The sequence below is a fragment of the Phaeovulum vinaykumarii genome (assembly GCF_900156695.1).
Taxonomy (GTDB): Bacteria; Pseudomonadota; Alphaproteobacteria; order Rhodobacterales; family Rhodobacteraceae; genus Bieblia_A; species Bieblia_A vinaykumarii.
Genome location: NZ_FTOM01000002.1, coordinates 275,283 through 502,241 on the forward strand (window position 1 = coordinate 275,283; position 226,959 = coordinate 502,241).

Below are 226,959 nucleotides of genomic sequence, written 5' to 3' on the forward strand. Positions count from 1 at the left end.
CTTGACGTATGTCAGGCAAGCCTTTAAGGCACGGCGTCTCTTCGGGGAATCGTTTCGGAGCACGGGGTTTCCCACCCGCCGGAACATGAAAGGGCCGGGCCGTTCGGGTCCGGTCGTCTGTTGTGAAAAAAGGTTCTGGGGTTACGGAACCGCAACGAAAAGGAAAAACGCGTGGCACGTATTGCTGGCGTCAACATCCCGACGGGGAAACGCGTCCCCATCGCCCTGACCTACATCCACGGAATCGGCCATCATTTCGCCGAGCAGATCTGCGAATCGGTCGGCATCGACCGCACCCGTCGCGTGAACGAACTGTCGGACGCCGAAGTTCTGGCCATCCGTGAATTCATCGACGCGAACTTCACCGTCGAAGGCGACCTGCGCCGTGAAGTGCAGATGAACATCAAGCGCCTGATGGACCTGGGTTCGTATCGTGGCCTGCGCCACCGCCGCAACCTGCCGGTTCGCGGTCAGCGCACCCACACCAACGCCCGCACCCGCAAGGGCCCGGCGAAACCGATCGCCGGCAAGAAGAAGTAAGGGGAGGCGGACATGGCTCGTGACAAGACGCGCGTCAAGCGCAAGGAACGCAAGAACATCGCCTCGGGTGTGGCGCATGTGAACTCGTCGTTCAACAACACCAAGATCCTGATCTCGGACGTGCAAGGCAACGCGATTGCCTGGTCGTCGGCCGGCACGATGGGCTTCAAGGGCTCGCGCAAGTCGACCCCCTATGCCGCCCAGATGGCCGCCGAGGATGCCGGCCGCAAGGCTCAGGAACACGGCGTGAAAACGCTGGAAGTCGAAGTCCAGGGCCCCGGTTCGGGCCGCGAATCGGCGCTGCGTGCGCTGGCCGCCGTGGGCTTCAACATCACCTCGATCCGCGACGTGACCCCGATCGCGCATAACGGCTGCCGTCCGCCGAAGCGCCGCCGGGTCTGACCCTGCCGATTTTCGGGGCGGGCCGTCTTGCGGGCGGCCCGGCCCCTTTTTCCGCATTTGAACCTCGGGCGTCTGCGATCTCGGACATGGACCGCAGACAGGAATGGAGGCAGAGCGCATGATCCACAAGAATTGGGCCGAGTTGATCAAGCCCACGCAACTTGACGTGAAACCCGGCTCGGACCCGGCGCGCCAGGCGCAAGTCGTGGCCGAACCGCTGGAGCGGGGCTTTGGTCTGACGCTGGGCAACGCGCTGCGGCGCGTGCTCCTGTCGTCGCTTCAGGGCGCGGCCATCACCAGCGTGCAGATCGACAACGTCCTGCACGAATTCTCGTCCGTCTCGGGGGTGCGCGAGGATGTCACCGACATCGTCCTGAACCTCAAGGGCGTGGCGCTCAAGATGGACGTCGAGGGGCCCAAGCGCCTGTCGATCTCGGCCAAGGGGCCGGGCGTCGTGACCGCCGGCGACATTTCGGAAAGCGCGGGCATCGAGGTTCTGAACAAGGATCACGTGATCTGCCACCTCGACGACGGCGCCTCGCTGTTCATGGAGCTGACCGTGAACACCGGCAAGGGCTATGTCGCGGCCGACAAGAACCGCCCCGAGGATGCGCCGATCGGCCTGATCCCGATCGACGCCATCTATTCGCCCGTCAAGAAGGTCAGCTACGAGGTCCAGCCCACCCGCGAGGGCCAGGTTCTGGACTATGACAAGCTGACCATGAAGATCGAGACCGACGGCTCGATCACCCCCGAGGACGCCGTGGCCTTTGCCGCGCGCATCCTTCAGGACCAGCTGTCGATCTTCGTCAACTTCGAGGAACCCGAATCGGCCTCGAAGCAGGACGCCGACGACGGGCTCGAGTTCAACCCGCTGCTTCTCAAGAAGGTGGACGAGCTGGAGCTTTCGGTGCGTTCGGCCAACTGCCTCAAGAACGACAACATCGTCTATATCGGCGACCTCATCCAGAAGACCGAAGCCGAGATGCTGCGCACCCCGAACTTCGGCCGCAAGTCGCTCAACGAGATCAAGGAAGTGCTCTCGGGCATGGGCCTGCACCTCGGGATGGAAGTCGAGGACTGGCCGCCGGAGAACATCGAAGACCTGGCCAAGCGCTTCGAAGACCAGTTCTGATCGCCTTTCGGGGGCGCGCAGCCCGTGCCCCCGCCAATGCCCGGACCTGCCGGGGAAATCTTGGGCATCCGCCCCAACTGAGCGGTCGACACGCATCGGCCGCCTGACAAAGCAAAACGCAGATATGGAGAGAAAAGATGCGTCACGCCCGCGGCTACCGCCGTCTCAACCGCACCCACGAACACCGCAAGGCGATGTTCGCCAACATGGCCGGCTCGCTGATCGAGCACGAGCAGATCAAGACCACTCTGCCCAAGGCCAAGGAACTGCGCCCGATCGTGGAAAAGCTGATCACGCTGGCCAAGCGTGGCGACCTGCATGCGCGCCGTCAGGCGGCCGCGCAGCTCAAGCAGGACAAGCACGTTGCCAAGCTGTTCGAGGTTCTGGGCCCGCGCTTCAAGGACCGTCAGGGCGGCTATATCCGCGTCCTGAAGGCCGGCTTCCGCTATGGTGACATGGCGCCGATGGCGATCATCGAATTCGTCGAGCGCGACCTGGACGCCAAGGGTGCCGCCGACAAGGCCCGCGAGGCCGAGATCGAGGCCGCCGAGGAATAAGACCCTCGCGCGCGCGCGTGCACGGCACGACAATCCGCCCCCGGAGCCGCCAAGCTCCGGGGGTATTTCGTTGTGCCGCGGGGGACGTTCAGGCGGGGTGACCCTTGCGCAGGTCCAGAAGCGTCAGCCCGTAGATGCACACCAGCGCGACCGCGAAGCTGCCGATCTGATAGGGCGCGATCACATCACCCAGCACCAGCGCGGCCAGCACCATGGTGAAGGCGGGCCAGGGCATGGTGATCGACGAGGCCACCGACACGTCGACATGGCGCAGCGCGTGGAACCACACCAGAAGCTCGAGGTAATAGCAAAGCCCCATCAGGAAGCCGAAGGCCTGGAATTCGGGCCGGCTCAGCGCCTGCCAGAGGGCCTGGGGGTCGATGAGCGCCGCCACGCCCCCCAGTGCCACCGCCGATATCGCCACGCGAAACAGCGTCACCTGTGCGGGCGTGATCGGGCTGCGGCCCAGCTCTTCCTTGATGATCACATGCGCGATGCTCCACAGGAAGGGCACCGCCAGCGCCAGCAGGAACCACACCGACACGCCCTCCAGCCGCCCCGTCCCCCCGGTGCCCAGGTAATACATCGTGGCCAGCAGCACCCCGGTCAGCGCCAGCTCGGCCCGCGTCTTGCGCCGGCCCAGGAACAGGCTTTCCCACAGGATCGCAAAGAGCGGATAGGATTCGATGGCGATGGCCGCGGTGGTGGCGCCGGCCTTCTCGACGCTGAGGACATAGAGATAGGTCGCCAGCCCGAACATGAGCCCCGTCGCCACCGTCACCGCGCCCATGCGGCGGCGTTCGGGCGCGGGCAGGGTGGGGGAGAAGATCCCGCGCGTGCCCCGGTGCCATTCGGCCAGCACCAGCGGCAGCGCCAGCACCGTCTGCCAGATCGACAGCAGCGCGGCAAAGCTCAGCGCATCGAACCCCGCGGGGCGGCTGTTCGATATGATCGGCATCACCGAAAGGATGCCCAGACAGACCAGAGACAGGATCACGCCCTGGCGTTTGTGCGGTGGCGGTGGTGAAAGCGACATTGCGGCCCCCGGCGTGATGGCCGCCGCGCGCGCCGCGGGGCCCATAAAAAAGCGCGCCCCCGAAGGGACGCGCGATCCTGAAAAGGATGGGATCGGGCTTACTGCTTCGGGCAGGTGTTGATGCCGAGGAACTTGTAGAGCCCGCAATAGCCGACAAGACCGGTCGCCAGCGGGATGATGCCCAGGAAGTAGAGCCAGACATATTTCGCGTCATTGTCGATGATCGCGCCGAACAGCAGGGCGAGGCCGATCACGATGCGCAGCGTCTTGTCCAGACCGCCCACGTTCTTTTCGATCTTGAAGTCTTTGAAGTCCATGTCATCCCCCTCGGGTGATATTCGATGGAGAGAATATATATGTTTTTTGCTCGCCTTCCATGATCCAACCCAAAGTCGGGGGGTGCTGGGTCATTCAGTCGCGCCCCTTTGCCCGAAGACGCGGCAACATCGCGGAAAAGTCGCGCCCGCGGCCGTCTTCTTCCTCGACGAAACGGGCATAGAGCGTGGCCGCCAGCGTGCCCATCGCGGTGTCGGTGTCGGTGGAGCGGGCCGCCTCCAGCGCCAGACGCAGATCCTTGAGCATCAGTTCGGCCGCGAAACCGGGGGTATAGTCGTTGTCGGCAGGGCTTTGCGCGCCGACGCCCGGCACCGGGGTATAGGCGCTCATCGTCCAGGAATTGCCCGACGAGGTCGAGGCCACGTCATAGAGCTTGTCGGCCGCCAGCCCCAGCCGCTCGGCCAGGGCGAAGGCCTCGCAGGTCACGATCATGGTCGCGCCCAGGATCATGTTGTTGCAGGTCTTGGCGGCCTGGCCCGCGCCCGAGTCGCCGCAATGCACCGCCTTGCGGCCCATGATGTCGAAGAGCGGCAGCACCTTGGAATAGGCGGCCTCGGCGCCGCCGACCATGAAGGTCAGCGTGCCGGCGCTGGCGCCGCCGGTGCCGCCCGAAACCGGCGCATCCAGCGCCATCAGCCCGGCGGCCTCGGCCTCGGCGGCCACGGCGCGGGTGTTTTCCACATCGGCGGTCGAGCAATCGCACAGCACCGCGCCCGCGGACATGGCGGGGATGATCTCGGCGGCGACGGCGCGCAGGATCTGGCCGTTCGGCAGCATGGTGATGACCACCTCGGCCTCGCGCGCAGCTTCGGCGGCCGAAGCGGCGCGCACCACGCCCTCGGGCATGGGGGCGGCCAGGTCAAAGCCGGTGACGGAATGGCCCGCCGCGACCAGATTGGCGGCCATCGGCCCGCCCATGTTGCCCAGTCCGATGAATCCGATCTTCATGGTGTCACTCCTCCTCCCAGATGGCCGCTTCGGGGGGCAGGGGGGCCAGCATCTCCTCCAGAAGGCCCGGGTCCAGCGCCTCGATATCGGCGAATTTCCATTTCGGATTGCGATCCTTGTCGATGATCTGCGCGCGCACCCCTTCAAGGAAGTCGCCCTTCTCGCAGGCCCGCCAGGTGAAGCGGAATTCCTGCGTCAGCGCGGCGCGGATATCGGGGGCGGCGCGGGCGCTGCGCACGAGGTGCAGCGTTGCGGCCATCGACAGGGCCGAATTGCGCCCGATCGCCTTGAGCGCACCCTGGGCCAGATCGCTGCCCGTGGCCTGAAGGCGCGCGATGATCCCGGCAAGATCGGGCGCCGAGAAGGCCGCGTCGATCTCGGCCGCGGCGGCGGCCATCGGCGATGCGGGCGCGGGGCGTTCGGGCAGGCGGGCGGGGTCGCCCGTCTCGACCAGCGCGGCAATGGCGGCGGGCCATTCGGCCTCGGGCAGGTAATGGCGCGCAAAGCCCGCGTGGATCGCGTCGCCCGGCCCCATGCGCGCGCCGGTGATGCCCAGATATTCGCCCAGGCGCCCCGGTGCGCGGCCCAGGATCCAGGTGCCGCCCACGTCGGGGATCAGGCCGATCCCGCTTTCGGGCATGGCCACGATGCTGGTGTCGCCCACGACCGGATGTGAAGCATGCCCGCCCACGCCGACACCGCCGCCCATGATGAAGCCCTGCATGAAGGCGACGATGGGTTTGGGATATTCGGCGATCTTGGCGTTCATGCGGTATTCGTCGCGCCAGAAGTCGCGGCCCACCGCGAAATCGCCCGCGATGCCCGCGTGATAGACCGCGGCGATGTCACCGCCGGCGCAGAAGGCGCGCGGGCCCTGCGCGTCGATCACGACCAGCGCCACCTGCGGGTCGTCGCGCCAGGCGTCAAGCGCGTCTTCGAGCGCCAGCGCCATCGCATGCGACAGCGCGTTGAGCGCGGTCTCGCGGGTGAAGGTGATGCGGCCGGCGCGGCCGTCCTTGCGGATATGCAGATCCTCCATCAGCCGCGCTCCGCCAGAAGGGTGCGGGCCACGATCATCCGCATGATCTCGTTGGTGCCCTCAAGGATCTGGTGCACGCGCAGATCCCGCACCAGCTTCTCGATGCCGTAATCGGCCAGATAGCCATAGCCGCCGTGCAGTTGCAGGCAGCCGTTGGCCACGTCGAAGGCGGCATCGGTCACGTTGAGCTTGGCCATGGCGCAGAACTTGGTGGCGTCGGGCGCGCCCTGGTCCAGCTTCCATGCCGCCTGACGCAGGAAGATGCGCGCGGCTTGCAGGCGGGTTTCCATCTCGGCCAGGCGGAATTGCAGCGCCTGGAACTGATCGAGGCTGCGGCCGAAGGCCTTGCGCTCGCCCATGTAGGCCAGCGTGGCATCGAGCGCCGCCTGGGCGCCGCCCAAAGCGCTGGCCGCGATGTTGAGCCGCCCGCCGTCCAGCCCCGCCATCGCATAGGCAAAGCCGCGGCCTTCCTCGCCCAGCAGGTTCTCCGCCGGCACCCGGCAATCGTCGAATTGCACCTGGCGCGTGGGCTGGGCGCGCCAGCCCATCTTGTCTTCCAGCCCGCCGAAGGACAGCCCCGCCGCCCCGTCTTCCACGATCAGCGTCGAGATGCCCTTCGGCCCGTCCGCGCCGGTGCGCGCCATGACGACATAGACATCCGAATAGCCGCCCCCCGAGATGAAGGCCTTGGTGCCGTTCAGGACGTAGTCATCGCCCTGGCGTTCGGCGCGGGTGCGCAGCGCCGCCGCATCCGAACCCGATCCCGGCTCGGTCAGGCAATAGGAAAACACCTTTTCCATCGTGCACAGCGCCGGCAGCCAGCGCGCGCGGGTCTCGGGGCTGCCGAACTTGTCGATCATGCCGCCGCACATGTTGTGGATCGACAGGAACGAGCCCACCGCCGGACAGGACATTGCCAGCGCCTCGAAGACCAGCGTCGCATCCAGCCGCGACAGCCCCGAGCCGCCGAAGTCCTCGGAGACATAGATCCCGCCCAGGCCCAGCTCGGCCACGCGCGGCCACAGATCCTTCGGGATGTCGCCCGCCTCTTCCCAGGCGCGGGCATGCGGCGCGATATGTTCCTGCCCGAAGGCATGGGCCATGTCGAAGATGGCCTGTTGTTCCTCGCTCAGTGCGAAATCCATCTGTCCCTCCCCCTGAAAGCGGATGGCCGGGGGACGGGGCCCCCCGGCGATGGTCCCGGCCCGCGCATCCTCCGTGCGGGGCCGGGCGATCTGCGGTCAGTCCATCGGCTTGAAGTTGAAGGCCGAGCCTTCCTTGATGCCCGACGGCCAGCGCGAGGTGACCGTCTTGGTCCGGGTGTAGAAGCGGAAGGCATCGGGGCCGTGCTGGTTCAGGTCGCCGAAGCCCGATTTCTTCCAGCCGCCGAAGGTGTGATAGGCCAGCGGCACCGGGATCGGCACGTTGATCCCCACCATCCCGATGTTGATCCGGTGCGCGAAATCGCGCGCGGTGTCGCCGTCGCGGGTGAAGATCGCGGTGCCGTTGCCGTATTCGTGGTCCATGGCGTAGGACAGCGCCTCCTCGTAGCTGTCGGCGCGCATGCACGACAGCACCGGGCCGAAGATCTCCTGCTTGTAGATCTCCATGTCGCGGGTCACGTTGTCAAACAGCGTCGGGCCCACGAAGAAGCCGTTCTCATAGCCCTGAAGCTGGAAGTTGCGCCCGTCCATGACCAGCGTGGCGCCCTGTTCGACCCCCGAGGTGATGAGACCCTTGACGCGCTCGAGCGCGGCACCCGTCACCAGCGGGCCGTAATCGACATCGTTGCCGGCGGTCCAGGGGCCGACCTTCAGCTTCTCGATGCGCGGCACCAGCTTCTCGATCAGCGCATCGGCCGTGGCCTTGCCCACCGGCACCGCGACCGAGATCGCCATGCAGCGTTCGCCCGCCGCGCCATAGCCCGCACCCACCAGCGCGTCGGCCGCCTGGTCGAGGTCGGCATCGGGCATGATGATCATGTGGTTCTTGGCGCCGCCGAAGCATTGCACGCGCTTGCCGTTGGCGCAGCCGCGGCTGTAGATGTATTCCGCGATCGGGGTCGAGCCGACGAAGCCCACCGCCTGGATGGTCGGGTTGTCAAGGATGGCGTCGACCGATTCCTTGTCGCCGTTGATGACCTGAAGCACGCCGTCGGGCAGCCCCGCTTCCTGGAGCAGCGCCGCCAGCATCAGCGGCACCGACGGGTCGCGTTCGCTGGGTTTCAGGATGAAGGCGTTACCGGCCGACAGCGCCGGGCCCATCTTCCACAGCGGGATCATGGCGGGGAAGTTGAACGGCGTGATGCCCGCGGCCACGCCCAGCGGCTGGCGCAGCGAATACATGTCGATGCCGGGGCCGGCGGCATCGGTGAATTCGCCCTTCAGCAGATGCGGGGCGCCGATGCAGAACTCGATCACCTCAAGCCCGCGCTGCACGTCGCCCTTGGCATCGGGGAAGGTCTTGCCGTGTTCGGCCGACAGCGCCTCGGCCAGCTTGTCCATGTCGCGGTTGATGAGCCGCACGAATTCCATCATCACCCGCGCGCGCCGCTGCGGGTTGGTCGCGCCCCAGGCGATCTGGGCGCGGGCGGCATCGGCCACCGCGGCGTCCATCTCGGCGGTCGAGGCCAGCGCCACGCGCGCCTGCACCTCGCCCGTGGCGGGGTTGAAGACATCGGCAAAGCGGCCCGACGTGCCCGCCACCAGCTTGCCGTTGATCCAATGTCCGATCTCTTTCATGGGTGTCCTCCCTGTGGTCCGCTTTCCACGGTCGGGCGCAGGATAGGCTTGCAGAATTGCGCCGCAAACAGGAAGATTGGCAAAGGTATGCTGCATTTTTGCAAAGGGGGCCCGAGGGCGCGCGCATGCAGGACTGGGACGATCTGAAGGTGTTTCTGGCGGTGGCGCGGGCGGAAACGCTGTCGGGTGCGGGGCGGCGGCTGCGCTGCGATGCGGCCACCGTGGGGCGGCGCATCGCCCGGCTGGAACAGGCGTTGGGGGCGGAATTGTTCCTGCGCTCGGTCCAGGGCTATGCGCTGACCGATGCCGGCGCGCGGCTCCTGCCGCATGCCGAGGCCGCCGAGGGCGCGATGCAGGCCGCGACCGAGGATCTGGGCGGGGCCGCGGGCGAATTGTCGGGCCAGCTGCGCATCGGTGCGCCCGACGGCTGCGCCAATTTCCTGCTGCCGCAGGTCTGCGCCCGGCTCTCGGATGCCCATCCCGGTCTCGAGATCCAGATCGTGGCGCTGCCGCGGGTCTTCAACCTCTCCAAGCGCGAGGCCGATATGGCCATCGGGGTCTCGCCGCCTGCGGCGGGGCGGCTGGTGGTGCAGCGGCTGGCGGACTACCACCTGCATCTGGCGGGGCATGCCGATTACCTGGCGCGCCACCCTCCGATCCGCGGGCTGGCGGATCTGCGCGGGCACCGGATGATCGGCTATATCCCCGACATGATCTTCGACAAGGAACTGGATTACCTGGCCGAGACCGGGGCCGAGACGGTGGGGCTGGGCTCGAATTCGGTGCCGGTGCAGTTAATGGCGGTGCGGGCGGGGGCGGGGCTGGCGATCGTGCATGATTTCGCGCTGCCCTTCGCGCCGGGGGTGCGCCGGGTGCTGACCGACCGGCTGTCGCTCAAGCGCAGCTTCTGGCTGATCCGCCACGCCGATGACCGCCGCTCGGACCGGCTGACGCGGCTGGCCGAGGCCCTGGCGCAGGGCGTGCGCCGCGAGGTGGCGCGCCTCGAGGCCGAGGTTCTCGCCGGCGAACACACCGCCTCTCCCGCGCCCTGACCCCGCGCCCTGACCCCGCAGGCGTGCCCGTGGGGCCGGGCCGGGGCGGCGCCGTCCGCCCGCCGCGCCCCGCCCCCTCGATGGGGGCGGGCGCGGCTCTCTCGCCCCGGCAGGGCCGCAGAAAACGCGCGGCAGCCTTGCGCAAGCTGCATGACGTGCCCCGTTGCGCGGGGGCGGGCTTTCGCCTAGGCAAGCGCATGACCCGCACGCTTTCCCTTGATCAGGCGCAAGGCCTGCCCGCGTGGCGTCGCCCGGCGATGCTGCTTTTCGTCATGGCGGCGGCCCAGCCCATCGCCTTTGCCACCTGGTCGGCGCTTCTCAACAATTTCGTCATCGAGGCCGCCCAGTTCACCGGCCGCGAGATCGGCTGGCTGCATTCCGTCCGCGAGATCCCCGGCTTTCTCGCCATCGGCGTGATCGTGGTGCTGTGGGTCATGCGCGAACAGACGCTGGCGCTCCTGTCTCTGGCGCTCCTCGGCGCGGCCACGGCGGTCACGGCCCTGTTTCCCAGCTTCGGCGGGCTTCTGGTCACCACGCTCCTCGCCTCGATCGGCTTTCACTATTTCGAGACGGTGAACCAGTCGCTCCAGCTGCAATGGACCCCCAAGGAGCGCGCCCCCGAGACGCTCGGGCGGATCGTCGCCATCGGCTCGGGCGCCTCGCTTCTGGCCTATGGCCTGCTGGTGCTGACCTGGACCACCTTCGATCTCAGCTATGGCCTGGTCTACGGGATCGCCGGCGGCACCACGCTGATCATCGCCGTTCTGGCCGCGCTTCTCTGGCCGCGCTTCGAGTCCCCCACCGCGCAAAGCCGCCGTTTCGTGCTGCGCCGGCGCTACTGGCTTTATTACGTGCTGCAATTCCTCTCGGGCGCGCGGCGCCAGATCTTCGTCGTCTTCGCCGCCTTCATGATGGTCGAACGCTTCGGTCTGGGGGTCGAGACGATCACCGCGCTCTTCATGATCAACTTTGCCGCCAACATGCTGGTGGCGCCCTGGCTGGGCCGGGCCGTGGCGCGCTGGGGCGAGCGGCGGGCGCTTGCGGTCGAATATGTCGGGCTGATCGCGGTCTTCGCGGCCTATGGCGGGCTTTATCTCTTCGGCTGGGGCGTGGTGTTGGCCGGCTTTCTCTATGTCGTCGACCACATGCTCTTTGCGCTGGCCTTCGCGCTCAAGACCTATTTCCAGAAGATCGCCGATCCGGCCGATATCGCGCCCACCTCGGCGGTGGCCTTCACCATCAACCATATTGCGGCGGTGTTCCTGCCGGCGGCGCTGGGCTATCTGTGGCTGGTCTCGCCGGCGGCGGTCTTTGCTTTCGCGGCCGGGCTGGCGGGGATGTCGCTGCTGATGGCGCTTTTGATCCCGCGCGACCCCGCGCCGGGCTATGAGACGATCCTGTCGCGCCCGCGCCCCCAGCTCGCCTGACCCAGCGCGCCTGACCCGGCTGGACAGACCGGCCGCGGCGCCTATCTCTCGGGCAGATGCACGAGGAGGTGCCGCCATGTTCGGTCTGCGCAAGATGTCCACCCTGCCCACGCCCCAGGATGCCCTGCCGGGGCGCGAAACGCCCATGCCCCTGCCGCATCCGCATGTCGTCTTCGGCCGCCCGCTCGATGCGCCGGTGCCCGAGGGGCTGGCCCAGGCCACCTTCGGGATGGGCTGTTTCTGGGGTGTCGAACGTCTGTTCTGGACGCAGCCGGGCGTGTGGCTGACGGCGGCGGGCTATGCCGGGGGCGCGACCCCCAACCCCACCTACCGCGAGGTCTGCTCGGGCCGGACCGGCCATGCCGAGGTGGTGCGGCTGGTCCATGACCCGGCGGTGATCGGCTATGACCGGCTGCTGCGGCTGTTCTGGGAGGGGCACGACCCCACCCAGGGCATGCGCCAGGGCAACGATACGGGCACGCAATATCGGTCGGTCATCCACACCCACGACGCGGCCCAGGCCGAGGCGGCCGCCGCCAGCGCCGCGGCCTATGGTGCGCGTCTGGCCGCGGCGGGGTTGGGGCCGGTCACGACCGAGATCCGTCCGGCGCCGCCCTTCTATTTCGCCGAGGACGAGCACCAGCAATATCTGGCCAAGCATCCGGGTGGCTATTGCGGGTTGCGCGGCACCGGGGTGGCCTGCGCGTCGTGATCCCGCGCGCGGGGGGCCTCAGGGCAGGCACGGCCTTGCGTCGCGGCCCGCGCCGGGCACGGGGGACGCGCGGGGCCGCCATGGGCGCGCGAAAAGGCGCGGTCTGGGCCGTCTGGGGGCAAAAAGGGAAGAAGGCAAAAAAACAGGGGCCTTGCGGCCCCCGCGTGTCTCCGGTGAAGGAAGACGCGTGCTGAAGACTGGCGTCTTTGCGCCATGCTCCCGAAGGCTTGGCAGGGGCCGGTCTGGCGGCGCCCAGTGTGGCCTTCAGGTGGGGCCTTCAGTTGATGCGGCGCTCTACCGGACGGCCGGCATAGAGGCGATTGTCCACGCGCACGATGACCCGGCCATCGTCTTCGCGTTTTTCGAAGATACCCTGGATCGAGATCGAGCCGACAACAACAGTCTGAAGCATCACGGTTCCTCCACGAGATGGTCAGACAGGGGTAATAGTCAAACCTTAACAAATCGCAAATGAAACTGTCGCATTGATGCCATCTTTTGGACAATGAGGCGAAGATGTCGCGCGCAAATCGGGCATTTTCTGCACGCGCAAAGGGATCAGGCGGCTTTTCCTTGACAGGATGCTGCGCGGCAGCGCGATTTCAGCCGGCCAGAAGCGGGTCTTCGGCCACCCGCACCAGCCGCGTCAGATCCGACAGCCGCTCGCGTTGGCGACCGTCGGCGTCAAAGTTCTCGGGTGCGAGCCAGGCCTCGAACGCCGCCGCGATCCCCGGCCAATCGGCATCGGTGGCGGCAAACCAGGCGGTGTCGCGGTTGCGCCCCTTGACCACGGCGGCCTGCCGGAAAGTGCCCTCATAGCTCAGCCCCAGCCGCGCCGCCGCCCGCCGCGACGGCAGGTTCAGCGCATCGCATTTCCATTCGAACCGCCGATAGCCCGCCCCGAAGGCCCAGCCCATCGCCAGCGCCATCGCCTCGGTGGCGGCCCGCGAACGTTGCAGCGCCGGCGACAATGCGATGTGGCCCAGCTCGATCACGCCATGCGCGGGCGTGATGCGCAGGAAGGACAGCACCCCTTGCGCGGCCTCGGCCGTGGCCAGGTCGCGGATCGCGTAGAAGCAGGGATCGGGCAGCGCGGCCATCTCGCGCAGCCAGCGCAGATAGCCCGCCTCGGACCCGAAAGGACCATAGGGAAGATAGTCCCAGATCCTGTCGTCGGCCGAAAAGGCCCGGAACAGCGCATCGCCATGGCGGTCGGCGTCCAGCCGTTCCAGCCGCGCATGGCGCCCCTCGAGAACCGCCGGACCGGGCGGGGGCGGGGGCGTGAACCCCGGCACCGGCGCCCCGAAACGGGTTTCGACGCCTGCTGTCCTGTCGCCCATGGCCGCCCCCTTCCGCATGTTCACCCAAGGCCGCAGGCTAGCGCGCCGCGGGGCGGTTGGAAATGCCCCCGAAGCGACCCGCGCCTTTCCCATTTTCGCCCCATTCCCCCGCCAGCGTCAGAGCCCGGAAGGCCCGCTGCCACGGGCCGAGGGACGCGACCTGAAGGGAGAGAGTGAATGAAAGACAGTTTCCTGCGGATCGCTGCGGCCGAATGGGTGCCGCAAGCCGCGCATCCGGTCCTGTTCGGCCTGGGCGGCCTCAGCCTGGGCGTGTCGATCGTGGCGACCGTCTCGCGCGTTCTCGCCGGCTGAGCCGCGCGCCCGTCCTCGCGGCCAGAGCCGTGCGCCCGTCGCTGTCCCCGAAGGCCCCGCCCCGCGCGGGGCCTTTCGTCGTTCCGGCCCTTCCTTGCCCGCAACGTCCCCCTGCTGCGGTTGCGCCCACTTGCCCGCCTCCCGGTGCGCTCCTATAAGGCGGTCATGACCCGGCTCTGTCTCCCCGTTTCCCGAATTACCGGCCCGGCGCTCTGACGCGTCAGGGTTGCCGGGATGCCCCTTGCCGAGCCGCGGGCGCGCGTCGCGCCCCCTCCTTGCCCTTTCCGCTGCGAGAAACCCGATGTGCGCCGATACGCCCGACTATCGTGAGACCGTCTTCCTGCCCGAAACCGACTTTCCCATGCGTGCCGCGCTGCCGGCGCGCGAACCCGAATGGCTGGCCCGCTGGGAGCGCATCGGCATCTACGACCGCCTGCGCGAGAAGGAGGGCCGCCCCGATTTCGTGCTGCATGACGGCCCGCCCTATGCCAACGGGCATCTGCATATCGGCCACGCGCTGAACAAGACGATCAAGGACATCATCGTGCGCAGCCACCAGATGCTGGGGCACGACAGCCGCTACGTGCCCGGCTGGGACTGTCACGGCCTGCCGATCGAATGGAAGATCGAGGAGCAATACCGCGCCGCCGGCAAGGACAAGGATCAGGTTCCCGTCATCGACTTCCGCCAGGAATGCCGCCGCTTCGCCGAGGGCTGGGTCGACATCCAGCGCGCGGAATTCAAGCGTCTGGGCGTCTATGGTAATTGGGAAGACCCCTATCTGACCATGGATTTCCACGCCGAGTCGGTGATCGCGGCGGAATTCATGAAGCTGTTGATGAACGGCGCGCTCTATCAGGGCTCGAAACCCGTGATGTGGTCGCCGGTCGAGAAGACCGCGCTGGCCGAGGCCGAGGTCGAATATCATGATCACACCAGCCACACGATCTGGGTGCGCTTCCGCCCGGTCGCGGGGCTTGAGGACGCCTCGGTGGTGATCTGGACCACGACGCCCTGGACCATCCCGCAGAACCGCGCCGTCGCCTATGGCCCGGACATCGCCTATGGCCTCTATCGCGTCGACACCGCGGCCGAGAATTCCAGCGCGCAGCCGGGCGAGACGCTGATCCTGGCCGATACCCTGGCGCAAAGCGTGATGACCGCGGCGCGGGTCGAGGGCTTTACCCGCCTGCGCGACGTGGCCACCGCCGAATTCGAGGGCGTGATCCTGCGCCATCCCTATGCCGGGGTCGAAGGGGGCAACGGCGAATGGGATTACGACGTGCCCATGCTGCCGGGCGAGCATGTGACCGATGACGCCGGCACGGGCTTTGTCCATACCGCGCCCAGCCACGGTGACGACGACTATCAGCTGGGCCTGAAATTCGGCCTGCCGATGACCTATAACGTCATGGAAGACGGCGCCTATCGGGCCGACCTGCCGCTCTTTGCCGGTCAGCAGATCATCACCCCCGAGGGCAAGGAAGGCCCGGCCAATGTCTCGAACATCAAGCAGCTGGCCTATGCCGGCGCGCTTCTGGCCAAGGGCAAGCTCAAGCATTCCTACCCGCATTCCTGGCGCTCCAAGGCGCCGGTGATCTTCCGCAACACGCCGCAATGGTTCGCAGCCATCGACCACCGTCTCGAGGACGGCCAGGGCGATCTGGGCGACACCATCCGCACCCGCGCGTTGAAATCCATCGAGGAGCTGGTCAGCTTCACCCCCGCCACGGGCAAGAACCGCCTGCATTCGATGATCGCGGCGCGTCCCGATTGGGTGCTGTCGCGCCAGCGCGCCTGGGGTGTGCCGCTGACCTGCTTCACCAAAAAGGGCGCCAAGCCGACCGACCCCGATTACCTTCTGCGCAACGCCGAGGTGAACGCCCGCATCATCAAAGCCTTCGAGGAAAAGGGCGCCGATGTCTGGTACGAGGCCGACTTCAAGGCCCGCGTTCTGGACGGGCTGGCCGATCCCGACCAGTATGAACAGGTCTTTGACGTGCTCGACGTGTGGTTCGACAGCGGCTCGACCCATGCCTTCGTGCTGCGCGACCGCGCCGACGGCACCCCCGACGGCATCGCCGATGTCTATCTCGAGGGCACCGACCAGCACCGCGGCTGGTTCCATTCCTCGCTTCTCCAGGCCTGCGGCACCAAGGGGCGTGCGCCCTACCGCAACGTGGTCACCCACGGCTTCACGCTCGACGAGAAGGGCATGAAGATGTCCAAATCCGTCGGCAACACCGTGGCCCCCCAGGAGGTGATCGCCGAATATGGCGCCGATATCCTGCGGCTCTGGGTGGCGCAGTCCGACTATACCGCCGACCAGCGCATCGGACCCAAGATCCTGAAGGGCACCGCCGACAGCTACCGCCGGCTGCGCAACACGCTGCGCTTCATGCTGGGCGCGCTCAAGGACTTCTCCGAAGACGAACGCGTCGCCCCCGCAGAGATGCCCGAGCTGGAACGCTGGGTGCTGCACCGTCTGGCCGAGCTCGACGCCGAGGTGGAAGCCCGCTACCGTGCCTTCGACTTCCAGGGCGTGTTCCAGGCGCTGTTCAACTTCTGCACGGTGGACCTCTCGGCCTTCTACTTCGACATCCGCAAGGACGCGCTCTATTGCGACGCGCCCGACGCCCTGCGCCGCCGCGCCGCGCGCACGGTGCTGGACCTGCTGTTCTACCGGCTGACGACCTGGCTTGCGCCGATCCTCGTCTTCACCATGGAAGACGTCTGGCTGGCGCGCTTCCCCTCGGAAACGGGCTCGGTCCACCTCCAGGACTTCCCCAAGACCCCGGCCGATTGGCGCAACCCGGAACTGGCGGCGAAATGGGACGGCATCCGCCGCGCCCGCCGCGTGGTCACCGCAGCCCTCGAGCTGCGCCGCACCGCCAAGGAGATCGGCGCCAGCCTCGAGGCCGCGCCCGTCGTCCATGTCGAGGACAGCGTGCTTCTCGGCGCGCTCCAGGCGGCGGATTTCGCGGATCTGTGCATCACCTCGGATCTGTCGCTCAGCGCCGATCCCGCCCCGGCCGAGGCCTTCCGCCTCCCCGAGGTGCCGGGCATCGGCGTGGTCTTCGAACGCGCCTCGGGCGAGAAATGCGCCCGCTGCTGGAAGATCCTGCCCGATGTCGGCAGCCATGCCCATCCAGGAACCTGCAAGCGCTGTAACGACGTGCTGGGCTGACACGATCAACGCAGGTGCGGGCGGGCAACGCCGGGCCGTGCAACGCAAGGGCGGGCCTCAGGTGCCCGCCCTTTTCCTTTTTCGAGCTGGCTGAAATATCCCGGGGGTGAAGCCCGAAGGGCGAGGGGGCAGCGCCCCCTTCTGCGCATGACGCGCGCATCCCTTATCCGGTGGGGTGGCTGGCGCAAGTCAGGCGTTCAGATCCGCCGGATGCGGGGCTCATCCACGCGCCGCGCTCAGGTGCGCGCGGCTGCGGTCCTGCTCAGGCGGTCCTGCTCAGGCCTGCGCGCCGGCCCCGCCGCGTGGCTGGATCAGCTGCTGGGCCACCCCGGCGCCCAGCAGATAGACCGAGGTCGCCGCCAGACCCCAATGCGCCCAACTCTCGGGGTGGAAATCGACCCAGGCCGCCCAGCCGGCAAATCCGGTCCAGGCCAGCGCCACGGGCAGTGACACCGCCCGCCAGCGCGCCGTGCGCACGGGGTGGATGAATTTCAGATTGGTGAACATCGCCGCGGTCAGCGCCAGGATGATCGCCAGCATCACCCAGAAATTGGGATGCAGCGCAAAGAGCACCAGCACCACCATGTTCCAGCAGGCCGGGAAGCCGGCAAAGGAGCAATCCTGCGTCTTCATCCGCGTGTCCGAGAAATAGATCACGCTGCCATAGACGATGAGGATGATGGCGATCCATCCGGTCCAGCCCGGAAGCAAGCCTGACTTGAACAGCGCATAGGCCGGGATGAAGACATAGGTCAGGTAATCGATGATGAGATCCATCAACACGCCGTCATAGGTGGGCCAGTTGCGCGTGACCTCGTAGCGCCGCGCCAGCGGGCCGTCGATCCCGTCGACGACCAGCGCCACCACCAGCCACAGGAACATCAGGCTCCATTCCTCCTGGACTGCGGCGAGCATCGCCAGCATCGACAGCACGGCGCCGGTGGCGGTCAGCAGGTGCACAAACAGGGCTTTGAGACGGATATCCATCCTGCTTCCATGCCGGATTCGCCGCGCCGGTGCAATGGTGGCGGCGGGGCAGAAGGCCGCGGGCGGGCCGGGCGGAGGATGGGAAGGCAGGAAGGGGGCGCTGCCCCCTCGCCCTTCGGGCTTCACCCCCGGGATATTTGGACCAGCTCGAAGGGGCGCAGGAATGGCGCGGAGGCCGGTTCGGGCGGGGGCGTGCAGAGGCCGGGAGGGCGGCCGGTGCCGCGGTGCGGGGCATGGAAGGCCCCCGGCGCGTCACGAGGGATCAGGATCCCGCGCCGGGGGCGGGGGCGCAGGGGCGGGCCCCTGCGCCTGCGCTCAGGAGATTTCGGACAGCAGGCCCAGGAATTGCCTGGCCAGGTCGCTATCGAGGGAAACGGTTTCCGATCCCTCCGAGGCATTGATCGCCTCGAACAGCGATTCATACAGCGACGAAGCCGTCGTTTCGCTGTCGCTCTCCTCGCCGGGGGACGGACCCGGAGGCGGGCCCATTCCCCCCGGAGGCGGACCGTCGGGCCGTTCCGCCCCGTCCGTCCCTTCGGCCGAGGCCGACCGTCCCGCGCTTTCGGCGGCGTCGATCTCGGTTTCGCTCAGCAGCCCGTCGCCATCGGTGTCGAGGCTGTCGAACTGCCCCGACAGCAATTCGGCAACCGGGCTGGCCTCGATTTCTTCGGCCGACAGCAGACCATCGCCATCGGCGTCATCGTTGCTGCTCAGCGCCTCGAAGAGCGACGCAGCCGCGGCCCCGCCGGTGTTCGAGCCCCCCATGCCCCCCATGCCCCCCATGCCGCCTTCGGGCGGCGGCGGGGGCGGCGGCGGGCGTTGCGCTTCGGTTTCTTCGGAGGAGAGGCCCTGCGCGGTGGAAGAGGTGTTCGCAGAGCTTGCGCCGGTCTGCGACCAGGCGGAAACGCCCGTCATGCCGGCAAGAGAGGAGACGTTCATGGCTTGTCCTTTCTGGATTGGAACGTGCCCTCAGCCTGCGTTCGAGGGTTGAACGAACCCTTGCGCGTGCCCATGGCTGACCCATGGTCAACCACCCGAAATTCAATACATTTTTTGCGGTCTGGCGGGTGACGCAGGGGCAGCTGCGGGGGGCCGTTACGGCAGGCGTCGGCTGCCCTTGCGTCAGCCTTTCGCCGGTAGCTGGGCGCGGGGATGGGCCGATTCGTAGACCTGCATCAGCCGCGTCGTATCCACCGCCGTATAGCCCTGGGTCGTGGACAGCGAGGCATGCCCCAGCAATTCCTGGATCGCGCGCAGATCGCCCCCCGAGGCCAGCAGATGCGTAGCAAAGGAATGGCGCAGCGCATGCGGCGTGGCCGAGGCCGGCAGCCCGAGGCCCGCGCGCGCCTGTTCCATCACCCGCGCGATCTGGCGCGGATTGAGCGGCCCGCCGCGCGCGCCGCGAAAGAGCGCGCCGTCGGCCGGCAGGTCCATCGGGCAGAGCGCGAGGTAGCGATCCACCGCCGCCCGCGCCGCCGGCAGCACCGGCACCAGCCGTTCCTTGCCGCCCTTGCCGAGGATGCGCAGCGCCGATCCCAGCGGCGCCTGGTTGCGGCGCAGCCCCAGCGCCTCGGAGATCCGCAGCCCGCAGCCATAGAGCAGCACCACCACCGCCGTATCGCGCGCTGCGATCCAGGGCGTGTCCGAAAGCGCGCCGGCTTGCGCGATCACCTCGCGCGCGGCCTCGGGCGACAGCGGCCGGGGTAGGCCGCGCCGGTGCCGTGGGGCACGGGCCGACAGGACATGGGTGGGATCGAACCCCTCGCGGTCGGCCAGCCAGCGGATGAAGCTCTTGACCGCGGAGAGCCGGCGCGCCATCGACCGCGGCGACAGGCCGCGGCCGTGTTCGGCGGCCAGGAAGGCGCGCATGTCGGCAGGGCTCAGCGCCGCCAGCCGCGCCATGCCCACGGGCTCGGCGTGATATTGCGTGAGAAAGCCCAGAAAGGCCGCCACATCCGCGCGATAGGCCGTGATCGTATGCCCCGAGGCACCGTCGAGCGCGCGCGTCTCGTCACACCAGCGCGCCAGCGCATCGGCGGCGGCGGGCGAGAACGCCCCGCCGCCCTTGGGCGCGTTCAGTCCAGCCACCGGCGCATGGCGCGTTCGAACACGCCCGCGAAGAAGGCCAGCAGGTCCGTCCCCTGCGAGGGCTTGAACTGATGCGGATCTTCCGAGCCCATCACCAGCATCCCCGGCAGCCGTCCGGGACCGAGGTCCAGCCGCATCAGCGCCTCGGAGCGGATCCAGTCCACGCGCTCGCCATGCAGCGCCTCGGCCTGCGGCAGCGCCTGGCGCAGCACCACGTCCCGCGCCGGGCCGCGCCCGCCACCCATGTATTCGTGCACGAAACCCGGTTCGGCCACGCAGAGCACATCGCCCAGCCGGGTCAGCGCGGGGTCGTCCTCGGATTGCAGGGTTTCAAGCACCAGCCGCATCGAATCGACGCGCAGGATCTCGGCGACACCGGTGGTCAGGTTCTTCAGGAAGCCTTCGAAATCAGCGGGTTCCAGCATTTCCAGCACGGCGCGGTGGATCTGGTTGGTGCCCGACAGGTTCTCGTAGGCGGCCGCGATCACCGAGCGATGCGTGTCCTCGAGCCGTTCGAGCCGCGCCTCCAGCCGCTCCATGGCGACGCCGCGCAGATCGACGATATTCGTGCCCATCGCGCGTTCGTTCGCCGCCACGAGGGCCTTCATCAGGTCGCTGTCGGAGAGAATCACTTCCGGGTCGGCGATGATGCGGTCGCGCATCTCGCCCGCCAATGCGGTTTCTGCCATGCTCTTGCCTCTGACGTCTTCGGTCATTTTCCGAACCTCTAGCATGGTCGCGCACGGAAATCGCCCCCCTTCGCGGGGGGCGGGCATGTCGGGGCGCTGGCGTTGCCCGCAGGCCGCAGACGGGTGGGGGCGGTGCGCCTCGCCGGCCCCCGCTCAGTCCAGCGACTGGCCGGTGGCCTTCCAGTCGGCCATGAACTGTGCCAGACCCTTGTCGGTCAGCGGATGGGCCACCATGTCGCGGATGACCTTGGGCGGCGCGGTCACCACGTCGGCGCCGATCCGGGCGGCCTCGGTCACATGGTTGACCGAGCGCACCGAGGCGGCAAGGATCTGGGTCTTGAAGTCGTAATTGTCATAGATCTCGCGGATGTCCTGGATCAGCGCCATGCCGTCGAGATTGATGTCGTCAAGCCGCCCGATGAAGGGCGACACGAAGGTGGCCCCCGCCTTGGCCGCCAGGATGGCCTGCGCGGCCGAGAAGCAGAGCGTGACATTGACCATGTGCCCTTCGCCCGACAGCACGCGGCAGGCCGTCAGCCCCGCCCAGGTCAGCGGCACCTTGACCGCGATGTTGGGGGCCAGGCCCGCCAGCTTGCGGCCCTGCGCGATCATGCCTTCGGGATCGAGGGCCACGACCTCGGCCGAGACCGGCCCCTCGACGATCGAGCAGATCTCGCGCGTGACCTCGAGAATGTCGCGTCCGGCCTTGGCGATCAGCGACGGGTTGGTGGTGACGCCATCCACCATGCCCAGCGCGGCCAGGTCGCGGATGGCATCGGTGTCGGCGGTATCGACGAAGAATTTCATGCTCAGCCCTTCCGGAAGCTGCGGATGCGCCCGCCCCCGTGGCGCGGCGTCTTGTCGCCCGATTAGCGCAAAGCGGCGCCGGATTGAACCCGAAAGGGGCCGTGCGGCGGGGCTGTCGCGCCCTTGTGTGCGCGGCTTCGTGTATGGCTGCGTGCGCGACGCGGGCGTGGGGGGGCGCGCAGGATGAGCTATCCTGCCGCGCCCGCGCCGGACTTTGCCCCCGGCGCGCCCGTCGCCGTGCTGACCGCCGAGCCGATCGGGCATGTTCTCGACTACCGCGCGCCCGAGACCGGCTGCGGGCCGGGCGATCTGCTGGTCGTGCCGCTCGGTCCGCGCAAGGTGCTGGGGGTCGTCTGGGGGCCGGGCACGGGGCAGGTGGCGCCCGATCGGCTGCGCGCGGCGCTGGCGCGGCTGGACCTGCCGCCCCTGCGCGCCGAATTGCGCGCCTTTCTGGAACGCGCGGCCGAGTACACGCTGACGCCGCTGCCGATGATGCTGCGGCTGGCCACGCGCGCGCCGGGCCTGATCGAGGGGCCGGGCGCGCGGCGTGTCCTGCGTCCGGGTGGGGTGACGCCTGTGCGCATGACGCCGGCGCGGGCGCGCGTGCTGGACGTGCTGGACGAACACGGCGGCGCGGGGCTTCATCCGGGCGAGCTGGCGCGGCTGGCCGGCGTCTCGCCCGGTGTCCTCAAGGGGCTGGTCGATCAGGGCGCGCTGATCGAGGCCGAAGCCCCGCGCGATCTGCCCTATCCGCGTCTTGATCCGGCGCTTTCGGGCAAGGATCTGGCCCCCGATCAGGCCGCGGCGGCGGCCGATCTCTGCGCGCGGATCGGTTCGGGCTTCGGGGCGACGCTCTTGAAGGGGGTGACGGGGTCGGGCAAGACCGAGGTCTATCTCGAGGCGGTCGCCCGCTGTCTGGCGCGCGGGCAACAGGCGCTGGTTCTCCTGCCCGAGATCGCGCTTTCGGCCGAGTTCCTGGCGCGGGTCGAGGCCCGCTTCGGCGCGCGTCCCGGCGAATGGCATTCCGGCGTGCCCCAGGGCGAGCGGCGCCGGCTGTGGAAGATGGCCGCGCTGGGCGAGGTGGGGCTGGTCGTCGGTGCGCGCTCGGCGCTGTTCCTGCCCTTCCGCGACCTGGGCCTGATCGTCGTCGACGAGGAACACGACGGCTCCTACAAGCAGGACGAGGGCGTGATCTACAACGCCCGCGACATGGCGGTGCTGCGGGCCTCGCTGGCCGGGGCGCAGGTGGTGCTGGCCTCGGCGACGCCCAGCCTCGAGACCTGGGTGAATGCGCAGGCGGGCAAGTATCACCGGCTGGATCTGGCGGCGCGTTTCGGGGCGTCCGAGCTGCCGCAGATGGGGGTCATCGACCTGCGTGCGCAGAAGATGGAGCCGGGGCGCTGGATCTCGCCCCGGCTGGCCGCCGAGGTCGATCAGCGTCTGGCCGCGGGCGAACAGGCGATGCTGTTTCTCAACCGCCGCGGCTATGCGCCGGTGACGATCTGCCGGGCCTGCGGGCATCAGATCGGCTGCGATCATTGCGACGCGCGGATGGTCGAGCACCGGTTCCTGAACCGTCTCGTCTGCCATCAATGCGGCGAGACGAAGCCCATCCCCACCACCTGTCCTTCCTGCGGGGTCGAGGGGCGGCTGGCCCCGGTCGGCCCCGGCGTCGAGCGTCTGGCCGAGGAGGTCGCCGCGCGGTTCCCCGCGGCGCGTCTGTCCGTGCTGTCCTCGGATCTCTTCGGCTCGGCCCGCGCCCTGAAGGAGGCCATCGGCGCCATCGCCGAGGGCGGCGCCGATATCGTCATCGGCACGCAGATCGTGGCCAAGGGGCACAATTTCCCGAAGCTGACGCTGGTGGGGGTGATCGACGCCGATCTGGGGCTTCAGGGCTCGGATCTGCGCGCGGCCGAACGCACCTTCCAGCTGATGCGCCAGGTCGCGGGCCGGGCCGGGCGGGCCGAGCGTCCGGGCCAGGCCTTGATGCAGACCTGCCAGCCCGAGCATCCGGTGATCCGCGCCATCCTCGGCAATGACGACGAGGGCTTCTGGGCTGCCGAGGCCGAGGCCCGCCGCGCCGCCGGCATGCCCCCCTTCGGGCGGCTGGCGGGGATCATCCTGTCGGGCCCCGCGCCCGAGCCGCTCTTCGATCTGGGCGCGGATCTGGCGCGCCGCGACGGGCCCTTGCGCGCGGTGGGCGCGCAGGTCTTCGGACCCGCGCCCGCGCCCATCGCCCGGCTTCGCGGCCGGCATCGGGTCAGGATGCTGGTCAAGGCGCCGCGCGGGGCGGCGCTGCAACCGGCGCTGCGGGCGTGGCTGGCGCAGGCGCGCCTGCCCGGCGCGATCCGGCTCGCCGTGGACATCGACCCGCAGAGCTTCCTGTGACCGCGCCCCGCGTCTGACCGAGATCCGTGATCCATGAGCCGTGTCCGGGAGGCTGGGGTGCGGGGCCGCAAGGCCCCGGCCGCGCGCGCCCCCTCGATGGGGGCAAGCGCGGCTCCTCCCGCTCCCGCTCCCGCTCCCGCTCCCGCTCCCGCTCCCGCTCCCGCTCCCGCTCCCGCTCCCGCGGCTGGGGCTGGGCGTGACGCAGCGTCGCCGGTGACAGCCGCGGGCGGGCTTGCGCATTCTCGCCCTCGGAGGAGAGAACCCGATGACACCCTATCCGCTGCTGCTGAGCCCGCTCGACCTTGGCCCCTTCCGCGTGGAGAACCGCGTGATGATGGGCTCGATGCATACCGGCCTCGAGGAAACCGGCGACTTCGACCGCGTCGCGGCCTTCTACGCGGCCCGCGCCCGCGGCGGGGCGGGGCTGATGGTCACCGGCGGCATGGCGCCCAACCGCGAGGGGGGCGTCTTTCCCGGCGCGGCCGGGCTCTTCACGGCGGCCGATATCGCCAACCACCAGCGCGTGACCCGCGCCGTGCGCGGCGAGGGCGGGCGGCTTTTGATGCAGATCCTGCATGCCGGGCGCTATGCCTATGGCCCCGATTGCGTGGGGCCCTCGCCGCTGCGCGCGCCGATCTCGCCCTTTGCACCGCGCGAACTCGACGGGCCGGGGATCGACAAGCAGATCCGCGACATGGCCACCGCCGCCGCCCGCGCCCAGGAGGCCGGCTATGACGGGGTCGAGGTCATGGCCTCGGAGGGCTATCTTCTCAACCAGTTCTTCTCGGCGCGCACCAATCACCGCCAGGACGACTGGGGCGGGACGCTGGAAAACCGCATCCGCCTTGCACGCGAGGTCGTGGCCGCCGTGCGCGCCGCCACCGGGCCCGATTTCCTGATCATGGCGCGGGTGTCGCTGATAGACCTCGTGCCCGAGGGCGCGCTCTGGGACGAGGTGGTCACGCTGGCCCGCGCGCTGGTCGCGGCCGGGGCGCAGGTGCTCAACACCGGCATCGGCTGGCACGAGGCGCGCATTCCCACCATCGCCGGCATGGTGCCGCGGGGGCTGTTTGCGCCGCTGACGGGGCGTCTGCGCGCCGCGGTCGAGGTGCCGGTGGTGGCCTCGAACCGCATCAACACTGCGCCGGTGGCCGAGGCGATCCTGGCCGCGGGGCAGGCGGATCTGATCTCGATGGCGCGCCCGCTTCTGGCCGAGCCCGAATTCGTGGCCAAGCTGCGCCAGGGGCGCGAGGCCGAGATCGCGCCCTGCATCGCCTGCAACCAGGCGTGTCTGGACCATACCTTCTCGGGGCGGATCGCCTCGTGTCTGGTCAATCCCGCCGCCGCCCATGAAGACGAGCTGCGCCCCGAACCGGCCGCCCATCCCAAGCGCATTGCCGTGGTGGGGGCGGGGCCTGCGGGGGCGATGGCGGCGATCACGGCGGCCGGGCGGGGCCATGCGGTCACGCTGTTCGAGCGCACGGACCGGGTGGGCGGGCTTCTCAACCTGGCGCGCGCCGTGCCCGGCAAGGAGGAATTCGGCCCGCTTCTGGATTGGCTGTCGCATATGCTGGCGGTCACGGGGGTCGATCTGCGGCTGGGCGTTCAGGCCGGGGCCGCGGATCTGGCGGGATTTGATACGGTGATCGTGGCCACCGGCACCGCGCCGCGCCGGCCCGACATCCCCGCCGATCCCGGCGCGGTGCCGGTTCTCGATTATGCGCAGGTGCTTGCGGGCGCGCCGGTCGGGGGAACGGTGGCGATCCTGGGGGCGGGCGGCGTGGGGTTCGACGTGGCCGAATACCTGAGCCACCCCGAAGGCCCGGTGACGCCCGAGGTCTTCTGCGCCGAATGGGGGGTGGGCGATCCGGCCGAGACGCCGGGCGGGCTGGCGCCGGCCCGCCCGCGCCCCAGTCCGCGGGCGATCACCCTGATGCAGCGCAAGCCCGAGAAGCCCGGCCGGGGTTTGGGCAAGACGACGGGCTGGATCCATCGCGCCACGCTGGCGGCGCGGGGGGTGAAGATGCTGGGCGGGTGCAGCTATCGCAGGATCACGGCCCAAGGGGTCGAGATCGAGCGCGACGGGACGGTCGAGACGGTGCCGGCCGAGACCGTGGTGATCTGCGCCGGTCAGGAGCCGGTGGGCCTTGCGCTGCCCGAGGCTCTGGCGCCGCCCGAGGGTGGCGCGGTGCATGTGGTGGGGGGCGCGCGCGATGCGAGCGCGCTTGATGCCAAGCGCGCCATCGACGAGGCGGTGCGGCTGGCGCTGACCCTCTAGGCCGGGTCTGGCCAGGTTGCCTTGGGCTTGGGAGGGAGGAGCCGGGCTTGCCCCCATCGAGGGGGCGCGCCCTGCCGGGGCCCTTTGGGCCCCGCGCGCACGGATGGCACGCGCGCACGGATGGCACAAGGATGGCACACGGATGGCAACGGCGCGCGGGGGGCCAGCCGGTGGGCGCGCGCGGTGTCGGATAAGGGCGATGCGTTCAGTCGGCGAGATCTGGGCGGCGCGTTCAGTCGGAGGAGGCTTTGACGGTTTCGGCGCAATGGCGGCGGAAGGCGGCCTTGAGGAGGTCAAGCTCGGCCCGCAGGAGCGCAATCTCGGCGCGCAGATCCTCGTCCAGCGCCTGCCCGGCCAGGATGGCGACATCGCCCAGAACCGCATCGCCCGCGCGCAGAACCAGCGTCTGCACGCCATCGCCCAGCACCTCGGGCGGGATCGGCTGGCGCAGTTGCCAGCGGCCGTCTTCCGTCGCGGTGATCTCGAGCCCCGGCAGCACGCGTTCGAGATGCACCACCTCGAGCTGCGGCGGCTGGCTGCCCTCGGCTGTCACCACACCTTCCCAGACCCCGGCGCGAATGCGCGACATTTCCAGGCTGGCCATGTCCTGCCCCCTTTCAGAGTTCGGCGCGCGGGTGCCGCGACAGCATCATGTCGCGCAAGGTCACCCGGTTCATCTGCGGCCCCTCGAAGATCAGGTCGATCCAGGCCTTCTCGAGCCGCTTCTCGTTCATCTTGGAATAGGCCAGGTCGAATTCGACGCAGGCCTCGTGAACGCCGGCCTTGCCATCCAGCGGCAGCTCGCGCACCAGCTGGTCGGTGTTGGGGCCGTGGCGGATGTTCAGCCGGGCGAAGATCTCGAGCGGGCGTTCCAGATCCAGCCGCATGTCGAGGCGCAGCACATGGTTGCGGCGCAGCCCGCGCGCGGCCTGTTCGGGCAGATCCAGCACCACCGACAGGAACGACCCGTCGAAGCGGAACACATCCATGCGCAGCCCATAGCCCGCCTGATCCCCGGCCTCGTGGTTGCGCAGCTGGCGCAGGGTCAGTTCGCTCTCGCGGCAGTCGTGGAAGACGGTGGCTTCGCGGCCGATCATGGCGCGGTTCCCGGCCCCGGCGATGCCGGGCGGGCTGACCGGGCCGGACCACAATTCGGGCCGCCAGCTCCAGTCGGTGCCCAGTGGCAGCTTCGTGCTGTGCGCCCCGGCAAAGGGCCGGTTCAGCCGCCCCTCGGCCAGGTGCAGGAACCGGTCGAGCGCGAGGCGCAGGCCGGCGGCCTCGTCGCGCAGGGGCCGCAGAAGCGACAGCGGCATCCGCTGCGCTTCCTGCGCGGCGCGGGCCCAGCGGCGCTGCGCGCGATCCTGCGCGAGACGATCGAGAAACGAGGGGGGACGGCTCTTCATCAGGCGGCTCTTGGCGTTCGGTTGGTCAAAGGCTTACGCGGAAACGATTTCGCATTGCAAACGCCAATCCCCGCGCAGCGGGTCATTGATCCGGCCCGCGCGGCGCATTGGCGTCTTCGACGGCGGCCGCGAAGGTGCGCGCCAGGGCGTCCATTGCCGTGGGGCTGAGCGGGCGGTCGGCCAGGCCCAGCACCGAAAGCGAGATGATTCGCCCGCCGATCGCGGTCAGCACGCGCACGCTGTGCGGCTGAAGCCGGCCGCCGGGGCCGGGGGCGGTGTCGTTCAGATGCAGGATGAACAGCGCGCCGTCGGTGTCGATGCCTTCGACCTTGACCGTCTCGGCGCGGCCCTTGCGCGACAGCGTGGCGCGCCCCTCGGGGCTGGAGAAGAAGCGGCGCAGCTGCGGGAAAGCGGTCTGGAACGGGCGCGCGCCCAGCTCCGAGGGCGTGACCGTCGCGCTGAGGATGGCGATGCGCCGGGGCGCGGGGGCCTCGGCCCGTCCGCTGAGCGCCGCGCACGAGCCCAGCAGGACAAAGCCCGCCGCGCCGTCCTTGCGGCTCTGGCTGCGGTCCACGCAATAGCCTGCGGGGCCGGCGATGACGGGGCCGTTCTCGCCCAGCTGCATCGTGCGCGGCGCCTCGCGCATCGGCGCGGCCAGGCATCCGGCCAGCGCCAGCGGTGCGATCAGCGCGGCCAGCGTCAGCGCGCGCCGGCGCGCGAGCGCCTGCATCGCGTCGCGCCAGATCGGCACGGCCCACAGGGTCCAGATGAACGCGGCCAGAATGAAGGTGGCCGAACTGCGCGGCGGCCACGCGCGCGGGGCCGCCGGCCTGTCTTGATGACTGTCATGGGGGATGTCGGTCACGGGCCTGTCCTTCCCAATGGCGAACCCGCGGCGGGGCGGATCGGCCGGCTGACATGTGCCGGGCGCAGGGTCGCGCCCTGCGGGGGCATTTCCGAAGGGATAGGGGGGCGGGCGTGCAGGGGCAAGTCCCGTGAGCAAGCCCGGTGAGCAAGCCCCGTGCCAGAGCGGCGCGGCGTCGCGCCGGATCTCGGGCAGAGGGGGGGGGCGGCCCCGCCCGCTTGCCGTCCGGGGGCTTGCGAAGGGGCCCCGCGTGACGGTGGCCGTGTCAGAAATCCACGGCGATGCCGCGCCGCTCCCAGTCGCCATAGCGCACGGGCTCGGGGCCGTCGCGCCCGCCCAGTTCGACCGGCAGATCCGGCCCCCGGGCGGCGCGGCGGCGGGCCTCGGCCTCGGCCAGGGCGCGACGGGCGGCGGGCGGCAGGTCGGGGCGGTCGCCGGGGATCTGCGGATCGGCGGGCGCGGTCTCGGCGGTTGGCTCTTCGGCGGAAGGCGTTTCAGGGGCGGGCGTTTCGGCTGCGGGCGTCTCGGTCATCTGGGCGGCTCTTCGCTGGTTGGGTCGGCTTGTCCGGCCGGGCGCCATGCTATACGAGAGGCGGTCGGCCGGGCAACCGGCCCAAGCACGGTCGGCCGGGCAACCTGTCCGGCAGCGCATGGGGCAGCTTTCGGGGGAGAGAACGACGATGGCGCGCAAGGATCCGGTCCGGGCGGCGGCGCTCGGGCTTCTGGACGGCGTCTGGTCCGAGGGGCGCAGCCTGTCCGATCAGATCGAGACCGAGGCGCTGGCCGCGCTGGCCCCGCCCGATCGGGCGCGTGCCCAGCGGCTGGCCGTGCTGGCCCTGCGCGAGGCCGGGCGCATTGACCGCCTGCTGAAACCCCATCTGCGCAAGGCGCCGCCTTCGCGGGTGCAGGCGCTTTTGCGGCTGGCCGGGGCCGAGATGCTGGCCGGTGGCGGGGCCGCGCATGGCGTGGTGGATGCGGCCGTCGCGCTGGCTCCGGCGGCGCAGAAGGGGCTGGTCAACGCGCTGGCGCGCAAGCTTGCGGGGGCGGGCGATGCCCATGCCGCGCTGCCCGCGCCCGAACTGCCGGGCTGGCTGCGCGGGCGGCTGATGTCGGCGCATGGCAAGGCCGCCGTCCAGCGCATGGAGGCCGCGCATCTGAGGGGCGCGCCGCTCGATCTGACCCCGCGGAACGGGGATGCGGCGGCGCTGGCCGCGCGGCTGGCGGGGCAGGGGATCGCGGCCGAGGCGCTGCCGACGGGCTCGGTCCGGCTGGCGGTGGGGGGGCAGGTCAGCGACCTGCCGGGGTTCGACGCGGGCGATTGGTGGGTGCAGGACGCGGCCGCGGCGCTGCCGGCGCGGGCGCTGGGCGTGGGGCCGGGGCAGCGCGTGCTGGATCTGTGCGCCGCGCCGGGGGGCAAGACGCTGCAACTGGCCGCGACCGGGGCCGAGGTCACCGCGCTTGATATCTCGGAGGCGCGGCTGGCGCGGCTGCGGGCGAACCTCGCGCGCTGCGGGCTCGAGGCCCGGATCGTCGCGGGTGATGCGCTGGACTGGACCCCCGAGGCCCCCTTCGACGCCATTCTTCTGGATGCGCCCTGTTCGGCCACCGGCACGATCCGCCGCCACCCCGACCTGCCGTATCTGCGCGATCCCGCCCGCCTGCGCGAGATCTTCGCGCTTCAGGCGGCGCTGATCGACCGCGCGGCGGGCTGGCTGCGGCCGGGCGGGCGGATGGTGTTCTCGACCTGCTCGCTTCTGCCCGAGGAAGGCGAGGCCCAGGCCCGCGCCGCGCTGGAGCGCCACCCCGAACTGACCGCGCAGCCGATCGACCTGCCGGGCCTTGCGCCCGAATGGCACGTCCCCGAAGGGCTGCGGCTGCGGCCCGATTTCTGGCCCGAAAGGGGCGGCATGGACGGCTTCTTCGTGGCGCTTTGGCAGCACGCGGGGCCCGCGCGCGTTTGAGGCGGTGACAGGGCGCGGGGCGCTGGCTATGGTCGCGCCGCGTGCGGCCAGGCCTTTCGTCCCCCGGTGTCGCCGCCCGTGCAGGGGCGCGCGCGGGGCGACAGGCATGGATACGACGGACACGACAGGCATGGGCACGACAGGCAGGACGGCGGCAGGCAGACGGGCATGAGCGCAGGCGGGCAGGATAGCATTTCCGGGCCGGGATTCGCGGATCGCTGGGCGGCACGCCGCGCGGCGCGGGCCCGTCCCGTGTCGGGGTTCGCCCTTCCGCCCGAGCCGCGCAGCTTTGGCCTTCAGGCCCGCGGGCGCCAGCTCGTGGCGGGGCATTTCCTCTTTGCCGGGTCGCTGGTCGAGGCGCCCGAGACCTCGATCTGGGATCTTCCCCTGCCCGATCCCGCCTTCGAGGCCGCCCTTCACGGTGCCGCCTGGCTCGATGATCTGGCCGCGCTGGGCGACGGGCCGGCGCGGGCGCGGGCGCAGGAATGGAGCCTGGACTGGGCGGCGCGTTTCGGGCGCGGCAAGGGGCCCGGCTGGACCCCCGAGCTGACCGGGCGGCGCCTGATTCGCATGGTCTCGCATGCCGGGATGGTGCTGGCCGGGGCCGAGCGCGCCCGTGCCGATGCCTTCTTCGCCGCGCTGGGGGCGCAGACGCTGTTCCTGGTGCGGCGCTGGCGCACGGCCACGCCGGGGCTGGCGCGGTTCGAGGCGCTGACCGGGCTGGTCTGCGCGGCGCTGGCGCTGGCGGGGATGGAACGTCACGTCGGACCCGCCGCGCAGGATCTGGCCGAGGAATGCCGCCGCGCGGTCGACCGCGAGGGCGGCATCCCCACGCGCAATCCCGAGGATCTGCTCGAGGTCTTCACGCTGCTGGTGTGGACGGCCGAGGCGCTGGGCGCCGCGGGCCGGCGCGTCGAGCCCGCCCACCGCGCCGCGATCGAGCGCATCGCCCCCGCGCTGCGCGCGCTGCGCCATGCCGACGGCGGGCTGGCGCGGTTTCACGGCGGCGGGCGCGGGGTCGAGGGGCGGCTGGATCAGGCGCTGGCGGCCTCCGGGGTGCGGGCCAAGATGCATAAGGGCCTGGCCATGGGCTTTGCCCGGCTGTCGGCGGGCCGCGCCAGCGTCATCATGGATTGCGCCGCCCCGCCCGCGGGGCCGGCCGCCCGCACCGCCCATGCCTCGACCCTGGCCTTCGAGATGACCTCGGGGCGGCGCCCGCTGATCGTCTCCTGCGGCTCGGGGCTGCATTTCGGGCGCGACTGGCACCGCGCCGGCCGCGCCACGCCCAGCCATTCGACGCTGTGCGTGGCGGGCTATTCGTCCTCGCGGCTGGGGCCTGCGGGCGCGCATGGCGACGAATTGTGCGACCGGCCGCACAGCGTCTGGTCCGAAAGCGCGACCGAGGACGCCGCCTTCTGCCTGCGGGCCGGGCATGACGGCTATGTGCCCACCCACGGGCTGACCCATCTGCGCGAGCTGCGCCTGTCGGTCGACGGCCGCCACCTGGCCGGCACCGACACGCTGGGCGCGATGAGCGGCCCCGACACCCGCCGCTTCGAGACCATCCTGGCCCGCTCGGGCTATATGGGTGTGGATTTCTCGCTGCATTTCCATATACATCCCGATATCGAGGCCTCGCTCGATCTGGGCGGCACGGCGGTTTCGCTGGCGCTTCGCAGCGGCGAGATCTGGATCTTTCGCACCGATCCGGGCCAGCCCATCCGCCTGGCCCCGTCGGTCTATCTGGAAAAGGGGCGCCTGAAGCCCCGCCCCGCGCGTCAGATCGTCCTTGACGCGCATCTTGCCGAACCGGCGCGCGCGATAAGCTGGACCTTGACGAAGGCACACGATACGTCGCCCGCAGCCATTGCCGATGACCCCCTGCCAAGGATCTGATCCCGTGAGTGACACCCAACGCACCGTCCCGCTGCGCCGCGCGCTGATTTCCGTTTCCGACAAGACCGGGCTGGTCGACTTTGCCCAGGCGCTGGCCGCGCGCGGGGTCGAACTGCTGTCGACGGGCGGCACCGCCAGGGCGCTGCGCGAGGCGGGGCTGAGCGTGCGTGACGTTTCCGAGGTGACGGGCTTCCCCGAGATGATGGACGGGCGCGTCAAGACGCTGCATCCCAAGGTGCACGGCGGCCTTCTGGCGCTGCGCGACAACGAGGAACATCTGGCCGCGATGGAAGGCCACGGGATCAGCCCGATCGACCTTCTGGTGGTGAACCTCTATCCCTTCGAGGCCACGGTGGCCAAGGGTGCCGCCTATGAGGAATGCATCGAGAACATCGACATCGGCGGCCCGGCGATGATCCGTGCCGCGGCCAAGAACCACGGCTTCGTGGCGACGGTGGTCGATGTCGAGGATTACACCGCCGTTCTGGCCGAGCTGGACGCCAACGACGATTGCACCACGCTGGCCTTCCGCCAGAAGCTGGCACAGATCGCCTATGCGCGCACCGCTGCCTATGACGCGGCCGTCTCGAGCTGGATGGCGGGGGCCATCGGCGAACAGACCCCGCGTCGGCGCGCCTTCGCCGGCACCCTGGCCCAAAGCCTGCGCTACGGCGAGAACCCGCATCAATCGGCGACCTTCTATCTGGACGGCTCGAACCGCCCCGGCGTGGCCACTGCGCGCCAGCATCAGGGCAAGGAACTGAGCTACAACAACATCAACGACACGGATGCGGCCTTCGAGCTGGTGGCGGAATTCGGCACCGACGCCCCGGCCTGCGCCATCATCAAGCACGCCAACCCCTGCGGCGTGGCCACCGGCGCCACCCTGACCGAGGCCTATACCCGCGCCTTCGACTGCGACCGCACCTCGGCCTTCGGCGGCATCATCGCGCTGAACCAGACGCTGGACGGCGCCACCGCCGAGGAGATCTGCAAGATCTTCACCGAGGTGGTCATCGCCCCCGAAGCCACCGACGAGGCCCGCGCCGTCTTCGCCGCCAAGAAGAACCTGCGCCTGCTGACCACCGGCGCGCTGCCCGACCCGCGGGCCGCGATCACCACCTTCCGTCAGGTGGCCGGTGGCTTCCTGGTTCAGGGCAAGGACAATGGCGCCATCGGCCTTGATGACCTGAAGGTGGTGACCGAACGCGCGCCCTCGGAGCAGGAGCTGAACGATCTTCTCTTTGCCTGGAAGGTGGCCAAGCACGTCAAGTCGAACGCCATCATCTACGTCAAGGACGGCGCCACCGTGGGCGTGGGCGCAGGCCAGATGAGCCGCGTCGACAGCACCCGGATCGCGGCGCGCAAGGCCCAGGACATGGCCGAGGCGATGGGCCTGCCCGCGCCGCTGACGCAAGGGTCCGTGGTGGCGTCGGACGCCTTCTTCCCCTTCGCCGACGGTCTCATCACCGCGGCCGAGGCCGGCGCCACGGCGCTGATCCAGCCCGGCGGGTCGATGCGCGATCAGGAGGTGATCGACGCGGCCAACGAACGCGGCCTGGCGATGGTGTTCACCGGCATGCGCCACTTCCGCCACTGAGGCGGGGTCCGGCAAGAGGGGGGGCGACACGATGGCCATGAAGGCAGCGACGGTTCTTGCAAGCGTTGTCCTCACGCTTGATCAGGCGTCGAAATTCGTTGTCGTCCACCTGATGGAGCTGGACCGGCTGGGGGCCATCGACGTGGCCCCCCCGTGGCTCAACCTGCGCATGGCCTGGAACCGCGGCGTCAATTTCGGCCTGTTTGCGGATGATGCCGAGATCATGCGCTGGGCGCTGGTGGCGCTGTCGCTGGCGATCTCGGCCGGGGTCTGGATCTGGGCGGCGCGCGCAGGCCAGGGGCGTGCGGCGCGGCTCTTTGCGGGGCTGCTGGTGGGCGGCGCGCTGGGCAATGTGCTCGACCGCATGGTCTATGGCGCGGTGGCCGATTTCCTGAACATGGGCTGGCCGGGCTTTGACAACCCCTGGTCGTTCAACGTGGCCGATGTGGCCATCTTCCTGGGCGCGGCAGGGCTGGTGCTGATGCCGGGCCGGCATGACCCCGCCCCCGGCCCGCGCCGCGGGCGATAAGCCGCCGATACCCCCGTGACGGGCGCGGTTCCTTGCGCTAAGACAGTCACGAAACGCAGAGGACGGACGATGGTCGCACCCTTTCGCACACTGGCAGTCGTGGCCGTTCTTGCGGCGGCGCTTGCGGGCTGCTCGAAGGCCGAGCCGAAGCTGATGCATGCGCGCGCCTCGGGCACGGGGCCGGATGAATTCGGCATCCTGCCGACCAAGCCGCTCCAGATGCCCGAGGATCTGACGGCCTTGCCCGAGCCCACGCCGGGCGGCACCTCGCTGGCCGATCCCACCCCCGAGGCCGATGCCGTGGCCGCGCTGGGCGGCAATCCGGCGGCGCTGACGCGGACGGGCATGTCCGGCGCCGATGCTGCGCTGGTGGCGCGCACCGGGCGCTTCGGGCGCGATGCGGGTATCCGCGACCGGCTGGCGGCCGAGGATCTGGAATTCCGCCGCGACAATGACGGCCGCCTGCTGGAACGGCTGATGTCGGTCAACGTCTATTTCCGCGCCTACGAACCCATGAGCCTCGATCAGGAGGCCGAGCTGGAGCGCTGGCGGCGCCTGGGCGTGCGCACCGTGGCCGCACCGCCCAGCGCGGGCGCGCAACAGGCCTTCAACGGCACCGAATGAGGCAGGGCCGGACCGTTGTGTCCGGCCTTCGCATTTTCATCCCCCCCCCGGCGTTCACCCCCTGGCGTTCACCTTGCCGCCCGCGCGATTTTCCGCCGCCCGCCTGCCCTGGTCGATCAACTGCGCGTTGGTTCCCCTTGTCGTCGGAATTCAGCCTCTTAGCTTTGCGGGCAGATCCGCGGATGCGCGCGCGCCCCGCCGCTGTTCCTGGCCCCGCCAGAGAGGATGCCCAAAAGGATGCCCCCCGAGAGGATGCTCATGCCCCATCGTCCGTTCCTGCGCCGCGCGGTGCCGGCGCTCTGTCTTGCCCTGACGCTTCCGGCGCTGGCACTGCCCGCCCTGAGTGCGCCCGCCGCCGCCGAGATGGCGCAGCCGGCCGGCCCCGCGGTCAGCGAATTCACCCTGCCCAACGGACTGCGCGCCGTGGTGATCGAGGATCATCGCGCCCCGGTCGTGGTGCATATGGTCTGGTATCGAATCGGTGCCGCCGACGAGATGCCGGGCAAGTCGGGCGTCGCGCATTTTCTCGAACACCTGATGTTCAAGGGCACCGACGACATGGCGCCGGGCGAGCTGTCGCGCGTGGTCGAGGCCAACGGCGGCTCGGACAATGCCTTTACCTCGTATGATTATACCGCCTATTTCCAACGCATCGCGGCCGATCGGCTGGGCCTTGTCATGAAGATGGAGGCCGACCGGATGCGCGATCTGCTGCTGTCGCCCGACGATTGGCAGACCGAGCGCGAGGTGATCCTCGAGGAGCGCAACCAGCGCACCGACAGCGACCCGGCCGCGCTCTTTTCCGAACAGCGGCGCGCGGCGCAATATCTCAACCATCCCTATGGCCGTCCGGTGATCGGCTGGCGCAGCGAGATGGAGCAGCTGACGCGCGCGGATGCGCTGGACTGGTATCGCCACCATTACGCGCCCGACAACGCGGTGCTGGTGGTGGCGGGCGATGTCACCCCCGCCGAGGTCGAGCGTCTGGCCCGCACCTATTACGGTCCGCTTGCGCCCGCAGGCGATGTGGCGCCGCGCGCCCGCCCGCAAGAGCCCGCGCAACTGGCCGAACGGCGGCTGGTGATGCGCGACGCGCGCGTCTCGCAGCCCTATCTGACGCGCAGCTATCTGGCGCCCGAACGCGATCCGGGCGATCAGGCGCAGGCCGCGGCGCTGACCATCCTGGCCGAGCTTCTGGGCGGGAATTCCGCGACCTCGGTGCTGGGCCGGGCGCTGATGCATGAGAGCCCCGTCGCCATCTATGCCGGCGCGCGCTACGACGGGGTGTCGGTCGATGACACGACCTTCTCGCTTGTGGTGGTGCCCGCGCCCGGCGTGACGATGCAGGACGCCGAGGACGCGCTGGATGCGACGCTGGCGAAATTCCTGGAGGACGGCCCCGACCCCGATGCCTTTGCGCGTATCCGCACCCGCGTGCGTGCCTCCGAGATCTATGCCGCCGATCATGTCGAGGGGCTGGCCCACCGCTACGGCGAGGCGCTGGCCACGGGGCTGAGCGTCGAGGACGTGAAGGGCTGGCCCGCCGCGCTGATGGCGGTGACGCCCGATCAGGTGATGGCCGCTGCGCGCGATGTCCTGGACCGCCGCCATGCGGTGACGGGCTGGCTGGAACGCGACACCGGCAGCGCGGACGCCGCCGCCGTGCCCGAAGCCGCCCCCGAAGCCGATGCCGAAGCCGCTGCGCTCGATCGTCACGAGGAGGCGATGAAATGATCCCCACCTTCCGTCTGTCCCGTCTGGCTCTGGCGCTTGCGCTGACGCTTCTGGCCGCGCTGCCGGCGCGCGCCATCGATATCGAGGCCGTGACCTCGCCCGCGGGCACCACCGCCTGGCTGGTCGAGGACCACAGCCTGCCCTTCGTCGCGCTGGAGCTGCGCTTTCGCGGCGGCACCAGCCTGGATGCGCCCGGCAAGCGCGGCGCCATCCATCTGATGACCGCGCTGCTCGAGGAAGGGGCGGGGACGCGGGACGCGCAGGCCTGGGCCGAGGAAGCCGAGCGCCTGGCCGCCGAATTCGACTTTGACGCCGGCCCCGACGAGGTGTCGGTCTCGGCGCGCATGCTGACCGAGACCCGCGACCGCGCCGTCGATCTGCTGCACGACGCGCTGGTCGCGCCGCGCTTCGATGCGGATGCGATCGCGCGGGTGCGCGCGCAGGTGCTGTCGATGATCGAGGCCGACCGCCGCGATCCCGGTGCCCTGGCCGGCCAGACCCTGCGCGCCGCGCTCTTTGGCGATCATCCCTATGGCTCGGCGCCCGAGGGCACGGCCGACAGCGTGGCCGCGCTGACGCGCGACGATCTTCTGGCCGCCAGGGACCGTGTTCTGGCCCGTGACCGGGTGGTGATCGCGGCGGTGGGCGACATCACCGCGTCCGATCTGGGCGCGCTGATCGACCGGCTGCTGGCAGGGCTGCCCGACACCGGCGCGCCGCTGCCGCCACGCGCGCAGATGGACACGACCGGCGGGGTGACGGTGGTGCCCTTCGGCGGGCCGCAATCGCTGGTGCTGATGGCCCAGCCCGGCCCGAAGATGGACGACCCGGATTTCTTCCCCGCCTATGTGGCCAACCATATCCTGGGCGGCGGGGGCTTTTCCTCGCGGCTGATGGAGGAGGTGCGCGAGAAGCGCGGGCTGACCTATGGCATTGCCACCTATCTGGCGCCGCGCGATCTGGCCGAGACCTGGCAGGGCTCGTTCGCCTCGGCCAACGAGAAGGTCGCCGAGGCCATCGCGGTGGTGCGCCGCGAATGGGCGCGCCTGGCCGAAGGCGGGGTCAGCGATGCCGAACTGACGGCCGCCAAGACCTATCTGACCGGCGCCTATCCCCTGCGCTTTGACGGTAACGGCCCGATCGCGGCCATCCTGGCGGGGATGCAGACGGCGGGTCTGCCGATTGATTACGTCAACACCCGCAATACCCGGATCGAGGCCGTGAGCGCCGAGGACGTGGCCCGGGTGGCGCGGCGCTGGCTGGACCCGGAGCGGCTGCGTTTCGTCGTGGTGGGTCAGCCCGAGGGGGTGGAGAGCACCGCCCCCTGAGGCGGCCTCCGCGCGTCTCGCGGCGCTGCGAATCTATGGCACGGCCCCGGAATTCCTGCTAGTGGTTGTGGGATGAACGCCCCTGATCGCAATATCTCCGAACGTCCTGTCATCCGGCAACTGGACGATGCCGCCGCCAACCGCATCGCCGCGGGCGAGGTCGTCGAACGTCCCGCCTCGGCGGTCAAGGAGCTGGTCGAGAACGCGCTCGACGCCGGTGCCCGCCGCATCGAGGTCGTCTATGCCGACGGCGGCAAGACCCTGATCCGCGTCACCGACGACGGCTGCGGCATGACCGCCGAGGATCTGCCGCTGGCGCTGTGCCGCCATGCCACCTCGAAGATCGACGGCTCGGATCTTCTGAACATCCGCAGCTTCGGCTTCCGCGGCGAGGCCCTGCCCAGCCTGGGCGCGGTGGGGCGGCTTGCCATCACCTCGCGGGCGCAGGGGTTCGACGCGGTCCAGATCACGGTTGATTGCGGGCGGGTCGGGCCGGTCCGGCCGGCGGCGCTGTCGCAGGGCACGCGGGTCGAGCTGCGCGATCTCTTCGTGGCCACGCCCGCGCGGCTGAAGTTCCTTCGCACCGACCGCGCCGAGGCTCAGGCCATTGCCGATGTGATCCGCCGCCTGGCGATGGCCGAACCCTGGGTCAGCTTTACCTTGCGCGATGAAAGCGGCGGCCGCGGGCGCGAGATCTTGAACATCACCGCCGAGCAGGGCGATCTGTTCGACGCGCTGGCCGCCCGGCTGGCGCGGCTGATCGGCCGGGATTTCGCCGCCAATGCCATCCCGCTTGACGCCACGCGCGAGGGGCTGCGGCTGACCGGCTATGCCGCGCTGCCCACCTATTCGCGCGGCGCCGCGGTCGAGCAATTCCTGTTCGTCAATGGCCGGCCGGTGCGTGACAAGCTGCTGATCGGGGCCTTGCGCGCGGGCTACATGGACGTGCTGGCGCGCGACCGGCATCCGGCGGCGGCGCTGTTTCTGACCTGCGCGCCCGAGATGGTGGACGTCAACGTCCACCCCGCCAAGGCCGAGGTGCGCTTCCGTGATCCGGGGCTGGCGCGGGGGCTGGTGGTCAGCAGCCTGCGCCATGCGCTGGCCGGGGCGGGGCACCGCAGCGCCACCACGGTCTCGGATGCCACACTCGGGGCGATGCGCCCCGAAGGCGCGCCCGTCTCTGCGCCCCCGCGCTATCAGGGGGATTACGGGCGGGCGCAGATCCAGCGCCCGTCGCCGGGCGCCATTGCCGCGGGTCTGGCGGCGATGCGGCCGGGCTTTGCCGATGCCGCGCCCGAATTCCGCGCCGCCCCCGCGGGGATGGACCCCGAGGCCGCCGTTCTGGACCTTGGTGCGGCGCTCGCCCCCTCGGCCCGGCCCGCCGAGGCGGTTTTGGACACCGCCGGCCCCGCGCCCGACACCGATGACACCGCCGCCGAGGCCCACCCCCTGGGCGCGGCCCGCGCGCAGCTTCACGGCAACTGGATCGTGGCGCAGACCCGCGAAGGCATGGTGATCGTCGATCAGCATGCCGCGCATGAACGTCTGGTCTATGAGCGGCTGAAGGCCGTGGCCCATGCCGGGCCGGTGCCTGCGCAGGCGCTTCTGATCCCCGAGATCGTCGAGATGGCGCCGTCGGACGCGCAGATGCTTCTGGATCACGCCGAGGATCTGGCGGCGCTGGGTCTGGGGATCGAGAGCTTTGGCCCCGGCGCCATTGCCGTGCGCGAGACGCCCGCGATCCTGGGTCGGATCGAGGCGGCGGGCCTTCTGCGCGACATCCTGGACGAGCTGGCCGATCTGGGCGCCTCGGAGCGGCTGCGTGCGCGCATCGACGCGGTGCTGTCGCGCATGGCCTGCCACGGATCGGTGCGCGCAGGCCGGCAGATGCGTCTGGACGAGATGAACGCGCTTTTGCGCGAGATGGAGGCGACGCCGCTCTCGGGGCAATGCAACCACGGCCGGCCGACCTGGGTCGAGCTGAAGCTTGCCGATATCGAACGGCTGTTCGGGCGTCGATGATCGAACTGGCGATGATTGATCTGGCGATGATCGAACTGGTGGGGATCGAGAGTGCGGGAACCGAGGTTACGGGGATCGAGATCGCGGGTCATGTGATCGCGCTGGGGGATCCGCGGCTCTGGGCGGGCGTGGGGGCTCTGGTCGTGCTGGCGGTGCTGCTGGCGATCTTGCGCGCGGCGCGCCGGGCGGCCGGGCGAGCCGAGGCGATGGCCGCGCGCGTGGGGCTTCTGGCCGAGGGTCAGCACCAGCTTGCCGGCGGGCTGGCGCAATTGTCCGAGGCGCAGGCCGCTGCGCAGACCCGCGTTCTGGGGCTGATGGAACACCGCCTGTCCGAGGTCGCCCGTGGCATGGGCGAGAACCTTCAGGGCTCGGCGCTGCGCACGGCGCGCTCGCTCGGGGAATTGCGCGAACGTCTCGAGGTGATCGACCGCGCCCAGGCCCGGATCGAGGAATTGTCGGGCAACGTGCTGGGGTTGCAGGATATCCTGTCCAACAAGCAGACCCGCGGCGCCTTCGGCGAGATCCAGCTTCATGACATCGTGCAAAAGGCGCTGCCGGCCGATGGCTTCACCATGCAGGCGACGCTGTCGAACGGGCGGCGTGCCGATTGTCTGGTGCATCTGCCCGACCCGCCGGGGCCGATCGTCATTGACAGCAAGTTCCCGCTCGAGGCCTATGAGGCGCTGGTGCGCGCGCCCCATGACGCCGCCCGCATCGAGGCGCAGCGCCGCCTGCGCATCGCCATCCGCAGCCATATCCGCGCGATTTCCGAGAAATACATCCTCGAGGGCGAGACCGCGGACGGGGCGCTGATGTTCCTGCCCTCCGAGGCGGTCTATGCCGAATTGCACGCCAATTTTCCCGAGCTGGTGCGCGAGGGCTTTGCCGCGCGGGTCTGGATCGTGTCGCCGACGACCTGCATGGCCACGCTCAACACGATGCGCGCGATCCTCAAGGACGCCCGGATGCGCGCGCAGGCCGGGGCGATCCGGGCGGAGCTGGCCGCGCTCTGTGCCGATGTGGACCGGCTGATGACGCGGGTCGAGAACCTGGACCGGCATTTCGGCCAGGCGGCGCGCGACATCGAGGAGATCCGCACCTCGGCCGGGCGCGCGGGCAAGCGGGCGCGACGGCTGGACAATTTCGATTTCGAGGATCTGCCGCCCGAAAGCGGCGGGGTGGCGGGCAAGGCCTCGCCCCAGGCTTCGAGCAGGGCGCAGGCGGGGACGGGCGGGGCCGGGCCGTGCGAAGAGGCGGCGGCATCCGCGGCGGATGACGCGAAGACCGCACCGCGCCGCCCGGCCGTGATCCGGCCCGAGGGGCGGCCGCTGTCGTGAGAGGATGGGCCCCCGCGGGCGCGCGCCTCAGATGCGGAAGAGCGGCTGCGCCAGCCGCGGGATCAGCGCCCGGAACCGCAAGAGTGCGTCGGTCGCGGCCAGGCAGATGCAATCCTGACCGGGCTCGGCCACGGGGGTGTGCTCGACCTCGGTGCCGGCGCATTCGATGTCGCCGGGGCCAAAGCGCCCCTCGGCGTCGGCGAAGGCGCCTTGCAGGACCAGGGTCAGCTCGCGCCCGCGATGGCCATGATCGGGCACGGATTCGCCAGCGGGGATGTAGAGCAGCCGCGCCGTGGCGCTGCCGCCGGTGGGGATGACGGCCGTGCGCACCCCGAGCCCCAGCGGTTTCCAGCGCACCGAACCGATCCCGCCGCCGACATAGCCGGCCAGCGGTTCGGGCAGAAGGCCGCGCGGGCGGGCCGGCGGGCGGGGCTGTGGGCGGGACTGCGGCGCCACCGGGGCGGGGGAGCGCGCCGGCCGGGCATCGAGCCCGGCCATCACGCGCGCCAGGGCGCCCTCGCCCATCTCGCAGGTGGGCGCGCTGTCGAGAAGCGCGCCGCCCACGGCCTCGAAGGCATGGAGCCGCGCGCGGCATTCGTCGCACATCGAGATATGCGTGGCCACCACCAGCGCGAAGCCTTCGGGCAGGGTGCCGGCGGCATATTCCATCATCAGGGCGTCGGTCGGGTGATGCGAGATCGCGGTCCCGCGGGATTTGAGGTCGAGCGGCATCAGGTGGCCTTCATTTCGTGGCGCAGCCGGTCAAGCGCGAGCCGGATGCGGGATTTGATCGTGCCCAGCGGCAGCCCGGTGGCGGCCGCGATTTCGGTCTGGCTTTCCTCGCCCCAATAGGCGCGTTCGACGAGGCTGCGCTGGGCCTCGGGCAGGGCGCGCAATGCATCGCCCAGCCGCGCGCTGTCCTGCGCCAGCGCCAGCATGTCGGCCGGGTCGGGCTCGGGGGCGGGGCCCCAGGGCAGATCCTCGGGCTCGGGGCGGCGGGCGCGGCGGATCGCGTCGATGCGGCGGTTGCGGGCGATGGTGAAGACCCAGGTCGCCACCGAGGCGCGCGCGGGGTCGAACAGATCGGCCTTGTGCCAGAGGGTCGTCATCACCTCCTGGGCGTGGTCCTCGGCTTCGGCGGCGGGCGTGCCGCCCTTCATCAGGAACGCCTTCACCCGCGGGGCGAAATGCGCAAACAGCTGCGCAAAGGCGGCGCGGTCGGCGCGGTCGCGCACCGCCAGCATCAGCGTGGTCCAGTCATCCGGCCCGCTGCCTGCCGCCTGTGGTCCTGCCGGTCCCGCGTCTGCGCCCAAGGTCACCTTCCCCTGCCACGGGGGCACGCGCCGGCGCCCCCTGTCCAACCGCAGAGGATAGGGGCGAAGGCGCGGCGCTGCATCCGCAAAACGAGGGGAGGGGCGAAGGCTCAACATGTCGTGACTACGCAGCAACGCCCCGACCGGATCACCGCGAAATATCACCGACGCGCGTGGCCCGTGTTTCCGGCCGGGGCGCGCCTGCGGCCCTTGGGGGATGGCCGGTGGTCGATTGCGAGTGATCCGCCCCGCCCGCTGGCGCGTAACCGGGTCAACACCGAAACACGAAAGGGAAGCCAATGGCATTCGACACCGGCGCGCGCGGACGGCGCATTGCGATCATCGGGGCGGGTATCTCGGGCATGGCGGCGGCCCATCTTCTGGCCGACCGGCACCGTGTCACCCTGATCGAGGCCGAGAGCCGTCTGGGCGGTCACGCGCGCACGCTGATGGCGGGCAAGCGCGGCGATCAGCCGGTCGATACCGGCTTCATCGTGTTCAACAAGGTCAATTACCCCAACCTTCTGCGCATGTTCGAGGATCTTCAGGTGCCGATCGCGCCGTCGGACATGAGCTTTGGCGCCTCGATCGACGGGGGGCGCTTCGAATATGGCTTCCGCGACCTGAACGCCCTTTTCGCGCAGCGCCGGCGTATTGCCGATCCGCGCATGTGGGGGATGATCCGCGACATCTTGCGTTTCAACCGCCTGGCCAAGACCACGGCGGGAGAGCCGGGCATGACCATTGGCGGCCTGCTCGAGGCGCTGGGCACCGGCGCGTGGTTCCGCGACTATTACATCACGCCGCTGTCGGGGGCGATCTGGTCCACGCCGACGACCGGCATCCTGGATTTCCCGGCCATGGCGCTGGTGCGCTTCTTCGAGAACCACGCGCTTTTGTCCACCACCGGCCAGCACGAATGGTTCACCGTGCGCGGCGGCTCGGTCGAATATGTCCGCCGGCTTGAAGCCAGCCTGCGCGCCCGCGGCGTGGCGATCCGCCTGGGCGCCCCGGTTGCGGGGATCCGCCGGACCGGCAGCCCCGAGGTGCGGCTTCAGGGCGGCGAATGGGAGACCTTCGACGAGGTGATCCTGGCCACCCATTCCGACGATTCGCTGGCGCTTCTGGCCGATGCCAGCCCGGACGAGCGCGCAGCACTTTCGCGCGTGCGCTATCAGCCCAACGAAGTGGTGCTGCATTCGGATGCGTCCGTCATGCCCCGGCGCAAGGCGGCCTGGGCCAGCTGGGTCTACACCGAGGAGGCCGGCCCGCGCCCCGACCGCATCGACCTGAGCTACTGGATGAATTCGCTCCAGCCGATCCCCAAGGATGACCCGCTGTTCGTCACGCTGAACACGCGCCGCCACCTGCGCGAGGATCTGATCCACGACGTCACCACCTTCCGCCACCCGGTCTATGATCTGGCCGCGCTGGAAGGTCAGGCGATGGTGCGCGCCTTGAACGGCACCCGCGGGACGTGGTTCTGCGGCGCCTGGATGCGCAACGGCTTCCACGAGGACGGCTTTGCCTCGGCGCTGGATGTGGTGCAGGCGCTCGACGCGCGCCAGACGGCAGAGGTGGCGGCATGACCCGGCACAGCGAGATCGAGACCGGCGTCGCGATCGAGGCCGGCGCGAAGGCTGCGCCCGAAGCCGGGCCTGCAACTGGGCCCGAAACTGGCCCGGTGCAGGTCGATCATATCGCCGCGCGCAGCTATCACGCGCGCCGCGGCCCCATCGACAATGCCTTCACCTATGGCGCCGACTATATCCTGGTCGACCCCGAGGCCCCGGTGCGCGCGCCGTTTCTCTTCGGGCGCAACCGGCCCGGCCTGATGGCGCTGCATGATGTCGATCACGGCGGTCAGCCCGGCCGCGGCGTGGGGGCGGGCTGGCTGCGCCGGATGCTGGCGCTTCAGGGCATCGAGATACCGGGGCTGCATTTCCTGCTGCTGACCCAGCCGCGGGTTCTGGGCCATGTGTTCAACCCGGTGTCCTTCTGGTTCTGTCTGGACGGCGACGGGGTTCTGCGCGCGGTCCTGGCCGAGGTCACCAACACCTTTGGCGACCGCCATTCCTATCTGTGCGTCAAGCCGGATCTGGCGCCGATCACGCGCTCGGACCGGCTGCATGCGCGGAAGATCTTTCACGTCTCGCCCTTCCAGGAGATCGGCGGGATCTATGGATTCCGCTTTGACCTTGCGCCCGACCGGGTGGGGGTCTGGATCGACTTTCGTCAGGGCGAGCAGGGGCTTTACGCCACGCTGACCGGACGGCGGCAGCCGCTGGGTCAGGGCGCGATCCTGCGCGCGGCGGCGCGGCTGGGCTCGCGCCGGGTGCTGGCGCTGATCCACTGGCAGGCGCTCAAGCTGGTGCTCAAGGGGGCGCGCTATCGCACCCGTCCCGAACCGCCGCTTCAGGAGGTCACGCGATGAGCCTGGCGATGCCTGCCACGGCCCCCGAGACGTTGGCCGAGCCGTTGCCCGAGACGTTACCCGACGCCGCCGTCGATGACCGTGCCGAGGCCGGGCGCACGGCTGGTCGCACGGCCGCGCGCGGTGCGGGGCTGGCCCGCTGGGGCGTCTTTGCGGCCTTTCTGGCGGCGGCCGGGCTGCCGATCTACATGCACGCGCCCAAGGTCTTTGCCGAAAGCCAGGGGCTGACGCTGGCCTCGCTGGGTGCGGTGCTTTTCGGGCTGCGGCTGTTCGACCTGTTCCAGGATCCCGCGCTGGGGGCGCTGGCGGCGCGGCTGGGTCCGCGCGGGCGGGCGCTGGGCGTTGCCATCGCGGCGGTGTCGATGGGTCTGGCGATGCTGGGCCTCTTTGCCGTGACGCCGCCGATCGCGCCGCTGTGGTGGTTTGCGCTCTGTCTGGCCACGCTCTTCACCGGCTGGAGCTTCCTGACCATCGCCTTCTATGCCACCGGCGTCTCGCGCGCCGAGACCCTGGGCGCCAAGGGACATCTGCGGCTGTCGGGCTGGCGCGAGGCCGGCGGGCTGATCGGGCTCTGTGCTGCCGCCATCGCGCCCACCGCGCTGGGCTTCACCGGCGCGCCCTATGCCGGATTTGCGATCGCGTTCTGTGTGCTGGGGCTCTGGGCGCTCTGGGGGATGCGCGACGAATGGTCGGCGGCGATCCGGCCGCCTTCGGGCTTCGGCGGCCTTCTGCGCGATCCGGGTGCGCAGGGCCTGCTGGCGCTGGTGGCGGTCAATACCGCGCCGCTGGCGGTCAGCTCGACCCTGTTCCTGTTCTACGTGGAGACGGTGCTGGCCGCGCCCGGCTGGGAAGGCCCGCTCCTGATCCTGTTCTTCATCGCCGCGGCCGCGGCCACGCCGCTCTGGGCGCGCGGGGCGCGGCGCTGGGGCGCGCGGCCGGTCCTTCTGGCGGCGATGGCGCTGGCGGTGGCTGCGTTTTCCTGGGCGCTGCTGCTCGGGCCCGGCGACGTGGCGCCCTTTGCGCTGATCTGCGTGCTGACGGGGGCGGCGCTCGGGGCCGACATGGTGATCCTGCCGGCGCTCTTTGCGCGGCGCATGGCGCAGGTGGCCCCCGGCGGCACCGAGGGCTTCAGCCTGTGGTCCTTTGCCTCCAAGGCGACGCTGGCGCTGGCCGCGGCCAGCCTGCTGCCGGCGCTGGGCATGGCGGGCTTTGTCCCCGGTGCCGACAGCCAACCCGACACGGCTGTCCTGTGGCTGGGCCTGCTCTATGCCGGCCTGCCGGTCCTGCTGAAACTCGTGGCGGCGGGGCTTCTGCTGCGCCTCGAGATCGACGACGACAAGGAGTGAACCCATGAGCCTGTCCTTCCTGATCCTCGGGGCCGCACTGGCCGCGGGGGGCGCCCTTCTCATGCGCCGCTTCACGGGCTTTGCCGCCCAGAAACCGGCCGATTACGCCACCGCCCTGCCGCCCTTCGACATCCGCGAGGTGTTCTCGGGCCCGGTCCTGTGCGAGGGGGTGATCTTCGGGCCCACGGGGCGCGTGGCCTCGCGCTTCACCGCCGAGATGAACCCGGTCTGGCAGGGCGACACCTGCCGCATGACCGAGGATTTCGTCTATGACAGCGGCGCCACCCAGGCGCGCGAATGGACGCTGACGCTGCTGCCCGACGGTGCGATCCGGGCCGAGGCGCCCGATCTGGCGGGCACGGGCGGGGGCCGCCAGCAAGGCGGTGCTGCGCATCTGCGCTATCGGCTGCGCCTGCCCCAGGACGCGGGCGGGCATGTGCTTGATGTCGTGGACTGGATGTATCTGGCGCCCAACGGGACGGTGGTGAACCGCTCGCAGATGCGCAAGTTCGGCTTCAAGGTGGCCGAGCTGGTCGCCACCATGCGCAAGGTGCCGGCATGATCGCGGGGCGCTGGTGGCTTGTCGGGGCCTCCGAGGGGCTGGGGCGCGCGCTGGCGCAGGCGCTCTCGGCGGAAGGGGCCGAGCTGGTCCTGTCGGCGCGCAATGCCGAGCGCCTTCGGGATCTGGCCGCGACCTTGCCGGGCCCGGCCACGGTGGTGCCCTGTGACGTGCGCGACCAGGCCTCGGTCGAGGCGGCCGCGCAGGCTGCGGGTGCGGTCGATGGCGTGATCTGGATGGCGGGCACCTATTGGCCGATGCGCGCGCAGGATTGGGACACCGCGCGCATCGAATCCATGATCGACGTGAACCTGACGGGGGCGGCGCGGGTGCTGGGCCAGGTGTTGCCGCGGATGGTGGCGCGGGGCGCGGGGCGGGTCGTCATCGTGGGCTCGCTGGCCGGCATTCGCGGGCTGCCCGGCGCAGTGGGTTATGGGGCGTCGAAGGCGGGTCTGATGTCGCTGGCCGAAACGCTGTCGGCCGATCTGCGCGGGACCGGCGTGCGGGTGCAGCTGGTCAATCCGGGCTTCGTCAAGACGCGGCTGACGGCGCAGAACGACTTTCCCATGCCCTTCCTGATGGAGCCCGAGGACGCCGCGCGCCGGATCTGCCGCCATATCGAGAAGGGCGGCTTCATGGCCGATTTCCCGGCGCTGTTTGCCGCCTTCTTCCGGCTGGGGCGGGTGCTGCCGCAGGCCTTGTGGCTGCGGCTGGTGGGCGGCGGCTCAGGGTAACAGCTCGACCTCGGTCCGGGTCGAGCGGCCTTCGGCGTCGATCACCGACAGCTGCACGAAGCCCGGCCCGGCCAGCGGCAGGATCACCTCGCGGCGGCGCTCGGCCACGGCGACGGGGGCGCCATTGGCCAGCCAGGTGAAGGGCGCCGTGCCCCCGGTGATGCGCACGCCCAGGCCCCCCCGCGCCGCGATGCGCGCGCCGGGCGGCGGAAAGGCCATCTGCGGTCCGGCCGGATCGGTCCGCGCAAAGGCGGCCTCGCGGCCGCGGAACTGGCGCAGCGGCTGGGGCAGATGCGCATTGTCGAGCATCAGCGTCGCCGGCGGTGGCGGGGGCAGGGCCACGCGCGCGCCCAGCCGGCCGAAGACCTCGAACAGGATCGGCGCGGCAAGGCCTGCGCCAAAGGCGCCGGGCACCGGCGTGCCATCGGGCCGGCCCAGCCAGACGCCGGCCACATGCGCCCCGTCATAGCCCAGCGCCAGCGCGTCGCGGTGGCCATAGCTGGTGCCGGTCTTCCAGGCGATCTGCCCGCGCGGCCCGCCGCCGGGGGGAACGGCCTCGGCCAGCACATGCCCCACCTGCCAGGCCGCGACCGCGCCGAACATCCGCCCCGGCAGCGGCTGGGCCTGGCCGGGATGCACCGACAGCCGGATCGGCCGGCCCAGCCGCGCAAGCCCGGCATAGGCCTGGGTCAGCCCGCGCAGCGAGATCCCCGCGCCGCCCAGCACGATCGCCAGCCCCGGCGCGCCCTGCGGCACGCGCAGCCCCGCTTCGGCGCGGTTCAGCGTGGCCATCAGCCGGGCCGGGCCCACGGCCTCGGTCAGCGCCACCGCCGGGATGTTGAGCGAGGCCTGAAGCGCCGCGCGCAGGCTGACCCGGCCGCGGAAGATGTGGTCGAAATTCTGCGGCCGCCAGCCCCCGAAGGCGGTGGGGCGGTCGTCGATCAGGGTCTCGGGATGGGCCAGCCCGTCGTCGAAGGCCAGCGCATAGACAAAGGGTTTCAGCGTCGATCCGGGCGAGCGTTCGGCCGTGCTCAGGTCCAGATATCCCGCCCGCCCGCTGTCGCCCCAATCGGCGCCGCCGACCTGCGCCAGGATTTCGCCGCTGCGGTGGTCTGCGACCACGATCGCGGCCGAGACCCGACCCGCCAGCCCGGCCACGGCGCGCGCGGCCAGCCGTTCCAGCGCTGCCTGAAGATCGGCGTCGAGCGTCGTCTCGATCCGCGCGCCGGGCGCTGCCCCCGCGGCCAGCCGCGCGGCAAGCTGCGGCGCCAGCGCGGGAAATTCGGCCCGCGCGCGGGGCAGGGGTTCGGGATGTTCGGCATAGGCGGGCGCGATCACCCCAAGGGCCGCCGCGCGCGCCAGGATGCGGTCACGCGCGGCGCGGGCGGCGGCGGGGGCACGGTCGGGACGGCGGGCCTCGGGCGCCTGCGGCAGCGCCACCAGAAGCGCGGCCTCGGCCGGGGTCAGATGCGCGGGCTCGTGCCCGAAATAGGCCAGTGACGCCGCCCGCACCCCTTCGAGATTGCCGCCATAGGGCGCCAGCCGCAGATAGAGATCCAGGATCTCGTCCTTGCCCAGCCGCCGCTCCAGCGCCAGCGCCACGCGCATCTGCCGCGCCTTGCCGGCCCAGCTTCCGGTCGGGCCGTTCTCGAGCAGGCGCGCGACCTGCATCGTCAGCGTCGAGCCGCCCGAGACGATCCGCCCGGCCAGCACCGCCTGTCCCGCCGCCCGCGCAAGCGCCAGCGGGTCGATCCCGGCATGCGACGCGAAGCGGCGGTCCTCGATGGCGATCAGCAGGCGCAGGAAATCGGGATCGACCGGCCCCGGCGCCAGCCGCCAGCGCCCGTCCTCGACCGCGAAGGCGCGCAGAAGCCGCCCGTCGCGGTCCACGATCTCGGTGCCGACGGGGGCCGCGACGGGGATCTCGGTCGCGGCAATCCAGCCGTCCAGCCCGTCGCGGGCGCCGGCCGCCAGCCCCAGGACCAGCGCCAGCGCCCCCAGCGCCCGGCCCAGGCCGCGCGCCCCCATCTCAGCGCACGCGCACCCGGCCCGTGTCGGTCACGGCGCGGAAATCGGGGCGATACATGTCCTCGACCGAGGCGGCGGGGTGGTGGAAGTCGCCCGCGGTGACGGCGCGCAGCCGATAGGCCAGGCGGAAGCTGTTGCCGTTCGAGGAATTGACCGCCGCCAGGAAGCGATCATCGCGGAACTCGGCCATCTCGGGGTCGCTCATCGCCGACAGCCAGTCCAGACCGCCGGTTGAACCGCTGTCGATCAGATGCGGGTTGTCGATCTCGAAGCCCGCGGGCAGCGGGTCCGACACCATCAGCCGCGCGCTCTCGCGCCGCTGCGGCTGGATCGTCAGCACCACCACCAGCCGGTCACCGCGGGCCACCTGCGCGGGATCGACGGGCGTGCCGTCGGGCCGGAAGTAGCTGCGCGAGATCGCATACCCGTTGCCCGAGGCGGTCTCGGGCACCGCTGGCACGCCGATCGTGGTCAGCGTCAGCGTGACGGGCTGCGCGCCGGTGTTGGTGACCGGATGGGCTGCGCCGTCATCGTCGATACGCGCCACGGGCACCGCAAGCGGCGCGCCATCGAGCGTCACCGTCTCGGCGCCGGGCCGGTCCAGCAGCGCATGCGCCGCCATCAGCGTCCAGGTCGCCTCCTGCGTCGAGAGGCGCTGCCCTGCCATCCGGTCGGCCAGCGCCGCGCCGGCGGTCTCGGGCGGGATCGCGGTCGAGCCGGCCTCGAGCGCCAGCGTCACCACCGCCGCCCGATCGCGCAGGGACGAGCCGTAATCCACCCGCCAGAGCGTGTCATCGGCGGGCTTTTGCAACAGCTGCGCGGCGCGGGTGAACATGGCGTCGGCCCGCATCTGGTCGCCATAGGCCGCCAGCGCCGCCCCGATCTGCGCCGCCGCCAGGGGCGTTGCGAAATCGTCGCCCTTGACGTCGGCGTAATAGCGCAGGTCGGACATGGCCGCCGCCCCCTCGCGCGCAAGGACCATCAGCGCATAGGCCATGCTGGCGCCCTGCGCGCGGTCCGAGGCGTCGAAGTCGGGGGCATAGCTGACCTGCGTGCGCAGATTGTCGAGCGCGTTGCGGAAGGCGATCTGCGGCACCGCATGGCCTTCGGCGCGGGCCCGGCTGAGGAAGTCGGTGACATAGGCGTCCAGCCACAGATCGCCCCCCGCCCCGTTCGAGGACCAGAGCCCGAACGCCCCCGAGCTGTCCTGGTTCGACAGCACGCGCGCGATCGCGGCCGTGATCCGGGTGTCAAGATCGGCGCCGGCGTCAAGGCGCATCGCGCGCGCCACCTGCGACAGATAGAGAAGCGGCAGTGCCTTCGAGGTGGTCTGTTCGGTGCAGCCATAGGGATAGCTGTCAAGCCGTGCCAGCAGGCCCGCCGCATCGAAGCGCGCCAGTGGCCCCAGCGTCATCATCACCTGCGCCGAGCCGGGGCTGTAATCGGCAAAGAGCGCCCGGTCGAGCGCCAGGGTCTGCCCCGCGGCCAGCTCCAGCCGCCGGGTCTGCGCCACCGGCGGGTCATTGGCGCGCACCGGGATCGACAGATCGCGCGTCAGCACGCGTCCGTCGGGCGTGCTCAGCGCCACGCGCAGCTGCGCCAGGCCTTCATGCGGGGGGGCGACCAGGCTGATGTCCTGGACCAGGCGCCCGCCCGTTGCCAGATCGAACCCCGAGGGCAGCGGTCCGAGGGTCACGTTCTCGGCGCGGATATCAAGGCCCATGCGACCGGCCGGCCCGCGCGCATGGGTGAATTCCAGCGTCGCCTGCACCATGTCGCCCGGCGCCATGAACCGCGGCAGGTTGGCCTGCATCACCACCGGATCGGCGATGACCACATCGGCGCTGGCCTGCCCCACGCCCGAGGGCGACCAGGCCACGGCCATCACCCGCACCGTGCCGTTGAAGGCGGGGATGTCGAAGCTGGTGCGCGCAAGGCCGTCGCTGCCCACGACCAGCGGCCCCGAGAAATAGGCGACCAGCTCTTCGGTCGGGGGGCGGGCCTGCGACTTGAGGCCATTGTCGCCGTCCCCGCCCGAACGCAGCGCGCCGGCGCTGCCCGCACGCCCGTCGATCAGGCGTCCGTAGATGTCGCGCAGCTCGACCCCCAGCCGGCGCTGGCCGAAGTAATGGCCCTGCGGATCGGGGCTCTGGAAGCCGGTCAGGTTCAAGATGCCCAGATCGACCGCGGCGATGGTGGCATAGGCGGTCTCGCCCGGCTGGACGCCTTCGAGGCGCAGCGCGACGGGCAGCGTGCTGCGCGGCTCGGCCTCGGCGGCGACCTCAAGCGTCGCGGCCAGCGCCAGATCGCCGGGATCGACCGGCGCATGGACCAGCCCCATCGCCCGCGCCGGGCCCTGATCGCCGGTCTCGGGCGAAAGCGCCGAGACCGTGACATAGGCGCCCGCGCCCCATTCGGCGGTGACCGGCAGGTCGATCGTGTTCTCGCCCGCCGTCAGATCGACCGCCCGCAGCGCCACGACCCGATTGCCGAGCACCGACACGAGGCCCACCCCCGCAGTGCGCGCCCGCACCCGCAGATGCGCGGTCTCGCCGGCGCGATAGGCGGCCTTGTCGAGCCCCACCTCCAGCCGGTCGGGCGTGTCCGACCCGGCATCGGCCGCATACCAGCCGGCGCCGAATTCCATCGAGGCGCGGGCCTCGTCGCCGCCCTCCTCGGTCACGATCAGCTCATAGCGGCCCCAGTCGACCGGAACCGACAGCTGGGCCGGGGCGCCGGGGGCGGTGTCCACCACGCCTTCGGCCACGCGGCTGCGGCGGATGAAGGGGTCCCAATACCAGCGCCCGTCCATCGTATACCATTGATAATCGGTCTCGACCCGGTTGACGCGCCAGGAGACCTTGCGCGCCGCGGCGGAGCCATCGGCGCCCAGCGCGGCCAGCTCGAAGCGCGCCGCGGTCCCTTCGGGCACGGTGTCATCCTCGAACAGCGGGCGGATCCCCAGCGCGGTGCGGCCCGGCAGCAGGCTGCGCGTCACGCTGCGTTCCACCGGGCGGCCGGAGCCTTCGGCCACCTGCACGGTATAGCGCAGCGTGGCCGGCAGGGTCAGGGCGTCGCGCATGTAGCGGCCCAGTTCGGGCGTCAGCGTGGCCTGGCCCCCGGCATCGGTGCTCACCGGCTCAAGCGTGTCCATGACGGTCTGGAAGGGCGCGTCATGCGGCCCCCAGCGATAGCCCGCAAAGCCGGGCACATCGTCGGCCGCGCTCAGCCGGTATTCGCCGCTGACCGCAAGATCGGCCCCCGGCGCGCCGAAGAGATAGCGCGCCGCCAGCGTGATCGGCGGCAGTTGGGCGACAAAGGGGCCCTCGGCCACATCGAGGGTGAAGTCGATCCGCTCGGGCAGGAAATCCTCGACCAGAACCCGGCGCGAGAGGAGCGGCGCCCCCTCGGGGTCGGCCAGCACGTCGATGCGCCAGGTGCCGCGCGCGGCCTCGGCGCCGGGGAAGAGGTCGAGCACATGCCCGCCCGCCCCCACGGCATCGGCCAGGGCGCGCGAATGCTCGACCCCGTCGGGGCGCATCAGCCGCAGCGTCAGCGGCAGCCCGTCAAGCGCGCGGCCCGCGCCGTCGCGCGCCAGAAGCGTGGTGTGGATGACCTCGCCGGGGCGATAGGCGCCGCGGTCGGTGGCCAGGAAGACGTCGATCGGCGGGGCCGGGGGCGCGCCCTCGACACCACGGTCGGACAGATCGAAGGCGGGCTCCTCGAGCGACAGGAACGACATGTCATCGCCCATCGCCACGCTGACCAGCGCCGGCGCGGCCCCGGCCTTGCCGTTCAGAAGGCCCGGCGCGAAGCGCGCGTGCCCCTCGGCATCGGTCACCGCCCGGCCCAGAACCGCATTGGCCCGCGAGACCAGCACCACCTCGGCGCCCGCGCGCGCGCCGGCATCCGAAAGACCGCGCACGACGACATGCAGCCCGTCGGTCCCCGCCAGCGTGGTCAGCCCCAGATCCGAGACCGCAAACCATTGCGAGGCCGGCGGCGTGTCATAGGGATCGGCGCCGGGCAGGCTGGCCTGAAGCACATAGATCCCCGGCCCCAGCGGGCCCGTCACCTCCTGCACCGGCAGGTTGGTGGTCATGTCGCGGTTGATCTGCATCGCCACATCGGCGGTGCCGTGCCAGACCTCCTCGGTCATGTTCTCGGCCAGATCCGCGCCTTCCCAGTAATTGAGCGAACGGGCGAAGTAATCGGCGCGCATCGCCGCCACCAGGTTGCGGTCCGAGATGCGCAGGATCTTCACCGCGACGGTTTCGGTGTTCACCGTCTCGATCGGCAGGCCGCCGTCCTGGCCGCCCTGGGCGGCGCGCGGCAGGATATAGGCGCGGCCGGGGAAACGCACGGCGGGGCTGCGGTCGCGGACATAGGCGGTGATCGTGACATCGCGGTGCAGCGCCGGGCCCTTGGCGGCCGGCAGCCCGGTGCGGAAGGTCAGCGCATAGCGCGCGCCATGGCTCAGCCCGCCGACGCAGATCTGGTTGCCCTCGGCCTCGACCGACAGGCCGCCCTGGGGCAGCGTGACATAGGGCGCATAATCGGTGCCGCGGGCCAGATCCCCCGAAAAGATCGCGCAGATGCGGGGGCTGGCGCTGTCGGCTTCGACCTGATGTTCGACGATACGGAAGCCAAAGCGCGCGATGGCCTTTTCGAGCGCGGCGGCGATGTCGTCGCGCGGGCTCAGCCGGTGGGCCAGCTCCAGCGCCGGGATCGCGTCCTTGCCGCGGCCCCGCGCGATCAGCGCCTCGGAGAGCATCCGCGCCGCCTCGGCGCGCAGCGCGTCCTGCGGCGCGCGCAGATAGCCGTTGATCGCCGCGGCAATGGCGGCCCCGGCGTTCTTGTTGCGCTGATCCTTGTCGGGAATGGCCAGCGACAGCCGCGCATAATCCAGCCACAGCTCGGGCGCGTCGCGCAGCACCAGCGCCGCCCCGGTCAGCGCCCGCGCGCGCGTCGGGTTGCCGTCGGCCTCCTGGCGGCGGGCTTCGGCCAGAAGCGCGGCCGGATCGGTGCTGGTGGCCAGATGCGACCGGCCCAGCGTCAGGGCCTGCGTATAGGCGTCATCGAGCCAGGTCTTCACGAAACCCAGATCGCCGCGCCGGGCCTCGGCGCGTGTCATCACCGCCGGATCGGTGCGCAGCACCACACCCGAAAAGGCCCCCTGATAGGGGGCCGATCCGGTGACATCGGATTTGGGGAAACAGGAATTGTTGCGCGCGTTGAAGGTCAGCGCCTCGCAGCCCGGATCTTGCAGGCAGGCGCGTTCGCAGGCCGCCAGCGTCGTGTCGAAGAGCTGCGCGCGGTCGCGCCCCGCAAGGTCCATGCCTTCCGTATAGGCCAGCCGCCGCGGCGGGATCGGCGGATCCGCGGCCAGCGGCGCGGCAACCAGGATCAGGCAAAGGGCGGCAAGGCTTCGGGTCAGGGCGCGCATGGCGGCCTCCTGTCACGCGGATGGGATTGCCGAATCCTCTCATGGGGGAAGGAAGGCGGCAAGCCTGCCGGGGAAGGTTAAGGGCATTAAGCCGTTTTTCATTTCGTTTCGCCATGTTGGCGGCAAGCAGGAAGAGAGGCGGATGCCAAGGATGCAGATCAGCATCATGGAAAAACTGGCGCAGGAACGGCGGGCTCGTCTGGCTGCCGAACGCCTCCTGGAGCAGAAGAAGCGCGAGCTTTTCTCGGCAAACCAGAAGCTTGCCATGCATGCGCGTGCGCTGTCCGATCAGATCGTGGAACAGCGTCACGGGCTGGAACGGGCCCGCTCCGAGGCCGAATCGCTCAAGGGCGAGAACAGCCGCGTCCGCACCGATCTGGAACGTGCCAATTCCGCCGCGCTGATCGCCCAGCGGCGGCTGTGGGACGCGCTCGAGACGATTGCGGATGGTTTCGCCGTCTTTGATGCCGACCTGCGGCTGGTGGCGGCCAACCGCGCCTATCTGGCCTTCTTCCAGGGCGAGATCGCCGTGACCGCCGGCGTCACTTATGATTCGGTGCTGCGGATCATGGTGCGCCACGGGATGATCGACGTCGAGGGGCGCGACCCGCTGGACTGGCACCACGAGATGATCGAACGCATCCGCCGGCGCCGGATCGAGCCCTATGTGCTGAAACTGGCCGACGGCCGCCATATCCGCATGATCGACCGCTGGGGCGATGCGGGCGATCTGGTCTGCCTGACCCAGGACATCAGCGAAACCTATCGCCGCGAGACCGAGCTTGAGGAGGCGCGCGACCGCGCCGAGGCCGCCAATCGCGCCAAGTCGGCCTTCCTGGCCAACATGAGCCACGAGATCCGCACGCCGATGAACGGCGTTGTCGGCATGTCGGAGCTGCTGTGCGAAACCGCGCTGAGCGAGGATCAGCGTCTGTTTGCCGAAACCATCCGCTCCTCGGGCGAGGCGCTCCTGACCATCATCAACGACGTGCTCGACTATTCCAAGATCGAGGCCTCGAAGCTGCGGCTCTACCCCGAGGCCTTCGATCTCGAACGCTGCATCCACGAGGTGACCGTGCTGCTGATGCCCTCGGCGCGCGACAAGGGCATCCAGCTTCTGGTCGATTTCGACCTGTTCCTGCCCACGCGTTTCGTGGCCGATCCGGGGCGGATGCGCCAGATCCTGACCAACCTTCTGGGCAATGCGGTCAAGTTCACGCAAAACGGCCATGTGCTGACCCGCGTCGTCGGGCTGGAGCGCGACAAGGGCCATTACGAATTGCACGTCACGGTCGAAGATACCGGGATCGGCATCGCGCGCGAGCATCTCGACCATGTCTTCGGCGAATTCAATCAGGTCGAGAGCGCCTCGAACCGCAAGTTCGAGGGCACCGGGCTGGGCCTGGCCATCACGCGCGAGCTGATCCAGATGATGGGCGGCTCGGTCTGGGTGGACAGCGAACTGGGTCGCGGCTCGAGCTTCGGCTTCCGCATCGTGCTGCCCGTGGCCGAACCGCGCGAGGAAGGGCTGGGGCTGCCCGCGCTCGAGATGCGCGCGGCGCTGGTGATCGACGATCTGATGGTCAACCGCGTGATCCTGGAACGCCAGCTCCAGACCTTCGGGCTGAATGTCACGCTGTGCCGCAACGCGACCGAGGCGCTGGAGGCGGTCGAGAAGGGGGGTGTGTTCGACATCGTGCTGACCGATCATCACATGCCCGATATCGACGGGGTGCAGATGACCAAGCGGCTGCGCGAGCGTGGGTACAAGCTGCCGGTCATGCTGCTGACCTCGGATGCGCATGCCGCCGATCTGAGCGAGATGACGGGCGAATTCGCGGGCCTTCTGCAAAAGCCGGTGCTGCGGTCGGAATTGCTTCTGGCGCTGCACCGCATCTGTCACCCCGAACAGCCCGAGGTGGCCGAGCTGCCGCCGCCGCCCGAACCCGAACCGACGCTGGCGCGGCCGATGCGGGTGCTGGCGGCCGAGGACAACCGCACCAACCAGCTTGTCTTCCGCAAGATGGTCAAGGATTGCGACATCGACCTTACCTTCGCCAACAACGGGCGCGAGGCGGTCGATCTGTGGCGCCAGATCCGGCCCGATCTGGTGTTCATGGATGTCTCGATGCCCGAGATGGACGGGCGCGAGGCGACGCGAACCATCCGCGAGGCCGAGGCGCAGGCGGGCGGGCATGTGCCGATCGTGGCGCTGACGGCCCATGCGATGGATGGCGATTCGGAATCCATCCTGGCGTCGGGCATGGATCACTATCTGACCAAGCCCCTGAAGAAGAACATCATTCTTGACATGATCCGCAGCCATTGCCCGGAGGATGCACGCCCCGCCCTGCCGCTGCCCGAAACGCCGCTGCCCGAAACGGCCCCCGGCTGAGCGCCCCCCGGATGCGTCCCCCGCTGTCGGCCCCACAAGCCCGGACATGAGGCCAGGGCTTACGGGCCGAAACGCAAAGACGCGCGCAGGGGCTGCGCGCGTCTGAGACATGTCCCCGGACCCGGCCGGTCTCAGGCGTGGATGGCGCCGTCGCCGCAGGCCAGCGCGGCCTCGCGCACCGCTTCCGAGAAGGTCGGATGCGCGTGGCAGGTCAGCGCCAGATCCTCGGCCGAGGCGCCGAATTCCATCGCCACGCAGATCTCGTGGATCAGATCGCCCGCGCCCGGCCCCACGATATGCGCGCCCAGGATGCGGTCGGTCTCGGCGTCGGCGATCAGCTTCACGAAGCCCTCGCCCTGGAAGACGGCCTTGGCGCGGGCATTGCCCATGAACGAGAAGCGGCCGACCTTGATCGCGCGCCCCTCGGCCTTCAGCCCGTCTTCGGTGCGCCCGACCGCGGCCACCTCGGGCGTGGTGTAGATCACGCCGGGGATGACGTCATAATTCACATGGCCCGCCTTGCCGGCGACGATCTCGGCCACGGCCATGCCCTCGTCCTCGGCCTTGTGGGCCAGCATCGGGCCGGGGATCACGTCGCCGATGGCATAGATCCCGCGGACATTGGTGGCGAAATGCGCATCGGTGCGGATCTGGCCGCGTTCGGTCATCTCGACGCCCAGCGCCTCGAGGCCCAGCCCCGCGGTATGCGGCTTGCGCCCGGTGGCGACCAGCACCACCTCGGCATCGGCCGACCCGTCGCTGTCATCCTTGCGCAGCTTCCAGGCGACATGGCTCTTGGTCTTGCCGGCCGGCGCGACCTTCTGCACCGCCGCCCCCAGCACGAATTTCAGCCCCTGCCGCGCCAGCAGCTTCTGGAGCTGGCGCGAGACCTCGGAATCCATGCCCGGCGTGATGTGGTCGAGATATTCGACCACGGTCACATCGGTGCCCAGCCGCGCATAGACCGAGCCCAGTTCGAGCCCGATCACGCCGGCGCCGATCACCACCATGGATTTGGGCACCTTGGGCAGCGACAGCGCCCCGGTCGAGCTGACCACGTTCTTCTCGTCGATCTCGACATTGGGCAGCGTGGCGGGCGCCGAGCCGGTGGCGATGACGATATTCCTGGCGCCATGCACCTCGTCGCCGACCTTGACCTTGCCGGCCTCGGGGATGGTGGCCCAGCCCTTGATCCAGGTCACCTTGTTCTTCTTGAACAGGAATTCGATGCCCTTGGTGTTCGAGCCGATCACCTCGGACTTGTAGTCCTGCATCTTGGCCCAATCGACCTTGGGCGCGGCGCTGGTCAGCCCCATATGGGCAAAGTTCTCCTGCGCCTCGTGCAGCGAATGGGTGGCGTGCAGCAGCGCCTTCGAGGGGATGCAGCCCACGTTGAGGCAGGTTCCGCCGAGCGTCTCGCGCCCCTCGACACAGGCCACGTTCAGGCCCAGCTGCGCGGCGCGGATCGCGCAGACATAGCCGCCCGGCCCCGCGCCGATCACGATGAGGTCAAAATCTGCCATCTTCCGTTCCTCCCCGGCTCAGATCAGAGCCGCAAACAGCATCACCAGGGTGGCCATCAGGCCGACCCCGAACAGGACCGAGCGCCAGGGCACCAGCCCCATGACATAGGCCGGCACATAGGCCAGCCGCGCGATCACATAGGCCCAGGCCGCCAGCGCGGTGACCGCGCTGTTCTCGCCTGAGGCTTCCACCGCCACCACCGCGGCGATGAAGAGCGCCAGCCCCTCGAAGTGGTTTTCGTAGGCGCGCTTGAGCCGCGCGGTGAACCGCGACAGCTGGTGTTCGGGGGCCAGGTCACGCGGGCTCATGGTCCAGCGGCTGCCCAGCTCCATGTTGGCAAAGACGGCCAGAACGAACAGCGTGCCGATCTGGAGCAGCGCGGCACAGACAAGGGCGGCGATCTCGGCGCTCATGCGAGGAACCCCTTTTCGCGGGCCATCTTGATGACCAGATCCTGGCGGCCCTTGGTGTTGGCCTTGGCGAAGTTGCGTGCCCGCATGGCCGCGCGCGCCTTTTCCATCTGGTCGGCCTGACGCGCCATCTGCGCGCGGGCCTCTGCATTGGCCTGCTCGACCGCAAGGCCACGGTCGAGCCCCTCGAGGAAGACGAACGCCTGCACGAAGCGTTGCCCCGACCGGACCGCCTGCCACACGGCCAGCGCGACGGCCACCGTGCCCAGCGCGAGGATTTGCAGAAGGCTCATGGATTTTTCTCCGCGATTACAGGTCCATCAACAGGCGCCGCGGATCCTCGAGAGCTTCCTTCACGCGCACGAGGAAGGTCACCGCGCCCTTGCCGTCGACGATACGGTGATCGTAGCTGAGCGCCAGATACATCATCGGGCGGATGACGATCTGTCCGCCCACCACGACGGGGCGTTCCTGGATCTTGTGCATGCCCAGGATGCCCGATTGCGGCGGGTTCAGGATGGGCGAGGACATCAGCGAGCCATAGACCCCGCCGTTCGAGATGGTGAAGCTGCCGCCCTGCATCTCGGCCATCGACAGCTTGCCGTCGCGGGCGCGCGCGCCCAGTTCGGCGATCTTCTTCTCGATGGCGGCAAAGCCCATCTGGTCGGCGTCGCGCACCACCGGCACGACAAGGCCCGTGGGGGTGCCGACGGCCACGCCCATGTGGACGTAGTTCTTGTAGACGATGTCCTGGCCGTCGATCTCGGCGTTGACCTCGGGCACTTCCTTCAGGGCATGGCAGCAGGCCTTCACGAAAAAGGCCATGAAGCCCATCTTCACGCCGTGCTTCTTCTCGAACATGTCCTTGTAGGAATTGCGGATCTCCATCACGCCGGACATGTCCACCTCGTTGTAGGTGGTCAGCATGGCGGCGGTGTTCTGCGCATCCTTCAGGCGCCGGGCGATGGTGGCGCGCAGGCGGGTCATCTTCACGCGTTCCTCGCGCGCGGCGTCTTCGGCCGCGACCGGCGCGCGCGACGAGGCCGCCGGCGGTGCCGCGACCGGGATCGACACCGGCGCCGGTGCCGCGGCCGGTGCGGCGGCCGCCGCGCGGGCCACGTCTTCCTTCATCACCCGGCCACCGCGACCGGTGCCCGAGACGGCATCGGCCGAAAGACCGGCCGCGGCCATGGCCTTGCGCGCCGAGGGCGAGGCGGGCGGCGCGTCGCCTGCCGCGGGCGCCTTGGCGGGGGCGGAGGCGGCGGGCGCGGGCGTGTCCCCGGCGCTGGCGCCTTCGGCGATCACGGCCAGGCGCGCGGCGGCATCGACGGTGGCGCCTTCGGCGGCGACGATCTCGGCCAGGACGCCCGCGACCGGCGAGGGCACCTCGACCGACACCTTGTCGGTTTCCAGCTCGCACAGCATCTCGTCCACCGCGACGGCATCCCCCACCTTCTTGAACCAGGTGGCCACGGTCGCTTCGGTGACGCTTTCACCCAGCGTCGGCACCATCACGTCAGTCATCTTCGCCTCGTTGGCTTGCGGCGCCGGGGCCGCGGGTTTGCTCGCTTTGGGTTGGGGGGTGGGGGCGGCCGCGCCGCCGGCCGCCGCGATCTGTGCCAGAAGGGTATTCACGCCCACGGTCTCGCCTTCGGCGGCCACGATCTCGGCCAGCTGCCCGGCCGCGGGGGCGGGCACCTCGACCGTGACCTTGTCGGTCTCCAGCTCGCACAGCATCTGGTCCACCTGCACGGTGTCGCCGGGCTTCACGAACCAGGTGGCCACGGTGGCTTCGGTGACGCTTTCGCCCAGCGTCGGCACACGAACTTCGGTCGTCATCGTCTCACCCCTCCAGGGTCAGGGCTTCGTTGATCAGCGCGTCCTGCTCGGCCTTGTGGCGGCTGGCAAGACCCGTGGCGGGCGAGGCCGAGGCCGCGCGGCCGACATAGCGGGGGCGCTGGTGGGTGGCGTCGATCCGGTGCAGCACCCATTCCAGGTTGGGCTCGACAAAGGTCCAGGCGCCCTGGTTCTTGGGCTCCTCCTGGCACCAGATGACCTGAGCGCCCTTGAAGCGCGACAGTTCGGTCACCATCGAATGGGCCGGGAACGGATAGAATTGCTCGAGCCGCAGCAGATAGACATCGTCGATGCCGCGGGCGTCACGCTCGGCCAGAAGGTCGTAATAGACCTTGCCCGAGCAGATCACCACGCGCCGGATCTCGGCGTCGGGTTTCAGCGTGATCGTCGAATTGCCCTTCTCGGCATCATCCCACAGCACGCGGCAGAAATACGACCCCGTGGTCATGTCCTCGGCGCGCGAGATGCACATCGGATGGCGCAGAAGCGATTTCGGCGTCATCAGCACCAGCGGCTTGCGGAAGCTGCGGTGGATCTGGCGGCGCAGGATGTGGAAGTAGTTGGCCGGGGTCGAGCAATTCGCCACGATCCAGTTATCTTCCGCGCACAGTTGCAGGAACCGTTCCAGCCGGCCCGAGGAATGCTCGGGGCCCTGGCCCTCGAAGCCATGCGGCAGCAGCATGACCAGACCCGACATCCGCAGCCATTTGCGTTCGCCCGAGCTGATGAACTGGTCGAACATGATCTGCGCGCCGTTGGCGAAGTCGCCGAACTGGGCTTCCCACATGGTCAGCGTGTTGGGTTCGGCCAGCGAATAGCCGTATTCGAAGCCCAGCACCGCATATTCCGAGAGCATCGAGTCGATCACCTCGTAGCGCGCCTGCCCCGACCGGATGTGGTTGAGCGGGTAATAGCGTTCCTCGGTGGTCTGGTCGATGAAGGCCGAATGGCGCTGCGAGAAGGTGCCGCGGGTGCTGTCCTGGCCGGCCAGACGCACGCCATAGCCTTCCGCGCACAGGCTGCCGAAGGCGATCGCCTCGGCCGTGGCCCAGTCAAAGCCCTCGCCGGTCTCGAACATCTTGGCCTTGCCCTCGAGCTGGCGCGCGACGGTCTTGTGCAGGTCGAACCCCTTGGGCGGGGTGACCAGCGCATGCCCGATCTCGGCCAGGGTCTCGGGGCTGATCGCGGTGGCGCCGGGCTGGTATTCGGCATCCTCGCGCGCCAGGTGCTTCCAGCGCCCGTCCAGCCAGTCGGCCTTGTTGGGCTTGAAGCTCTTGCCGGCCTCGAATTCCTCGTTCAGCGTCGCCTGGAAGGCGGCCTTCATGTCCTCGATCTCGCCCTCGGGGATCAGCCCGTCGGCGACCAGACGGTCGGTATAGAGCTGGAGCGTGGTCTTGTGCGACTTGATCCGCTTGTACATCACCGGGTTGGTGAACATCGGCTCGTCGCCTTCGTTGTGACCGAAGCGGCGATAGCAGAACATGTCGATGACCACGTCGCGGCCGAATTTCTGGCGGAACTCGGTGGCGACCTTGGCGGCGTGGACGACGGCTTCGGGGTCGTCGCCGTTGACGTGGAAGATCGGCGCCTCGACCATCAGCGCGATGTCGGTCGGATAGGGCGACGAGCGCGAGAAATGCGGTGCCGTGGTGAAGCCGATCTGGTTGTTGACGACGATATGGATCGTGCCGCCGGTGCGGTGCCCCTTGAGGCCCGAGAGCCCGAAGCATTCCGCCACGACGCCCTGGCCGGCAAAGGCCGCATCGCCATGCAGCAGCACCGACAGCACCTGATGGCGTTCATGATCGCCCAGCTGGTCCTGCTTGGCCCGCGCCTTGCCCAGAACGACCGGGTTCACGGCCTCGAGGTGGCTGGGGTTGGCGGTCAGCGACAGGTGGACCTTGTTGCCGTCGAATTCGCGGTCCGACGAGGCGCCCAGGTGGTATTTCACGTCGCCCGAGCCGTCCACTTCCTCGGGTTTGAAGCTGCCGCCCTGGAATTCGTGGAAGATGGCGCGATAGGGCTTGGCCATCACGTTGGCCAGGACCGACAGGCGGCCGCGGTGCGGCATGCCGATGACGATTTCCTTGACCCCCAGCGCGCCGCCGCGCTTGATGATCTGTTCCATCGCGGGGATCAGCGCCTCGCCGCCGTCAAGGCCAAAGCGCTTGGTGCCCATGTATTTGACGTGGAGGAACTTCTCGAACCCCTCGGCCTCGACCAGCTTGTTGAGGATGGCGCGGCGGCCTTCGCGGGTGAAGTGGATCTCCTTGCCGTAGCCCTCGATCCGTTCCTTCAGCCAGCCGGCCTGCTCGGGGTCCGAAATATGCATGTATTGCAGCGCGAAGGTGCCGCAATAGGTGCGTTTCACGATGTCCATGATCTGGCGCATCGTGGCCATTTGCAGGCCCAGCACGTTGTCGATGAAGATCGGCCGATCCATGTCGTCTTCGGCAAAGCCGTAGGAGACCGGGTCCAGTTCGGGGTGCGGGGTCTGGTCGCGCATGCCCAGCGGATCGAGATCGGCGACCAGATGGCCCCGGATCCGGTAGGCGCGGATGATCATCAGCGCGCGGATGCTGTCGAGAACGGCGCGCTTGATCTGCGCTTCGGACACCTCGACGTTCATCTCGGCGGCCTTGGCGCGGATCTTGTCGCCCGCGGCCCTGGCTTCCTTGACCGGCGGGGCCGGCCATTCGCCGGTCATGGCCGCGGTCAGCTCGTCGTTGGGTTGCGGCGGCCAGTCGGCGCGTTCCCAGCTGGGGCCCTGCGCCTCGCGCTTCACGTCGGCCTCGGCATCGCCCAGCGCGGCGAAGAACTCGGCCCAGGCCGCATCCACCGAGCCCGGATCATGCGCATAGCGGGCATAAAGCTGTTCGACATATTCCGCGTTGGCCCCTTGCAGGAAGCTCGAGGCGTGGAGCTGGTCGTTGGGTGACTGGTCGTTCATGTCTGCACCTCAGGGCAGGGGGCGGTTTCAGCGGCGGGCGTGGGGCAGGGGGGACGACATCGACATCGCCGCGGCGCCGGCATGACGGCCCCGCTCACGCAGCGCCCCTTGCGGGACGGGGCTGCGTGTCGCGCAAGCGCGCCGGTCTCAGGTGTCATCTGTCCTCTCCCTTCCCGGCCGGGGCCGGTCCTTCGATCGTCTCGAAAGGGCAAGGCGGGCCAAACCCGCCTGACGCTTGCGAGATGGAGCGGCAGGAGGCCCCGTCAAGCGGAACCCCCTGCGCCTCCCTCGGGCCTCTCAGCCCTTGATCGCCTTCAGGACAGCTTCGCCCAGATGGGCCGGGCTGTCAGCCACGACGATGCCCGCCGCGCGCATCGCCTCGATCTTGGATTCCGCATCGCCCTTGCCGCCCGCGACGATGGCGCCGGCATGGCCCATGCGGCGGCCCTTCGGCGCGGTGCGCCCGGCGATGAAGCCCGCGGTGGGCTTCCAGCGGCCGCGCTTCTTCTCGTCGGCCAGGAACTGCGCGGCCTCTTCCTCGGCCGAGCCGCCGATCTCGCCGATCATGATGATCGAGGTGGTCTCGGGGTCGGCCAGGAACATCTCGAGCACGTCGATATGTTCGGTGCCCTTGATCGGGTCGCCGCCGATGCCCACGGCCGAGGATTGCCCCAGGCCCAGGTCCGAGGTCTGCTTGACCGCCTCATAGGTCAGCGTGCCGGAGCGCGAGACCACGCCGACCGAGCCGCGGCGGTGGATATGGCCCGGCATGATGCCGATCTTGCAGGCGTCGGGGGTGATGACGCCGGGGCAGTTCGGCCCGATCAGGCGCGATTTCGACCCTTCGAGCGCGCGTTTGACGCGCATCATGTCCAGAACCGGGATGCCTTCGGTGATGCAGACGATCAGTTCCATCTCGGCGTCGATCGCCTCGAGGATCGAATCCGCCGCGAAGGGCGGGGGCACGTAGATCGCCGAAGCATTGGCCCCGGTGCGCGCGCGCGCCTCGTGGACCGAGTCGAAGACGGGCAGGTTCAGGTGGGTGGTGCCGCCCTTGCCCGGCGTGACGCCGCCGACCATCTTGGTGCCATAGGCGATGGCCTGTTCGGAATGGAAGGTGCCCTGGCTGCCGGTGAAGCCCTGACAGATCACCTTGGTGTTTTCGTCGACGAGGACTGCCATGTTCGGCGTTCTCCTAATTGATGATTGCTGCGATGGCGGGCCGCGGCGTGGCCGGCGTCCCCGCCAGGAAACCCCGCTCCCGCGGCCCCGCACCGGCACGGGCGCGGTCGCGCGCCGGTGCGGCGGTCGGGGGCAGGGCGTGGGGCTTCCGGACAAGCGACATGGGTCAGCCCTTCACCGCCTTGACGATCTTGGCCGCGGCGTCCGACAGGTCGTCGGCGGCAATCACGTTCAGGCCGGAATTGGCGATGATCTCCTTGCCCAGCTCGACGTTCGTCCCTTCGAGACGCACGACCAGCGGCACCTGAAGACCGACCTCGGTCACCGCGGCCAGGACGCCCTCGGCGATGATGTCACAGCGCATGATGCCGCCGAAGATGTTGACCAGGATGCCCTTCACATTGGGGTCCGAGGTGATGATCTTGAACGCCTCGGTCACCTTTTCCTTGCTGGCGCCGCCGCCCACGTCCAGGAAGTTGGCCGGCTCGGCGCCATGCAGCTTGATGATGTCCATCGTGGCCATCGCCAGGCCCGCGCCGTTGACCATGCAGCCGATCTCGCCGTCGAGCGCGATGTAGTTCAGGTCGAACTTCGAGGCGGCCAGCTCCTTGGGGTCTTCCTCGGTCTCGTCACGCAGCGACAGGATGTCGGGCTGGCGGTAGAGCGCGTTGTTGTCGAAGCCCATCTTGGCGTCGAGACATTTCAGATGGCCGTCGGTGGTGACGATCAGCGGGTTGATCTCGAGCATCTCCATGTCCTTCTCGAGGAAGAGACGGTAGAGATTGCGGATCAGCGCCACGCATTGCTTCATCAGCGGGCCCTTGAGGCCCAGCGCGAAGGCCACGCGGCGGCCGTGGAAATCCGAAAGCCCCGAGGCCGGGTCGACGCTGAAGGACAGGATCTTCTCGGGGGTCGAGGCGGCGACTTCCTCGATGTCCATGCCGCCCTCGGTCGAGCAGACGAAGGACACGCGCGAGGTGGCGCGATCAACCAGCAGCGCCAGATACAGCTCGCGCTCGATGTCGCTGCCGTCCTCGATGTAGATGCGGTTGACCTGCTTGCCGGCCGGGCCGGTCTGGTGCGTGACGAGGGTGCGGCCCAGCATCTGGCGGGCCAGCGCATCGGCTTCCTCGACCGAGCGGGCCAGGCGCACGCCGCCCTTCTCGCCGGCTTCGGGCTCGATGAAATGGCCCTTGCCGCGGCCGCCGGCGTGGATCTGCGCCTTGACCACCCAGAGCGGCCCGTCCAGTTCGCCCGCGGCGGCTTTCGCCTCTTCCGCCCGCAGGACGGCGCGGCCGTCGGAGACCGGGCAGCCGAAGCTGCGCAGGAGTGCCTTGGCCTGATATTCGTGAATGTTCATTCCGATGTCCCGTCTTGGTATCAGGGTCGCCCGTGTAACAGGTTTACCCTCGTATCAGGTTTGCCCGTGTCATGGCACGCAAGCGCGGGCGGGCAAAACGCTATTTGGCCGAAGCGGGGTTTGGAAGGGGATTTTCCCGTTTTTGTGATCACGGGTCTCGGGAGTGTGATCACAAACGGCGGATTTTGCCGCGGCTGCGTCGATTCGGCGCATCGGGCGGTGCTGCAAGCGCGAATGTGTGCCACGGCATACTGCGTCGCACGGAATTGTGTGCGATTGCATACCGTTAGCGGTTCCCACCGCCCCGCCTCCGTTGTCGGGCCGGGGAGACGGGGGGGGCAAGTGCCGCGAATCACGTCCGATTTCTCGGCGCGCCCGTGTCCGGTCCGCGCCGCCGCGGATCCGCTCAGAGCCCCAGCACGTCCACCATGTCATACTGCCCCGGCTTCTGGTCCATCCCCCACAGCGCGGCCCGCAGCGCCCCGCGGGCAAAGATCGCGCGGTCGGTCGCCACATGGCGCAGGACCAGCCGTTCGCCGGCGCCGGCAAAGATCACGTCATGCTCGCCCACGATGTCGCCGCCGCGGATGGCCGAAAAGCCGATGGCGCCGGGCGCGCGCGCGCCGGTCAACCCGTGGCGGCCCGACTCCATGTTGTCGGCCAGCGCGATCCCGCGCCCCTCGGCGGCGGCCTCGCCCAGCATCAGCGCCGTGCCCGAGGGCGCGTCGACCTTCATGCGGTGATGGGCCTCGACCACCTCGATGTCCCAATCGGCATCCAGTGCCGCGGCCACCTTGCGCACCAGCCCCGCCAGCAGGTTGACACCCAGGCTCATGTTGCCCGCCCGGATGATCGCGGCGTGATGGCTGGCGGCCTCGAGCGCCTCCAGATCCGCGGGCGCAAGGCCGGTGGTGCCGATCACATGGACCGCGCGCGCCTGCGCCGCCAGCCCGGCAAAGGCCACCGTCGCTGCAGGGGCGGTGAAGTCGATCACGGCGCGGGCGCGGGCGAAGGCGGGCAGCGGGTCGTCCTCGACCGTCACGCCCAGCGCCGCGCCGCCCATGCATGCGCCCAGATCGCGCCCCACCCAGTCATGGCCGGGCCGTTCCAGCGCCCCCACCAGACGCGCCTTGCCCGAGGCGGTCACCTCGCGCGCCAGCATCTGTCCCATGCGGCCCGACACGCCCGTGACCACGATTCCCGGCAGATCGTCCATTGCCCGTCTCTCCTTGCTGCGTTGCTCTTCCTTAGACCAGGGGGGCAGGGCGGGCCAAGTCCCGCCGATCCGCCGCCCCGGACGCGCCGCGAACCGTTGCGGCGCAGGCGCTCTTGGCCTAAAGCTGCGGCCATGGCACAGAACCGTTTTTCCCGGGGCGAAGGCCCCTCGCAACGTCAGCTTCGCGTCGGCGAGCTCATCCGGCGCACGCTGTCGGACGTGCTCTTGCGGGGCGATGTCCACGACCCCGACCTGAACCGCATTCCGGTGACGGTGGGCGAGGTGCGCTGTTCGCCCGACCTGAAGGTGGCGACCGTTTTCGTCTCGGCGCTGGGCGGGCAGGGCCAGGACGAGCTGATCGGGGCGCTGGCGCGCCATGCCGGCGAATTGCGCCATCTGGTCGCGCGCGAGATGACGCTGAAATATGCGCCCGAGCTGCGCTTCCGGCCCGACGAGACCTATGACCGGCTGGACGAGACGCGGCGCATGTTCGCGGATGCCAAGGTTCAGGCCGATATTGCCCGGCGGGATGCGGACGGCGAGGGCGCCGATGATGACGACGTGGAAACCTAGGCTTCCGGCGGCCGGTCTGGCGCTGGCAGTTCTGGTGCTGGCGGCGGCCGGTGCCGGCGCGCAGGGCCTGGGCAGCCTGTTCGCGCCCGCGCCCGCGGCGGAGGCGCCCGTTTCCGAAACGCCCGCCCCCGAAACCGCGGTCTCTGACGCGGACGGGCAGGCCGTCGCGGCGGCCGCGCCCTGCCGCGACATCCGCTTCGAAGACACCCCCTATACCGTCTGCGAGATCCACGACCCCGCGCAGATGCGCATCTGGCTGACCGCTGCCGACGGCCTGCCCGTTGCCACCTTCGAGCGGCTGCGCGCCGAGCTGGCCCCCGGCGAGACGCTGCTCTGGGCCATGAACGCGGGCATGTATCACCCCGACCGCCGGCCCGTGGGCCTGTTCATCGGCCCCGAGGGCACGCGCGGCCAGCTGGTCACCTCGGCCGGGCCGGGCAATTTCGGGATGCTGCCCAACGGGGTCTTCTGTGCCACCGACCGCTTCGCCGTGATCGAGAGCCGCGCCTTCGCCGCCGATCCGCCCGCCTGCCGCATCGCCACGCAATCGGGGCCGATGCTGGTCATCGACGGCGCGCTGCATCCGCGTTTCCTGCCCGACAGCACCTCGCGCCATATCCGCAACGGCATCGGCGTTTCGGCTGACGGGCAGACCGCCTGGGCGGTGCTGGCCGGGCGCCCGGTCACGCTGCATGCCTTCGCGCGGCTTTTCCGCGATGAACTGGGCGCGCCGAATGCGCTCTATCTCGACGGGTCGGTTTCGCGGCTGACGATCCCGGCCACGGGGCGCGCGGATCTGGGCGTGCCGATGGGCCCGATCCTGGGCGCCGTCGCCCCCGCCCCCTGAGCGCCAGGCGCGCCCCCCCTACCCGAGCGCGCAAGCGCGACCACCACCCTGAGCGCGCGGTTTCCCCCGGTCGCGGCGGCTTGGCGGTTGACGCAGGCGCGCGGGCAGGCTAGGCGCGCGGCTCCCGGCAAACCACAGGATCAGAGGGGCATCATGGCACGCAGGAAGGGGCGCGAGATCTCGGGCTGGCTGGTGATCGACAAGCCGGCGGGCCTGACCTCGACGGCTGTCGTCAACAAGGTGCGCTGGGCGCTTCAGGCGAAGAAGGCCGGCCACGCCGGCACGCTGGATCCGGCCGCGACCGGCATCCTGGCCGTGGCCCTGGGCGAGGCAACCAAGACCGTGCCCTATATCACCGACGCGCTGAAATGCTATCGTTTCACGGTGCGGCTGGGGGCGGCCACCAATACCGACGACGCCGAGGGCGAGGTGATCGAGACCTCGGCGCTGCGTCCCGATCGCGCCGCGGTCGAGGCCGCGCTGGGCGCCTTTCGCGGCGATATCATGCAGGTGCCGCCGCAATTCTCGGCGGTCAAGATCGACGGCGAACGCGCCTATGTCCGTGCCCGCGACGGCGAGGAGATGGAGCTGGCCGCGCGCCCGCTTTTCGTCGACAGCCTTGATCTGATCGACATGCCCGACGCCGACACGCTGGTGCTCGAGATGGTCTGCGGCAAGGGCGGCTATGTGCGCGCCATCGCCCGCGACCTGGGCCGGGCGCTGGGCTGTCTGGGCCATGTGGTCAGCCTGCGCCGCACCTGGTCGGGGCCGTTCGATCTGGAAGATGCGGTCAGCCTCGAGACGGTCGAGGCCGAGGCGCAGAGCCCCGCGCTTGATGCGCGCCTGTTGCCGGTCGAGACCGCGCTGGCCGATCTGCCCGAATTGCGCGCCACCGATCAGGGCGCGGCGCGGCTGTCGCATGGCAACCCCGGCCAGGTGCTGGGCAGCATCGAATTCGGCGAGGAAGCCTGGGCCAGCTATCAGGGTCGCCCGGTGGCCGTGGGCCGCTACATGGGGGGCGAATTGCACCCCGACCGGGTGTTCAACCTCGGCTGATGGTCGCCGCATCGGCACAGGCTTGCGCCCGGCGCCGATGCGGGCAAGAACGACGCCCATGATCACGCGCCATCACACCAAGGGCGATGCGGCCTCGACCGCGGTCTATTCGCCCTGCGAACGCTATCGTTACCTGCTGACCCGCACCTGGGACGCGGATCGCCCGCGGGCGCTCTTCGTGCTGCTCAACCCCTCGACCGCGACCGAGATCCAGAACGACCCGACCGTCGAACGCTGCGAGCGCCGCGCCCGGCATCTGGGCTTCGGCGCCTTTCGCGTGACCAACATCTTCGCCTTTCGTGCGACCGATCCGCGGGTGATGCGCGCGCAGGCCGACCCGGTGGGGCCGGGCAATGATGCCGCCATTCTGGACAGTCTCGACTGGGCCGCGGGGCCGGGCGACCGCATCCTGTGCGCCTGGGGCAGCCATGGCGCGCATCTCGACCGCGGGGCGGCGGTCGAGGCGATGCTGCGCGCCTCGGGCCGGCCGCTGTGGCATCTGGGTCTGACCAAGGCCGGGGCGCCGAAACACCCGCTCTACATCGGCTATGACCGTCAGCCCGAGCCCTGGACGTGATCGCGCCTCATGATTGCTTAACTGTCCGCGTGGGTTGGCTTTGACAGATCAGCCGGTTCGCGCGATAGTTGCATTCGGAACGGTCGTGACCTGGGGTGTCGCGGTCGGTTGCGGTGTTCCGGTGTGTGGTTTCGGAACCTGCGGGTAGGGGGTTACATGTTTATTCTGTCCGGTGTTCTGGGCCTTTTGATGTCGAGTCTCGCCTTCATGGGCGCGGCCGGCGGGATCATGTCAGATGAGGATGAGGACGATCCGGCGGATTGGTCCGTCCGGACCGGCGATCTCGATCCCGATGACAGCGCGCCCGAAGAGGCGCCCGAAGACCCCGATGCCGAAACCCCCGATCCCGCCGATCCGCAGGTGACGGGCGTCGATCCGGTGCTTCTGGACCCGTCCAACCCGGCCTCGGCTCTGGGCGATCCCGACGGCCAGGCCGTTGCGCCGATCGCCTACGAAGACGCCGGCGCGGCCCTCTGGGGCGGTGATTTCGACGACAGCCTCACCGGCACCGAGAATGATGACGCGCTCTGGGGGGGCACGGGGGCCGACAGCCTTGCGGGCGGCGCGGGCGAGGATACGCTTGACGCGGGCGACGGCGACGACCTGCTCTGGGGCGATGCGGGCGACGACAGCCTGATCGCGGGCGACGGCGACGACAGCCTGGACGGCGGCGCGGGCAATGACACGCTTGCAGGCCAGGTCGGGGCGGATGCGCTTCATGGCGGCGACGGCGACGATGTTCTCTTCGGCGGCGAGGGCGCGGATACGCTGGCCGGCGGGGCGGGCGACGACAGCCTGTCGGGCGGCTTTGACGGTGACACGATCCTGGGCGGGCTCGGCCGCGACGAACTCTTCGGCAATGCGGGCGATGACGTTCTGGACGGCCGCGTGCTCGACGATACCGGCCACGACACCGATACCGGCGATCTGCTCAACGGCTCGACCGGGCAGGATACGCTGATCGGCGGCGCGGGCGATTTCCTCTCCGGGGGCGAGGATGCCGACACCTATCTGATCGGCGACTGGCTCGATGAAGGCGGGATCGTCACCGTGGATTACGACGCGGCCGAGGACAACCTGGTCCTTGTCTACGACGGCGCGGCCCATCCCGACCCCGAGGTGACGCTGACCCCGGTCGAAGGCTCCTCGACGATGCAGGTCGCGCTGAACGGCGTGGTCCTGGCCGAGGTGCTGAACGGCGCGGGGCTCACGCTCGACGACCTGTCCGTGATCAGCGCCCAGGAACTGGCCGCAGCCTGAGCCCAAGGTTTTTCCTTTTCTTTCGCGCTGAAACCCCGTATAGGCGCGCATCCGCTGCGGCGGAGCCAAGGGCCCTGCTGGACGACATCCCGGCTTGTGCCGTCACATCAACCCATGAAGGAGATCCCGATGTCGATCACCGCCGAAGAAAAAGCCCGTCTGATCAAGGAATTCGGCACCAAGGAAGGCGACACCGGTTCGCCCGAGGTGCAGGTTGCGATCCTCAGCTCGCGCATTTCCACGCTGACCGAGCATTTCAAGACCCACAAGAAGGACAACCACTCCCGCCGTGGTCTCCTGATGCAGGTCGCGCAGCGCCGCAAACTTCTTGACTACCTCAAGAAGAAAGACGTGGCGCGCTACCAGTCGCTGATCGAGCGTCTCGGCCTGCGCCGCTAAGCTCTGGTCCGACCCGGACACGCGCACGCCCGTCGCATCCGCGGCGGGCGTCTTGCTGTCCGGCCCCCCCCCCCACACACATATCCCCTCTTCGAGCTGGCCCAAATATCCCGGGGGTCCGGGGGCAGCGCCCCCGGCACGCGCCGCAGGCGGCCCGGTCCGGCCCCGAAGCCCACCCCGAACCCGAACCCGCGCTCCAACTCGACCCTTTCCAAAACCCCGGTTTTCCTGTAAGCGCGCAGGCATCTGCGACGTGAGCCCATGCCCCCGGGCACATGCGAAGGATTGGGGGCGGCGGCAATGGGGCCGCCATATGCCGGGAGACATGGGAAGGGCCCATGCGTGCTCCCAGACAGGATACGCTGATGTTCAATATCACCAAGAAATCCATCCAGTGGGGCGAGGAAACGCTGACGCTGGAAACGGGCAAGGTTGCCCGTCAGGCCGACGGCTCGGTCATCGCCACGCTGGGCGAAACCTCCGTCATGGCCAATGTCACCTTCGCCAAGGAGGCGAAGCCGGGTCAGGACTTCTTCCCGCTGACCGTGCATTACCAGGAAAAATACTATGCCGCGGGCAAGGTGCCCGGCGGCTTCTTCAAGCGCGAAGGGCGTCCGACCGAAAAGGAAATCCTGACCTCGCGCCTGATCGACCGTCCGATCCGCCCGCTCTTCGTGCCGGGTTTCAAACACGAAGTGCTGGTCATCTGCACCGTGCTCAGCCACGACCTCGTCAACGACCCCGACATCGTGGCCATGATCGCGGCCTCGGCGGCGCTGACCATCTCGGGCGTGCCCTTCATGGGCCCGATCGCGGCGGCTCGCGTGGGCTTTGCCAACGGCGAATATGTCCTGAACCCCGAAGTGGCGGACATGGACAACCTGCGCGCCAACCCCGAGCAACGCCTCGATCTGGTCGTCGCCGGCACCCGCGACGCGGTGATGATGGTCGAATCCGAAGCCTATGAGCTTTCGGAAGAGGAAATGCTGGGCGCCGTGGTCTTCGGCCACAAGGCGATGCAGCCGGTCATCGACATGATCATCGGCTTCGCCGAGGAATGCGCCAAGGAACCCTTCGACTTCACGCCCCCCGATTACGCCGCGCTCTATGCCCGCGTGAAGGAACTGGGCGAGACCCAGATGCGGGCGGCCTTCGCCATCCGTGACAAGCAGGAACGCGTCAACGCCATCTCGGCCGCCCGCGAGGCGATCCGTGCCGGCCTGACCGAAGACGAGCTGGCCGACCCGAACCTGGGCTCGGCGTTCAAGAAGCTCGAATCGGGCATCCTGCGCGGCGACATCATCACCGGCGGCGCGCGCATCGACGGGCGCGACACCACCACCGTGCGTCCGATCGTGTCGGAAGTGGGCATCCTGCCGCGCACCCATGGTTCGGCGCTGTTCACCCGCGGCGAGACCCAAGGTCTGGTCATCACCACGCTGGGCACCGGCGACGACGAGCAGATCATCGACGCGCTGCACGGCAACTTCCGCTCGAACTTCCTGCTGCACTACAACTTCCCGCCCTATTCGGTGGGCGAGGTCGGCCGCTTCGGCCCGCCCGGCCGCCGCGAGATCGGCCACGGCAAGCTGGCCTGGCGCGCGCTTCAGGCGGTGCTGCCGGCGCCGACGGACTTCCCCTACACGATCCGCGTCGTCTCCGAGATCACGGAATCGAACGGCTCGTCGTCGATGGCCACGGTCTGCGGGTCGTCGCTGTCGATGATGGATGCGGGCGTGCCGCTCAAGGCGCCGGTCGCCGGGGTGGCCATGGGCCTGATCCTGGAAGACGACGGCAAATGGGCGGTGCTGACCGACATCCTGGGCGACGAGGATCACCTCGGCGACATGGACTTCAAGGTCGCGGGCACCGCGCAGGGCATCACCTCGCTGCAAATGGACATCAAGGTGGCCGGGATCACCCCGGAAATCATGAGCCAGGCGCTGGCGCAGGCGCGTGACGGCCGCATGCATATCCTGGGCGAGATGTCCAAGGCGCTGTCCGAAGGCCGCACCGAATTCTCGGCGCATGCACCGCGCATCGAGACGATGCAGATCCCGACCGACAAGATCCGCGAAGTGATCGGCTCGGGCGGCAAGGTGATCCGCGAGATCGTCGAGGTCTCGGGGGCCAAGGTCGACATCAACGACGACGGCATCATCAAGATCGCCTCGGCCAATGGCGACAGCATCAAGAAGGCCTACGAGATGATCCACTCGATCGTCGCCGAGCCGGAAGAGGGCAAGATCTACACCGGCAAGGTGGTCAAGCTGGTCGATTTCGGCGCCTTCGTGAACTTCTTTGGCAAGCGCGACGGCCTGGTGCACGTGTCCCAGATCGCCAACAAGCGCCTGAACCATCCCAACGAGATGCTCAAGGAAGGCCAGGAAGTGAAGGTCAAGCTTCTGGGCTTCGACGACCGCGGCAAGGTCCGTCTGGGCATGAAGATGGTCGATCAGGAGACCGGCGAGGAAATCGCCCCCGAGAAGAAGGAACCCGCCGAGGGCTGAGCCCCGACGGACCGCTGAATGCGAAAGGCCCCGGAAACCTCCGGGGCCTTTTTCATGGGCTTTCGCATTTCCGTGGTGGGCCGTGTCGCGCCGGGCCCTGTCGCGCAGGGGGGCCTCAGGCAAAGCCCTCGGCCAGCCGGATCTCGCCCGTGACCAGCCCGCGCCAGTTCTTCTGCGCCCCCAGATAGGCGGCCACGACCGGATGCGCCGCCTCGAGCACGCCCAGCCGGATCAGAAGCCCCGTGATCGCGGCTTCCGAGGCGCGCGTCGCCCCGTCCGCGATCTTGAGCGCGACGCCCTGGCGGGTTTCGGGCAGGATCGCCACGAAGACCGCCTCGGCGCCGGTCTTGACCGCGACCCGGCCCCCCATCGCGCGCATCAAGGCGGTGCAGGCGCGCCCCTCGCCCGCGACCAGTTCGGGGTGGGCGCACATCGCCGCGACCAGCGCCGCGGCTGCCCCCTCGCGCCGGTCCGCGGCGCCGTCACGCGCGGCGGCGAAAAAGGCCATCGCCCGCGCGAGCCCCGCCAAGCTGGTGGCGAAATTGGGCGCCGAACAGCCGTCGATCCCGAAACCGGGCGAGGTTTCGCCCGTCACCTCCTCGAAGGCGGCGCGCACCGCCCTTTGCACCGGGTGGTCGGGCTCGACATATTCGGCCGTCCCGCCCAGATGCCGGTTGAGCGTAAGGAAGCCCGCATGCTTGCCCGAGCAATTGTTGTGCACCTGGCAGGGGGCCGTGTCCGAACAGCTCAGCCCCCGCCGCGCGTCCGGGTCGCCCGGCATATGCGCCCCGCAGCGCAGATCGTCGTCGGACAGCCCCAGATCGGCCAGCCAGCGGTTGACCCGTTCGGTGTGGATGGCCGCGCCATTATGGCTGGCGCAGGCCAGCGCCAGCTGTTCCGAGCCAAGGCCCGCCCCGGCGCCGCTTTCCAGAAGCGGCAGCGCCTGGACCATCTTGCACGACGAGCGCGGGAAGATCACCGCCTGCGGGTCGCCCCAGGCGGCCTCGATCCCGCCGGGCCCCCAGATCACGGCATGGCCCAGATGACGGCTTTCCATCCGGCCGCCGCGCCACAGCTCCACCATCGGCACCGCATTCATGTCTGTTCTCTCCCGTTCCGTGGGCGAATTCCCGCCAATTGGGGTTTCCCCGAGGGGCGGTTTTGCGTTATCTCTGGGGTATCGAGTTGAAATCCGTTCCGCCATCCGAAAAAGATGCGACGCAACGCATGCGGCGGAACTTCTGAGGCACAAGTCAGCTTGGAGGCTGCAGAACAATGAACAATTCGGGTCTGCGCGGCGTTCTGGCCGCTTTCATCGTGGCGTGCTCGGCGGTTTCCACGCCGGCGGCTGCCCAGGTCAGCACCAATCGCGTCGCCGCCGAAACCGACTGGAGCGTGTTCGTCGAAGGCACGGGCAATGCGCGCGAATGCTGGGCGGTGTCGGTGCCCAAGAACACCGTCAACACCCGCGGCGGCAAGCCGGTGGATGTGCGGCGCGGCCAGATCCTGCTGTTCCTGACCTATCGTCCCGGCAAACCGGGCGAGGTGTCCTTTGCCGGCGGCTATCCCTTCGCCAATGGCTCGACCGTCAAGCTCGAGATCGGCGGCAAGGATTTCGATCTGTTCACCAAGGGCGAGAACGCCTGGGCCGGCTCGGCCGAGGATGATCGTGCGATCATCGCCGCCATGAAGGCCGGGGCGGATGCCAAGCTCACCGCGCGTTCGACCCGCGGCACGCAGACCGAGGACACCTTCTCGCTTCTGGGTTTCACCGCCGCCTCGGAAGAGGCCGAGACCCGCTGCAAGTAAGGCCGCGCGGCCCTTCGGGCTTTGCGGGCGGGCGCCGGCGCGCTATATGAGGGGCTTGCCGCCCGCGCGGCCTTCCCCCCTTCAGCCTGCGGATTGCCGATGACCGAAGCCAAAGCGCCCATCACCCAGGACGTCCTGACCCTGCCGCGCCAGCCGGCCGAAACCGACGGGCGCGTCAATATCGTGGGGCTGACGCGCGATCAGCTGCGCGCGGCGCTCATCGACGCGGGCACGCCCGAGCGGCAGGCGAAGATGCGCGTGGCCCAGGTCTGGCAATGGGTCTATCACTTCGGCCTGCGCGATTTCGCCGGCATGACCAACCTGGCCAAGGACTATCGCGCCTTTCTCGACCGGAACTTCCGCATCGCCCTGCCCGAGGTGGTGACCTGCCAGGTCTCGGCCGATGGCACGCGCAAGTATCTTCTGCGCATCGACGGCGGGCACGAGGTCGAGACCGTCTACATCCCCGAGGAAGACCGCGGCACGCTCTGCGTCTCGAGCCAGGTCGGCTGCACGCTGACCTGTTCGTTCTGCCATACCGGCACGCAGAAGCTGGTGCGCAACCTGACCCCGGCCGAGATCGTGGGCCAGCTGATGGTGGTGCGCGACGATCTGGGCGAATGGCCGGTGCCGGGCGAACCCAAGCCCGAGGTGCGGCTGGTGTCGAACCTGGTGCTGATGGGCATGGGCGAGCCGCTCTACAATTTCGAGGCGGTGCGCGATGCGATGCGGGTGGTGATGGACGGCGAGGGGCTGTCGCTCTCGCGCCGGCGGATCACGCTGTCGACCTCGGGGGTGGTGCCCGAGATCGCCCGCGCCGCCGAGGAGATCGGCTGCCTTCTGGCGATCAGCTTCCACGCCACCACCGATGCGGTGCGCGACGTGCTGGTGCCGATCAACCGCAAGTGGAACATCGAGACGTTGCTCGGGGCGCTGCGCGACTATCCGCGGTTGTCGAATTCGGAACGCATCACCTTTGAATATGTGATGCTCGACGGCATCAACGACACCGACGACGACGCCCGCCGGCTGGTGCGTCTGATCCGCGGCATCCCGGCCAAGATCAACCTGATCCCCTTCAACGAATGGCCCGGCGCGCCCTATCGCCGCTCGAGCTGGGAGCGGATCGAGGCCTTTGCCGACATCATCTACAAGGCGGGCTACGCCAGCCCCATCCGCACCCCGCGGGGCGAGGATATCATGGCCGCCTGTGGCCAGCTCAAGTCCGCCAGCGCGCGGGCGTCCCGGCGCCGGGGCGCCGAGACGGGTTCTCAGGGCGCCGCCTGAGCCCAGACCGTCAGGTCCACCGCACGTCCGCTGCCAAGGTTCAGCCCGGTGACACGGCCCAGCGCCCGCCCGCCCGCGGGCGGCGGCGCGGCGCTGTCGGCCACCAGCCGCGCGCAGGGGGTGTCCAGCACCTGCGCCGCGGTCTCGGGGGCGGTCCAGCGCACCGGACCGGGGGACAGGAACACCAGCGACGGCTCCTGATAGCTGGTCACGAAGATCGGGGGGGCGGGGCAGGCGCGGTCCTGCGCCAGGGCCAGGATGCGCGGCGCGGGCCAGAGCGCTTCGATCTGCGCCACCGCGCCGAGCGCGCCGCCCGAGAAGCCCGCGCCCATCACCGCCAGTCCCAGCGCCGCCAGCACCGGGCGATGGCCGGCCAGCGCCCGTGCCGCGATCAGTCCGCCCAGCGCCAGCACCGCCAGTCCCAGCGCCAGCGGCCCCAGGGGCACCGGGCCCAGCCGCGCGGCATAGACCCCCGCCGCGATCAGCCCCGCCACCGGCAAGGCCGCGATCCCCCCCGCGATCAGCCAATCGCGCCGGCGCCGCGCGCGCGCCACCACCTCGGGCCAGACCAGCGCGATGGCCAGCGCCAGCGCCGGATAGAAGGGCAGCACGTAATGCGTCAGCTTGGTGGGGCTGGCCTCGAACACCAGCCAGCCGGGGATCGCCCAGGCGGCGGCAAAGATCACCCCCGGCAGGGCGCGGGCGCGCCAGATCGCCCCCGCCGCCAGCGCCAGCGCCACCGAGGCCGGAAAGAACGTCACCCACAGTGCGGCCAGATACGACCCCGGCGGCGCGCCGTGGCTTTCCTGCACGCCCGTGACCTTGCCCATCATGTCGTGCCCCAGCGAGGCGGCCCAGAATTCCCCCCCCGATTTCACCGTGATCGCCACGACCCAGGGCAGCACGATCAGCGCCCAGAGGCCCAGGCCCGCCAGCGGCCGCAGCGCCGCAAGCCAGGCCCCGCGCCGCGCCACCGCCACCAGCGCCAGAACCGTCAGCGCGGTGACCATCGGCCCGATCGGGCCCTTGATCAGTGTGGCCGCCCCCAGCCCGCCCCAGAAGGCCGCCACCGTCCAGGCCGAGAGCACGGGCCGCGCGAAATCCTGCGCTGCGGCCCGCCGCCAGGCCCGCGCCAGCGCCGCCTGCGACAGCAGGATGAAAAAGAGAAGTGCCGCGTCGGATTTGGCGAGATTGGCCTCGATGTCGAGCGAGAACACCCCCGTCATCAGAAGCCCCGCCACCAGCCCCGCGGGGGGCGCTGCGAATTGCGCCGCGATCCGCGCGGTCAGCAGCACCGCCCCCACTGCCGCGGCCAGCGACGGCAGCCGATAGGCCCAGATCGGTGCGGGCGCGGCCCCCGCCCGGTCGGTCCCGGTCGCGGCCACCGCCGCCGATTGCAACCAGTAGATCCCCACCGGCTTCTTGTAGCGCGGCTGATCCTGAAAGCGGATGTCGATGAAATCGCCCGTGTCCAGCATCTGCCGGCTGGCCTGGGCAAAGCGGGCCTCGTCGCGGTCGAGCGGCGGCAGGCTGGTGAAACCCGGCCACATCACCAGAAGCGACACCACGACCAGGATCGCGGCCCCCACCGCCCGCGGCGCGCGCGCCAGCCCGCGTTCCACCCCCGCGGCCAGCCCCGATCCGGCCCCCTCCGGCCGGTCCTGGGCGCTCATGCCTGGCCTCCGGGCGGACAGGTCCAGTCCCAGCCCTCGATCACGGCCATGGCCTCGTCGGCGGTCTCGACGAAGCGGATCAGATCCAGATCCTCGGGCACGATCGTGCCGGCCTCGACCAGCGCCTGCCAGTTGATGACGGTTTCCCAGAAGGCGCGGCCGAACAGCAGGAAGGGCACGCGCCGCATGCGCCCGGTCTGGATCAGCGTCAGGCTCTCGAACATCTCGTCCAGCGTGCCGAAGCCGCCCGGAAAGATGCAGATCGCCCGCGCGCGCATCAGGAAATGCATCTTGCGGATGGCGAAATAATGGAAGTTGAAGCACAGATCGGGCGTGACCCAGGAATTGGGCGCCTGTTCATGCGGCAGCACGATATTGAGACCGATGGAATGGCCCCCGGCCTCGTGGGCGCCGCGGTTGCCGGCCTCCATGATGCCGGGGCCGCCGCCCGTCACCACCACCAGCTCGCGCCCATAAGCGGCCATCGACAGCGTGGTGATGCGCCGCGCCAACTCGCGCGCGACCTCGTACCAGGGCGCCAGCGGCGTGGCGCTGCCCTTGCCCCCATCCTCGGGGCCCGGCACCCGCGCCGAGCCCATCAGCACCACGGTCGAATTGATCCCGCGTTCGTCAAGCACCAGTTCCGGCTTGAGCAGTTCGAGCTGGAGCCGGACCGGCCGCAACTCCTCGCGCATCAGGAAATCGTCGTCGGTGAAGGCCAGCCGATAGGCCGGGGCGCGGGTCTGGGGCGTGTCGGGAATGGCGCGGGCCTGCGCCGCATCCTGAAGCGAATCGCGGAACGGGTGGCTGCGGGCGTCGTCTTTCATCTCTCATCCTTGCGTTGCGCGAAGGGGCCGGGGCCACTATAGGCTGAGGCGCAGGAACATGCCATGAAACCCGAACCCGCGAGGCCCCCGATGACCATCGACAAAGCCGCCCTTGAGACCGCCATCGAAGCTGCCTGGGAGGCGCGCGACACGATCACGCCGGCCACCCGCGGCGCGGCGCGTGACGCGATCGAGGCCACGCTGAGCGCGCTGGACAGGGGCGAATTGCGCGTGGCCGAGCGGCAGGCCGACGGCGTCTGGCATGTCAACCAATGGGCCAAGAAGGCGGTCCTGCTGGGCTTCCGGCTCAAGGACATGGAGATGCAGACGGGCGGTCCGCAGGCCGGTGGCTGGTGGGACAAGGTCGACAGCAAGTTCGCCGGCTGGGGTCCGGCCGAATGGCAGGCGGCGGGCTTCCGCGCGGTGCCCAACTGCGTCGTGCGCCGGTCGGCCTATGTCGCGCGCGGCGTGGTGCTGATGCCCAGCTTCGTCAACCTGGGCGCCTATGTCGATGAAGGCACGATGGTCGACACCTGGGCCACGGTGGGCTCGTGCGCGCAGATCGGCAAGAACGTGCACCTGTCGGGCGGCGTCGGCATCGGCGGCGTGCTGGAGCCGATGCAGGCCGGCCCCACCATCATCGAGGACAATTGCTTCATCGGCGCCCGCTCCGAGGTGGTCGAGGGCTGCATCATCCGCGAGGGCTCGGTGCTGGGCATGGGCGTCTTCATCGGCAAGTCCACCAAGATCGTCGACCGCGAAACCGGCGAGATCATGTATGGCGAGGTGCCGCCCTATTCTGTGGTCGTGGCCGGCTCGATGCCCTCGAAGGGCGGCGTGAACCTCTATTGCGCGGTGATCGTGAAACGCGTGGATGCGCAGACCCGCTCGAAAACCGGCATCAACGAACTGTTGCGCGACTGATGTTCGATTATGGTCTTGCGCATTGGCTGACCTTCGGCACGGCGGCGGTTCTGCTGAACCTGGCGCCGGGGCCGGATCTGGCGTTCATCCTGGGCAAGACCGCCCAGGGCGGGCGCCGGCTGGGGGTTGCGGCGATGCTGGGCGTCTGGTCGGGGGCGCTGGTCCATGTGGGGCTGGCGGCGCTGGGGCTGTCGGCGGTGCTGGCCAGCTCGGCTACGGCCTTTGCGCTGGTGAAATGGCTGGGCGCGGCCTATCTGGTGTGGCTGGGCATCCAGGCCTTCCGCGCCGGCGGGGCGGCGCCGACCGCCGCGATCGCGCCGGCCCGGGGCAGCGCCTGGCGCACCTGGCGGACCGGGGTTCTCATCAACCTGACCAACCCCAAGATGGCCATTTTCATGCTGGCCTTCCTGCCGCAATTCGTGGTGCCCGGCGCAGGCCCCGTGGCCGCGCAACTGGCCCTGCACGGGGCTCTGGTCATCGTGGCGGCGGGTCTGGTCGAACCTTGGGCGATCATCCTGGGCGATGTGGCGCGGCGGCGGATGTCGGCCTCGGCGCGGATGCGCGGGCTGATCGACCGGGCGCTGGGCGTCACCTTCATCGGGCTGGGCGTGAAGCTGGCCGCCGCCAGCCGGCCCTGACCCCCCCGACCTTCCGGAGCCTGCCATGACCGACGACACCTCCTCCCCGCCGCCCGAACGCCCGGCGAAACCGGCCAGGGCGAAGCGCGCCCAGCAGGTCTATACGCTTCTGGTCGAGGTCGGGCGCAAGGCCGGCGACGGCCTGCCCAAGGGGGCCACGGGGGCGGGGCTTCTGATCTATGCCTCGGGCGTCGACGAGGCCGAGGCCGTGCGCGAGACCGTCGCCATCCTGAAACAGGCCGACATGGCGCCGCTGGACGTGACGGGCTATGGCACCCTGGCCGAGCGCGAGGCCCAGGGCCACGAGATCGCCCCCGAGGAACGCGCGCTGATGGACCGCGCGCTGGCCGAGAACGCCGTGATCGTCGCCCAATGCGAGCCCTTCTTCGGCGAGGATCGGCCGGACCCGCGCGCCCTGCACTGAGCGCCCGCGGAAGGTGTTTGGTGCCCGGCCCCGCCTGCGCTACGATAGAGGCAGGGCAAGAACACACTTATCGCGGGCAAACAGATGCGCAGGATTTCCTCGACCTTTCGACCATTGGCTTTCGTTCTGGTGTCGCTTTCGGGACTTGGCGCCTGTGCCGGGCCTCTGGACAGTCCCGGCATGGTAAGCGCGGGGCCGATGGCGCCCGACCCGATCCCCCCCGCCGATCCGGCGGATCAGCGCGGTCTCGAGGCCTGGCTCGAGGGCTTTCGCCCGCGCGCCCTGGCCGCCGGGATCGCGCCCGAGACGCTGGACCGGGCGCTGCGCGGCGTGCGCTATAACCCCAAGGTCATCGAGCGCGACCGCAACCAGGCCGAATTCACCAAGCCGATCTGGGACTATCTCGACAGTGCCGTCTCGGATACGCGGATCGCCAATGGCCGCGCCATGCTGGCCCGCCACCGCGCGCTTCTTGACGCGATCGAGGCGCAATATGGCGTTGACCGCGAGGTCGTCGTGGCGATCTGGGGCATGGAAAGCAATTACGGCAACCACCGCGGCAACATGCTGCTGATCCCGTCGCTGGCCACGCTGGCCTATGACGGGCGGCGCGGCGCCTTCTTCGAAAGCCAGCTGATCGCGGCCTTGCGCATCGTGCAGACGGGCGACGTGGACCCTGCGCGCATGACCGGAAGCTGGGCCGGGGCGATGGGCCACACGCAGTTCATCCCGACCTCGTATCTGGCCTATGCGGTCGACTTCACCGGCGACGGCAAGCGCGACATCTGGTCCGAGAACCCCGCCGATGCGCTGGCCTCGACCGCGGCCTATCTGGCGCGCTCGGGCTGGGTGAAGGGCCAGCCCTGGGGTGTCGAGGTGCGCTTGCCGGCGGGCTTTGACACCGGGCTTGCGGGCAAGAAGCGCCGCCGCAGCACGGCCGAATGGTCGGCGCTGGGCCTGCGCACGGCGCAGGGCGGCGCGCTGGTCGATCACGGGCCGGCGGCGCTTTTGCTGCCCGCGGGCGCCAAGGGTCCGGCCTTCCTGATCTTTGGCAATTTCCGGGTCATCGCGCGCTATAACGCCGCCGATGCCTATGTGATCGGGGTGGGGCATCTGTCGGACCGGCTGCGGGGCAAGGGGCCGATCGTGGCCGCCTGGCCGCGCACCAGCCGCCCCCTGACCGAGCCCGAGCGGATCGAGCTTCAGCGCCGGCTGACCGCGGCGGGCTATGACACCGGCGGGGTCGATGGGCTGATCGGCAGCCAGACCATGTCCGCCATCGGCGCCTTCCAGCGGGCGCGGGGGCTGCCGGTGGACGGCTATCCGTCGGTCAAGATCCTTGAGATGCTGCGCTGAAGTCGGGCGGGAGCGTGCGCTGATTCGGGGCCGTTTCGGCGGCCCCGATCCCGTCTGCGGCATGGTCCTGCGGGATGGCGCCGCGCAAAGCGCCGCGCAAAGCGGCGGTGCAACAGGGGCGGTGCAACAGGTTCGGCGCAAACGCGAAAGGGCCGCCGGGATTTCTCCGCGGCGGCCCCTTGGCAATGCAGCGGCCCCGAAGGTCCGCCGCAGCCGGCTCAGCCCTGACGGGCCTTGAAGCGTTTCTGCGTCTTGTTGATCACGTAGACGCGGCCCTTGCGGCGCACGATCTGGCAATCGCGATGACGCTGCTTGAGCGAACGGAGCGAGTTACGGACCTTCATCGGTCTTCCCCTGGTCGCGGCGCGCGTGCGCCCTTTCAAACGAAAGACCCCCGGGCCATGCCACGGGGGCGGTGAATGGTGGGCGGTACTGGGATCGAACCAGTGGCCACTACGATGTCAACGTAGTGCTCTACCGCTGAGCTAACCGCCCACAGGCCCCCGCGACCGGCTTCCGAAGAAAACCCCTGACTCGCGGCGGTGCGGAGGTCTATAAAAGGGTCTGGCGGCGCTTTCAAGGGGGTTTGGCGTCGTTTCTTCACCCGATTTCACCCCTTTCGTTCCACAGCCCCGCCGAAGACCTGTTTGCCGCATGACACACGCCGATCCTCCGCCACCAAATCTCTTGTTTTCCGCAGCTTCCGGGGATCGGCCCGCGGGGGACATGCCGGCACCCTTCCGCCTTCTCGCGCCCGAGGCGCCGCAGGGCGGGGTCGTCTTTGCCTCGCCGCATTCGGGGCGGCATTACCCGGCAGACTTTCTGGCGCGCTCGGTTCTCGATGCGCGGCGGCTGCGCTCGTCCGAAGATGCCTTTGTCGATCGTCTTCTCATGGGGGCGCCGCGGCTGGGGGCGCCGCTCCTGCTGGCCGATGCGCCGCGCGCCTGGATCGACCTGAACCGCGCGGCCGACGAATTCGACCCCGCGCTGATTGCCGGGCTGCGGCCGTCGCGCGTGCCCAATCCGCGGGTGGCGGCGGGGCTGGGGGTGGTGCCGCGCGTCGTGGCCGGGGGGCGGGCGATCTACGCCGGCAAGATCCCCCGCGCCGAGGCCGAGGCCCGAATCGCCGGCTGGTGGCGGCCCTATCACCAGCGGCTGGCCGCGCTTCTGGCCGAGACCCATGCGCGGGCAGGCCAGGCGATCCTGATCGACGTGCATTCCATGCCGCACGAGGCGATCGAGGGCGCCGCCCTGCGCCCCGATATCGTGCTGGGGGATCGCTTCGGCGCCTCGGCGCGGCCCTGGGTGACCGCGGGGGTCGAGGCCGCCTTCGCCGCCGAAGGGTTGCGTGTGGGCCGCAACGCGCCCTTTGCCGGGGCCTATGTGGCGCAGGCCTATGGCCGGCCGGGCCGGGGCTTCCATGTCGTCCAGGTCGAGATCGACCGCGCGCTCTACATGGACGAGGCCCGCATCCGCCCCAATGCCCATTTCGACGCCTTCGCCGCGCTGATGGGGCGGGTCGTCCGGCGTCTGGTGCGGCTGGGCGCCGGCGAGGCGGACGAGGAGATGCCGCTGGCCGCCGAATAGCGCGCATGCAAAAAGGGGCGCCGCAGCCCCCCGCGACGCCCCCTTCAGCAGTGTCCTTTGCGCAATGCCCCTCAGATCAGCAGCACCTGCGTGCCGATCTTGGCATAGCCGAACAATTCCTGGATGTGCTGGTTGTAAAGCCCGATGCAGCCGTTCGACGACTTGCGCCCGATCTTGCGCGTGTCATGGGTGCCGTGGATGCGATAATAGCGCCAGCTGAGATAGAGCGCATGCGTGCCCAGCGGGTTGTCGGGACCGGCGGGCACGAAATCGGGCCATTCGGGGTTGCGCTGCTTCATCGACGGGGTGGGCGCCCAGGTCGGCCCCTCGACCTTGCGGATCACTTCGGTGCGTCCGCGCCGGGTCAGCTCCTCGGAGATCGGGACCGAGGTCGGGAACAGCCGGTAGATGCTCTGATCCTCGGACCAGTAATGCAGCGCCCGCGAGCTGATATCGACAAGGATCGCGCCGTTCGTCAGGTTCGAGAAATAGGGCTGCCAGTCCCGCGCGTGAAAGCTCGAGATGTTGCGGCGCATGTTGGTATAGGCGTTGTCTTCCTGGACCTCGCTGTCAAAGGCGGTCTGGGCCCGCGCGGGCAGCGCAAGGCCAGCGCCGGTGGCGGCAAGCCCGGCCAGAAGGGCGCGGCGGCCGGGACGGAAGGGAGGGGTCGTGCTCATGCCATGCTCCTGGCTCGAAAGGGCGCTTGCGCGGATCGCAAGGCGCGGCGCCCCGGCCCCGGTCTGACCCCGACGAGCGGTCGATCAGCGGGAGGGGGCGGCGTCGGTTCTCCGATATGCGACTATCACATATTGCGCCCATGCCGCAGGTGCAAATCAAACTGGCGTCAATGTGCCGATGCCATGCGCAAGGATTTGCCCATGCCGCGCGCGGGCTGTATGGCAGGGGGGATTTCGGATCAGGAGACCGCGATGAACCGCAGGATCGGTGTGTTTTCGGCCATGTGTCTGGTCGTGCTTGCGGCATGCGCCCCCCCGCCGCCGCAACTGGGCCCCGACGGCAAGCCCTTGCCGCAGGTCTACCGGATCAACCCCGGCGATACGGACCGCATCGTCTATTCCATGCTCGACAGCATGAACACGCTGCGCGCCGCGACCGGCGCCCCCGCGCTGACGGTCAGTTCGGCCCTGTCCAGCGCCGCGGCCGCCCATTCGCGGGACATGGCGGCGCAGAACCGGCCCTGGCATTTCGGCACCGACGGCTCGACCCCGCTCGACCGGGCGCGGCGCGCCGGCTATTCGGGCCATGTCGTGGGCGAGAACATCTCCGAGACCTACGAGAGCGAGACCGAGACGCTTCAGGCCTGGATGGGCCTGCCCGACACCCGCGACGTGGTGATGAGCCCCGAGGCCCGCGAGATGGGGCTGGGCTGGTTCCAGGAGCCGGGCGGCAAGATCTGGTGGACGCTGATGACCGGTCACCCCTGAGGCGTGTTCCTGGGGTCCAGTGTTGGGGGGCCCAGTGTCGGGCACCCAGTGTTAGTGGCCCGTCTGCGGGGCGCCATCAGGCAAGCCCGTTCTTTCCGCCCATGCGGCGCGGCCGCTCTTGCGGTGCGCGCGCCTCGGTGGAAGGGGGAAATCAGGGGAACAGGAAGATCGGCGTGCCCACGCGCACCATCGAGAAGATCTCCTCGATCTCGTGATCCTTGACCGCGATGCACCCCGCGGTCCAGTCGCGCCCGCGTCCGCGGTTCTTGCCGGCGCGGCCGTGGATGAAGATGTCGCCCCCCGGACGGCGGCCCTGCGCCGCGGCATGGGCGCGGTCCTCGGCATTGGGATACGAGATCCCCAGCGACAGGTGATAGGCGCTCGAGGGGTTCAGCCGGTCGATGACATAGACGCCCTCGGGGGTGCGCCCGTCGCCTTCGAAGCGCTTGGGGCCGACCGGGTTGCCGCCCAGCGCGATCTTGTAGCTTTTCACCAGCTTGTCGCCCGAAAACAGATACATCCGCCGCTTGCCCTTGAACACCTGCACCTGGGTGATGGGCGGGCCGTCATAGCGCAGGAAGCGCCGCGGCCGGGGGCCGCCGCCGCCGCCGCCGCAGGCCGTGACAAGGACAAGGGCCGAAAGCCCCAGAAGGTTCCGCCGGGAAAGCATGAAGGGTGCCTGTATCGCTCGTTGGTGACTGCCTTTGGCGCAGGATTACCACGACAGCCGGTGCGCTGCCTAGCGGGTGCTGCGCGGCGGCGCGCGCCGTGGGATCAGCGCACCAGCCGCGCGGCCAGCTCGACATGGCCCGACCAGCGGAACTGGTCGACCGGCTGCACCCAGTCCAGACGCCAGCCCCCGTCGGCCAGCACCCGCAGGTCGCGCGCGAAGCTGACGGGGTTGCACGAGACATAGGCCAGCACGCGCGGCCCGCCGGGCCGGGCCAGCTCGGCCGCCTGTGCCGCGGCGCCGGCCCGCGGCGGGTCCAGAACCACCGCGTCGAAGCGCGCCAGCTCGTCGGGCAGGAGCGGGCGGCGGAAGAGATCCCGCGTCTCGGTCGAGATCCGCCGCAGGTCGGGGGTCGCGCGCCAGCCTGCATCGAGCGCCGCCAGCGCCGGGGCCGCGCCCTCGACCGCATGCACTTCGGCGCGGGTGGCCAGCGGCAGGGCAAAGGTGCCGATCCCGGCAAAGAGATCGGCCACATGCCGGGCGTCGCCGAGGGCTGTGCGCACCGCCGCGATCAGCGCCGCCTCGCCCTCGGGGGTGGCCTGGCGAAAGGCGCCGGGCGGCAGCGGCAGAAGCGCGGGGCCCAGCCGCACCAGCGGCGGGCGGGCGCGGGCGACGGGCTCGCCCTCCCAGGCCAGATCGGCCAGATCCGCTTGCGCCGCGATCCCGGCCAGCGCTGCGCGCAGCCCCGCATCGAGCGGCTTGCCGCCCGTGGCCGCGACCGACACACCCGCTTCGGTCCGCGACAGGGCAAAGGCGATCTCGGCCTTGCGGCTGGCGCCCGCGGTGGTCATTTCGCCAAGCGCGGGCAGGGTGGCCAGAAGCGCGGGGTCCAGCAATCGGCACTCGGGCACCGGCACGATCGTGCCCGAGGCGCGGGCGTGAAAGCCGACCAGCACCCCCGATTTGGTGCGCCGCCCGGCCAGCGTCGCGCGCCGGCGCGTGCCCGGTGCTGATGTCACGATGGGGCGCAGCCGCGGCCGGGTGTCAGCATCAGAGAGGCCAGCATCGGGGGTGTCGGCATCGGAGGGACCAGCATCAGAGGGGCCGGCCAGTTCCAGCCCCTGCGCCGCAAGCGCGCGGACGATCACCCCGGCCTTCCAGCGCGCCACGAAATCGTCGCCGGCATGTTGCAGCGCGCAGCCGCCGCAGGCGCGCGCATGCGGGCAGGGCGGGCGCACCCGGTCGGGCGACGGCGCCAGGATCTTCGGCGCCGCGATGCGCCCCTCGTGCGGGGTGCCCTCGATCTCCTCGTCGGGAAGGGCGCCCTCGACCTCGACGCGCGCGCCGTCGTCGGTTTCGGCCAGCCCCAGCCCGGCCAGCGTCAGCCGCGAGATCCGCGCCTTCATCCCTCGTCGCCCGCGCGGTCGTCGTCATCGGTGCCGAGAAAGCCGCCCGACTGGCGCGCCCAGAACCGCGCATAGAGCCCGTCCGCGGCCAGCAGTTCGGCATGGCTGCCGATCTCGGCGATCCGGCCCTGATCCAGCACCACGATGCGGTCCATCGCGGCGATGGTGGACAGCCGGTGGGCGATGGCCAGGACCGTCTTGCCCTCCATGATCCGGTGCAGCGCCTGCTGGATCGCGGCCTCGACCTCGCTGTCGAGCGCCGAGGTCGCCTCGTCCAGCACCAGGATCGGCGCATCCTTGAGGAAGGCGCGGGCCAGCGCGATCCGCTGGCGCTGCCCGCCCGAAAGCTTCACCCCCCGTTCGCCCAGCGCCGCGTCATAGCCGGTGCGCCCCATGTGATCGCGCAGGCCCTCGATGAAGCCATGCGCCTCGGCGGCGCGGGCGGCGGCGATCACCTCCTCCATGCTGGCGTCGGGCCGGCCATAGAGGATGTTGTCGCGCGCCGAGCGGTTGAACATGGCGGTTTCCTGCGTGACCATCCCGATCTGGCGGCGCAGGGATTCCTGGGTCAGCTCGCGCACGTCCTGCCCGTCGATCAGGACGCGGCCGTCCTCGGTGTCGTAAAGCCGCAAAAGCAGCGACACGAAGGTCGATTTCCCCGCCCCCGAGGCCCCCACGATCCCCAGCCTTTCGCCCGGTGCGATGGTCAGGTCGACCCCGTGCAGCCCGCCGTGGCCCGGCCCGCGGCCATAGGAGAAGCCCACGTTCTCGAAGCGGATCTCGCCGCGGGCGGGGGGCAGTTCGCGCGCGCTTTCGGCATCGGTCAGCGTATGCGGGCGGGCCAGCGTCTTCATGCCGTCCTCGGCCTCGCCGATCGCGCCCCACATCGCCATCAGCGCCATGCTGACCCAGCCGGTCATCTGCGCGATGCGGATGGCGATCGCGCCGGCGGCGGCGATGTCGCCGGCACTGGCCGCGCCCGCCCGCCACAGAAGGAGGGTGCCGCCGACCAGCATCACCGGCAAGATGCCCGCCAGCCCCATCAGCGACAGCCGGAACAGCGCCGAGGTCCGGCCGAAATCCATCGCCTTCTCGCGGAAGCCGGCCATGGCGCGCAGCGCGGATTGGTCCTCGTGGCGGGCATGGGCGAACAGCTTGACGGTCTTGATATTGGTGATCGTGTCCACGACCTGCCCCGAGACCATGGCGCGCGCGGCCGCCCGTGCCCCCGACTTGCCGCGGATGCGCGGCAGGAACCAGCGGATCAAGGTCAGATAGACCGCCATCCACAGCGCCAGCCCCGCCGCCGCCCAGGCGTCGATGCCCAGCAGGAACGCGACCGAGCCCACCATCGAGGCCAGCGCAAAGGCCACGACGTTGATGACCTCGGAGACGACCTCGGTCACCGACCGCGCCGTCTGCATCTGTTTCTGCGCGATGCGTCCGGCGAAATCGTCGTCGAAGAAGCGCACCGACTGGCCCAGCGTCCAGCGGTTCAGCCGCGACAGCACCTGCGGCATCACGTTGGGCGACACCAGGATGTTCGAGGCCGCCGACGACGCCCCGAAGGCCAGCGGCCGCAACACCATGTAGAACAGCACGAACAGCGCCATCAGCGGCCAGCTGCGGGCAAAGACCTCGGCCGGGCCCGCGCTCAGCGCCGCGTCGATCACCTGCCCCAGCAGCAGCGCCGACACGATCTCGAGCGTGCCGGCCAGCGCCGAGAGCCCCCCGGCCAGAAACAGGACCGGCCAGGCCCCGTCCAGGCACCAGCGGAAGAAGGCCCCCAGGCGCTGGGGCGGCGGGCCGCCGGCGGGGCGGAACGGGTCGGGGCGGAAGAAGCGCGGCAGCGAGATCATGCCCCGGTCTATACGCCCGCAGCGGGGCGGGGAAAAGCCGGCAAGGGGCAAAGCGGCGCCTTGGCGCGAAAGCGTGAACGGAAAGGGGCGCTAGTCGTCCAGCGCCAGCAGCGCGCCGCGGTCGAGGGCAAAGCCCGAGGCGATCCAGGCGCGTTCGAGCCGGGCCAGTCGTTGCCCCAGCGCCGGCCCCGAGAACGCGGGCATCAGATCGCGCGCGCTGACCGGAAAGCGCGCCGCGGCGCCGGTTTCGGCGGCCGCGTCCCAGTCGGGGGGCAGGGGCATGCCCATCAGCGCGGCGCGCAACCGTCCGGCCAGGCGGGCGTCGGGCGCGCCCAGCCGATAGCCCAGCTCGCCCGGCCCCGTCGCCCCCTCCGTCGCAGCCGCGCGCAATTGCGACAGGCGCCGGGTCTCGGCCTTCGACAGCCGCAGCCGTTCGGCCGGGGCATCCCCGCCCAGCACCGCCAGACGCGCCAGAGCGTCGGGGCGTGCGTCGGGGTGTGCGTCGGCCTCCAGATGCACCAGCGGCGCCAGCGCGGTGGGGTCGGCGCCGGGCAGCACCCGCCCCAGCACCCCCGCCGCCGCCATCGCCGCGACCGCGGGGGCGGGGTCGGGCGCGGCCAGAAGCTTCTTCATCTCGGCCCCCAGACGCTCGCGCGAGAGGCCCTCGACCCCCTCGGCCAGCGCGGCGCAGGCGGCCAGCCCCTCGGGCTCGGGGCCCTGATCGGGGGCGCCATACCAGGCGGTGAAGCGGAAGAAGCGCAGGATGCGCAGATAATCCTCGCGGATGCGGTCCTCGGGCGGGCCGACGAACCGCACCCGGCGCGCGCGCAGGTCGCCCATGCCGCCCAGCGGGTCCAGCACCTGCCCGTCGGCGCGGGCGTAAAGCGCGTTCATGGTGAAGTCGCGCCGCGCGGCGTCCTCGGTCACATCGGTGGAAAAGGCCACGGTCGCGTGCCGGCCGTGGGTTTCCACGTCGCGGCGAAAGGTGGTGATCTCGTGCGGCTGGCCGCCCGCGATCACGGTGACCGTGCCATGCTCGATCCCCGTGGGCACCGCCTTGAGGCCCGCGGCTTCGGTCAGCGCGATCACGCGCTCGGGGCGGGCGTCGGTGGCGATGTCGATATCCGAGACCGCCGCCCCCAGAAGCGCGTTGCGCACGCAGCCGCCCACCGCCAGCGCCTGATGGCCGGCGCCCTCCAGCAGCCGCAGCAGATCCTGAAGCGCAGGGGCGTGCAGCCAGTCGGCGGTGATCCGGGGGGGCGGGGAAGCAGGCATCGCGGGCGGGGTCTCTGGGGGGCGGGGCCTTTGGGGCGCGGGGTCTTTGGTGCGGGGAGCGTGGCGGGGCGGACGGGTCAGGGCGCCATGCGTTCGGCCAGCGCCCGCAGGATGCGCGCGGTGGCGCCCCAGATGTAATAAGGCCCCCAGGGCACCACCCAGTAATGCCGGATCTGCCCGCGCCAGCGCCGCCCCTCGACCCGGTAGCGGCCCAGATCGGCCAGATGCGCCAGCGGCACGGTGAAGATCTCGTCGACCTCGCCGGCCTCGGGGTGGGGGGGGAAGGGGGCCAGCCGCGCCACCACCGGGCTGACGCGAAAGCCCGTCACCGTCTCGTGCTCGGGCAGATGCCCCAGGATCGTGGCGGCGCCGGGCGGCAGGGCGACTTCCTCGTGGGCCTCGCGCAGCGCCGCGGCCGTGGCATCGGCGTCGCCGGGGTCGACCTTGCCGCCGGGAAAGGCGATCTGGCCGGGATGGTGGCGCAGATGCGAGGCGCGCTTGGTCAAAAGGATGCGCGGGCCATCCGGCGCCGCGATCAGCCCGACCAGAACGCCTGCGGGCCGCAGCACCCGATCCGCGGGCAGGGGCAGGTTGTTCAGCTCGTTGTCCGATGTGGGCTGCCCCGGCCGGGCCAGGGCCGCAAGAACCGGGGCAAGCGGGTCAGCCATCGTCGCTGTCAGCCGCCGAATCGACCGGCAGCGGCGTGCCATCGGGCGCATGCGTCGCCTCGAAGCCCAGCGTCGCCGGGTCAAAGACGTAATGCGCGCCGCAGAACTGGCAATCGGCCGTCACCTTGCCGTCGTCGGTGGTCATGTGGGCGATGTCGCGCGCCGAATAGATCGACAGGCTTTCACGCACGCGGCCTTCGGAACAGGTGCAGCCGAAGCGCACCGTCTGCGGATCGAAGACGCGCGGGCGTTCCTCGTGGAAGAGGCGGATCAGGAGTTCGGTCGGCGCGACCGAGGGGCCGATCAGCTCGAGGTCTTCGACCGTGTCGAGAAGCATGTTCGCGCGGTTCCAGTTCTCGGCCTCGGGGCCCGAGAGGATGTCGCCGGGTTCGAGCAGGACGCCTTCGCTCGCGGTGGGCTTGTCGGCCAGGAAGGGCGAGGCCTTGGGCATCTTCTGGAGCATCACGCCCCCGGCGCGCCAGCGCTCGGTTTCGCCCTTCAGGCGCGAACGCCCGAACGACAGCGCAAAGCGCGTGGGCAATTGCTCGGACTGGGCGAAATAGGTCTCGGCGCAGCGCGAGAGCGAGCCCCCCGCCAGCGGCGTGATCCCCTGATAGGGCACGGTGCCGCGGCCCTGGTCGATCAGCACCGCGAAATAGCCCCGGCCGATCTGGCGAAAGGGTTCTGCCGCGGTCAGATGCGCCTCGTCGAAGCTGGCCCAGGCACGGATGCGCGCGGGCGCGCCCTCGGTCTCGGGGGCGTAATAATCGGTTGCGATGATGCGGATCGGGCCATCGCCGCGCACCTGGAGCGACAGCTTCCAGCGCAGCTTGATCGTCTGTCCGATCAGCGCCGTCAGAAGCGCCGCCTCGGCCACCAGTGCCTCGACCTCGGAGGGGTAGGCGTGCTGGGCCAGGACGGCCTCGAGGACACCATCGAGCCGGGCCACGCGGCCGCGGATGTCGGCACTGTCCAACTGGAAGGGAAGGATGGAATCATCCCATGCGATCTGGGAGGCGTTGGTCATCGGGGGACCTCGGGGGTTTTCGTTCGCGCTTGGGGCTGGCATATCCCCATAGGCGCTGCGGGGCAATGGTTGCCCGCAGGGGCGGACAACGGGGCTCTGGCGCAGGAGAAGATACATGATCCGACGTTTCGGCGAACCTGTAAAGACAGGGATGCGTTACCGGCGCCGGCCCGGCGCCTATGCCGTGCTCTTGCGCGCGGGGCAGGTTCTGGTGACGCATCAGGCCGCGCCCACGCCCGAATTCCAGCTGCCCGGCGGCGGCATTGATCCCGGCGAGAATGTGGTCGCGGCGCTGCACCGCGAGGTGTTCGAGGAAACCGGCTGGTCCATTGGCGGTCTGCGCCGGCTCGGGGCCTATCGCCGATTCACCTACATGCCCGAATATGACCTCTGGGCCGAGAAGGTCTGTTCGGTCTGGCTGGCGCGTCCGGGGCTGCGGCGGGGTCCGCCCTCGGAACCCGGCCATGTCGCCCATTGGCTGTCGCCCGAGGAGGCGCTTGACCTGCTGGCCGGTGCGGGGGACCGTCACTTTCTGGCGCTGGCCCTGGAACAGGCCGCATTTTAAGGCTTTTTTAACCATGATCGGGGGCGGCGCCCCGTCGCGCCGCCACAATCGCCTGCACGTCCGCCCGCGCGCCCACATCAATTGTGGCGTGAAAGTGTTGGCAAATAGGCCACAATTTGTTGCCCCAGTTTAGATTCTATCTGGATTTGCACCCCTTCTTGAGCTAGCTCTTAGCCTGAGCACAAAAGTGGCGATCAAAATAAGCCACGTGTATTCTTGAGGCGGAGTGGTATCATGGCGAAGTCTGTCGACTTTGCCGTCCGGAGTGTTGCGGGCGGGATTGCTCGTGGTTCGGTTGCCGGAGACGGCGCATCCGGGTTCGTGATGGTGGGATCCGGGGACGAGATCTCCCTCCACCTGCGCAAGGAAAGCATTCTCAAATACATGCGTGACGGCGACGACCTCCAGCTTTTCCTGGTGGACGGGCGCACGATCACGCTGACGCATTTCTACGACAATGCCGCGGCGCCGCCCCGGCTGTATCTGTCCTCTGACGGCGAGATCAGCGAAGTCGTCCTTCAGGACAGCGGCGATGGCGTGATCTTTGCGGAATATTCCGGGATCGACACCTGGGGCGAGAAATGGAGCCCGGTCGATCAGCTGACCTTCCTGGGCGATGACCAGATCGCCGGTCCCCCCGGCGACGAGGAAGCCACCGGCATGGCGATGTTCGCTCCGGCGCTTCTGGGCTTGGGTCCGGCGGGTCTTCTGGCGGCGGGGGCCGTGGGCGCGGGCGTCATCGGCGGCGGTGGCGGTGGCGGCGGTGGGGGCGGCAGCACCGTCATCGTGCCCACCGTGGACAACCCCGACGACAGCCACACGATCATCACCACCACGCTCGATCCCGAGATCGAGGTGACCGGCACGGGCGAGCCCGGCTCGTCGGTCGTGGTGACGGTGGGCGACGTGACCACCACCACCACCGTGGGCGACGACGGCACCTGGGGCGCGGTCATCCCGGCCACGGATCTGCCGCCCGACGGCAGCTATAGCTCGGTTGTCGAGGTCACCGCGCCCGATGGCACGGTCTATCCGCTCGACGGGCCCGATTACGTCATCGACATGACCCCGCCTGATGTCGCGGTGAGCACCGGCACCGTGGCCGTGGGCGACATCGAGAACGCCGCCGAATTCGTCGATGGCGTCACCATCACCGGCACCGGCGAAGTGGGCGCCGCGATCTCGGTCGAGGTCGAGGGCGTGACCCGCACCACCACCGTGGGCGATGACGGCACCTGGAGCGTGACCTTCGAACCCGGCACGCTGGCCGAGGGCGAATATACCTCGGTCGTGACCGTGACCGCGACCGATCTGCTGGGCAATACCACCGAGCTGAGCGACGTGCTGGCCATCGACACCGTGGCCGATCCGATCGCCTTCGATGCGGTGACGGGCGATGATCTCGTCAATGCCGCCGAGGCCGCGGCCGGCGTCACCGTGACCGGCACCAGCACGCCCGGCGCGACGCTGACGCTGACGCTGGAAGGGGTGACCCAGGATGTCGTGGTGGCCGATGACGGCAGCTGGTCGGCCAGCTGGGCGGTCGCGGATCTGCCGGCGGGCACCTATGACACCACGCTGACCGCCACCACGACCGATGCGGCCGGCAATGTCTCGACCGAGACGCATGTGATCCACGTCGACACCGAGACCGCGGTCGCCTTCGATGCGGGTGCGATTGCGGGCGACGATATCGTCAACGCCACCGAGGCGGCGGGCGGGCTGGTGCTGACCGGCACCGCCGAAGCCGGCGCCAGCGTCGAGGTCACCATCGGCACCGTGACGCGCACCGCGACCGTGGCCGCGGACGGCAGCTGGTCGGCCACCTTCGAGGCCGGCAGCCTGGCCAGCGGCACCTATACCGCCACCGCCATCGTCACCGCCACCGATGCCGCGGGCAACGTGGCCAGCGCCACGCGCAGCTTCGCCGTCGACACCGACGGCAGCGTGACCATCGACGCGGTCACCGGCGACAACGTGATCTCGGGCGCCGAACGCAGCGCGGGCTTTGCCGTGACCGGCACCGCCGAGGCCGGCGCCAGCGTCGAGGTGGCGTTGGGGGGCACCACGCAGACCGTCACTGCCGACGGCAACGGCAACTGGAGCGCGTCCTTCAACGCCTCGAACCTGGCGTCCGGCGAATATCCGGCGACGGCCACGGCCACCACCACCGATGCCTCGGGCAATGTCTCGGTGGCCTCGCAGGCGGTCGACGTGGACACCGAGACCACGGTCGCCTTCTCGGGCGCGGCCATCGCCGGCAATGACGTCGTGAACGGCGCCGAAGCGGGGCAGGATCTGGTTCTGACCGGCACCGCCGAGCCCGGCGCCACCGTCAATGTCACCATCGGCTCGGTGACGCGGCCCGCGACCGTGGCCGCGGACGGCAGCTGGTCGGCCACCTTCGAGGCCGGCACGATCGCGGCCGGCACCTATACCGCCACCGCGACGGTCGAGGCCACCGATGCCGTGGGCAACGTGGCCAGCGACACCCGCAGCTTCAGCGTCGACACCGTGGCCAATGTGACCGTGAACCCGGTGACGGCGGACAACACCGTTTCGGGCACCGAAGCCCCGGCCAGCCTTGCGGTGACGGGCACCGCCGATGCCGGCGCCACGGTCGAGGTCACGATGGGCGCGATCACCCGCAGCGCCACGGCCGACATGAACGGCACCTGGACCGTCAGCTTCCCCGCGGGGGTCGTGGCGGCAGGCGAATATGCCGCCAGCCTGTCGGTGAGTGCGACCGACACCAACGGCAACACCGCCACCCTGACGCATGCCTTCGACGTCGACACGGTGACCAGCCTGACCGCCGGCACCGCGACGCCGGGTGCCGATGATGTGGTCAACGCCGCCGAAGCCGCGGGCGGTCTGGCCGTCAGCGGCACCGGCGAGCCGGGCGCCACGGTCGAGGTGGCGCTGTCGAACGGCGCCACGGCCAGCGCGACGGTCGATTTCAACGGCAACTGGAGCACGACGATCCCGGCCTCGGCGCTGCCGAGCACGACCACCACGCTGACCATGACCACCACCGCGACCGACCTTCTGGGCAATGTCGCGCAAACCGCGCAGCAGCTGGCCTTCGACCCCGAGGTCGAGGATTTCGCGCTGACCGGCACGGTCGGCGGTGACGGCACCGTCAATATTGCCGAAGCCGATGCGGGCTTTGCCATCTCGGGTCAGGTCGAGGCCGGTTCCGAGGTCGTCGTGACGCTGGCCAACGGGGCCACGCGCACCGTGACGTCGGATCAGAACGGCGATTGGGCCGCGAATTTCGACGCCTCGGATCTGCCCGCGGGCGAAGGCTCGCTGACCTATGACGTCGTGGCCACCGATGCCGCCGGCAATTCCGACACGCTGTCGGGCAGCTTTGCCTATGACCAGGTGGCCCCCGACGCGCCGCAGATCGAAGGCTACATGGCCAACAGCCAGGGGCTGACCGGCATCACCACCGACACCGGCGAGGTGCCCCACGAGATGGTGGCCGTGGCCGCCGATGGCAGCTCGCATGCGGTGAGCTATGGCGCCGCGCTGCCGGTGGGCGCCGACGAGACGCTCTATGTCTTTGACCAGGGCGTGCCGAACGGTTCGTATCTGGTGGTCAACGCGCTCGATGCGGCGGGCAACGATGCCGCGTCGCTGGTGATCGTGGACAATACCGCCGCGGTCAGCGTGGATCTCGATCGCGCGGGGCTGGCGGGCTATGACTTCGGTGCGATCGACCTGAGCTTTGCGCCGCAGGCCGATCTGACCATCACCGAGGCCCAGATCAACGCGCTGACCGACGAGAACAATACCCTCGTCGTCTCGGGCGACGGTCAGGACACGGTGACGGCCACGGGCGCCCATGACACCGGGCTGAGCACGATGATCGGCGGCGTGTCGCATCACATCTACACGCTGGGCACCGACGGCACGACGCTGATCGTGGATGATAACGTCACGGTCGTGATCTGAGGGGGCCCCGCGCATGGCCGCCCGGACCCTTCCGCGCCGCCCGGCCCGCCGCAGGTCCGGGACGCTGCACCCGGCCGCAGCCCTTGCGCTGGCGGCGGCGCTGTCGGGCTGCATGAGCCCGCAGGGCGTGCTGTCGTCGCGCTCGATGTTCACCGGCGCGCGCGCCCCCGAGACCAGCGCCCGGACCGGCGCGAACGGGGCCGGGGACAGCCATGTCACGGCCGCGGTGCCGCAGACCATTGCCGAACTCAAGGCGCGGCGCACGATCTTGCCGCCCAGCGGCCCCTATGCGCAGGTGGCCGGCGCCGTTCTGGCCGCGATGGGCCAGACCGCGGCGGCGGAATTGCGCGTCAAGCGGCTGGCGGCGCAGGCGGCCGACAAGAACTGGCTGCCCCGGATCGGGCCGTCGGTGTCGCTGACCTCGCTCGGGGCGCTGGCCTCCTCGATCCTGGTCGAGCAGGTGCTTTTCGACAACGGCCGCAAGAAGGCCGAGCGCGCCTATGCCGCCGCCGATGTCGAAGTGGCCGCCGTCACCCTGTCGACCGAGATGAACGACCGCGTCCACGAGGGGCTGGCGCTCTATGTCAAGGCGCTCAAGGCGCAGGCCCAGGCCCAGGTGGCCGATGCCGCGGTGACCCGGATGCGCGAATATGACCGGATCATGCGCGCGCGGGTCAAGGGCGGGCTGTCGGACATGTCCGAAGCGCGGGTCATCACCCAGAAGCTGGGCGAGATGCAGGCCACCGCCGGGGCCGACCGCGACAATGCCCGCATGGCGATGGCCGAACTCAATGCCATGGCGCAGGTGCCGCTGGACGGGGTGAGCGGGCTGTCGTCGCTCGAGATGCCGGCTGCCGCGCCCGAGCCGCTGTCGGTCGTGCGCGCCGAGGCCGAGGCCCGCCGCTCGATCGCCGAGGCCGAGATCGCGCGCGCGGCGCATCTGCCGGGGCTGACCGCCCAGGCCGAGATCGGCGGGGGCAAGCCCGATCTGGGGCTGACGCTGGGCGCCGACAACCTGTTCGGCTTCAACACCGCCACCGATCTTCAGGCGATCTCGGCCAGCAAGGAGGCCGCCAGGGCCCGCGCCGCCGAGGCCCGCCAGAAGGCCGACCGCACCCGCACCCAGCGCGAAGCCCAGCTGCGCAACCTGCGCGACAAGGCCGCGCGCGGGCAGGAGGTGCTGGAGCAGACGCGTCAGACGCTCGAGACCTTCACCGCGCAATACCGCGTCGGGCGGCGCCCGCTGATGGAGCTGGTGTCAATGTATGAAACCTATGCCGCGCTGGGCCGCACGCAGGTCGGGCTGGCCTATGACATCGCATTGGTCGAGCTTCAAATCGCGGCCGAGGACGGTCTTTTGGTGGACGGAACCAACATATAGTCTAATACTCCGGCCCGGAAGGCGGATCGAGTGTATCGTGGAGGGGCGTTGTCGACCGACCGCATCATTGCGTTCGATATAAACGCCGCCCAGGTCAGCGGGGCGGCGGGCGGTCGCCCCATGTCCCGCCCCGCCCGCGCGGGGGACGCCCCGCGGCCGGCCGATCCCGGCCGGGCACGGGCGCGCGCCGAGCTGGCCTCGGCCTATGCCGCGGTCCTGGGCGCCGAACTGCCCGCAACCGACATTCTGGAACAGATGCTGCGCGCGGTGGGCGAGGCCGCGGCGCTGACCGGCGGTGGTGCCGCGGGCGAGGTGCGCCCCGAACATGTCGCCGCCATCCTGCGCGTGGCCGGCATGAGCACCGAGATCGAGGACGTGGGCCGCCCCGCGCCCGGCCATTGGCCGGCGCTGGCGGTGATGACCTCGGGGCAGATGGTGCTGGTCCTGCGCCAGGACCGCGAGAGCGTCTTCATCCACGACCGGTCCTGCCCCGACAACACCACCGAGGTGCCGATCCCCGAATTCGAGGCCTATTTCTCGGGCCGGATCGTGCGCGCCCATTCCACCCTGCGCCAGATCGAGGAACGCCACCGTCTGTCCGAGACGCGCGAGCATTGGTTCTGGGGCGCCTTTCGCGCCCAGCGCCGCGCCTTCGTCGAGGTGGCGGCGGGCTCGCTTGTGGCCAATGTGCTGGCGGTGGCGGTCGCGCTGTTCTCGCTTCAGGTCTACGACCGGGTGATCCCGCATCAATCCGAGGCCACGTTGTGGGTGCTGGCGCTGGGCGCGTTCCTGGCGATCGCGCTGGAAATGGCGCTGAAGCTGGCGCGCTCGGGGCTTATGGACCTGGCCGGGCGGCGGATCGAGCTGAACGTGCAGACGCTGCTGATGGACCGGCTGCTGGGCATGAAGGCGGCACCTGGCCAGCGCGCGCCCTCGCAGCTGTTCTCGGCGATGCGCGAATTCGGATCGGTGCGCGAATTCTTCACCGCCTCGACCATCGGCACGCTGGCCGACATTCCCTTCATCTTCGTCTTCCTGGCGCTGGTGGCCTCGATCGGCGGCAACCTCGTGTGGGTGCTGGCGGCGGGGGCGGTGCTGATGGTGGTGCCGGGCTTCCTGTTCCAGAAGCGCATGGTCGCGCTGACGCAATCCACCCAGGGCGCACAGGCCCGCGCCAGCCGCCTTCTGCACGAGGCGATCTATGAACACGAGACCCTTGCCACCCAGCGCGGGCAGGAGCGCGTCCGCCGCATCTGGGAGGAGCTGACCACGCTGTCGGCGGCGAAATCCTCCGAACAGCGCAAGCTGGCCGCGATCCTGACCAACTGGGCGCAGGCGGTGCAGCAGGCCACCTATATCGTGGCCGTGGTGGTGGGCGCCTACAAGGTCTTTGCCGGTGAATTCACCGTGGGCTCGATCATCGCCATCGGCATCCTGACCTCGCGGACGCTGGCGCCGCTGACCCAGCTTTCGGCGACGCTGGCGCGCTGGACCAATGTGCGCGCGGCCCTCGACGGGCTGGACGCCATTGCCGCGGCCGATCAGGTCCACGACGAGGACCGCCGCTATCTGCGCGCCGAACGCATCGGCGGCAGCTACGAGCTGCGCAACATCGAATTCCGATATGACCCCGAGGCCGCGGCCACGCTGGACATTCCGGGCATTGCCATTCCCGCCGGCCAGCGCGTCGCGGTTCTGGGGGCGAACGGGTCGGGCAAGTCCACGCTGCTCAAGCTTCTGGCGGGGATCTATGAACCCGAGGCCGGGCGCGTGCTTCTGGACGGGGTAGACATGGGCCAGCTGCACCCGCGCGACCTGCGCCGGTCGGTGGGCTATCTGGGCCAGGACGTGCGGCTGTTCTCGGGCTCCCTGCGCGACAACCTCGACCTGACCCAGCTCGAGCGCGACGACCGGCGGCTGTTCGCGGCGATCGACTTCGCCGGGCTGGGGCCGTTCCTGCGCAACCATCCGCGCGGGCTCGACCTCGAGATCCGCGACGGCGGCGAGGGCCTGTCGGTCGGGCAGCGCCAGTCGATCGGCTGGGCGCGGCTGTGGTTGCAGGACCCGTCGGTCGTGATCCTCGACGAGCCGACCGCGGCGCTGGATACCACGCTCGAGACCACGCTGGTCTCGCGGCTGGATGACTGGCTCAAGGGCCGCACGGCGGTGATCGCCACGCACCGCGTGCCGATCCTGTCGCTGACCTCGCGCACGCTGATCCTTCAGGCCGGGCGGGTGGCGGTGGATGGCCCGCGCGAGGCGGTTCTGGCGCATCTGTCGCGCCCGCGCGCGCCCTCGGCCGCGCCGGCCCCTTCGGCGGCGGCGCAATGAGCACGGTCGATCCGCGCGCATTGGACGCCCGCCCGCGGCGGTTGTCGATGACCATCTGGGCCATTGCGGCCACGGTGCTGATCTTCCTGATCTGGTCGTCGCTGGCCTGGGTGGACCAGATCGTGCGCGGGCCGGGCGAGGTGGTGTCTTCCTCGAAGCCGCAGATCATCCAGAACCTGGAAGGCGGCATCCTGGCCGCGCTCTATGTCTCGGAAGGCGATGTGGTCGATCCGGGCTCGGTGCTGGCGCGGCTGCACGGCACCCGCTACCAGAGCGAGGTCGACGATCTCGAGGCGCAGATCGCCACGCTGGACATTCGCCGGCTGCGGCTCGAGGCCGAGATGGCCGGCGCCGACGATTTCACCGTGCCCGAGATCGAGGCCCGGCTGGTGCCCGATATCGTGGCCAGCGAAAAGGAGCTGTTGCGCGCGCGCCTGGCCGATTTCCGCGCCCGGCGCGATGGCGCGCGAAAGGTGCTGGCGCAGGCGCAGGCCGAGCTGAAGCTTCTCGAGGACATGCTGGCCAAGGAGATCGCGCCGCTGATCGAGGTGACGCGGGCGCGCAAGGCAACCCGCGACGCCGAAGCCAGCTATGACGAGATCACCACCAATGCCGAGCTGGAGCGCGCGCGCGAATATTCCGACCTGCTCAAGGAGCTGGGGTCGCTGCGCCAGGCGCTCAAGACCTCGGAGGATCAGCTCGACCGGACGGTGCTGACCTCGCCCATGCGGGGGATCGTCAACAAGCTGTCGGTCACGACGATCGGCGGCGTGGTCCGCCCCGGCGAGGAGATCATGCAGATCATCCCGCTGGACGAGGAATTGTTCCTCGAGGCGCGCATCCGCCCCGAGGACATTGCCAATGTCCGCCCCGGCCAGCCCGCCAACATCAAGCTGTCGGCCTATGATTACACCATCTATGGCGCCCTGCGCGGCGAGGTGACGGTGATTTCGGCCGACACCTTCAAGGACGAGCGCAAGCCCGATGGCGACCCGCATTACAAGGTGACGGTGCGGGTGGATCTGACGCATCTCGAGGAGCGTCAGCGCAATCTGGAAATCCGGCCCGGCATGCAGGCGACGGTCGAGCTGGAGACAGGCCGCAAGACTATCCTGCAATATCTGCTCAAGCCGCTCTACAAATCGCGCGAGGCTTTGCGCGAACCGTGACCGCGGGGCGGGCCCGGGCGGTCAGTCGGCGTTCTGCTTGGCGCCGTTGAATTCGAACAGCACGCCCGACACGTCGTCGTTCATCTCGCCCACCGAATAGGTGGCCAGATCCCACATCAAGGCCTCGAGGAAGGTCTCGCCGCGCAGTCCGGCGTTGCGGTGCATGAGCGCGCACAGCCCGTCTTCGCCCAGCAGGTTGCCGTCGATATCTGCGGCTTCGGTCACGCCATCGGACATCATGAACAGCCGGTCGCCAGGCGCCAGGACGGTTTCGAAACTGTCGAAGCGGGCCCCTTCGATCAGCCCCACCGGCAGCCCGCCCGAGCCCAGGAATTCCACCCGGCCGTCGGCGCGCTGCACGACCGGATGCGGATGGCCCGCCTGCACCATCACCGCGCGGCCCGTGAACAGGTCCACATCGGCATAGACCAGGGTGAAGTAACTGTCGGTCTTCATTTCCTCGAGCACGACCGCGTTCATGTAGGCGGCCAGCGTCGCGGGGGTGCGGGCGTCGTAGATGCCGTATTCCGACTGGATCAGGGCGATGTTCTGCTGCGGCGAGGTGCCCGACAGATAGCCCGCCAGCCGCGCCGTCATCAGCGCCGAGGTGATGCCGTGGCCCGATACGTCGATGGCGTAAAGCCCGACGCGGCGCGCATTGATCGGGAAGAAGCCGACCAGATCGCCGCCGACATGCCCCGAGGGCCGCAGCAGAAGCGACACCTCGGCACTGCCGAAGCTGCGATGGCGTTCCTTCACCAGGCTCTGCTGAAGCTTGCGGGCCTCCTGAAGGTCGCGCTCGACCGAGCCATAGAGATCTTGCAATTCGCGCAAGGTGTCGGTCAGCAGGCGGTTCTTTTCCTGAAGATCGCGCTCCATGCGCAGGATGCGTTCGCCCGCGGCCAGGCGCGCGCGCAATTCGTCGCCGCGCACGGGCTTGGCCAGGAAATCGTCGGCGCCGCTTTCAAGACCGGTGGCCACCTCGCCCTTTTCGGTCTTCGAGGTCAGCAGGACGAAATAGCCATACCCCTTGCGGTCCATCGCGCGGAAGGCGCGGCACAAGTCCAGCCCCGACATGCCGGGCATGACCCAATCCGACAGGACCATGTCGGGTTCCTCGGCGGCGCAGATGGACAGCGCCTCCTCGCCGGTGCCGGCTTCCAGCACCCGATAGCCCGCTTGCGCGAGTTGCGCCGCAAGGATGCGGCGCTGCATGCGACTGTCGTCGACCACCAGAACCTTGCGCCGGGTCGCGGCCGGAACATGGTGGTCAGGGCAGTTGAGAACATTGGGCACGGGCAGCGCACCGACTTTCAGACCTGGTTACGCCCCATCTCTAGCGCCGCCGCGGTTAACGCCGGGTGAATAATGCTGGTCCGTGGATGATTTAAGTCTTCGGCAAGCATTGGCGGATAGTGTCGACCGCGGTGAGGTGAAAATACGGTGGAGAGAGAAATGATCGATTGGGATCGTGTCGCCGAATTGCGTTCAGAGATCGGCGAAGAAGGTTTCGGAGAGGTGATCGAATTGTTCCTCGACGAGGTCGAGGGCGTCGTGATGCGTCTGGGCCACGAGATGGCAACGCTGGAAGAAGATCTGCATTTTCTGAAGGGAAGCGCGTGGAATCTGGGCTTTGCCGCCTTTGGCCGGCTCTGCCAGGAGGGCGAGCGTCAGGCCGCGGCCGGTGACATGGCCGCGGTGGATGTGCACGCGGTGGTGGCCTGCTATGGCGCCTCCAAGACCGATTTCATGGCGCGGGTCCACGAATTCTGCGACCGCTCCGGGATCGCCGCGGCCTGATTTTCACGGCCACGTTCCGTCACGTCTTGCGCCCTTCCGGCCAAAGCCGGAGGGGCGCAGCCCGCGAAATAGCGCGCATTCGAGACAGTTTTCAGATCAGGAATTCGGCCAGGGCCTCGTCCTCGGTGATGTCGCGCCAGGTCATCCCCGACGCCTCGAGCCCCGCGCGGATCCGGTCGAAATTCGCCGCATCGCGGGTTTCGATCCCGATCAGGACCGACCCGAAGTTCCGCGCCGATTTCTTCAGATATTCGAACCGCGCGATATCGTCGTCGGGGCCCAGCAGGTTCAGGAAGTCGCGCAGCGCGCCTGGCCGCTGCGGCAGGCGCAGGATGAAATATTTCTTCAGCCCGGCGAATTTCTGGGCGCGTTCCTTGACCTCGGGCAGGCGCTCGAAGTCGAAATTCCCCCCCGAGGTGACACAGACCACGGTCTTGCCGCGGATCTCGTCGGCCAGTTCGGGCAGCACGTCCACCGACAACGCCCCGGCCGGTTCGAGAACGATCCCCTCGACGTTGAGCATCTCGAGCATGGTGATGCAGATGCGGTCCTCGGGGGCGGCCAGCACCTGATCGGGGTGCGCCCAGGACAGCCGCTCGAAGGGAAGCGCGCCGATCCGCGCCACCGCCGCGCCATCCACGAAGCTGTTGACGCGGGGCAGGGTGACGGGGCCGCCGGCGTGCAATGCGGCCGCCAGGCTGGCCCCGCCCGCGGGTTCGACGAAGCGATAGGCGACGCTCGGCGCCACCTCGCGCAGATAGCCGGTCACGCCCGCGGCCAGCCCGCCCCCGCCCACCGGCAGGATCACCAGATCGGGCGCGCGGCCCAGCTGCACGAACATCTCCACCCCGACCGAGGCCTGACCCTCGATCACATGCGGGTCGTCGAAGGGGGCCAGGAAATCCGCGCCCGCCTCGGCGCAGAAGCCCTGGGCCGCGGCCAGCGTCTGGTCAAAGTAATCCCCCGTCAGCACGATCTCGACCGCGCCCTGGCCGAAGGTGCGGGTCTTGTCGATCTTCTGTTGCGGCGTGGTGACGGGCATGAAGATCGTGCCCCGGACCCCGAAGTGGCGGCAGGCATAGGCCACGCCCTGGGCATGGTTGCCGGCGCTGGCGCAGACGAAATGGTCGCGCGCGGGGTCTTCGCGCAGGCGGCGCATGGCGGTGAAGGCGCCGCGCAGCTTGTAGCTGCGCACGGGCGTCAGGTCTTCGCGCTTGAGCCAGATGTCGGCGCCGTAGCGGGCGGACAGGTGGTCGTTGCGCTGAAGCGGCGTGGGCTCGAACAGCGTGCGCAGCGCACGGGTGGCGGCCAGGGCGGATTGGGCGAAATCACTCATGCCGATGGAGTAGTCGCGCCGGGCCGCGCCGTCCAGTGGGGGCCGCGCCCGCGCGTCTGCGTGCGATCACGAGGGCGTCATTTTTGCCGTCAGCCATTGTCGGACGGGCCTGGCCTGCCTATGTGCGCCGTAATGTGCAAAAACATGCATATGAAATTCACCTTCACCGGAGGCCCCAATGACCCATCGCAAGTTCGAAGCCCGCGGCCTTGCCGTGCCCTCGGGGCGGATCTCGCGGCTGGCGCGGTTCGGGACCATGGCCACGGGGATCGCCGGCGGCATGCTGGTCGACGGGGCGCGGCATCTGGCGCGGGGCGAGAAGCCGCGGGCCTCGGATCTGCTGCTGACCCCGGCCAATGCGATGCGCGTCACCCGCCAGCTGGCGCATCTGCGCGGCGCGGCGATGAAGATCGGCCAGCTGATGTCGATGGATGCCGGCGAGATGTTGCCGCCCGAGCTGTCCGAGATCCTGGGCCATCTGCGCGCCGAGGCCCATTACATGCCCGAAAAGCAGCTGCGTGCCGTCCTGACGCTGCAATGGGGCAAGAACTGGATGGAGCGGTTCGAAAGCTTCCCGTTCACGCCCATCGCCGCCGCCTCGATCGGGCAGGTGCACCGCGCGCGCACCCGTGATGGCCGCGATCTGGCGATCAAGATCCAGTATCCGGGCGTGCGTCATTCCATCGACAGCGACGTGAACAACGTGGCCAGCCTGCTCAAGATGTCGGGCATCATGCCCAAGGACATCGACGTGGTGCCGATGCTGGCCGAGGCCAAGCGCCAGCTCCACGAGGAGGCCGATTATACCCGCGAGGGGCAATGCCTGGCCCGGTTCGGTGCGCTTCTGGAGGGCGAGACGGCCTTTGTCGTGCCGCGCCTGCATGAAGATCTGTCCACGGCGTCGGTGCTGGCCATGGACCATGTGTCGGGCGTGCCGATCGAAAGCCTGGTCTCGGCCGATCAGGAGGTGCGCGACCGCGTGATGCGCCTGTTGATCGAACTTCTCTTCCGCGAATTGTTCGAGTTCCGCATGATGCAGACCGACCCGAACTTCGCCAATTACCTGTATGACACCACCAGCCAGCGGGTCGTGTTGCTGGACTTCGGCGCCACGCGCGAATTCCCCGAGGAGATGACCGAACAATTCCGCCGCCTGATGCGCGCGGGGCTCGACGGCGACCGTGCGGCGGTGCGGGCGGCCTGTCTCGACATCGGCTTCTTCACCGAGACCACGCCCGAGCGCTACCAGAACGGGGTGCTCGACATGTTCGCGCTGTCGATGGAGCCCATCCGCAACGGCGGCGTCTATGACTTCTCGAATTCGGATGTGGCGATGGAGATGCGCGACATGGGCATGGCGCTGGGCGCCGAGCGCGAATTCTTCCATATTCCGCCGATGGATACGCTGTTCCTGCAACGCAAGTTCGGCGGCGTCTACATGCTGGCCAGCCGGCTCAAGGCGCGGGTGGATGTGCGTGCGGCGATGGAGGCGCATCTCTGAACGCGCGGAAAACCGTTGCACGTCGGGCAGCGCTGGGGCATCCCATCTCCGACCGCAGGAGGACGCATCCCATGACCCATTCCATCGCCATCCTCGGGGCCTCGGGCTATACCGGCGCCGAACTGGTCCGGCTGATCGCCACGCATCCCCACATGCGCATCGCGGCGCTGACGGGGGACCGCAAGGCGGGCATGGCGATGGGCGATGTCTTTCCGTTCCTGCGCCATCTCGACCTGCCGGTGCTGACCCGGATCGAGGAGGTGGATTTCTCCGGCATCGACCTGGCCTTCTGCGCGCTGCCCCATGCCACCAGCCAGGCGGTGATCGCGGCGCTTCCGCGTGACCAGAAGGTGGTGGACCTGTCCGCCGATTTCCGGCTGCGCGATCCGGCCGAATACGAGAAATGGTATGGCAAGCCGCATTCGGCACCCGATCTCCAGGCCGAGGCCGTCTATGGCCTGACCGAATTCTACCGCGACGAGATCCGCACCGCGCGGCTGGTGGCGGGCACGGGCTGCAATGCCGCGGCCGGCCAATATGCGCTGCGCCCGCTGATCGCGGCCGGGGTGATCGACCTTGACGAGATCATCATCGACCTCAAGGCGGGCGTGTCGGGGGCGGGACGGTCGCTCAAGGAAAACCTGCTCCACGCCGAATTGTCGGGCGGAACCCATCCCTATTCGGCCGGCGGCACCCACCGCCACCTGGGCGAATTCGATCAGGAATTCAGCCTGATCGCGGGCCGTCCGGTGCGGGTGCAGTTCACCCCCCATCTGATGCCCTTCAACCGCGGCATCCTGGTCACCGTCTATGTCCGCGGCACCCCCGAGGAGGTGCATGCGACACTGGCCACGGCCTATGCCGACGAGCCCTTCCTCCATGTCCTGCCGCTGGGCGGGCTGCCGTCGACCCGCGCGGTGGGGGGATCGAACTTCGTGCATGTCGGCGTGACCGGCGACCGCATTGCGGGGCGCGCGGTGGTGATGGTGGCGCTCGACAACCTGACCAAGGGGTCGTCGGGCCAGGCGATGCAGAACGCCAACCTGATGCTGGGGCTGGACGAGACCACGGGCCTGATGGGCGCGCCGGTCTTCCCGTAGGCTGACGACGACGAGGAGGAGGAGGAGAGGGGAACCGCCATGAAAAGCCTAAAGAAGACGCGCCGGGTGCAGGTGCTGTTGATCACCACGGTGGCGCTTGTGCTGTCCTTTGCCCTGATCTTCTATGCGATGGGCGACGGCATCAATTTCTACCGCTCGCCCAGCGAGATCGCCGCCGAGCCGCCGCCGCCCACCGAGACCTTCCGCATCGGCGGTCTGGTCGAGCAAGGCAGCCTCGTGCGCGGGCAGGGCGAGACGGTGTCCTTCCGCGTCACCGATGGCGGCGCCACGGTCCCGGTGCGCTTTACCGGCGTGTTGCCCGATCTCTTCGGCGAGAATCAGGGCATGATCGGCACCGGCAAGCTGGTTGACGGCACCTTCATCGCCTCGGAGATCCTGGCCAAGCACGACGAGGATTACATGCCGCGCGAGGTCATCGATTCGCTCAAGGAGCAGGGTCTCTACAAGGAACCCCCGGCCGGGAGCTGACCCCTAGTCCCGCGCCCAGTCGTCCGATTGCATCTCGCGCAGGCGGCTGGCGGTGCGCTCGAATTCGAAGGTGCCGGTGCCCTCGATGTAGAGACGTTCGGGGATATCGGCGGCCGAGGCGATCAGGCGCACCCGCGCTTCGTAAAGCGCGTCGATCAAGGTGACGAAGCGCTTGGCCTCGTTGAAGTTGGCCGCCGACAGGATCGGGATGCCCTCGAGGATCAGCACCCGCACCGCCCCCGCCAGCGCGAGGAAATCCCCCGGTCCCAGCGGCCGGCCGCAAAGTTCCCAGAAATCGGCGCGCACCACGCCCGCGGCATGCCGGTCGAACACCAGTTCGCGCCCCGACACGTCCAGCCGCAGCGGCGTGGGCGCCGTCCCTTCGGTCAGTTCCGCCCAGCGCTGCGCAAGGCCCTTGGCGGCGGTGGCATCGGCGGGGGTGAAATAGACCTGAAGACCGCCCGCGCGCCCCTGCCGGTAATCGGTGGGCGAGGCGATCGCATGCACCTCCATCCGCGCGCGCAAGAGCGCGATGAAGGGCAGGAACAACTGCCGGTTCAGCCCGTTCTTGTAGAGATCCTCGGGCACCCGGTTCGAGGTGGTGACCACCGTCACCCCCAGATCGGTGATGCATTCGAAGAGCCGCCCCACGATCATCGCATCGGCGATGTCGGTGATCTGCATCTCGTCGAGACACAGCACCCGCGCGCGTTCGGCCACGGCCTGCGCCACCGGCAGGATCGCGTCCTGCACGCCGGACTTGCGCACCTCGGCCAGGCGCTTCTGGACGTCTTGCATGAAGGCGTGGAAATGCACCCGCTCGACCGGCGCCTCGACCGCCTTGGCAAAGAGATCCATCAGCATGGACTTGCCGCGCCCGACGCCGCCCCACAGATAAAGTCCGCGCGGGGCCTCGACCTTCTTGCGCGAGAACAGCCCGCGTTTGGGCGGCGGCGCCTCCAGCGCCTCCTGAAGGCGCGCCAGATGCGCAAGCGCGCTGCGCTGGCCGGGGTCGGCCTTCAGCAGACCGGCGCGGACCTGCGCCTCGTACATATCGGTGACCCTGCGACTCATGGGCTGGCGCATACCCCGAAGGCGGGGCGCGTGGAAAGCCAAAATGCCGCGCCGCGGCGCCATTTGCGGTTGCGTGGCCATGGTGCCGCTACCGGCCCTTGAGCGGGTCGCGCCCATGACATAGGGTCGCACCCGTCAGCCATGTCAGGGACAGCACAGAATGAAACAGCGTCTGCATCTGGTTTTCGGGGGCGATCTGATCGACCCTTCGCGCACCGAGTTCAAGAATACCGACGACATCCACATCGTCGGCATCTTCCCCGATTACGCCAGCGCCTATTCCGCCTGGAAGGCCGAGGCCCAGCGCACCGTGGACAACGCCCACACCCGTTATTTCATTGCCCACCTGCACCGGCTGCGTGACGAGGAGCAACCCGCCTCCTCGACCGAGGAACTGGGCGGCTGAGCCATGGGCCCGCTTGGCGGGCTGTTCGCCAGCGTCCCGCTTGCGCTGCCCGAGGGAGAGGGCAGCCCGCGGCTGTGGCTGGTGGCGACCGAACCCGGAGCCCAGGGCGCCGCGGCCGAGCTGGCCCGGCAAATCCACCGGATCGAGCCCGAGGCCCAGCTGGCGCTGTGTCTGGTGGGGCGGGCGGAGGCGCCGGCCGATCCGACGCCGCCGCCCGGAACGCTGCAACGTCTTGACGAAGTGCCGGGCGCGGGGCCGGTGTCGCGGTTCCTGCGCCGCTGGCGCCCGGACCTGATCGTCCTGCTGGGGCATGCGCTGCCCGATACCCTGATCGGCGAGGCCCAGGCCGCGGGCGTGCCGCTGGCGCTGGCCGATGCGCGCATTTCGCTGCCGCAGAAACCCTCGCGCAGGCGGCGTCCGGCGGGCTCGGCGGGGGAATTGGCCGGCCGCGTAACGGGGACGGCGGCGGGCCCGGCCATCGTGCCCCAGGGCAGCCTGCTGCGCGGCCCGCGCCAAAGCCGGACCGCCACGCTTCTGGGCCGGATCGGGCGGTTCTGGCTGCGCGATGCGGCCTCGGCCAGCGCGCTTCAGGCGTTGGGGATCGCGCCCGAACGGATCGCCCATCCCGGCACCATCACCGACGCCCCCGAGCCCCTGTCCTGCACCGAGGCCGAGCGCGCGGCGCTGGCCGAATTGCTGCGCGCGCGGCCGGTCTGGCTGGCGGCGGGGCTGCCCGCGGCCGAACTGGACTGGGTGCTGCGCGCGCATCTCAATGGCTTGCGGCATGCGCATCGGCTGCTGCTGATCCTGGTGCCGGCCGACCCCGCCGAGGCCGAGACGCTGGCCGATCACTGCGCGGCCGAGGGGCTTGCGGTGGCGCGCCGGGCGCGCGATGAAGAGCCCGAGGAAGACATCCAGGTTCTGGTGGCGGGAGATCAGGTCGAGATGGGGCTGTGGTATCGCTTGGCGCCCTTGTGCTGGATGGGCGGCACCGGCCGGGGCGCGGGCTCGACCCGCGCCCCCTTCGAGGCCGCGGCGCTGGGTTCGGCCATCATCCACGGGCCGCGCGTCGACCCCTATGCCGGCCAATATGCCCGTCTGGCCGCGGCGCGCGCGATGCGTCTGGTGGCCGGGCCGGCGGCGCTGGCCGATGCGGTGACCGACCTTCTGGCCCCCGACAAGGCCGCCCTTCTGGCGCATAACGCCTGGGCCTCGTGCTGCGCGGGGGCGGGGGTGGCGCAGCGGGTGGCCGAGGATGTCCTCGATCACGTCGACGCGCTGCATGCCGTGCCGCCGCGGCCGCGCGGGGGGGCGGGCTGATGCGCGCGCCCGACTTCTGGTATCCGCTGCCCGGCCGCGGCCCCGACTGGCGCGCGCGGGCGCTGGCGCCGCTGGGGCGGGTCTATGCGCAGGCCACGGCGCGGCGCCTGCGCCGCGAGGGCGCGCGCGTCGGCGTGCCGGTGATCTCGGTCGGCAACATCAACGCCGGCGGCACCGGCAAGACCCCCACCGTGATCGCGCTTGTCCAGATGCTGACGGCGCGCGGCATCACCGCCCATGTCGTCAGCCGCGGCCATGGCGGGCGGCTCGAGGGGCCGGTGCGCGTGGACGAACGCCGCCACCGGGCCGAGGACGTGGGCGACGAGCCCCTTCTGATCGCGGCCTTCGCGCCGGTCTGGGTGGCGCGCGACCGTGCCTCGGGCGCGCAGGCGGCCATCGCCGCCGGGGCGCAGGCGCTGATCCTGGACGACGCGCATCAGAACCCCGCGCTGGCACGGGATCTGAACCTTGTCGTGGTGGATGCCGCGCGCGGTTTCGGCAACGGGCTGTGCATCCCCGCCGGCCCGCTGCGCGAACCTGTCGCTGCGGGCCTTGCGCGCGCCGATCTGGTGCTGAGCGTCGGCGCCGAGGCCGCCCAGCGTGCCTTCACCGCCCGCTGGGGGGCCGATCTGGGCGCTCTGCCGCGGCTGGAGGGGGCGCTCGAGCCGCTCCAGACCGGCATGGACTGGGAGGGGACGCCCGTCCTGGCCTTTGCCGGGATCGGCCACCCCGAGAAGTTCTTTCACACGCTCGAGGGGCTGGGCGCGGTGCTGGTGCGGCGGCTCGCGCTCGACGATCACCAACCCTTCGCGCCGGCGCTGCTGACCCGGCTCGAGACCGAGGCGCGGCTGACCGGCGCGCAGCTGGTCACCACCGAGAAGGACGCCGCGCGCCTGCCGCCGGCCTTCCGGCCCAAGGTGCTGGCGCTGCCGGTGCGGATGGTGCTGCGCGATCCCGCCCCGCTTGTGTCGGCGCTGGCGCGGCTGGGCCTCTAGGACGCGCTCAGAGCGCGCCCAGCTTCTCGTCGATGACCTTCTTCAGCTCGGTCCAGGGCATGTTGGAATATTTCTCGCCGTTGATGATGAAGGTCGGCGTGGCGTCGATCTCGTCGGCCGAGGCGGTGGCCTGATAGGTCGTCACCAGGCTGCGGGCCAGATCGGCGTCGGCCAGGCATTCCTCGATCCGCTCGGGCGTGAGGCCTGCCTTGCGGCCCTGCTTGCGCAGCCCCTCGGCGATCGAGGCCTCGGTGCCCTCGCCGATCCAGGCGCGCTGATCGTGGAAGATCATGCCCGACAACGGGTAATACTTGTCCTCGCCCCCACAGCGCGCCAGCATCCCGGCCCACAGGCCGAATTTCTCGAAATAGACCTCGCGCAGGATGAATTTCACCTGGCCGCTGTCGATGTATTCGGCCTTGAGCCTGGGGAAGACCTCGTCGTGGAAGCGCGCGCAATGCGAACAGGTATACGAGGCATATTCGATCACCGTGATCGGCGCGCTGGCCTCGCCCATGACCATGTCGGGCAGGACGTCGGCGGCATCGGGCTGCGCGCCGGCTTCCTGGGCCACGGCGGCCAGCGACAGCCCGGAACTGGCATTGCTGCGTTCCAGCCACAGGCCGCCACCGGCCAGGAGGGCCGCGCCCATTGCGGCGGCGATCAGGACTTGGGAGGTGCGTGCGATCATGACTTGGCCTTTCCTTCTGCGGGGCGGGGGCTGGCCCCGCGGGCGTAGATGTTCTGTCCCAGCCGTTCTAGGGCTGCGCGCAGGCCCGGATCGCGGACCGCGGCGGCCTCGGCGCTGGCGCGGGCCGCAACGGCCGGGTCCGGGGGGGGCGGGGCCGCGGCCGAGGGCGCGCGCGCCGCGGCAAAGACGGCCTGACCTTCGGCAAAACCCGTCGGCGCGGTCTGCGTCAGCACCACGCGCGAGACGGCATTATAGCCATAGGCGGCGTTGACGCGGGTGCGGATCACCTCGCGCTGCATCTCGAGAACCGGCGCCTGCGCGCCCGTGGTCAGAAGCGTCAGCGTGGCGCCCATCCCCTGGCGGGCATAGCTGACCCGGACCGGACGGCAGGCGGCGGCGATCTCGGGGCCGACGATCTCGGGCCAGTGGGTCAGGATGCGCGGCACCGAGAAGCCCCGCGCTTCGGCCGCGCCCCGGATCCGCGCCCGCATCAGCTGCGCCGCGGCCTCGAAGCCGCGCAGACGCCGCCCCGTGACGCGTGCGGCGCGGGGGGTCGAGGCTGTGCGGGGCGTTTCCGTCTCGGTGCTCATGGTCTTTGCCGTCCTGACGGCTATCTATATGCGCCGGCGCGGCCCTGCGGCCAGCGTCTTTGACATGGATCGGCGAAAACGGGCCTGAAGAATGCGTGATGAGGACATGACCGCGGCGCTGGGCGCCTGGTATCGGGGGCAGGCGCGGGTGATGCCCTGGCGCATCTCGCCCCGCGACTGGGCGGCGGGAATGCGCCCCGATCCCTATCGCGTCTGGCTGTCCGAGGTGATGCTCCAGCAGACGACCGTGGCCGCGGTGCGCGGCTATTTCCTGCGCTTCACCGAAAGCTGGCCCGATGTCTGTGCGCTGGCCCGCGCCCCCGAAGCCGATGTCATGGCCGCCTGGGCGGGGCTTGGCTATTACGCGCGGGCGCGCAACCTGCGGGCCTGTGCCGCCCGCGTGGCCGAAGAACACGCCGGCCGCTTTCCCGACACCGAGGACGGCTTGCGCGCGCTGCCCGGCATCGGCCCCTATACCGCGGCGGCGATCGCGGCGATCGCGTTTGACCGGCGCGCGGTGGTGGTGGACGGGAATGTCGAACGCGTGGTGGCCCGTCTCTTTGCACATGAAGAGCCGCTGCCGCGCGCCCGCCCGGCGCTGCGCGCGCTGGCCGACCGGCTGACACCCGCGCAAGGGGCGGGTCAGCACGCGCAGGCGATGATGGATCTGGGCGCCACCATCTGCACCCCGCGCGGGCCGCGCTGCGAGATCTGCCCGCTGGCGGGGGGCTGCGCGGCCCGCGCGCGCGGGATCGCGGCCGAACTGCCGCGCAAGGCCCCCAAGCCCGAGAAACCCGTGCGCGATGGGGTGGCCTTCGTCGCCCTGCGCCATGGTGACGGTGCGGTGCTTCTGGAACAGCGCCCGCCCAAGGGGCTTCTGGGCGGGATGACCGGCTTTCCCGGCTGCGACTGGCAGGGGGCGGAAACCGCGCCGCCACTGGCCGCCGATTGGCGCGCTGCAACGACCGAAGTGCGCCACACCTTCACCCATTTCCACCTGCGCCTGCGGGTCATGGTGGCCGAGGTGGGCACCGATGCCCGGCCGGACCGCGGCGCCTTTGTCGCGCGCGATGTCTTTGATCCCGGCGCCCTGCCAACCCTGATGCGCAAGGTCTGGGCGGCTGCCCTTCCCGCGCTGCCTTCGGTATTTCAAGAATAATTCCAACACCTTCCCGGCTTCCAATTGCCGCATGCCCCCGCGTTGCGTGCGCCATTTGTCGCGCCCTATCATCACCGCGTTGCCCCGCCGGGGCGCCAGGCGAGAGGTTCCCCTGATGTCGACCCGCGAAGAAATCCGAAAACCGGCCCGCGCGCTGCCGTTCTGGCTGTCGCTGGGCATGATCCCGCTGGCCATCCTGGGCGCCACCCAGGGCGGCTGGACGGTGATCCTGTTGCCGATCTACGGCTGGGTGGCCGTGACCGTCCTGGACGCGATCCTGGGCCGCAACGAGGATAACCCCGACCCCGAAACCCCCGAGAGCGACCTGTTCTGGTATCGGCTGATCACCATGATCTGGTTCCCGATCCAGTTCATCACCATCTTCGCGATGATCTGGTGGGTGACCCATACCGACCATCTCTCGACGCTCGAGACGATCGTGCTGTTCTTCGGGGTGGGGGTGATCTCGGGGACGATCGGCATCGTCTATTCGCACGAATTGTTCCACCAGCGGAACCGGTTCGAGAAATGGCTGGGCGATCTTTTGCTGTCGACCGTGCTCTATAGCCACTTCCATTCCGAACACATGCTGGTCCACCACCCCTGGGTCGGCACCCCGCGCGACACCGCCACTGCGCGCTACAACGAGGGGTTTCACCGCTTCTTCTGGCGCGTGCTCAAGGGGTGTCCGGTGTCCGCCTGGAAGGCCGAGGTGCTGATGCTCAAGCGCGCCGGCCGGGGGCCGTTCCACTGGAAGAACCCCTTCTGGCGCTATGCGATCCTGCAAGCCTTCATGCTGGCGCTGGCGTTCAATCTGGGCGGCTGGGCCGGGCTGGGGCTGTTCGTGTTCCAGGCCTTCATTGCGGTCTGGCAGCTTGAGCTGACCAATTACGTCGAGCATTACGGCCTGACGCGCGAGCATCGCGGCAATGGCAAATACGAACATGTCCTGCCGCGTCATAGCTGGAACGCCAGCCACATGGCCTCGAACTGGCTGCTGATCAACCTGCAACGCCATTCGGACCACCATTACAAGCCCGAGCGGCGCTTTCCCCTGCTTCAGACCTACACCGCCGAGGAGGCCCCGCAGCTGCCCTTCGGCTATCCGGCGATGACCACGCTGGCGATGATCCCGCCGCTGTGGCGGCGTCGGATGAACCCGCGCGTGCGGGCCTGGCGCAAGAAATACTATCCCGAGATCGCCGATTGGCACGACTACAACAAGGGCAACCACCCGATGCCGCAGGGTTCCGTCTGAGCCTGAAACGGGGGCGGCCCGGTAGACTGGAAAGGCCCCGCCGGGGAGATGCCGGCGGGGCCTTTTCGTTTTTGGCGTCGGTTGGTGCGCGCTCAGGCCGCCGCATGGGGCGTTTCGGGCCCTGCGGGGCGGGCCTGCGGACCGACCGCGGAGGCCGTGCTGCCCGGCAGCCCCTTGCCGGGAAAGCCTGCCCGAAAGCGCAGGCAAAGCGTGATCTCGTCCTGCCCCAGATCGCCCAGATCCATCAGCCGGCCACCGCGGGGCCAGGAATGCAGCTCGAGCGTGCTTTCCCCCTCGCGCAGCACATAGCCCAGCCCGCGCAGCCGCGTCTGAAGATCCAGCCAGCCAAAGGCCGCGCGGAAGGCCGCGTCGATGCCGTCGCGGCTGGCCGCCGCAGGTGCGGGGTCCGGCGCCGGTCCGGGGGCGGTAGCCTTGGGTGAGGGGGCCTTGGGTGAGGGGGCCTCGGGCGGGGGCGCCACCCGCGCGGCCAGGGGCAGCACCAGCGGTTCGGGGCAGGGATCGGCCTGTGGCCCGAGATGACAGGCCAGCACCTCGCGGATCAGATCGGCGGGGGTGATCCCGCGGCGCCGGGCGGCGGCCTTCACCGCCGCGATCGTGGCATCGGGCAGCGCCAGGGCCACGACCTGACGGGTGGGAAGGGGGAGCCGGGAAACGGGGCGTGAACGGGTCATGCCCCCAGCTTGGCAAAACGTGCTTAAGCCGGGGTTAAGACGCCCGCAGCCCCTTGTGCCCCCCGCTCAGCTGCCCGAGGGGATGATCTCGACGAAGCCGCCCTGCGCGCTGTCGTATTGCCACAGCCCGCCTTCCCCGATGTCGGTCCACAGGCCATGCAGGGTCATTTCGTCGGCCTCGAGTGCTGCCTTGACGAAGGGAAAGGTCATCAGGTTCTCGAGGCTGATCACCACGGCCTCGCGCTCCAGTGCCAGCGGCTGTTCCTCTTCGGGCAGATGCGAGACACGCTCATAGCCCGGCCGCAGGATATCGAGCCATTTGCCCACGAACGAGGTCTCGGCCTGAAGTTCCGGCGCATGGCCGGTGCACATCGCATGGCACCCCGCAACGCCGCCGCATTGCGAATGCCCCAGCACGATCAGATGCGCCACCTTGAGCGTGGTGACGGCATATTCGACCGCCGCCGAGGTGCCGTGGTGGTCGCCGTCGGGATTATAGGGCGGCACCAGGTTGGCGATGTTGCGATGCAGGAAGAATTCGCCCTGATCGGCCCCGAAGATCGAGGTGACATGCACCCGCGAATCGCAGCACGAGATGACCATCGCGCGCGGGCGCTGGCCGTCATGGGCGAGCCGGCGATACCAGGCGCGGTTCTCGGTATAGGTCGTGGCGCGCCAGCCCTGATAGCGCTGGATCAGATACGAGGGGAGCGGGCGAACGTGCGAGCGCATTGTCGTGCTTTTCCGTGGCCATGAACATCAACTGTCCCTCGATCTAGACCGGATCGGGCGGCGTTTCGAGGGGAAACCCGCCGCGGGGAAACCTTTTCTTGACCTCCGTCTGCAACATTCGCGCCTGGGCAAGGGAACCCGGAAGGAGGGTAACGGGGTGAATTTCGTATCGAAATTGCGCCATGACGAGAATGTCCGGCTCGATCCGGACCGTCTGGTGGCGCTTTATGCCGAATTGGGCGAGGCTGGGGCCGAACGGCTCATCGGCGCCGCCATGGAAGAGCTGGCCGTGCGCATCGCGCTGGTCCAGCAGGCCGCGCAGGCCGGTCAGGTTGACCGGCTGGGCCCCGCGGTCGAGAAGCTGCACGAGCTGGCCGAACAGGTGGGCATGCAGGCGCTGGCGCGCGTGGGCCGGGACGTGCTGAATTGCGCGCAGGCCAACGACGGTGCGGGGGTCGCGGCCACCGTGGCGCGGCTGGTGCGGATCGGGGATCGCTCGCTGACGGCGGTCTGGGATTTGCAGGACATGACGATCTGAGACGGTGATCCGGACAGGGCCCCGCGCGGGGCCGGTCGTGACGGGCGACGGTGTGGGGGCTTGCGGACGCAAGGGCGCGCGCTAGGCTGGGGGCAAACCCTTGCCGGAGTGCGCCCATGAACCAGCGTTTCGCCCCCGCCGATGCCGACAGCCTTCCTCTCATCCTGGTGCCCGAGGGCGAATTGCCCGCATTGCTGCCCGAGGCCGCAGCCTGGGTCGCGGCCCAGGAGTTCACCGGCAAGCTGGGACAGATCTGCGTCCTTCCGGGACCGGGCGGCGCGCCTTCGGGGGCGCTTTTCGGCATGGGCACGGCGCGGGCGCGGGCGCGCGGGCGCTTCCATCTGGCGCGCGCGGCCGATGCCCTGCCCGAAGGCACCTGGCATCTGGAAGGCACGCTCGATCCCGCCGAGGCCTCCGAGGCCGCGCTGGGCTGGCTTCTGGCCGGCTATCGCTTTGCCCGCTACAAGAGCGCGCCGGCCCCCCGCGCGCGTCTCAAATGTCCGCCCGGGGTCGATGCCGACCGTCTGGAGATGATCGCCGCCGGCGAGGCGCTGACCCGCGATCTGATCAACACCCCCGCGCGCGACATGGGCCCCGACGAATTGCAGGCCGCGATGGCGGATCTGGCGCAGGCGCAAGGCGCGTCGCTGTCGGTGACGATGGGCGGCGATCTCGAGACGGGTTTCCCGATGATTGCCGCGGTGGGGGCCGCCAGCCCGCGCGCGCCGCGGCTTCTGGATCTGCGCTGGGGCACGACGGGGCCGCGGCTGACATTGGTCGGCAAGGGGGTGTGCTTTGACACCGGGGGGCTGGATCTCAAGCCCTCGTCCTCGATGGGGCTGATGAAAAAGGACATGGGCGGCGCGGCCACGGTGCTGGGGCTGGCGCGCATGATCATGGGGCTGGGCCTGCCGCTGCGGCTGCGCGTGCTGGTGCCGGCGGTCGAGAATGCGGTTTCGGGCGCGGCGATGCGGCCGGGCGATGTGCTGCCCTCGCGCAAGGGGCTGACGGTCGAGGTCAACAACACCGATGCCGAGGGGCGGCTGGTGCTGGCCGATGCGCTGGCCTTGGCCGACGAGGAAGCGCCGGATCTGCTGATCTGCATGGCCACGCTGACGGGCGCGGCGCGGGTGGCGCTGGGCCCTGATGTCGTGCCTTTCTACACCGATGACACGGCGCTGGCCGAGTCGCTGACGCGCGCGGGTCAGGCGGTGGCCGATCCGCTGTGGCGGATGCCGTTCTGGGCGCCCTACGAAACCCTGATCGAGCCCGCCATCGCCGATCTGGACAATGCGCCCTCGGGGGGGATGGCCGGGTCGATCACCGCCGCGCTCTTCCTGCGCCGCTTCGTGACCGATGCGCCGCGCTTTGCCCATTTCGACATCTACGGCTGGCAGCCCACTGCGGCGCCGGGCCGGCCCAAGGGCGGGGTGGGGCAGGCGGCGCGCGCGCTTCTCGAGGCGCTGCCCGGCGTGCTGAAGCTGTGAGCGCGGATCGTCGCCTGACACCTGCCACCGACCGCGTGGCGCATGTGTCGCTGAAGGGCCGGGTCGCGGCATCCGCCTGGACCGAGGGCCGGCCCGCGCGGTTGGGGGTGCCGCTCGCCTGGCTGCATGCGGCGCCGGGGGGCGCGCGCGACCGCCAGCTCCTGATGGGGACCGCGCTTCTCGAGATCGACCGCCAGGACGGCTGGGTCTTCGTGCAGACGGGCTGCGGCTATTGCGGCTGGCTCGAGACCGCGGCGCTGGCGTCTCCGCTTGAGCCCCCGCTGGCGCCGACGCATTGGCTGGCGGTGCCGGCCAGCCATCTCTACCCCGCGCCCAAGGTCCAGGCCCCGGCGGGCGCGGCGCTGTCTCTGGGGGCGCAGCTGACCGTTGTCGGGCAGGCCGGCGCCTTCGCCGAGCTGGCCAGCGGCGCCTTCGTGCCGCGCGCCCATCTGCGCCCGCTGGATGACCGGCCGGCCGATCCCGTTACCGTCGCCGAAAGCCTGCTGGGCACGCCCTATCTCTGGGCGGGCAATTCCCATGCCGGGATCGACTGTTCGGGGCTGGTGCAGGTGGCCTTTCACGCCTGCGGCCGGGCCTGTCCCGCCGACAGCGACCTGCAATGGCAGGCCTTCGGGCCGGCGCTTGCACCGGGCACGCCCCTGCGGCGCGGCGATCTGGTGTTCTGGCGCGGCCATGTCGCGCTGATCTGTGACGCAACCCGGATCCTGCATGCCAATGGCCATACCATGTCGGTCGCGCACGAGGGGCGCGAAGCCGCTCTTGCCCGCATCGCCGCCGCGGGCGAGGGCGCATTTCTGGGGATCTGCCGCCCGGCCTGACGGCGCCGCATGCCGCGGGCCCGCGGCCCCGGCATGAAAAAGGGCGACGAAGATCGCCGCCCCACCTGTCCATGCCGTGGACATCTGCGCTCCCCGGGCCCCGCTTGCGCGCGGCAGCCGGGCCAAGCGGGGGCTCGATGCCCCCCGCGGCCCGTCCCCCTCGCGGCCAGTCCCCCGCCGGTGTCAGATCCGCTCAGTCCTTGGCGCGCTCGACATAGGTGCTGTCATCGGTGTTGATCACCACGCGGGTTCCCACGCCGATATGCGGCGGCACCATCACGCGCACGCCGTTGGTCATCAGCGCGGGCTTGTAGGACGACGAGGCCGTCTGCCCCTTCACCACCGGCTCGGTCTCGGCCACCTCGACCACCACCTTCTGCGGCAGTTCGATGGCGATCGCGGCATCGTTGTAGGTCTTCAGGAACACCCGCATGCCTTCGGTCAGGAACACGTTCTGATCGCCCACGATATCGGCCCCCACGACCAGCTGGTCATAGGTCTCGGGCTCCATGAAGTGATAGCCCTCGCCGTCCTCGTAGAGAAAATCGTATTCGCGTTCCTCGACATGGGCGCGTTCGACCTGCTCGGTGGTCTTCCAGCGTTCCGACACCTTCACCCCGTCCGAGATGCGGCGCATGTCCACCTGGGTCACCGGCGTGCCCTTGCCGGGGTGGAAGTTCTGGGCGGACAGGATGACATAGAGTTTCTCGTCGATCTCGACGACGTTGCCCTTGCGAAGCGAAGAAGCGATGACTTTCACGAAAGTGGTCCTTTGATCGGGCGCCGGGCAGCGCATGCTTGACGGCGGCCTTGTCCCGCCGCGGCGGGAGGCCTAGAGATGCGACCCCGCCTAGCGCAAACCGACCCGTTTCACCAGAAGAAAGCCGCGCGCCGTGACATCAGGCCCGAATTCCCCCGCCCGCCCCTGGTGGCACCGCGACCGCCACGAGGACCGCCGCGGCCGCCTTCTGGCCCGCAACCGCATCCAGGCGGCGATTCGCGGCTGGCTGGCGCAGGAGGATTTCGTCGAGGTCGACCCCCTCGGCCTTCAGCTCAGCCCCGGCAACGAGGCGCATCTGCACGCCTTTTCCACCCGCGCGCTGGGCCCCGATGGCACCGGGCGGGTGATGTATCTGCATACCTCGCCCGAATTTGCGATGAAGAAGCTTCTGGCCGCGGGCGAGACGCGCATCGCCACCTTCGCCCATGTCTGGCGCAACCGCGAGCGCGGGCCGCGCCATTCGCCGGAATTCACGCTTCTGGAATGGTATCGCGCGGGGGCGGACTACACGCAGCTGATGGCCGATTGCACCGCGCTGTGCCGGCTGGCGGCGCGAATCGCGGGCGCGCCCCTTCTGCGGCAGGGGGATCTGATCTGCGATCCCTTCGCCTTGCCCGAGCGTCTGTCTGTCACCGACGCCTTTGCCCGCCATGCCGGGATCGACCTTCTCGCCACGCTCGATGCCGCGGGCCGGCCGCAGCCTGGGGCGATGGAAGCCGCGCTCGATGCCGCCGGCGTGCGCCGCGCGTCCGATGACGATTGGTCGGACATGTTCTCGCGCGTGCTGGTCGAGCGGGTCGAACCGCGGCTGGGGCAGGGGCGGCTGACCTTCCTTGACCGTTATCCGCTGATCGAGGCGGCGCTGGCGCGGCCCTGCCCGGATGATCCGCGCTTTGCCGAACGATTCGAGCTTTATGCCTGCGGGGTCGAACTGGCCAACGGCTTTGGCGAATTGACCGATGCCGACGAGCAGCGCCGCCGCTTCACGCATGAGATGGACCTCAAGCAGGCGCTTTACGGCGAGCGCTATCCCCTGGACGAGGAGTTCCTGGCCGCCCTGGCGCAGATGCCGCCCGCGGCGGGGATCGCGCTGGGGTTCGAGCGGCTGGTGATGCTGGCCACGGGGGCTGTGCGGATCGACGAGGTGATCTGGACGCCGCTCGCCTGACCCTTTTTCTGTCGGGGCTTCCAAAAGCCGATCAAAAAACTCTCCCTTTACAAGGTTGACCGAATTGGTCATCAATGCCTGCGACCTGGCGCCGCAGTGCTGCGGCGTAAGGGCGCGCCACGACCGGCGCACGAAGACCACCGGCTGACGAGGGGACGACCGATGATCCGCAGATTTCTGACCACCACCGCCATCCTGACCGGCATGACCGGCAGCGCGCTGGCCGCAGACCGCGCCGCGGTTCTGGACACCTATGCCGATATCGCCGCGGCGGGTTATGCCGATTCGCAGGCCACGGCCGAGACCTTGCGCGCCGCGGTGGCCGATCTGATCGCCGCGCCGTCCGAGGCCACCCTGTCGGCTGCCCGCGCGGCCTGGCTTGCCGCCCGCGTGCCCTATCAGCAGACCGAGGCCTTCCGCTTCGGCAATCCGCTGGTCGACGATTGGGAGGGCAAGGTGAATGCCTGGCCGCTCGACGAAGGGCTGATTGATTACGTCGACGCCGATTATCCCGCCGCCGAGGGCGAGAACATGCTGGCTGCGCTCAATGTCATTGCCAACCCGCGGCCCGTGATCGCCGGGGTCGAGGTGGACGCCAGCCGCATCACCCCCGAATTGATCGCCGACACGCTGGACATGGCCGACGGCATGGAAACCAATGTCGCGCGGGGCTATCACGCCATCGAATTCCTGCTCTGGGGGCAGGATCTGAACGGCACCGGGCCGGGTGCCGGGGCGCGGCCCTACACCGATTTCGTGACCGGGCCGGGCTGCACCGGCGGGCATTGCGACCGCCGCGCCGATTACCTGAGGGCCGCGACCGACCTTCTGGTCGCGGATCTGGCCGAGATGGCCGCGCTCTGGGCGCCGGGCGGGGCCGCGCGCGCCGCCGTGACCGAAGACGAAGCCGCGGGGATCAGCGCCATCCTGACCGGCATGGGCAGCCTGTCCTATGGCGAACTTGCCGGTGAGCGGATGAAGCTGGGCCTTTTGCTGAACGACCCCGAGGAAGAGCACGATTGCTTCTCGGACAACACCCACAACAGCCATTATTATGACGGGCTGGGCATCCGGAACGTCTATCTGGGCCGCTATGTCCGCCCCGACGGGTCGGTGATCGAGGGGCCGTCGGTCTCGGATCTGGTGGCCGAGACGGCGCCAGAAGTCGATGCCGAGATGCGCGCCCGGCTGGATACCACGGTGACGGCGCTCGATGCGCTCCGCACCGCGGCCGAGGGGGGCATGGCCTATGACATGATGCTGGCGCGCGGCAACGACACCGGCGAGGTGCTGATCCAGACTGCCGTCGACGGGCTGGTGGCGCAGACCCGCTCGATCGAACGGGTGGTGGCGGCGCTGGATCTGGGCGGTATCAGCATCGAAGGGTCCGACAGCCTGGACGACCCCGCCGCCGCGGTCGCGCAGTAAGCCCATGACGGGGAATGGAAAACGGGCGCCGCGGGGTTCGCGGCGCCTTTCCGGCCTGCTGGTGGCGGGGCTGGTGCTCTGTGCCGGCGGGGCGGCGGCCGACGGGCTGGAACGGCTGGCGGGCAAGGCGCTTTTCGACAAGATCTGGGTTTCAGCGCCCGCCTCCACGCGGGCTTCGGATGGGCTGGGCCCGCTTTACAACGCGCGCTCCTGCGCGGCCTGCCACGCCGGGCCCGCGCATGGGGCGAGCTTGGGCGCGAGCTTGGGTGCAAGCCCGGACACAAGCCCGGACGCGGCATCGGGCCTGTCCGAGGTGGTGCGGGTGCTGCATCTGTGGCAGCCCGACGGGGCCGGCATCCGCCCCGATCCGGCCTGGGGGCACCAGCTCCAGCGCTTTGCCGCGCCGGGTCTGCACGCCGAGCCCGACCCCGCCCTGACCCACGAAACCCGCATCATGACGCTGGCCGACGGGACCGCCGTTCCGCTGCGCCGGCCGGTCCCGGCGGCGCTGCCGGGGGCCGACCCGCAGACCATCGTCTCGCCCCGGATCGCGCCGCGGCTGGTCGGGCTGGGGCCGCTCGACCGTCTGCCCGAGACGGTTCTGGACGCGCTGGCCGACCCCGAAGACGTGGATGGCGACGGCATCTCGGGGCGGCGCGGGCAGGCGCGCGACGCCGCGGGGCGCGTGGTGCCGGGCCGCTTTGGCCACCGCGCCGAAGCCGCCACCCTGGCCGATCAGATCGCCATCGCCTTTGCCCGCGACATCGGCATCTCGACCCCGCTCCAGCCTGCGCCCTGGGGCGATTGCACGCCTGCCCAAGCCGCCTGCCGCACCGCGCCGCATGGGCTGGCGGCCCCGCGCGGGGCCGCCGCGCCCCGAACGCCCTTCGAGCTGGACGGGCCGGGGCTCGATCTGGTCACCGACTACACCGCCGGGCTGCGTGCCCCGCCGGGCCCGGCCGATCCGCGCGGCGCGGCGCTTTTCGCGCAGCTGGGTTGTGCGGCCTGTCACCGCCCGACGCTGGGCCCCGCGGCCACGCCCGCCTTCAGCGACCTTCTTCTTCATGACATGGGGCCGGGCCTTGCCGACCCCGGCGCCGCGCATCTGGAACGCGCCCGCGAATGGCGCACGCCGCCGCTTCTGGGGCTGGGCCAGGCGGCGCGGGGCGGTGGGGTCTTCTTGCATGACGGGCGCGCGGGCACGCTGCTCGAGGCGATCCTGTGGCATGATGGCGAGGCCGCCCCCGCCCGCGACCGCCTGCGCGCCTTGCCGCCCGAGGACCGCGCCGCCCTGATCCGATACCTGGAGACGCTTTGACATGCGCAGCCTGATTGCCACGCTTTTTCTTGTTGCCGGCCTTGTCGCGGGCCTTGCCACCCCGCTGCGCGCCGGGGTGCCCGAGGTCGTGAACGACCGCCTGTTGCCCGATATCGCCCGCTTTGCCGCGGCCACCCGCAGCCTGGCCGAGAGCGCCCGCGCCGATTGCCGCGCCGAGGCCCTGCGCGCGCCCTGGAACGCGGCGTTCGACGCCTGGTTGCCGGTGGCGGTGATCCGGCTCGGCCCGACCGAGACCGCCGCGCCCACCGTCGCCTTCTGGCCCGACCTGCGCGGGTTCGGCCCGCGCGCGCTGCGCCGCCTGCTGAAGGAAGGGGATCCCGTGATCGCCGATCCCGCCGCCTATGCCGAGGTGTCGGCCGCGGCGCGCGGGCTCTTTGCGCTGGAAACGCTGATCCATGGCACGGGTTTCGAGGGCGACGCGGCCTGCCGGCTGCGCGCGACCGTGGCACAGGATCTGGCGGCGCAGGCCGCGGCGCTCAAGGCTGGCTGGGCGGATTTCGCGCCGTTTCTTCTGGACCCCGGCGGTGCGGGCAACCTGACCTATCTGGACCGCGCCGAGGCCGAGCGCGCGCTCTTCACCCAGCTTCTGGCGGCGGTCGAATTCACCGCCGACACGCGGCTGGGCGGCCCCTTGGGCACGTTCGAGCGCCCGCGCCCGCGCCGCGCCGAGGCCCGTCTTTCGGGGCGCTCGGTGCGCAATGTGGCGCTGACGGTCACGGCCGTTCTGCAAGACGCCCGCGCGCTGGCCCGGACCGATCTGCCGCAGGTCGAGGCCGCGGGCGCGCGGGTTCTGGCCATGCTGGCGCGCCTCGATGACCCCGCCTTTCAGGATGTGACCGACCCGCAGGCGCGGCTGCGCATCGAGATCGTGCAGCAGGCGCTGCGCGGGCTCCATGATGCGCTGGAGATCGAGATCGGCACGACGATGGGCCTCACGCCCGGTTTCAACGCGCTCGACGGAGACTGCCGGACATGACGACACGCCGCGGATTTCTGGCCAGCCTTCTGGCCGCAAGCAGCCTGCCAACCTTGGGATGGGCGGCGGCAGGCGCGCCGGCCTGGATTGCCGCGGCGCGCGCGCCGGGGGGTGATTTCGCGCTCTTCGGTCTCGATGCGGGCGGCGCGGAAACCTTCCGCGTGGCGCTGCCGGCGCGCGGACATGCCGGGGCAGGCCACCCGACCCGCGCCGAGGCGGTGGCCTTTGCCCGCCGTCCGGGCACCTTCGCGCTGGTGGTCGATTGCGCGCGCGGCGCCGTGCGTCACCGGCTGAGCCCGCCCGAGGGCGTGCATTTCAACGGCCACGGCGTCTTCATCCACGACGGCGCGGTGCTTGCGACGGTCGAGCAGCAGGCCGACGACAGCCGCGGCCAGATCGGTTTCTGGGATGTCGCGGCGGGCTATCGGCGCATGGGCGCGGCGCCCACGGGCGGGATCGGGCCGCATGACCTGCGCCTGATGCCCGACGGGCGCACGCTGGTCGTGGCCAATGGCGGCATCGCCACCGACCCCAGCGACCGCCGCAAGCTCAACCTCGACACGATGCGGCCGAACCTTGGGTATCTGGATCTTGAGGGGGCGCCGCTCGAACAGGTCGCGCTGGCGCCCGATCTGTGGAAGAACTCGATCCGGCACCTGGCCGTGCGCGGCGACGGGCTGGTGGGCTTTGCCATGCAATGGCAGGGCGCGCTGTCCGATCCGGTGCCGCTTCTGGGGCTGCATCGGCGCGGCGCGGCGCCGGTGCTGGCCGCGGCGCCCGGCGCGCAGGGGCTGGCGATGCGGGGCTATGCCGGCTCGATCGCCTTTGCGGGCGACGGGGCGGAAGTGGCGATCACCTCGCCGCGCGGCGGGCGGGTGCAGCGGTTCACGCCCGAGGGCGCCTTCCTGGGCGAGATGGCGCGCGCCGATGTCTGCGGGCTGGCGGCCCATCCCGACGGGCTTCTGGCCAGCGACGGGCTGGGCGCGCTGATCGTGCTGTCGGCGGGGCGGCCGCGGCTGGCCGCGCGGCATGATCTGGCCTGGGATAACCACATCGTCACGTTGCCCCGGACGGCCTGAACCGGCGCCGCAAAGGGCCGGGGCGTGTTGCCTGCGCCCCGGCCCTGTTGCCCGCGTGCCCCGTTTGTCGGCGTGGCCTCAGAAGACCACGACCGAGCGGATCGAGGCGCCCTCGTGCATCAGGTCGAACCCCTTGTTGATGTCCTCGAGCGACAGGATATGGGTGATCATCGGGTCGATCTGGATGCGCCCATCCATGTACCAATCGACGAATTTCGGCACATCGGTCCGGCCGCGCGCGCCGCCGAAGGCCGTGCCCTTCCACACCCGCCCGGTGACCAGCTGGAACGGCCGGGTCGAGATCTCGGCCCCTGCCGGCGCCACCCCGATCACGACCGATTCCCCCCAGCCGCGATGCGTGCATTCCAGAGCCTGGCGCATCACCTCGGTGTTGCCGGTGCAGTCGAAGCTGTAATCGACGCCGCCGATCCGGTCGGCGGGGGTGCGGGTCATCTCGACCAGATGGGCGACGACGTTGTCGACCTCGCGCGGGTTGACGAAATGGGTCATGCCGAAGCGCTCGCCCCAGGCCTTGCGTTCGGGGTTGATGTCGACGCCGATGATCATCGTGGCCCCGGCCATCTTGAGCCCCTGGATCACGTTCAGCCCGATCCCGCCCAGACCGAAGACCGCCGCGGTCGCGCCGATCTCGACGCGGGCGGTGTTCAGCACCGCACCGATGCCCGTGGTCACGCCGCAGCCGATGTAGCAGATCTTGTCGAAGGGGGCGTCCTCGCGCACCTTGGCCAGCGCGATCTCGGGGATCACGGTGTGATTGGCGAAGGTCGAGCAGCCCATGTAATGGTGGATCGGCGTGCCATCGAGCATCGAGAAGCGCGTGGTCCCGTCGGGCAGCAGGCCGCGGCCCTGCGTGTCGCGGATGGCGGTGCAGAGGTTGGTCTTGCGCGACAGGCACGAGGGGCATTCGCGGCATTCGGGCGTGTAGAGCGGGATCACGTGGTCGCCCGGCTTGACCGAGGTGACGCCGGGGCCGCATTCCAGCACGACGCCCGCGCCTTCGTGGCCCAGGATCGCGGGGAAGATGCCCTCGGGGTCGGCGCCGGATCGGGTGAATTCATCGGTATGGCACAGGCCGGTCGCCTTGATCTCGACCAGCACTTCGCCGGCCTTGGGACCGTCGAGATTCACCTCCATGACCTCGAGCGGCTTTCCGGCTTCGAGCGCGACCGCGGCACGGGTTCTCATCGGGGGTTCCTCCTTGTATATCCGGGGAAAGTCTGGATGTTTATTCGGGCCTTGTAACGTCGGGGTGCGACATTATGAAACGATTTGCCGTCATTGCCATGCTGGGTGGGCTGATGTTGGCCGGCTGTGCCGAACCGACACCGCCCGAGCCGATCCCCTATCAGCCGATCACGCCGCCGCCCACGATCGGCACGCCGCTCGAGGAGCGCACCCCCGACACCTGCCACGCGGCCGATCATCAGGCGGTGATGGGCCAGCCGGCGGCGGTCATTCCCACGCTGGGGCTGACGCGCCCGGTGCGCGTGGTCGAATGGGGCGGGATCGAGGATCAGATCTACAATCCCCAGCGCATCGTCTTCCGGCTGGACCCGGCCGGCAACATCGCCAAGATCGACTGCGGCTGACGGCCCCCGCCGGTTCGCCCGTGGGGACGTTGCGGCATGAAAAAGCCCGCCCGGATCGCACCGGGCGGGATCTTTGCTTTTCAGCGGTGGCTCTGGCGGCACGAACTGGGTGGGGGCTGTTGACCGCACCGCCAGAGCGCTAGCGTTTTCCGCTTCGCCCTTTATCCGCGTCGATCAGGGCGCGCGCGCGGTTGGATCGTGGCGCGGAAAAGGTCATTTGCGGGCAGGATGAGGGCAGGGTTAAGGCGCGCCGGATCAGGGCCGGCCGGGCCGTTCCTGCGCGCTTGAACCGGCGGCGGGACACTGGCACGATGCACGGATGGCCGCCCCCGACATCCCCCCCGCTGCATCCCCGCATGTCACGCCCCTGTCGCGGGGATCGAACGGGGCGCCCGTGCCCGAACAGGTGGCCTTTGACCGCCACGAGCTGGGGGTGATCCTGGGGCTTTACGGGCGGATGGTCGCGGCCGGGGAATGGCGCGACTATGGCATGAGCTTCCTGCGCGAGGTGGCGGTGTTCTCGATCTTCCGCCGCGCCGCCGAGGTGCCGCTCTACCGGATCGAGAAACGCCCCCGCCTGCGGATGCGCCAGGGGCAATATGCGTTGATCGGGGCGCAGGGGCAGGTGCTCAGGCGCGGGCATGACCTGCGGGTTCTGCTGCGCGATCTCGAACGCAAGCTGATCCGCCCGGTGGATTGATCGACGGCGGGGCTTGACGGCGGGGCCGCCGCGGTGGAGGGCGCGCTCAGCCCTCCTCGCGTTCCTTGCCGAACAGGCCCGTCAGCGCCCGGCTGACGATATTCGAGACCCGCGGCCGGTCCAGCGCCACGAAGGGCATCGGCCGGCAGACCTCCATCGCGGCGACGCCCACGCGCGCGGTCAGCGCCCCGTTGACCACGCCTTCGCCGAAGCGGCGCGAGAGCTTCGAGACGATGCCCCCGCCCGCGACGGACCCCAGCAGATCGTCGCCCACCGCCACGGCGCCCGTGGCCACCAGATGCGTCAGCACCGTGCGCGCCAGCCGGATCGAGCCCAGCGCGCCGGCCCGCCCGCCGTAAAGCTCGGCCAGGCGGCGGATCATGCGCAGATTGGCCACCAGTGCGGTGAGGACATCGGCCAGCGCCAGCGGCACCAGCGCGGTGGTGGTGGCCACCAGCCGCGCCGCGGCCTCGATCTCGAGACGGGCGGCGGCGTCGAGCGGGGCCATCAGCTCGCGCTCGGCCAGCATCAGCGCGGTGTCGGGGTCCAGCACCTCCTCGGTGCGCTTGCGCAGCCGCTTGCGGGCGTCGGCCATCTCGGCGCGGCCTGCATAAAGGCCCGACAGATCACGCAACACGCGCCGGGCGTGCTTCATGTCGGTGCCGCGTGCGGCCTCGGTCACCTCGCGCTGGACCCGGTCGAGCCGCGCCAGCCGCGACCAGCCCGCCAGCTCGCGCGCCACCACCAAAAGCGCGGCCAGCGCGAAGGCCGCCAGAAGGGCCGTGCCCAGCCAGCCCAGCAGCGGGTTCGCCGCGATCAGCGCCGTCAGCGCGTTCCAGGCGCCCAGCGTGACGAAGAAGCCCAGCGCCGCCAGCGCCGTCTGCCAGAAGAAGCGCGTCAGCCGCGAGGGCCGGCGCGCCGCCAGCCGCGCCGCGATCTGCATCGCGCGGCCCTCGGGCAGGTCGGGGCCGGGGCGGGCATCGGGGGGGGGCGCGGCCTCGGCCGGGCTGGGCCGCGGCGCGGCAGCCTCCAGTTCGATCAGCACCGGGCCCGGCGGGCGTCGCCGTGTGTCAGTCATGCGGTCTCCTTCTCAGAGCCGGTCGCCGAACAGGAATTCGGCCGCGCGGTCCAGACGGATATGGGGGGGGCCCTCGCCGGGGCGCAAGGTGATGGGGGCGGGGGCGAAGCTCATCACCTCGTAATCGGCGTCCAGCCAGCGCGGCGCGCCCTCACGCGCGGGGGCCAGGATCTCGGCGGGGTTCTCGGGCAATTCACCGGCATAGAAGGCCGCCTGCCGCCCGTCCAGAAGCCGGCCGCGCACCGCCTCGAGGGTCTCGCCCTGGTGGGTGATGTCTTCCTCGGTGGTGGCCCGCAGCGCGGCGATCGCCATCGCCTGCGCGCGGGCGCCGGCGAAATTCGCCCGGTCGCGGGCCTCGGCCAGAAGCGCCTCGGTGATCGCGCTCAATCTTGCGTGCTGGGCGTGGTGCAGGTGGTCGGCCTTGGTCGCGGCAAAGAGGATGCGCTCGACCCGGCGCAGACCCAGCAGATTGGCCAGCCACGACGAGCGCCCCGGACGGAAGGCGGTCAGGATCGCGGCCATCGAGCGGCGCAGATCCTCGAGCGCGGGCGGGCCTGCGTGGATCGCGCCCAGCACGTCGACCAGCACCACCTGCCGGTCGATCCGGGCGAAATGGTCGCGGAAGAAGGGGGTCACGACGCGCGCCTTGTAGGCGTCATAGCGCCGCTCCATCTCGCGCCAGAGGCTGCCGCGCGGCGGCGGGCGATCGGGCGGCAACAGCGGCGCGAAGGTCAGCGCGGGCGATCCCGCCATCTCGCCGGGCAGCAGGAACCGGCCCGGCGTGCAATCCGACCAGCCGGCCGCCCGCGCGGCGTTCAGATGGGCGGTATAGGCCGCGGCCAGCTCCTGGGCGGCATGTTCGCGCAAGGGCTGGCCGGGGTCGATGTCCTGCACGGTTTCCAGAAACGCCGCCCCCAGCGGCCGCGGCGTGATGCGCGACAGCACATCGGCCGACCAATCGGCGTAGGAGCGGTCCATCAGCGCCAGGTCCAGCAGCCATTCGCCGGGGTAATCCACGATGTCGAGATGCACGACCTGCGGCCCGCGCAGCGCCCCCAGCATGCCCCCGTGCTGGACCCGCAGCGACACGCGCAGCTGGCTGACGGCGCGGGTGCCGTCGGGCCAATGCGGCTCGGTCCCGGTCAGCGCGCCCAGATGGCGTTCGAATTCGAAGCGCGGGACGGTGTCGTCGGGCTGGGGTTGCAGCCAGGCGCCCTGCACCGCGCCCGAGGCCACCGCCGACAGCGCCGGCATCCGCCCGCGCTCGATCAGATTGGCCACCAGCGAGGTGATGAAGACCGTTTTCCCCGCGCGCGAAAGGCCCGTGACCCCCAGACGCACGACCTGATCGCCCGTCACGCTGTCGACAAGGCCGGTCACCCCGTCGATGCCGCGCTCGACGCCGCGGAACAGACCGCCCGCCAGATCGGTGATGCCCATCCTGCCGTTCCCCCTCTTGCGGGTGCTGAGTGGCCTTCAAGATAGGCATCGTGACGGCCGCGTAACAGGGACAAAAGCGCCGCGCCGCACGGTTCGGCCCCTTGCGCGGGGCGGGGGCGCCGGGCTATGGCCCCGCTCATGCCCCGTTATGCGCTTCTCATTGAATATCACGGCGCGCCGTTTTCCGGCTGGCAGCGCCAGTCGCACCAGCCGTCCGTCCAGGGCGCGGTCGAGGCGGCGCTGGACCGGCTGGGCCCGCATCCCGGCATCATGGCCGCCGGGCGCACCGATGCGGGGGTGCATGCCTCGGGGCAGGTCGCCCATGTCGATCTGGAGCGCGACTGGGACCCGTTCCGCCTGTCCGAGGCCCTGAACGCCCATCTGCGCCCGCATCCGGTGGCGGTGCTGCGCGCCGCGCGCGTGCCCGACAGCTTTCACGCGCGCTTTTCCGCCATCGAGCGGCGCTATACCTTCCGGCTGGTGGCGCGGCGCGCGCCGCTTGCGCTCGAGGCCGGGCTGGCCTGGCAGGTGCGCCATACGCTGGACGTCGAGGCGATGCGCGCGGGGGCTGCGCATCTGGTCGGGCATCACGACTTCACCACCTTCCGCTCGACGATCTGCCAGGCGAAATCGCCGGTGAAGACGCTCGACGAGATCCGCATCGAGACGCTGGCGATCCCCGAGGGGGTGGAATTCCGCTTTCACCTGCGGGCGCGGTCCTTCCTGCACAACCAGGTGCGGTCGATCGTGGGGACGCTCGAGCGGGTGGGGGCGGGGGCCTGGGCGCCCGAACGCGTGGCCGCGGCGCTGGCCGCGCGTGACCGGGCCGCCTGTGGTCCGGTCAGCCCGCCGCAGGGCCTGTTCCTGACCCATGTGCGCTACCCCGAGGCCCCCTTTCCCGATCAGACCGCCTGAATCAGACCGCCTGACCGGCCGCCCAGCCCGACGACCAGGCCCATTGCAGGTTGTAGCCGCCCAGCCAGCCGGTGATGTCGACGACCTCGCCCACGAAATGCAGCCCCGGCACCTTGCGCGCGGCCAGCGTGCGGCCGTCCAGCGCGTCCGTGGCCACCCCGCCCAGCGTCACCTCGGCGGTGCGCCACCCTTCGGTGCCCTGCGGCACCAGGCTCCAGCGGTGCAGCGCGGCGTCAAGCCGGTCGAGCGCGGCATTCGAGATCGTCCCCAGCCGCCCCTCGAGGCCCTCGGCCGCCACGATATCGGCGGCCAGCCGCTCGGGCAGGTCCGCCGCCAGCGCCCGTGACAACATCTGGCGCGGATGTTCGGCCCGCCGCGCGCGCAGCGTCTCGGCCGGACGCTGCCCCGGCGCCAGATCCAGCGTGACCGCCTCGCCCTCGTGCCAATAGCTCGAGGCCTGAAGCACCGCCGGACCTGACAGGCCGCGATGGGTGAACAGAAGCCCGCCGCGGAACCGGCGGTGCGGGGTGGCGATCTCGGCCTGAAGGCTGACACCCGCCAGCGCCGCGGCGCGGCTCAGAAGCCCGCCCCCCAGCGTCAGCGGCACGAGGCCCGGCCGCTGATCGACGACGCGCAGCCCGAAGTCTTGCGCGATCCGGTAGCCAAGGCCCGAGGCGCCCATCTTGGGGATCGAGCGTCCGCCCGTGGCCACGACCAGCCGCGGCGCCACGAACGGGCCGCGCGGGGTGGCGACGCGAAAGCCATCCGGGCCATGGGTGACCGTCTCGATCGGCGTGGACAGATGCAGCGTCGCCCCCGCGGCGTTCAGATCCGTCATCAGCATCGCCACCAGATTGCGCGCAGATCCCGCACAGAACAGCTGCCCTTCGGCCTTTTCCTCCCACCCCAGACCCGCCGCGGCCATCCGCGCGATGAAGTCCCACGGCGTGAACCGCCCCAGCGCCGACATCGCAAAGCGCGGATTTTCCGACAGGAAGCGCTCGGCCCGCATGTCGAGATTGGTGAAGTTGCAGCGCCCGCCCCCCGAGATGCGGATCTTCTCGCCCGGCGCGCGGGCATGGTCCAGCACGATCACGCGCCGGCCGCGCCGCCCGGCCTCGATGGCCGCCATGAGACCGGCCGCGCCGGCCCCGAGGATCACAACATCCGCCTGGGTCATGCGCGTTCCTAGCGCCTTTGGTGTCGGCCCGGCAATGGCCCCGAAGCGCCCGTCGCCAGGCCCGCAAAATTTTTGCGACAAAGGCGTTTGGGGTCGCTTGACATCCCCCCCGGCTTGAGCGAAAAGCCGGCCCACGGTGAGGGGCAGTAGCTCAGTTGGGAGAGCGCGTCGTTCGCAATGACGAGGTCAGGGGTTCGATCCCCCTCTGCTCCACCAAGCCGTTTTCCTGAAATCCCAATCTCCCGAATTCTCATCGTGTGTGCTCGTGTCATGCGTTGACCCGGGGCGCTTTGCTTGCCGCTTTCGTGGCAAGAGGTGCTAGACTCGGCGGTGCGGCCGGGGGCGTTCCTGTCTGTCCTTCCTTTCACATGGGTACGTGCGGGGCCGTGAAATGACGTGATTTGAATGGGATGGGGAGAATTCATGGCAACGATTTTTGCGGATGCGCTCTCGCCCTCGTCGAAACGCTTGCCGCGTCCCGCGCGCGATATCGAGATCTTGCGCGTTGTCGCCAATCTCGCCGGCGATGATTTCGCCATGGCGGCGCAGGCCGCGCGCCAGGCCGCCTTGACCTGGGCTGCGGGGCGGGCAGGGGGGCGGTTTCCGGCCGATGCGTGGAAGCACTTCGATTTCGAGCTTCTGGCGGGGGGACGCAACAGCGCGGCCGTGCGCTTTGTCGCCGGTGGGGTCGACCTGTGGGCCTTGCGGGCGGAGGATCCGGACAAGACGGTGCCGGGGCGGATCTGGACGACGGAAATCGTCATCGGCGGCCGGGGCGGCGACCGCCCGCACATGAGCTTGAGGCTCATCGTCAGCACCAATGAGCGCGAGCTTGACATCGAGCCGCATGTGCCCGGAATTCTGCGACAGATAGCGCAGAATCCGGGCTTTCTGCATGGCGGCCGGGGTCTGACCGACACTCCCAGGCCGCTTCGCAACGAAAATGACGCGGAGGATCTGTGCGACCACCTGGAAGATCCGGCGCGTCGTCTTCCGGTCATTGTCGTCACCTTGCCTGCTGACGCGGAGGCGCGCCCGATGATCGACGATCTGATCGTGGCCCGCGCCGTGACTGGCATGGCGCGCGTGATCCGCGTGCCTGCTGAACTGACCTGGGTTCTGACACAGCGGTTCGGCAAGCTGCGGTCGGTCTTCGAGGGCGGCGTGCGTCTCTATCTGCCGGGGTTCTCGAACGCGGATGATGCCTATCGTCATCGGCTTTTTACCGCCGCGGCATTGCAGGATGCGGCGAAAGCCGAGGCCTGCGGGTCGTGGCTGCGCCGCACGGTCGCCGGGCTGAGCGTGTCGTCATCGCGCCTGGGCAAGGATGTCGTCGAATTCGCAGCCGTTCGCACGGCCTGCCGCCGCCTGCGCAAGAAAAGTCTGGCCGAACAGAAGGCGCCCGATGCCGCACTTCTGCCCCTGGCCGAGGAAGAGATCGACGCGCTGAAGGCCGAGTTGGAGAACAAGGACCAGGAGATCGACCTCTATATCGCCGAGATCGAACAGGCCGAGGAACGCGCCACCGCCGCCGAACAGGAAAACCGGGCGCTGATCTGGAAGATCCGGCAGATGCAGGATGCGCAGGCGCGCAGCGGCTCTGCGCAGACTTGCGAGCCGCCGCTGCCGCAGGAATGGGCAGAATTTCTGGATTGGCTCGACAGCACCTATCCGGACCGCATCGTCCTGACGCCGCAGGCGCGGCGCCTGGTGCGTGCGCCGGTCTTCGAGGATGTTGCTCAGGTGGCCCGCGCGATTGCCTGGCTTGCGACCGTTCAGCATGAGCGCCGTCTGGGGGGCGGGGGAAGCACGCGCGATGAGCTGATCGAGACCGGCATCTATAATGCCTATTGCGGTGGAGATGCCTACAAGACCTTGTGGCAGGGGCGCCGTTACGAGGTGGACCAGCATGTCAAGAATGGCGGTAACCTGCGCGATCCCCGGCGCTGTTTACGGATCTATTATTTCTGGGCGCCCGAGGATCAGCGGACGGTGATTGATCATCTGCCCACGCACCGCCCGACCTCTGCGACGTGACCCAAGTGTCGGGCCGCCCATCACAATGCCTGCGGGAAAGCGCGGGCTTCTGGCGGTGGGGAGCTGGCGTGCCGCCAATGGCCGCTACGCCCAAAGGCAGAGTTACGTCATAGCCGGCAGGCCGCGGCGTCTGAAGCCGCGACCTGCCGGAGGGGGATCGCTCAGTTCACCAGGAACTCGGCATGCAATGCGCCGGCGGCGTTGATGCTCTTGAGGATGTCGATCATGTCGCGCGGGCTGACGCCCAGGGCATTGAGACCGCCGACGACCTCGGAGAGAGACGCGGTTTCAGGCAATTCGGCCATCTTGATGCCGGGCTCTTCCTGGATTTCGGCATCCGTGCGGGGCACGACGACCGTCTGACCTTCGGAGAAGGGGCTGGGCTGCACCACTTGCGGCGTTTCCTGGATGCGCAGGGTCAGGTTCCCCTGGCTGACCGCCACCCGCGAGATCCGCACATCCTCGCCCACGACGATGGTGCCGGAGCGTTGGTCCACCACGACGCGCGCGCGTTGCTCGGGCTCGACGGTGATATTCTCGATCCGCCCGATTACATGCGCGGTCGAGCGCATGTTGGCCGCACTGGTGTTGACCGAAATCGTGCCGGCATCCTGCATCAAGGCGATGCGGCGGCCGAATTCGCCGTTGATGGCGCGCTCGATCCGCTCGGCGGTGGTGAAATCGGGGGTGCGCAGGGCCAGGCGCACCTGATCCAGATCGGCGAAGTTGAACTCGATCTCGCGCTCGACCCGCGCACCCGAGGGGATGACCCCCGAGGTCGGAACACCCTGCACGACCTTGGCGCCGTCGCCTTCGGCCGCGACCCCGCCGGCCAGTATGGTGCCCTGCGAGACGGCGTAGATCTCGCCGTCGGCGGCGCTGAGCGGCGTCATCACCAGCGTGCCGCCCAGAAGGCTCTTGGCATCGCCGATCGCGGCCACGGTCACGTCGATGCGGCTGCCGGCCCGCGCAAACGGGGGCAGCTCGGCCGTGACCATCACCGCGGCCACGTTCTTGGGCCGGAATTGCTCGCCCGTGACGTTGACCCCGAGACGCTCGAGGATGTTTTGCATGATTTCTTCGGTGAAAGGCGAATTGCGCAGGCCATCGCCCGTGCCGTTCAGGCCGACGACGAGACCGTATCCCACAAGGTCGTTGCCGCGCACGCCGTCGAATTCGACCAGATCCTTGATGCGGATCGGGGCAGCTTCGGCGAGTATCGGCAACAGACACAGGATCAGGGCGAGAAGTTTTTTCATCGCATGTAATCCGTAAACGAGAGTTCCGACAGACGGGCGGTCAGCGTGTAGAGCGTTTCGATCTGCGTCTGCACCGCCTCCATCGCGGTCGCCGTCTCATAGGGGTCGGCTTCCACGATCTTGGATCGCGCCAGTTCCAGCGCAATTCGTTGCGAGCTGTTCTGCGTCTGGGCGTCCGAAACATGACCTTCGGTCCAGCCCACTTCCGCGCGGGTATAGGTCAGCGCGTCCTGGCCGGTGATGACCTTTTCGCCCGCGGTCTGGATGAGTTCGCTGCGCGCGTCGAGATCGCCGGCAAAGGCGCCGCGCGCCAGCATCGAGGCCATCGCAAGACCCTTCAGCGTGTCACGGAAGCCCGAATCAAGCGCGGTGACGCCAAAGGTGGCGGTGTCGGTCTCGCTGACGCGCACGGGGTCCATCGCCACGCCGCCCAGATAGGCGGTGTCAACGAAGCCGCCGCCGCCGGCCGGGGCATCGAACCAGGCGCTGACCGCAGCCTCCAGCGCCGCGGCGCTGGTCGCGCCGGCGGTGGCCGTCTCCAGCGTGGTCAGCAGGGTTTCGGCATCCACCAGCGGCGCCGTGTCGAAATCCTTGCCCGCGAACAGATAGCGCCCGGTGGTGTTGGTATTGATGGCCGACACCACCGCCTTGAAGACGCCATAGGCCTTCTCGGCATTGGTGTCGATCATGATGTCGCTGGTCGTGGTGCTGGCCGACACCAGCGTGCCACCGATCTCGAAGGTCGCATCCTGGATGGTCTTCAGCGCGCTTTGCATGGCCGACGCCATCTGCTCGGCCTCGGCCGAAGCGGTATCGAAGGCGTCCATGTTGTGCAGCGAGCGTTCGATGCCGGCCAGGGTGGAATAATCGCCCTGCACCGCCTTGGCGACATCGGACACCCTGCCCGAGACCATTTCGTCGGTCAGCCGCAGCGAGAGTTGCTTCAGCTGCGTGTTGTGCTGCCGGAAGGTGTGGGCCTTCACCATGTCCCCAACGGAAATATAAGCCATATCAGATCGCCAGCAAGGTTTGGATGAGTTCGTCCATGGTCCGGATGACCTGGGCGTTGGCCGCATAGGCCTGTTCGATCAGCATCAGGCTCTGCATCTCCTGATCGGTGTCGACCCCGTCGGCCAGTTCAAGCGACTTCAGCGCGTCCTGACGGGCGCTGGTGTAGCTTTGCGTGGTTTCCGCGGTCAGCCGCGAGGCCGAGACCTGCGAGAGAATGTCGGAAGCAAGCCCCGAGACCGAGCGCGCCGAGCCGATGAAATTGCCCGAGGCGGGCACGCGCGGGTCGGACATGACCACCGTCATCGCATTGAGCAAGGTGGCATCGCCGACCGAGCCCGGCGTCGCCGCACCCAGCCCGTCGCGCAGCCGCCAGGTGGCGCCGCCCTGCGTCGGGTCCACCAGCGCATTGACCGAAATGCGCCCGGCAAGCCCGACTTCAAGCGTGGTGTCGAGCGCATTGCCGGCATCGGTGAACAGGCCCGGATCGCCGGGCGTCAGCGTCGTGTCGACGGTGGGATCCTCGAAGCGCGAGATCAGGTCGCGCGCGAAGGCGTCGATCTGGGTCTGCGCGGCCGGGGCCAGTTCGTCGCGGATGGAAAACAGCGCCCCCAGAGAGCCGCCGCCCATCAGCCCGTCGTCCTTGGTCGAGACGGTCATGCCGTTCATGGTCAGGCCGGACAAGGTGCCCGCGCCCAGGCTCTTGCTGGCATCGATCGCGCCGGCGGCCGTGAATTCGAAGGTGACCGGCGTGCCTTCCAGAAGGATCGCGCCGCCGGTGGTGAACAGCGAGATCTGGTCGTTTTCCCGTGCGACCTCGCGCACCGGGACGATGGTCGAGATCTGGTCCACCAGCGCCTGACGTTTGTCGAACAGGGCCGAGGCGTCCTGACCCGAGGACCGCGCGGCCACGATATCGGTGTTCAGCTCGTCGATCTGCTGGAGTGATGTGTTCAGCAGGTCGATCTGTTCCGCGATCTGCCGGTCGGCGGACATGCGGATATCCTGGATCTCGTCGCTGGCGGAATTCAGCTGCGAGGTCAGCGCCTGCGCCGAGCGTAGCACGGTGTCGAGCCGGCCTTCGCTGTCGGGGCGGCTGGCCGCCTCCACGAAGGCCGATTCGAGATCGGAAATGCTGTCGGAGAGCGACGAGCCCGAGCCGGGCTCGCCCAGAAGTTTCTCGATCTGCGTGTAATAGTCGACGCGCGTATCGGCATTGTCGAGCGCGGCATCGGCCAGCCGCCGGTCGTTGATGACGACCTGATTGACCACGCGGTTGACGCCCACGACGTTCACGCCGCCGCCCTGGTTGCCCAGAACCTGCGACGCGATCGAAAGTTCGCGCCGGGCATAGCCTTCGGTCATCACGTTGGCCGTGTTCGAGGACACGACCTCGGCGGCGCGGGCCGCCGCCGAGAGCCCGGTCAGGGCGTTGTTCATCGTGCTGGCAATGCTCATGTCCGGGCTTCCTTATGGGCCGATCCGGCGATCAGCGCTTGATGTTGGTGGTTTCCTGCAACATCTCGTCGACGGTGGTGATGACCTTGGCGTTCGAGGAATAGGCGCGCTGGGTCTGGATCAGATTGGTCAGCTCCTGCGCCACGTCGGTGGTCGAGCCTTCCAGCGCATAGCCCACCACGGCCCCGGTCGGCCCGTCGCCGGCATCCCACAGGAAGAACGACCCCGAGGTCGGCGAGACCTGGAACGTCTGGTTGTTGAGCGCGGTCAGGCCGTTGGCGTTGGGCACGTCGACCAGCGGGATCTGGTAGACGGTGCGGATGAAGCCGGTGTCGTAGGTGGCGCGGACATAGCCGTTCTCGTCGACCTCGACCGAGGTCAGGTTGCCGACCGGCGAGCCGTCCTTGGTGATCGAGGTGGGCGCGAAGCTGCTCGACAGCTGGGTCAGGCCGTTGGTGTCGCCGGGCTTGCCCACGGTGACGTCGATGGTCTGCTTGCCCCCCGCGACGCTGAGGGTCAGCCGGCCGTCGGTGCTGTTGTAGGCCGGGAAGCCCGCCTCCGTCGGCACTATGGTCTTGATCGTACCGCCGTTCACCGAATCGTCGTTGAAGGTGACGGTGTAGATGCCCATCACGCTTTCGTCGTCGGCAAAGGTCAGCGGGTCGCCGTCGTCGGTCGTGGTGTCATCGGCGGTCGCGCTGTCGCGGATGACCATCGTCCAGGTGTTCGACGGGTCCGGGATCGGCGGCGTGGCAGTGGCATCGGGGGCCACCGGCGTGAAGGTGATGTTCAGCTTCTCCGAGGTGCCGAGGTTTCCGAAATATTCGACCGACAGCGGCAGCGGGTCGCTGATCGTGGCCGAATCGGTGCCGACGGCGGGCAGGTTGACCCCGAGGTTCATCGCCGAGGTCGGGTCGCCGGCGGTCTGGTTGGCGTTGATGATGACCGGTTGCAGGTCGGACATGGTATCGCGCGACATGGTCGGGATCGTGCCGTCGGCGCTGGCCGGCCAGCCCAGCAGCACAAGGCCCGAATCGGTGCGCAGCACGCCGTCGGCATCGGTGCGGAACGAGCCCGTGGTGGTCATGGTCAGCGGGCGGTCACCGGTCATCGAATCCAGCGTGACCGAGGGGATCACCGGCAGGAAGCCACGGCCCGAGACCGCGAGGTCGAGAGAGTTCGAAGTCGACACGAGCGACCCGCGCTGGTCGATCATGCGCGCGGTCTGGGCACGGACACCGCCGGCCGAATAGACGCCCGCACCGCGGGCCTGGTTGATGACCATGCTCTGGAAATCGGCCGTCGAACGTTTGTAGCCATAGGTGCCAGAGTTGGCGATGTTGTCCGAGATCGTCGCCAGCCGCGTGGCGTTGGCGGCCAGGCCTGCGACGCCGGCATTGAGCGAGGAGGAAATCGACATTGGGTTGTGCGCCTTTCTGCTGCTGCGTCCCTCGTGTGAGAGCAGAATGGCGAAAGGCGCTTAACATCCCCCTAACAGCTAAACTTGAGCGATAATTGCTTCGGTCGGCAGGGCCGGGCCGCGTGGGGCCCGGCCCTGCCGAAGGGCTATTTTCCCTTGCGCAGCAAGATCATCTCAAGCCGGTTGTTGCGCACATCCATCGGGTTTTCGGCCGAGGGCTTGCGGTCGGCAAAACCCGTCACCCGTTGCAGGCGGTCCCGCCGGATCTCGGTCCCCTCGAGCATCTGGCGCATGGCCTGGGCGCGTTCGGCCGACAGCTCCCACGAGGGATTCTCGCGCAGCATCTCGGGAAAGGCCCGGACATGGCCGTTCACCGCGATCTCGTTGTCGACCAGCGAGAAGACACGCCCCAGCATCGCCGCGATCTGGCGGGTCAGCTCGGTCGGCTCGGCGCTGTCGCCCACGAACAGGGGCTCGCCGTCGATGTCGAAGAATTCGACGATCAGGCCTTCGTCCGTGACCCGCGTCACGATATGACGCATGGCCTGTTCGCTGACCATGGATTCCCCGGCGATGCCCATCAGCGCTTCCTCGATCTGGCGCTGAAGCTCCTGGAACTTGTCGGCCTCGGCCTCGGCATCTTGCGATTGCGTGCCGGTCTGGCCGCGGGCCTGACGTTCCTCGGTTGGCCGCGGGCTGCTGGCGCCGATGCCGTTCTGCGCGATCTGGTCTTCGGAGAAGACGGAATCGCCGCCGAAGGACCCGTTGCCCCCGCCCGAAACCCTGTTGATCGGAATCGTCGGGTTGAAGTAATCCGCGATCCCCTTGCGTTGCTTTTCGGTCGTTGCGTTCAGCAGCCACATCAGCAGGAAGAAGGCCATCATGGCCGTCACGAAGTCCGCATAGGCCACTTTCCAGGCACCACCATGGTGCCCGTCGCCGCCCGAGACTTTCTTCCGTTTGATGATGACTGGAGCCGCGTTGTCACGCGCTGCCATTCCACCACCCCAATTGTTCACCCGAGGTTCACGCTAGCAGGCGCCGCTTAATGGGGACTTAAGCTCTAAAATGCTTGGTTTTTTCCCTGTCGTCGGGCTGGCCCGAGACCAAATGTCTCTAATCATCGGGCTGACCCGAGACGAAATGTCACAAATCATCGGGCTGGCCCGAGACCAAATACCCCTAATCGTCGGGCTGGTCCGAGACGAAATGCCCGAACTTGCCGCCGGCAAAGACCAGCGGTGCACGCGCCGCCCCCAGCGCCACGCGCGTCACGCGGCCGATGATGATCGTGTGATCGCCGCCGTCATGGCGCGCCTCGGTGGTGCAGTCAAAGCGCACCAGAGCGTCGGCCAGATGCGGCACGCCATCCTCGCCCGCGCGCCAGGCCAGACCGTCAAAGCCCGCCCCGCTGGAGGAAAAGCGCGCGCACAGCGCCTGCTGCTCGGCGCCCAGCACATGGATCGAAAAGGCGGGGGCAGCGGCGAAATGGACATGCCGCAGCGACGCCCGCGCCGCCGACCACAGCACCAGCGGCGGATCGAGCGACACCGACGCGAAGCTGTTGACCGTGATCGCCAGCGGCGCGCCCTCGGGGGCGCAGGCATCGGGGGCGGCACGCGCGGTCACGATGGTCACCCCGGTGGCAAAGCGCCCCAGCGCCGCCCGCAATGCGCGCGGATCGGCCGGATCGGGCGCAAAGGTGGTTTCGGCATGGCTCTCGGCCCGGTCGAGCGCGGCGCCGATCGCCTGCCCCTCGTCCTGGGCGCGGGCTCCGGGGGTCGACGCAGTCCTGCGGGCGGTGTCGCGCTGGCTCACGAGGGGTCTCCTGCTGTCGGTTCGGGATATCGGTTCCACCGTCTGCCCGCCGAATGGGCAGCTTGCGCACAGACATAGCCGATGGCCTTGCCAAGGCAACCCTGCGCGTCCGGCCTGCGGCGTAAGGCCGGTGTAATTCTACCCATTTTTGCTTGTCCTTGCTTAGGGGTGGTGTCTATCTACGCCCATTATTGCTGGTATACCGGCGCAGCTTCAGAAAGCAGGTAGGATGGGCGAGACGCGTATTCGTCGCGGCCGCAAGTTTGGTCAGGTTCTCGAGGGCGCGCGCGAGATATTCCTGCGCGATGGCTTCGAAGGGGCCAATGTCGACGAGATCGCGCGCGCCGCACAGGTCTCGAAGGCGACGCTCTACAGCTATTTCCCGGACAAGCGGCTTCTCTTCATGGAGGTGGTGCGCGTGGAATGCGCCCATCTGGCCGATGCCGCGGTCGAATTGACCGACGTCAATGCTGCGCCCGAAGACGTGTTGACCCGCGCGGGCGGGCGCATCGTCGATTTCATCATGTCGCCCTTTGGCCGGGCAATCTATCGCCTCAGCGTGGCCGAAAGCGACCGGTTCCCCGAATTGGGGCGTCGATATTACGAATCGGGCCCGCTTCTGGTGCGCGCGCGTCTGGTCGGCTATCTCCAGGCGGCCGTCGCGCGGGGCGAGCTGGAGATCCCCGATCTGGATCTGGCCGCCGATCAGTTCGCCGAGATGTGCCGCGCCAACATCCAGCTGCGTGTGGTTCTGGGGATCGACGAGGTCAGCGCGGCAGACCGCGCCCGCACGATTGCCGGCGCCGTCGAGGTGTTCCTTGCGCGCTATCGCGTGCGCCCGCCGCACCCGGTCGAGACGATCGAGCCCTGAGAAAATCGACGCCCGAGAACCCCGCGCCGCACGGGCAGGCCCGGGGGGCGTTCAGGGCTGCGCGGGATCGGTCTTGGCGACATCCTGATGCACGATGACATAGGCGCCGGGGTGGCGTTCGAGGATCTGCGCCTTCAGCCGGGCGGCGGTGGCATGCGCCTGGCGCAGCGGCTGGTCGCCGTCCAGCTCGATATGGATATGCACGAACAGCCGGCTGCCGGCGGTGCGCGTGCGCAGGTCGTGAAAGCCGCGGATCTCGGGGATGGCGCGGGCCATCTCGGCCACGCCAGCCACGATCTTCGGGTCGGCGGTCCGGTCCATCAGCGCGTCCCAGGCGGCGCGCCCGATCCCCAGCGCGCCGCGGCCCATCCACAGCGCCGCCAGCGCCGCGATCACCGCATCGACCCGCGTCAGCCCGAACCGGTCTGACAGCCATAGCGCCAGGATCGCCCCCGCGGTCGGGATCAGGTCGCCCAGGTAATGCAGCCGGTCGGCAGCCACCACGCGGTTGCCGGTGCGCCGCGCCACCCTCGTCTGCCAGGCGACCAGCGCCCCGGTCAGCACCACCGACACCACCATAACCGTGATGCCGGCCCCCTGCGCCGTCAGAGGTTCGGCCGTGCCCAGAAGACGCCCGGCGGCGGTCCACAAGATCACCCCCGCCGAGACCAGCACCAGCGCCGCCTGCGCCAGCGCGGCCAGATCCTCGGCCGAGGAATGGCCGAAGGCGTGGTCGTCATCGGCGGGGCGGGCGGCATAGAGAATGGCCAGGACGGCGCCCAGCGACACCATCAGGTCCATGGCGCTGTCGGTCAGCGAGGCCGCGATCGACAGCGCCCCGGTGATCCACAGCGCCCAGAGCTTGAGCCCCACCAGAACGGCCGCCACCAGCACCGAGGCCAGCCCCGCCGACAGGTTCAATCTGTGCGTCTGTGTGCTCATGATCCCCCCGGATCGTCCGCATCAGTGGATCGGTCCCCACGGGTGGCCGCGGGGCCGGCGGCGGGCGCGCCGGACACGCCTGATAGCGCCGCCGGGCCGCCATGGCCAGAGCTGTTCGGGGCCAAAGCGATCGGGGCCAAAGCAGGTCGGGGCCAGAGCAGATCGGGGCCAGAGGTGATCGCGCCAGGGCCATCCGCGGCCCGAGCCTATCCCAAGCGCCCCGCCTTCGGGCGCACATGTCCGTGCGCGGGCCTGGCGCCGATGTCGCAGGGCCGCGCCGGATCGGGTTGGTCGGATCGGGCCGGGTCGGGTCGGGCGGGGGGGGGGGCGTCAGTCGCGGATCTCGTCGGGGTCCACGCCCCACAGCACGTCCTTGCGCACCCATCCCTCTTCGCCCTGGGCGCTGATCTCGCACCAGTCGAGGTTGCATTCGCCCAGCCGGCCCACGGTGCCGCGTTCGGCCAGCGCCACCACCTGCGCGCGGATATCGGGGCTGCGCAAAAGCCGCACGCCGTCGTCGGTCACGACCGCCGTGCGCACGCCAGACAACAGCGAATAATGCACCCAGCCGCCGGCGCCGTCGCGGTCTTCGACACGGCGCCAATGGCCGTATTCGCCGGTCACCCGCAGCGGCATGCCGGGATGGCGGAACACCCAGTCGATGCGATGCGACAGAGACGGGCCGCGCCGGGCGTTGCCCTCCGATGTCTTGAGCGAGACATAGCGCGGGATCGGCAGGTTGGTGACGGCACCGCGGCTGCCGGGCCGGGCCGGCGGCGGCGCGCGGCGCGCGGATGTGGCCGTTTCGGGGGTTGCGGTTTCGGGGGGCGCCGTTGCCGCGGCGTTCGGGTCACTCTCGTCCGGGGCGGCCTCTTCGGGGGCCTCGTCCTCGGGGTCTTCGGTCGTGTCCTCGATCACGGTCGCGTCATCGGCGGCGGCCTCCCCGGCCGCGTCAGTGCCCCCCAGCGCCGCGGCCAGGCTGGGCAGATCCCGCGGCGCGTCCTGCCGGTCCGCGCCCAGCGTCATCAGCCACGCCACCACCCCCAGCGCCGCTGCGCCGCCCAGATAGAATCGGATTCTTCTCATGACTGTCCGTTCGTTTGCCGGGGCGTCGTCCGGGCCCCTGCGCCGCCCTGGCGCCCGCCGCGGGGACGTCTGCCTGATCTTCCTGCCTTGCCGGGGCTTGTGCCCTCGCGCGTTGCGGTCCACTTTGCCAGCAAGAGACCCGACAGGGAAGAGAGGAGAGCCCCGTCATGCCCGCCCCGCGCCTGAGTGTTGTCCTGACGCGACGCCTGCCCGAAGTCGTCGAGACCCGGATGAAGGAACTTTTCGATGTCGAACTGCGCGAGGGCGACCAGCCCATGACCCGCGAGGAACTGGCCGCGGCGATGCGCCGGGCCGATGTCCTTGTGCCGTGCGTCACCGACCAGATCGACGCCAACCTGCTGGCCCAGGCGGGCGAGCGGCTGAAGCTTGTCGCCAATTACGGCGCCGGGATCGACCATATCGACGTGGCCACGGCGCGGATGCGCGGCGTGCTGGTGTCCAACACCCCCGGCGTCGTGACCGAGGACACCGCCGACATGACCATGGCGCTGATCCTGGCCGTGACCCGCCGCATCCCCGAGGGCCTGGCCGTCATGCAGGCCGGCAAATGGGAGGGCTGGGCCCCCACCGCCTTCATGGGCGGGCGCGTCGGCGGCCGGCGGCTGGGTATCCTGGGTATGGGCCGGATCGGGCAGGCGGTGGCCCGCCGGGCGCGCGCCTTCGGCATGCAGGTCCATTACCACAACCGCCGCCGCCTGCGCCCCGAGATCGAGGCCGAGCACGAGGCGACCTATTGGGAAAGCCTCGACCAGATGGTCAGCCGGATGGATGTCATCTCGGTCAACTGCCCGCACACGCCCTCGACCTATCACCTGCTCAACGCGCGCCGGCTCAAGCTGCTGAAGCCCAGCGCGGTCATCGTGAACACCTCGCGCGGGGAGGTCATCGACGAGAACGCCCTGACCCGCGGCCTGCGTGCCGGCGAGATCGCGGGGGCGGGGCTCGACGTGTTCGAGCACGGCCACGAGATCAACCCCCGCCTGCGCGAACTGCCCAATGTCGTGCTGCTGCCGCATATGGGTTCGGCCACGGTCGAGGGCCGCGTCGAGATGGGCGAGAAGGTGATCATCAACATCAAGACCTTTGCCGACGGGCACCGGCCGCCGGATCTGGTGGTGCCGGGGGTGATGTGACCCCGCCGCGGCTGTCCCCTTTCGGCGCCGCGCATGTTTCGGCGGCGCGCGCGCTCTGGGCGGGGATGGCGGGCGTCTGTCTCGATGCCGCCGACAGCCCCGAGGCGCTGGCCGCCTTCCTGAGCCGCAATCCCGGCCTGTCCTTCGTGGCCGAGGCCGACGCGGGGCTGGTCGGCACGGTGCTGGCGGGCCACGACGGGCGGCGCGGTGCGCTTTATCACCTGGCGGTGGCGCCCGCGGCGCGGCGCATGGGCACGGGACGGGCGCTGGCCCTGGCGGCGATGGCGGCGCTGGGCCGGGCGGGGATCGCCAAGGTCCATATCCATGTGCTGGCGGATAATGCCGCGGGGCTGGCCTTCTGGGCGGATCTGGGCTGGCGAGGCCGGCCCGAGATGGTGCTGATGTCCGCGCCGACACCCGCACCAGAGCGGCTGGCCTGAGCGGGCCGGTTTGAGCGGGCCAATCCAAGCGGGGGAGAGATCCGCGCGCGCCGCGTTCGCGGGCTGTTCCGGTCTCGGCGGCAATCCCCGCGCCGTCGCGCGGGCGATGACCGTGCGCGTTGAAGATTTGCCGGGTTTCTGTTAACCTTTACGAGTCTGGTCGGGCGCTGCGGATGGGGCCGCAGGGGGGCGTTTCCGACCGGCCAAGAGGTCCACATCCACCCGAGGCACGAGCATAAATGAAACGAACCCTTCTCGCCCTGCTGCTGACCGGAATTTCCGCCCCCGCAGCCTTTGCCGGGCCCATCGACGGCGCCTGCATGCGCGCCGGACGGGCCAATGACCCGGCGCTTTGCAAATGCATCCAGCGCGCGGCTGATCTGACGCTGACCCGCGCCGACCAGCGCCGCGCGGCCGGCTTCTTCAAGGATCCGCACAAGGCGCAGGAGGTCCGCCAGTCCGACCGCGCCAGCGATGCGGCCTTCTGGCGGCGCTACCGCAATTTCGGCGACACCGCCGAAGCCTATTGTGCCCAATAGGGTGCAACGCCCCGGCCACCGGGACCGGGGCAGCGACGAGAACGGGCACCCCGAGGGGTGCCCGTTCTGCGTTTGAAGACGGCGCCGGGCCGCATGCGCGATGCGCAGGCGGGCTCAGTTGGCGGGCATGCCCATGCCCATGCCGGGCTTGGCGCCGTTCATCATGCCCATGGGGCGGTTGCGCGACAGATCCACCGGCACCTCGACGACGACATCGCCGGCGTGCTCGAAGGTCAGCGTGACCGGCACCACCGTGCCATCCTCGAGCGGGCCCTTCAGGCCCAGGAACATCACGTGATCGCCCCCGCGCTTGAGCGCGCGCGTGCCATGGGCCGGCACCGGGAAGCCGTCCTCGACCTCGATCATGCGCATGACGCCATTGGCATCCGAGATATGGGTGTGCAGCTCGACCCGTTCGGCCACGTCGGCATGGGCGGCGATCACGCGGTCGTCGCGGTCGGTGGTGTTGACGATGGTCATGAAGGCGGCCCCGGAATTGGCCATCATCGAGGAGACGATGGCATAGGGGTCGTTGAATTCGAAATCGGCGGCATGGGCGCCGCCGGCAAGGGCCGCCAGGGCAGCGGCGGTCAGAAGGAAGCGTTTCATCTGGTGCAATCCGTCTTGGAAAGGGGGCTGGCTCAGGCGAAGGGAGCGCCACCACCGGGCGGACCGCGCGCGCGGGGCAAGGTGGCGCGCCGCGCGCGGACAAGGTGCGGGGCCGGGGGCGCAAGGCGCTCCACCCGGCCTTCGGGACGCATGAAGACGACAGGCGGCGCATCGAGCGCGGCCATCAGACCCAGCACCATGTCGGGACAGATGTGGACAGGCCCGACCGGATCGCCGTTCGCGTCGACGGTGATGGTCGAGAAGCCGTAGCCCGTGCAGATCACGATCTCGCCCGCGGCCCGCGTCTGGCCTCGGGCGACCGCCATCGTGAGGCTGGTCGCGCCGAGCACGAGCGCGAGGAGAAGCGTGAACAGGGTTCGGGCCGGGCGCCACATCATGGCAACACTCTAGCCCAGGCACGGCCGGAGAAAAGCGGAATCTGCGCGGAATGTCGCAGGGGTGCGCGGTTGGGGCGCGTGTCCGGGGCGCGCGGTTGGGGCGCGGGCTCAGGGGTGGCGCGGGGGGCGCCATCCGGCGGCGCGCGCCGCGCGTTCCGAACAGAACCAGCGTTCGCCGCGGGCAGTGTCGATCCGGGTCGCGGCATAGGCGCGGGTGCCGGGCAGGTGATAGATGCGCCCGCGCGCCGAGATGTTGCCCTTGATCGTGCAGCCGTTCCCGCCCGAGACCGAGGCGGGGGCCGGGGCGGAGTTCGAGGCCGCAGCCGGGGTGGCGGCCAGCCGGTCGCCGCGGCGGAAGGCCTCGGGGCGCAGCGCCGGTCCGGCCCAGACCCCGCGGCGGGCGGCGCGCGCACGCGCCTCGGCGCCCAGATAGGCGCGCGAATAGCGGGCATAGGCAAAGGCGGCGCCGCTTTCGACCAGCGCCGCGCCCACGTCCTGACCTGTCGCTGTCCGGCAGCGCGCCACCAGCCGGTCATAGCGGTCCCGGTCGCGGCCCTCGCAGCGCAGGCCGCGGGCGCTGAGCTGGCGCAGCGCCGCGGTGGCCGCGCGCCCGCAATCCCAGGTCCGGCCGGCCGCGTCGCGGCAGCGCTGCGCGCCCTCGGGGGCGTCGATGCCGAAAAGCCGGATGCGGGTGCCGGAAAGCTCGATCGTGTCGCCGTCGATCACCCGCGGCACACCCGACGGCCCGGCCAGAGCGGCGCCGGGGGACAGGAAAAGGAGCAAAAGAAAGACCCGCAACATGGCTTCATGTTGCGGGTTGCGTGGGGCGCGTCAATACATCTTGTGGATGATGGTGAATCTGTCGCGCTATCGCTGGCGGGTCTGCCAGTCCGGGGCGATCCAGGGCGTGACCTCGGCGCGCGGCAGGCTGCGGCCCAGGATGTGATCGGCGATCTTCTCGCCGACCATGATCGAGGGGCCGTTGAGATTGCCGTTGGTGATGCGCGGGAAGATCGAGCTGTCGGCCACGCGCAGCCCCTCGACCCCGATCACGCGGGCCTCGGGGTCGACCACCGCCATCGGGTCGTCGGCGGCGCCCATGCGCGCGGTGCCGCAGGGGTGATAGGCGCTTTCGACATGTTCGCGGATGAAGGCGTCGATCTCGTCGTCGCTGGTCACATCCGGGCCGGGCTGGATCTCGGCGCGCAGATAGGGGGCAAAGGCCGCCTGGCCGAAGATTTCGCGGGTCAGGCGCACGGCGCGGCGGAATTCGACCCAATCGTCGGGGTGGGACATGTAGTTGAACAGGATCTCGGGCGCCTGGCGCGGGTCGGGGCCCGTCAGGCGCACATGGCCGCGCGATTTCGACCGCATCGGGCCGACATGCGCCTGAAAGCCATGCCCGACCGCGGCGGCCTTGCCGTCATAGCGCACGGCCAGCGGCAGGAAGTGATACTGGATATCGGGATAGCGCACGCCCGCGGCCGAGCGGATGAAGGCGCAGGCCTCGAATTGATTCGAGGCGCCAAGGCCGCGCCCGGTGAAGAGCCATTGCGCCCCGACCGAGACCTTGCCCCAGAGGTTCCAGTATTTGTAGAGCGTCACCGGCTGGGCGGCGGCATATTGCATGTAGATCTCGAGATGGTCTTGCAGGTTCGCGCCGACGCCGGGGCGGTCGGCCCGCACCTCGAGGCCGTTCTCGCGCAGATGCGCGGCCGGTCCGATCCCCGAGAGCATCAGAAGCTTGGGCGTGTTGATCGAGGAGGCCGCCAGGATCACCTCGCGGCCGGCGCGGATCACCTCGGTCCGGCCGCGGCGCGCGATCTCGACCCCCACGGCGCGGCGCCCTTCGAAGACCACGCGCTGGGCCAGGCCGCGCAGGATGCGCAGATTGCCCGTGCGTTTGGCCGGGCGAAGATAGGCATTGGCCGCCGACCAGCGCCGGCCGCGCCAGATCGTGGCCTCCATCGGGCCGAAGCCCTCTTGCTGGGGGCCGTTGTAATCGGGCGTGCCGGGGTAGCCGGCCTGCCGGCCTGCCTCGATGAAGGCTTCGAAAAGGGGATTGGCGCGCGGGCCGCGGGTGACATGGAGCGGGCCGTCATGGCCGCGCCAGTCGGCATCGGTGCCGGGCTCGGAGCCGTGCCAGTTCTCCATGCGTTTGAAATAGGGCAGGACATCGGCATAGGACCAGCCCGCCGCGCCCGTTTCGGCCCAATGGTCGAAGTCGCAGGCATGGCCGCGCACGAAGACCATGCCGTTGATCGAGGACGACCCTCCCAGAACCTTGCCGCGCGGGGTGGCCAGGCGCCGGCCGTCCAGATGGGGTTCGGGGGCGGTGCGGAAGCCCCAGTCATAGATCCCCATGTTCATGGGATAGGAGAGCGCGGCGGGCATCTGGATGAAGGGGCCCCAATCGGTGCCCCCGAATTCGATCAGCACGACCTTGCGGCCGGCTTCGGCCAGCCGGTAGGCCAGCGCCGAGCCGCCCGAGCCCGCGCCCACGATCACATATTCGGCCGTTGTCGTCATTGGTCTTGCTCCAGGCAGAGGGGCCTTCTGGCAAAGGAAGGGAGGAGGAGGGGGGAGAGGAGGGGAGGGGAGGGGAGCGGCCCTTGCCCCCATCGAGGGGGCGCGGGCCGCGCGCCGGGGGCAGGGCCCCCGTCGGGGTCCAGGCCGATCAGTAGGGGCTTTCGACCGGCGAAAGGCCCAGATAGACCGACTTGACCTGGCTGTAGAATTCGATCGCGGCGCGCGAATTCTCGCGGCCCAGCCCCGAGGCCTTGACGCCGCCGAAGGGCATTTCCACCGGCGTCAGGTTATAGGCGTTGATCCAGGTGGTGCCGGCCTGCAATTGCGCCACCACCCGGTGGGCGCGCGCCAGATCGCGGGTGAAGACCCCGGCGGCCAGCCCGAACTGGGTGGCATTGGCGCGCGCGATCACCTCGTCTTCGGTGTCGAAGTCGAGCACGGCCATGACCGGGCCGAAGACTTCCTCGCGCGCGAGGGTCATCGTGTCGGTGACCTCGGCAAAGGCGGTGGGCGGCACGAAGCGCCCCTCGCCCATGCCGCCGAAGACCAGGCGCGCGCCCTCGGCCGAGGCCCCGGCGATATAGGCGCGGACCTTGTCGGTCTGGGCCGCCGAGATCAGCGGGCCGAACTGGGTTTCGGGGTCGAGCGGATCGCCCGCGCGGATCGTGGCGGCGCGTTCGGCCAGCCGGGCCAGGAAGGCGTCCTTCAGGCCGCGCTGCACGAAGACGCGGGTGCCGTTCGAGCAGATCTGCCCCGAGGAATAGAAATTCCCCAGCATGGCCGCGCCCACCGCATCCTCGAGCGTGGCATCGTCAAAGACGATCAGCGGCGACTTGCCGCCCAGCTCCATGGTGACATGGCGCATGCCCTCGGCGGCAGCGGTATAGACGCGCCGGCCCGTGGGCACCGAGCCGGTCAGCGAGACCTTGTCCACGCGCGGATCGGTGACCAGCGCCGCCCCCACCGCGCCGCGCCCCTGCACGACGTTGAAGACGCCGGGCGGCATGCCGGCCTCGAGGAAGATCTCGGCCAGGCGCAGCGCGCCCAGCGGCGTCAGCTCCGAGGGCTTGAACACCATCGCATTGCCCATCGCCAGCGCGGGCGCGGCCTTCCAGCAGGCGATCTGGCTGGGGTAATTCCACGCCCCGATGCCGACGCAGACCCCCAGGGGCTCGCGCCGGGTATAGGCCATGTCGGCGCCCAGCGGGATGGTCTCGCCGGTCACGGTGGGGGCAAGGCCTGCGAAATATTCCAGCGAATCCGCCCCCGAGGGCCAGTCCGCCTCCCGCGTTTCCTGGATCGGCTTGCCGGTGTCGAGGGTTTCGAGACGGGCCAGTTCTTCGCCGCGGTCGCGGATGATCCGGGCCGCGTGCGCCAGGATGCGCCCGCGGTCCACGGGCCGCAGCGCCGCCCATTCCGGCTGGGCCTCGCGCGCGGCGGTCAGGGCTGCGTCGATGACCTGGGGCGTGGCCTCGTGCAGCTGGGCAATCGGGGCGCCGGTATGGGGATATTCCACGCGCAACGGCGTGCCCGAGGTATCTTCCAGGGGGCGGCCGGCCACGAAATGGCTGGCTTGCGGCTGGGCGATCAGGTCTTGGGTCATGGGGCGCACTCCAGTTCTCGGTCGAGGTGGTGCAGGACGATCCCTGCGGCCTGCACGGCATCGGGTTCGCCGCTCAGCGCGGCGCGGATGTAGACGCCGTCGATCAGCGCGCCCAACCCGCTGGCGATCTCGGCGGCGCGGTCGCCGACGAGGGGGCGCAGATCATGCATCAGGTTCGACTGCAGGCGGCGTTGATAGACGGTCAGCAGGCGGCGGGCCTCGGGGTTGGTCCGGGCCAGCACGTAGAAATTGAGCCAGGCGCTGATGGCCTCGCGGCGGAAACTGCCCGGCGCGAAAGACCCGCGGATGATCGCGCGCAGCCGCGCCTGGTGCACGCAGCCCTCGACCGCCGCCGCGGCCGCGGCCGTCAGCGCGCCGCGCACCTCGGCGCCGTAAAGCGACAGGATCTCGCGCATCGCGGCCAGGAAGATCCGCTCCTTGGAGCCGAAGTAATGATGCGCCAGCGCCGAGGACATGCCGGCGCGGCGCGCGATCTGCGCGACCGTCACATCAAGCGAGCCCGCATCCCCGACCGTTTCTATGGCCGCTTTCACCAATGCTGCCCTTCGGATAGGCTCGGCACCAAGCTTTGGCATCTTCGTATCCATTTCCTGCTTGCATGTCGGAGCTACACGCATGTTTATTGACTCGTCAATCAACAAAAACGTAGGGAGACCCCGATGACCCCCAGAACCCCCCTCCTGGCCGCGGCCCTGACCCTGACCGCGCTGCCCGCCCTGGCCGATTGCGACACGGTCGTCTTCTCGGACGTGGGCTGGACCGACATCACCGCGACCACCGCGGCGACCTCGGTCGTGCTCGATGCGCTGGGCTATGAGACGGACGTGAAGCTGCTGTCGGTGCCGGTCACCTATTCGGCGCTGTCGACCGGCGACGTCGATGTCTTCCTGGGCAACTGGATGCCGACCATGGAAGCCGATATCGCCCCCTACCGCGAGGGTGGCAGCGTCGAGACGGTGCGCGTCAACCTGGTCGGCGCGAAATACACGCTGGCCACCAATGCCGCCGGCGCGGCGCTGGGCATCGCCGATTTCGCCGATATCGCGGCGCATGCCGATGCGCTGGATGGCAAGATCTATGGCATCGAACCGGGCAACGACGGCAACCGCCTGATCCTGGACATGATCGAGCGTGACGCCTTCGGTCTGGCGGATTTCGAGGTGGTGGAAAGCTCGGAACAGGGGATGCTGGCGCAGGTCGAACGGGCCAGCGACGACAACGAACCGGTGATCTTCCTGGGCTGGGAACCCCACCCGATGAACGCCAATTTCGACGTAACCTATCTGGCCGGCGGCGACGAGTTCTTCGGCCCGAACTTCGGCGGGGCCGAGGTCGCCACCAATGTGCGCGCCGGCTATGTGGCCGAATGCCCCAACACCGGAAAACTGCTCGAAAATCTCGAATTCTCGCTCAAGATGGAAAACGAGATCATGGGCGCGATCCTCGATGACGGCGAAGAGCCCAAGGCCGCGGCCAAGGCCTGGCTGGCCGCCAATCCCGATGTCCTGGGCCCCTGGCTCGAGGGCGTGACCACCAAGGACGGCGGCGATGCGATGGCCGCCGTGACCGCCGCGCTCGACTGAGCCGACGCCGGGCATTGCGGGCGCCTGAGCGGGTCCGCGGTGCCGCATGTCGGGGTGCGCGTGCGCAGATGACGCGCGCGCGCCCCGGTATCCGACATGACATCCGGGCAGGGGCCGGGGCTGCGCGCTCTGGCGCCCCGTCCGGCAAGACCCGAAAGGCCCATGATGGATCTGAGTGACATCCCGAAAATTCCCGTCGGCAAGACCGCCAAGGCGGCGTTCAAATGGACCAAGACCCATGCGGACGGGTTTTTCGACAGCCTCTCGGATCTGATGCAGGCGCTGATCGACGGGTTCATGTGGGTGCTGCAAAGCCCGCCGCCGCTGGTCGTCGTGGGGCTGTTCGTGGTGCTGACCTATCTGCTCCAGCGCAGCTGGAAGACCGCGGGTCTGGTGCTGCTGGGGTTTCTCTACATCCTCAACCAGGGCTATTGGAAAGCCACCACCGAAAGCCTGACGCTGGTGCTGTCGGCTTGCGTGGTGTGCATGGCCGTGGGCGTGCCGATCGGCATTGCCGCGGCGCACCGGCCGCGCCTGTTCTCGGCGATGCGGCCCATTCTGGACCTGATGCAGACGCTGCCCACCTTCGTCTATCTGATCCCGGCGATCGTGTTCTTCGGCATCGGCATGGTGCCGGGGCTGATCGCCACCGTCATCTTCGTGCTGCCCGCGCCGATCCGGCTGACGCATCTGGGCATCAGCTCCACGCCCAAGGCCCTGAGCGAGGCCGCCACCGCCTTTGGCGCCACGCCGCGCCAGCTTTTGTGGAAGGTCGAGCTGCCCTATGCCATGCCGCAGATCATGGCCGGGCTGAACCAGACGATCATGCTGTCGCTGTCGATGGTGGTGATCGCGGCGCTGGTGGGTGCCAGCGGGCTGGGTGTGCCGGTGGTGCGCGCGCTCAACTCGGTCAATACCGCGCTGGGCTTCGAAGCCGGGATGGTCATCGTGGTGGTGGCCATCATCCTTGACCGGATGCTGCGCATGGAGGGACGCAAGTGACGCAGGTGACCCAGATGCCCGCCGCCCCCCAGATGGCCGCCGCCCCCACCCCCGCAACCCGTGCCGAACCGCCGGTGGCCGTGTCCTTCGACAAGGTGTCGATCGTCTTTGGCGATCACCCCGACCGCGCCCTGCCGCTGATGGACCAGGGCCTGTCGCGCCCCGAGATCCAGGAACGCACCGGCCAGGTGCTGGGGGTGCATGATTGCTCGCTCGAGGTGCGCGAGGGCGAGATCGTCGTGCTGATGGGCCTGTCGGGCTCGGGCAAATCCACGCTGCTGCGCGGGGTCAACGGGCTCAACCCGGTGTGCCGCGGCGCGGTGCGGGTGTCCGACGGCACCGGGCTTGTCGATGTCACCCATGCCTCGGGCGAGGTGCTGCGCAGCCTGCGCCGCCGCCGCGTGGCGATGGTGTTCCAGCAATTCGGCCTGCTGCCCTGGCGCAGCGTGCGCGAGAATGTGGGCCTGGGCCTCGAGCTGGACGGCATCCCGCGCGCCGCCCGCCGCGAGAAGGTCGAGGCCCAGCTGGCGCTGGTGGGCCTGTCGGATTGGGCCGACCGCAAGGTGGGCGAATTGTCGGGCGGCATGCAGCAGCGCGTGGGCCTGGCGCGTGCCTTCGCCACCGAGGCGCCGATCCTCCTGATGGACGAACCCTTCTCGGCGCTCGACCCGCTGATCCGGGCCAAGCTTCAGGATGAATTGCTCGAATTGCAGGAGAAGCTGCGCCGCACGATCATCTTCGTCAGCCACGATCTGGACGAGGCCTTCAAGCTGGGCAACCGCATCGCGCTGATGGAGGGCGGGCGCATCGTCCAGGTGGGCGACGCGCGCCGGATCATTGCCCAGCCGGTCAACGAATACGTGGCCGATTTCGTGGCGCATATGAACCCGCTTCTGGTTCTGACGGCGGCCGATGTCGCCCAGCCCGATCTGGTGCCGTCGCCGGATCTGGGGATGCCGCCCGAGGTGCCGGCGGACACGCCCGTGCGCGAGGTGATGCAGATGCTGGCCACCCATCCCGTCATCGCGGTGGCGGGGCACGGTCATGTCACCCGCGAGGGGGTCATCGCCCGGCTGATCGACCCGCAGGGCGGCGAGAGCGTCTCGGGCTGAGCGCGCCGGGATAGGCGGCGCCCCCGCGTATCGAGGCCGCGCATCGGGGCCGGGGATCGGGGCTGTGTCAGGCGGTGGGGGCCGTGGTGCGGGCGCGGCGGCGCGAGATCTGCTCGCGCCAGGCCAGCCCCGAGATCGCGGCGATGATGAGCGCGCCCCCGGCGATCACCCAGGGGTCCACCGGCTCGCCGAAGACGGCCATGCCCAGGATCGCCGCCCACAGCAGTTGCAGGAAGACGACCGGCTGCGTCACCGCAAGGGGCGCCGCCGTGAACGCCCGCGTCATGCAGTAATGCCCCGCCGTGGCAAAGAGCGCGACGCCCCCCAGCCACAGCACCTGCACCAGGCTGACCGGGGTCCAGACCGCCAGCGCGAAGGGCGCCAGGAACAGCGTGACCGTGACCGACATCATCGCCACCACCACGCTTGCGGGGGCGAATTGCGACAGACGCTTGGCGGTCAGATAGCCCAGCCCGAAGAACAGCGCCGCGGCCAGCTGCGCCCAATGCCCGGCGGCGATCTCGCGCAGGCCGGGGCGCAGGATCACCAGCGCGCCGATCAGCGCCACCACGCCGGCCAGCGCGCGCCCCGCCGTCAGCCGCTCGCCGAAGAACAGCGCCGCGCCCAGCGTGACCACGATCGGGTTCAGGTAGCCGATCGCCGTGACCTCGGCCATCGGGATATGCGCCATGGCAAAGAACCACAGCCCCACGCCGATGGTGTGAAACACCCCGCGCAGCCCGAACAGCCCCCATTCCCGGCCCGAATAGCGGGTCTGGCGCAAGACGCGCGTCAGCATCGGGATCAGGAAGACAAAGCCCCAGGCAAAGCGGATGAAGGCGCCCTGCACCGCCGGAAGCTCGGTTCCCAGGTAATGCACGATGCCGTTGACGGCCACGAAGCACAGCGTGGTGGCCAGCATCCACAAGATGCCGGCCAGCGGCGACTGGACGGATTGTGCGGGGGTGGCGGCGGGGGCGGTGGTCATGCCGACAGATGTGCGCAAGCCTGGCCCCGAGGCAAGCGGAGGATTGTGCCGACACAAACATCTTTTCGCGCGCGGTCCGGCCTGCGCGCGCGCCCGCTGGCGGCCTGCGGCGGGGGCAGATGGAAGGGTCAGTCGTCGGTGTCGAGACCGCCGGGAAGGTTGAGCCGATAGACCCCTTCGGGCAGATCCAGCGCCGCGGCCAGCTCGTGCAGCTGCCGCATCGACAAGGTGATGGTCTGCACCTCGTCGGTCACGGGATGGGCCTGTTCAAGGGTGACCGCCTCGGCAAAGGCGGTGATGGTCACATCCGGGGTCAGCGCCTCGGGCGAGGGGGCGCCCTCGTCGACCAGGGTGATGACGGTGGAGTCGAAATCGTGCTCGATGGTGAACATGGGCACAGCTTATCGCCGCGCCGCGCGATTGCCCAGAGCCCGCGCGCGCGGGCCGATCACAGCGCCTCGAGCGGAGCGGGCCGCGCCCGCATGCAAAGGCCCCCGGCCGATGCGACCGGGGGCCTGACGGGATGCCGGGATCGAGGCGCGCCTCAGAGCTGGGCGGCCACGTCCTCGGGGACGTCGAAGTTATGCGTCACCGTCTGCACGTCGTCGTCGTCTTCCAGCGCGTCGATCAGCTTCATCAGCTTCTGCGCGGTTTCCAGATCGACCTCGGTGCGGGTCTGGGGCTTCCAGATCAGCTTGGATTCCGTCGATTCGCCCAGCGCCGCCTCGAGCGCCTCGGAGACCTCGCTGAGATTCTCGACCTGGCAATAGATGGCGTGGCCGTCCTCGTCGCTTTCCACGTCATCGGCACCGGCCTCGAGCGCGGCCATCATCACCGTGTCGGCATCGGCGGCCTCGGCGGGATAGGTGATCTCGCCCACGCGGTCGAAGCCGTGGCTGACCGACCCGGTCTGGCCCAGGTTGCCGCCCGATTTGGTGAAGTAGCTGCGCACGTTCGAGGCGGTGCGGTTGATGTTGTCGGTCATCGCCTCGACGATGATCGCAATGCCGTTGGGGCCGTAGCCCTCATAGCGGATCTCGGTGTAGTCGGCCGCATCGCCGCCCTGGGATTTCTTGATCGCGCGGTCGATCACGTCCTTGGGCATCGACTGGGCCTTGGCGGCCTTGACCGCAAGACGCAGGCGCGGGTTCTTCTCGGGATCGGGGTCGCCCATCTTGGCGGCCACGGTGATCTCCTTGGCGAGCTTCGAGAACAGTTTCGACCGGGCGGCATCCTGCTTGCCCTTGCGGTGCTGGATGTTGGCCCATTTGGAATGGCCGGCCATGCGCCTTCTCCTTGGTTTGCTCGTGGCGGGGGTCGTCGCGTGAGGCTTGTCGCGGTTCGGGCGCTTCCATAGCCCAGCCCCCCGCGGTCCTGCAAGCGCGCGTGTTGCCGCCCGCGGGGGCGTCGGGGCTCAGTCGTCCTTGTCGGGCCGGGTCGGATAGGGGGTGCGGTAGCTGCGGGTGAAGCCGCGCGCATCGGTCAGGCGGATGCGGGCATAGGGCTGAGCCATGTCCTTGAAGACGGGTTCGAGGTAGCTCGGTTTGTTGAAATCCACCTGCCAGCTCAGCTCCGACGGGCAATCCGCGAACCGCCCCGAGAGGCGTTGCCCGCGTTCGAGCGGGGCGAAATCCGCCCGGCAGGTCTGGCCCGTGCTCAGCCGCACCGTCAGGCTGTGGCGCGTCAGGCGCAGGCTGTCCACCGGCGGCTGGCCCCACAGGCCCTGAAGCGGGCCGGGGGTGCAGCCCGCCGTCAGCAGGCCCGATGTCAGAACGCCCGTTGTCAGGACGAATGTCGCAAGGCGCATGACGCCCCCCCTTCGTGTCTTTCGGTCTCTTGTCCGGTCGCGCGTCAGCCCGCGGTCAGCGGCCAGATCATCGGGATGATGAAGGCCGCCGAACAGGCCAGCACGATATTGAGCGGAATGCCCACCCGCATGTAGTCGGAAAACTTGTAGCCGCCGGGGCCATAGACCAGCATGTTCGTCTGATAGCCGATCGGCGTGGCAAAGGAGGCCGAGGCCGCGAACATCACCGCCACCACGAAGGGCCGCGGATCATAGCCCAGCGACGTGGCCAGCTCGATGGCGATGGGCGTCAGGATGACGGCGACGGCGTTGTTCGACACCGCCTCGGTCAGCGCCGAGCCCAGCGCATAGATGGCCAGGATCGCCAGCGGGGCGGGAATGTCGGTCAGGAAGGGCGACACCCAGCCCACGATCATCGACACCGCCCCCGACCGGTCGAGCGCCGCGCCCACGACCAGCATGGCGAAGATCAGCGCCAGAAGCCGCCCCTCGAGGAACGAGAAGGCCTCGTCGGCGTCGATGCAGCGCGCCAGCAGGATCACCGCCACCGCCAGCGTGGCCAGCAGCAGGATCGGCGCCACGTTCAGCGCGGCCAGCCCCACCACGCCCAGAAGCGCGCCCACCGCGATCGGCGCCGAGGCGCGGCGGAAGGGGCGGACGCGGGGCTTCGAGACATCGACCAGATCCATGTCCGAGGCCAGCCGCGCGATATCCTCGGGCGCGCCTTCCAGAAGCAGCGTGTCGCCCACCACCACGACCAGATCATCCAGCTTGCGGCCGATGTTCTGGTTGCGCCGGTGCGCGGCCAGCACATAGACGCCATAGCGGCGGCGCAGGCGCAATTCGCCCAAGGAACGGCCGACCATGCGGCAGCCGGGCGAGATCAGCACCTCGACCGTTTCGGTCTGCACCGAGGACAGCTTGTCGACCATGCGCAGGTCGGGGTTGTGCTGCATGCCCAGCAGCTCGGCCATGTCCGAGCGCAGCACCACCCGGTCGCCGGCGGCCAGCACCGCCGAGGCCAGGTCGCGCCGCAGCGACGCATCCCCGCGCAGCACGTCGATGACGCGCACGCCCTCGCGGTTGAACAGATCGACGTCGAGCACCGGCTGTCCGATCAGGCTCGACCCTTCGGGAAGGGCGACCTCGGTGAAGAACTTGAGCCGCCGCCGGTCGCCCAGAAGCGCGCCCATCGAGGTGCGCTCGGGCAGGAGGCGGCGCCCGATCAGCGCCATGTAGAGCCCGCCGATCGCCACCTGCGCCAGCCCCAGCCCCGAGATCTCGAACAGCGAGAAGGGCTCGAGGCCGCGGGCCCGCGCCACCCCGTCCACCAGCAGGTTGGTCGAGGTGCCGATCAGCGTGATCGTGCCGCCCATGATCGCCGCATAGGAAAGCGGCATCAGCAGCTTGGAGGCGGGAATGCCCAGCCGGCGCGCGATCGTCATCATCACCGGGATCATCATCACGACGACGGGGGTGTTGTTGAGAACGGCCGAGGCCGCCGCGATCAGCACGAAGATCGAGATCAGGGTGACGAAGGGGCGGGCGTCGATATGCGCCTCGGCCTGGCGTGTCACCCAGTCCAGCGCGCCGGTCCGCACCAGTCCGCCCATGATCAGGAACATCATGATGATGGTCCAGGGGGCGGGGTTGGCCAGAACCGCCACGGCGTCCTTGTAGGGCACGATCCCCAGTGCCAGCACCACGGCGGCACCGCCGATGGCCACGACTTCCGTCGGGTAGCTCTCGCGCATGAAGGCGGCGAGCATGGCCAGCACGAGGCCCATGACGAAGACGGCTTGTGTTCCCTGAGAAAGGGCGAGGTCGATCATGAAAGAATCCGTTCCCGCATCGGCGCGATATTAGCCTCCGGCCCGGACAGCACAAGCGCGCGGTTGCATGCCGTATCGAATTTGCGCCCTTTGGCGCGCGATCACGAAGGGGCCCGGACGCGCCTTGCGCCGGTGCGCGGCCGGCGCAGGGCGGTTACGCCGGGCCGGTCTGGGGCGCCATCTGGGGCGCCATCTGGGCGCGTCTTGCAGGCCCCCTCTGGCGGGCCCTTCGGATGGCCCCCGCACGGTCGCGGGGTCAGCCCGCGCCGGGGCCTTCATCGGGGCCGGACTGTGCCAGCCGCCCGCCCTGACGGACCATGACCGCGCGGGTCGCGCGGCCGGTGCGGTCGTCGGTCTCGATATAGAGACCCGACAGCGTGACCTCGCCGGTGGCGGGGCTGAAGCGTTCGCGGATCATGCCGGTGATGAAGCGGCGCAGGGGTTCGGCCTTGTCCATGCCGATGACGGAATCGTAATCCCCGCACATGCCGGCATCGCTGAGATAGGCGGTGCCGCCCTTCAGGATCATGGCGTCGCCCGTGGGCACATGGGTATGCGTGCCCACCACCATGCTGGCGCGGCCGTCGCACCAATGGCCCATCGCCATCTTCTCGCTGGTGGCCTCGGCGTGCACGTCGAGAAGTGCTGCCTGCACGGCGCCGCCCAGCGCATGGGTCTTGAGCACCGCATCGACGGCCGAGAACGGGTCGTCGAAGGGGCGTTTCATGAAGACCTGGCCCAGCACCTGCGCGACCAGGATCTTGCGGCCGCGGCCGTCCTGGAAGACGCGGGCGCCGCGGCCGGGGGCTTCGCGGGCGTAATTGAGCGGGCGCAGGATGCGCGGTTCGGTTTCGATGAAGCGCAGCATGTCCTTCTGGTCGAAGGCATGATCGCCCAGCGTGACGCAATCGGCGCCGGCATCGAGCAGCGCGCGGGCATGATCGGGGGTGAGCCCCGCCCCCGACGAGGCGTTCTCGCCGTTGACCACCACGAAATCTAGCCGCCAATCCGCGCGCAGGGTCTTGAGCCTTGCGGTGATCGCGTTCCGGCCGGCCCGGCCCATCACGTCGCCAAGAAAGAGTATCCGCATGATCCGGGCTTAGGACGTGCGGCGGCGCAGGGCAAGGCCCGATCCGGTTGCAGGGGCCGTTCGAGGCGGGGGGAGCGGCGCGCCGCCCCATCGAGGGGCGCCGCGCCGCCCGTCCCCCTGCGGGGGCCGGAGGGGCGATGTGCGACCGTCCGGCCCCGCCGGCCGCCGCCGCGCAGAGCCATGCGTGCGCTTTTCTTCGACAAGGGCCTTTGACAAGAGCCCTAGGCGGGGCTAAGGGAGCCTTCATGTTCGACACCGGCCTTTCCCTTCGCCTGCGCCGCCGACGCCGCGCCTGACGTCCCCGAGACCTTCGGGACGTGTGGTGGCATGGCATGGCATGCCCGGCCCCCCGTTCTGCCCGGAAATGCTGCGCTGCCTGTGCCGACGTGTCACATCCTTCCTGAAAACCCGCATCCCTGGGATGCATTTTCCGCCTCTGGCCGTTGACAGGTTCATCCGACCCGTTCACCCATTGGCTTTCGCAACGGAGTCCAGACGATGATTTCGCCCGTCCTGCCGACCTACAACCGCGCCCCCCTGGCTTTCGAGAAGGGCGAGGGAAGCTGGCTTGTCACCACGGATGGGCGCCGATTCCTGGACATGGGCGCGGGCATCGCCGTCAATGCGCTGGGCCATGCCAACCCCGATCTGGTCGCGGCGCTGACCGCCCAGGCGGGGCAATTGTGGCATGTCTCGAACCTCTACCGCATTCCCGAACAGGAGCGGCTGGCCGCCGCGCTGGTCGAGGCGACCTTTGCCGACACGGTGTTCTTCACCAATTCGGGCACCGAGGCGGCGGAACTGGCCATCAAGATGGCGCGGCGCTACTGGTTCGAGAAGGGCGCCCCCGAGCGCCACGAGATCGTGACCTTCGAGGGCGCCTTCCACGGCCGCTCGACCGGGGCGATCGCGGCGGCGGGCAGCGAGAAGATGGTCAAGGGTTTCGGGCCGCTGATGCCTGGTTTCCGGCAGGTGGCCTGGGGTGATCACGACGGCCTGCATGCGGCCGTGGGCCCGCAGACGGCCGCGATCCTGATCGAGCCGGTGCAGGGCGAGGGCGGCATCCGCGTGGTGCCCGACCAATGCCTGAAGGGCCTGCGCGATCTGTGTGACCGGACCGGCGCGCTTCTCATCTTCGACGAGGTGCAATGCGGGATGGGGCGCACGGGGCGGCTTTTCGCGCATGAATGGGCCGGGGTTGACCCCGACATCATGATGGTGGCCAAGGGCATCGGCGGCGGCTTCCCGCTGGGTGCAGTATTGGCGACCGAGGCCGCGGGCGCCCCGATGAGCGCGGGCACGCATGGCTCGACCTATGGCGGCAACCCGCTGGCCTGCGCCGTGGGTGCCAGGGTCATGGAGATCGTCTCGGACCCGGACTTCCTGGACGAGGTGAGACGCAAGGCAGCATTCGTGCGCCAGCGGCTCGAGGGGCTGGTCGAGGCGCATCCCGACGTCTTCGAGGGGCTCCGCGGCCAGGGGCTGATGCTGGGGCTGCGGACCCGCGTGGCGCCGGGCGATCTGGTCGCGGCGGCCTACGAGGAAGGGCTCTTGTGCGTGCCGGCCTCGGATAATGTCGTGCGCCTGTTGCCGGCGCTGAACATCCCCGATGCGGATCTGTCCGAAGCGGTGGACCGGCTTGACCGGGCCGCCGGCCGGCTGGACGCGAAGGGCTGAGATCCTGCCCCCCGCGTGCCGGGGGGCTCTGCATGAACAGGGGGCGACCTGCGCGCGCCCCGGAAAGACGAGACCAATGCCGCATTTCCTGGATATCCACACCACCGACCCCGACGCTCTGCGGGGGATGATCGAGAACGCGCGTGCGATGAAGGACGCCCGCGCAGGCCTGCCGCGTGGCACCCCCGATGCAGATGCGCCGCTGGCCGGCCGCATGGTCGCGCTGATCTTCGAGAAGCCCTCGACCCGCACCCGCGTCAGCTTTGATGTTGGCGTGCGCCAGATGGGCGGGCAGACGATGGTCCTGTCGGGCTCGGACATGCAGCTCGGGCATGGCGAGACCATCGCTGACACGGCGCGGGTGCTCTCGCGCTATGTCGACCTGATCATGATCCGCACCTTCGAGGAGGAAACCCTCCTCGAGATGGCCGAGCATGCCACCGTGCCGGTCATCAACGGGCTGACGAACCGCACCCACCCGTGCCAGATCATGGCCGACGTGATGACCTATGAGGAGCATCGCGGGCCGATCGCGGGGCGCAAGGTGGTCTGGTCGGGCGACGGCAACAACGTCTGTGCCTCGTTCCTGCATGCGGCGGGGCAGTTCGGGTTCGACTTCACCTTCACCGGGCCGCCCCCGCTCGACCCCGAGCGCGAGTGGCTGGACTTTGCCCGCGCCAAGGGGGTTACGGCCGAGATCGTGCGCGATCCGCACAAGGCGGTCGCGGGGGCCGATCTGGTGGTGACCGATACCTGGGTGTCGATGCATGACCCCGAAAGCGCGCGGGAACGCCGTCACAACCAGCTGCGCCCCTATCAGGTCAACGAGGACCTGATGGCCAACGCCAAGCCCGATGCGCTGTTCATGCATTGCCTGCCCGCGCATCGCAACGACGAGGCGACGAGTGCGGTCATGGACGGTCCGCATTCGGTGATCTTCGACGAGGCCGAGAACCGTCTTCATGCGCAAAAGGCGGTGATGCGCTGGTGCCTCGGCGTCTGATCTGGTGGAGGCGGGGCAGGGGGGCTGTCTGCCCCCCTCTTGGCCTGCGGCCAATTCACCCCCCGAGGATATTTGTGCCAGTTCGAAATAGGGGCCGGGGGGAACGAAACCGCCTGTTAACCAGAATCGCACCAGAGTGAGCTTACGGTACAGGCGGGGACGCCGATGACCGTCCAGGTCGAAGACGCCCGGCTTACCCGCCCCTCTGCGGCCCGAGTCGGGCGTCGTTTCCCCTCTGTCCCTGTATCCCCCTTCCTTGGTGTTTCGCCGCTCTTTCGAGCTGGCCGAAATATCCCGGGGTGAATTGGCCGCAGGCCAAGAGGGGCAGCGCCCCTTCCTGTGGCGGTTTCAGCTTCCGCGCGGCTTGGCGCGCAAGGTCGGGTCGGCCTCGCGCGGGTCTTCGGGCCAGGGGTGCCGGGGATAGCGGCCGCGCATGTCCTTGCGGACTTCGGCATAGCTGCCCGCCCAGAAGCCGGGCAGGTCCATGGTGACCTGGATCGGCTTCGATCCCGGTGACAGCAGCGTCACCCGCAGCGGATGCGCCTTCTGTCCCACGCAAGGGTGGCGCGTCACGCCGAACATTTCCTGAAGGCGGACCTCGATCGCCGGAACCTCGCCCGAATAGTCGATGGGGATCTTGCGCCCCAGCGGGGTCGTGAAATGCGCTGGCACCAGCCGGTCGAGCATCTGCATCTGGTCCCAGGAAACTTGCGCGCGCAGCGCCTCGGTCAGGTCGAGCCCGCGCAGATCGGCCTCGGTGCGCCTGCCCGCAAGCCAAGGCAGGAGCGCCTCGCCCTCCAGAAGTGCGGCGTCGGACAGGTCCGGCATCTCCCCCCCGTCGCCGCGCAGCATCTCGACGCGGGCGCGAAAGCGCGCCGCTGCAGGCGAGAGGTTCAGCCCGATCTGGCGCAGCCCGTCCAGCGCGGCGCGGGCCAGCGCCTCGGGCGGGGCGTCGGGCCAGGGCGCATCGGCCAGCACCAGCGCGCCCAGCCGCTCCTGTCGCCGGCTGAGCACGCGCCGGTCGCGGCGGGACCATTCGCACAGATCGACGGTGCTCAGGCTGTCGGCGAACAGCGCGCGCAGCTCGGCCTCGTCGAGCGCCAGCCCCTGGCGGATGCGGGCCTCGCGCGCGTCACCGTCGAGATCGGTGGCCACGATCAGGGGCGCAGCGCCCAGCGGGTCGCCCTCGGCCGCGATGGCGCCCTTGCCGCCCGAAAGGCGGAACCGCGGCGCTTCGCCGGGGCGGCGCTGGCCGATGCGGTCGGGATAGGCCAGCGCCGCCATGCCCGCGGGCGAGGGCGCCGCCCCGCGCGGCTTGACCAGGCGGGCCAGGCGGCGGGCGTCCTGGCGGATGCGCGCGATCGTGCCGCGATGCGCGGGCCAGGGGTGGGTGCGCGCGAACCGCTCCGGATCCTCGATCGCGGCCAGCCGCAGCATCAGATCGGCGGGTGCGCCGCGCAGCGGGTCGCGCTCGGACAGAAGGGCGGCCAGAGTCGCCGCCCCAGGCCCCGCGCGCACCAGCATGTGCCCCAGCCGCGGATGCAGCGGCAGTTCGGCCAGCTTGCGCCCATGATCGGTGATCCGCCCGTCGCGCAGCGCCCCCAGCGCCGCCAGCAGCGCGCGCGCCTCGGTCAGGGCGGCCTCGGGCGGGGGCGTCAGGAAGGCCAGATCGGCCCCATCCGTCCCCCAGAGCGCCAGTTCCAGCGCCAGCCCCGCCAGATCCTCGACCGCGATGGCCGGGGGCGCGAAGGCCGGCATCGCGCCTTCCTCGCCGCGCGCCCAGAGCCGGTAGCAGACCCCCGGCGCCACGCGGCCGGCCCGGCCCCGGCGTTGCTCGGCCTCGGCGCGGGCGGCGCGTTCGGTCACCAGCCGCGACATTCCCGAGGCCGGGTCGAATCGCGCCCGCCGGGCCCGCCCGCCATCGACGACGATGCGGATGTCCTCGATCGTGAGCGAGGTCTCGGCGATGGCCGTGGCCAGCACCACCTTGCGGCCGGCGCGCGCGGGCGCGATGGCGGCGCGTTGGGCGGCGAACTCCATCGCGCCGAAGAGCGGGCGCACCGCGATTTCGGGTGGCAGATCGGCCAGAAGGGCCGCGGTGCGGCGGATCTCGGCCTCGCCGGGCAGGAAGGCCAGAAGCCCGCCCTCGGGGTGGTCCTCGAGCGCGGCGCGGATCTGCCCGGCCATCGCCTGTTCAAGCCGCACCCCCGGACCCAGCGGCCGCGGCAGCCAGCGGGTCTCGACGGGAAAGGCGCGCCCTTCGGAGCGCACGACGGGCGCGCCGCCCATCAGTTCGGCCACCGGCGCGGCATCGAGCGTGGCCGACATCACCACCAGCCACAGATCCGGGCGCAGCGCCGCGCGCGCCTCGAGCGTCAGCGCCAGCCCCAGATCGGCGGGAAGCGAGCGTTCGTGGAATTCATCGAAGATCACCGCGCCCACGCCCGCCAGCTCGGGGTCGGACTGGAGCATGCGGGTCAGGATGCCCTCGGTCACCACCTCGATGCGGGTGGCGGGGCCGACGCTCGAGGCGCCGCGGATGCGGTAGCCGACGCTCTGGCCGACGCTTTCGCCCAAGGTCTCGGCCATGCGCTCGGCGGCGGTGCGCGCGGCCAGCCGGCGCGGCTCGAGCATCACGATCCGCCCCGCGACCCGGTCGCGCAGCGCCAGCGGCACGCGCGTCGTCTTGCCCGCACCGGGAGGGGCGACCAGCACCGCCTGTCCGGTCCGCGCCAGCGCGTCCAGCAGCTCGGGCAGCGCCGTTTCGATGGGAAGGGCCGCGGGTGCCGTCATTTCCGCCGCGTCAGCCGCCCCGTGCCGTAAAGCGTGTCGAGGCTGATCTCGGCGGCGCGCATCATCCCCGCGGCGGCCGGTTCATAGGTGATGGTGAAGGGAAAGCGGGTCTTTTCGGCCATCTCGCGTTCGGAAAAGCCCGCCACGCGGCGGTATTCGCCGGCGCATTGCACGGCGCCGCCGGCCTGCGGGCGGGGGCTGTCGACGCGCACGCGGCTGGCGCGGCGGCCGTCGAAGACGCGCAGGTCCAGCTGGCAGATCCCCGCGGCTGGCTGGTCGCGCAGCGCCGCGAAGATGGCGGTCATCGGGTCGACCGTGCCCTTTTGCGTGGCGGGGTCCACGTCGCGCGGATTGGGCGCGCGCGGGGGGGCATAGCTGACCACCTCGGGCACGCCGCGGCGATAGCGCAAGGTGGCCTCGGAGCGGCGCTTGCCGGTGTCGGCCTTCTCGACATAGCGCGCGGGCGCATAGCGGTTGCCCGAAAGCCCGCCCGTCGATTGCGCCGAAAACGACACGCGGCGCAGCATCCCCAGAAGGCCCGTGGTGCGCAGCAGGCCCGAGGCCGCATAGCCGCGGCCCTCGACCTTGCCGTTCATCAGCAATTCGCCGGCCTGGATGCCGCGCAGCGACAGCGCAAAGCCGATCTGTTCGGCCGGGGCGGCCGCGGGGGCCAGCGCCAGCCCGCCCAGCACAAGCGGCAGAAGCGTCCGGCGCAGGGCGCGCCACCGATCTTCGAGACGGGGAGAGGTCATCGCAGGCGGTCCTTCTGACGGGGCCGGAGAGGGGCCGGAAACGGGGTCGCGCCCCTTGGGTCTGGACATACACCGCCGCCAGCGGGCAAGAAACCCCAAGCCCGCTCACGAAACCTGACGGAACCGAAACCTTGTCCCAGATCCCTCCCGCGCCCGCCCGCCCGGCCGCCGACGGCCCCGAAGCTTCCGCCCGCCCCGGCCGTGCCGGACCCGATCCGGCCGCCCTGGCCGAAGGTGTCCTGAACGGTGACCGCCGCGCGCTGGCCCGCGCCATCACGCTGGTGGAAAGCGGCCGCGCCGATCACCGGGCGCTGGCGCTCGATCTGCTGGAGCGGCTGGCCCCGGCGCGCCGGCAGGCCCTGCGCATCGGGCTGTCGGGCACGCCCGGCGTGGGCAAGTCCACCTTCATCGAATCCTTCGGGCTGATGCTGATCGGGCTGGGGCTGCGGGTGGCGGTGCTGGCGGTCGATCCGTCCTCGGCGCGTTCGGGGGGCTCGATCCTGGGCGACAAGACCCGGATGGAGCGCCTCTCGCGTGACCGCGCGGCCTTCATCCGGCCCTCGCCCTCGCAGGCGGAGCTGGGCGGGGTGGCGCGCCGCACCCGCGAGGCGATCGCGCTGTGCGAGGGGGCGGGGTTCGACGTGGTGCTGATCGAGACGGTGGGCGTGGGCCAGTCCGAGACGCTGGTGGCCGAGATGACCGACCTGTTCGTGCTGCTGCTGGCGCCGGCGGGGGGCGACGAGTTGCAGGGCGTCAAGCGCGGGATCATGGAGATCGCCGATCTGATCCTGATCAACAAGGCCGATGGCGACCTCAAGCCCGCGGCGCTGCGCACGGTCAATGATTACGCGGGCGCGCTGCGTCTGCTACGGCGCCGGCCGCATGACCCGGACGGCTTTCCCAAGGCGATGCCGGTCTCGGCGCTGGCCGAGGAGGGGCTCCAGAAGGCCTGGGCCGAGATGCAGGCGCTGGCCGAATGGCGCCGCGAGAAGGGCTTTTTCGACAGCCGCCGGGCCGAGCAGGCGCGCCATTGGTTCGAGGCCGAGGTGCGCGCGGGCGTGCTGGCGCGGCTCGCTGCCGACCCGGAGGTGGCCCGGCGGATGCAGGCGCTGGGCGCGAAGGTGGCGGCGGGGGCGGCCGCGCCGGCCCGTGCCGCGGCCGAGGTGCTGGCCGCCTTTGACGCGCGCGGCTGAGGGGCCCGTGTGGGGCAGCACGCGGGCCAGCGTGGAGCCGGAAAACACGGTGAAACGCTTGACGCGCGCGCGCTTTGCCCGTATCTCGCGCGGACGGAATTCAGGGCGCACGCCGACTCGGCGGCCCCAGAGGCAATGAATGACGGGCAGTGCGGCCCGCGGAACCGAAGGATAAAGCCATGTCGCGCGTCTGCGAACTGACCGGCAAGGGCCCGATGACGGGCAACAACGTGAGCCACGCCAACAACAAGACCCGGCGTCGTTTTCTGCCGAACCTCAACGAGGTGACGCTGATTTCGGACGTGCTGGGGCAGTCGTTCAAGCTGCGCATCTCGGCGGCGGCGCTGCGCTCGGTCGACCACCGCGGCGGTCTGGACGCCTTCCTGGCGAAAGCCAAGGATGCCGATCTGTCCGACACCGCGCTCAAGATCAAGAAGGCGATCGTCAAGGCGCAAGCCGCGGCCTGATCCGCCCCTTTGACAGTTTTCGTCAGAAGGCCGGTCCCATCGGGGCCGGCCTTTTGCTTGTGCGCCGCGGGCCGTCGAGGGGCTTGCCGTCGAGGGGCTTGCATTTGAATGGGCCTGCCGGCCCCGTATCCACAAGCGGCGCACGCGGGCCGCAGCATGTGAAAAGGCCCCGCCGGTGGGGCGGGGCCTTCATGTCTGTTCTGGATGCCAGGCCCGTGATGCCAGGTCCGCGATGCCGGGCCCGTCAGCCGGCCCATGCGGTCCGGCTTGGGGCGCGCCCGGAAGACGCGCTTACGGGTTGCGGATGGTTTCCATCATCAGCGACACGTTCTCGGGGTCGGCCTCGGGGGTGATGCCGTGGCCCAGGTTGAAGATATGCGGGCCGTTCTCGAAGGCGCGGACCACGCGGCGGGTGGCCTCGATCAGCTCGTCGCCGCCGGTGACCATGTGGCGCGGGTCCATGTTGCCCTGCACGCAGCCGTCCACCTGCACATTGGCCGCCGCCCATTCCGGCGACACCGAATTGTCCAGCGCGACGCAATCGGCGCCGGTGGCCTTGGCAAAGCCGATGTAGCCCTCGCCCGCCTCGCGCGGGAAGGCGATGACCGGCAGGCCGGGGTGACGGGCCTTGAGGGTCTCGACCATGCGGCGGGTGGGCTCCACGGCGAAATCGGTGAAGTCCTGGCCCTTGAGGCTGCCGGCCCAGCTGTCGAAGATCTTCACGACCTCGGCGCCGGCTTCGACCTGTTTCGACAGATATTCGATCGAGGCATCGGTCAGCAGGTCGATGATCGCCTTGAAGGTGGCGCGATCGGTGTCCTTGAGGGCATGCGCGGCGGCCTGGTCCTTGGAGCCGCGGCCGGCGATCATGTAGGTGGCCACCGTCCAGGGCGCGCCGCAGAAGCCGATCAGCGTGGTTTCCCTGGGCAGTTCGCGCGACAGGATGCGGACGGTCTCGTAGACCGGGGCCAGATGCTCGTGGATGTCATCCTTGCCCTTGAGCGTGCGCAGCCCCTCCTGCGAGGTCACGGTGGACATGCGCGGGCCTTCGCCGGTCTCGAACCACAGGTCCACACCCAGCGCCTGCGGCAGCAGCAGGATGTCGGCAAACAGGATCGCCGCGTCGAAGCCATAGCGGCGGATCGGCTGAAGCGTCACCTCGGCGGCCAGGTCCGGCGTGTAGCACAGCGACAGGAAGTCGCCTGCCTGCGCACGGGTGGCGCGGTATTCGGGCAGATAGCGACCCGCCTGGCGCATCATCCACACGGGCGGCGTGGGCAGGGTTTCGCCGGCAAGGGCACGCAGAATGGTCTTGTCGCTCATGGATGTCTCCTTCTTGCCTTCTTCATCGCGGCCTGCGGCGCGATGTCAAGCGGGACGTGCCTTGCGCGGGCCTTTTGACGCGGTTATGCCTTTGCTCATGAAACAGATGCCCACTCCCAATTCGCCCCTGAAGATCGGCACCCGCGGTTCGCCGCTCGCGCTGGCGCAGGCTTATGAAACCCGCTCCCGCCTGATGGCCGCTTTCGGCCTTCCCGAGGATGCCTTCGAGATCGTGGTGATCAAGACCACGGGCGACAAGGTGCTCGACCGGCCGCTGAAAGAGATCGGCGGCAAGGGGCTGTTCACCAAGGAAATCGAGGAGGCGATGCTGTCCGGCGCGATCGACATCGCCGTGCACTCGATGAAGGACATGCCGGTCCTTCAGCCCGACGGGCTGATCCTCGACACCTATCTGCCGCGCGAGGATGTGCGCGACGCCTTCGTGTCCTTCGACTTCGAGAAGATCGGTGATCTGCCCGAAGGCACGGTGGTGGGCTCGTCCTCGCTGCGTCGCCGGGCCCAGCTGGCCAACCGCCGGCCCGATCTGCAACTGGTTGAATTCCGCGGTAACGTGCAGACGCGGATGAAGAAGCTCGAGGAAGGCGTGGCCGCGGCCACCTTCCTGGCGATGGCCGGCCTGAACCGTCTGGGCATGAGCCATGTGGCGAAATCCTGCATCGAAGTGGACGAGATGCTGCCCGCCGTCGCGCAAGGTGCCATCGGCATCGAGCGCCGCATCGACGACAAGATCTGCGAGGAACTGATCGCGGCCATTCACGACACGCCGACCGGCCACCGCCTGGCGGCCGAGCGTGCCTTCCTGGGCCGTCTCGATGGCTCGTGCGAGACCCCGATCGGCGGTCTGGCCGTGCTCGAGGGCGACCAGCTCTGGCTGCGCGGCGAGATCCTGCGCCCCGACGGCTCCGAGGCGATCTCGGGCGAGCGTCGCGGGCCGATCGCCGACGCCGCGGCCCTGGGCACCGACCTGGCCGACGAGCTTCTGGGTCAGGCGCCGCAGGACTTCTTCTGCTGGCGCTGAACCGTCATCCGCGGGCGCAGGGCCCGCGGGCATGATCGGGCGTTTCTGACGGGGGCGTGGCTTCGGGCCGCGCCCCCTGTCCGTTCCGGGGTTGGCATTCGGGTCGGGTATTCGTGCGGGGCGCTCGGAGCCGGGGCGTGTGGGGCAGGGGCGTTTGGGGCTGGGGCGACACCGCGGTTCTTGCCGGGGCGGCGATTCGACGCCAGACTTGGGCCGCGCATGACACCACAGGTCCGCCGATGCCCATCCCCGAAACCGAGCCGGTCCCCAGATCGCATCGGCCGCCCGGACCGAACCGGCCCCTGCGGCCGGGGCATCCGCCGCGGGCGATCTGCCGCTGACGGCCAATGGCGCGGGGCCGCAGGATGCACCGCCGCCCGCCGGGGCCGCGCAGCGCCATCGCCACCCGATTCTGGCACGGATCTGGCCGCTCCCCGTGGTGGCGGGGCTGCTGTTCACCGGCGCGGTCGTGGGGATGTATTTCCAGCCCCCCCCCCCCTCCTGCGGGCCTTCTTCGCGCTGACGGGGCTTGAACCCGGCGCGGGGTCTGCCACCCCGATCGCGCGGGCCGCCCCCGTGGCCGCGCCCGCGCCCGTGTCGCAGGCGGTGCTGGCGCTGGGCCGGCTGATGCCCGCGGGCGATGTGGTGACGCTGGCGCCGCCCTATGGCGCCTCGGATGCGCGGATCGCCCGGCTTCTGGTGGCCGAGGGCGACCGGGTGGCCGCGGGGGCGGTGATTGCCGAACTCGACAGCCTGCCCCAGCTTGAGGCCCTGCGCGATTCGGCCGCCGCGACCGTGCGCGCGCGGGCCGCCGCCCTGGCCCAGACGCGGGTCGAGATCACCTCGGGCGCGGCACAGGCGCGGGCGGCGCGCGATGCGGCGGCGGCCGCGCGCGATCTGGCGCGGTCGGAACTCGACCGGATCGCGGGGCTGGCGCGCCGGGGCGTGGCCACGCCCGCCCAGCTCGATGCCGCGCGCACCGCCGCGACCGAGGCCGACCGCGCCCATGACCGGGCCGAGGCGGCGCTGTCGCGTTATGCCGGCCTCGAGACCGGGGAACAGGCCGATATCCTGCTGGCCGAAAGCAATCTGGCCGTGGCCCGCGCCGATCTGGCGCGCGCCCGCGTCGTGGCGCCGGGGCCGGGGCAGGTGTTGCAGCTTCTGGCGCGGCCGGGCGAGAAACCCGGCACCGCGGGCGTGGCCACCTTTGGCGATACCCGCGCGATGCAGGCCGAGATCGAGGTCTATCAGACCGATGTGGCGCGGCTGGCGCCGGGGCAGGCGGTGCGGCTGTCGGCGCCGGCGCTTGGCCCCGCGCCGCTTGACGGGCAGGTGATCCGCATCGGCTTGCAGGTGGGGCGCCAGAGCCTTGTCGCCGAGGAGCCCGCCGCCCATACCGATGCGCGCGTGGTCAAGGTGGTGGTGGCGCTGACGCCCGAGGCCTCGACCCGCGCGGCGGGGTTCACCGGCCTCGAGGTCGTGGCGCGCATCCTCGTGGCGGGAGAGGGGGCATGACGCGGCTTCTGGCGGCGCTCTTCGGGCGTCTGCCCATTGGCTGGCTGCAACTGGGTCATAACCGCATGCGCATGGCGGCGGCGGTGGTGGGGGTGGCCTTCGCCAATGTGCTGGTGATGATGCAGCTGGGCATCCTGGGCGCGATCGGGGGGACGGTCGATCGCTCCTATGCGCCGGTGCGGGCCGATATCCTGGTGTCGGCCTCGGATGCCTCGACGCTTTCGGATGGCTCGCCCGTGGCGCGGGCGCTGATGTATCGCGCGCTGGCGGTGCCGGGGGTGGCGGGGGCGGCGCCGCTCTATGTGGGCCGGGCGGATTGGACGCGCCCCGACGGCACCACCGCGGTCCTGCATGTCTATGGCCTCCTTCCCGAGGCGGCGGGCTTTGCCGGCCCCGCCGCGGCGGCGGGCCTGCCGCTTCTGACGCGGGCCGATACGGTGCTTCTGGATCGCCGCATCCGCTCGGTCCGCCCCGGCAGCCTGCCCAACTTCGACGCCCGTGCCCCCCTCGAATTCGAGCTTCAGGGGTTGCGCCTTTCGGCCGTGGGCAGCTTCGAGGTGGGCGGCGGCATCACCGCGGACGGGGCGCTGATCGCCTCGGACCAGACCTTCCTGCGGCTGTTCCCGCGCCGGATCGCGGGCGCGCCCTCGCATCTGCTGATCGACATCGCGCCGGGTGTCGATCCGGCGGCGGTCGCGGCGCAGGTGGCGGCGGTGCTGGGGCGGGGGCTTCAGCTGCGCCCGATGGCCGAGGCCATGGCGGCCGACCGCCATTACCAGATCACCCAGCGCCCGGTGGGTGTGGTCTTCGGTTTCGGCGTCTTCATCGGGCTTCTGGTGGGGCTGGTCATCGTCTATCAGGTGCTGTCGACCGATGTCGCCGATCATCTGCGCGAATACGCCACCTTCAAGGCGATGGGCTATCCGCCGCGCTTCTTCCTGAGCGTGATCTTCGAGGAAGCGCTGGTGCTGGCCGTGGCGGGCTTTGTCCCCGGCATGGCGCTGGCCACGCTGCTTTACCAGATCCTCGAACGCGCCTCGGGCCTGCCGGTAGTGATGACCCCCGAACGGCCCGTCCTGGTCTTTCTGGGCACCGTCCTGGCCTGCACGATCTCGGGGGCGCTGGCCACCCGGCGGCTGGCCGCGGCGGACCCGGCGGATCTGTATTGAGCGGGGGCGGCGGGGCATGGGGGATCCGATCGTCATCTCGGGGCTGTCGCATTGGTTCGGCGCGGGCGAGGCGCGCAAGCAGGCGCTGTTCGACATCGACCTGCGGGTGGCGCGGGGCAGCCTGACCGTGCTGATGGGGCCGTCGGGGTCGGGCAAGACCACGCTTCTGACGCTGATCGGCTGTCTGCGCGACGTGCAGGCGGGTTCGGTGCGGCTGCTGGGGACCGAGTTGCACGGCCTGGCGCCGCCGGCGCAGGTCAGGATGCGGCGCAGGCTGGGCTTCATCTTCCAGGGTCACAACCTGCACGAGGCGCTGAGCGCGCGGCAGAACGTGCGCATGGCGCTGGGGGTGCAGGGCCGCGGCGATCCCCGCGCGCAGGACCGCGCCGCCGAACATATGCTGGGGCTGCTGGGGCTGGCCGAGCGGGTGGCGTATCTGCCGGCCAACCTGTCGGGCGGGCAGAAGCAGCGCGTGGCGATCGCGCGGGCGCTGGTGGCCAACCCCGAGGTGGTTCTGGCCGACGAGCCGACCGCGGCGCTGGATCTTGACAGCGGTCTGAACATGGTGCGGCTGTTGCGGCGGCTGGGCCGGGCGCGCGGCACGACCAGCGTGATGGTGACGCATGACCCGCGCATCCTGGATCTGGCGGACCGCATCCTGACGCTGGAGGATGGCCGGCTGGTCGGCGACCGGCCCGGCAAGGGCGCCGAAATCTGAGCGGTCGCGCTCAGGCCGGCGCCAGCCCCGCGCGTCCGGCGCGCCGGTCCATCAGCCACAGCGCCGAGGCCCCGGCCACCGCCAGTCCCGCCCCGAGGCCCGCGGCCAGCCCATAGCCCGCCGCCCATGTCCCGACCGAGAAGGACAGCGCCGCACTGGCATCGCCCGCCAGCTTCTGAAGCGCCATCAGCGCGCCCCCGGCGCCGGGGCGGTCGCCCAGCAGGTCTTGCAGATAGGCAATGGGCAGCGTCAGGATCAGCGCGCCCCCGGCCGCGCCGGGCAGCGTCAGAGCCCACAGCCAGCCGGTCGGCGCCAGCCACGGGATCGCCGCCAGATGCGCGCCATAGACACAGGCGCCGAGCCAGATCAGCCCCCCGCGCGAGGCCCGGCCCATGATCCGCGGCAGCGCCAGCATCAAGGGCACCTCAAGCCCCGCGACAATGCCCACGTAAAGCGCCACATCCGCCGCCGAACGTCCCGCGATCTGGGTCAGCGACAGCCCGACCAGCGCGATATAGAGCATCACCGCCCCGTTGACCGCGCCCAGCGCCAGCACCCGCGCCGCGATCCGCGGATGCAGCATCTCGGCCAGCGCCGCGCCCAGCCGCAGCCCCGAGGGCCGGTCGACCCAGGGCGTGGCGCCATCGCGCGGCCAGTGGCGCTCGACCAGCGCCACCATGCACAGCCCGACCGCCAGCGCCGCGGGCTGCACCACGCCCAGGCCCGCGCCGCTGCCGAAGGCCACCGACCAGACCGGCACGACCGCCACGAACCCCAGCGCGAAGCCCGCCCGCACCACCGCCATGATGCCATCGCGCGCCTGGGGCGGGTGGCAGGCGGCCGCCAGCCGGGCCAGCGCGAAGACCTGTCCGAAAAGCGAGGTCGAGGCCGGCAGCAGCACCGCATGCGCCAGCACGAAGGACAGCGGGCTGCGCAGGGCCGACACCAGCGCCAGCCCGCAGACCATCAGCCCCAGCGTGAACAGCGCCACGGGTCGGCGCCGCGCGCTTTGATCGGCGCGGATCCCCAGACCGATCGCGCCCACCGCCGACACCCCCGAGGCCACCGCCAGAACGGCGCCGAAATCGGCGTCGTCGAGGCCGAAGACCTCGACCGCCAGGGTCGAGACATAGGGCGCCAGCGTGCCCAGAAGCGCGCCGTAAAGCGTGATGAGCAGCGCCGCGAGCCGCAGCGCGGGGTCGTGCCGGACGAGTCGGATCGGGGTCATGGGGCGCTCCTTGCGCGCATCTTCTGCGGTGGCACGCCGGCCGGCGCAAGGGGGGCGCGGTCGCCGCTTCAACCGATCGTGACGCGGCGGTGATGCGCGGATCGCCGGTTCGTCCTATATTCGTTCCAGAACGGGAGGGAACCGATGCCGCGACGCAGTCCGACATCCGGGCGCAAGCCCTGGGAGAAATGGTCCGAGGTCACGCCGCATTCGGTGTGGCTTGATCGCCGGGCGCTGATGGCCGGGGGCGCGGCGATGATGCTGGCGCCCGCCGCCCGGGCCGCGCCGCGCGATCTGGTGCCCAATTCCCGCAAGGACATCACCACCTACAACAACTTCTACGAATTCGGCTTCGACAAGGGCGATCCGGCCCGTTACGCCGGCCGGCTGACGACCGATCCCTGGTCGGTGCGCATCGACGGGCTGGTCGAACGCCCCGGCAGCTGGCCGCTTGACGATGTGCTGAAGGGGATGCCCTTGGACGAGCACATAACCCGGCTGCGCTGTGTCGAGGCCTGGTCGATGGTGATCCCCTGGATCGGCTTTCCGCTGGCCGAACTGCTGCGGCGGGCGGGGCCGCGGCCGGGCGCGAAATACGTGGCCTTCGAGACCCTCCTGCGTCCCGAGGAAATGCCCGGCCAGCGCCGGCGCAGCATCGACTGGCCCTACCGCGAGGGGCTGCGCCTCGACGAGGCGATGCATCCGCTGACGCTTCTGGCCACGGGGCTTTACGGCGCGGCGCTGCCCAACCAGAACGGCGCGCCGCTGCGGCTGGTGGTGCCGTGGAAATACGGGTTCAAGTCGATCAAGTCGATCGTGCGGATCACCCTGACCGACACGCAACCGGTCACCACCTGGCCTGCGCTCCAGCCCACGGAATACGGCTTTTATGCCAATGTGAACCCGCGCGTGGATCACCCGCGCTGGTCGCAGGCGACCGAACGCGTGATCGGTGCCGGGCTCTTTGCGCCGCGGGTGCCGACCGAGATGTTCAACGGCTATGCCGAGGAGGTGGCGTCTCTTTACGCGGGCATGGACCTGCGGACCTTCTATTGATGCGCCGGCTGCCGGTGGCCGTGGTCTATCTGGCGGCGCTGGTGCCGCTGGGCTGGATCGTGTGGCTGGTGCTCTCGGGCGGGATCGGGGTCGATCCGGTCAAGGAGATCGAGCACCGCCTGGGCAAGATCGCGCTGTGGTTCCTGGCCCTGGGGCTGGCGGTCACGCCGCTGCGGCGGCTGACGGGGGTGAACCTTCTGCGCTATCGCCGGGCGCTGGGGCTGTCGGCGGCCTTCTATGTGGGGCTGCATATCCTGGCATGGGGCTGGCTCGACATGCGCTGGCTCTGGGCGCAGATGGCGGGCGATCTGCTCAAGCGCCCCTATCTGGTGGCGGGCATGGCCTCGGCGCTGATGATCGCGGTGTTGGCGGCCACCTCGAACGGGGTGTCGGTGCGCGCGCTGGGGGCGCGCTGGCGGGTGCTGCATCGGCTGACCTATCCGGCCGCGGCGCTGGCGGTGGGCCATTACCTGTGGCAGATGAAGGTCATCACCCCCGAAGGCTGGGCCTGGGCGGGGGTGATGACGGGCCTTCTGGCCCTGCGGCTTCTGCCGCGTGGGTGGGGGGTGACCCGGCGCGCCTAATGCGCGATATCCGCGTCGCTGACGAACATGTTTTCCCAGGCGCGGTCGATCAGTTCGGGGCTCATCTGCGGGGCGATCCCCTCGAAGGCGCAGATCGCCAGCATCTGGTCGATCAGGAACACCGGCTGGTAATTGGCATAGACGTTGCCGATGGTGGGATATTTCACCTTCATCAGATGGCGCAGCGCGGCTTCGTCGAGCGGCATGCCCTTCTTGCGCGCGACCATGGCAAAGATCTTCAGGAAATCCTGCTGGCCGGGGCCGTCGATCTTGATCTTGAAGAAGATCCGGCGCAGCGCGGCCTTGTCGAAGATCTCGTTGGGGTGGAAGTTGGTGGAAAAGATCACCAGCGTGTCGAAGGGCACCTCGAACTTCTCGCCCGACTGGAGCGCCAGGATATCGCGGCTTTCCTCGAGCGGGACGATCCAGCGGTTGACCAGCTTCTGCGGCGGCTCGGCCTGGCGGCCAAGGTCGTCCACGATGAAGACCCCGCCCGAGGATTTCATCTGCAAGGGCGCGGTATAGGTGCGCGCGACCGGGTTGTAGGTCAGGTCCAGCATCTCGAGAGAAAGCTCGCCGCCGGTGATGACGGTCGGCCGCTCGCAATGGACATAGCGGTTGTCAAAGCGGGTGCCGCTGCGGCGCAGGGAATTGGGGTCCTCGATCAATTCCTCGGCCGCGTCATGCACGATCGGATCATAGACGGTGATGACCTGACCGGCATATTCGACCGCGCGGGGCACATAGATCCGGTCGCCCAGCGCATCGCGGATGCCGTTCGAGATCGACGATTTCCCGTTGCCGGGCGGGCCATACATCAGGATAGACCGCCCCGAGCCCACCGCCGGGCCGAGCTGGTCGATCAGGCTGTCGGGCAGGATCAGATGGCCCATGGCCGCGGTCAGTTGCGCGCGGGTCATCTGGATGTTGCGGATCGACTGGCGCTGCATCTGCGCGCGATAGGCCTCGAGCGGGACCGGGCAGGCGCCGTAATATTCCGACTGCGCCAGCGCATCAAGCGCGCGCGCCTTGCCGGCATCGGACAGCTGATAGCCCATCTCGCCGCCGGAATTGGCGTGCAGCGTCCCCGTCGCCTCGAGCAGCTTCTGCCCGCGGGCGATGTCGATCAGTTCCTGCGTGATGGTCAGCGGCAGCGCCAGCGCCCGCGCCAGCCCCGAGGCCGTGCCGAGATTGGTGCGGAACATGGTCTTGAGCAGCAGGTCGCGCAGCATCACCGGCGCGATTCCGGTTTCGGCAATGTCTTTGGGGGGCGCGGGGGCCAGGACATTTCCTGCGATCATGTTCATGGGGTGCTCTCTCTTGCCTGTCAGCTGCCTTCTGTCTTCTGTCCGGTTGCGCTTCCGCCCGGTTGAGCGGCGCGACAATTCACAACCCCTTTCTGGCCGGTTAATGTGGCAGAAAAAGGGAGCAACCGAGGAGAGAGGCAGATGGGCGGACACGAGCGGGCAAGCCCCGTGGCGGTGCTGGCGCTGGGGCTCGGGATCATCGTGCTTCTGGGCGGGATGGGCCTTGCCGCGGGCGGGCTGAACCTGGCCAAGCACGAGGGCGACACGCTGCATCTCGCCGACATGGTGCTGCGGATGGCCGAATTCGGCCAATGGCCGCATCTGGATTTCATGACCCCCATCGGGGTGCTGGCGGTGGCGCCCATCGCCGGACTGGTGGCGCTGGGGCTGGGGATCGGGCACGCGGTGATCGTGGCGCAGATCCTGCTGGCGCTGCTGTTGCTGGCGGCGATGCTGCGCACGGCGGAATCGCGGCTCGAGGGGATCTGGCCCTGGGTGGTGACCGGCTACACCATGATCTTGTGCCTGGCGCTGGTGCATGGGCTGTCCGAGCCCGCGGTGTCGGTGTCGATGCATTACAACCGCTGGGCCTGGGCCGTTGCCTATGTCGTGGTGCCGCTGGCGATCCTGCCGCCGCTGGGGGGGGCGCGCCCTTGGGTCGATGGCGTGCTGATCGGGCTGGGCATGTCGGTGCTTGCGCTTCTGAAGGTGACCTTCTTCGTCGGGCTGGCGCCGGCGGTGATCGTGGCGCTTCTGGCCCGCGGCGAGGGGCGGATGATCCTGGCCGCGCTGGTCACCGGGCTGGTGCCGGTGGCGATCCTGACGCTTCTGGCGGGCGTGGGCTTCTGGCCGGCCTATATCGGCGATCTTCTCGAGGTGACGCATTCGGCCATCCGCACCGATCCCGGCCCCGATTTCGTGACCGTGGTGGCGGGGCCGGCGGGGCTGATGGCCTCGCTTCTGGCGCTGGCGACGGTGATCTTGCTGCGCAGCAACGGCCGCATGGTCGAAGGGCTGGCGGTGCTGGTGCTGACGCCGGGGCTCTACTACATCACCTGGCAGAACTTCGGCAACGACCCCCAATGGCTGGTGCTGATGGCGGCCATCGCGGGGATGTCGGCGCCCGAAGGCGGCGGGCGCAACACGGTCGGCATGGGGCTGCGCGGCAGTCTCGGGGTGCTGGCGGTGATGGCCCTGACGCTGAGCGCGCCTTCGGCGCTCAACATGGCCTGGAGCCCGATGCGGCATCTCTCGGCGGATCTCAAGACGCTGACGCCGATGCTGCCGGGCCGGCCCCGGCATGACGATCTGCGCATTCAGGAATGGCGGCTCTATCAGGTCGACGCGCAGGTGCCGCTGGATACGCCCGGCACGCCCTTCGCCAGCTATGCCCCCCGCGCCGAGCGGCCCGAACCGCCCGTCCTGAACGGCGAGACGCTGCCCACCTGCACGCTGCTGACGGGCTACAGCGCCGTCTACGAGACGATGGACCGCGAGATCGTGGCGCTGACCCGGCCCGGTGCGCGGGTTCTGCTGGCGGATCTGCTGACGGGGCTGTGGATGTTCGGCGACGTGGCCCCGGTGCCGCGCGCGGCGATCTGGTATTATGGCGGCACGCCGGGGTTGGCGCAGGCCGATTACGTGGCGGTGCCGCTTTGCCCCATGACCGAGCTGGCGCGGTCCGAGTTCCTCAAGGCCGCCGCGGCCGAGGGCTGGCGCCTGGTCGAGGTGGCGCGGACCCAGACGATGATCCTGCTGCGCCCCGAGAAACCCGGTCGCGCCGGTTCCGGCATGGCTGCGGGCGGGGCGGGCGTTGCGGTTGCCCCGCCCGATCCGGGCCCCCCCGCCGCCGCATTGCCTGGGGCCGCCCCGGGTTCGTCCGGTGGCATGGCCCCGTCCGGTGTGGACGCGCCTGACGCGGGAATGTCTGACGCGGGAATGCCCGAGACGGGGACTTCCGGGCCGGTGCCGGATCTGCCTGCGACCCCGGCCGCCCCCGTGCCCGCATTGCCGGGGCTTGTCGCGCCCGAATTCCCGTCGCGCGATCTGGCGCCGCCGCCGGGGGCGCAATAGGGCGAAACGCAGGGGGGTGGGAAAGGGGCGCTCAGCCCAAGGTGGCCAGCAGGAGAAGATAGCTCATCAGCGTGGCCACCAGCGCGATGCCCAGCGGGAAATCCTTGCGCCGCCAGCTTTCCCAGTCAGGCGCAAGGCCGCGCAAGGGGGGCACCGCGCGCACCAGCCGATGCGTGAGAAAGCTGGTCAGCAGGCAAAGCGCCAGTAGCACCAGCGCCAGCCCCGCATGCGACAGCGCAAAGAACGGCGCCATCGCCGCGGCGAACTTGGCGTCGCCCGCGCCGAAATGCGCGATCATGTTCAGAACGAAGCCCACCGCCAGCACCACCGCCAGGTGCAGCCAGCGCCAGGCCCAGACATCGAGCGGCAGAACGAAGGGCCCGACCACGGCATAGACCGCGATCAGCGCCAGCACCGCCTGATTGGGGATCTTCATGTGGCGCAGGTCCGACAGTGCCACCCACAGGCAGATCGGCGCCGCCACGATGGCCAGAACGCCCGCGGCCTGCGCCGGGTCCAGCCCCAGAAGGCCCGTGTGCATCGGATCACCCGTCATGATCGCCCCCCTTTCGGTGCCGGGTCGCGCAGGCGCGCGGGCTCAGCCCCTGGCCTCGAGCGCCTCGAGCGCGCGGGCGGCTTCCTCGAAATGCTGCGGATGGGTCTCGAGCGCGTCCTCGAGCAGCCCCTTGCCGATGGTGATATCGCCGCGCTTGATCGCGGTCAGCCCGGCCGTATAGAGCAGCTGCGCGCGCTCGGCCTGGGTGGTTTCGACCACCGGCAGCGCATAATGGCCCTGGGCCGCGCGCGCCAGCACCAGGTTGTTCTTGGCGGTGAAGAGGCCCGGCTCCTGCACCAGCGCTTCGGCAAACAGCTTCTCGGCGCCCTTGTAATCGCCCCGGCTCAGCTTGGAATAGCCCCAGTTGTTCAGCACGCCGGCCGGTTTCGTGGTCAGCCCGGCGGCAATGTCATAGAAGCTGTCGGCGCGCTTCCAGTCCTTTTCGCTGTCGGCGACCATCGCTTCGAGACGGTAGCGCTGATAGGTCTCGTGCGTGGGCGGGATCGTGTCCAGAACCGCCTTGGCTTCCTTCCAGTCGTTGGTGCGGATCAGCGCCTCGGCCAGATCGACGCGGTCGTCGGGCGTGGTGTCGGGCATGTTCAGCACCTCGCGCCAGACGGCGACGGCCTGCGTGGGCTTGCCCGCCCGCACCAGCGACCGCCCCAGCCCGCGCTTGAGGTCGATGCGGTCGGGTTTCTCGGTGCTGGCCCGGCTGAAATAGGCCACGGCCTCGTCGGGGTCGGCGACGGTCAGCATCACCTCCGACAGGTTGGTGGCGTCGATCACGTTCACGCTTTCGAGCGACCGGCTGACCTGCGCATCCGAGCCCATGCAGCCCGAAAGCGCCAGCGTGCCCGCCAGCGCGAGAAAGTAGCAAAGCCTGTGGCGCATCGGCTGCGTCCCTTGTCGTTGACCTGCTCGAACGGGGCGTTTCCCCGGTGGCGGAACCTTGGCCGGCCGGTCAGTCGCGGGTCAGCAACAGATAGCTGCCCGCACCCCGGCGCACGAGGGCGTAGTCCTCTTCCTGCGTGGGATCATAGCGGGGTTTGTCCAGTTTTGCGATGGCGCGGCGCAGATTTTCGCGGATGGCGTCCGATTGGCCACTATCAAGCGCATAGGCCAGCTGGAAGATGCGCCGGGCTTCGGCCACCTCGCCCTTTTCCATCAGCACCACGCCCAGGTTGTTCCAGGCGGGCACGAAGCGGTCGTCGGCCTCGGTGGCGCGGCGCAGCACGCGTTCGGCGGTGCCCAGCCGGCCCAGCTTGAGGTTGGCCGAGCCGATCGCCGAAAGCACGTCGACCGTGGCGCCCTCCTCGGCGGCGGCGCGGTAATAGGCCTTGAGCGCCAGCTCGTATTCGCCCGCCGCCATCAGCCGGTGGCCCACGGTCAGCCCGTCCACGGCGTCGCCACCGCTGGCGCCGGGGGCAAAGGGCGAATCGCCCCCCGGCCCGACCGCGCCCGCACAACCGCCCAGCGCCCCGGCCAGGACCAGGGCGCCAAGCGCGGCACGGGCGCGCGCCTGCAAGTGCGGTGTCTGTGAAAGGGGCGGGGGGCCCGAGGCCATGGTCACATCGAGGAATTGAGCTTGTCGAACGTGTCCAGCATATCGTGAACCGAGGGGCCCACAAGGATGATCAGCAGCGGCGGCACGGTGAACATCATCGTCCCCAGCGTCATCTTGGTGGGGATCTTGTTGGCGGCCTCCTCGGCGCGCATCACGCGCTTGTCGCGCATGTCCGAGGCATAGACGCGCAGCGCGTCCGCGATCGAGGTGCCGAAGGTCTGCGACTGGATCATCACCGTGACGAACGAGTTGACATCGGGCACCGCGACGCGGTCGCCGAAGCCGCGCAGCACCTGGATCTTGTCCTTGCCGGCCTTGATCTCGTGGGCGATCATGGCGAATTCCTCGGCCAGCGCGGGATAGCCCTGCGCCAGTTCCTTGGACACGCGGATGATCCCCTGATCGAGCGACTGGCCGGCCTCGACGCAGACCAGCAGCAGGTCGAGCGCATCGGGAAAGCCGTTCTGGATTTCCTCGCGCCGGACCTGGATACGCCGTTCCACCCAGTATTTCGGCAGGTAATAGCCAAAGCCGCCGGGCAGCAGCACCGACATCAGCAGCGTGGTTGTCGACACCTCGCCCGTCGAGGTCAGGAAGGAATAGGCCACGCCCAGCGCCAGAAAGGCGATGCCCAGCGCGAATTGCGCGGCGTGAAAGGTCCGCACCGCGTTCTTGCCGCGATAGCCGGCGCGGGTCATGCGCATCATCGCCTCGGACATTTCCTCGGCGGTCTGCGGCTCGAGGAAGCCTGCGAATTTCTCCAGCTTGTCGTTGCCCGCATCAAGGCGCAGCTGCGCGCGCTCGGGGCTCTTGGCGATATCGCGCTGGGGGCCGAGACCGGCCGAGGCATGCAGCCGGTCCAAGGGATCGGGCTTGCGCCGCACCAGCGCGGGCAGAACCGCCGCGATCATCAGCCCGCCCAGCACAACGAGCGCCATCATCGGGCCGGTGGGGCCGAACTGGGCCACCAGATAGGCGTTCAGCGGTGCCAGAAGTTCCATCATCGCGCGTCCCTTGCCCCCTTCAGACCTTGATGTTCGTCATGGCGCGCATGAACAGCATGTTCGCCCCCAGCAGCGCAAAGACGACGATGGCGGCGGGGATGAAGCCCGAGCTGTCCTTCACCGTGTCGTAATATTCGGGCTTGGTCAGCTGGATGATGGCCAGCACCCCCAGCGGAAAGCCCGACAGGAACTTGCCTGACCATTTGGCTTCGGCGGTGATGGCCTTGACCCGCCGGAACAGGCGGAAGCGCGCGCGGATCACCTTGGCCAGCCCCTCGAGGATCTCGGCCAGGTTGCCGCCCGACTGGCTCTGGATCGACACGGCCACCGCCAGGAAGCGCAGATCCTGCATGTCCATGCGTTCGGCCAGATCGCGCAGGCATTCGGACACGTCGCGGCCATAGGCGGCCTCGTCCGAGATCAGGCCGAATTCGGTGCCCAGCGGGTCGGGCACCTCCTTGGCCACGATCTGGATCGCCGAGGAAAACGGATGCCCCACCCGCAGCGAGCGCACCATCAACTCGATCGCGTCGGGAAGCTGTTCCTCGATCAGGGCAAGGCGCTTCTTGGCCTTGGAGCTGACCCAGAAGAAGACGCCGCCCACCCCCATCAGCACCGCCAGCGCCGCGCGCACCGGCGCCGTGGCCGAGGTGGCCATCGTCAGCCCCAGATAGGCCATGGCGATGACCAGCACCATCACCCCCATCAGCGCGGTGGGGGAAAAGGCGATGTTGGCCTTTTGCGCGCGCTCGGCCAGCAGCGAATAAAGCGGGATGCCGCGGGCCTCGCGGTGCTGGTTCATCTCCTTGCGGAGCTGCTCCAGAACCTGCTCGCGCCGGCCGCCCTTTTCCATCAGCTCGAGCCGGCGGTTCACCCGCTTGTTGAGCGAGATCGACTTGCCGAAGGCCAGCAGATAGATCCCCTCGACCAGCAGCAGCACGGCGACGAAGATCAGGCCATAGATGATCGGGGTGGGCGAGATGATCATGGCCTAGCCCCCCACGGGTTCATAGATCTTGGCCGGCAGGTCATAGCCCCACTGGCGGAAGCGGTCGGCGTAATGCGACCGCACGCCGGTCGCGGTGAAGCGGCCGATGATCTTGCCGTCTGGCGCCAACCCCATGCGTTCGTAGCGAAAGATCTCCTGCATCGAGATGACCTCGCCCTCCATGCCGGTGATCTCGGTGATCGACACCATCCGGCGCGCGCCGTCCTGAAGGCGCGAGGCCTGCACGATCAGGTTGACGGCGCTGGCGATCTGGCTGCGCACGGCCTTGATCGGCATCTCGATGCCCGACATGGCGATCATGTTTTCCAGCCGCGAGACACCGTCGCGCGCCGAGTTGGCGTGGATCGTGGTCATCGAGCCGTCGTGGCCGGTGTTCATGGCCTGAAGCATGTCGATGACCTCCTCGCCGCGGGTCTCGCCGACGATGATGCGGTCGGGGCGCATCCGCAGGGCGTTGCGCAGACAGTCGCGCTGGGTCACCGCGCCCTTGCCCTCGACGTTGGGGGGGCGGCTTTCCATGCGGCCGACATGGGTCTGTTGCAGCTGGAGTTCGGCGGTGTCCTCGATGGTCAGGATGCGTTCGGAATTGTCGATGAACGAGGACAGCGCGTTGAGCGTGGTGGTCTTGCCCGAGCCCGTCCCGCCCGAGACGATGATGTTGAGACGCGTGGCCACCGCCGCCTGAAGATAGGCGGCCATTTCCTCGGTGAAGGCGCCGAACTTGACCAGATCGTCAATGCCCAGCTTGTCCTTCTTGAATTTCCGGATCGAGACCAGGCTGCCGTCCACGGCGATCGGCGGCACCATGGCGTTGAAGCGCGACCCGTCGGCCAGGCGCGCGTCGACATAGGGGTTCGATTCGTCCACCCGCCGGCCCACGGCCGACACGATCTTGTCGATGATCCGCAGCAGGTGCTTTTCATCCTTGAAGGTGGTGTCGGTCAGTTCGAGCTTGCCCGAGCGTTCCACGAAGACCTGCTGGGGGCCGTTGACCAGAATGTCGTTGACGGTCTCGTCCTTGAGAAGCGGCTCCAGCGGGCCAAGGCCCATCACCTCGTCGTAGAGATCCTGATTGAGGATCGAGCGTTCCGAGGAATTGAGCACCACCGACATCTCGCCCAGCGCTTCGGCGGTGATCGCGGCGATCTCGGCGCGCAATTCGCTTTCCGAGGCCCGTTCCAGCGCGGCAAGGTTCAGGTTCTCGAGCAGCCGGCGATGCAGCTCGACCTTGATCTCGCCCATCTTTTCCTTGCGCTTGCGCTCCTTGTCCGTGGGTGCGACGCGCGCGGCGGCGTTTTGCGGCGCCACGCGGCGCATCAACACGGGTTCGGCGGCGGCCGGCTGTGTGCCCTGCTGGGGCGCGGCAGGGGCTGCCGTGGCGGGCTTGGGCGCGGGCGCGGCGGCGGCCGGTGCCGGTGCGGGCCGGGGGGCCGCGGGCGTGCCGGCGGGCGTCGCGGCGGAACGCGGGGTCTGGCCGGCGCCGGCCTTCTTGTAGCGCGAGAACATCGGGCGCGTTCCTTTCGGGTGGCGGTCAGGCGCGGGCGGTTTCGGCCGCGCGGTTCAGGTCGTGAATGGATTTGGCCAGCTTCTGGATTTCCTTGCGCAGCGGCGCCTTCGCCGCCGTCTCGGCCAGCGGCAGGCCGTGGTCATTGGCCTGGGTGACGGTCTTGCCGCCCTCGGGAAGCTGCACCTCGATCGAGATGTCGAGACTTTCGGCCAGCCGCCGCACCCGCCCCTTCGAGGTCAGGTCGGTGAAGCCCGGCGCGCGGTTCAGCACATAGCGCAGCTTCTCGGCCGGCAGCCCCTCGGCGCGCAGCGCGCGGATCATCCGCAGCGCGTTCTGCGCCGAACGCATGTCCAGTTCGAGCAGCGCGAAATAGACATGCGCCATGTTCAGCACGGTTTCCGTCCAGGCGATGACCGTGGTCGGCATGTCGATGACGACGAAATCGAAATTCGCCTGCGCCATGGCGATGATGCGGGTCACGTCCTCGGGGCCGACAAGGTCGAGCGGCAGCATGTCGGCCGGCGCGGTCAGCACCGACAGCCGGTCGTTGAAGGTGACCAGGGCCTGACGGAAGCTTTCGGCATCCATGCGCGCGGTGTCGTTGAGAAGCTCGAACACCGCCTCGCGGCGCGGCAGGTCCAGATAGGTCGAGGCCGATCCATACTGGAAGTCCAGATCCAGAAGGCAGACCTTGGGCGGGGCCTTCTTGTCGATATTGGCCAGCTCCCAGGCCAGGTTGACGGCAAAGGTGGTGGCCCCGGCGCCCCCGGCCAGCCCATGGACGGGCAGCACCACGCCGTCATGGCCGCCGCCCTGCGTCCGGGGGGCGTTCGGGGCGGGGGTGTCGGGATGATATTCGGGGATCGGCGTTGCGGGATGCGACAGCCGCTCGATCGCCTCGTGCAGCGCGCCTTCGGGCAGGGGATAGGGCACGAAATCGGCCGCCCCCTGGCGCAGCAGCTGATGCAGCGCGATCGGGCTCAGTTCCTCGGCGATCAGGATCACGCGGATGCCGCGCTCGCGCGCCGTCGAGATGATGCCCGAGATCCGCGCGAGATCGCCCTCGTCCTCTTCGTTGACGGCGATGGCGATGAACTTCAGGCTCTCGGCTTCGGGCTGGGTGAGGAAGATCACCGCATCCTCGAGCGTGAGATCGCCCCAGGCTTCGCCCAGCTCGGCCTCCATGTCCTCGATCAGAAGCTCGAATTCGGCCACGTCGCGCGACACGGTGCAGGCGACGACCGGCGCCGGTTCGGGCGGATCGGATTGCAAGACTGCTGCGGTCATGGCCGGGTGTCCCCGCATTGGGAGAGGGTTCCCCGGCTCTTGCTCGTGCCTGTCATCTCTGAACTCGCTCATACGGATAAGCTTCTGCCTTTTCAGGCGCGACTCGCACTGCGGGCCATACCTGCCGAGGGTTAATCTCCCGGCCAATCTTGACGACATTGGGGCTAAAAAATCGTAATTATGCGGTCATCCTTCCACGATGAACGCAATCGGGCGGGCCTTGTTTCCAAGGTCCGCCCGGTTCCATCTTCAAATCGCCGGAATGTTGGATCAGTCGCTGGACTGGATCACCAGCTCCTGCCCCGACCGCTGTTTCCAGGTGCCGCTTTCCACATATTCGCGGAAGATAAGCTGGGCATATTTCCCGTTCAGAAGCTGGGGCTTGCGGCTCACGAAGCCCGACACTTCGGTGACGGTGCGGCGGTTGCGCAGCTCGGGCTGCTGGGTGAAGATCAGCGGCTGCGTCTCGCCGAAGGAGACCACCGCCTCGAGCCGGCTGCGCGAGATCCCGCGCGCGGCCAGGTAATTGACCACCGCGCGGGCCCGGCGCAGCCCCAGCTGCTTGTTGTAGGCGTTCGAGCCGACAAGGTCGGTGTGGCCGTAGACGCGGAAGCGGATCTCGGGGAACTGGCGGATCCAGTTGGCCTGCCGGTCCAGCGCGGCGCGGGCGGTGCCGTCCAGAACCGCGCTGTCGAAGGCGAAATTGACGGTGTTGGGCACTTCGGCGGCGAAGCGGTTGTTCATGTTCACGGCGAAATCGCGCAGCCCGGACTGGACCAGCGCGTTGTTCATCGTGGAATTCCCGAAGCTGCCGGTATCGAGTTCGGCGCCGACCTCGCGGGTCGAACAGCCGGCGGCAAGGGCCAGCACGGCCAGAAGGGCCAGCGCGCGACGCGGCAGGGCCCGCCGGGAAGGCTGGGACAGGCGGATCTGGGGCAGGCGGATCATGCGCTCATTCCATCACATAGCCGTAGGAGCCGCTGTAATCCTGCCGGGCCACTTCGCCGGCGGCGCCCGCGGGCTTGGCCGTGCGTCCGAACAGGAACAGGTCGCTTTCCGAAGGCAGGCGCACGCGGTCGGTGGGCAGCGCCAGTGCCTCGCCGCGGGTGGGCGTGACCAGATGCGGCGTGACGATGATGACCAGTTCGGATTGCTTGCGTTCGAAGGCGGCCGATCGGAACAGCGCCCCCAGGATCGGGACATCGCCCAGCCAGGGGATCTGGTTGTTCAGGTCGTTGAAATCGTCCTGGAGAAGGCCCGCGATGGCAAAGCTCTCGCCGTCGCGCATCTCGACCGTGGTCTGGGCGTCGCGCCGCTTGAAGGCGTTGACCGAGAAGCCGCCCGATTGCATCGTGACCGAGGTGTCGATGGCCGAGACCGCGGTGCGGATCTCGAGGTTGACCAGATCGCCGTCGACCACGCGGGGCACGAACACCATTTCCACGCCGAAGGGCTTGTATTCGATGGCAACGCCGTCGTTGGTGACAACCGGAATGGGATATTCGCCGCCGGCCAGGAACTTGGCCTCCTGCCCGGACAGGGCGGTCAGGTTGGGTTCGGCCAGGGTGCGGACCATGCCCTTGGATTCCAGCGCCTCGAGGATGACGCCCAGGCCCACCTCGCCGATGGTGAAGCCCGCGCCGATGCCGCCCAGGCTGTCCGAACCCAGCGTGAGGCCGGTCTTGTCGAAGATGCCGGTCATGCCGGCGGTGTTGTTCGTCACCCCGCGCAGATAGCCGTCCGAACCGCTGGAGCCGATCCCGAGCGAGGCCGACAGGTTCTTGGAGACCGAGCGCTGCATCTCGGCGAAACGGACCTTGAGCATGACCTGCTGGGTGCCGCCCACGGTCAGCAGGTTCGACACCCGTTCGGGGGCGTAGCGCTGGGCCAGTTCCAGCGCGCGGTCGAGCTTCGCGGCCGAGGACACGGTGCCCGACAGCACGATGCCGTCATTGGCGGTGCGGACCTCGATCTGTTCGCCCGGCAGGATCTGGCGCAGGCGTTCCTTGAATTCGGCAATATCGGGCGAGACCTGCACCTCGACATGCGACAAGAGGTTCCCGTCCGGGCCCAGAACGGTCATTGTGGTGCGTCCGGGGAGCTTGCCCAGCACATAGATCGACCGATCCGAAAGCGTGGTGATATCGGCGATGCCGGGGTTGGCAATGGAGATTTCCGCGAAGGGTTGATCGCTTTCCACCACCACGGCGCGATTCATCGGCACCGAGAGCGGGCTGCGGGTCGAGCCCGAGAGCACGCGCAGGCTTTCCGCCAGAACCGGCGCGGCCGCAAGCGTCAACACGCTGGCTCCCAAGAGGCAAGCCCCTAGAAATGCTCGAACTTTCATTGTGATCCTGCCTCTCCGATCACCTGCATCATTCGGGTCTGCTGCCCGGCCTGCCCCGTTTTTCGGGTCAAATTTCGGCAACAATGCGCGACAAAGCCCTTTTTTGCAAGAATCAACCGCCGGGCGGGCTGCATTAACCAATTACTGTGCTTTGTGTGTAGGCGCCGCTGCGGGGGGCCGGAAAGAGGGGGCGGCGGAGCGGGCAGGGGCCCCATGCACAAAGGCCGCCCGCAAGGGGCGGCCTTTGGCAGGGACAGGCGGCGCGACGGGGTGCGGTGCGCCGTGCGTCCCCTGGTGCGCGCCGCGCCCGGTCCGGTGGCGGAAAGGGGCGGCGCGCCGGGAACAGTCGGGGCAAGATCAGTTGGTGCAGGGGATCTCGCTCATGACGACCTCGCCGCCCTTGCGCATGCGCACGGTGCAGACCTCGGGGCCCTTTTCCTCGACGGCCTGGACCGTCTCGATGCCCAGAAGCGCGTTGCGGTCCACCTCGATGGCGCCCACCTCGGCGGTGTCACGGTTGCCCACCAGCGACAGCGTCAGACGCCCGGTGGCCTGCGCCAGGGTCAGGGCCGCGGCCTGTTCGGGGGTCACCTCGGCGGTGACGGTGCGCGCCAGGATGGTTTCCTCGGTGCGGTCGGCGTCGGCGCTCTGGTCGATGGCGATCAGGCGCAGGTTGGAATCGATCAGCTTGGTGACCTCGCGGTCGCCCGACCGGCCATACCAGTAGACGTCCACGCGGTCGCCGGGGCGCAGGAAGCCCGACACCCCCGAGGTCACGTCGACCGAGATGGTGAAGGCGCGCATGTTGGGCGACAGGTTGGCCATGATCCCGGCATCGACACCGGGCTCGGTGATCTTGCTGGCCAGGATCGGCTCGTTCTTGGACAGCGAGCGCAGCGTGGCGCGCGGGCGCGTCTCGCCGGGCTGGAACACGGCCGGGAACTGGGCAGGATCGACGCCCTCGGGAGGCACGATCCCCAGGAAGGCGCCTTCGGGGGCATGGCCCGCCTGCACCTTGATGACGCCCAGATCCTCGGGGCGGAAGCGTTCGCCATAGGCCAGGGGGTGGCGCGCCACCACCATGTCCACGAGCGGCGTCGCATTGGCCTGTGCGGCCAGCAGCATGTCGCGTTCCACCTGCGCCTGGGCAATGTAGCCCTGCGTCATGTGAACCGCGAAACCTGCCAGCGCCACCCCGACCAGCAGGACCACGGCAAAGATCATTCGCATTGCATCACCCCTTGACTTCGGCCGGGCGCGGCGGTGCGCCCCGTGCCGTTTGCTGTCCTTGGCCTTCCCACAAGGCCCCTGTTCGTCCCGAAACGAGCGTCGCCTCAGAACGTCGGGTCGATCGACGTCGTGCTCATGTGCGCGGCCACCTTGTTGCGCACCGTTCCAAGCTCGGGATAGAGCACGCCGGCCACGGCGACCCCCAATCCCAGAAGCGCGGCGGTCAGAACGACCCAATCCACCGTCACGGCGCCGTCCTCGGCCCCGCGGAATGCCGCGGCGCGACGCCCGGCATGGCGCCACATGTCGGCACGCGTATGCGCGCCGGTCTCGGGTCTTCTGACCATGGTGCCTGTCTCCGGTTCCGGAGGGGGCCGAGCCCCGTCTGTGAAGGCCGGGCTTTGCCCCGCCGGGAAATGCGGGCGCGCCGGATCAGAAGCCCGTCACCAGCGTCGTGTTGGCCAGATAGCTCGACACCTTCAGCGCCAGCGTGCCGGTCCCGGCGCGCACGACATCCAGAACCGCAATCCCCAGCCCCGCGACCGCCGCCGTCAGCACGACCCAATCCACCGTCACGGCCCCGTCTTCCTCGTCACGCAGGAACCGCGCAAGGTTCTCAAGTAGCATCATCATCTTCACCCTCTTTCCCCGCCCGAGCGTTCTGCCGTCAGATGGCGGGGCACCTTGCGTCATTACGCCCGGCAAACGTGGCGGTAATTGGGCAAGCGGGGCGCGAGGGGCGGAATCCCCGGCTTGCGGCGGGGAGGGCGGCGGGGCGCGGTTCCGGGCTGTCAACAATGGGGCTCAGTGCAGGGAAATGTCGACCCAGACAAGACGATGACGTCCGGCCAGGGCCACGGTTTTTGCCCAGCCCTTAAGGAAACCCGATTCGTTGTTAACCTTGGTGGTGGTCTCCGGGCCGCGCCGTGGCGCGATTTCGGCAGCCTCTGAGCGGGATTCTGAGGGGGCTGCCCCGGCGGTGTCGGCGGGCCAGAGAACCCCCGCCTGCACCACGCGCAGCCCGGCCGAGGGCAGCACCAGATCCACGCGGTTGAAGCCGGGGCGGCGCGGTGCGCCCCAATCCACGGTCGCGCAGGCGGGAGTGCCGCTCTCGGGGGCGCTGCTCTGGGGCATCTCGGCGCGCCGGGCCGCGGCAAGGGCGCCGGGGCTGCCGGGGCGGGGGTCGCGCAGCCGCGGATCGGCCAGAAGGGCCGCCAGCGCCGCGGGGCGCCCGGTGCCGTCGCCCGGATCGAGATTGGCATTTCCCAGCAGCACGAAGGGCTCTGGCGCGGGGCGCTGCGGCAGGTCGCCGTCCAGATAGCGCAGCCAGAAGGCGGCCTCATCGTGGTTGCGCCGGCCGTTGCGGTCCTCGGGGCCATCGAAGAGCGGCGGCGTCGCGGCCCAGGCCCACAGATGCAGCCGCCCCGCCGGCGTGCGCAGCGCCACGTCCCAATGCCCGGCCGACGACAGCCGCTGGATCTCGGCCGCGCCTTCGGGCAGCGCTGCGCCGTCGATCAGCGCGCCGGGCAGGTCGCGCCACAGAAAGGCCGAGAAATCACGGCTGGCTTCGGCGTCGATGGGCCACCGCGACAGGAGCGCCATCCCCCCGTCCCCGGTGAAGCGGCCATAGCCCTGGGCGTCGCGGGCCTCGTCCAGCCGGCCGTTGCCGTCGATATCGAGGCCGGTGGGCACGCCGGTGTTGGGGCGGGGCGCGAACCGGAACGGATAGTCGCGCCCCATCTCGCCCAGCCGCGCGACCAGCGCCGTCAGCGCCCAGCCGCCGTCGTCCCAGTCGATCCCGGTCAGCAACAGCACATCGGCCCGCGCCGCCGCGATCACGCGCAGGGCGGCTTCGGTCTCGGGGCTCTGTTTCTCGATGTCGCGCAGAAGAAGGCCGGGGCCACGCCGGCTGAGGGCCGCGCCATAGGTGGCGACGCGCAGCGTGCCGGCGTCCGGGGCGGGGGGGATTGCATCCGGGGCGGTGGGCGGCAGCGGGCAATCCGCGGGAGGGGATGTGAGGTCCGACGCGGGTGCCGCCCAGGGCAGAAACGCCACCCAGGCGGCCAGAAACGCCCGCGCGAAGCCGGGGCGCAGGCCGCTCAGGCGTGCACGAAGCCGCCCTCGTCCGCGCGGGCGCGCGCGCGGCGCTTGTTCTCGATCAGCGTCGCAATGCGGCCCATGGCAATGCCGCGCATGAAGACGCTGGCAGGCAGGAAGGCCCATGCCGTCACCGTCCAGATCATCGTCTGTTCCGAGGCCAGTGTAACAGGCTCGAACGCATCCGCACCCGCCTTGAGCAGCGCCGGGATCACGAAGGGCAACAGAAAGCCCAGCCCGACGTTGATCGCCGCATCCCGCCGCAGCCGGTCGACGACATCGCCGCCCGCCGTCGGATCGAAGGTCGGCAGGTTCACCCAGACGTTGAACCCCCCGGCATTGGTGGGCCAGCCCAGCAGGCGCAGGATGATGACGAAATAGCCCAGCGTGATGAGCGACACGATATAGGCCAGCCCCGCCGCCGAGCGCACCAGTTCCAGATGCGCAGCCGGCGTGTCGGCGGGCAGCATCAGCGTCAGCAGCCGCACCGGGGAATAGGGAAAGTCGATCGAGGCCACCACCGCGCGTCCCGTCACCTCGACCAGCCGCGTCAGCGTGCTGGGCTCGGTCTGGCCCGCAGCCAGCGCCGACAGCAGCAGCACCGTCACCAGCAGCGAGACATAGCGGATGCGGTTGAAGGGGGGGGCGTGGCGGAACTCGATCAGCCCCGGATAGACCGAGGCATATTCGAAGAAGGTCAGCACCGCCGCGAACAACGCGATCAGCGCCACGACCTGCGTGCTGTCGGCGCTCATGCCCGGCAAGATCAGCGCGGGAAGCGCGATCACCAGCGCAACCAGCCACGCGCGCACGAATGCACCTGCGATACGAGAAATCACGGCTCGATCCTCTGCTCTGCCCGGAGGCGATACGTTGCCGCCCCCGTGGTCCCGGACAGGCCGATTGTGGCGGCCCGCCGCATTTCTGCCCAAATTCTGCCCATTTTCACTCCCTCGGGCAACGCTCGATTAAGGTTAATGCTTTCAATCGGGCGATTTCGGGAAGGAAGTGGTGCAGCACCGCATCAATTTTGGTGCAAGAAAAAGGCCGCCTCGGCGCGCGTGCCGGGGCGGCCCAAGATGTTGTGTGCGAAGGCGATTGTCCGGCTATCGGAAGGGGCGGCCACGCTGTCGCCCGGAATCGGCCCGCTCCGGGGCGCCGGTCTGGCGCACTCTGGCGCCCATCGGCCCCCCCCCGGCGCGGCTGCGCCCATCCGACCGCCCGGCGCGGCTGCGCCCTTCAGCCCCCCGGCGCGGCTGCGCCCGTCAGCCCCGCAGCGCCCGTCAGACCCAGGGCCGCGATTGCGCCTGTGCGGCCTCGAAGCTGTCGATCGCGGCCACCTTCTCGAGCGTCAGCCCGATGTCGTCCAGCCCGTTGAGCAGGCAATGCTTCTTGAACGGGTCGATGTCGAAGCCGAAGCTCTGCCCGTCCGAGGTGGTCACCGTCTGCGCCGCCAGATCCACGGTCATGCGCGCGTTCTCGCCCTTGCGCGCGTCGTCCATCAGGACGTCGACCGCCTCCTTGGGCAGGGCCACGGGCAGGATGCCGTTCTTGAAGCAGTTGTTGTAGAAGATGTCGGCAAACGAGGTCGAGATCACGCAGCGGATGCCGAAATCCAGCAGCGCCCAGGGCGCATGCTCGCGCGAGGAACCGCAGCCGAAGTTGTCGCCGGCCACGATGATCTCGGCCTTGCGATAGGCGGGCTGGTTCAGCACGAAATCGGGGATCTCGTTGCCCTCGGAATCATAGCGCATCTCGTCGAAGAGGTTCACGCCCAGGCCGGTCCGCTTGATGGTCTTCAGGAACTGCTTGGGGATGATCATGTCGGTGTCGATGTTGACCAGCGGCATGGGCGCCGCGATGCCGGTCAGGGTGGTGAACTTGTCCATTTGGAACTCCTTGCCGCTTCGGGGCCGCCTCGTTGGGGCGGCGGGCTGTCTGCTGGGGGCCGTGACCCCGGCCACGCGGGTGGGGCCGGGGGGCGAGCCTTGGGCGCGGCGGCGGGCGGGGCGCCGCAGCCGCGCGTCACATGTCGCGCGTCACATCACGTCGCGCACATCGACCAGATGGCCGGCGACACCGGCCGCGGCGGCCATCACCGGGCTCATCAGATGGGTACGCCCGCCCCGGCCCATGCGGCCCTCGAAGTTGCGGTTCGAGGTGGCCGCGCAGCGTTCGCCGGGGGTCAGCTGGTCGGGGTTCATGCCCAGGCACATCGAGCAGCCCGCAAGCCGCCATTCCAGACCCGCATCCTTGAAGATCTGGTCGAGACCCTCTTCCTCGGCCTGCGCCCGCACGAGGCCCGAGCCCGGCACGACCATGCCGCGCACGCCCGGCGCCAGTTTCTTGCCCTTCAGGATCTCGGCCGCGGCGCGCAGATCCTCGATCCGGCCGTTGGTGCACGAGCCGATGAACACCGCGTCGATGGTGATGTCGGTCAGCTTCATGCCCGGCGTCAGGCCCATGTAATCCAGGCTGCGGCGGGCGGCCTCGACCTTGCCGCCCTCGAAATCCTCGGGGGCGGGAACGGTCTTCGAGATCCCCAGCACGTCCTCGGGGCTGGTGCCCCAGGTCACGACGGGCTCGATGTCCTCGGCGCGCAGGGTGATGACCTTGTCGAAATGCGCGCCCTCGTCGGTGAAGAGCGTCTTCCACCAGGCCAGCGCGGCCTCCCAGGCGGCGCCCTTGGGCGCGTGCGGGCGGCCCTTCACATAGTCAAAGGTCTTTTCGTCCGGCGCGATCAGGCCGGCCCGGGCGCCGCCCTCGATGGCCATGTTGCAGACCGTCATGCGGCCTTCCATCGACAGATCGCGGATCGCCTCGCCGCAATATTCGATGACATGGCCGGTGCCGCCGGCGGTGCCGGTGGCGCCGATCACGGCCAGCGTGATGTCCTTGGCGGTGACGCCCGGACGCAGCTTGCCGGTGATCTCGACCTTCATGTTCCTGGATTTCTTCTGGATCAGCGTCTGGGTGGCCAGCACATGCTCGACCTCCGAGGTGCCGATCCCGTGCGCCAGCGCGCCAAAGGCGCCATGCGTCGCGGTGTGGCTGTCGCCGCAGACCACGGTCATGCCGGGCAGGGTCCAGCCCTGTTCGGGGCCGACGATATGCACGATGCCCTGGCGGATGTCGGACACCGGGTAATAGTTGATGCCGAAGTCGCGCGCGTTCTTGTCCAGCGCATCGACCTGGATGCGGCTTTCCTCGTTGTCGATGCCGTTCTCGCGGCCCTCGGTCGTGGGCACGTTGTGGTCCGGCACGGCGATGGTGCGCTCGGGGCTGCGCACGGCGCGGCCGGTCATGCGCAGGCCCTCGAAGGCCTGCGGGCTGGTCACCTCATGGACCAGGTGGCGGTCGATATAAAGAAGGCTGGTCCCGTCTTCGGAGGTGTCGACGACATGGGCGTCCCAGATCTTGTCATAGAGGGTCTTGGGGGCAGTCATGGCTTGATCCCGCAGATGTAGCTGATGGAAGGGGGCCGGACGCAGCCGGCCAGGCGCCGCGCCCAAGGGCGCGATCCGCCGTCAGAGGCGTGCAAGGACGGACCGGCTCTCGGCCGAAAAGCGCCAGGGCAGGCGCGCGCGGTCATCCATGTCGAAAAAGCGCATCATGGCGTCCTGATACGCGGGATCGTGCGTTCAGGCAATACGGCCTTGCGTGCTAGGCTGCGACGGTGGGGCGCAAAGTCGGCGCCCACATGTCCGCAGCCGAAAGGGAGGGAATGCGATGGTCTGGCGACTTCTGGTGGTGATCGTGGTGCTGGTTCTGGCGGTGGGGCTCTTGCGCGCCGAGGCGGGGGCGCCCCCGCCCGCGGGCGTGCCGCTCTACAAGGGCTACGAGACCCAGCCCTATCGGGTCGAACGCAGCCTGGGCGCGGCCGAGATCCGCGCCTATGGCCCGTCGGTCGTGGCCGAGGTGGCGGTGCGCGGCCCCCGCGCCACCGCCGCCAGCCGCGGCTTTCGCATCCTGGCGGGCTATATCTTCGGCCAGAACACCCGCGGCGCCGAGATCGCCATGACCGCCCCCGCCGAGGTCGAGCCCCGCCGCCCCGACGGCACCCGCATCGCCATGACCACGCCGGTGGCAATGGCGGGGCGGCTGTCGGACCCGCAGGCGGTCTGGACCATCCGCTTCACCCTGCCGGCACAATGGACGCTGGCCGATCTGCCGCGTCCGCGCGACGCGCATGTGCGCCTGGCCGAACGGCCCGCGCGCCGGGTGCTGGTGCTGCGCTTTGCCGGTGCGCCGGGCGACGCGCTTCTGGCCGAGAAGGCCGCCGAGATCACCGCCCTGGCCCGCGCGCAGGGCTTGCATGCCGCGGGCCCGGTCGAGTTCCAGTTCTATGACCCGCCGCTGACCCTGCCCTTCAATCGCCGCAACGAAGCCGTCCTGCCGCTGCGCTGACCTTCGTTCCCCTCCCGCCCGTGCCCCTCCCGCCCGTGCCCCTCCCGCCCGTGACGGCGCGTCTTCCGAACCGGCGCCGCATTGACAGCCCCCGCGCGCTCTCGCACCCTCGGCGCCGGAGAGAGGGAGGAACACGCATGGATATTCAGGGACTGGCCGCCATTGTCACCGGGGGCGCCTCGGGGCTGGGCGCGGCCACGGCCGGGCTTCTGGCGGCCGAGGGCGCCAAGGTGGCAATCCTCGATTACAACGCCGCCGCCGCCGAGGAGATGGCCGCGCGCATCGGCGGGGTCGGGATCGGCTGCGATGTCTCGGACGGGGCGTCGGTCGCAGAGGCCTTCGCGCGGGCCACGGCCGCCCATGGGCCGGCGCGCATCCTGGTCAATTGCGCGGGCGTCGCCCCGGCGCAGAAGATTCTGGGCCGGTCGGGGGTCATGCCGCTTGAGGATTTCGCGCGCACGATCGGCGTCAACCTGATCGGCAGCTTCGCCACGCTGCGGCTGTTCTTCGAGGCGGCCGCGGGCCTTGAGTCCCTGCCCACGGGCGAGCGCGGCGTGGTCGTCAACACCGCCTCGATCGCCGCCTACGAGGGGCAGGTGGGCCAGACCGCCTATGCCGCCTCGAAGGGGGGGGTCGTGGGGCTGACGCTGCCCGCCGCGCGCGAGGGCGCAAGCCTTGGCATCCGCGTCTGCACCATCGCGCCGGGCATCTTCGAGACGGCGATGCTGAAGGGCCTGCCCGAAGCCGCGCAGGAAAGCCTTGGCCAGTCGGTCCCGTTCCCGCCGCGGCTGGGCCGGCCCGAGGAATACGCCCGCCTCGTGCGCTTCATCGTCGAGAACGAGATGCTGAACGGCGAGACCATCCGCCTGGACGGTGCGCTGCGGATGGGCGCGCGCTGATCGGGGGCGCCGGTCGGGGGAGGGGTCTCAGAACCGCCCCGCCCCCAGCGCCAGCGCGCGCGCCAGCACCCGGTCGACATCGCGGTGAAGCGCGCGCGCCCCGGCCAGCACGTCGGCCACCGGCACCCATTCGGCGGCCGCGGCATCGTCGCCCGCGCGCAACTCGCCGCCCGCATGACGGCAGAGCACGGCATCCAGCGTGAACCGGTGGGTGATGGCGCCCGCGCCGTCGCGCGCCTCGACCGCCACCCGGTCAAAGGCGCACAGCGCCCAGGCCCGAAGGCCGGTTTCCTCGGCCAGCTCGCGGCGGGCATTGCCCAGCGCGCTTTCGCCCGGTTCGCGCTTGCCGCCGGGAAAGCCCCACATCCCCACATCGGGCGGATTGCGCCGCTGGACCAGAAGCACCCGGTCTGCGCGCACCATCACCGCAATGGCGGCGGGCACGGGCAGCGGTTCGCCTTGCGCGGCGGCCGGGACGACGTGCACCTCCGAGGGGCGCAGCTTCGGGGGGGTCATCTCAGGGGGGCTCAACTCAGGGCGGCTCACTTCGGCGTCTCGCAGGGGCCGTCGGATCGCAGGCCCGGACAACGCCCGCGCGGGGCGGGGCGGCGGCACGCCCCCTCGTCGCGGCAATCGGGGAAGTTGCAGGCGATCCGTTCCAGCTCGTCGGCCATGGCGATCAGCTGCGGATCGCCCGAGCGGCGCAGCTCGGGAAGCGCCGAGATCACCTTGCAGGTCAGTGTCAGATGATGGTGGATCAGGCGGCCGACATGGCGCGCGGGCGGGAAGAACGTGTGGAGGTGGGGCATTCCTTCCTCGCGGGTTCTGGCACCGGGCAGAAGGGGGCCAGGGTGCTGGTGCCAAGGCTTCGGAGCGCGTGCTCTGCCCGTAACGGGGCCGGACCACGGCGGTGCGGCAGCGGGCGGATGTCGCCGTCGGCGCAGGCGTCCGGATGGACGCCATCTAGCACCATTCTTGACCCTTCGCTCAAGTCTCTTCCTGCCCTTGCGGGGCCAGGACGGGCAGAATCCGGGGCTGCTGAGACGAAAGACAGCATGCGCGGCCCGCCATCCCCCCTTCATGCGCCCCCGTTCGCCGCCTAGACTGCGCGCGAAACGCCCCCCTCCGGCGGCCCCCTCAGGCAAGGACAAGACAGGAATGACCGAACTTTCGCCCACCCCCCGGCGCGTCTTCATGCTGGGCGCGACCGGCACCATCGGCCGCGCCACCACGGCGGCGCTTCTGGCGCGCGGGCATCAGGTCGTGTGCTTCCTGCGCCCCGGCGCCGCGGGCGATCCGCGCCGCGGCCTGCCCGAAGGGGTCGAGCTGCGCTTCGGCGACGTGACCGACGACGCCTCGTTGCGCGCCGACGGGTTCCGGGGCGAGACCTTCGATGCGGTGGTGTCGTGCCTGGCCTCGCGCAGCGGCGCCCCGCGCGACGCCTGGGCCATCGACCACGCCGCCCATTCCAGGGTGCTGGCGGCGGCGCGCGCATCCGGGGTGACGCAATTCGTGCTCCTGTCCGCGATCTGCGTGCAAAAACCGCTGCTGGCCTTCCAGCAGGCCAAGCTGGCCTTCGAGGCCGAATTGCAGGCCTCGGGGCTGGGCTGGTCGATCGTGCGCCCCACGGCGTTCTTCAAGTCGCTCTCGGGGCAGATGCGGCGGCTGCGCGCGGGCAAGCCCTTCCTGGTGTTCGGCGATGGCCGGCTGACCGCCTGCAAGCCGATCAGCGACGCCGATCTGGGCACCTTCATCGCCGAATGTCTGGACGACCCCGCGCGCCAGAACCGCATCCTGCCGGTGGGCGGGCCGGGGGCCGCGATCACGCCGCGCGAACAGGGCGAGATGATGTTCCGCGCGCTGGGGGTCGAACCGAAGTTCCGCCAGGTGCCGGTGGCCATGATCGACACGATCATCGCCGTGCTGAGCCTTCTGGGCAAGGTCTCGCCGCGGTTGCGCGACAAGGCCGAGCTGGCGCGGATCGGGCGTTATTACGCCACCGAATCCATGCTGCTGTGGGACGCGGAGGCGGGGCGCTATGACGCCGAGGCCACGCCCTCGGCCGGGTCCGACACGCTCGAGGAGTTCTACCGGAAGCTGGCCCGCGGCGAGGAAACCGTCGATCTGGGCGAACACGCCGTCTTCTGAGCCATGGTTTTCTGAGCAAAGGGGCTCAGTGCCAGAAGGGCCGCGCGGCCTCGCGCCGGGCTTCGGGCGCGCTCAGCCCGATGTCGCGCAGCTGGTCCGGGCCCAGCCGCGCCAGCGCGCGCCGGGTGGCCCGGGTGCGCCGCCAGCGCGCCAGATGCCGGAGAAGCCGCCGCAGAAGGCGACGAGAGAGCGAATGCGGGAGGGTGATTTCTTGTGCCATGAGATCTTTTCCCGCATGCTGGCGCCCATGAAAAACGATGATTTCTGGCATTTCATGTCAGGAAAACGCACATGAAACGTGGCCGGCTGCCGCTCAATGCCCTGCGCGCCTTCGAGGCGACGATGCGGCATGGCCAGATGCGGCTGGCGGCCGATGAACTGGGCGTCACCCACAGCGCCGTCAGCCGGCAGGTGCGCCTGCTCGAGAAGATGCTGGGGCTGGCGCTTTTCGAGGGGCCGCGCAACCGGCTGGTGCCCACCGCCGCCGCGCAGGCGCTGCAACCGGCGCTGGCGGCCGCCTTCGACGGCCTCGAGGAGGCCGTGCGGCGGGTGATGCAGAACGAACGCCGCGCGCTCGACCTGTCCTGTCTCAGCACGCTGGCGATGCGCTGGCTGATCCCGCGGCTGGTGGGGTTTCAGGCGCGCCATCCGGGGATCGAGGTCCGGCTGACCGCCGATGACGGGCCGGTGGATTTCGCGCGCCAGCGGCTGGATGTGGCGATCCGGGTGGGCGCCGGGCCCTGGGGCGCGGCCGAGGTCACGCGGCTTTTTCCCGATCGGGCGGGGCCGGTGCTCAGCCCCGCGCTGCTGCCGCCGGGCGGGCTGGCCGATCCGGCGGATCTTCTTGCCCTGCCGATCCTGCACACGCGCACCCGCCCCGGCGCCTGGGCCGCGTGGTGCCGGGATGCGGGGTGCGGGGGGGCAGATTTGGCGCCCCCCGCGGGCGGGCGGAGCTTTGAGCATTTCTATTTCATGCTCGAGGCCGCCACCGCCGGGATCGGTGTTGCCATCGCTCCCGAGGTTCTGGTGCGCGACGATCTGGCCGCGGGGCGCCTGATCGCGCCGTTCGGCTTTCTACTCACGGGGCAGGACTATGTGGCCCTGCGCCCCGCCCGCGCCCCCGCTGATGCCGCGACCGCGGCTTTCGTCGACTGGCTGGCGCAGGAGGCCGCCGCCCCCGGCACGTCTGCCCCCGATACGTTGGCCCCCGATACGCTGGCCCCCGACTCGCTTGCCTCGGGGGGCGCATTTCCCTAGGGAGGGCGCTCCCTCGGGCGTGCCGCCTGCGCCTGCGCGCGCGCGCCCCGAGGTCCGGCCCTCAAGCCCTGCGGGAGATGCGCATGACCACCCTGGCGATCGACTTCGGTACCTCGAATTCCGCGGCGGCGCTGGCCCATGCGGGGGGCGTCTTCCGCATCCCGATCGAGCACGGCAACGAAACCCTGCCCACGGCGGTCTTCTTCCCGGCGGCGGGCGGCGGCGGCATGCGGATCGGTGCTGCCGCGACCGAGGCGCTGATCGCGGGCGAGGAGGGGCGCTACATGCGCGCGCTCAAGAGCGTGCTGGGCCTGCCGCTGTTCCACGAAAGCCGTCTGATCGGCGGGCGGCGCCGGACGCTGGCCGAGATCGTCACCGCCTTCCTGGCCGAGATGCGCCAGCGCGCCGAGACCGCCACGGGTCTGCGCTTTGCCGCCGCGCTGTCGGGCCGGCCGGTGCATTTCCACAGCAATGATCCCGAACGCGACGCCCGCGCCGAAGCCGATCTGCGCGCCTGCTATCTGGCGGCGGGCTTCGCGCGCGTGACCTTCCTGCCCGAGCCCGAGGCCGCGGCGCTGGCCAGCCATCGGCTGAGCGGGCCGGCCCGGCTGGGGCTGATCGTCGATATCGGCGGCGGCACCTCGGATTTCACGGTGTTTCGCACGCAAGGCGCGCGCCCCCAGATCCTGGCCAGCCACGGCATCCGCCTGGGCGGGACCGACTTTGACCAGGCGCTGTCGCTGGCCCATGCGATGCCGCTTCTGGGGCTTGGGGGGCAGCTTCGCCGCGAGATGGGCGCAGGCCTTCTGCCGGTGCCGCGCGCGCCCTTCGTCGATCTGTCCAACTGGGCCAAGATCCCGTTTCTCTACACCCCCGAGACGCGCCGGCTGGCCGCCGAGATGGCCAAGATGGCGGTCGATCCGGTGGCGCTGGGCCGGTTTCGCACGGTGATCGAGGACGAGCTGGGCCACGGTCTGGCCTTTGCCGTCGAGAAGGGCAAGATCGCGGCCAACCGCGAAGGGGCGGTCGCGGGACGGATCGCGCTGGGCGAGATCGCGCCGGGGCTCGGGGTCGATCTGGATGCCGCGGCGCTGGCCGACACGCTGGCCGAGGCGCGCGCGGCGCTGGGGCAGGCCGCGACCGAGACGCTGGCGCGCGCGGATCTGGCGCCCGCGGCGGTCGAGGAGGTGATCCTGGTCGGCGGCTCGAGCCTGCTGGGGATCGTGCGCGACGAGATGCAGGCGCGCTTTCCCGCCGCCCGCCTGCGCAGCGCCGAGGCCTTTACCGCCGTTGTCGACGGGCTGGCGCTGGCCGCCGCCGAGGCCGACCGCGCCGCGTCCTAATCCGCGTCGTCTTCCTCGGGGGCGTCCTCGGCGCCCTGCATCGCGGCGGCGGCCACCAGCCGCGCGGCGGCAAAGCGGTCGCGGGGGTCCAGTTCGAACAGCTTGTCGAGATAGGGCTGGCCGGTTTCGAAATCGCTCAGCCGCATATGGCAATAGGCCAGCGCGATCAGCGCCTGAAGATAGAGCCCCGGCGCGGTCTCGGCCTCGGCGAAGGGGGCATGCTCGCGCCGCACCTGCCGCCAGTCCGCCGCGATGTTGAGCCGCTGCGCCGCCATCGACAGGATGGCCTCGGCCTGCGGGACGGCCTCGGCGAAGCGATGCGTGTAGAAATAGAACCGATAGGCCCCCAGCCGCACGTCCAGATCCTGCGGCGCGCGGGCCAGCGCGGCGGTGACGGCGCGCTGCGTGCCTTCGGGATCGCTCAGCGCGCCGGGCGCATTGGCCAGCATCTCGAAGGCGTCCCGGGCCATGTCTTCCAGTGCCATCTGGGGCGTCCTTTCCCTCGGCGTGGGCGGCGCCAGCCCAGGCGCGCGGCGCGGGCAGGGAAAGGGGCGGGGCGCGGGCGCGGTCCGGGCGGTCGGGCGCGGTGATCTGTTGCAGGGCCTTGGCAATCTTCCGCTCCATCTCGGCGTGAAATCTCGGATAGGCGGCAAGGGCCTCCTTCTCGGTGTCGTCCAGCTTCTTGTTGAATTCGCGCTTGGTGATGACTTCTGAGACCGCTTTGGGCACGCCGCGGCGATGCGGCCAGCGCTCTGATCTGGTCCGTTCGACGTGCTTCAAGGCAAGCTCCATGTCTGCTCCGGGGGTGCATGAAAGTGCACCGGACGGAACGCAATGTCGCTGAAATTGCAGAGAAATTTGTCACTTCCAAGGGGAAGTGGTGCCGGTGAAGGGACTCGAACCCCCGACCCCATCATTACGAATGACGTGCTCTACCAGCTGAGCTACACCGGCGTCCTTGATCCCGCGGGCCCATGCGGCCCTTGGGCGGCGGCATCTCGGATGACCACCGTGAGGGGGCGTTTACCCGCTTGGGCGGGGCAGCGCAAGCCTCTCTTGTGCGGGATTTGCGGTCTTTTCATCGCGCGCTTCCGGCTGTGGCACGCGTCCCACGGCGCAGTGGATCAGGTGGGGGGATCAGGTGGGGGGATCAGGTGGGGGGATCAGGTGTGGGGGATCACTTGCGGCGCTGGGCCTTCTTGCGGGTGCCGTCGTGGATCACCACGGCCTCGCACTTGAGCGCCGCGGCCAATGCGGCAAAGCGCGCCTCGGCCACTTCGCCGAAAAGCGCGGCCCCCTTGGGCGTCAGATGCAGCTCGAGAACCTTCTTCTTGGGGAACAGCTTCAGCGCGCCCGCCTCGGCCGGGTCATGGATCGAGAACATCGCCCCGAAGCGCATCGCCTTGCCCAGGATCTCGGCCTCGCGCAGGGTCTTGTCATCGAGCAGCTTGAACATCGGCTCGAGCGGGCTGCCCGCGCGCGAATTGCGATAGCGATGCAGCAGCGCCACCCCCAGAAACACCCGTTCGGGATGCGACAGCCCCCCCATGTTGGCGCGGGTGACATGGTCAAAGCAGCTTTCGGCGCGATAATCGGGATGGGCGCGCCAGGTCGTGTCATGCAGCATGCAGGCCGCCCGCGCCAGCCGCACCCGCGCCTCCGCGGCGTTCCTGTAGAGCGGTTCGATGAAGGTATAGAGCTTCTTGCCGAAACCGGGCTGGCGCGCCATCGTGCGTTCGGCGTGCCGGCAGGCCTCGATCAGGGGGTCGCGGCGGCGCAGCCGGTCGGGCATCTGTTCGTAGAGCAGCCCCTCGCGGATGCCATAGGCCGAGATGGCGATCTCGCGCGGGTGGTAGAGATGCACCAATTCGCGCAACACCTGGGCGGCCAGCGGCACCAGATCCATGCGCGAGCCGGAAATGCCCGTCGCCGCGCGCAGCTTGTCGAGATCGGAGCGGCCCAGCCAGGCCACCGTCTGGGCGACGCATTGCGCACCCATCCGGTATTCGTGCAGCACCTTCATCGGATAGCCGCGCCGTTCCATGTCCAGCCGCGCGATCGCCCGCCACGAGCCCCCCACCAGATAGATGCGCTGGTGATCGGGGGCGATCAGCTCGGCCGCGCGGGCCAGCTCGGTGCGGATATGCGCCACGAGTGCCGCCTTGCCGCCCTTGATTTCCTGAAGCCGGAACGGGCCCAGCGGCAGCGAGATGCGCGCGCCCACCTGACGGTTGCGGACCTCGGCCAGCTCCATGGAATTGCCGCCGATGTCGCAGATCACGCCCTCGGCCTCGGGCCAGCCCAGAAGCACGCCCTGCGCCGACAGCCGCGCCTCCTCGAGACCGTTTATGACATGCAGCCGCAGCCCCGTCGTGCGCTCGATCTCGCGGCGGAATTCGGGGCCGTCCTCGGCCTCGCGCACGGCGGCGGTGGCCACGACGGTCAGCGTCTCGATGTCCATCTCGCGCGCCAGCATGGCAAAGCGGCGCAGCGCCGATTGCGCGCGTTCGCGCCCCCGGGGGTTCAGCCGCCCGGTTTCGGCCAGGCCCTGACCCAGACCCGCCATGACCTTTTCGTTGTAGAAATAGGCCGGGCTGCGGGCGGCGCCGTCGAAGACCACCATGCGCACCGAGTTCGACCCCACATCGACCACGCCCACACGCGACAGCGCGCGGGCCGAAGGGTCTTCGAACAGCGGTCTTCCGAACGGGTCCCAGTCGTGGGAACCCAAGGCGCGATCGGCAGAGGTGCGATCAGCGGTCAAGGCGGGCCTCGCGGCACAGAATCATCGGCTCATCCCGGTGGTGTCACCTCGGGGATGATTACCCGTTCCTCGGTGCTGTGGGCAAGCTTGGGCACGTCCTTGGCGCCGGCCGATCCGCGCCCCGACAGCGAGGGGTTCTCCATGAAGAAGCGGTGGCAGTTGAACAGCTCGGACGGCGTGTCGCCCAGATCGCGGTGGAAGCTGCCGTCGGGGCGCAGGATCCAGCTCTGGGCCTCGTCGGCCATGTTGGCGGCCATGATCTGGCTGACGATCTGCGCCTTCACGGTGTCGTTCATCGCCTCGACCAGGGTCTCGACGCGCCGCGTCAGGTTGCGCCCCATCCAGTCGGCCGAGGAGAAGAACACCCGCGCCTGCCGCGAGGGCAGGCCGAAGCCGTTGCCGAAACAGACGATGCGCGAATGTTCGAGGAACCGCCCGATGATCGACTTGACGCGGATGTTCTCGGACAGGCCCTTGATGCCGGGGCGCAACCCGCAGATGCCGCGGACCACGAGGTCGATCTTCACCCCCGCCTGGCTGGCGGCATAGAGCGCGTCGATCACGTCGGGCTCGATCAGCGCGTTCATCTTGGCCCAGATCTGCGCCGGGCGTCCCTGGCGGGCGAAATCGGCCTCGCGCGCGATCAGCTCCAGCAGGCGCGGCTTCAGCGTGATCGGCGCGAAGGCGATGTTCTCCAGCCCCTCGGGCTGCACATAGCCCGACAGGTAGTTGAAGATGCGCGTGGCATCGCGCCCCAGCGCCGGATCGCAGGTGAAGAACGACAGGTCGGTGTAGATGCGCGCCGTGATCGGGTGGTAATTGCCCGTCCCGTAATGGGTATAGGTCACCAGATTGTCGCCTTCGCGGCGGACCACGGTGCTGATCTTGGCATGCGTCTTGTAGTTGATGAAGCCATAGACGACATGCGCGCCCGAGCGTTCCAGCCGCCGCGACTGGCGGATGTTGGCGGCCTCGTCGAAGCGCGCCTTCAGCTCGACCAGCGCGGTCACCGACTTGCCGGCCTCGGCTGCCTCGCACAGCGCATCCACGATCGGGCTGTCGCGCGAGGTGCGGTAGAGCGTCTGCTTGATCGCCAGAACATTGGGATCGTTCGCCGCCTGGTTCAGGAAGCGGATCACCATGTCGAAGGTTTCATAGGGGTGGTGCAGCAGCATGTCCTTGTGCCGGATGGCGGCGAACATGTCGCCGTCATGGTCCTGCACCCGTTCGGGCACGCGCGGCGTGAAGGTGGGCCACAGCAGGTCGGTGCGGCTGCTCAGCACCAGCTCCTTGAGGTCGGCAATGCCCAGAAGGCCCTGCACCTCGACCACCTCGTCGGCGGCCACGCCCAATTCGTCCATGATCAGTGCGCGCAGCTTCTCGGGGGCGCCGGCGGTGATCTTCATGCGGATCACCTGGCCGCGGCGGCGGCGCTTGAGCGCGGTCTCGAATTCGCGCACCAGATCCTCGGCCTCGTCCTCGACCTCCAGATCGCTGTCGCGCAGCACGCGGAAGGCGCAATGGCCCGCGTCACGATAGCCGGGGAACAGCGAGTTGAGATGCAAAAGCAGCAGTTCCTCAAGGGGCAGGAACCGCGCCTCGCCCGGCAGCCGGATGAAGCGGTCGATCTGCTGCGGGATCGGCAGCAGCGCCTGAAGCCGGCGGCCGTCGGACTTGCGCTCGAGGCTCAGCGCCAGGCAGAAGCCGGTGTTGGGGATGAAGGGGAACGGATGCGCCGGGTCGATCGCCAGCGGCGACAGCACCGGGAACACCTTGTTCAGGAAATGCTCGCGCAGGAAGGCTTCGTCTTCATCGGTCAGCGTGGCGCGGGTGGCCAGCACGATCCCGGCGGCCTCCATCTCGCGCTTGAGCGTGTCCCAGGTGGTCTGCTGCGCCTCCATCAGACGGCGCGCATCGGCATTGATCAGCACCAGCTGTTCGGCCGGGGTCAGCCCGTCGTCCGAGGGGCTGGTGTTGCCCTCGCGCACCAGCTCGCGCAGGCCGGCCACGCGCACCGTGTAGAATTCGTCGAGGTTCGTGGCCGAGATCGACAGGAAGCGCAGCCGCTCGAGCAGCGGCACGCGCGGGTTCGTCGCCTCCTCGAGGACGCGCCAGTTGAACGCCAGCCACGACAATTCGCGGTTGAAGAACCGCTTGGGGCCGGAAAAGTCCTCGAGCGGCAGTTCGATGGCCTCGGGAAACGGGGATTTGAGAAAGTCTGCCTGTGTCATGATGCGCTTATGATGTGGAATTGTAAGGGCGCCGTGACAGCCATTCTGGGCGGCGCGCAACAATCTGTCCAGATGCTGCCGCCGAAAGGGGCTCAGCCGTCGCCGTCGCGCGCGTCGCGGCCCGGAATGTCGTCTCCCGGTGCCGCGCCGTCCAGAACTTCAGCCGCCAGCGCGCGCGAGATGCGCCCCCCCCGGCCCAGCGCCGCACGATCAAGGCGCGCCGCGATCGCCGTGGCCGCCGCCGCCGAACGGTCGATCCGCGGCACCAGCCAGGCGATCAGCGTGGGGTCCACCGCCACCTGCCGGTCGGCAAAGCTCTTGACCAGGATCGCGGCCAGAAGCGCGTCGTCGGGCGCCTCGAGCCGCACCAGCGTCGTGGCCTCCATCCGGCTTTTCAGATCGGGCAGGCCCAGCCCCCAATCCGCCGGCCGCGCCCGCGCCGCCAGCAAAAGCCGCCCGCCCTGCGCGCCCAGAAGGTTGTGCAGGTGAAAGAGCGCCTCCTCGGCCCGGCCGGCCACCGCACCGGCGTCATCCACAAAGACCGCACCCGCCGCGGCCAGCGCGGGAATGTCGGCCTGCGCCAGATCGGCGCCCGCCACCACGGCCGCGCCCGCGTCGGCGGCCCAGATCCGGCCCAGATGCGTCTTGCCCGACCCCGCCGGCCCCACGACCACCAGCTTGCCGTTGGGCCAGGCCGGCGCATCGACCAGCGCCAGCGCCTGCGCATTCGACCCCGAGGGCATGAAATCGCAGCGCCCGTAGCGGGGCGTCACATCCAGATCCAGGGTCAGCTGCGCCGTCATTCGTCGTCAAGCCCGGTGTCGCTTTCAAGCCCCACCAGCCCGCGATAGAGCCGGCTGCCCAGATACTGGCCCAGCGCAAAGCGCATCAACACGCCCGCCACCGCCGCCAGCGGCACCGCGACCAGCATGCCGACAAAGCCGAACAGCGTCCCAAAGGCCGACAGCGCAAAGATCAGCCACAGCGGATGCAGCCCGACCGAACTGCCCACCAGCTTGGGCGTGATGACGTTGCCCTCAAGGAACTGGCCGGCCGCGAAGATCCCCGCGATGATGCCCACCGACAGCCAGTCGCCCCAGAACTGGAACAGCGCCAGCCCGATGGCCAGAAGCCCGCCGATCACCGCGCCGACATAGGGGATGAAGGTGATCGCCCCGGCGATCGCGCCCACGACCAGGCCGAAATCCAGCCCCGCTGCCATCAGCGCCACCGAATAGAACGTGCCCAGCAGCAGGCAGACCGACACCTGCCCGCGCACGAAGCCCGACAGCACCGTGTCGATCTCGCGGGCAAGGCGGCGGATCACGGGGCGGTGGTCCAGCGGCAGCCAGCCGTCGATGCGCGCCACCATCCGGTCCCAGTCGAGCAGCATATAGAAGGCCACCACCGGCACCACGACCACGAAGACCAGCGCATTGACCGCGCCCATGGCCGAACTCAGCACCCCCGTGGCCAGCGTGTCCCAGCGGCTCTGGGCGGTCTCGGCCACCGCCGACAGCGCGCGCCGCAGCACGCCTCCGTCCTCGAGAACGCCGGGAAAGCGCGTGATCAGCCAGTCATGCAGCTGCGCCACGATCTCGGGCGCGGTCGAGACCAGCTGCACCGCCTGGCGCACCAGCATCGGCAGCACCAAAAGCGCGGCCAGCGTCAGCACCAGCACCCCCAGCGAGGCAATCGTGGCCGTCGCCGCGGGCCGCGACAGGCCCAGGCGTTCCAGCCGGTCGGCCACCGGGTCCAGGAAATAGGCGATGGCGCCGCCCACCAGGAACGGCGTGATGACCGTGCCCAGGCCCCACAGGACCAGCATCAGCACCGCCAGCGCGGCGGTCCAGTAGATCAGTTGCGAACGGACGGGTAGGGCCATGCATCACCTTGTCAGACCCCCCACAGATCGCCCGTCCCGCGCCGGGTTTCAAGGGGTGGGGGCGTTCGGGGGCGGGCTTAGTCCGTTTCGAGCCCGCACCACTTCAGCCATAGGTTGAAGGTTTTATTCCTACTAGAGGATGACATTGGCCAGTGTTCGGGTGGGCTTATTCCTGCGGGCAATTTCACGGAAGCATCACCGAATGTCTCTTTGAGCGTAAGAGAAAATACTTTTTGCCATAGATCGTCTGAAAAGTCGTCTGAAATAAGCTTCGATGTCACCGCGAGGGACATGTCCCGGAACAAGCTTCCGTTTAGGTCTGCGGAAATCAGGTTGACGTCTACGATGCTTGTCCTGGCGAACCGCGCCATTGTGATTTGGGTGTGAAAAAAGATCGCTCCATCCAGACGGTTGTCCTGAATAACGGCGCGGTCCAGATATGCATCCGAAAAATCGGCCCCTGCCAGTTCCGCATGGTGGACGCTTGCGTGCTGCATCTGCGCTTTTGAAAGCTGCGAACAGTTAAGGCGGCTGCCATGGCATTTCACCCAGTCCATTCGGGCGCCGTTCATTCGTGCACCCGAGAAATTCAGACCGGACAGGTTCGCCCTGCGCAAGTTGGTCTCGCGCAGGTCGAGGCGATAGCCCTTGTAGGCCCTGGTCCGATCCCTCCACGCGCGCAGCTTGTCCCGATATTCCTCCATGGCCGGCGGGTCGTCGGTTGCCGGCGGGCGCGGCGGGTGGTCGAAGATCCAGTCCGCCTCCGGGTCGGCCTGCGGGCCCCAGCGGGCCTCGTGGCGGCGCTGCTCGGGGCTGCGCCGGCCCAGAACCTCCAGCGCCAGTTGCACATCGGCGCGCGGGGGCGGAAAGCTCTGCTGGAATGGTTCTGGCCCTTCCGTGTCGGGATCCGTGGAAGGACGGAGATCGGCCCGTGTCGGAGAGAATATGCCGTAAGTCTTCTGCATAGTGGCTTTCGCGCCGCTGGCCGGGGCGTTGTGGCGGATATAGGCGCAGAGGATCTCCATCACGCGGACATGATCGCGCCCGGCATCGTTGCGCACCGAATCCTGGGCGATGCGTTCCAGCGACAGGAGCGCGCCGATCCGCACCTCGATGTTGGGCTCGGTGATCTCGAGCGCGGTTTTCTTCCGTCTCCGCTTGACCGTCTTCTCGGCGCCCAGCTGCTCGACCGCCTTCGAGATGCGGTCGGTGATCTGGCCATCCTTCTGCAAGTCGAACTGGCGGTGCTTGAGGATCGTGGCCCAGATGACGAAGGGCGCGCCCAGGATCGCCGCGATCAGCGCGCCGGCGCCCAGGTTGGGGCCGCTGCGCGCGCCATCGGGCGGGGCCAGGATGTTGCGCCCCGTGTCGAACAGGACAAGGAACGCCACGACAAGCGCCCCGGCAAAGGCCAGCGCCACCAGCGCCAGGACCAGGTCGCGCCCATCGCGGCCCAGAGCGTTGCTGCGCGGGGCGACAAGGCCGCGTCCGCGCAGCCCGAAACCCGCCCAGGCCAGCATCACCACCCCCGCCCCCAGAAGGGCAAGCTCGATCGTCGGGACGGTGGCGGCGGACCAGATCACGGGCGCATCCCTCGGGGCGGCGGCATCGCCTGCCAGACTGGCCCGCGCCCGGCCCGCGCCGCAAGCCCATCTTGCCCCGCGCGGCGCTTTCGGCTAGCCCCTGAGGCCATCACGCATCTCAATCGCAGGGACATTCCATGCGCCTCTCCCGTTACTTCCTGCCCGTCCTGAAGGAAAACCCCGCCGAGGCGCAGATCGTCAGCCACCGGCTGATGCTGCGCGCCGGCATGATCCGCCAGCAGGCGGCCGGCATCTATTCGTGGCTGCCGCTGGGCTATCGCGTGCTGCGCCGCATCGAGCAGATCGTGCACGAGGAACAGGCCCGCGCCGGCCATATCCCGCTGTTGATGCCGACGCTGCAACCGGCCGACCTGTGGCGCGAATCCGGCCGCTATGACGATTACGGCCAGGAGATGCTGCGCATCCGTGACCGCCACGACCGCGACATGCTCTATGGCCCCACCAACGAGGAGATGATCACCGACATCTTCCGCGCCCATGTGGAAAGCTACAAGCAGCTGCCGCTGACGCTCTATCATATCCAGTGGAAGTTCCGCGACGAGATCCGCCCGCGCTTTGGCGTGATGCGCGGCCGCGAATTCCTGATGAAGGACGGCTACAGCTTCGACCTGACGCGCGAGGATGCGTTGCATGCCTACAACCGCCACATGGTCAGCTATCTGCGCACCTATGAACGCATGGGCCTGACCGCCATTCCGATGCGCGCGGCCTCGGGGCCGATCGGGGGCGACAACACGCATGAATTCCTGGTGCTGGCCGAGACCGGCGAATCCGAGGTGTTCTATGACGCCCGCGTGCCCGCGCTGAAGCTGGGCGATCGCGCGGTGGATTATGACGACCGCGCACAGGTGGCCGCGATCTGCGAGGAATTCACCTCGCTCTATGCGCGCACCGACGAGACCCACGACGCGGCCCTTTTCGAACAGATCCCCGAAGAGCGCCGCTGCATCGGCCGCGGCATCGAGGTCGGGCAGATCTTCTACTTCGGCACCAAGTATTCCGAGGCAATGGGCGCGACCGTCGTCACCCCCGATGGCGCCCGCGTGCCGGTCGAGATGGGCAGCCACGGCATCGGCGTCAGCCGGCTTCTGGGCGCGCTGATCGAGGCCAACCACGACGACCGCGGCATCATCTGGCCCGAGGGCGTGACCCCCTTCCCGGTGGGGATCGTCAACCTCAAGCAGGGCGACGCGGCCACCGATGCCGCCTGCGAGGGGCTCTATGCCGCGCTGGCCGCCAGGGGCCTTGAGGCGCTCTATGACGACCGCGAGGATCGCGCCGGCGCCAAATTCGCCACGATGGACCTGATCGGGCTGCCCTGGCGCATCACCGTCGGGCCGCGCGGGCTGGCCAATGGCGTGGTCGAACTGACCTGCCGGCGCACCGGCGAGAGCGAGGAAATGAGCGCCGAGGCCGCGGTGGCGCGCGTGGCCGAGATCTACGCCGGGCGCTGAGCCCCGGTTTTCGGTCGCAACATTCTCCCCCGCGTGCCGCCCGCGCGCGGGGGTTTTTCGTGCCGCGCTTGACAGGGTGAATTCGTAGTGTTTTGGTCGGGTATAATCCTTCCAAAAGGTCCGACATGTTGCTTCCCGCGGTCTCGCTGATCTGCCTTGCCCTTCTGGCCGCGCCGGCGCGCGCGGCCGAACCCGACGCCGCCCCCTTCACCGATCCGGCGGAATGGGGCGAGGCGCTCTTCTTCGACACCAATCTTTCGCAGAACCGCACGCAGGCCTGCGCCAGCTGCCACGCGCCCGCGCGCGCCTTCACCGACCCGCGCCAGACCCGCGCCGGGGCGGCGGTGTCGCTGGGCGACGATGGCGTCTCGCTGGGGGACCGCAATGCGCCCACGGCGATGTATGCGGGCTTCGTGCCGCCCTTCACGCGCCGGGCCGACGGCATGTGGGAGGGGGGGCTTTTCCACGACGGCCGGGCCGCGGATCTGGCCGCGCAGGCGGGCGGGCCGCCCCTGAACCCGGTCGAGATGGGGCTTCCCTCGAAACGCGCGGTTCTGGCGCGGCTGAACGAGACCCCGCGTTACCGGGCGACGCTGGCCGCGCAGGGCCTGTCCGACGACCCCGAGGGCGCCTATGCCGCGATGACCGCGGCGCTGGCGGCCTATGAGAAGACGGCGGTCTTTGCGCCCTTTTCCTCGCGCTATGACCGCTATCTGCGCGGCGAGATCGAACTGACCCCCGAGGAAGACCTGGGCCGGGTGCTGTTCTTCTCGCAGCAATTCACCAATTGCAACCTGTGCCACCAGCTGCGCCGCTCGCCCACCGATCCGGCCGAGACCTTCTCGAATTACGAATATCACAACATCGGCGTGCCGGCGAACACGGCCGTGCGGGCGGTGAACGGGCTGGGCGCGGATCATGTGGATGCGGGCCTTGCCGCAAATCCGCAGGTCAGCGACCCCGCGGCGCAGGGCCGGTTCCGCGTGCCGGGGCTGCGCAATGTGGCGGTGACGGGCCCCTATATGCACAACGGCGTCTTTGCCGATCTGCGCACGGTCATCCTGTTCTACAACAAGTATAATTCCCGCCGCCCGGATCGGCAGATCAACCCCGAGACCGGCGCGCCCTGGGCCCCGCCCGAGGTCGCGGCGAACCTCTCGCGCGATCTTCTGGAAGAGGGCCCTGCGCTCGATGATCGGCGCATCGACGCGCTGGTGGCCTTTCTCGAGGCGCTGACCGACGCCGAATACGAGCCGCTTCTGGACCGCTGAGCCGGGCGCGGGCGGGAAGGCGCGCAGCGAAAAGGGCCCCGCGCGGGGGCCCCTTGGAACGTGGAACGGCAAGGGGGCGCGCTCAGCGCGAGCGGATCATCCCCATGATGTCCATCGTCCGCGCCAGGATCGGCTGGGCGATCGCTTCGGCGCGCGCCGCGCCCTGGCCCAGGATGCGGTCGATCTCGGCCGGGTCGGCCATGAGCCGTGTCATCTCGGTCGAGATCGGCGCCAGCACCGACACCGCCAGATCCGCCAGCGCGGGCTTGAAGGCGCCGAAACCCTGGCCGGCGAATTCCTCGACCACCTGCTGGGCGGTCTTGCCCGAAAGCGCGGCATAGATGTTGACCAGGTTGCGCGCCTCGGGGCGGTCGCGCAGCCCGTCCAGGTTGTCGGGCAGCGGGTCGGGATCGGTGCGCGCCTTGCGGAACTTCTGCGCGATCGTGTCGGCGTCGTCCGTCAGGTTGATGCGGCTGGCGTCCGAGGGGTCGGATTTCGACATCTTCTTGGTGCCGTCACGCAGCGACATCACCCGCGTGGCCGCGCCCTCGATCACGGGTTCGGGCATCGGGAAGAAGTCCACGCCGTAATCGTGGTTGAACTTGGCGGCAATGTCGCGGGTCAGCTCGACATGCTGCTTCTGGTCCTCGCCCACGGGGACATGGGTCGCGTGATAGACCAGGATGTCGGCCGCCATCAGCGACGGATAGGCATAGAGCCCCAGGCTCGCCTTTTCCGCATTCTTGCCGACCTTGTCCTTGAACTGCGTCATGCGGTTCATCCACCCCAGCCGCGCGACACAGTTGAACATCCACCCCAGCTCGGCATGGGCCGAGACCTGGCTCTGGTTGAACAGGATCGACCGGGCCGGGTCGATCCCCGAGGCGATGAAGGCCGCGGCGGCCTCGCGGGTCTGGTGGCGCAGGCGCTCGGGCTCTTGCCAGACGGTGATCGCATGCAGGTCGACCAGGCAATAGATCGTCTCGATGCCCGCATCCTGCTTTTCGGCAAAACGTCTGAGCGCGCCCAGGTAATTGCCCAGCGTCAGCCCGCCCGACGGCTGGATGCCCGAGAAGATGCGGGGGGGAAAGACGGGGGCTTGGGGCTCTTGGGCGGTCATGGCGTTCCCTTGGATGGCGGCGGGGGTGGAAAAGAATGCGTTCCTCGCTTATCGCTTCGGCGCAGGGCGCGCAACCGGACCCGCGCGCCTGCCCCCCTGCCGTTGCCGGGTCCGCGCAAGAAGGAACACGCCATGCGCGAGGGATACGATCATTCGCCGGTCAACCCGCTGCCCTGGGCGGTCTGGGTGCTGGCGCTGCCGATCATCGCCTTCGAGGCGGTCTTTGCCCTTGGTCAGGCCGGTCTGGCCGGCGGCCCCGAGGCGGTGGGCTGGCGGATGGACGCGCTCCAGCGCTTTGCCTTCGCGCCGGGCATCCTGCGCGCGATGATCGCGGCGGGGGATTATCCGCAAAGCCATGTCACCCGCATCCTGACCTATCCCTTCGTGCATGGCAGCTTCACCCAGGCGCTGTTCGTTCTGGTCTTCCTGCTGGCGCTGGGCAAGATGGTGGGCGAGATCTTCCGCCCCCTGGCCGTGATCGTGCTGTTCCTGGCCTCGGCCGTGGGGGGGGCGCTGATCTATACCGCGCTGGGTGTCTCTGACCGGCCGATCTATGGCGGCTATCCGGCGGTCTATGGGCTGATCGGGGCCTATACTTGGCTTTTGTGGATGCGCGCCGCGGGTGTGGGCGAAAGCCGGCTGCGGGCGTTCCAGCTGATCGGCTTCCTGCTGGGATTGCAGCTGGTCTTTGGCCTTCTGTTCGGGGGCAGCTGGGACTGGGTGGCCGAACTCAGCGGCTTCGGGGTGGGTTTCCTGCTGTCCTTCCTGCTGGGGCCGGGCGGCTGGTCGCGCGCGCTCGACCGGATGCGCCGGCGCTGAGCCGGGGCACGCAGGGCGATCACGGGCGGCTTCAGCGGCGCAGCGCGGCGCGGAAATCGCTCAGCCGAAAGGCGCCGATCGCCCCGCCGACGCCGAAATAGACCACGATCCCCAGGCCCACCAGCCCGGCCAGCGCGCCATAGCGCAGCCCGCCCGTGGCCAGCGGCCCGGCCAGCTGCGCCGCCGCCAGCCACAGCACCGCCCCCATGGCCGCCGAGGCGATCACCAGCCGCGGCAGCCGACGGCGCAGCCGCGTGTCGGGGCGTGCGGCGTCCCCCATGCCGCGCGCACCGTGCCAGAGCTGGGCCACCATCACCCAGGCCGAGACCGTCGTGGCGATGGCCGCCGACAGGAAGCCGATCACCGGCATCAGCCCCACCGCCAGCAGGGCGTTGACCCCCATCGCCACCACCGCGAAATGGAACGGGCGGCGCGTGTCCTCGCGCGCATAATAAAGCGGCTGAAGCACCTTGTGCAGCACGAAGGCCGGCAGCCCCGCGCCATAGACGGCCAGCGCCGCGGCGGTGGCGTCGATGTCAGAGGCGCCAAAGGCCCCGCGCCCGAAGAGCACCTGCACCAGCGGTTGGGCCATGACGATCAGCGCCACCGCCGAAGGCAGCGTCAGCATCAGCGCGAATTCGGTGCCGCGGTTGAAGCTGGCCCGCCCGCCCGCGTGATCGGCGGCGCGCAGCTTGCGCGACAGATCAGGCAGCAGCACCACCCCGATGGCGATCCCCACCACCCCCAGCGGCAATTGATAGAGCCGGTCGGCATAGGACAGCCAGGCCACCGCGCCTTCGGTGAAGCTGGCGACCTGGCGGCCGACGATCAGGTTGATCTGCACCACGCCCCCCGCCAGAACCGCGGGCGCCGCGATCACCGCCAGCCGGCGCAATTCGGGTGTCAGCCGCGGGCGGCGAAAGCGCAGCGACAGCCCTGTGCGCGCCAGCGCCGCCCAGACCAGCGCCAGCTGCGCCACGCCTGCCACCGGCACCGTCCAGGCCAGCGTCGGACCCATCGGCCAGCCCAGCGCATCGGCGCCCAGCATCGCCGCCACGAACAGGATGTTGAGCAGCACCGGCGCCGCCGCCGTGGCCGCGAAACGCCCCGTTGCGTTCAGCACCCCCGAGATCAGCGCCGCCAGCGAGATGAACAGGATATAGGGAAAGGCGATCTTGCCGAAGGCCACGGCCATGTCGAAGCGGGCATCCCCGGCAAAGCCCGAGGCCATGGCCAGCACCAGCCAGGGCATCGCCGCCATGGCCAGAAGCGTGAACAGGCTCAGCAGCGTCGCCATCCCCCAGAAGGCATCGCGGGCAAAGCCCTCGGGGTCTTCGCCGGCCTCGTATTTCTTCGAGAACATGGGCACGAAGGCCATGTTGAAGGCGCCCTCGGCGAAGAAGCGGCGGAACATGTTGGGCAGCGAGAAGGCGATCAGAAAGGCCTCGGCCACCGGGCCTGCGCCCAGAAAGGCCGCCATCATGATGTCGCGGGCAAAGCCCAGCACCCGGCTGGCCAATGTCCAGCCGCCCACCGTGACGAAGCCCCGCACCAGCCGGATCGCCGCCATGTTCCTGCCCGCCCTAGCTTGCCGCGCGTTCGGCGCCTTCGGCGATCGCGGCGCGCAGACGTTTTTCCAGTGTTTCCTGCCGGGCCTTGGAATGCAGTTTCAGCCCGAACATGTCCTTGACGTAGAAGGTGTCGACCACCTGCGCGCCATAGGTCGCAATGACCGCGCTGGCGATGTAGATCGAATTGCCGGCCAGCGCGCGGGCCAGATCATAGAGAAGGCCGGGCCGGTCGCGGGTGTCCACCTCGATGATCGTATAGATCTCCGAGCCTTCGTTGTCGAAGACGATATGGGTGGGAAAGCGGAATTCGCGCTCGCGTTTCTTGATCTTGTCGCGGTCCTTCAGCGCCTCGCGGGCCAGAACTTCGCCGCGCAGGATGCGTTCGATCATCGAACGCAGGCGGGGCAGCCGCGAGGCCTCGTAGGGGCTGCCGTCGCTGTCCTGGATCCAGAAGGCGGCGGTGGCCAGACCGTCCTTGGTCGTATAGGTGCGCGCATCGACGACATTGGCCCCCACCAGCGCCAGCGCGCCCGACAGCCGCGCGAAGATGCCGGGGTGGTCGGCCATGGCGAAACAGGCGCGGGTGGCGTCGTGGTCGGCATCCGGGTGCAGGTCGATGCGGATCGAATCCTCGGGCAGGTCGCGCAGCAGCCGGGCAAAGACCGCCTGGGTCTCGGTCGACAGGCCCTGCCAATAGGGCGGGTAATGCCGCGCGGTCTCCTGGCGCAGCGCCCGCGGCTCCCAATCCGACAGCGCCTCGCGCAGGGCGCGTTTGGCCTCGTCCTGGCGCTGCTCGCGGTTGACCGCCTCGAGGCCGGCCTCGAGCGCCGTGGCCGTGTCGCGGTAGAGCTTGCGGATCAGCTGGGCCTTCCAGTTGTTCCAGGTGCCCGGCCCCACGCCGCGGATGTCGCACACGGTCAGCACCGTCAGCAGGTCCAGCCGCTTCTTGGTGCGCACCATCTTGGCAAAGTCGCGCAAGGTGCGCGGGTCCGACAGGTCGCGCTTCTGCGCCATGTCCGACATCAGCAGGTGATGGCGCACCAGCCATTCCACGGTCTCGCATTCCTCGGCGTTCAGCCCCAGCCGCGGCGCCACCCGGCGCGCGATCTGGGCCCCGATGATGGCGTGATCCTCGGGGCGGCCCTTGCCGATGTCATGCAGGAACAGCGCGGCATAGAGCACGCGCCGGTTCACGTCTTCCTCAAGGATGCGCGACGACAGCGGCAATTCCTCGATCAATTCGCCGCGCTCGATCTGCGCCAGCGTCGAGATGCATTGGATCGTGTGCTCGTCCACCGTGTAATGGTGGTAGACGTTGAACTGCATCATCGCCACGACCGGCTCGAATTCGGGAATGAAGGCGGCGATCACGCCCAGCTCGTTCATCCGCCGCAGCGCGCGTTCGGGGTTGCCGTGCTTGAGCAGCAGATCCAGGAAGATGCGCCCGGCCTCGCGGTCCTCGCGGATGTCCTCGAAGCGCTTGAGATTGGCCGCCACCAGCCGCATCGCATCGGGGTGGATCAGCATGCCGGTGCGCAAGGCTTCCTCGAAGATGCGCAGCATGTTCAGCGGATCGGCCAGGAAGGCCTTGGCATCGACCACGTTCAGGCGGTTGTTCTCGGAGACGAAGCCCGCCTTGACCTTGCGCCGGCGGCGGAAGATGCGCTGGAGCATGGGCGCGCGCTTGACATGGCGCGCCTCGAGGCCGGTCAGGAAGATGCGCGTCAGCTCGCCCACGCGCGTGGCATGGCGGAAATAGCGCTGCATGAAGATTTCCACGCCGCGCCGGCCCTCGCGGTCCTCATAGCCCATGCGGCGGGCGACCTCGACCTGGGCGTCGAAGGTCAGCTGGTCCGAGGCCCGCCCCGCGATCAGATGCAGATGGCAGCGCACCGCCCAGAGGAAATCCTCGGCTTGCAGGAAGGTGTCGTATTCGCGCGCGGTGAACATGCCCAGATCGACCAGCTGGCGCACCGAATCGACGCCATGCAGGTATTTTGCGATCCAGTAGAGCGTCTGGAGATCGCGCAGACCGCCCTTGCCCTCCTTGATGTTGGGTTCAAGAACATAGCGCTGCCCGCCCTGCCGGCGGTGGCGCGCGGCGCGTTCGTCCAGCTTGGCCTCGATGAATTCCGATTCCGTGCCGTGGAACAGATCGGCGCGCAGCCGTTCGCGCAGTTCCTCTTCCAGGGGGGCGTGGCCGCAGATCAGCCGGTGTTCCAGCAGCGCGGTGCGGATGGTGTAATCCTCGCGGCCGAGGCGGATGCAATCCTTCACCGTGCGCGAGGCATGGCCGACCTTCAGCCGCAGATCCCACAGCATGTAGAGCATGGATTCGATCACGCTCTCGGCCCAGGGCGTGATCTTCCAGGGCGTCAGGAACAAGAGGTCGACATCCGAATGCGGCGCCATCTCGGCGCGGCCATAGCCGCCCACCGCCAGCAGCGCCAGCCGCTCGCCATCGGTGGGGTTGGGCAGCGGATGCAGCACCTGTGTGGCCAGCGCATGGGCCGTGCGCACCACCGCATCGGTCAGCCGTGCCTGCGTCTGCACCGTGGCCAGCCCCTTGCGGGGATGGTCTTCCAGTTCGCGGGCCAGAAGCGCGCAGGCCTCCTCGCGCGCGGCGCGGACGCGTTCGGTGAACAGCGCGCGCACGGCGCGGGGCTCGGCCAGCGCGCGCGCCTCGGCCAGCAGGGCTTCGCAGAAAAGGTCGGGGGTCTCGAGCAGGGCGCGCCCCGCGTCCGTGGCGGGCGGGGTGGTCGCAGGGGTGGTGACGGGATCGGGCGTCGGCGCGGACCGGGCGCTGGCCGGCGTGGTCATGGGCGTGCTCCTGCCCCTGTCGAGATGCATTGCGTGGGCGGCCCGGCCCGCATCCGCGTTCGGTCCGCCGATCCGATCCACCTGCGGGGGCGCGCAAGCGGCGGTCACCTCTATCTGCGCGTTTTGCGCCCGAAGGTCCAGCCGGGGCGGCTGTGACGGGCTGCCCCGATTGCGCGGGTTCCGGGCAGGGAACCTTGCAGCCGGCAGGGTTAAGCCGGGGTTACGGCGGGCCGCCGGACAGGGACGCGAGGGTAAACGGCGGGCGCCGGGAAGGCGCCCGCGGGGGGAGAGTGGGGAGCGGCTCAGAAGCCGGGGCCGGCGAAGCTGCGCGGCGCGGGGTCGATCACGACGGGCCGGCCCTCGCGGATCTCGGCCACGGCCAGGCCGCGTTCGTTGGTGCCGTCGGGGCGCAGCCGGAAGATGCCCGCCACGCCGACAAAGCCTTCGGGGCGGGTCAGCGCGGCGCGGGTCAGCGCATCGGCACGCCCGCTCTTGACCAGCGCGCCCACGGCCGCGATCCCGTCATAGGCCAGCCCCGCGATCCAGTGCGGCGCGGTGCCATAGGCTTCGGTATAGCGTTGCTCGAACCGCGAGGTCAGCGCCGTGTCGGGCAGCGCGAACCACCCGCCCTGAAGCCCCGGCAGGTTGGTCGCGCCCGCCGGCACGTCCCAGCGCGTCAGCCCGATCAGCCGGGTCGCGTCGGTCGACATCCCCTGTTCGATCAGCATCTGGCTGAGGATTGGCAGCGCGCCCGCGGTATCGGCGCTGAGAAACAGCGCGTCGGCGGTGTGCGACTGGGCCGCGATGGTGGGGGCGGCCGACACGATGCCCTGTTGCGACAGCTCGTAGCTGGTGTCCGAGACCGTGCCGCCGCCGGTGCGCGCCACCGCCGTCTGGACCGCGCGCGCGGCCAGATCCCCGGCCACGTTGCGTTCGCGCGCCACGGCAAAGCGCGACAGGCCGCGCGCCCGCGCATAGGACACAAGGCGCTTGGCGGTGTTCTGGTAGCTCGGGCCCAGCACGAACAGGTTGCCGCCCGCCAGGTCGGTGTTGTTGGTGAAGGCCAGCACGTTGACGTTGCGCGGCGCCACCGCCACGGCCGCGGCATTGGCCGAGGCCCCGTGCAGCGGCCCCAGGATGATCTTGGCGCCCTCGTCGACGGCCTTGCTGGCCATGGCTGCGGCGGTGGCCGGCGATCCGGCGGTGTTGTAGACCCGCAGGTCGATCTTGACCCCGCCGAGATCGGTCACCGCCAGCTCGGCGGCCTGGCGCAGGGCGCGGCCCAGCGTCTCGTCACCCGATTCGCCCGAGCCCCCCGGCACCAGCAGCGCCACCGGAACCGGCGCATCGGTGTTGATCTGCTGGTCCGTGCCCCCCATCGGCATCGGCTGACAGGCCGCCAGCCACAGCGCCGCGAACATCACGCTGACACGCGCCATCATGCGGCGTGCCAGATCCCATGCCGGATCGGCCGGCCGGTCTGCGCGCGGGGGACGGGGGGTGCGGGCCGGTCGCAAAATGGCAAACATGTTGCGCTCCTGAAGGGGTTGGGGGAAAAGCTGGCCCGAGCCTATTCGGAACGCCGCGTGAAGTAAACTTGGCGCATAGACAGCAGGAGGGCCGCCAATGGCCGAGGCCAGGCAGACGGGCGCCACGCCCCCGCCCGAGGGGCAGGCAACGCCCCGTCCAGATGCCCTCCGCCCGCCGGCGCCGGGGCTGCATTTCATCGCCACCCCCATCGGGACTGCGCGCGACATCACCTTGCGCGCGCTTGATCTTCTGCGTTCGGCCGAGGTCATCGCGGCCGAAGACACCCGCTCGCTGCGCCAGTTGATGGAGATCCACGGCGTGCCGCTCGGGCATCGGCCGATGATCGCCTATCACGACCATAACGGCGCTGCTGCCCGGCCGCGGCTGATGGCGGCGCTGGCCGAGGGGCGCAGCGTCGTCTACGCCTCGGAAGCGGGCACGCCGCTGGTGGCCGATCCGGGCTATCAGCTGGCGCGCGAGGCCCGCGAGGCCGGCTTTGCCGTCCATGTCGCGCCCGGCCCCTCGGCGGTGCTGGCGGCGCTGACGGTTTCGGGGCTGCCCACCGACCGCTTTCTCTTTGCCGGCTTTGCTCCGCGCCCCGCGGGCGCGCGCAAGGCCTGGCTGGCCGAGATCGGCGCGGTTCCGGCGACGCTGGTGATCTATGAATCGCCCCGTCGTCTTGGGGGATTGTTAAACGATATGTGCCAATCTTGGGGTGAAGAAAGGATTGTTGCCGTCTGCCGCGAGCTGACCAAGCGGTTCGAGGAAGTCCGCCGCGGCCCGCTGGGCCAGATCGCGGCCGATTATGCCGATGCGCCCCCCAAGGGCGAGATCGTCGTGGTCGTCGACCGGCCGCAGCCCCGCGCCGCCGCGGCCGAGGATGTGGAGGATGCGCTGCGCGCAGCCCTTGCGCGGCTGCGGGTGAAGGATGCCGCGACCGAGGTGGCGCGCGCGCTCGACCTGCCGCGGCGCGATGTCTACCAGCTTGCCCTGCGCCTGGGCGCCGAGGCGCGGGGGAACGAGACGCAGGCGGACGACACGACCGACGAACGGGGGGCGCCGAACGGCCCCTCCGACGGCTGAACCGGGGCGCGGGCGCGCGCCCCCCGCGGAACGGGGAAGACGGCGCATGGATCCGAAGATCAACCATCTGGCCGGCATGGCCGCCGAGGCACAGGTCGCCGCGCTCTATGAACGCGCGGGCAACCGGGTGGCGGCGCGGCGCTGGCGCGGCCCCTCGGGCGAGATCGACCTGATCCTGCGCGACGGCGCGACCGGGCTGATCTTCGTCGAGGTCAAGAAATCGCGCAGCCATGCCGAGGCGGCGCAACGGGTCTCGGCGCGCCAGCGGGCGCGGATCGGCCGGGCGGCCTGCGAATTCGTGGCGCGTGAGGACGGCGGGCGGTTCGACCGGACCATGCGTTTCGACGTGGCGCTGGTCGATGCGCTGGGCTGCATCGAGATCCGCAAGGAT

Annotated in this window: 202 protein-coding genes and 3 tRNA genes (1 of these 205 cut by a window edge); 97 read left to right on the forward strand and 108 right to left on the reverse strand. The window is 69.6% G+C overall.

The window, feature by feature from the left end:
* The first annotated feature begins 171 nt into the window (after positions 1 to 171).
* The 4 genes from rpsM (at position 172) to rplQ (ending at position 2,634) form a co-directional block, all read left to right on the forward strand.
* Positions 172 to 540: a 30S ribosomal protein S13 gene (gene rpsM, locus BW949_RS05690; RefSeq protein WP_076363973.1), complete on the forward strand. Its 369-nt coding sequence runs from the start codon at positions 172 to 174 to the stop codon at positions 538 to 540.
* 12 nt (positions 541 to 552) lie between these two features.
* Positions 553 to 942, forward strand: a complete 390-nt coding sequence (gene rpsK, locus BW949_RS05695; protein WP_076363974.1) for a 30S ribosomal protein S11 — start codon at positions 553 to 555, stop codon at positions 940 to 942.
* Between the two features lie 118 nt (positions 943 to 1,060).
* Positions 1,061 to 2,077: a DNA-directed RNA polymerase subunit alpha gene (locus BW949_RS05700; RefSeq protein ID WP_076364815.1), complete on the forward strand. Its 1,017-nt coding sequence runs from the start codon at positions 1,061 to 1,063 to the stop codon at positions 2,075 to 2,077.
* A gap of 137 nt (positions 2,078 to 2,214) precedes the next feature.
* Entirely contained in the window at positions 2,215 to 2,634 is a 420-nt protein-coding gene (rplQ, locus tag BW949_RS05705) for a 50S ribosomal protein L17 (RefSeq protein ID WP_076363981.1), read from the forward strand.
* A gap of 88 nt (positions 2,635 to 2,722) precedes the next feature.
* Here rplQ and BW949_RS05710 read toward each other — a convergent pair whose 3' ends face one another.
* From BW949_RS05710 to BW949_RS05735, 6 genes are all read right to left on the reverse strand, one after another.
* Positions 2,723 to 3,631 carry a DMT family transporter gene (locus tag BW949_RS05710; RefSeq protein WP_235816212.1) on the reverse strand — a complete coding sequence of 303 codons (909 nt, stop codon included), beginning with the start codon at positions 3,629 to 3,631 and terminating at the stop codon, positions 2,723 to 2,725.
* 137 nt (positions 3,632 to 3,768) lie between these two features.
* Positions 3,769 to 3,987: a YgaP family membrane protein gene (locus BW949_RS05715; RefSeq protein WP_076363983.1), complete on the reverse strand. Its 219-nt coding sequence runs from the start codon at positions 3,985 to 3,987 to the stop codon at positions 3,769 to 3,771.
* 94 nt (positions 3,988 to 4,081) lie between these two features.
* A complete protein-coding gene (gene mmsB / locus BW949_RS05720; protein ID WP_076363985.1) occupies positions 4,082 to 4,954 on the reverse strand; it encodes a 3-hydroxyisobutyrate dehydrogenase in 873 nt (290 codons plus the stop codon).
* Positions 4,955 to 4,958: 4 nt separating this feature from the next.
* Positions 4,959 to 5,993: an enoyl-CoA hydratase/isomerase family protein gene (locus BW949_RS05725; RefSeq protein WP_076363987.1), complete on the reverse strand. Its 1,035-nt coding sequence runs from the start codon at positions 5,991 to 5,993 to the stop codon at positions 4,959 to 4,961.
* The gene (locus BW949_RS05730; RefSeq protein ID WP_076363989.1) at positions 5,993 to 7,138 is read right to left on the reverse strand and encodes an acyl-CoA dehydrogenase family protein; all 1,146 of its coding nucleotides are present in this window, start codon (positions 7,136 to 7,138) and stop codon (positions 5,993 to 5,995) included. Before BW949_RS05730 ends, BW949_RS05725 begins: the two co-directional genes overlap by 1 nt.
* A gap of 96 nt (positions 7,139 to 7,234) precedes the next feature.
* Positions 7,235 to 8,734 (reverse strand): CoA-acylating methylmalonate-semialdehyde dehydrogenase, encoded by a 1,500-nt coding sequence (locus BW949_RS05735; protein WP_076363991.1) that lies wholly within the window; start codon positions 8,732 to 8,734, stop codon positions 7,235 to 7,237.
* 125 nt (positions 8,735 to 8,859) lie between these two features.
* Between BW949_RS05735 and BW949_RS05740 the strand changes: the two genes are divergently transcribed.
* The 3 genes from BW949_RS05740 to msrA all read left to right on the forward strand — a co-directional run bounded on the left by BW949_RS05740 (position 8,860) and on the right by msrA (position 11,925).
* Positions 8,860 to 9,786: a LysR family transcriptional regulator gene (locus BW949_RS05740; RefSeq protein ID WP_076363993.1), complete on the forward strand. Its 927-nt coding sequence runs from the start codon at positions 8,860 to 8,862 to the stop codon at positions 9,784 to 9,786.
* 197 nt (positions 9,787 to 9,983) lie between these two features.
* Positions 9,984 to 11,213 carry an MFS transporter gene (locus BW949_RS05745; RefSeq protein WP_076363995.1) on the forward strand — a complete coding sequence of 410 codons (1,230 nt, stop codon included), beginning with the start codon at positions 9,984 to 9,986 and terminating at the stop codon, positions 11,211 to 11,213.
* Positions 11,214 to 11,289: 76 nt separating this feature from the next.
* A complete protein-coding gene (msrA, locus tag BW949_RS05750; protein ID WP_076363997.1) occupies positions 11,290 to 11,925 on the forward strand; it encodes a peptide-methionine (S)-S-oxide reductase MsrA in 636 nt (211 codons plus the stop codon).
* A 277-nt stretch (positions 11,926 to 12,202) separates the two neighbouring features.
* On the opposite strand, the gene BW949_RS17540 is transcribed toward msrA, so the two are convergent.
* Entirely contained in the window at positions 12,203 to 12,337 is a 135-nt protein-coding gene (locus BW949_RS17540) for a hypothetical protein (protein WP_097176987.1), read from the reverse strand.
* A 190-nt stretch (positions 12,338 to 12,527) separates the two neighbouring features.
* The gene (locus BW949_RS05755; RefSeq protein ID WP_076363999.1) at positions 12,528 to 13,265 is read right to left on the reverse strand and encodes a GNAT family N-acetyltransferase; all 738 of its coding nucleotides are present in this window, start codon (positions 13,263 to 13,265) and stop codon (positions 12,528 to 12,530) included.
* Between the two features lie 177 nt (positions 13,266 to 13,442).
* Here BW949_RS05755 and BW949_RS17545 point away from each other — a divergent pair, with 177 nt between their 5' ends.
* Together BW949_RS17545 and ileS are read left to right on the forward strand one after the other, a co-directional pair.
* Positions 13,443 to 13,577 (forward strand): hypothetical protein, encoded by a 135-nt coding sequence (locus tag BW949_RS17545; RefSeq protein ID WP_268875807.1) that lies wholly within the window; start codon positions 13,443 to 13,445, stop codon positions 13,575 to 13,577.
* Between the two features lie 301 nt (positions 13,578 to 13,878).
* On the forward strand, positions 13,879 to 16,764 hold the full coding sequence (gene ileS, locus BW949_RS05760; RefSeq protein WP_076364001.1) for an isoleucine--tRNA ligase: 2,886 nt from the start codon (positions 13,879 to 13,881) through the stop codon (positions 16,762 to 16,764).
* A gap of 276 nt (positions 16,765 to 17,040) precedes the next feature.
* Here ileS and BW949_RS05765 read toward each other — a convergent pair whose 3' ends face one another.
* The 5 genes from BW949_RS05765 to fsa form a co-directional block, all read right to left on the reverse strand.
* Positions 17,041 to 17,751: a CDP-alcohol phosphatidyltransferase family protein gene (locus tag BW949_RS05765; protein ID WP_179747532.1), complete on the reverse strand. Its 711-nt coding sequence runs from the start codon at positions 17,749 to 17,751 to the stop codon at positions 17,041 to 17,043.
* Between the two features lie 315 nt (positions 17,752 to 18,066).
* Positions 18,067 to 18,690 carry an EF-hand domain-containing protein gene (locus tag BW949_RS05770; RefSeq protein WP_076364003.1) on the reverse strand — a complete coding sequence of 208 codons (624 nt, stop codon included), beginning with the start codon at positions 18,688 to 18,690 and terminating at the stop codon, positions 18,067 to 18,069.
* Positions 18,691 to 18,873: 183 nt separating this feature from the next.
* The gene (locus tag BW949_RS05775) at positions 18,874 to 19,830 is read right to left on the reverse strand and encodes a tyrosine recombinase XerC (protein ID WP_076364821.1); all 957 of its coding nucleotides are present in this window, start codon (positions 19,828 to 19,830) and stop codon (positions 18,874 to 18,876) included.
* A complete protein-coding gene (locus BW949_RS05780; RefSeq protein ID WP_076364005.1) occupies positions 19,827 to 20,528 on the reverse strand; it encodes a DUF484 family protein in 702 nt (233 codons plus the stop codon). Before BW949_RS05780 ends, BW949_RS05775 begins: the two co-directional genes overlap by 4 nt.
* A 153-nt stretch (positions 20,529 to 20,681) precedes the next feature.
* Positions 20,682 to 21,335, reverse strand: coding sequence for a fructose-6-phosphate aldolase (fsa, locus tag BW949_RS05785; RefSeq protein ID WP_076364007.1), 654 nt, complete (start codon positions 21,333 to 21,335; stop codon positions 20,682 to 20,684).
* 183 nt (positions 21,336 to 21,518) lie between these two features.
* On the opposite strand from fsa, the gene BW949_RS05790 reads away from it, so the two are divergent.
* On the forward strand, positions 21,519 to 23,723 hold the full coding sequence (locus BW949_RS05790; RefSeq protein ID WP_076364009.1) for a primosomal protein N': 2,205 nt from the start codon (positions 21,519 to 21,521) through the stop codon (positions 23,721 to 23,723).
* Between the two features lie 265 nt (positions 23,724 to 23,988).
* A complete protein-coding gene (locus BW949_RS05795; RefSeq protein WP_076364011.1) occupies positions 23,989 to 26,001 on the forward strand; it encodes an oxidoreductase in 2,013 nt (670 codons plus the stop codon).
* 232 nt (positions 26,002 to 26,233) lie between these two features.
* On the opposite strand, the gene BW949_RS05800 is transcribed toward BW949_RS05795, so the two are convergent.
* The 4 genes from BW949_RS05800 to BW949_RS05815 form a co-directional block, all read right to left on the reverse strand.
* Entirely contained in the window at positions 26,234 to 26,605 is a 372-nt protein-coding gene (locus tag BW949_RS05800) for a hypothetical protein (RefSeq protein ID WP_076364013.1), read from the reverse strand.
* 13 nt (positions 26,606 to 26,618) lie between these two features.
* The gene (locus BW949_RS05805; protein ID WP_076364015.1) at positions 26,619 to 27,404 is read right to left on the reverse strand and encodes a DUF6478 family protein; all 786 of its coding nucleotides are present in this window, start codon (positions 27,402 to 27,404) and stop codon (positions 26,619 to 26,621) included.
* Between the two features lie 82 nt (positions 27,405 to 27,486).
* Positions 27,487 to 28,269, reverse strand: a complete 783-nt coding sequence (locus tag BW949_RS05810; RefSeq protein WP_076364017.1) for a hypothetical protein — start codon at positions 28,267 to 28,269, stop codon at positions 27,487 to 27,489.
* Between the two features lie 265 nt (positions 28,270 to 28,534).
* Complete coding sequence (locus BW949_RS05815; protein ID WP_076364823.1) at positions 28,535 to 28,711, reverse strand: DUF1674 domain-containing protein; 177 nt, start codon at positions 28,709 to 28,711, stop codon at positions 28,535 to 28,537.
* 238 nt (positions 28,712 to 28,949) lie between these two features.
* Here BW949_RS05815 and BW949_RS05820 point away from each other — a divergent pair, with 238 nt between their 5' ends.
* The 9 genes from BW949_RS05820 (at position 28,950) to BW949_RS05860 (ending at position 41,300) form a co-directional block, all read left to right on the forward strand.
* On the forward strand, positions 28,950 to 30,230 hold the full coding sequence (locus BW949_RS05820) for an RsmB/NOP family class I SAM-dependent RNA methyltransferase (protein ID WP_076364019.1): 1,281 nt from the start codon (positions 28,950 to 28,952) through the stop codon (positions 30,228 to 30,230).
* A gap of 168 nt (positions 30,231 to 30,398) precedes the next feature.
* Entirely contained in the window at positions 30,399 to 32,126 is a 1,728-nt protein-coding gene (locus BW949_RS05825) for a heparinase II/III family protein (RefSeq protein ID WP_076364021.1), read from the forward strand.
* Positions 32,127 to 32,130: 4 nt separating this feature from the next.
* Positions 32,131 to 33,726 carry a bifunctional phosphoribosylaminoimidazolecarboxamide formyltransferase/IMP cyclohydrolase gene (purH, locus tag BW949_RS05830; protein ID WP_235816214.1) on the forward strand — a complete coding sequence of 532 codons (1,596 nt, stop codon included), beginning with the start codon at positions 32,131 to 32,133 and terminating at the stop codon, positions 33,724 to 33,726.
* Between the two features lie 31 nt (positions 33,727 to 33,757).
* Complete coding sequence (gene lspA / locus BW949_RS05835) at positions 33,758 to 34,255, forward strand: signal peptidase II (RefSeq protein WP_328585811.1); 498 nt, start codon at positions 33,758 to 33,760, stop codon at positions 34,253 to 34,255.
* A gap of 69 nt (positions 34,256 to 34,324) precedes the next feature.
* Positions 34,325 to 34,879 carry a DUF3035 domain-containing protein gene (locus BW949_RS05840; RefSeq protein WP_076364025.1) on the forward strand — a complete coding sequence of 185 codons (555 nt, stop codon included), beginning with the start codon at positions 34,325 to 34,327 and terminating at the stop codon, positions 34,877 to 34,879.
* Positions 34,880 to 35,242: 363 nt separating this feature from the next.
* Positions 35,243 to 36,613: a M16 family metallopeptidase gene (locus tag BW949_RS05845; RefSeq protein ID WP_235816237.1), complete on the forward strand. Its 1,371-nt coding sequence runs from the start codon at positions 35,243 to 35,245 to the stop codon at positions 36,611 to 36,613.
* Positions 36,610 to 37,941: a M16 family metallopeptidase gene (locus tag BW949_RS05850; protein WP_076364027.1), complete on the forward strand. Its 1,332-nt coding sequence runs from the start codon at positions 36,610 to 36,612 to the stop codon at positions 37,939 to 37,941. Before BW949_RS05845 ends, BW949_RS05850 begins: the two co-directional genes overlap by 4 nt.
* 72 nt (positions 37,942 to 38,013) lie before the next feature.
* Complete coding sequence (gene mutL / locus BW949_RS05855; RefSeq protein ID WP_076364029.1) at positions 38,014 to 39,963, forward strand: DNA mismatch repair endonuclease MutL; 1,950 nt, start codon at positions 38,014 to 38,016, stop codon at positions 39,961 to 39,963.
* Between the two features lie 26 nt (positions 39,964 to 39,989).
* Entirely contained in the window at positions 39,990 to 41,300 is a 1,311-nt protein-coding gene (locus tag BW949_RS05860; RefSeq protein ID WP_083947649.1) for a DNA recombination protein RmuC, read from the forward strand.
* 27 nt (positions 41,301 to 41,327) lie between these two features.
* On the opposite strand, the gene BW949_RS05865 is transcribed toward BW949_RS05860, so the two are convergent.
* Entirely contained in the window at positions 41,328 to 42,032 is a 705-nt protein-coding gene (locus BW949_RS05865; RefSeq protein ID WP_076364031.1) for a ChrR family anti-sigma-E factor, read from the reverse strand.
* Positions 42,032 to 42,544, reverse strand: a complete 513-nt coding sequence (locus BW949_RS05870; RefSeq protein WP_076364033.1) for a sigma-70 family RNA polymerase sigma factor — start codon at positions 42,542 to 42,544, stop codon at positions 42,032 to 42,034. Before BW949_RS05870 ends, BW949_RS05865 begins: the two co-directional genes overlap by 1 nt.
* A gap of 368 nt (positions 42,545 to 42,912) precedes the next feature.
* On the opposite strand from BW949_RS05870, the gene BW949_RS05875 reads away from it, so the two are divergent.
* From BW949_RS05875 to BW949_RS05895, 5 genes are all read left to right on the forward strand, one after another.
* On the forward strand, positions 42,913 to 44,202 hold the full coding sequence (locus BW949_RS05875) for an NAD(P)/FAD-dependent oxidoreductase (protein ID WP_076364035.1): 1,290 nt from the start codon (positions 42,913 to 42,915) through the stop codon (positions 44,200 to 44,202).
* Between the two features lie 95 nt (positions 44,203 to 44,297).
* Positions 44,298 to 45,047 (forward strand): DUF1365 domain-containing protein, encoded by a 750-nt coding sequence (locus BW949_RS05880; protein WP_076364829.1) that lies wholly within the window; start codon positions 44,298 to 44,300, stop codon positions 45,045 to 45,047.
* Positions 45,044 to 46,393, forward strand: a complete 1,350-nt coding sequence (locus BW949_RS05885; protein WP_235816216.1) for an MFS transporter — start codon at positions 45,044 to 45,046, stop codon at positions 46,391 to 46,393. Before BW949_RS05880 ends, BW949_RS05885 begins: the two co-directional genes overlap by 4 nt.
* Before the next feature lie 4 nt (positions 46,394 to 46,397).
* Positions 46,398 to 46,955 (forward strand): DUF3833 family protein, encoded by a 558-nt coding sequence (locus BW949_RS05890; protein ID WP_097176986.1) that lies wholly within the window; start codon positions 46,398 to 46,400, stop codon positions 46,953 to 46,955.
* Positions 46,952 to 47,686, forward strand: coding sequence for an SDR family NAD(P)-dependent oxidoreductase (locus BW949_RS05895; RefSeq protein WP_076364037.1), 735 nt, complete (start codon positions 46,952 to 46,954; stop codon positions 47,684 to 47,686). Before BW949_RS05890 ends, BW949_RS05895 begins: the two co-directional genes overlap by 4 nt.
* Here the strand turns inward: BW949_RS05895 and pbpC are convergent.
* Together pbpC and BW949_RS05905 are read right to left on the reverse strand one after the other, a co-directional pair.
* Positions 47,678 to 49,714, reverse strand: a complete 2,037-nt coding sequence (pbpC, locus tag BW949_RS05900; protein WP_076364039.1) for a penicillin-binding protein 1C — start codon at positions 49,712 to 49,714, stop codon at positions 47,678 to 47,680. The genes BW949_RS05895 and pbpC overlap by 9 nt on opposite strands.
* Position 49,715: 1 nt before the next feature.
* Entirely contained in the window at positions 49,716 to 55,160 is a 5,445-nt protein-coding gene (locus BW949_RS05905; protein ID WP_076364041.1) for an alpha-2-macroglobulin family protein, read from the reverse strand.
* 151 nt (positions 55,161 to 55,311) lie between these two features.
* Between BW949_RS05905 and BW949_RS05910 the strand changes: the two genes are divergently transcribed.
* Positions 55,312 to 57,555 (forward strand): response regulator, encoded by a 2,244-nt coding sequence (locus tag BW949_RS05910; RefSeq protein WP_083947604.1) that lies wholly within the window; start codon positions 55,312 to 55,314, stop codon positions 57,553 to 57,555.
* 131 nt (positions 57,556 to 57,686) lie between these two features.
* Here BW949_RS05910 and lpdA read toward each other — a convergent pair whose 3' ends face one another.
* From lpdA to dapB, 8 genes are all read right to left on the reverse strand, one after another.
* Positions 57,687 to 59,078 (reverse strand): dihydrolipoyl dehydrogenase, encoded by a 1,392-nt coding sequence (gene lpdA / locus BW949_RS05915; protein WP_076364043.1) that lies wholly within the window; start codon positions 59,076 to 59,078, stop codon positions 57,687 to 57,689.
* An 18-nt stretch (positions 59,079 to 59,096) separates the two neighbouring features.
* A complete protein-coding gene (locus BW949_RS05920) occupies positions 59,097 to 59,492 on the reverse strand; it encodes an MAPEG family protein (protein WP_076364045.1) in 396 nt (131 codons plus the stop codon).
* Positions 59,489 to 59,782, reverse strand: coding sequence for a hypothetical protein (locus tag BW949_RS05925; RefSeq protein ID WP_076364047.1), 294 nt, complete (start codon positions 59,780 to 59,782; stop codon positions 59,489 to 59,491). Before BW949_RS05925 ends, BW949_RS05920 begins: the two co-directional genes overlap by 4 nt.
* A 16-nt stretch (positions 59,783 to 59,798) precedes the next feature.
* Complete coding sequence (odhB, locus tag BW949_RS05930) at positions 59,799 to 61,328, reverse strand: 2-oxoglutarate dehydrogenase complex dihydrolipoyllysine-residue succinyltransferase (RefSeq protein ID WP_076364049.1); 1,530 nt, start codon at positions 61,326 to 61,328, stop codon at positions 59,799 to 59,801.
* Positions 61,329 to 61,332: 4 nt separating this feature from the next.
* Complete coding sequence (locus BW949_RS05935) at positions 61,333 to 64,296, reverse strand: 2-oxoglutarate dehydrogenase E1 component (protein WP_076364051.1); 2,964 nt, start codon at positions 64,294 to 64,296, stop codon at positions 61,333 to 61,335.
* A 297-nt stretch (positions 64,297 to 64,593) separates the two neighbouring features.
* Positions 64,594 to 65,478: a succinate--CoA ligase subunit alpha gene (sucD, locus tag BW949_RS05940; RefSeq protein WP_076364053.1), complete on the reverse strand. Its 885-nt coding sequence runs from the start codon at positions 65,476 to 65,478 to the stop codon at positions 64,594 to 64,596.
* A 166-nt stretch (positions 65,479 to 65,644) separates the two neighbouring features.
* Positions 65,645 to 66,838 (reverse strand): ADP-forming succinate--CoA ligase subunit beta, encoded by a 1,194-nt coding sequence (gene sucC, locus BW949_RS05945; RefSeq protein WP_076364055.1) that lies wholly within the window; start codon positions 66,836 to 66,838, stop codon positions 65,645 to 65,647.
* Positions 66,839 to 67,244: 406 nt separating this feature from the next.
* Entirely contained in the window at positions 67,245 to 68,054 is an 810-nt protein-coding gene (gene dapB, locus BW949_RS05950) for a 4-hydroxy-tetrahydrodipicolinate reductase (RefSeq protein WP_076364057.1), read from the reverse strand.
* Positions 68,055 to 68,186: 132 nt separating this feature from the next.
* On the opposite strand from dapB, the gene rbfA reads away from it, so the two are divergent.
* The 7 genes from rbfA to pnp all read left to right on the forward strand — a co-directional run bounded on the left by rbfA (position 68,187) and on the right by pnp (position 75,276).
* A complete protein-coding gene (gene rbfA, locus BW949_RS05955; protein ID WP_076364059.1) occupies positions 68,187 to 68,627 on the forward strand; it encodes a 30S ribosome-binding factor RbfA in 441 nt (146 codons plus the stop codon).
* Positions 68,605 to 69,474, forward strand: coding sequence for a phosphodiester glycosidase family protein (locus BW949_RS05960; RefSeq protein WP_235816217.1), 870 nt, complete (start codon positions 68,605 to 68,607; stop codon positions 69,472 to 69,474). Before rbfA ends, BW949_RS05960 begins: the two co-directional genes overlap by 23 nt.
* 150 nt (positions 69,475 to 69,624) lie before the next feature.
* A complete protein-coding gene (gene truB, locus BW949_RS05965; protein WP_179747536.1) occupies positions 69,625 to 70,530 on the forward strand; it encodes a tRNA pseudouridine(55) synthase TruB in 906 nt (301 codons plus the stop codon).
* Positions 70,531 to 70,588: 58 nt separating this feature from the next.
* Entirely contained in the window at positions 70,589 to 71,107 is a 519-nt protein-coding gene (locus BW949_RS05970) for a DUF1643 domain-containing protein (RefSeq protein WP_076364063.1), read from the forward strand.
* Positions 71,108 to 71,296: 189 nt separating this feature from the next.
* Positions 71,297 to 72,367, forward strand: coding sequence for a calcium-binding protein (locus tag BW949_RS05975; RefSeq protein WP_210187212.1), 1,071 nt, complete (start codon positions 71,297 to 71,299; stop codon positions 72,365 to 72,367).
* Positions 72,368 to 72,496: 129 nt separating this feature from the next.
* Positions 72,497 to 72,766 carry a 30S ribosomal protein S15 gene (rpsO, locus tag BW949_RS05980; RefSeq protein WP_076364067.1) on the forward strand — a complete coding sequence of 90 codons (270 nt, stop codon included), beginning with the start codon at positions 72,497 to 72,499 and terminating at the stop codon, positions 72,764 to 72,766.
* A 365-nt stretch (positions 72,767 to 73,131) separates the two neighbouring features.
* Positions 73,132 to 75,276 (forward strand): polyribonucleotide nucleotidyltransferase, encoded by a 2,145-nt coding sequence (gene pnp, locus BW949_RS05985; protein WP_076364069.1) that lies wholly within the window; start codon positions 73,132 to 73,134, stop codon positions 75,274 to 75,276.
* Positions 75,277 to 75,391: 115 nt separating this feature from the next.
* On the opposite strand, the gene BW949_RS05990 is transcribed toward pnp, so the two are convergent.
* Complete coding sequence (locus BW949_RS05990) at positions 75,392 to 76,375, reverse strand: asparaginase (RefSeq protein ID WP_076364071.1); 984 nt, start codon at positions 76,373 to 76,375, stop codon at positions 75,392 to 75,394.
* Positions 76,376 to 76,551: 176 nt separating this feature from the next.
* Here BW949_RS05990 and BW949_RS05995 point away from each other — a divergent pair, with 176 nt between their 5' ends.
* Positions 76,552 to 77,085, forward strand: coding sequence for an invasion associated locus B family protein (locus BW949_RS05995; RefSeq protein ID WP_076364073.1), 534 nt, complete (start codon positions 76,552 to 76,554; stop codon positions 77,083 to 77,085).
* A 99-nt stretch (positions 77,086 to 77,184) separates the two neighbouring features.
* Positions 77,185 to 78,372 carry a dual-specificity RNA methyltransferase RlmN gene (rlmN, locus tag BW949_RS06000; protein WP_076364075.1) on the forward strand — a complete coding sequence of 396 codons (1,188 nt, stop codon included), beginning with the start codon at positions 77,185 to 77,187 and terminating at the stop codon, positions 78,370 to 78,372.
* Here rlmN and BW949_RS06005 read toward each other — a convergent pair.
* Positions 78,357 to 80,045 carry an ArnT family glycosyltransferase gene (locus BW949_RS06005; protein WP_083947606.1) on the reverse strand — a complete coding sequence of 563 codons (1,689 nt, stop codon included), beginning with the start codon at positions 80,043 to 80,045 and terminating at the stop codon, positions 78,357 to 78,359. The genes rlmN and BW949_RS06005 overlap by 16 nt on opposite strands.
* Positions 80,042 to 80,872 (reverse strand): LOG family protein, encoded by an 831-nt coding sequence (locus tag BW949_RS06010; protein WP_076364077.1) that lies wholly within the window; start codon positions 80,870 to 80,872, stop codon positions 80,042 to 80,044. Before BW949_RS06010 ends, BW949_RS06005 begins: the two co-directional genes overlap by 4 nt.
* A 96-nt stretch (positions 80,873 to 80,968) precedes the next feature.
* Here BW949_RS06010 and dapD point away from each other — a divergent pair, with 96 nt between their 5' ends.
* The 4 genes from dapD to BW949_RS06030 all read left to right on the forward strand — a co-directional run bounded on the left by dapD (position 80,969) and on the right by BW949_RS06030 (position 84,214).
* A complete protein-coding gene (gene dapD, locus BW949_RS06015; protein WP_097176998.1) occupies positions 80,969 to 81,796 on the forward strand; it encodes a 2,3,4,5-tetrahydropyridine-2,6-dicarboxylate N-succinyltransferase in 828 nt (275 codons plus the stop codon).
* Positions 81,796 to 82,434, forward strand: a complete 639-nt coding sequence (locus BW949_RS06020; RefSeq protein WP_076364081.1) for a LysE family translocator — start codon at positions 81,796 to 81,798, stop codon at positions 82,432 to 82,434. The genes dapD and BW949_RS06020 overlap by 1 nt, the downstream gene beginning before the upstream one ends.
* Positions 82,435 to 82,459: 25 nt before the next feature.
* Positions 82,460 to 82,858 carry a hypothetical protein gene (locus tag BW949_RS06025; protein ID WP_076364083.1) on the forward strand — a complete coding sequence of 133 codons (399 nt, stop codon included), beginning with the start codon at positions 82,460 to 82,462 and terminating at the stop codon, positions 82,856 to 82,858.
* An 84-nt stretch (positions 82,859 to 82,942) separates the two neighbouring features.
* The gene (locus BW949_RS06030) at positions 82,943 to 84,214 is read left to right on the forward strand and encodes a lytic murein transglycosylase (protein WP_083947607.1); all 1,272 of its coding nucleotides are present in this window, start codon (positions 82,943 to 82,945) and stop codon (positions 84,212 to 84,214) included.
* Positions 84,215 to 84,432: 218 nt separating this feature from the next.
* On the opposite strand, the gene ykgO is transcribed toward BW949_RS06030, so the two are convergent.
* Both ykgO and BW949_RS06040 read right to left on the reverse strand, forming a co-directional pair.
* Entirely contained in the window at positions 84,433 to 84,558 is a 126-nt protein-coding gene (gene ykgO, locus BW949_RS06035; protein WP_013069105.1) for a type B 50S ribosomal protein L36, read from the reverse strand.
* Positions 84,559 to 84,634: 76 nt separating this feature from the next.
* Positions 84,635 to 84,709, reverse strand: a tRNA-Val gene (locus tag BW949_RS06040).
* Positions 84,710 to 84,940: 231 nt separating this feature from the next.
* Here BW949_RS06040 and BW949_RS06045 point away from each other — a divergent pair.
* Complete coding sequence (locus tag BW949_RS06045; protein ID WP_076364085.1) at positions 84,941 to 85,801, forward strand: N-formylglutamate amidohydrolase; 861 nt, start codon at positions 84,941 to 84,943, stop codon at positions 85,799 to 85,801.
* A gap of 71 nt (positions 85,802 to 85,872) precedes the next feature.
* Here BW949_RS06045 and BW949_RS06050 read toward each other — a convergent pair whose 3' ends face one another.
* Positions 85,873 to 86,478, reverse strand: a complete 606-nt coding sequence (locus BW949_RS06050) for a L,D-transpeptidase (RefSeq protein ID WP_076364087.1) — start codon at positions 86,476 to 86,478, stop codon at positions 85,873 to 85,875.
* 252 nt (positions 86,479 to 86,730) lie between these two features.
* On the opposite strand from BW949_RS06050, the gene dalA reads away from it, so the two are divergent.
* Positions 86,731 to 87,246 (forward strand): divisome-associated lipoprotein DalA, encoded by a 516-nt coding sequence (gene dalA / locus BW949_RS06055; protein WP_076364843.1) that lies wholly within the window; start codon positions 86,731 to 86,733, stop codon positions 87,244 to 87,246.
* 151 nt (positions 87,247 to 87,397) lie between these two features.
* On the opposite strand, the gene BW949_RS06060 is transcribed toward dalA, so the two are convergent.
* The 6 genes from BW949_RS06060 to hslO all read right to left on the reverse strand — a co-directional run bounded on the left by BW949_RS06060 (position 87,398) and on the right by hslO (position 94,151).
* Positions 87,398 to 87,916: a L,D-transpeptidase family protein gene (locus tag BW949_RS06060; RefSeq protein WP_076364089.1), complete on the reverse strand. Its 519-nt coding sequence runs from the start codon at positions 87,914 to 87,916 to the stop codon at positions 87,398 to 87,400.
* 104 nt (positions 87,917 to 88,020) lie between these two features.
* Positions 88,021 to 89,322: a class I SAM-dependent RNA methyltransferase gene (locus tag BW949_RS06065; protein ID WP_076364091.1), complete on the reverse strand. Its 1,302-nt coding sequence runs from the start codon at positions 89,320 to 89,322 to the stop codon at positions 88,021 to 88,023.
* Positions 89,319 to 91,181 carry an ABC transporter ATP-binding protein gene (locus BW949_RS06070; RefSeq protein ID WP_076364093.1) on the reverse strand — a complete coding sequence of 621 codons (1,863 nt, stop codon included), beginning with the start codon at positions 91,179 to 91,181 and terminating at the stop codon, positions 89,319 to 89,321. Before BW949_RS06070 ends, BW949_RS06065 begins: the two co-directional genes overlap by 4 nt.
* Positions 91,182 to 91,271: 90 nt before the next feature.
* Positions 91,272 to 92,456 (reverse strand): CCA tRNA nucleotidyltransferase, encoded by a 1,185-nt coding sequence (locus tag BW949_RS06075; RefSeq protein WP_076364095.1) that lies wholly within the window; start codon positions 92,454 to 92,456, stop codon positions 91,272 to 91,274.
* Between the two features lie 77 nt (positions 92,457 to 92,533).
* The gene (locus BW949_RS06080) at positions 92,534 to 93,124 is read right to left on the reverse strand and encodes a CoA pyrophosphatase (RefSeq protein WP_076364097.1); all 591 of its coding nucleotides are present in this window, start codon (positions 93,122 to 93,124) and stop codon (positions 92,534 to 92,536) included.
* Positions 93,117 to 94,151 (reverse strand): Hsp33 family molecular chaperone HslO, encoded by a 1,035-nt coding sequence (hslO, locus tag BW949_RS06085; RefSeq protein WP_076364099.1) that lies wholly within the window; start codon positions 94,149 to 94,151, stop codon positions 93,117 to 93,119. Before hslO ends, BW949_RS06080 begins: the two co-directional genes overlap by 8 nt.
* A 115-nt stretch (positions 94,152 to 94,266) precedes the next feature.
* Here hslO and BW949_RS06090 point away from each other — a divergent pair, with 115 nt between their 5' ends.
* The 5 genes from BW949_RS06090 (at position 94,267) to BW949_RS06110 (ending at position 103,557) form a co-directional block, all read left to right on the forward strand.
* Entirely contained in the window at positions 94,267 to 94,716 is a 450-nt protein-coding gene (locus BW949_RS06090; RefSeq protein WP_076364101.1) for an NUDIX hydrolase, read from the forward strand.
* Between the two features lie 324 nt (positions 94,717 to 95,040).
* The gene (locus BW949_RS06095; protein ID WP_083947608.1) at positions 95,041 to 98,676 is read left to right on the forward strand and encodes an Ig-like domain-containing protein; all 3,636 of its coding nucleotides are present in this window, start codon (positions 95,041 to 95,043) and stop codon (positions 98,674 to 98,676) included.
* A gap of 13 nt (positions 98,677 to 98,689) precedes the next feature.
* A complete protein-coding gene (locus BW949_RS06100; protein ID WP_083947609.1) occupies positions 98,690 to 100,057 on the forward strand; it encodes a TolC family protein in 1,368 nt (455 codons plus the stop codon).
* Between the two features lie 120 nt (positions 100,058 to 100,177).
* Entirely contained in the window at positions 100,178 to 102,388 is a 2,211-nt protein-coding gene (locus BW949_RS06105) for an ATP-binding cassette domain-containing protein (protein WP_083947651.1), read from the forward strand.
* Complete coding sequence (locus BW949_RS06110; RefSeq protein WP_076364107.1) at positions 102,385 to 103,557, forward strand: HlyD family type I secretion periplasmic adaptor subunit; 1,173 nt, start codon at positions 102,385 to 102,387, stop codon at positions 103,555 to 103,557. The genes BW949_RS06105 and BW949_RS06110 overlap by 4 nt, the downstream gene beginning before the upstream one ends.
* A 21-nt stretch (positions 103,558 to 103,578) precedes the next feature.
* Here BW949_RS06110 and BW949_RS06115 read toward each other — a convergent pair whose 3' ends face one another.
* On the reverse strand, positions 103,579 to 104,853 hold the full coding sequence (locus tag BW949_RS06115) for a PP2C family protein-serine/threonine phosphatase (protein ID WP_076364109.1): 1,275 nt from the start codon (positions 104,851 to 104,853) through the stop codon (positions 103,579 to 103,581).
* A 159-nt stretch (positions 104,854 to 105,012) separates the two neighbouring features.
* Between BW949_RS06115 and BW949_RS06120 the strand changes: the two genes are divergently transcribed.
* The gene (locus tag BW949_RS06120; RefSeq protein ID WP_076364111.1) at positions 105,013 to 105,357 is read left to right on the forward strand and encodes an Hpt domain-containing protein; all 345 of its coding nucleotides are present in this window, start codon (positions 105,013 to 105,015) and stop codon (positions 105,355 to 105,357) included.
* Positions 105,358 to 105,448: 91 nt separating this feature from the next.
* Here the strand turns inward: BW949_RS06120 and ilvA are convergent, their stop codons facing one another.
* Positions 105,449 to 106,693, reverse strand: coding sequence for a threonine ammonia-lyase IlvA (gene ilvA / locus BW949_RS06125; protein ID WP_076364113.1), 1,245 nt, complete (start codon positions 106,691 to 106,693; stop codon positions 105,449 to 105,451).
* 178 nt (positions 106,694 to 106,871) lie between these two features.
* Here ilvA and BW949_RS06130 point away from each other — a divergent pair, with 178 nt between their 5' ends.
* The 3 genes from BW949_RS06130 to ccmE all read left to right on the forward strand — a co-directional run bounded on the left by BW949_RS06130 (position 106,872) and on the right by ccmE (position 109,783).
* Positions 106,872 to 108,194, forward strand: a complete 1,323-nt coding sequence (locus BW949_RS06130; protein WP_076364115.1) for an ABC1 kinase family protein — start codon at positions 106,872 to 106,874, stop codon at positions 108,192 to 108,194.
* A gap of 71 nt (positions 108,195 to 108,265) precedes the next feature.
* Entirely contained in the window at positions 108,266 to 109,294 is a 1,029-nt protein-coding gene (gene argC, locus BW949_RS06135; protein WP_076364117.1) for an N-acetyl-gamma-glutamyl-phosphate reductase, read from the forward strand.
* A 39-nt stretch (positions 109,295 to 109,333) separates the two neighbouring features.
* Positions 109,334 to 109,783, forward strand: a complete 450-nt coding sequence (ccmE, locus tag BW949_RS06140) for a cytochrome c maturation protein CcmE (protein ID WP_076364119.1) — start codon at positions 109,334 to 109,336, stop codon at positions 109,781 to 109,783.
* Positions 109,784 to 109,786: 3 nt separating this feature from the next.
* On the opposite strand, the gene zapE is transcribed toward ccmE, so the two are convergent.
* Positions 109,787 to 110,857 carry a cell division protein ZapE gene (gene zapE / locus BW949_RS06145; RefSeq protein WP_076364121.1) on the reverse strand — a complete coding sequence of 357 codons (1,071 nt, stop codon included), beginning with the start codon at positions 110,855 to 110,857 and terminating at the stop codon, positions 109,787 to 109,789.
* A 160-nt stretch (positions 110,858 to 111,017) separates the two neighbouring features.
* Here zapE and BW949_RS06150 point away from each other — a divergent pair, with 160 nt between their 5' ends.
* Genes BW949_RS06150 through lpxK form a run of 3 tightly spaced genes read left to right on the forward strand, consistent with a single transcriptional unit; the run spans position 111,018 to position 113,578 of the window.
* Entirely contained in the window at positions 111,018 to 111,263 is a 246-nt protein-coding gene (locus BW949_RS06150; protein ID WP_076364123.1) for a DUF4170 domain-containing protein, read from the forward strand.
* A gap of 3 nt (positions 111,264 to 111,266) precedes the next feature.
* On the forward strand, positions 111,267 to 112,583 hold the full coding sequence (locus BW949_RS06155) for a 3-deoxy-D-manno-octulosonic acid transferase (RefSeq protein ID WP_076364125.1): 1,317 nt from the start codon (positions 111,267 to 111,269) through the stop codon (positions 112,581 to 112,583).
* Positions 112,583 to 113,578, forward strand: a complete 996-nt coding sequence (gene lpxK, locus BW949_RS06160) for a tetraacyldisaccharide 4'-kinase (protein WP_076364127.1) — start codon at positions 112,583 to 112,585, stop codon at positions 113,576 to 113,578. Before BW949_RS06155 ends, lpxK begins: the two co-directional genes overlap by 1 nt.
* A 7-nt stretch (positions 113,579 to 113,585) precedes the next feature.
* Here lpxK and BW949_RS06165 read toward each other — a convergent pair whose 3' ends face one another.
* A complete protein-coding gene (locus BW949_RS06165; RefSeq protein ID WP_076364129.1) occupies positions 113,586 to 114,269 on the reverse strand; it encodes a DsbA family protein in 684 nt (227 codons plus the stop codon).
* Positions 114,266 to 114,760 carry a DUF721 domain-containing protein gene (locus tag BW949_RS06170; RefSeq protein ID WP_235816240.1) on the reverse strand — a complete coding sequence of 165 codons (495 nt, stop codon included), beginning with the start codon at positions 114,758 to 114,760 and terminating at the stop codon, positions 114,266 to 114,268. The genes BW949_RS06165 and BW949_RS06170 overlap by 4 nt, the downstream gene beginning before the upstream one ends.
* Before the next feature lie 190 nt (positions 114,761 to 114,950).
* On the opposite strand from BW949_RS06170, the gene mutY reads away from it, so the two are divergent.
* Complete coding sequence (gene mutY, locus BW949_RS06175; RefSeq protein ID WP_076364133.1) at positions 114,951 to 116,018, forward strand: A/G-specific adenine glycosylase; 1,068 nt, start codon at positions 114,951 to 114,953, stop codon at positions 116,016 to 116,018.
* A gap of 115 nt (positions 116,019 to 116,133) precedes the next feature.
* Complete coding sequence (locus tag BW949_RS06180) at positions 116,134 to 117,276, forward strand: alkane 1-monooxygenase (protein WP_076364135.1); 1,143 nt, start codon at positions 116,134 to 116,136, stop codon at positions 117,274 to 117,276.
* A 92-nt stretch (positions 117,277 to 117,368) separates the two neighbouring features.
* Here BW949_RS06180 and BW949_RS06185 read toward each other — a convergent pair whose 3' ends face one another.
* Both BW949_RS06185 and BW949_RS06190 read right to left on the reverse strand, forming a co-directional pair.
* Positions 117,369 to 117,968, reverse strand: coding sequence for a hypothetical protein (locus BW949_RS06185; protein WP_076364137.1), 600 nt, complete (start codon positions 117,966 to 117,968; stop codon positions 117,369 to 117,371).
* A gap of 66 nt (positions 117,969 to 118,034) precedes the next feature.
* Positions 118,035 to 118,700 (reverse strand): carbonic anhydrase, encoded by a 666-nt coding sequence (locus tag BW949_RS06190; RefSeq protein WP_076364139.1) that lies wholly within the window; start codon positions 118,698 to 118,700, stop codon positions 118,035 to 118,037.
* A 157-nt stretch (positions 118,701 to 118,857) separates the two neighbouring features.
* Here BW949_RS06190 and BW949_RS06195 point away from each other — a divergent pair, with 157 nt between their 5' ends.
* From BW949_RS06195 to BW949_RS06205, 3 genes are all read left to right on the forward strand, one after another.
* Entirely contained in the window at positions 118,858 to 119,238 is a 381-nt protein-coding gene (locus BW949_RS06195) for a hypothetical protein (RefSeq protein WP_076364141.1), read from the forward strand.
* Positions 119,239 to 119,354: 116 nt separating this feature from the next.
* Complete coding sequence (locus BW949_RS06200) at positions 119,355 to 120,725, forward strand: leucyl aminopeptidase family protein (RefSeq protein WP_076364143.1); 1,371 nt, start codon at positions 119,355 to 119,357, stop codon at positions 120,723 to 120,725.
* Entirely contained in the window at positions 120,722 to 121,564 is an 843-nt protein-coding gene (locus BW949_RS06205) for a C40 family peptidase (RefSeq protein ID WP_076364145.1), read from the forward strand. Before BW949_RS06200 ends, BW949_RS06205 begins: the two co-directional genes overlap by 4 nt.
* A gap of 193 nt (positions 121,565 to 121,757) precedes the next feature.
* On the opposite strand, the gene efp is transcribed toward BW949_RS06205, so the two are convergent.
* Positions 121,758 to 122,324 carry an elongation factor P gene (gene efp, locus BW949_RS06210; RefSeq protein ID WP_076364147.1) on the reverse strand — a complete coding sequence of 189 codons (567 nt, stop codon included), beginning with the start codon at positions 122,322 to 122,324 and terminating at the stop codon, positions 121,758 to 121,760.
* A 133-nt stretch (positions 122,325 to 122,457) separates the two neighbouring features.
* On the opposite strand from efp, the gene epmA reads away from it, so the two are divergent.
* From epmA to BW949_RS06235, 5 genes are all read left to right on the forward strand, one after another.
* Positions 122,458 to 123,513 (forward strand): EF-P lysine aminoacylase EpmA, encoded by a 1,056-nt coding sequence (epmA, locus tag BW949_RS06215; RefSeq protein ID WP_076364149.1) that lies wholly within the window; start codon positions 122,458 to 122,460, stop codon positions 123,511 to 123,513.
* A 162-nt stretch (positions 123,514 to 123,675) separates the two neighbouring features.
* Positions 123,676 to 124,941, forward strand: a complete 1,266-nt coding sequence (locus BW949_RS06220) for an imelysin family protein (RefSeq protein WP_076364151.1) — start codon at positions 123,676 to 123,678, stop codon at positions 124,939 to 124,941.
* A 4-nt stretch (positions 124,942 to 124,945) separates the two neighbouring features.
* A complete protein-coding gene (locus tag BW949_RS06225; protein ID WP_076364153.1) occupies positions 124,946 to 126,259 on the forward strand; it encodes a di-heme oxidoredictase family protein in 1,314 nt (437 codons plus the stop codon).
* A gap of 1 nt (position 126,260) precedes the next feature.
* Positions 126,261 to 127,256, forward strand: coding sequence for an imelysin family protein (locus BW949_RS06230; protein ID WP_076364155.1), 996 nt, complete (start codon positions 126,261 to 126,263; stop codon positions 127,254 to 127,256).
* Positions 127,253 to 128,335, forward strand: a complete 1,083-nt coding sequence (locus tag BW949_RS06235) for a DUF1513 domain-containing protein (protein ID WP_076364156.1) — start codon at positions 127,253 to 127,255, stop codon at positions 128,333 to 128,335. The genes BW949_RS06230 and BW949_RS06235 overlap by 4 nt, the downstream gene beginning before the upstream one ends.
* Before the next feature lie 78 nt (positions 128,336 to 128,413).
* Here BW949_RS06235 and BW949_RS06240 read toward each other — a convergent pair whose 3' ends face one another.
* The gene (locus tag BW949_RS06240) at positions 128,414 to 129,541 is read right to left on the reverse strand and encodes an S-(hydroxymethyl)glutathione dehydrogenase/class III alcohol dehydrogenase (RefSeq protein ID WP_076364158.1); all 1,128 of its coding nucleotides are present in this window, start codon (positions 129,539 to 129,541) and stop codon (positions 128,414 to 128,416) included.
* A 74-nt stretch (positions 129,542 to 129,615) separates the two neighbouring features.
* Between BW949_RS06240 and BW949_RS06245 the strand changes: the two genes are divergently transcribed.
* On the forward strand, positions 129,616 to 129,945 hold the full coding sequence (locus tag BW949_RS06245) for an I78 family peptidase inhibitor (protein ID WP_076364160.1): 330 nt from the start codon (positions 129,616 to 129,618) through the stop codon (positions 129,943 to 129,945).
* 319 nt (positions 129,946 to 130,264) lie between these two features.
* A complete protein-coding gene (locus BW949_RS06250; RefSeq protein WP_083947612.1) occupies positions 130,265 to 130,645 on the forward strand; it encodes a DUF2794 domain-containing protein in 381 nt (126 codons plus the stop codon).
* 46 nt (positions 130,646 to 130,691) lie between these two features.
* Here BW949_RS06250 and BW949_RS06255 read toward each other — a convergent pair whose 3' ends face one another.
* Positions 130,692 to 131,723, reverse strand: a complete 1,032-nt coding sequence (locus tag BW949_RS06255) for a YcjF family protein (RefSeq protein ID WP_076364162.1) — start codon at positions 131,721 to 131,723, stop codon at positions 130,692 to 130,694.
* A gap of 12 nt (positions 131,724 to 131,735) precedes the next feature.
* The gene (locus BW949_RS06260; RefSeq protein WP_083947613.1) at positions 131,736 to 133,163 is read right to left on the reverse strand and encodes a YcjX family GTP-binding protein; all 1,428 of its coding nucleotides are present in this window, start codon (positions 133,161 to 133,163) and stop codon (positions 131,736 to 131,738) included.
* A gap of 138 nt (positions 133,164 to 133,301) precedes the next feature.
* Between BW949_RS06260 and truA the strand changes: the two genes are divergently transcribed.
* Entirely contained in the window at positions 133,302 to 134,078 is a 777-nt protein-coding gene (gene truA, locus BW949_RS06265; RefSeq protein WP_076364851.1) for a tRNA pseudouridine(38-40) synthase TruA, read from the forward strand.
* A gap of 1 nt (position 134,079) precedes the next feature.
* On the opposite strand, the gene BW949_RS06270 is transcribed toward truA, so the two are convergent.
* Positions 134,080 to 135,258: a BaiN/RdsA family NAD(P)/FAD-dependent oxidoreductase gene (locus BW949_RS06270; protein ID WP_076364164.1), complete on the reverse strand. Its 1,179-nt coding sequence runs from the start codon at positions 135,256 to 135,258 to the stop codon at positions 134,080 to 134,082.
* 140 nt (positions 135,259 to 135,398) lie between these two features.
* On the opposite strand from BW949_RS06270, the gene BW949_RS06275 reads away from it, so the two are divergent.
* Together BW949_RS06275 and BW949_RS06280 are read left to right on the forward strand one after the other, a co-directional pair.
* A tRNA-Ala gene (locus BW949_RS06275) sits at positions 135,399 to 135,474 on the forward strand.
* A 207-nt stretch (positions 135,475 to 135,681) separates the two neighbouring features.
* Positions 135,682 to 137,295 (forward strand): hypothetical protein, encoded by a 1,614-nt coding sequence (locus tag BW949_RS06280; protein WP_143524416.1) that lies wholly within the window; start codon positions 135,682 to 135,684, stop codon positions 137,293 to 137,295.
* Between the two features lie 161 nt (positions 137,296 to 137,456).
* Here the strand turns inward: BW949_RS06280 and BW949_RS06285 are convergent, their stop codons facing one another.
* From BW949_RS06285 to BW949_RS06310, 6 genes are all read right to left on the reverse strand, one after another.
* A complete protein-coding gene (locus BW949_RS06285) occupies positions 137,457 to 138,554 on the reverse strand; it encodes a flagellar basal body P-ring protein FlgI (protein ID WP_076364169.1) in 1,098 nt (365 codons plus the stop codon).
* The gene (locus tag BW949_RS06290; protein ID WP_159440047.1) at positions 138,551 to 139,540 is read right to left on the reverse strand and encodes a flagellin; all 990 of its coding nucleotides are present in this window, start codon (positions 139,538 to 139,540) and stop codon (positions 138,551 to 138,553) included. The genes BW949_RS06285 and BW949_RS06290 overlap by 4 nt, the downstream gene beginning before the upstream one ends.
* 25 nt (positions 139,541 to 139,565) lie before the next feature.
* Positions 139,566 to 141,020 carry a flagellar hook-associated protein FlgK gene (flgK, locus tag BW949_RS06295; protein WP_076364173.1) on the reverse strand — a complete coding sequence of 485 codons (1,455 nt, stop codon included), beginning with the start codon at positions 141,018 to 141,020 and terminating at the stop codon, positions 139,566 to 139,568.
* Between the two features lie 31 nt (positions 141,021 to 141,051).
* Positions 141,052 to 142,440: a flagellar hook protein FlgE gene (locus tag BW949_RS06300; protein ID WP_076364175.1), complete on the reverse strand. Its 1,389-nt coding sequence runs from the start codon at positions 142,438 to 142,440 to the stop codon at positions 141,052 to 141,054.
* 146 nt (positions 142,441 to 142,586) lie between these two features.
* Complete coding sequence (locus tag BW949_RS06305; RefSeq protein ID WP_076364177.1) at positions 142,587 to 143,438, reverse strand: flagellar motor protein MotB; 852 nt, start codon at positions 143,436 to 143,438, stop codon at positions 142,587 to 142,589.
* Between the two features lie 184 nt (positions 143,439 to 143,622).
* Entirely contained in the window at positions 143,623 to 144,186 is a 564-nt protein-coding gene (locus tag BW949_RS06310) for a flavin reductase family protein (RefSeq protein ID WP_076364853.1), read from the reverse strand.
* A gap of 301 nt (positions 144,187 to 144,487) precedes the next feature.
* Between BW949_RS06310 and BW949_RS06315 the strand changes: the two genes are divergently transcribed.
* Positions 144,488 to 145,129: a TetR/AcrR family transcriptional regulator gene (locus BW949_RS06315; protein ID WP_076364179.1), complete on the forward strand. Its 642-nt coding sequence runs from the start codon at positions 144,488 to 144,490 to the stop codon at positions 145,127 to 145,129.
* Positions 145,130 to 145,180: 51 nt separating this feature from the next.
* Here the strand turns inward: BW949_RS06315 and BW949_RS06320 are convergent, their stop codons facing one another.
* The gene (locus tag BW949_RS06320; RefSeq protein ID WP_076364181.1) at positions 145,181 to 146,071 is read right to left on the reverse strand and encodes a cation diffusion facilitator family transporter; all 891 of its coding nucleotides are present in this window, start codon (positions 146,069 to 146,071) and stop codon (positions 145,181 to 145,183) included.
* A gap of 330 nt (positions 146,072 to 146,401) precedes the next feature.
* The gene (locus BW949_RS16470) at positions 146,402 to 147,097 is read right to left on the reverse strand and encodes an SH3 domain-containing protein (protein ID WP_083947652.1); all 696 of its coding nucleotides are present in this window, start codon (positions 147,095 to 147,097) and stop codon (positions 146,402 to 146,404) included.
* 227 nt (positions 147,098 to 147,324) lie between these two features.
* Between BW949_RS16470 and BW949_RS06330 the strand changes: the two genes are divergently transcribed.
* The 3 genes from BW949_RS06330 (at position 147,325) to BW949_RS06340 (ending at position 149,290) form a co-directional block, all read left to right on the forward strand.
* Positions 147,325 to 148,311 (forward strand): 2-hydroxyacid dehydrogenase, encoded by a 987-nt coding sequence (locus tag BW949_RS06330; RefSeq protein ID WP_076364183.1) that lies wholly within the window; start codon positions 147,325 to 147,327, stop codon positions 148,309 to 148,311.
* A complete protein-coding gene (locus BW949_RS06335; RefSeq protein ID WP_200805130.1) occupies positions 148,308 to 148,751 on the forward strand; it encodes a GNAT family N-acetyltransferase in 444 nt (147 codons plus the stop codon). The genes BW949_RS06330 and BW949_RS06335 overlap by 4 nt, the downstream gene beginning before the upstream one ends.
* 239 nt (positions 148,752 to 148,990) lie before the next feature.
* Positions 148,991 to 149,290, forward strand: coding sequence for a hypothetical protein (locus tag BW949_RS06340; RefSeq protein ID WP_076364185.1), 300 nt, complete (start codon positions 148,991 to 148,993; stop codon positions 149,288 to 149,290).
* A 114-nt stretch (positions 149,291 to 149,404) separates the two neighbouring features.
* Here the strand turns inward: BW949_RS06340 and BW949_RS06345 are convergent, their stop codons facing one another.
* The 6 genes from BW949_RS06345 to betI form a co-directional block, all read right to left on the reverse strand.
* Positions 149,405 to 149,899 carry a copper chaperone PCu(A)C gene (locus BW949_RS06345; protein ID WP_076364187.1) on the reverse strand — a complete coding sequence of 165 codons (495 nt, stop codon included), beginning with the start codon at positions 149,897 to 149,899 and terminating at the stop codon, positions 149,405 to 149,407.
* A gap of 32 nt (positions 149,900 to 149,931) precedes the next feature.
* On the reverse strand, positions 149,932 to 150,297 hold the full coding sequence (locus BW949_RS06350; protein ID WP_076364189.1) for a hypothetical protein: 366 nt from the start codon (positions 150,295 to 150,297) through the stop codon (positions 149,932 to 149,934).
* A 108-nt stretch (positions 150,298 to 150,405) separates the two neighbouring features.
* Entirely contained in the window at positions 150,406 to 151,098 is a 693-nt protein-coding gene (locus BW949_RS06355) for a thermonuclease family protein (RefSeq protein WP_076364191.1), read from the reverse strand.
* 66 nt (positions 151,099 to 151,164) lie between these two features.
* Complete coding sequence (gene betA / locus BW949_RS06360) at positions 151,165 to 152,826, reverse strand: choline dehydrogenase (RefSeq protein ID WP_076364193.1); 1,662 nt, start codon at positions 152,824 to 152,826, stop codon at positions 151,165 to 151,167.
* Between the two features lie 148 nt (positions 152,827 to 152,974).
* Positions 152,975 to 154,417, reverse strand: a complete 1,443-nt coding sequence (gene betB, locus BW949_RS06365; RefSeq protein WP_097176996.1) for a betaine-aldehyde dehydrogenase — start codon at positions 154,415 to 154,417, stop codon at positions 152,975 to 152,977.
* A gap of 8 nt (positions 154,418 to 154,425) precedes the next feature.
* Positions 154,426 to 155,025 carry a transcriptional regulator BetI gene (betI, locus tag BW949_RS06370; protein WP_076364859.1) on the reverse strand — a complete coding sequence of 200 codons (600 nt, stop codon included), beginning with the start codon at positions 155,023 to 155,025 and terminating at the stop codon, positions 154,426 to 154,428.
* Positions 155,026 to 155,109: 84 nt separating this feature from the next.
* Here betI and choX point away from each other — a divergent pair, with 84 nt between their 5' ends.
* The 3 genes from choX (at position 155,110) to choV (ending at position 158,147) form a co-directional block, all read left to right on the forward strand.
* Positions 155,110 to 156,033, forward strand: a complete 924-nt coding sequence (gene choX, locus BW949_RS06375) for a choline ABC transporter substrate-binding protein (RefSeq protein WP_076364195.1) — start codon at positions 155,110 to 155,112, stop codon at positions 156,031 to 156,033.
* A 165-nt stretch (positions 156,034 to 156,198) separates the two neighbouring features.
* The gene (gene choW, locus BW949_RS06380; protein WP_076364861.1) at positions 156,199 to 157,035 is read left to right on the forward strand and encodes a choline ABC transporter permease subunit; all 837 of its coding nucleotides are present in this window, start codon (positions 156,199 to 156,201) and stop codon (positions 157,033 to 157,035) included.
* Positions 157,036 to 157,067: 32 nt separating this feature from the next.
* Positions 157,068 to 158,147, forward strand: a complete 1,080-nt coding sequence (choV, locus tag BW949_RS06385; RefSeq protein ID WP_076364863.1) for a choline ABC transporter ATP-binding protein — start codon at positions 157,068 to 157,070, stop codon at positions 158,145 to 158,147.
* A gap of 67 nt (positions 158,148 to 158,214) precedes the next feature.
* Here choV and BW949_RS06390 read toward each other — a convergent pair whose 3' ends face one another.
* The 6 genes from BW949_RS06390 to BW949_RS06415 all read right to left on the reverse strand — a co-directional run bounded on the left by BW949_RS06390 (position 158,215) and on the right by BW949_RS06415 (position 163,864).
* Positions 158,215 to 159,135: a DMT family transporter gene (locus BW949_RS06390; protein WP_235816219.1), complete on the reverse strand. Its 921-nt coding sequence runs from the start codon at positions 159,133 to 159,135 to the stop codon at positions 158,215 to 158,217.
* Between the two features lie 128 nt (positions 159,136 to 159,263).
* The gene (locus BW949_RS06395) at positions 159,264 to 159,527 is read right to left on the reverse strand and encodes a hypothetical protein (RefSeq protein WP_076364197.1); all 264 of its coding nucleotides are present in this window, start codon (positions 159,525 to 159,527) and stop codon (positions 159,264 to 159,266) included.
* A 152-nt stretch (positions 159,528 to 159,679) separates the two neighbouring features.
* Positions 159,680 to 160,420 carry a YebC/PmpR family DNA-binding transcriptional regulator gene (locus tag BW949_RS06400; protein ID WP_076364199.1) on the reverse strand — a complete coding sequence of 247 codons (741 nt, stop codon included), beginning with the start codon at positions 160,418 to 160,420 and terminating at the stop codon, positions 159,680 to 159,682.
* A gap of 129 nt (positions 160,421 to 160,549) precedes the next feature.
* Positions 160,550 to 160,942 carry a hypothetical protein gene (locus BW949_RS06405; protein WP_076364201.1) on the reverse strand — a complete coding sequence of 131 codons (393 nt, stop codon included), beginning with the start codon at positions 160,940 to 160,942 and terminating at the stop codon, positions 160,550 to 160,552.
* A 44-nt stretch (positions 160,943 to 160,986) separates the two neighbouring features.
* Positions 160,987 to 162,774 (reverse strand): SLC13 family permease, encoded by a 1,788-nt coding sequence (locus BW949_RS06410; protein ID WP_076364203.1) that lies wholly within the window; start codon positions 162,772 to 162,774, stop codon positions 160,987 to 160,989.
* Positions 162,775 to 163,030: 256 nt separating this feature from the next.
* Positions 163,031 to 163,864 (reverse strand): TIGR00282 family metallophosphoesterase, encoded by an 834-nt coding sequence (locus BW949_RS06415; protein WP_076364205.1) that lies wholly within the window; start codon positions 163,862 to 163,864, stop codon positions 163,031 to 163,033.
* Positions 163,865 to 164,362: 498 nt separating this feature from the next.
* Here BW949_RS06415 and BW949_RS06420 point away from each other — a divergent pair, with 498 nt between their 5' ends.
* Both BW949_RS06420 and argF read left to right on the forward strand, forming a co-directional pair.
* Entirely contained in the window at positions 164,363 to 165,541 is a 1,179-nt protein-coding gene (locus tag BW949_RS06420; RefSeq protein ID WP_076364207.1) for an aspartate aminotransferase family protein, read from the forward strand.
* 76 nt (positions 165,542 to 165,617) lie between these two features.
* Complete coding sequence (gene argF, locus BW949_RS06425) at positions 165,618 to 166,544, forward strand: ornithine carbamoyltransferase (RefSeq protein ID WP_076364209.1); 927 nt, start codon at positions 165,618 to 165,620, stop codon at positions 166,542 to 166,544.
* 348 nt (positions 166,545 to 166,892) lie between these two features.
* Here argF and hrpB read toward each other — a convergent pair whose 3' ends face one another.
* Together hrpB and BW949_RS06435 are read right to left on the reverse strand one after the other, a co-directional pair.
* Entirely contained in the window at positions 166,893 to 169,337 is a 2,445-nt protein-coding gene (gene hrpB, locus BW949_RS06430) for an ATP-dependent helicase HrpB (RefSeq protein WP_076364211.1), read from the reverse strand.
* The gene (locus tag BW949_RS06435; RefSeq protein WP_083947615.1) at positions 169,334 to 170,089 is read right to left on the reverse strand and encodes a DUF3108 domain-containing protein; all 756 of its coding nucleotides are present in this window, start codon (positions 170,087 to 170,089) and stop codon (positions 169,334 to 169,336) included. The genes hrpB and BW949_RS06435 overlap by 4 nt, the downstream gene beginning before the upstream one ends.
* A gap of 224 nt (positions 170,090 to 170,313) precedes the next feature.
* On the opposite strand from BW949_RS06435, the gene meaB reads away from it, so the two are divergent.
* On the forward strand, positions 170,314 to 171,282 hold the full coding sequence (meaB, locus tag BW949_RS06440; RefSeq protein WP_076364869.1) for a methylmalonyl Co-A mutase-associated GTPase MeaB: 969 nt from the start codon (positions 170,314 to 170,316) through the stop codon (positions 171,280 to 171,282).
* 179 nt (positions 171,283 to 171,461) lie between these two features.
* Positions 171,462 to 171,749 carry a 50S ribosomal protein L28 gene (rpmB, locus tag BW949_RS06445; protein ID WP_076364213.1) on the forward strand — a complete coding sequence of 96 codons (288 nt, stop codon included), beginning with the start codon at positions 171,462 to 171,464 and terminating at the stop codon, positions 171,747 to 171,749.
* Between the two features lie 291 nt (positions 171,750 to 172,040).
* Here the strand turns inward: rpmB and hemE are convergent, their stop codons facing one another.
* Entirely contained in the window at positions 172,041 to 173,072 is a 1,032-nt protein-coding gene (gene hemE, locus BW949_RS06450) for a uroporphyrinogen decarboxylase (protein WP_076364215.1), read from the reverse strand.
* Positions 173,073 to 173,178: 106 nt separating this feature from the next.
* Between hemE and hemC the strand changes: the two genes are divergently transcribed.
* The 4 genes from hemC to BW949_RS06470 all read left to right on the forward strand — a co-directional run bounded on the left by hemC (position 173,179) and on the right by BW949_RS06470 (position 177,513).
* On the forward strand, positions 173,179 to 174,111 hold the full coding sequence (hemC, locus tag BW949_RS06455; protein WP_076364217.1) for a hydroxymethylbilane synthase: 933 nt from the start codon (positions 173,179 to 173,181) through the stop codon (positions 174,109 to 174,111).
* 576 nt (positions 174,112 to 174,687) lie between these two features.
* Entirely contained in the window at positions 174,688 to 175,626 is a 939-nt protein-coding gene (locus tag BW949_RS06460; RefSeq protein ID WP_076364219.1) for an HlyD family efflux transporter periplasmic adaptor subunit, read from the forward strand.
* Positions 175,623 to 176,795 carry an ABC transporter permease DevC gene (gene devC / locus BW949_RS06465; protein ID WP_076364221.1) on the forward strand — a complete coding sequence of 391 codons (1,173 nt, stop codon included), beginning with the start codon at positions 175,623 to 175,625 and terminating at the stop codon, positions 176,793 to 176,795. The genes BW949_RS06460 and devC overlap by 4 nt, the downstream gene beginning before the upstream one ends.
* 16 nt (positions 176,796 to 176,811) lie before the next feature.
* The gene (locus BW949_RS06470) at positions 176,812 to 177,513 is read left to right on the forward strand and encodes an ATP-binding cassette domain-containing protein (RefSeq protein WP_076364223.1); all 702 of its coding nucleotides are present in this window, start codon (positions 176,812 to 176,814) and stop codon (positions 177,511 to 177,513) included.
* A gap of 10 nt (positions 177,514 to 177,523) precedes the next feature.
* Here BW949_RS06470 and BW949_RS06475 read toward each other — a convergent pair whose 3' ends face one another.
* Complete coding sequence (locus BW949_RS06475; protein WP_076364225.1) at positions 177,524 to 178,813, reverse strand: MFS transporter; 1,290 nt, start codon at positions 178,811 to 178,813, stop codon at positions 177,524 to 177,526.
* 72 nt (positions 178,814 to 178,885) lie between these two features.
* Between BW949_RS06475 and msrP the strand changes: the two genes are divergently transcribed.
* Entirely contained in the window at positions 178,886 to 179,797 is a 912-nt protein-coding gene (gene msrP, locus BW949_RS06480; RefSeq protein WP_076364227.1) for a protein-methionine-sulfoxide reductase catalytic subunit MsrP, read from the forward strand.
* Positions 179,797 to 180,381, forward strand: coding sequence for a protein-methionine-sulfoxide reductase heme-binding subunit MsrQ (locus BW949_RS06485; RefSeq protein ID WP_076364229.1), 585 nt, complete (start codon positions 179,797 to 179,799; stop codon positions 180,379 to 180,381). The genes msrP and BW949_RS06485 overlap by 1 nt, the downstream gene beginning before the upstream one ends.
* On the opposite strand, the gene BW949_RS06490 is transcribed toward BW949_RS06485, so the two are convergent.
* Positions 180,378 to 181,688: an ATPase gene (locus tag BW949_RS06490; RefSeq protein ID WP_076364231.1), complete on the reverse strand. Its 1,311-nt coding sequence runs from the start codon at positions 181,686 to 181,688 to the stop codon at positions 180,378 to 180,380. The genes BW949_RS06485 and BW949_RS06490 overlap by 4 nt on opposite strands.
* A gap of 141 nt (positions 181,689 to 181,829) precedes the next feature.
* On the opposite strand from BW949_RS06490, the gene BW949_RS06495 reads away from it, so the two are divergent.
* Entirely contained in the window at positions 181,830 to 183,761 is a 1,932-nt protein-coding gene (locus BW949_RS06495) for a hypothetical protein (protein WP_076364233.1), read from the forward strand.
* A gap of 31 nt (positions 183,762 to 183,792) precedes the next feature.
* On the opposite strand, the gene BW949_RS06500 is transcribed toward BW949_RS06495, so the two are convergent.
* The 16 genes from BW949_RS06500 to leuC form a co-directional block, all read right to left on the reverse strand.
* Complete coding sequence (locus tag BW949_RS06500) at positions 183,793 to 184,317, reverse strand: prepilin peptidase (protein ID WP_235816220.1); 525 nt, start codon at positions 184,315 to 184,317, stop codon at positions 183,793 to 183,795.
* 42 nt (positions 184,318 to 184,359) lie between these two features.
* Positions 184,360 to 185,208: a tetratricopeptide repeat protein gene (locus BW949_RS06505; protein WP_076364235.1), complete on the reverse strand. Its 849-nt coding sequence runs from the start codon at positions 185,206 to 185,208 to the stop codon at positions 184,360 to 184,362.
* Between the two features lie 70 nt (positions 185,209 to 185,278).
* Positions 185,279 to 185,842, reverse strand: coding sequence for a tetratricopeptide repeat protein (locus tag BW949_RS06510; protein ID WP_407947243.1), 564 nt, complete (start codon positions 185,840 to 185,842; stop codon positions 185,279 to 185,281).
* Positions 185,843 to 185,883: 41 nt separating this feature from the next.
* A complete protein-coding gene (locus BW949_RS06515) occupies positions 185,884 to 186,882 on the reverse strand; it encodes a type II secretion system F family protein (RefSeq protein ID WP_076364873.1) in 999 nt (332 codons plus the stop codon).
* 22 nt (positions 186,883 to 186,904) lie between these two features.
* Entirely contained in the window at positions 186,905 to 187,873 is a 969-nt protein-coding gene (locus tag BW949_RS06520; protein ID WP_076364239.1) for a type II secretion system F family protein, read from the reverse strand.
* 3 nt (positions 187,874 to 187,876) lie between these two features.
* Complete coding sequence (locus tag BW949_RS06525) at positions 187,877 to 189,400, reverse strand: TadA family conjugal transfer-associated ATPase (protein ID WP_076364241.1); 1,524 nt, start codon at positions 189,398 to 189,400, stop codon at positions 187,877 to 187,879.
* 25 nt (positions 189,401 to 189,425) lie between these two features.
* On the reverse strand, positions 189,426 to 190,688 hold the full coding sequence (locus BW949_RS06530) for a CpaE/TadZ family protein (RefSeq protein WP_076364875.1): 1,263 nt from the start codon (positions 190,686 to 190,688) through the stop codon (positions 189,426 to 189,428).
* A 270-nt stretch (positions 190,689 to 190,958) separates the two neighbouring features.
* Positions 190,959 to 191,636, reverse strand: coding sequence for an OmpA family protein (locus BW949_RS06535; protein ID WP_083947619.1), 678 nt, complete (start codon positions 191,634 to 191,636; stop codon positions 190,959 to 190,961).
* A 4-nt stretch (positions 191,637 to 191,640) separates the two neighbouring features.
* Entirely contained in the window at positions 191,641 to 193,035 is a 1,395-nt protein-coding gene (locus tag BW949_RS06540; RefSeq protein ID WP_076364243.1) for a type II and III secretion system protein family protein, read from the reverse strand.
* A 357-nt stretch (positions 193,036 to 193,392) separates the two neighbouring features.
* Positions 193,393 to 194,265, reverse strand: a complete 873-nt coding sequence (gene cpaB, locus BW949_RS06545; protein WP_076364245.1) for a Flp pilus assembly protein CpaB — start codon at positions 194,263 to 194,265, stop codon at positions 193,393 to 193,395.
* A gap of 104 nt (positions 194,266 to 194,369) precedes the next feature.
* Positions 194,370 to 194,570, reverse strand: a complete 201-nt coding sequence (locus tag BW949_RS06550) for a hypothetical protein (RefSeq protein WP_076364246.1) — start codon at positions 194,568 to 194,570, stop codon at positions 194,370 to 194,372.
* Positions 194,571 to 194,697: 127 nt separating this feature from the next.
* Positions 194,698 to 194,892: a hypothetical protein gene (locus BW949_RS06555; RefSeq protein WP_076364879.1), complete on the reverse strand. Its 195-nt coding sequence runs from the start codon at positions 194,890 to 194,892 to the stop codon at positions 194,698 to 194,700.
* Between the two features lie 177 nt (positions 194,893 to 195,069).
* Positions 195,070 to 196,320 (reverse strand): endonuclease/exonuclease/phosphatase family protein, encoded by a 1,251-nt coding sequence (locus BW949_RS06560; RefSeq protein ID WP_076364248.1) that lies wholly within the window; start codon positions 196,318 to 196,320, stop codon positions 195,070 to 195,072.
* Between the two features lie 44 nt (positions 196,321 to 196,364).
* Entirely contained in the window at positions 196,365 to 197,201 is an 837-nt protein-coding gene (locus BW949_RS06565; RefSeq protein ID WP_076364250.1) for a hypothetical protein, read from the reverse strand.
* A 444-nt stretch (positions 197,202 to 197,645) separates the two neighbouring features.
* Entirely contained in the window at positions 197,646 to 198,251 is a 606-nt protein-coding gene (gene leuD / locus BW949_RS06570) for a 3-isopropylmalate dehydratase small subunit (RefSeq protein WP_076364252.1), read from the reverse strand.
* A 150-nt stretch (positions 198,252 to 198,401) separates the two neighbouring features.
* Positions 198,402 to 199,808 (reverse strand): 3-isopropylmalate dehydratase large subunit, encoded by a 1,407-nt coding sequence (leuC, locus tag BW949_RS06575; RefSeq protein ID WP_076364254.1) that lies wholly within the window; start codon positions 199,806 to 199,808, stop codon positions 198,402 to 198,404.
* A gap of 283 nt (positions 199,809 to 200,091) precedes the next feature.
* Between leuC and BW949_RS06580 the strand changes: the two genes are divergently transcribed.
* Positions 200,092 to 200,769: an SOUL family heme-binding protein gene (locus tag BW949_RS06580; RefSeq protein WP_076364256.1), complete on the forward strand. Its 678-nt coding sequence runs from the start codon at positions 200,092 to 200,094 to the stop codon at positions 200,767 to 200,769.
* Between the two features lie 137 nt (positions 200,770 to 200,906).
* The gene (locus BW949_RS06585) at positions 200,907 to 201,668 is read left to right on the forward strand and encodes an SDR family NAD(P)-dependent oxidoreductase (RefSeq protein WP_076364258.1); all 762 of its coding nucleotides are present in this window, start codon (positions 200,907 to 200,909) and stop codon (positions 201,666 to 201,668) included.
* A 27-nt stretch (positions 201,669 to 201,695) separates the two neighbouring features.
* Here BW949_RS06585 and BW949_RS06590 read toward each other — a convergent pair whose 3' ends face one another.
* Positions 201,696 to 202,184, reverse strand: a complete 489-nt coding sequence (locus BW949_RS06590; protein ID WP_076364260.1) for an NUDIX hydrolase — start codon at positions 202,182 to 202,184, stop codon at positions 201,696 to 201,698.
* 26 nt (positions 202,185 to 202,210) lie between these two features.
* The gene (locus BW949_RS06595; RefSeq protein ID WP_076364262.1) at positions 202,211 to 202,477 is read right to left on the reverse strand and encodes a hypothetical protein; all 267 of its coding nucleotides are present in this window, start codon (positions 202,475 to 202,477) and stop codon (positions 202,211 to 202,213) included.
* 349 nt (positions 202,478 to 202,826) lie between these two features.
* On the opposite strand from BW949_RS06595, the gene BW949_RS06600 reads away from it, so the two are divergent.
* A complete protein-coding gene (locus BW949_RS06600; protein ID WP_076364264.1) occupies positions 202,827 to 203,816 on the forward strand; it encodes an NAD(P)H-binding protein in 990 nt (329 codons plus the stop codon).
* Between the two features lie 25 nt (positions 203,817 to 203,841).
* Here BW949_RS06600 and BW949_RS06605 read toward each other — a convergent pair whose 3' ends face one another.
* The gene (locus tag BW949_RS06605; RefSeq protein ID WP_076364266.1) at positions 203,842 to 204,036 is read right to left on the reverse strand and encodes a YjiS-like domain-containing protein; all 195 of its coding nucleotides are present in this window, start codon (positions 204,034 to 204,036) and stop codon (positions 203,842 to 203,844) included.
* A gap of 71 nt (positions 204,037 to 204,107) precedes the next feature.
* Here BW949_RS06605 and BW949_RS06610 point away from each other — a divergent pair, with 71 nt between their 5' ends.
* Together BW949_RS06610 and BW949_RS06615 are read left to right on the forward strand one after the other, a co-directional pair.
* Positions 204,108 to 205,073 carry a LysR substrate-binding domain-containing protein gene (locus BW949_RS06610; protein WP_076364268.1) on the forward strand — a complete coding sequence of 322 codons (966 nt, stop codon included), beginning with the start codon at positions 204,108 to 204,110 and terminating at the stop codon, positions 205,071 to 205,073.
* A 77-nt stretch (positions 205,074 to 205,150) separates the two neighbouring features.
* The gene (locus BW949_RS06615; RefSeq protein WP_076364270.1) at positions 205,151 to 206,416 is read left to right on the forward strand and encodes an Hsp70 family protein; all 1,266 of its coding nucleotides are present in this window, start codon (positions 205,151 to 205,153) and stop codon (positions 206,414 to 206,416) included.
* Here the strand turns inward: BW949_RS06615 and BW949_RS06620 are convergent.
* Positions 206,413 to 206,901 carry a hypothetical protein gene (locus BW949_RS06620; protein ID WP_076364272.1) on the reverse strand — a complete coding sequence of 163 codons (489 nt, stop codon included), beginning with the start codon at positions 206,899 to 206,901 and terminating at the stop codon, positions 206,413 to 206,415. The two genes, BW949_RS06615 and BW949_RS06620, sit on opposite strands and share 4 nt — an antisense overlap.
* Between BW949_RS06620 and BW949_RS16755 the strand changes: the two genes are divergently transcribed.
* A complete protein-coding gene (locus BW949_RS16755; RefSeq protein WP_143524418.1) occupies positions 206,885 to 207,130 on the forward strand; it encodes a hypothetical protein in 246 nt (81 codons plus the stop codon). The two genes, BW949_RS06620 and BW949_RS16755, sit on opposite strands and share 17 nt — an antisense overlap.
* Positions 207,131 to 207,294: 164 nt before the next feature.
* Here the strand turns inward: BW949_RS16755 and BW949_RS06625 are convergent.
* The 6 genes from BW949_RS06625 to BW949_RS06650 form a co-directional block, all read right to left on the reverse strand.
* Positions 207,295 to 207,370, reverse strand: a tRNA-Thr gene (locus BW949_RS06625).
* A gap of 223 nt (positions 207,371 to 207,593) precedes the next feature.
* A complete protein-coding gene (locus BW949_RS06630; RefSeq protein ID WP_083947620.1) occupies positions 207,594 to 209,180 on the reverse strand; it encodes a Ppx/GppA family phosphatase in 1,587 nt (528 codons plus the stop codon).
* A gap of 29 nt (positions 209,181 to 209,209) precedes the next feature.
* On the reverse strand, positions 209,210 to 211,411 hold the full coding sequence (locus tag BW949_RS06635; RefSeq protein ID WP_076364274.1) for an RNA degradosome polyphosphate kinase: 2,202 nt from the start codon (positions 211,409 to 211,411) through the stop codon (positions 209,210 to 209,212).
* 92 nt (positions 211,412 to 211,503) lie between these two features.
* Positions 211,504 to 212,214, reverse strand: coding sequence for a P-loop NTPase family protein (locus BW949_RS06640; RefSeq protein WP_076364276.1), 711 nt, complete (start codon positions 212,212 to 212,214; stop codon positions 211,504 to 211,506).
* Positions 212,211 to 213,296, reverse strand: a complete 1,086-nt coding sequence (locus BW949_RS06645; protein WP_076364278.1) for an AI-2E family transporter — start codon at positions 213,294 to 213,296, stop codon at positions 212,211 to 212,213. The genes BW949_RS06640 and BW949_RS06645 overlap by 4 nt, the downstream gene beginning before the upstream one ends.
* 77 nt (positions 213,297 to 213,373) lie before the next feature.
* Positions 213,374 to 214,879, reverse strand: a complete 1,506-nt coding sequence (locus tag BW949_RS06650; RefSeq protein WP_076364280.1) for a pentapeptide repeat-containing protein — start codon at positions 214,877 to 214,879, stop codon at positions 213,374 to 213,376.
* A gap of 137 nt (positions 214,880 to 215,016) precedes the next feature.
* Between BW949_RS06650 and proS the strand changes: the two genes are divergently transcribed.
* Together proS and BW949_RS06660 are read left to right on the forward strand one after the other, a co-directional pair.
* On the forward strand, positions 215,017 to 216,354 hold the full coding sequence (gene proS / locus BW949_RS06655) for a proline--tRNA ligase (RefSeq protein ID WP_076364282.1): 1,338 nt from the start codon (positions 215,017 to 215,019) through the stop codon (positions 216,352 to 216,354).
* A gap of 125 nt (positions 216,355 to 216,479) precedes the next feature.
* Positions 216,480 to 217,625, forward strand: a complete 1,146-nt coding sequence (locus tag BW949_RS06660) for a cytochrome-c peroxidase (RefSeq protein ID WP_076364284.1) — start codon at positions 216,480 to 216,482, stop codon at positions 217,623 to 217,625.
* Positions 217,626 to 217,707: 82 nt separating this feature from the next.
* Here the strand turns inward: BW949_RS06660 and trpS are convergent, their stop codons facing one another.
* Complete coding sequence (gene trpS / locus BW949_RS06665) at positions 217,708 to 218,745, reverse strand: tryptophan--tRNA ligase (protein WP_076364286.1); 1,038 nt, start codon at positions 218,743 to 218,745, stop codon at positions 217,708 to 217,710.
* Between the two features lie 132 nt (positions 218,746 to 218,877).
* On the opposite strand from trpS, the gene BW949_RS06670 reads away from it, so the two are divergent.
* Positions 218,878 to 219,564: a rhomboid family intramembrane serine protease gene (locus BW949_RS06670; RefSeq protein ID WP_076364288.1), complete on the forward strand. Its 687-nt coding sequence runs from the start codon at positions 218,878 to 218,880 to the stop codon at positions 219,562 to 219,564.
* Positions 219,565 to 219,595: 31 nt separating this feature from the next.
* Here the strand turns inward: BW949_RS06670 and murJ are convergent, their stop codons facing one another.
* The 3 genes from murJ to BW949_RS06685 form a co-directional block, all read right to left on the reverse strand.
* Positions 219,596 to 221,134, reverse strand: coding sequence for a murein biosynthesis integral membrane protein MurJ (gene murJ, locus BW949_RS06675; RefSeq protein WP_076364290.1), 1,539 nt, complete (start codon positions 221,132 to 221,134; stop codon positions 219,596 to 219,598).
* A gap of 13 nt (positions 221,135 to 221,147) precedes the next feature.
* A complete protein-coding gene (locus tag BW949_RS06680; RefSeq protein ID WP_076364292.1) occupies positions 221,148 to 223,955 on the reverse strand; it encodes a [protein-PII] uridylyltransferase in 2,808 nt (935 codons plus the stop codon).
* A 302-nt stretch (positions 223,956 to 224,257) separates the two neighbouring features.
* Positions 224,258 to 225,397 carry a penicillin-binding protein activator gene (locus BW949_RS06685; RefSeq protein WP_076364883.1) on the reverse strand — a complete coding sequence of 380 codons (1,140 nt, stop codon included), beginning with the start codon at positions 225,395 to 225,397 and terminating at the stop codon, positions 224,258 to 224,260.
* A 184-nt stretch (positions 225,398 to 225,581) separates the two neighbouring features.
* Between BW949_RS06685 and rsmI the strand changes: the two genes are divergently transcribed.
* Together rsmI and BW949_RS06695 are read left to right on the forward strand one after the other, a co-directional pair.
* Positions 225,582 to 226,568, forward strand: a complete 987-nt coding sequence (gene rsmI / locus BW949_RS06690) for a 16S rRNA (cytidine(1402)-2'-O)-methyltransferase (RefSeq protein WP_076364294.1) — start codon at positions 225,582 to 225,584, stop codon at positions 226,566 to 226,568.
* A 46-nt stretch (positions 226,569 to 226,614) separates the two neighbouring features.
* Positions 226,615 to 226,959 carry the 5' portion of a YraN family protein gene (locus BW949_RS06695; protein ID WP_076364296.1) on the forward strand. It continues 21 nt past the right edge of the window, so the window shows 345 of its 366 coding nt (coding positions 1–345); the start codon lies at positions 226,615 to 226,617; its stop codon lies off the right edge, out of view.

Coding starts and splice junctions, on each gene's coding strand:
- rpsK (WP_076363974.1), top strand. CDS start 553: ATGGCTCGTGACAAGACGCGCGTCAAGCGCAAGGAACGCAAGAACATC.
- BW949_RS05700 (WP_076364815.1), top strand. CDS start 1,061: ATGATCCACAAGAATTGGGCCGAGTTGATCAAGCCCACGCAACTTGAC.
- rplQ (WP_076363981.1), top strand. CDS start 2,215: ATGCGTCACGCCCGCGGCTACCGCCGTCTCAACCGCACCCACGAACAC.
- BW949_RS05715 (WP_076363983.1), bottom strand. CDS start 3,987: ATGGACTTCAAAGACTTCAAGATCGAAAAGAACGTGGGCGGTCTGGAC.
- mmsB (WP_076363985.1), bottom strand. CDS start 4,954: ATGAAGATCGGATTCATCGGACTGGGCAACATGGGCGGGCCGATGGCC.
- BW949_RS05725 (WP_076363987.1), bottom strand. CDS start 5,993: ATGGAGGATCTGCATATCCGCAAGGACGGCCGCGCCGGCCGCATCACC.
- BW949_RS05730 (WP_076363989.1), bottom strand. CDS start 7,138: ATGGATTTCGCACTGAGCGAGGAACAACAGGCCATCTTCGACATGGCC.
- BW949_RS05735 (WP_076363991.1), bottom strand. CDS start 8,734: ATGAAAGAGATCGGACATTGGATCAACGGCAAGCTGGTGGCGGGCACG.
- BW949_RS05740 (WP_076363993.1), top strand. CDS start 8,860: ATGCAGGACTGGGACGATCTGAAGGTGTTTCTGGCGGTGGCGCGGGCG.
- BW949_RS05745 (WP_076363995.1), top strand. CDS start 9,984: ATGACCCGCACGCTTTCCCTTGATCAGGCGCAAGGCCTGCCCGCGTGG.
- msrA (WP_076363997.1), top strand. CDS start 11,290: ATGTTCGGTCTGCGCAAGATGTCCACCCTGCCCACGCCCCAGGATGCC.
- BW949_RS17540 (WP_097176987.1), bottom strand. CDS start 12,337: ATGCTTCAGACTGTTGTTGTCGGCTCGATCTCGATCCAGGGTATCTTC.
- BW949_RS05755 (WP_076363999.1), bottom strand. CDS start 13,265: ATGGGCGACAGGACAGCAGGCGTCGAAACCCGTTTCGGGGCGCCGGTG.
- BW949_RS17545 (WP_268875807.1), top strand. CDS start 13,443: ATGAAAGACAGTTTCCTGCGGATCGCTGCGGCCGAATGGGTGCCGCAA.
- ileS (WP_076364001.1), top strand. CDS start 13,879: ATGTGCGCCGATACGCCCGACTATCGTGAGACCGTCTTCCTGCCCGAA.
- BW949_RS05765 (WP_179747532.1), bottom strand. CDS start 17,751: ATGGATATCCGTCTCAAAGCCCTGTTTGTGCACCTGCTGACCGCCACC.
- BW949_RS05770 (WP_076364003.1), bottom strand. CDS start 18,690: ATGAACGTCTCCTCTCTTGCCGGCATGACGGGCGTTTCCGCCTGGTCG.
- BW949_RS05780 (WP_076364005.1), bottom strand. CDS start 20,528: ATGGCAGAAACCGCATTGGCGGGCGAGATGCGCGACCGCATCATCGCC.
- fsa (WP_076364007.1), bottom strand. CDS start 21,335: ATGAAATTCTTCGTCGATACCGCCGACACCGATGCCATCCGCGACCTG.
- BW949_RS05790 (WP_076364009.1), top strand. CDS start 21,519: ATGAGCTATCCTGCCGCGCCCGCGCCGGACTTTGCCCCCGGCGCGCCC.
- BW949_RS05795 (WP_076364011.1), top strand. CDS start 23,989: ATGACACCCTATCCGCTGCTGCTGAGCCCGCTCGACCTTGGCCCCTTC.
- BW949_RS05800 (WP_076364013.1), bottom strand. CDS start 26,605: ATGGCCAGCCTGGAAATGTCGCGCATTCGCGCCGGGGTCTGGGAAGGT.
- BW949_RS05805 (WP_076364015.1), bottom strand. CDS start 27,404: ATGAAGAGCCGTCCCCCCTCGTTTCTCGATCGTCTCGCGCAGGATCGC.
- BW949_RS05820 (WP_076364019.1), top strand. CDS start 28,950: ATGGCGCGCAAGGATCCGGTCCGGGCGGCGGCGCTCGGGCTTCTGGAC.
- BW949_RS05825 (WP_076364021.1), top strand. CDS start 30,399: ATGAGCGCAGGCGGGCAGGATAGCATTTCCGGGCCGGGATTCGCGGAT.
- lspA (WP_328585811.1), top strand. CDS start 33,758: ATGGCCATGAAGGCAGCGACGGTTCTTGCAAGCGTTGTCCTCACGCTT.
- BW949_RS05840 (WP_076364025.1), top strand. CDS start 34,325: ATGGTCGCACCCTTTCGCACACTGGCAGTCGTGGCCGTTCTTGCGGCG.
- BW949_RS05845 (WP_235816237.1), top strand. CDS start 35,243: ATGGCGCAGCCGGCCGGCCCCGCGGTCAGCGAATTCACCCTGCCCAAC.
- BW949_RS05850 (WP_076364027.1), top strand. CDS start 36,610: ATGATCCCCACCTTCCGTCTGTCCCGTCTGGCTCTGGCGCTTGCGCTG.
- mutL (WP_076364029.1), top strand. CDS start 38,014: ATGAACGCCCCTGATCGCAATATCTCCGAACGTCCTGTCATCCGGCAA.
- BW949_RS05860 (WP_083947649.1), top strand. CDS start 39,990: ATGATCGAACTGGTGGGGATCGAGAGTGCGGGAACCGAGGTTACGGGG.
- BW949_RS05865 (WP_076364031.1), bottom strand. CDS start 42,032: ATGCCGCTCGACCTCAAATCCCGCGGGACCGCGATCTCGCATCACCCG.
- BW949_RS05870 (WP_076364033.1), bottom strand. CDS start 42,544: ATGCTGGCGGTGCGCGACCGCGCCGACCGCGCCGCCTTTGCGCAGCTG.
- BW949_RS05875 (WP_076364035.1), top strand. CDS start 42,913: ATGGCATTCGACACCGGCGCGCGCGGACGGCGCATTGCGATCATCGGG.
- BW949_RS05885 (WP_235816216.1), top strand. CDS start 45,044: ATGAGCCTGGCGATGCCTGCCACGGCCCCCGAGACGTTGGCCGAGCCG.
- BW949_RS05890 (WP_097176986.1), top strand. CDS start 46,398: ATGAGCCTGTCCTTCCTGATCCTCGGGGCCGCACTGGCCGCGGGGGGC.
- BW949_RS05895 (WP_076364037.1), top strand. CDS start 46,952: ATGATCGCGGGGCGCTGGTGGCTTGTCGGGGCCTCCGAGGGGCTGGGG.
- pbpC (WP_076364039.1), bottom strand. CDS start 49,714: ATGGGGGCGCGCGGCCTGGGCCGGGCGCTGGGGGCGCTGGCGCTGGTC.
- BW949_RS05905 (WP_076364041.1), bottom strand. CDS start 55,160: ATGCGCGCCCTGACCCGAAGCCTTGCCGCCCTTTGCCTGATCCTGGTT.
- BW949_RS05910 (WP_083947604.1), top strand. CDS start 55,312: ATGCAGATCAGCATCATGGAAAAACTGGCGCAGGAACGGCGGGCTCGT.
- lpdA (WP_076364043.1), bottom strand. CDS start 59,078: ATGGCAGATTTTGACCTCATCGTGATCGGCGCGGGGCCGGGCGGCTAT.
- BW949_RS05920 (WP_076364045.1), bottom strand. CDS start 59,492: ATGAGCGCCGAGATCGCCGCCCTTGTCTGTGCCGCGCTGCTCCAGATC.
- BW949_RS05925 (WP_076364047.1), bottom strand. CDS start 59,782: ATGAGCCTTCTGCAAATCCTCGCGCTGGGCACGGTGGCCGTCGCGCTG.
- odhB (WP_076364049.1), bottom strand. CDS start 61,328: ATGACGACCGAAGTTCGTGTGCCGACGCTGGGCGAAAGCGTCACCGAA.
- BW949_RS05935 (WP_076364051.1), bottom strand. CDS start 64,296: ATGAACGACCAGTCACCCAACGACCAGCTCCACGCCTCGAGCTTCCTG.
- sucD (WP_076364053.1), bottom strand. CDS start 65,478: ATGGCAGTCCTCGTCGACGAAAACACCAAGGTGATCTGTCAGGGCTTC.
- sucC (WP_076364055.1), bottom strand. CDS start 66,838: ATGAACATTCACGAATATCAGGCCAAGGCACTCCTGCGCAGCTTCGGC.
- dapB (WP_076364057.1), bottom strand. CDS start 68,054: ATGGACGATCTGCCGGGAATCGTGGTCACGGGCGTGTCGGGCCGCATG.
- rbfA (WP_076364059.1), top strand. CDS start 68,187: ATGGCACAGAACCGTTTTTCCCGGGGCGAAGGCCCCTCGCAACGTCAG.
- BW949_RS05960 (WP_235816217.1), top strand. CDS start 68,605: ATGATGACGACGTGGAAACCTAGGCTTCCGGCGGCCGGTCTGGCGCTG.
- BW949_RS05970 (WP_076364063.1), top strand. CDS start 70,589: ATGATCACGCGCCATCACACCAAGGGCGATGCGGCCTCGACCGCGGTC.
- BW949_RS05975 (WP_210187212.1), top strand. CDS start 71,297: ATGTCGAGTCTCGCCTTCATGGGCGCGGCCGGCGGGATCATGTCAGAT.
- rpsO (WP_076364067.1), top strand. CDS start 72,497: ATGTCGATCACCGCCGAAGAAAAAGCCCGTCTGATCAAGGAATTCGGC.
- pnp (WP_076364069.1), top strand. CDS start 73,132: ATGTTCAATATCACCAAGAAATCCATCCAGTGGGGCGAGGAAACGCTG.
- BW949_RS05990 (WP_076364071.1), bottom strand. CDS start 76,375: ATGAATGCGGTGCCGATGGTGGAGCTGTGGCGCGGCGGCCGGATGGAA.
- BW949_RS05995 (WP_076364073.1), top strand. CDS start 76,552: ATGAACAATTCGGGTCTGCGCGGCGTTCTGGCCGCTTTCATCGTGGCG.
- rlmN (WP_076364075.1), top strand. CDS start 77,185: ATGACCGAAGCCAAAGCGCCCATCACCCAGGACGTCCTGACCCTGCCG.
- BW949_RS06005 (WP_083947606.1), bottom strand. CDS start 80,045: ATGAGCGCCCAGGACCGGCCGGAGGGGGCCGGATCGGGGCTGGCCGCG.
- BW949_RS06010 (WP_076364077.1), bottom strand. CDS start 80,872: ATGAAAGACGACGCCCGCAGCCACCCGTTCCGCGATTCGCTTCAGGAT.
- BW949_RS06020 (WP_076364081.1), top strand. CDS start 81,796: ATGTTCGATTATGGTCTTGCGCATTGGCTGACCTTCGGCACGGCGGCG.
- BW949_RS06025 (WP_076364083.1), top strand. CDS start 82,460: ATGACCGACGACACCTCCTCCCCGCCGCCCGAACGCCCGGCGAAACCG.
- BW949_RS06030 (WP_083947607.1), top strand. CDS start 82,943: ATGCGCAGGATTTCCTCGACCTTTCGACCATTGGCTTTCGTTCTGGTG.
- ykgO (WP_013069105.1), bottom strand. CDS start 84,558: ATGAAGGTCCGTAACTCGCTCCGTTCGCTCAAGCAGCGTCATCGCGAT.
- BW949_RS06045 (WP_076364085.1), top strand. CDS start 84,941: ATGCCGGCACCCTTCCGCCTTCTCGCGCCCGAGGCGCCGCAGGGCGGG.
- BW949_RS06050 (WP_076364087.1), bottom strand. CDS start 86,478: ATGAGCACGACCCCTCCCTTCCGTCCCGGCCGCCGCGCCCTTCTGGCC.
- dalA (WP_076364843.1), top strand. CDS start 86,731: ATGAACCGCAGGATCGGTGTGTTTTCGGCCATGTGTCTGGTCGTGCTT.
- BW949_RS06060 (WP_076364089.1), bottom strand. CDS start 87,916: ATGCTTTCCCGGCGGAACCTTCTGGGGCTTTCGGCCCTTGTCCTTGTC.
- BW949_RS06065 (WP_076364091.1), bottom strand. CDS start 89,322: ATGAAGGCGCGGATCTCGCGGCTGACGCTGGCCGGGCTGGGGCTGGCC.
- BW949_RS06070 (WP_076364093.1), bottom strand. CDS start 91,181: ATGATCTCGCTGCCGCGCTTCTTCCGCCCCGACCCGTTCCGCCCCGCC.
- BW949_RS06075 (WP_076364095.1), bottom strand. CDS start 92,456: ATGCCTGCTTCCCCGCCCCCCCGGATCACCGCCGACTGGCTGCACGCC.
- BW949_RS06080 (WP_076364097.1), bottom strand. CDS start 93,124: ATGGCTGACCCGCTTGCCCCGGTTCTTGCGGCCCTGGCCCGGCCGGGG.
- hslO (WP_076364099.1), bottom strand. CDS start 94,151: ATGACCAACGCCTCCCAGATCGCATGGGATGATTCCATCCTTCCCTTC.
- BW949_RS06090 (WP_076364101.1), top strand. CDS start 94,267: ATGATCCGACGTTTCGGCGAACCTGTAAAGACAGGGATGCGTTACCGG.
- BW949_RS06095 (WP_083947608.1), top strand. CDS start 95,041: ATGGTGGGATCCGGGGACGAGATCTCCCTCCACCTGCGCAAGGAAAGC.
- BW949_RS06100 (WP_083947609.1), top strand. CDS start 98,690: ATGGCCGCCCGGACCCTTCCGCGCCGCCCGGCCCGCCGCAGGTCCGGG.
- BW949_RS06105 (WP_083947651.1), top strand. CDS start 100,178: ATGTCCCGCCCCGCCCGCGCGGGGGACGCCCCGCGGCCGGCCGATCCC.
- BW949_RS06110 (WP_076364107.1), top strand. CDS start 102,385: ATGAGCACGGTCGATCCGCGCGCATTGGACGCCCGCCCGCGGCGGTTG.
- BW949_RS06120 (WP_076364111.1), top strand. CDS start 105,013: ATGATCGATTGGGATCGTGTCGCCGAATTGCGTTCAGAGATCGGCGAA.
- ilvA (WP_076364113.1), bottom strand. CDS start 106,693: ATGAGTGATTTCGCCCAATCCGCCCTGGCCGCCACCCGTGCGCTGCGC.
- BW949_RS06130 (WP_076364115.1), top strand. CDS start 106,872: ATGACCCATCGCAAGTTCGAAGCCCGCGGCCTTGCCGTGCCCTCGGGG.
- argC (WP_076364117.1), top strand. CDS start 108,266: ATGACCCATTCCATCGCCATCCTCGGGGCCTCGGGCTATACCGGCGCC.
- ccmE (WP_076364119.1), top strand. CDS start 109,334: ATGAAAAGCCTAAAGAAGACGCGCCGGGTGCAGGTGCTGTTGATCACC.
- zapE (WP_076364121.1), bottom strand. CDS start 110,857: ATGAGTCGCAGGGTCACCGATATGTACGAGGCGCAGGTCCGCGCCGGT.
- BW949_RS06150 (WP_076364123.1), top strand. CDS start 111,018: ATGAAACAGCGTCTGCATCTGGTTTTCGGGGGCGATCTGATCGACCCT.
- BW949_RS06155 (WP_076364125.1), top strand. CDS start 111,267: ATGGGCCCGCTTGGCGGGCTGTTCGCCAGCGTCCCGCTTGCGCTGCCC.
- lpxK (WP_076364127.1), top strand. CDS start 112,583: ATGCGCGCGCCCGACTTCTGGTATCCGCTGCCCGGCCGCGGCCCCGAC.
- BW949_RS06165 (WP_076364129.1), bottom strand. CDS start 114,269: ATGATCGCACGCACCTCCCAAGTCCTGATCGCCGCCGCAATGGGCGCG.
- BW949_RS06170 (WP_235816240.1), bottom strand. CDS start 114,760: ATGCGGGCGCGGATCCGGGGCGCGGCCGAAGCGCGGGGCTTCTCGGTG.
- mutY (WP_076364133.1), top strand. CDS start 114,951: ATGCGTGATGAGGACATGACCGCGGCGCTGGGCGCCTGGTATCGGGGG.
- BW949_RS06180 (WP_076364135.1), top strand. CDS start 116,134: ATGTCGACCCGCGAAGAAATCCGAAAACCGGCCCGCGCGCTGCCGTTC.
- BW949_RS06185 (WP_076364137.1), bottom strand. CDS start 117,968: ATGACCCGTTCACGCCCCGTTTCCCGGCTCCCCCTTCCCACCCGTCAG.
- BW949_RS06190 (WP_076364139.1), bottom strand. CDS start 118,700: ATGCGCTCGCACGTTCGCCCGCTCCCCTCGTATCTGATCCAGCGCTAT.
- BW949_RS06200 (WP_076364143.1), top strand. CDS start 119,355: ATGAACCAGCGTTTCGCCCCCGCCGATGCCGACAGCCTTCCTCTCATC.
- BW949_RS06220 (WP_076364151.1), top strand. CDS start 123,676: ATGATCCGCAGATTTCTGACCACCACCGCCATCCTGACCGGCATGACC.
- BW949_RS06225 (WP_076364153.1), top strand. CDS start 124,946: ATGACGGGGAATGGAAAACGGGCGCCGCGGGGTTCGCGGCGCCTTTCC.
- BW949_RS06230 (WP_076364155.1), top strand. CDS start 126,261: ATGCGCAGCCTGATTGCCACGCTTTTTCTTGTTGCCGGCCTTGTCGCG.
- BW949_RS06235 (WP_076364156.1), top strand. CDS start 127,253: ATGACGACACGCCGCGGATTTCTGGCCAGCCTTCTGGCCGCAAGCAGC.
- BW949_RS06240 (WP_076364158.1), bottom strand. CDS start 129,541: ATGAGAACCCGTGCCGCGGTCGCGCTCGAAGCCGGAAAGCCGCTCGAG.
- BW949_RS06245 (WP_076364160.1), top strand. CDS start 129,616: ATGAAACGATTTGCCGTCATTGCCATGCTGGGTGGGCTGATGTTGGCC.
- BW949_RS06250 (WP_083947612.1), top strand. CDS start 130,265: ATGGCCGCCCCCGACATCCCCCCCGCTGCATCCCCGCATGTCACGCCC.
- BW949_RS06255 (WP_076364162.1), bottom strand. CDS start 131,723: ATGACTGACACACGGCGACGCCCGCCGGGCCCGGTGCTGATCGAACTG.
- BW949_RS06260 (WP_083947613.1), bottom strand. CDS start 133,163: ATGGGCATCACCGATCTGGCGGGCGGTCTGTTCCGCGGCGTCGAGCGC.
- truA (WP_076364851.1), top strand. CDS start 133,302: ATGCCCCGTTATGCGCTTCTCATTGAATATCACGGCGCGCCGTTTTCC.
- BW949_RS06270 (WP_076364164.1), bottom strand. CDS start 135,258: ATGACCCAGGCGGATGTTGTGATCCTCGGGGCCGGCGCGGCCGGTCTC.
- BW949_RS06280 (WP_143524416.1), top strand. CDS start 135,682: ATGGCAACGATTTTTGCGGATGCGCTCTCGCCCTCGTCGAAACGCTTG.
- BW949_RS06285 (WP_076364169.1), bottom strand. CDS start 138,554: ATGAAAAAACTTCTCGCCCTGATCCTGTGTCTGTTGCCGATACTCGCC.
- BW949_RS06290 (WP_159440047.1), bottom strand. CDS start 139,540: ATGGTGAAGGCCCACACCTTCCGGCAGCACAACACGCAGCTGAAGCAA.
- flgK (WP_076364173.1), bottom strand. CDS start 141,020: ATGAGCATTGCCAGCACGATGAACAACGCCCTGACCGGGCTCTCGGCG.
- BW949_RS06300 (WP_076364175.1), bottom strand. CDS start 142,440: ATGTCGATTTCCTCCTCGCTCAATGCCGGCGTCGCAGGCCTGGCCGCC.
- BW949_RS06305 (WP_076364177.1), bottom strand. CDS start 143,438: ATGGCAGCGCGTGACAACGCGGCTCCAGTCATCATCAAACGGAAGAAA.
- BW949_RS06315 (WP_076364179.1), top strand. CDS start 144,488: ATGGGCGAGACGCGTATTCGTCGCGGCCGCAAGTTTGGTCAGGTTCTC.
- BW949_RS06320 (WP_076364181.1), bottom strand. CDS start 146,071: ATGAGCACACAGACGCACAGATTGAACCTGTCGGCGGGGCTGGCCTCG.
- BW949_RS16470 (WP_083947652.1), bottom strand. CDS start 147,097: ATGACGCTGGGCGCGGACCGGCAGGACGCGCCGCGGGATCTGCCCAGC.
- BW949_RS06330 (WP_076364183.1), top strand. CDS start 147,325: ATGCCCGCCCCGCGCCTGAGTGTTGTCCTGACGCGACGCCTGCCCGAA.
- BW949_RS06340 (WP_076364185.1), top strand. CDS start 148,991: ATGAAACGAACCCTTCTCGCCCTGCTGCTGACCGGAATTTCCGCCCCC.
- BW949_RS06345 (WP_076364187.1), bottom strand. CDS start 149,899: ATGAAACGCTTCCTTCTGACCGCCGCTGCCCTGGCGGCCCTTGCCGGC.
- BW949_RS06350 (WP_076364189.1), bottom strand. CDS start 150,297: ATGATGTGGCGCCCGGCCCGAACCCTGTTCACGCTTCTCCTCGCGCTC.
- BW949_RS06355 (WP_076364191.1), bottom strand. CDS start 151,098: ATGTTGCGGGTCTTTCTTTTGCTCCTTTTCCTGTCCCCCGGCGCCGCT.
- betA (WP_076364193.1), bottom strand. CDS start 152,826: ATGACGACAACGGCCGAATATGTGATCGTGGGCGCGGGCTCGGGCGGC.
- betI (WP_076364859.1), bottom strand. CDS start 155,025: ATGCCAAAGCTTGGTGCCGAGCCTATCCGAAGGGCAGCATTGGTGAAA.
- choX (WP_076364195.1), top strand. CDS start 155,110: ATGACCCCCAGAACCCCCCTCCTGGCCGCGGCCCTGACCCTGACCGCG.
- choW (WP_076364861.1), top strand. CDS start 156,199: ATGGATCTGAGTGACATCCCGAAAATTCCCGTCGGCAAGACCGCCAAG.
- choV (WP_076364863.1), top strand. CDS start 157,068: ATGGCCGCCGCCCCCACCCCCGCAACCCGTGCCGAACCGCCGGTGGCC.
- BW949_RS06390 (WP_235816219.1), bottom strand. CDS start 159,135: ATGACCACCGCCCCCGCCGCCACCCCCGCACAATCCGTCCAGTCGCCG.
- BW949_RS06395 (WP_076364197.1), bottom strand. CDS start 159,527: ATGTTCACCATCGAGCACGATTTCGACTCCACCGTCATCACCCTGGTC.
- BW949_RS06400 (WP_076364199.1), bottom strand. CDS start 160,420: ATGGCCGGCCATTCCAAATGGGCCAACATCCAGCACCGCAAGGGCAAG.
- BW949_RS06405 (WP_076364201.1), bottom strand. CDS start 160,942: ATGCGCCTTGCGACATTCGTCCTGACAACGGGCGTTCTGACATCGGGC.
- BW949_RS06410 (WP_076364203.1), bottom strand. CDS start 162,774: ATGATCGACCTCGCCCTTTCTCAGGGAACACAAGCCGTCTTCGTCATG.
- BW949_RS06415 (WP_076364205.1), bottom strand. CDS start 163,864: ATGCGGATACTCTTTCTTGGCGACGTGATGGGCCGGGCCGGCCGGAAC.
- BW949_RS06420 (WP_076364207.1), top strand. CDS start 164,363: ATGATTTCGCCCGTCCTGCCGACCTACAACCGCGCCCCCCTGGCTTTC.
- argF (WP_076364209.1), top strand. CDS start 165,618: ATGCCGCATTTCCTGGATATCCACACCACCGACCCCGACGCTCTGCGG.
- hrpB (WP_076364211.1), bottom strand. CDS start 169,337: ATGACGGCACCCGCGGCCCTTCCCATCGAAACGGCGCTGCCCGAGCTG.
- BW949_RS06435 (WP_083947615.1), bottom strand. CDS start 170,089: ATGACCTCTCCCCGTCTCGAAGATCGGTGGCGCGCCCTGCGCCGGACG.
- rpmB (WP_076364213.1), top strand. CDS start 171,462: ATGTCGCGCGTCTGCGAACTGACCGGCAAGGGCCCGATGACGGGCAAC.
- hemE (WP_076364215.1), bottom strand. CDS start 173,072: ATGAGCGACAAGACCATTCTGCGTGCCCTTGCCGGCGAAACCCTGCCC.
- hemC (WP_076364217.1), top strand. CDS start 173,179: ATGCCCACTCCCAATTCGCCCCTGAAGATCGGCACCCGCGGTTCGCCG.
- devC (WP_076364221.1), top strand. CDS start 175,623: ATGACGCGGCTTCTGGCGGCGCTCTTCGGGCGTCTGCCCATTGGCTGG.
- BW949_RS06470 (WP_076364223.1), top strand. CDS start 176,812: ATGGGGGATCCGATCGTCATCTCGGGGCTGTCGCATTGGTTCGGCGCG.
- msrP (WP_076364227.1), top strand. CDS start 178,886: ATGCCGCGACGCAGTCCGACATCCGGGCGCAAGCCCTGGGAGAAATGG.
- BW949_RS06485 (WP_076364229.1), top strand. CDS start 179,797: ATGCGCCGGCTGCCGGTGGCCGTGGTCTATCTGGCGGCGCTGGTGCCG.
- BW949_RS06490 (WP_076364231.1), bottom strand. CDS start 181,688: ATGAACATGATCGCAGGAAATGTCCTGGCCCCCGCGCCCCCCAAAGAC.
- BW949_RS06495 (WP_076364233.1), top strand. CDS start 181,830: ATGGGCGGACACGAGCGGGCAAGCCCCGTGGCGGTGCTGGCGCTGGGG.
- BW949_RS06500 (WP_235816220.1), bottom strand. CDS start 184,317: ATGACGGGTGATCCGATGCACACGGGCCTTCTGGGGCTGGACCCGGCG.
- BW949_RS06505 (WP_076364235.1), bottom strand. CDS start 185,208: ATGCGCCACAGGCTTTGCTACTTTCTCGCGCTGGCGGGCACGCTGGCG.
- BW949_RS06515 (WP_076364873.1), bottom strand. CDS start 186,882: ATGGAACTTCTGGCACCGCTGAACGCCTATCTGGTGGCCCAGTTCGGC.
- BW949_RS06520 (WP_076364239.1), bottom strand. CDS start 187,873: ATGATCATCTCGCCCACCCCGATCATCTATGGCCTGATCTTCGTCGCC.
- BW949_RS06525 (WP_076364241.1), bottom strand. CDS start 189,400: ATGTTCTCGCGCTACAAGAAGGCCGGCGCCGGCCAGACCCCGCGTTCC.
- BW949_RS06530 (WP_076364875.1), bottom strand. CDS start 190,688: ATGACCGCAGCAGTCTTGCAATCCGATCCGCCCGAACCGGCGCCGGTC.
- BW949_RS06535 (WP_083947619.1), bottom strand. CDS start 191,636: ATGATCCGCCTGCCCCAGATCCGCCTGTCCCAGCCTTCCCGGCGGGCC.
- BW949_RS06540 (WP_076364243.1), bottom strand. CDS start 193,035: ATGAAAGTTCGAGCATTTCTAGGGGCTTGCCTCTTGGGAGCCAGCGTG.
- cpaB (WP_076364245.1), bottom strand. CDS start 194,265: ATGCGAATGATCTTTGCCGTGGTCCTGCTGGTCGGGGTGGCGCTGGCA.
- BW949_RS06550 (WP_076364246.1), bottom strand. CDS start 194,570: ATGTGGCGCCATGCCGGGCGTCGCGCCGCGGCATTCCGCGGGGCCGAG.
- BW949_RS06555 (WP_076364879.1), bottom strand. CDS start 194,892: ATGCTACTTGAGAACCTTGCGCGGTTCCTGCGTGACGAGGAAGACGGG.
- leuD (WP_076364252.1), bottom strand. CDS start 198,251: ATGGACAAGTTCACCACCCTGACCGGCATCGCGGCGCCCATGCCGCTG.
- leuC (WP_076364254.1), bottom strand. CDS start 199,808: ATGACTGCCCCCAAGACCCTCTATGACAAGATCTGGGACGCCCATGTC.
- BW949_RS06580 (WP_076364256.1), top strand. CDS start 200,092: ATGGTCTGGCGACTTCTGGTGGTGATCGTGGTGCTGGTTCTGGCGGTG.
- BW949_RS06585 (WP_076364258.1), top strand. CDS start 200,907: ATGGATATTCAGGGACTGGCCGCCATTGTCACCGGGGGCGCCTCGGGG.
- BW949_RS06590 (WP_076364260.1), bottom strand. CDS start 202,184: ATGACCCCCCCGAAGCTGCGCCCCTCGGAGGTGCACGTCGTCCCGGCC.
- BW949_RS06595 (WP_076364262.1), bottom strand. CDS start 202,477: ATGCCCCACCTCCACACGTTCTTCCCGCCCGCGCGCCATGTCGGCCGC.
- BW949_RS06600 (WP_076364264.1), top strand. CDS start 202,827: ATGACCGAACTTTCGCCCACCCCCCGGCGCGTCTTCATGCTGGGCGCG.
- BW949_RS06605 (WP_076364266.1), bottom strand. CDS start 204,036: ATGGCACAAGAAATCACCCTCCCGCATTCGCTCTCTCGTCGCCTTCTG.
- BW949_RS06610 (WP_076364268.1), top strand. CDS start 204,108: ATGAAACGTGGCCGGCTGCCGCTCAATGCCCTGCGCGCCTTCGAGGCG.
- BW949_RS06615 (WP_076364270.1), top strand. CDS start 205,151: ATGCGCATGACCACCCTGGCGATCGACTTCGGTACCTCGAATTCCGCG.
- BW949_RS16755 (WP_143524418.1), top strand. CDS start 206,885: ATGTCTTCCAGTGCCATCTGGGGCGTCCTTTCCCTCGGCGTGGGCGGC.
- BW949_RS06620 (WP_076364272.1), bottom strand. CDS start 206,901: ATGGCACTGGAAGACATGGCCCGGGACGCCTTCGAGATGCTGGCCAAT.
- BW949_RS06635 (WP_076364274.1), bottom strand. CDS start 211,411: ATGACACAGGCAGACTTTCTCAAATCCCCGTTTCCCGAGGCCATCGAA.
- BW949_RS06640 (WP_076364276.1), bottom strand. CDS start 212,214: ATGACGGCGCAGCTGACCCTGGATCTGGATGTGACGCCCCGCTACGGG.
- BW949_RS06645 (WP_076364278.1), bottom strand. CDS start 213,296: ATGGCCCTACCCGTCCGTTCGCAACTGATCTACTGGACCGCCGCGCTG.
- proS (WP_076364282.1), top strand. CDS start 215,017: ATGCGCCTCTCCCGTTACTTCCTGCCCGTCCTGAAGGAAAACCCCGCC.
- BW949_RS06660 (WP_076364284.1), top strand. CDS start 216,480: ATGTTGCTTCCCGCGGTCTCGCTGATCTGCCTTGCCCTTCTGGCCGCG.
- trpS (WP_076364286.1), bottom strand. CDS start 218,745: ATGACCGCCCAAGAGCCCCAAGCCCCCGTCTTTCCCCCCCGCATCTTC.
- BW949_RS06670 (WP_076364288.1), top strand. CDS start 218,878: ATGCGCGAGGGATACGATCATTCGCCGGTCAACCCGCTGCCCTGGGCG.
- murJ (WP_076364290.1), bottom strand. CDS start 221,134: ATGGCGGCGATCCGGCTGGTGCGGGGCTTCGTCACGGTGGGCGGCTGG.
- BW949_RS06680 (WP_076364292.1), bottom strand. CDS start 223,955: ATGACCACGCCGGCCAGCGCCCGGTCCGCGCCGACGCCCGATCCCGTC.
- BW949_RS06685 (WP_076364883.1), bottom strand. CDS start 225,397: ATGATGGCGCGTGTCAGCGTGATGTTCGCGGCGCTGTGGCTGGCGGCC.
- rsmI (WP_076364294.1), top strand. CDS start 225,582: ATGGCCGAGGCCAGGCAGACGGGCGCCACGCCCCCGCCCGAGGGGCAG.